The following is a 230,686-nucleotide window of genomic DNA, read 5'->3' on the forward strand; positions in this document are numbered from 1 at the left end:
TCTACGGCATCATCCAGAGGCGAAATAGCATCATCAACCAAAGCGCAGTGTCCACTTGACACTTAGAAGGGCGTCCAGGGGTGGCATTATCAGCAGACCCAATATCGCGCCACACTCAAGCAGCGCGGGGTCAAACAGAGCATGTCGCGCAAAGGCAATTGCCTGGACAATGCGGCGATGGAGAGCTTTTTCGGCACGCTCAAGTCCGAGTTTTTCTACCTGAGGCGATTTGAGAGCGTTGACGAATTGAAGGCGGGTCTGGATGAATACATCCACTACTACAATCATGAGCGAATCAAGCTAAGGCTCAATGGCCTGAGCCCTGTCGACTACAGGGCTCAGGCTGCTGGCTAAAATCGTCCAACTTTTGGGGGGCAGTTCAAACTTGTGGGAGGCAGCTTGCTGGCGACATCTACAGACAAGCCGATAAGAATGCCTTGATTTCATGGCCCCGTCGCCGGCAAGCCGCCTCCCGCAGTAGTGTCTGCCTTCTTCCCGGATGAATCCGGCATGGACCTGCTTTTGCATGGAGTCCCCCGACTCCAACCGTGAAGCTATTCCATGACTGATAAAAACATGCCCGCAGCATTGCGTTTCATGTTGGCTGCGCGCCGCAGCGAACTGGAAGGCCTGGAAGGATTGGCCTCCACTTGCCAGATGGTGACGCAGGTCGGCCAACTGGTGCATGCCCTGCAACGTGAGCGTGGTTATTCCAATATGTATCTGGGCAGCGGCAAGGCCCATCACCTGACTCAGCTCGATGTGCTGACCGCCGAAGCCAAGGCCATCGAAGCCCGTGTACTGGACTGTTTCGAGCGTATCGATCTGGACGCAGCCAGCGCCTCCGACCGCGCCCGGCTGTTCAACCGTATTGCCTATGTCATGCATGGCCTGGATGAGTTGCCCGGCTTGCGACGGCGTATTCGCGAGCAGCGGCTGACCCCTCAGGACGCCACCATGGTGTTGAGCCGTCTGATCGGTGGCTTGCTGGCGGTGGTGTTCGAGGCTGCCGACACGGCTATCGATCCGGTGGTCACCCGTGTGCTGGTGGCAATGTTCAATTTCATGCAGGGCAAGGAGCTGGCCGGACAAGAGCGCGCCTGTGGTGTGGGAGGGTTTCTGGCGGGCTATTTCGATGCGTCAGCCCATGACCGGCTGGAGCATCTGGTGCAGAGCCAGGAGCGTTGCTTCCAGACCTTCATCCAGTTTGCCGACGACGATGCACGACGCCTGTGGCGCAATCAGGAAAGCAGCGATTGCGTGGCGCAACTGGGGCGTTTGCGAGGCGTTGCGTTGAAAACCTCGGAAGACGAGAAAGTCGATTCGATGCTTTCCGAGGTCTGGTTCGACCTCAACACTCTGCGCATCGATGCCATGCGCGATATCGAGATCTATCTGGCCGACGGGCTGCTGGTCAAGTGTCAGGAGAGCATCAAGCAGGCCCGTGCCGATCTGGACAACCATCGACAATTGCTTACCCGTCTGGTGAGCCTGGAAGCCGAAGGCAGTGTCGATCAGGCGCGTCTGTTCAGTGTTCAGGCCATCGATCTGGACAGCCCGCCAGCCGATGGCCTGGGGCCGCATCTGGGGCGTTCGGTTCTGGATCTGTTGCAGTCCCAGACCCAGCGCCTGCTGAGCGCCAACGATGAACTCGAAGAAGCACGCCAGGCCCTCAACGAACGCAAGCTGATCGAGCGGGCCAAGCGTCTGTTGATGGATGAACATCAGTTGAGCGAAGGCCAGGCCTATGAGCGTCTGCGCCAGTCGGCGATGGAGCGCGGCCAGCGTATGGTCGACGTCTCCCAGACTCTGCTGGCCTTCGCCGCAGCGCGTCCTGCGCCACGCAAACGCCACTGACCCTTGTGCACTTGCGCCGGGCAAGCGGCGCAGGTCGCGCCCCAGTAATGTGCGAAACGATTCCGGGACCTGCAGCGTTCCAGGCCCATCATCCTGGCTGCAACCCACGCGATCCGCGGTCGCTGCAAAGCTGGCATGCAAACTGCTTTGCAGGTTGTGCAGGCCGGGTGCTTCAAGACGAAGGCCGCGGCACATAAGCGAATTCCGGACAACGGCGTCCACACGTTCATCGGCAAAGGCCTGGAGCGTGTGTACGCCGTTTTTTTATGCGTGTTTTTGGGGGAATGATATGGACGAGAAGCCAGATAGCCACGAGCAAGACAGCCCGGAAAATGCGCCTCGGCGGTCTTTCCTCAAACAGTCGCTGGGCTTGCTGGGCGGTGGTGCGGCATTGAGCATTCTGCCGCCGGGCTTGCAGTCCGTGGTCTGGGCTGCCGGCACCGATGGCCTGGAAACCACCAGTGCCAAGCTGGGGTTCATCGCCCTGACCGACGCCGCGCCGCTGTTCGTGGCCGACGAGAAAGGTCTGTTCGCCAAGTACGGCATGACCGGTGTCGAAGTGCTGAAACAGTCGTCCTGGGGCACCACCCGCGACAACCTGGTACTGGGCTCGGCCAGCAATGGCATCGATGGTGCGCACATCCTGACGCCCATGCCTTACCTGATCGCCGCAGGCAAGATCACGCCCAATAACCGGCCTGTCCCGATGTACATCCTGGCGCGTCTGAACGTGGGTGGTCAGTGCATTTCCGTGGGCAAGGAATACGCCGACCTGAAGCTGGGCCTCGACTCGGCACCTTTCAAGGCTGCACTGGATGCCAAGAAAGCAGCAGGCAAGAGCATCAATGCCGCGATGACTTTCCCCGGCGGCACCCATGACCTGTGGATGCGCTACTGGCTGGCAGCGGGTGGCATCGACCCGAACAAGGACCTGTCGACGATCGTCGTGCCGCCTCCACAAATGGTGGCCAACATGAAGGTCGGCAGCATGGACAGCTTCTGTGTGGGCGAGCCGTGGAACGGGCAACTGGTCAATCAGAAGATCGGCTACACCGCCAACACCACCAGCGAAATCTGGAATAACCATCCGGAAAAAGCCCTGGCGTTGCGTGCCGACTATGTAGACGCCAACCCCAATTCGGCCAAGGCCTTGCTCAAGGCGGTGATGGAAGCGCAGATGTTCTGCGACCAGCCGGAAAACAAGGAAGAGGTTGCGCAGATCTGCGCCAAGCGCCGCTGGATCAACGCTCCTTATGACGACATCGTGCAGCGCATGAAAGGCAACTTCGACTACGGCACCGGCAAGGTCGTGGAAAACAGTCAGTTCATGATGCGCTACTGGAACGAGTTCGCATCTTACCCGTTCAAGAGCCATGACCTGTGGTTCCTCACCGAAAACAAACGCTGGGGCTACCTGCCGCAGGGCTTCGACAGCCAGGCGCTGGTGGACAAGGTCAACCGCGAAGACATCTGGCGCAAGGCAGCGGCCGAACTGAACGTACCGGCGGCACAGATTCCGGCCTCCACCTCGCGTGGCATCGAGAAGTTCTTCGATGGCAAGACCTTTGATCCACAAAACCCGCAGGCCTACCTGGACAGCCAGACCATCAAGGCTCTGTCCTGATAGTGGCCACTCGCTTGGGAGAAATCGATGAACGCTGAAAGTAAAAGCTTCAAGGCCGCGGGGGAGCCCGTGACCGTCACCGGCAAGCCCGCCAGCCGCTGGCCTGCCAGAATCAAGAACCTGCGTCAGTTCATGGTGCAGGGTGTATTGCCACCGCTGGTGGTGGGCGCTCTGTTTCTATTGCTGTGGCAAATGCTCTGCAGCGGCAAGGGCGCGGCCTTGCCTCCGCCGACTCAAGTCATCCATGAAACCTGGGAACTGATCATCCATCCGTTCTATGACAACGGCGGCAATGACAAGGGCATGGCCTGGCAACTGCTCGCCAGCCTGCAACGTGTCGCTTACGGCTACACACTGGCAGTGGTCGCCGGGATCAGCCTTGGTGTCCTGATCGGTCAGTCGGCCTGGGCCATGCGGGCACTGGACCCGCTGTTCCAGATCCTGCGCACCGTGCCGCCACTGGCCTGGCTGCCGCTGTCGCTGGCCGGCTTCAAGGACAGCCATCCATCGGCGATTTTCGTGATTTTCATCACTGCAATCTGGCCGATCATCATCAATACCTCGGTGGGTGTACGCAACATTCCCGATGATTACCGCAACGTGGCCAAGGTCCTGCGTCTCAATGGCGTGGAGTACTTCTGCAAGATCATGCTGCCTGCCGCTGCGCCGTACATCTTCTCCGGGCTGCGTATCGGCGTCGGTCTTTCCTGGCTGGCGATCATTGCCGCCGAGATGCTGATCGGCGGCGTAGGTATCGGCTTCTTTATCTGGGATGCGTGGAACGCCTCGCGCATCAGCGACATCATCCTGGCGCTGATCTATGTCGGTGTCGTCGGGTTTCTACTCGACCGGTTGGTGGCCCTGATCGGTCATCTGGTCACTCGCGGCACATCGGCCGGTTAAGGAGCAAGCACATGAATGCGCAAGACAAGTACCTGAGCATCGAAAAAGTCAGCAAGACCTTCGAGCGTGACGGCGTTTCCAGCCAGGTTCTGACTGGCGTCAACCTGGAAGTGGCGCGTGGCGAGTACATCTCGATCATTGGTCACTCGGGCTGCGGCAAATCGACGGTCTTGAATATTGTGGCCGGGCTGACCGAGTCCACCAGCGGTGCGGTGATCCTCGATGGCAAGGAGGTTCGCGCACCGGGCCCTGATCGCAGTCTGGTGTTCCAGAACCATTCACTGTTGCCCTGGCTGACGGTCTACGAGAACGTGGCGCTGGCGGTCGACAAGGTGTTCAAGCACAGCAAGAGCAAGGCCGAGCGCCATGAGTGGGTGTTGTACAACCTGGATATGGTCAGCATGAGCCATGCCCTGCACAAGCGCCCGAGTGAAGTGTCCGGCGGCATGAAACAGCGTGTCGGCATCGCCCGTGCGCTGGCCATGCAGCCCAAGGTCCTGCTGCTGGACGAACCCTTTGGCGCACTGGATGCCCTGACCCGTGCGCACTTGCAGGACGAGGTGATGCGTATCCAGAGCGAGTTGCAGAACACAGTGCTGATGATCACCCATGATGTTGACGAAGCGGTGCTGCTTTCCGACCGTATCGTGATGATGACCAACGGCCCGTCGGCGACCATCGGCGAAATCCTCAAGATCGAACTGCCGCGTCCACGCAACCGCATTGCCATGGCCGATGATCCGCTGTACAACCAGTATCGCCATGCGGTGCTGAGCTTCCTGTACGAGAAGCATCGCAAGGTAGAAGCAGTGGCTGTCTGAGCTCTGCCTTTTTAGGGGCGAATTCATTCGCGAATGAATTCGCTCCTATAACCGCGTCCCGATCCACATCCACAGCGGCAATGTCCCCGCCGACAGAATGGTGGTCATGCAGATCGCCGAACTGGTTTTCTGCACATCCGGCAGGCTCCGCGCAAAGCCCAGCACATTGACCCCCGACGGTCCGGCCGCCATCAGCACCAGCACGGCTCGCGGCAGGCCTTCGATACCCAGAACGATACAGGCCAGCAACACCAGCAGCGGCATCAGCGCCAGTTTGGCGAAGGTGATGCCCATTGCTTCGGCGCTGGGAGTCAGTCGGTAGCTGGAAAGATTGGCACCCAGGACGATCAGGGCGCAGGGCAGGGCAGCCTGGGCCAGCCAGGTGGTGAGGTGATCGGCCCAGTCCGGTAATGCCAGGCCGGACAGGTTCAGCGCCACGCCCAGCAACAGACCGATGATCATCGGGTTGGCCAGGCTTGCAATCAAGGAGCGTGAATTGAACGGCTCGTTGCCCGCAAAGCTGTCGTACAGACTCTGGAAGCTGAACAGCAACAGGCTGTGAACGGCAATCACGGTAAACAGCAGAACCAGCCCGGGATTGCCGAACAGACTGGCAATCATCGGAATGCCGATCAATACGTTATTGGAAAAACTCGCCGTCAGGCCAAAGGGCGTCGGCTTGCCGGCAAAACGGTGATTCACCAGATTGACCACTGCAAAGACCATCAGCGCAGGCACGAAGTAGGCCGCCAGTATCCGGATATCCAGGCCATCGTGCAGTGGCGCCTTGGCCATGCCGGTAAACAGCACCATGGGCATGAACAGCTTGAAGGCCAGATTGCTCAGGGCCTTGGTACTGTCGGGAGTGAGCGCCTTGCGGCGTCCCAGCACATACCCCAGGACGATCAGCAGAAATATCGGCAGGATGGCTTGGGAAACGGCCACAGGGTGAGGCTCCTTGAGATAAATGGCCGGGCATTATGGCGCTGTTCGCCCGGCCATGCATTTCACATCGCCCCGATATCCGGCTTGCGAGTGCTCGATCCGCCATAAATCGGTGGGTGGGTGACGATATGTGTCAGGTTCACTGCCGAGTCCATCAGCTTTTGCAGGTCCGGTCTTGGGCGGGCAAGGCGTGGGTCGCCGGTGCTGGCCTCTTCAAGTGCCTGGGCGCAGGCCATCAGGGTTGCATCGCCCCGGAAGCCGCCGATCACTTGCAGGCCGAAGGGCATGCCCTTGTGATCGAGGCCGCAAGGAATCGAAACCGCCGGGTTGGTGGTCAGGGTGATGGTGTAGCACAGCGCCAGCCAGCGATAGTAATTGTCCAGTGGTACGCCATTCACTTCACGCAGGTACAGCTCGGTCCACGGGAAAGGCGAAACCGGCGTGGTGGGGGCGAGGATCAGATCGTAGCGTTCGAACTGTTGCTGAAAGCTGCGGAAGATACGGCTTTGTTCGCCATGGGCCTTGACGCAATCCTGCAACGACATGGCCGCGCCCATTTCATAGTTGGCGCGGGTATTGGGGCCGAGTGCGTCCGGATCGCGTTCATGGGCATCCTGAAGACCGGCGACGAAAGCTTCGGCTCGCAAGACGTCGAACGTGCGATGGGCGCTTTCCAGATTGAGGTCGATGGCCTCGCAGGACTTGAACAGAGGCTTGAGAGCATCGATTTTTGCCCGGAATACGGCACGTATCTCGTTATCCACGGCGCAACTGCCGAAGTCTTCGCTGTAGCCGACGCGCAGTTGACTCAGGTCGATGGGGCGGGGCGCGAACTCGTCGCTGTCGACGGCATAGCTCAGCGGGTCGGACTGGCCCAGGCCAGCAGAGGCGCGCAATTGCAGCAGCGTGTCGGCCACGGTTCGCCCCATGGGGCCGACCACGGAAATAGGTGTCCAGCCCAGTTTCTTGCGCTCGCTGGGCACCAGCCCCGGCGAAGGCCGCAGACCGACAATGCCACACAAGGCGGCGGGAATACGCAACGAGCCGCCGGTATCGGAGCCGCTGCACAGCGGCACCATGTCCACTGCCAGTGCAGCAGCCGAACCGCCCGACGAGCCGCCGGCATTCAGGTTCGGATCGAAGGGATTGCCGGTGGCACCCCAGACCACATTGCGGGTGTTGGCCCCTGCGCCCATCTCCGGGACGTTGGTCTTGCCGACCATGATCGCCCCGGCACCGCGCAGGCGAGCCACGAACAGGTTGTCATGGCTGGGCACGTTGTCGCGAAACAGCTGTGAGCCGTAAGTGGTCAGGACGTCGGCGGTTTCTTCCAGATCCTTGATGCCGATGGGCAGACCATGCAGCAACCCCAACGGTTTGCCTTGCATCACCGCCTGCTCAGCCTCTTTTGCCTCCTGATGAGCCCGCTCGAAACAGGTGGCGGAAAAGGCGTTGATCTTCGGGTTGAGGTTTTCGATGCGCTGGATACAGGCGTCCAGCAACTCGACAGGAGAAAGCTGTTTATTGCCGATCAGGGCACGCAGTTCGGTGGCGGATTTGCTGAGGAGGTTGGAGTCAGGCATGGGGGCAGTCCTTGGAATATAAAACGCAAAATCTACGATTGCTGACGCAGCCGGTTGTCGGAGTGCCGCCCAGGGCAAGCGCACTCCTGGTGGGGGGTGAGAGCGGGTGACTCATTCAGCGCCAGAATGGTTGCGACCAGTGCCTGGCCTCTTGGAACCAGCGTAGCCAGTTCCAGGTATTCGCGATCGGTATGCACCTTGCCGCCCACCGGGCCCAGGCCGCACAGGGTCGGTATGCCCAGGCTGGCGGTGAAACCGGAGTCGGCGCAGCCGCCGGTGAATTCGCCTTCCACACTGAAACCCAGCTCGGTCGCCTGCTGCTGATAGAGACGCAGCAGCTCGGTACTGTGCCGGGCTTCCATGGGTAGGAAGGTGGTGGCCTCCAGCAGACGCGCCGATGTGCCGGGCAGTTCCTCTTCGGCGACGATGTCTTGAATGGCCGCGAGAATTTCATCCCATTGCCTGAGTTCCACAAAGCGCACATCGAGCTTTGCCGTGGCACTAGGGGCGACGGTATTGCTGGAAGTGCCGCCAGACATCAAGCCCACATTGGTGGTGATGCCTGCCGCATAGTCGGTCAGGGCATGCAGTTTGATGATCTTGTGCGCCAGTGCCTGGATGGCACTGGCACCGTCGGCATGATTGACGCCCGAATGAGCGGCGCGCCCGCTGACTTCGATGATCAGCGTGGCGCCACCCTTGCGTGCGCTGACCACATTGCCGCTGGCGCGCCCTGGCTCGGGATTGAGCACGGCCTGTGCGGCACGGGCATGACGTTCGATATGGGCACGGGCGCTGCCCGAGCCGATCTCTTCATCGCCGGTATAGAGAATCTGTACCGGAAAAGGCAGGGGCGGCAGGCGTTTCAGGGCCTTGAGGGCGAAGCAGTTCAGCACCAGCCCGCCTTTCATGTCTGCCACGCCCGGGCCGTAGGCCAGTCTGTCATCGCGGGAGTAGCCGCGAGTGGCGGTGGTACCCTTGGGGAAAACCGTATCGCGATGCCCCAGCAGCAGGACCGGCTTGCCCGGACCGCCGGGCAGTTCGGCCAGCAGTACATCGCCGAAGTCTGCGATGGCGATACGTTCGACGTTTATACCGTCGGCCTGCAGTTCGGCGGCGAGCAATTCACCCACCGCGTCGACGCCTGCCTTGTCGTAGCTGTTGGAGTCGGTATCGACCAACCGTTGCAGCAGCGACTCCATGGCTTCGTATTGCCCGGCCAGCCATTGGCTGGTCTGCTTTTGCAGTTCATTCACTGAGCGTTCTCCATTGCCTTGTGTTCCCGGGCCAGGCGTGCAGCATCATTGCCCAGGTCCCAGAACAGACCGGTCATGATTTGCAGGCTTTCCTTGACCACCGGTGCCAGCAGGTGTTCGTTGGGAGCATGCTGCGAACACGCCGGGTACGAATGTGGCACCCAGACCGTGGGCAGGCCAAGCACTTCTGCAAAAACATCATTGGGCAGCGAGCCGCCGAGGTTGGGCAGCAGTGCGGGTTTCTTGCCCGTGGTGGTGGTCAGCGAAGCGAGCGCCCATTCCACCCAGGGGCTGTCAGGCGACAGGCGCGTGGCGTTCATGACGTCGATCCGGCCTTGTTTCACCTCGACATTGCTGAAGCCATGGGCATCCAGATGAGCACGTACGGCCGGTATGAATGTGTTGTAGTCGCTGTCCACCACAAAGCGCATATGACAATGGGCAAAGGCCTTGCCGGGGATGGCGTGGACCGGGGCGTCCGGGTTGCCGGTCTTGAACGCCAGGACGTCCAGGGTATTCCAGCCGAACACCTTTTCGCTCAGGCTCAGACCGGGTTCGCCCCAGTGTGGGTCGATATCCGGGTCGCCAGGGCCGCCGCCGACTTCGATATCGCTCAGTGCTTCGCGTACTTTTTCAGGAATGGCCCCGGGCATGAGACCGGCGACTTTCACACGACCTTTTTCATCCACCATGCTGGCGATGGCATTGGCCAGGATGATGCCAGGGTTGGCCAGCAGTCCGCCCCAGTTGCCGGAGTGATGCGCGCCTTCGCGCAGGTCCACATTCAGCTCGAAATTGAAGACGCCCCGTGAGCCGAGAAACAGCGTCGGGCGTGATGCCGCCAGACGAGGGCCGTCGGAAGCAATGAAGATATCGGCCGCCAGCGCTTCGCTGTGCTCTTCGCAAAAGGCACGCAGGCCGGGGGAGCCGTCTTCTTCGCCCATTTCCAGCAACAGTTTCACGTTGAAACCCAGCTTGCCGTCGCGGGCCTTTAGGGTCTGCTCCAGTGCCGTCAGGTTGATCAGGTGCTGACCCTTGTTGTCCGCCGTGCCGCGACCGTACCAGCGTTCGCCCCGTTCGACGACATTCCAGGGCGACAGGCCTTCGTACCATTGAGCGTCGTAGCCGCGCACCACATCGCCGTGGCCATAGCTGAGCAGGGTTGGCAGTTGCGGATCTTCGATACGGGTGGCAATCATCAGCGGGCCGCGTCCGGCCACCGGGTTTTCATGGATCTGCACGCTGAAACCCAGGCGCTCCACATGCGGAGTGATGAACTCTTTGAGGTAGCGATAAAGCTCCGGCAGGCTGGCGGCTTCCTGGCTTTGCGTCGGGTAGGCGACGCTGCTTTGCAGCAGGGCGAAGAAAGCGCCGTTGTCGAATTGTTCGCAGACATTTTCGATAGCATTCGAGCGACTACTCATGAGGCAACGAGCTCCAGTTTTTGAGGGGTGTCGCGAAGATGGCAGCGCACGGTTCCGCCCTTGACGGAAGCATTGGCCGGGTAGTGTTGCTTGCAGGTGTCGCCACAGCTGGGGCAGCGCGGGTGAAATGCGCAGCCGGTCGGGGGCGACATCGGATTGGGAAAGTTGCCGTGCAGGCCCAGATCGGGAATGCCCAGATGCGGGTCAGGTGTCAGCACCGAGTCCAGCAGTGCCTGGGTATAAGGGTGGCCCGGCTCGGAAAACAGCGATTCACGGCTGCGTTCTTCGACGATACGGCCCAGATACATCACCGCAACCCGGTCGGCCAGATGTTCGATCACTGCCAGGTTGTGGCTGATCAGCAGATAAGTGAGGCCGAACTCGTGCTTGAGGTCCTGCAGCAGATTGAGAATCTGCGCCTGCACCGAAACGTCCAGCGCGGAAGTGGGCTCGTCACAGATCAACACATCCGGGCGCATGATCAGCGCCCGGGCGATGGCGACCCGCTGCCGCTGGCCCCCGGAAAGCTGGCTGGGGTAGCTGTCGATCACGCGTTTTGGCAGGCCGACCACATCCAGCATGTCTTCGGTACGCTTGCGGCGTTCGGCGGTGGTGCCGATGTCGTGCACGATCATCGGCAGGGTGACGATTTCGCGCAGGGTCTTGCGCGGGTTCAGCGAAGAGTAGGGATCCTGGAAGATCGGCTGGATGCGTCGCGCCATTTCCTTGCGGTCGGTGGCGGCCAGGTGTTTACCGTTGACCAGCACATCACCGCTGCTGGGCGGCAGCAGGCCCAGCAGCATCTTTGCCAGGGTGCTCTTGCCACAGCCGGATTCACCCACCAGCCCCAGGGTTTCGCCGCGCATCAGGCGCAGGGATACGCCATCCACGGCTTTCAGGGTGGCGGTCGGTTTGAAGAAGCCCCGATTGATCTTGAACTCGCGACGGATATCACAGAGTTCCAGAGCGATATCTTTTTTCATGACAGTGCTCCTTCCCGGTGGAAGACGGCTGTAGTTCCGGGCGTGGCAAACAGGCAACGGGCCATGTGCTCGTCGCTTTCCACTGCCGGTACATGGCTGGCGCAGGCTGCAACCGCCTGCGAACAGCGGTTGCGGAATGCGCAGCCCTGCTGTTCGCCCACCAGGCTCGGCACCAGACCGGGAATCGACCCCAGCGGCTGACCCGGTTGGGTGTGCCCCGGAATCGGAATACTGGCCAGCAGGCCGCGTGTGTAAGGGTGCTGCGGGTTCTCGAACAACTGCACGGCGGGGGCTGTTTCGACGATTTGCCCGGCGTACATCACCGCCACCCGGTCTGCGATGCGTGCGACCAGTCCCAGGTCATGAGTGATGAAGATCACGGCCATGCCGAACTCCTTCTGGATGTCGCGAATCAGCCGCAGGATCTGCGCCTGAATGGTCACGTCCAGCGCCGTGGTCGGCTCGTCGGCGATAATCACATCGGGTTCGCACATCAAGGCCATGGCGATGATGACCCGCTGGCGCAGGCCGCCCGACAATTGATGCGGGTATTGGCGCAGGCGTTCGCCCGCATTGCTGATGCCGACCTTTTCCAGCATCTGGCCCGCACGCAGCATGGCGTCCTTGCGCGATACCTTGCGGTGGCGCAGCAGCACTTCGCACAACTGATCGCCAATGCTGTAGGCCGGGTTCAGCGAGGTCATGGGTTCCTGAAAGATCATGGCCAGACGGTTGCCGCGCAGGTCGCACATCTGGCGTTCGCTCTGGGTCAGCATATCGATGCCGTCCAGGCTGAGCTGCGTTGCCGTGCGTTTTGCCTTGCGTGGCAGCAGGTCCATGAGAGCCAGGGAAGTGAGGGACTTGCCGCATCCCGACTCGCCGACGATGCACAGCATTTCGCCGCGTTCGACATGGAAATCCAGGCCGCGAACGGCATGCAGGGTTTCCTGACCCAAAGGGATATCGACGCGCAGGTTTTCAACATGCAAGAGAGCCATGTCCGGATATCCTCTGTCAGTTGCGCCCATCGGGCAGGATCAGGTCACGCAGGCCGTCACCGACCAGATTGATACCCAGCACCAGCACCATCAGTGCGACGCCAGGGATGGCAATGACCCAGGGGGAAAAGAACATGTAGGGTTTGCCCTCGGCGATCATCAGGCCCCAGGACGGAATCGGCGGTTGCACGCCCACGCCCAGGAACGACAGCGCAGACTCCAGGAGGATGGCGTGGGCCATCTCCAGGGTGGCGACCACGATCAGCGCGCCCACCAGATTGGGCAGGATTTCACTGGCCAGAATGCGCAAGGTCGAGCAGCCCAGCGCCTGGGCAGAGGCGACATATTCGGCGTCGCGAATCTGTTGCACGGCGGCACGTACCACCACGGCAAAGCGGTCCCAGAGCAGGCAGCCGAGCAGAATGATCACCACTTTCAGCGAGCCGCCCATCAAGGAGGCCGAGGCCAGGGCGACCATCACCACGGGCATGGCCAGTCGCGTGGTGATCAGGTAGCTGATCACGGCGTCGACCTTGCCGCCGAAGTAACCTGCCAGCAGGCCCATGACGGTGCCGATCAGGCCGGAAATCAGCGCTGCCGAGAAGCCGATAAACAGTGAGATCCGCGCCCCGTATAGCAGACGGGAGAGGTAATCGCGCCCCAGCTTGTCGGTGCCCAGAATGTAGTCCCATGAACCGTTGGCCATCCATACCGGAGGCTTCATGCGCAGCATGACGTCCTGGGCGTAAGGGTCGTAAGGCGCAAGCCAGGGCGCGAACAGCGCACCGAACAGAATGACAGCCAGCAGCAACATGCCAATCGCAAAGCCGCGGTGACGCAGGCTGTTGCGCAGGCTGCGCAGCATGCTTTTGGCCGGTGGCTGGTAATCGTTGATGGCCAGAGCGGGTGAGGTTGTGGTGCTCATGGGGCCTCCTATTTAACGCGAATGCGTGGGTCGAGCAGTGCGTTGAGCACGTCGGCCAGCAGAGTGAGGACGATGTAGATCACGGCAATCAGCAGCACCACGGCCTGCACTACCGGAAAGTCGTCACGGGCGATGGCATCCCAGGCCAGTTGACCGATGCCTTGCAGGGAGAACACGGTTTCGATGACCACCGAGCCGCCGAGCATGAAGCCGAATTCCACGGCAGCCAGCGCCACCACCGGGATCAGGGCATTGCGCAGCGCATGCTTGAACAGCACGGTCGAAGGGCGCAGGCCCTTGGCGCGAGCTGTGCGGATGTAATCGGAATTGAGCACATCCAGCATCCCGGCGCGGGTCAGGCGCATGATGGCCGGGGTGGCGTAATAGCCCAGGGCAATCGCCGGCATGACGAAGTGCGCCCAGGTGGCATTGCCGGAAACCGGCAGCCATTTCAGCGTGACCGAGAACACCACGATCAGCATCAGGGCAAACCAGAAGCTGGGCATCGCCTGACCGAGAACAGCGATGCTCAGGGCCAGACGATCGATCCAGGTGTCGCGCTTGACGGCGGCCAGCACGCCCAGCGGAATGGCGATCAACAGGGCGATGCCCAACGCCATGGCACCCAGGCCCAAGGTGATGGACAGGCGCGAGGCAATCAGGTTGTAGACCGACTCCTGAAAGAAGAACGAATCACCCAGGTCCAGGCGCAGCAGGTCGCTCAGCCAGTTGAAATATTGCGTCACCAACGGCTTGTCGAGGCCGTACTGCACGCGGATCTGCTCGATCTGTTCGCTGGTGGCTTCCGGTCCGCCAATGGCGGTGGCCAGGTCACCGGAAAGGTGCAAGAGAGAGAAGCTGATGATCGACACGGTAATCGCTACACACAGGGCGATACCAAGACGACGCAAAAGGAATCCGGACATGGCAAGTGACCCTGTATCCATGGGAGGAACATGAGTGCGCAGTCGTGCCGCACTCACCGGTTGATTTCAGGGGGCGCTTACTTCCAGCTCGACAGGACGAAGCGGGGCAGCTCGTCCGGGTACGGCTTGAAGTTCAGGTCCGAGACGTACGCATAGTTCATCGAGTAGTTGAACAGCGGTGCCCAGTAGGCCTGTTCGCTGATGCGCTGCAAGGCCAGGCGGTAGTTATCCTTGCGCACCTGAGGGTCCAGCGCGTTGTCTGCGGTTTGCAGCCAGCCCTGGACTTGCGGGTCCTTGATGTTGTCGTCCGGGTTGCCCTTGAACCAGGTGCCCGCCGAAGCCGAGGTGTCGAGGATCGAGAACGAGCCCCAGGCCTGGAACGACATCGGCACCTTACCGCCGCGCTGCTGGTCACGCAGTGCCGCGTATTTCAGGTAGCGAAGCTTGGCGTTGATCCCTACGGCGCGCAGGTTGCCGATAATGGCTTCTACATAGTCGCGGTCGCGGTAGGCGAAGATTTCCGTCTCGAAACCATTGGGATAGCCCGCCTCGGCAAGCAGTGCCCTGGCCTTGGCCGGGTCATAGTTGTAGACAGTCGCAGCCGTGGTGTCGCAACCGAACTGGCCGGGGTAGCAGGCCACCTGCAGCGGTTTGCTTTCGCCACCGACCAGTTGTGAAGCCAGACCCTCACGGTTGATCGCGTGGTTGATGGCCTGACGCACCTTAAGGTGCTTCATGGGCGAGTCGGCGCTGGAGGTGCCACGGGCATCGAGGATCAGAAAGCCGATCCGCATGGTCCCGCCGCTGGTGACCACCAGACTCTGCATGCCCTTGAGGCTTTGCGCCTGATCGGGTGCCACACGCCAGACCCAGTCAACGCCACCGGTCATCAGCTCGGCAAGGCGTGTTTCAGAGTCGGCAATCACCTTGAACTGGATATGACCGATCTTCGGCTGGCCTTGTGGGCTGCCCTGGAAGTAGTCCGGGTTCTTGTCCATGTTCACGCCGACGCCGCTCGTGATGGACGCCACCTTGTAGGGACCGGTGCCCACCGGTTTGCGGCTGAACTCAGCCAGGCCGACTTTCTCGAAATAGTTTTTCGGGAACATCGGTACAGCGTTGGACAGATATTCGAGGGCGGCCGGGAAGGGCTTTTTCAGGTGCAGGCGGACGCTGTAATCCCCCAGCTTTTCTGCGCTCTTGATCCAGTCGACGTTCTGTACGGTGACAACCTTGGCGTCTGGCGACACCACGTAGTTGAGGGTGAACACCACATCGTCTGCCGTGAAGGCATCGCCGTTGTGGAATTTCACGCCCTGGCGCAATTCGAAATCGATGGTGCTGTCGTCGACCTGTTTCCAGCTGGTGGCCAGCATGGGTTCAAGCTGGCCGTTGTCAGGATTGCGATAGACGAGGTTGTCCCAGATCAGGCGACCGAGGATGACGCCTTCGCGCAAGTCGTTGTGATAAGGGCTGATGTTTTCAGGTTCACTGTCGGATGCGTAAACCAGGGTGTCGTCGGATTTGCCTGCGAAGGCGGTAAAGCTGCTGAACAGGCCCAGCAGCGCAATGCTGCGAGCGAAACCTTTGATGCCCATGCCGTCGTCTCCCTAAGGCGAAGTGGTTTTATCAAAGGGCAGTGAATCGCAAATGCGAAAGGAGAAAGGGGTACAAGCAGGCAATGGTTTTATTAGGCCTCGACATGACTCTAGGCAAAGCGTATCAATGCCACAAGCACAATCTTTCGATACTTGCTTTGCCGAAAAGGCAACGCTGGAGGTATTCATGCAGCTCTACGGTGTGCAGTCCACGGCTTTGCGCTACTTTCTGGAAGTGGCACGCTGCGGGTCGATCAGTGAGGCATCATTGCGACTGAATGTCGCGGCATCGGCGGTCAGTCGCCAGATTGCCAAGCTGGAGCGGGATCTGGACGCGGTGCTGTTCGAGCGGCGTGCCCGAGGCATGGTGTTGAGCGAGGCGGGTATACGTCTGGCTGCCTATGCGCGCAAATCCCAGCTCGAAGCCGAGCAGGTCGTACTGGAAATCACCGAGTTGCACAGTTTGCAACGCGGGCATGTCCGCATCGCCTGTTCCGAAGGTTTCGCGCTGGAGTTTCTGCCCAAGGCTATCGCGCTGTTTCGGCGGATCTATCAGGGCATTCACTTTTCTCTGGAAGTCTGCGCACCGGCTCAGGCAACGGAAAAGGTCCGCTCCGGCGATGCCGACCTTGGCCTGACGTTCAGCCTGACCCCGCAAAAGGAAATCAAGGTCGAGTACATCCACACCGGTGCCATCTGCGCGGTGGTGAGCAATACCCATCCTCTGGCTGAACGTCCCGAAGTCTCGCTGGCAGAGCTTCAACCCTATGCCATCGCCCTGACCAATACCGATACGACACTTCGCCAGTTGTTCGATATCTGCTGCGGCGTGCAGGGTCTGCTGTTCGATCCGGTGCTGACCAGCAATTACATCGGCGCGCTGTTGCGCTTTGTCAGGGAGGAGGGCGGCATCAGCCTGTCCAGTGAAATGACGCTGGACAGACGTCTGCTGGGCAAGGAACTCCGCTCCCTGCCGATCAGCGACGAAGGGATGAAAGCCCGACGCATCGAGTTGCAGAGCATGGCCGGGCGCAACCTGCCTGCTGCGGTCAGTGCGTTTCGGGATTTCCTGATCGAGGAGTTGGCGAAAACCTGAGTGGTAATACCTGAGCAGGCATGTCTGGTTCTCTGGTTGTTAATGTTATAGTGTATCAATATTGGCTGGCGTAGAACGTTGCCCATATCGCTTACATCATGCTTCGCCCGTGGTGGCGAAGCAGGCCAACGAGATGAACTACAGAAATGAAGAACCCCCTCCCTGACGTTGCCCTGACGGAAGTTTCCAAAGTCCTGATCCCCCTTGACTGGGTAGGCATGCAAGGTGTCGAAGTCCCGATTCTGCTGAGTGAACCCGGTGTGACGCATCCGATACATGCCTATGTGGATCTGCAGGTCGATCTGGCCGACCCTGGCGTCAAGGGCATTCATATGTCGCGCCTCTATACCTTGCTCGACAGCTTTGCCGAACATCAGCCATTCACTCCCGGCACCCTGTCGGTGCTGCTTGAAGCCATGGTGACCAGCCATGCCGACTGCCATTCCAGCCGCGCCCGGCTCAAGATGAATTTCAATCTGTTGTGCCGTCGACCGGCATTGAAGACCCAAGGCCTGAGTGGCTGGAAATCCTACCCGGTGACCTTGTGTGCGCTCTGGGCGGGAGGCCGGTTGTCCCTTGATGTCTCGGTGGATGTCACTTATTCCTCGACTTGCCCGTGTTCGGCGGCTCTGTCGCGTCAGCTTGTGGAAGAGGCGTTCCTCAAGCGCTTTGCCGGGCAGGAAACGCTGACGCCCGATCAGGCGGCGGTCTGGCTGCGTGACAATGCGTCCTTCGCGACACCCCATAGCCAGCGCAGCGTGGCAACGGTTCAGGTACGCATCTCGGAACAGGCCACCGCTCTTGGTCTGATGGCATTGATCGATGCCACCGAAAGCGCCCTGGGCACTCCGGTGCAGACCGCCGTCAAGCGCGCCGACGAGCAGGCCTTTGCCCGTCTCAATGGCCAGAACCTGATGTACGTCGAAGACGCTGCCCGCAAGATCCAGCAGGCACTGGAAGGACTGTTCGCTGCATCCAGTGTCGGTGTACGTCACCTGGAAAGCCTGCACCCCCACGATGCCGTGGCCTATACCTCCAACTACATGTCCTGAGGACTACCACCGTGATCCGCAAGAATCCTTCCGGCCATCTGCCGGTCATTGCCGAGTCGGCCTACATCGATAAAACCGCGATTATCTGCGGCAAGGTCATCATCAAGGACAACGTCTTTGTCGGTCCCTATGCCGTGATCCGCGCCGACGAGGTCAACGCCAATGGCGATATGGACCCGATCATCATCGGTGCCAATTCCAACATCCAGGATGGCGTGGTCATTCACTCCAAGTCCGGTGCGGCGGTGACCATCGGCGAATACACCTCCATTGCCCATCGTTCCATCGTGCACGGCCCCTGCACGGTGGGCGACCGGGTTTTCGTCGGTTTCAACAGCGTGCTGTTCAACTGCCAGGTGGGGAATGGCAGCGTCGTGCGCCATAACTCGGTGGTTGACGGGCGTGATCTGCCGGACAGTTTCTACGTGCCGTCCACCACCCGTATCGGCCCGAACACCGATCTCTCGCAGTTCCCGCCGGTGAGTATCTCGGCATCGGAGTTCTCGGAGGATGTGGCGCACACCAATATTGATCTGGTTCGCGGTTATAAAGCCCTGCAGAACGAGTTCTGAGCACATCGCACTGTCACGGGCAAGCCTGACTGCGGCACAATGCGCGCGGCGTTTTGTGTGAGCGAGCTTGCCCGCTGAAGCCTCATGCATTCGTTACAGCCCTCAACGGACAAGAACTTCCCATGACAACAGCTGTTCCCTTGACCCCCGCGCCGTCTTCACGGCTGCGCTCGATCGATGCCCTGCGCGGGCTGATCATTCTGTTCATGTTGCTGGATCACGTGCGGGAAACCTTCTTCCTGCATCGTCAGGTCAGCGACCCCATGGATGTGGCCACCACTGCTCCGGAACTCTTCTTCAGCCGCCTGCTGGCCCACGTGTGTGCGCCGCTGTTCGTGTTGCTGACCGGGCTTTCGGCTTATCTATACGGTGAAAAGTACAGCGGCAGGTCTGATGTTTCGGCCTTTCTGCTCAAGCGTGGTCTGTTCCTGATTGCTCTGGAGTTCACCCTGGTGAGCTTCGCCTGGACCTTCAAATTCCCGCCAACCATCATTTACCTGCAGGTCATCTGGGCCATCGGCCTGAGCATGGTGGCCTTGTCGGCAATGGTGTTCCTGCCGCGCTGGGCGCTGGTGGTGATCGGGCTGGTGATCGTTGCCGGGCATAACCTGCTGGACTCGCTGCATTTCGGCGTCGAGTCGGCCATGCACATTCCATGGGCGATTCTGCATGATCGCGGCTGGATTGAAGTCAGCGATACCTTGCGTCTGCGCACCTCCTATCCGTTGCTGCCCTGGATCGGTGTCATTGCTCTGGGCTATGCCGCCGGCCCCTGGTTTTCCTCGGCTATGGATGCTGTTGCGCGTCGCAGTCGTTTGCTGATCTGGGGCCTGGGTGCGCTGATCGGTTTCATGGTCTTGCGCCTGATCAACGGCTATGGCGAAAAGCCCTGGAGTGTTGGCGAAACCGGCGTGCAGACGCTGATGAGCTTTTTCAATATCACCAAATATCCGCCGTCATTGCTGTTCCTCAGCCTGACGCTGGGCATCGGTCTGCTGGTGCTGATCTGGTTCGAGCGGATTCAGGAGAGGGGCTGGCTGAAACCGCTGGTGATCCTGGGCTCGGCACCGATGTTCTTCTACTTGCTGCATCTGTATGTGCTGAAGTTCCTGTACCTGATTGCCGTAGCGATCTGGGGCAGGAATCAGGGCGATTACTTCGGCTTCGATGCGATGTGGGGCGTATGGCTGAGTTCGGTGTTGCTGGCGGTGGTGCTGTTCCCGGCAGTACGCTGGTTTTCCGGGCTCAAGGCGCGGCGGCGTGATATTACCTGGTTGAAATACCTGTAACGCCGACCTGCAGGAGCGGACTTGTCCGCTCCTGCAGATTTTGTTGCATCAATCGTGATGCGCTTCCCCCACGAAGGTCAGCGAGGTAAACAGGCCTCGCGCTTCGATATCGGCATCGTTGCTGACCGGCAGCGTGACTTCTGCGGCAATCACATTCAATCCCTCGTTGCGCACCACCACACTGGCGCGACCTTCGGCGTCGGTTTCGGCACTCACCACGTCCGGAGCGCTGCGATAATCCCCGACCAGTTTGATACCCGCCGCAGGCTTGCCATCCACCAGCACGCGAACCGGCAACGGTTTGCCCGGCCCGACCTTCAGCGGATCGACCTGAGGCACGATCACGAACTTCAGTTTGTCGAATGACGGCAGGCGAGCGCCTTCCTCATAAATCGCCAGACTGTATTTGAAGGTATGGATCGAGTCGGTGCCGCCCGGTACTTTGCTGCGGCCTTCGTTGATCCACTTCTTGTCCCTGTTTTTCGTCCACATGCCGTTGTCCAGCGCGACAGACATAACGGCCACAGGCTTCAGGGGTTGCAGGCGTGCATGGTCGTCCAGGCGCTGCACGGTGACCGGAACCATCCGGCCAGCAAGATCATAAGCCCAGGCTCCGCTGACCTTTTGCGCCTTGAAGGCGTTGTCTTCCGCGCCATGGCCGTAAATCACTTCAATGTTGCCGCGACGTTGTTCGGTCCACAGGCCATGGGCGCTGGCCTGACCCACAAACAGCGTACCCAGCAGGCTCAAGGCCAGAACAGATGATTTGCAAAGCATGATGCATCCTTGTTGTTATCGATCAGAGATTGAGGGTCAGGCTGACAGTGAAGTTACGTGGCTCGCCCGGTGCAACCCAGTAGTTGCTGTAGGAGCGCTCGAAATATTTCTCGTCGAACAGGTTGTTGAGGTTCAAGCCAACGGTCACGTTCTCGGTGGCCTTGTAGTGAGCCAGCAGGTCCACGGTATGGTAAGCCGGCAGCTCGAAACTGGTTCCTGCTTCACCGGAGCGATCCCCGACATACGTGAACGCGGCACCCACATCGGAGCCTCGCAGCGCGCCTTCCTGGAACTCATAGACGCCCAGCAGGCTGCCGCTGCGCTTGGCGACGCCGAGGATCCGGCTGCCGGTCGGAATGGTCTGGTCGCCCTTGGTCACTTCGGCATCGATATAGGCAAAGGCGCCGATCACCCGGATGGCATCGGTCACCTGGCCGGTCAGTTGCAGATCCAGGCCCTGGCTGCGGGCCTCACCGATGGCGCGGTTGACGTTGGTGGACGGATCGAGGGTCAGGACGTTTTCTTTCTCGATATGGAAGGCGGCGAGGGTGGTACTCAAGCGGTCGTCGAACAGCTCGCTCTTGATCCCGATCTCATAACCGATACCTTCTTCCGGATCGAAGCTCTTGCCTGAGGCATCCAGTCCGTTATTGGGTTTGAACGAGGTCGAAGCGTTGGCGAACAGCCCAACCTGCGGCGTCAGCTGATACAGCAGGCCGGCACGCTGGGTAAAGGCATCGTGAGCCTGTGTGGATCTGGCGTTGGTGGTGTAGTCATCGATCTGCTGATCGAAATGCTCGTAGCGGGCACCGATCATGCCGCGCAACTTGTCGGTGAAGACGATCTGATCCTGCAGGTTCAGGGCGCGGCTTTCGACGTGCTCGAAGAAGTCCGTACCGGTGCGGGCACCATTGGGTTTGGCCTGGCCGTAGACCGGGTTGTAGATATCGATGGCATAGGTGCTGCCACCAATATTGGTGACTCGCTCGTTCTTGCGGTAGTTCTCGTATTCGGTGCCGATCAGCACCTCATGCTCCAGGCCGACGGCGTCAAAGCGGCCACGCAATTCCAGTTGGGTGATGCTGTCATGCCAGTTCATGTCGCGTTCGCGATAACGGCGATTGACCGTGCGACCATCGGCGTTCAGCGGGCGAGCCTCGCTGGCATAACCCGACAACTCACCTTCCTTGTAATGGCTGGCCAGACGCAGCGACCAGACATCATTGAGATGATGATCCAGCGCAACCTGAATCATGTTGTTGTCGTTATCGATATCGCCGTCGTTCGGTTCGCCCAGGAAGGTCGAACGGGACATGCCGCTCCATTTGTTGTTCGGCGCAACGATGCCGCGGTCGAAAGTGGACTTGTGGCGCACGAACTCGGTTTCCACCAGCAGGCTGGTGTCGGGGTTCAACTGCCAACTGAAAGAGGGTGCCACAAAGACACGGCTGCTCTCGACATAATCGCGGAAGCTGTTGTTGTCCTCGACCGCCAGATTGACCCGCGACAGGATATTGCCTTCTTCATCCAGGGGCGTGTTGACGTCCAGCGCCGTGCGATAACGGTCCCAACTGCCGGCACTGGCCTGTAGCGTGGTGAATGCCTCGCGTTGTGGCTTCTTGGTCACGATATTGACCGTACCGCCCGGATCGCCACGGCCATACAGGCTGGCCGCCGGGCCTTTCAAGACTTCGATACGTTCGATATTGGCAGTGTCCGGCGTCGCCGGGTAGCCACGGTTGGCGCTGAAGCCATCCTTGTAGAACTCGGAAGTGGTGAAGCCGCGAATGCTGTACTCGTAAAGCGTCAGGCCGCCGAAGTTATTCTGCTTCGACACACCACCGGCATAGTCCAGGGCGCGTTCGACATTATTGCTGCCCAGGTCCTTGAGCACTGAGGCTGGAACCACACTGATCGATTGTGGAATGTCCTTGATGGCCGTATCGGTCTTGGTTGCTGTTGCCGAGCGAGTGGCCCGATAACCCTGGACCGGGCTGGTGGCCGTCTCATAGTGGTAATCGGAGGAAATGTTGACGCTGTCCAGTTCGAGGGTTTGCGGTGGTTCTTCTGCGAAGCTGACATTGCCCAGCACCCCGATTGCCAGGCTGGTCAGGGACGCGATTTTACGAGACGACATGGAGGACTTCCTGATAGTTATAGATACAATATAACATCTCCGTTGAGAATTATTACTGAATGTGGATGTAACTGAATGTAAAAACTGGTTCGATGGCGTGTAGAGAAAGTGGGGCATGCAGAAGGGAGATCCTGATCGGCGTTGCAGATCAGGATTCATCGTTCATTCAAGCTGCATCGATCCTTGTCCCGACCGACTTTCCCCCCGCCAGCTCTATGCATTTCAGCGCCAGAATGGTGGTCGGATCGACCAGCGCGACACTGTGCTCACTTATCTGAAATGCTTCGCTGTGGGCGAGCACCAATGGCAATTCCGTGCAGCCGAGAATCAGCACGCCAGCACCCAGTTCGCACAGGTGTTCCGCTGCCAGCAGCAGTTGCTCCTTGCAGAGCCCTTCGGTGAACCCGGCCTTGATGCCGCGCTCGCCGTAGATGGAATCCATGACCATATGCTGGTAATCGATTCCTGGCGTGATGATCTGCAGCCCGGCGCGTCTGGCCGCTTCGTGGTAGACCTGGCTCTGCAGCGTTCCCGATGTCGCCAGAAGGCCGATAGTCTTGCCCGAGCCATATTTCTGCACGATCCACTCCACTGTCTCGGTCAGCATGTTGACGATGGGCACCTGCAAATGGGGCTGGATGCGTTCGACAAATGCGTGGGCAGTGTTGCAGGGAATCGCGATTGCCTTTGCACCTGCGTTTTCCAGGCGTTTGCAGGTCGCGTACATCGCCATGGTCGGATCGGTTTCGTGGTGCAGCAGACTGGCAGTGCGATCAGGAATCTGTGGATTCTGCTCGACCACCATCTTGATGTGTTCCTGATCCTTTCCCGCGGCTGTGTTGGCAACCACTTTGCTCATGAAGTCCACGGTGGCGGCAGGTCCTACACCACCCACAATGCCAAGCTTGAAAGCCGGGTGTGCAGGCTGAGTTTTCTCCTGAGTCGCAAAGCTTGCGTAGATTTCATTGATATCCAGAACCGGCATCCCGCGCTCTTCAAGACCGGGGCAGACCAGCGATAGCTCCGTCATACCGGGAACCAACACCGAAGCTCCTTGTGCCTGCAAGGAAAGACATGCCTGATAAACCGTATCCAGAGGGGCACCTTCAAGGTAACCGTCCTTGATGCCGTTGACGCCATACATCGCTTCCATCAGTGCGGACTGTGCATCGGGGGCGGGATAGACGATGCCGAAATCCTTGCCCAGATAGCGCTCGAACAGTCCCGAATGGACGACAAAGTCCGAAGCGATCACCCCCAGAGTCGTCCCGGGGCGGGTCGTGAGGCGGATATGCCGGGCCAGCGCCTGCATCATGTCCAGCACCGCAATGCCCAGTTCTTCCTGGATTTCGGCGCGAAACGTATGGCTGGCGAAGCAGGGGAGCATTACTGCATCGACACCGCTTTCCTCGAACGACTTGCACACCTGGAACACATAGAACTTGCGTGATGTCATGCTGGCTTCCTTGTCCAGAGGCAGCAGCACATCCTTGAACGGGTGCTGCTCCAGCAGGAAATGGTAGTGACCCTGATCCTCAAGTACCGCCCTGGATTTCACCAGTTTGTAGAAGAGATCGCCCCCGGCCAACGAGCCCAGCCCTGCGACAATACCCAGCTTGCGGACAAGGGCACCCTTGCCGGCCGATTTCGATTTTCTCTTCATGATCTGCTCCTCAGGCAACCGGGACCGGCTGTCCGGGTCGGGTACTCGCTTCTGTGTTGTCCGGCTCTTCGTGGGGTTCGGATTTTGCAACCACGGCAGTGGCGATGCTGTTGCCCACGACGTTGGTGGCAGTGCGCGCCATGTCCAGGAACTGATCGATACCGATGATCAGCAGCAGCCCGGCTTCCGGAAGGTTGAACATCGGCAGGGTTGCGGCGACCACGACCACCGAGGCACGTGCCACGCCTGCCATGCCTTTGCTGGTGATCATCAGCGTCAGCAGAATCAACAGTTGCTGGGTGAAGCTCAGGTCGATGTTGTAAGCCTGGGCGATGAACATGATGGCGAAGGCCTGATACATCATCGAACCGTCGAGGTTGAACGAATAACCCAGTGGCAGTACGAAGCTGGAAACCCGTTTGGGCGCTCCGAACTTCTCCAGGGCTTCCATGGTTTTCGGATAGGCGGATTCGCTGCTGGCTGTCGAAAATGCCAGCAGGACGGGTTCGCGAATCAGCTTGCCCAGCGTGAAAACGGAACGCCCGAGAAACAGGTAGCCGGCACCGAAGAGTACGGTCCAGAGGATGGCAATTCCCAGATAGAACTCGGCGATCAGCTTGCCGTAATCGATCAGCAGACCAAGCCCCTGAGTGGTGATCGCCGAGGCGATGGCGGCAAACACGCCAATCGGTGCCAGGGCCATGACGTAATCGGTGATTTTGAACATCACTTTGGCCAGTTCATCGATGGTGTCGGTGATTCGCGTGTAACCGGCACGCTTGACGCCAGCCAGCGCAAAACCGAAGAACAGCGAGAACACCACGATCTGCAGGATTTCGTTATTGGCCATGGCTTCGGCAATGCTGCGCGGGAATACATGGCTGATGAACACCTTGAGGCTGAAGTCGCCGGTATTGACCGGTACGGTGGCCGTTGTGTGCTGGACAACTTCCATATTGAGCCCGGCCCCCGGCTGGAACAGGTTGACCAGTCCCATGCCGATGGTCAGTGAAATCACCGAGGCGCTCAGGAACCAGATCATGGCTCGCATGCCGATTCGCCCGACTGACTTTGAATTCCCCATGCTGGCAATGCCGCCGACCAGCGTCGCAAAAACCAGTGGAGCGATGATCATCTTGATCATGCGCAGGAAGATATCGGTAACCATCGAGAAGTACGAAGCGATCTGCCTGGCATTTTGCTCGTTTCCAGCGAAATGGTGACACGCCCAACCCACCAGCACGCCCAGTGCAATGCCCATCGCGATTTGTCGTGGAAGTCTGTTTTTCTTCACGAAGCTGTCCTCAGTGTTTTTGGCTTTGTTATCTGGCAGGAGACAAGTCAGATTCGCCCAATGGTTCTCTTGGCCCTGGTGCGAGGACGATTCTAGGCAAGCGCCCGGCGGCGATGATGAGTAATCACGCTAACCTCATGCGCTTTTGGAATAGTTGTCGAAATGGCTGCGATAGGGCGATGAAGACGACGTAAAATGCGTCCCTCATCGCAGGAGCGGTTTTATGCAAATCAAATGGCTGGACGATCTTCTGGCGATTGCCGAGTGGAAGAACTTCTCCCGGGCGGCGGAAGTTCGCTGCGTGACCCAGTCGGCCCTGTCGCGACGCATTCGGTCACTGGAGGAGTGGGTGGGCGTGGAACTGGTCGATCGCGGCACTTACCCCGTGCGGCTGACGGCTGCCGGAAGCACGTTCTGTGAAGAGGGCCGTGAAGTGCTGGCAGGCTTGCTGAGACTGCGCTCAACCTTGCGTGAAGTCGAACGCATGCCCGGGCGCTCCATTCAGGTGACCGCCGGGCACAGTCTGTCGATGACGTTTCTGCCCAAATGGCTCTCGCAGTTTCAGCAACACAACGAGCAATTCAATGCACGGGTCGTTGCTGCCAACATCCATGACGCCGTGATTGCCCTGGAGGAGGGCAGTTGCGACCTGATGATCGTCTATCACCATCCTCTTGCGCCGATCCTGCTGAACGCCGAACGTTTCGGCAGCCTGGCGCTGGGGCATGACGCTTTCATCCCCTTGTGTGCCCCGGACAAGAAAGGCCAGCCGCTATACCGCCTGCCGGGCAGCACTGCACGACCCGTCCCGCATCTTGCCTATACCGCGACCACTTTCCTTGGGCGCGTCGCCGATATTGTCATCAAGAATGGCCCGACGCCCGTCAGGCTCGAGCGCTGCTACGAAGCGGACATGGCCATGCTCCTGATGCGCATGGCCATCGAGGGCTACGGCGTAGCCTGGTTGCCGCAAAGCGCGGTCGTCGACGAGCTTGAACGAGGATCACTGGTAAGAGCCGGTGGCGAAGAGTGGAGCACACGCCTGGAAATCCGCTCTTACTGCGCGATAGCCAATCAGAATCCGACCATGCGCAGTCTCTGGAAAACGCTGGAAGGGGCTTCGCGGCATGTGCTGGAGTCTGTGCCTTGACTCCAGTGTTTCACACGATACTGAGCCCGCGAGGCCTTGCGTCTTCAACATTCAGACAGAACAACCGGCCCTGGGCATCGAAGGCTGTCCACTGCCCGGCGATGCAATTCACTCTGATATGTTCGCGTCCGGGCCAGTCGATGCACGCGTAGGTGCAGTCGTCGGTGCGTCTGAAAAAACGCAGTTGCTGATTGCCATTGCTGGTCGCGTAAGCCACCACCATCCATTCGCTACCCAGGTAGATACAGGGGCAGTCGATGGCGTTGCGGTCCAGCCCCGGCAAGCTGTATCCCGCGCACCGGCCGCTGTGTTCGATCATGATGACCGGCTCGGGGGCTTCATGACCGTTGAGCCAGTATTCTATAGGTTCGCCAGCCAGCCCGAAGGTAAGTGCCGAATCTTCACGCAGGTTCAGAGGCAATTCGTCACGCGCTTGCAAGCGGCGACCCGGAAGCTGATAGCGCCAGCATTGCAGATTGCCGCCTGGGTCGCTCAGCAATAGATGTTCGCTACTGGCATTGGCATAGACCCCGACCACCGTTCCCGGCAGATTGTCTATGTGCCAGAGGGTGCCAAAGCCAGGAGAGGTATCGACCACGCGCACATGATTGCCTTTGCCGATGGTCCAGCCGATCCCGTCGAACTGCCGGGCAAAGTCATCCATTGCCAGCATTCCCAGGTCTTGTACCGTTCTGTTCACAAGGTCCAGTTTGCTGACGCGCCACAGTTCACCTCGACGAATCACGGCCAAAGCCACTTGTCTGCTCTCGGCCAGGACCAGGCGCTGGGTGGGGACCGCGAAATGGCACAGAGTGCGTCCCTGTGCATCGAGTATCAGGACGCCACTTTCGCCCAATGCAATCAGGCTGCGCAGATCGTCCAGAGGCACAGCATCAACGATGTCTCTGACACCCGGTGCAGGCGCTTGCCAGTGGTAAATGTCCGGCGCTTCCCGCAAAGGCAAGCAAGGCAAGGGTTTAAAGCCCAGTTTGGGCATGTCGGCTTGCAGCAAAGGATCATTGCTCAGTTTTGCCAACTGTTGCAGGCCGGCAGCGTCCAGTTGCTGATCGGCTGCGATTGCACTTGTGAAGATGGCTGCGAGCCAGGCGCAGGTTTTTGTGTGCTTGCGGTTGGCGATGAGGGCCCGGGCGATGGCCAGGCGCTCGGGCTTGCGGACCGGGTCATTGCGTAATTCTGTCAGGTAGGGCTCATAAGCCTGCAGGGTATCGGGCAGAAGCATGGCCCTTTTTACCAGTGCTTCGGCTGCCAGTTTTTCTCCGCCAGCCTCGGCATTCAAAAGCCATTGAGCGGCTCGTGGGCGCTCATGAGTCAGGCTCCAGATCACATCTACCGCTTTTATCCATTCACCCTTGTCTGCCAGCGTATCTGCCCACTCCAGACGCAAGCGTTGTGCATGTTCCGGCCATTTGCTTTCCATGGATGTCACAGCCGCTTCGAATGCATTGTCGCGCCGGGCTACCTGAATTGCCCGTTGCCAGTCATCAGCCAGACAGAGTTGGCGCACTATGGTTGCCGCGGGCATGTCCCATGCCAGTGCCAGCTCGGCGCTTTGTCTGTGGCGCTTGTGACGTTCCAGGTAGTCGAGGGCTTCCTCATATGCCTTGAGCAGTTCGGCCAGGACAAACACCGCTTCGTCGATGCGGCCTTCTCGGTCCAGTTTCTCGAAGCTGGCGCGGTAGGTCTTGCGCAGCAGGTCTTGAAAGTCTGTTGGAGACTCGATGGATACTCCTGTTTCCTGCTGTTGCCCAAGCTTCAGATCGGCACGAGGTTTGGGTGTGGCAAAGGACTGTTTACCCTCGCCTGCATCGCTGTTCAGAGGGATTGCATGGCGCAGTGCTTCATTCAGGTTGCCTTCTTCAAACATGTCGAGCATGCGCTGCAGATAATCGGCCTGGCGTTTGCCAAACAACAGATTGAGACGCGATGCGTTAGTCAGGCGTGTCAGCCATTTATCGACAAAACTGGGCATAAAGCGGCGTTTCTTGCGTCGTGCCGGGATATCCGAAGAAGCATGCCTTGCAACTGTCGAAGGTGTCGCCGATGCCCGGCTGGAGGTCGTCTGGCCAGGACGCTGCAATAAACCGGATTGCATCAGCCAGCGCCCCATGAAGAACCCCGACACCACCAGGGCAATCAGCATCATGTAGTTGCTTGCTGTCGAGTGATCGGTTGAGGCCGCCGGAGCGAGGTCCCGGATCTTTGCAGTGCTGTCTGCGGCATCCGGCAGCAGGTTGAACAAGGCCACAGCCACGGTCAGCCCCAGGACTGTTTTCAATGCGGTGCCGACGATTGGCCCGTAAGTCCTGGCATGGCCGCCGCCGGTTCGCATAGCCTCCATGATTTCGTCTCGCTCACCCGGTGGCGCGCCGACGGTATTGCCCAGAAGCTCCCGAATATCAGGGGACGCATTCAGCGATGGCATTACGGGGGCGGGCAAGACAGCACTGCAATCGTAAGTGTCGAGCAGGGTGTAGGCGTTGATATCCAGCCACTGGCCGGGCTGGATTGCCGTCGCATCTTTAAAGTCCAGGGCTTCGACTTGCGAGTTGCGCACCAGCCAAAGATCGGCCATCGGCAGGTGTGTGTATTCAGGCTTCTGTAAAGGTGCCGAGCACAGGGTCCGGTTTATCAGCACCAGAGGCCAGCCCAGCAACTGTTCGCATTGCAAGCGTTGTGGCTCGCTCCAGCGGAGCAGGTCGCCTTGCTCGAAACGCCAGGCACTGGCCCCTGGCAGCCAATAGGTCAGCAGCAGTTGTCTTCGTTCTGCTTCGTCAAAACGTTCTGCCGGAAACCACAGCCCTGCGACCGCCTGCTGTCCCCGTAATACCGGTTGGTGTATCCCGCTGGCAATGTCGCTCATGAGGCCGTTTCCTGGCTGCTGACACCGTTGCATATGACCTGTAGCCGCATCGCGTTCTCTCGTACGGAAAACACCAGCAGCTCGCGGGTTTCGGTCAGTACCGCAAGCAGGCCGCTGACCGGGCAAAAGGTCTGGCGCACGATTGGGGTCGAGGTCGTGAACAGCGCCTGGATCTGATGTTCCCGGTAAAGGCTGACGGTCGTTTTCCCTGCGCTTATCAAGACCAGGCTCCAGTGATCGTTGGCTGTGTCATGTAGCAGACCGACAGGCTGGTGGCCTGAGTTCAGGCTGACGATTTCCGTATGCAGCGGATCTGCCGCGCAACTGTGAACATGCCAGGCACCGTCGGTGGTGTGATAAACCGCGCAGGGTACAAAAGATCTGCGTCGTTTTGGCGAGCCTGCGAACAGAACCTGAGTCGCATCGGCTGCCGGACCTGGTACCAGTCGACTGTTGTCGATACCCCGACTGTTTCGGGTCTTGAGGAATAACCGTCCGCACTCGTTTTTCAGATAGGCAAGTGCTTCCTGTCCAACACGGGCCAGACCAATGACCTTTTGCTCCACAGGTTTCAGCCTGCTTTCCCCTGTCTGGTCGCGCTCCCAGTAAATCAGTTTGCCCTGCTTGTCGAGGCAATAGAGTTGCCCCGGCGTCCTTTGCAGCCAGACACAGGGCTGCAACGTCGCTGTGCCCGTGGGAATCAGAAAGGTTTCACGCAATGGCTGCTTCATGCTCTGAAAGGACGCCATTTTCCAGAAGTGCAGGTTTGCAGCATTTGAAAGGACCGTCGCAAGCTGGTTGCCGACAAAGCAGGCGGCTACAGGTTTGAGTCCTGCAGGCCATAACTGCCGATGGCCTGACTGCGCTTTCTTCTGATTCATTTGCGGTACGTGAAACACCAGGGAGCCTGGCTCGTCCAGCAACATCAACGCCACATGGCTGCCTGAGGGTGAAATGACGGGAGGGCAGGTCAGTGCCACGCGCGCGCCTTTGTCCGGAGCGCGTGCAGTGGAGGACCGTGTTTCAAACTGCCCTTTGAGTAATTTCTGCCCGGCAGTCTGGTTGGGCATTGGAAGGATTACACGCCGGTGGTTCCGGCTGTAGAGATCGAACTGTATTCCCGTGCCATCCAGTGTTCGCTGCAGGTGTACTCGATGGGTAAATGCGGGAAGTACGGCTTGCCGGTCATGCCATAAGCCAACGGCCCAGCATTCCCCAGGTGTCTGAGGCTGCTCACCCAGCCAGTCTCTCCATTGTTCCCACTGCTGTGCAGTTGCGGGCGAGTTGGTGCGGGCCTGGAGCATGTTCTGCAGTGAACTGGCCGCTGTCAGGCTGGCCAGTTTTCCGGGTTTTTGCACGATTCCCCATTTCAGTTCTCCTCCGGCAGCCTGAGCCCTGCGCGCCAGAAGAATCATCAGGGCCAGGTGTACCAGACGTGGAGCGCCCCATTGCAGCGGGCCTGCATCGAACAGCACCACCACTTGCCGATTGGCTTTGCGGGCTCGTTGCTCCGGTGCCAGAAACAGATGCTCTCCGGTAGAGGCACGGCGCAGAAACTCCTCGGGAAGCTCATCTGCCAATAGCCATTCGCTGGTCAGCAGTCGCTCATAGGGGCCGCGTCGTTGCAGATCAGCCAGACCTTCGAGATCTGGCGTGCCGCCTGCCTGTACCCCACGCAAAGGACCCAGTAGCGGGTTTACGCGCCCCAGAATGTCACTGAAACCGGGCCACAGATCCGGCGAAAACCACTCCAGCCACTCACGCCAGGGTTGTAGTGCGTCAGGTATCTGCATGGTTTCCCCACAGGCTCTGGATTCGCGGCAGATGGTGTTCCAGGTCAAGGGGCAGTTGCCGGTCCAGCGCAATGACCAGCGTCGGCTCATGCCACAGCAGCAAGGGCTGACGGTCATAGCGCGCAGCAAGGGCCTGCAACAGCAATTCGGCGCTGACATCCGGCTGCCAGCGGGTCGGTAGCCACAGACCCGAAGCCTGAGCATCGGGAGCTGCGTACTCGATGCCTTCAACCCAAGGCAGATCGGAGGTTTCTCCGGTCACGATCAGCAAATCATGACTGGCTGTGGCATGCAGCCGATTGCGCTGCCCGGTATGCAATTGTTCAAGGCGCTTGTGTAAACGTCTGGCGACCTCTCCCCATGCAACCGCTGCACGAGGCTCCACAGTCGCAACCCGAGGTTTCCATGCCCATGGTTGCAGAGGCATGTTGCTCACGGTGCGAAAGACGTATGGCCAGCCAGACGGCTGCGCAAGGTCTGAAGTTCTTCGGGCAAGTTGTCGCCAGTAAAGTTGGCATCGATTTCACGCAGCAGGCTTTCACGCTCGGCGGCTACTGCAGAGGCTTCTTTGCTCAGGCAGTCGGTCGCGGCTTCGATGAGACGGCTCAAGCGTGACAGTGGCTGCAAGGTTGCTTCTTCCACGGCGCTGAACAAGTGACTGCTGGCCGATATCGCAAACAGTGCACGCAGAACCTCACGGCCATGTTGCTGCGCCTCCCGGGTAGGCAGCACATACAGCAAGGGCCACAGATCGGCTTCACTGGCCTGGCTTCTGCCGTTCAATGCCGCGGCGGCCGCGATCAGTCGCTGCGATTTGACGATTCGGCGGTCCGATAGCTGCAGACCCGCTTCGCGCAGGCTGCGAATGGCGCTGGCGAGGGCAGGGCGTACCTCGTTCAAATCAACGTCACAAGCCGCCTGCGCGAGTACATCGAGCTGGCTCAGATTCAGAAGTTGTTCGATCGGCCGTCGCTCGGATTGCCAGCCACCGGCAAGCATTGCTTCAAGCTGATGATCCGGGACCGAATCGACAAACAGATGCAGCAGGAATCGATCCCCGAATGCGGCAAGACCTTCATCGTCCGGCAGCCCGTTGGCAGCCCCGACGCATACCCGCAAGGGGCAATCGATGCGGGTATGGCCCCGTCGAAAGCGTCGTTCGTTGAGGACGCCCAGCAAGGTGTTGAGAATGGCGGTGGAGCCGAGGAAAACTTCATCGAGAAAGACGATATCGGCCTCGGGCAACATCCCGGTGGTATCGGTTTCGACACGACCTTCGCGCAGCTTCTGCAAATCTACCGAGCCGAACAGTTCGGAAGGCTCCGTGAAGCGCCCCAGCAGGTATTCGAAATAGCGACCGCCCATGGCTTGTGCGACTCGACGCACCACCGCGCTTTTGGCTGTACCCGGTGGCCCGACAATCAGGATGTGCTCCTGAGCGACCGCTGCCAGTACGATCAGCTCTGCCAACTGCTCACGACCGACCAGCCCCTCAGTAGCCACTTTCACTGCCGCACGCACCTGAAGGATCGCTTCCTGCAACAAGACGCTCATGGAAAAATGTTTCCTGATTATTCAAGCGGGCAAGCCTGCCCGAAAAGAAAGCCATGGGCAAATATCTGTTCAGGGCTTTTTCGCGGATAAGTCCGCTCCTTGGCCTCAGGAGCGGATTTATCCGCGAGGGCGTTTTTCAAACTGCCGAGCCATACACTCGATGCAGTTGAGCACGATAGAAATCGAACGCCGCCCGTGCTCCGGCAATCACTTCCTTGTCCTGTTCTTCGCTCAGCTCCAGTGCATCGAGTTGCTGGACGAAGGCGCGCCAGTGCAGGGCGCGACCGTCTTCGTGGGCGGCCAGGTGGCGGGCGCCGTGGGTTTCGTTGAGGTCGAGCTGGCGGGTGTGTTTGAACAGGATCGCTGCGCCCAGGTTGGAGCCTTCGCTGCAATACAGCCAGCCCAGCGCCTGGTAGGCCGAGCCGATGGAGGCGGGTGTCGGGGTTTGTGGCGCAGGGATTTTCAGGTCGTTCAGATCGGCTTCGACGGCGGGAAAGCGGTCGAGCTGGCTCAGGCCCGGGAGCAGTTCGTTCAGGCTTTCATTGAGATAGACCGGTTGCAGCGCACCATGAAAGCCATGTTGCAGACGCAGAAAGTTGCCGTAGCTTTCAATGCTCTGGAACGGCTCGTTGCGCATCACCAGATCGTTGATGTTGTCGTGTTCGGTGTGAGTACCGGCTTTCAATCGTTTGGCGCGTGATAGCGGTTCTGCAAGGGGGGCGGTGGACATGGCGGACTCCAGCGGGAAAGTAGAGCAGCACGATAAAGTCCGCTTCAGGTGCCAACAATCGCGGGTCCATTAAGAGTTGTTAAGGTCAGAATGCCGCTTCGCGAATCAGCACGGCGACCACCTTCTGCCACGCGTAAAGCAGCAGACTGCGTGTCTCTGCATCAATGCTGACACTGCCTCTGAGGGCCTGTTCGATGTTCTGCGACGCTCCGCCCGGCTGCAGCAGAACCCGGTACACCGCCTGTTCGGGGACGGGCTCATGTTCCTTGTTCAGCCGGGTTGCGATGCCGCCCTGATAGTCCGATGCCAGTTCGGGGGCCGAGGCCAGTTTGCGGACGGCGGTCTGCTCGACGCGGGTCACGTGCAGTTCCAGGCGAGGTCGTGACAGGTCCTCAGGGTAGAACCAGGCGCGATTGTCGGCCGCGATGCGATGCATGTCCTGTTCACTGACAAAGGCTTCGATCTGCGCGTTGCCCGGCGCGACGAGGGTTGCCAGCCATTCGCCGGAGGGCAGCCATTGACCGGTGGCCAGAGGCTCGGCGATATCGACGAGTTTTCCGTCGAAGGGTGCCCGAATCTGCAATTGGTCGATCTGGCTGCGCAAGGCGGTGTAGCGTTCCCGGGCCGTGTCGAGTTCGCGTTGCACCACCGGCAGGCGGGCAGCGGTGTCCTTGTCCATGCGCTGGAAGCTCAGTTGCCAGCTCAGGGTCTTGATCTGCAGTTCAAGATTGTTCAGCTCATGGGTCAGGGCAGGTGCTTCAAGGCGAAACATCGGTTGATCACGCTCCACGAACTGGCCGGGTTGCACATCGATGCTTTGCAACCGTGCCCCATTGGGCACCAGCAAGGTTGCCTGCTGGCTGGCGCGCAATAACGCCGGAGCCTGGACACTGCTGCGCCATGGCAGGCAGAGGCCAATCAGCAGAGCGGCGAGTAGAGCGGTGGTGATCAGGGTATTGCGGTTCATGCGGTAGTCCTTGCGGCGTCCGGCCCAGTGTTGCAACTCGCGAAAAATCGGCATCAGGATGAAAACGCCGATCTCGACGGCGAACAGCAGCAGCCCCAGCAATTTGAACGCGAAGTGATAGACCAGCAGGGCAATGCCCAGAAACAGGAAAAAGCGGTAAATCCAGGTGCCAAAGGCGTAAACCAGCAGGCTGCGCTCCAGCCAGGGCTCGAACACTTCCGGGCGCGGGTCGCCCAGACCGAACAGCCATTCGCGCAGACGCCAGCGGGCCAGGGCAAACCCCCGGGCTTGCAGGTTGGGCACGTCCAGCGCGTCGGACAGCAGAAAGTAGCCATCGAAGCGCATCAAGGGACTGAGGTTGATCGCCAGGGTCAGAATCCAGGTGGTGGTCGCAAGCATGAAGGCTGCGCTGCGCAGTGGACCATCGGGCAGGAAGCTCCAGAGCAGGGTCGCCCATGCCGCCAGTGACAGCTCCACCAGCATGCCCGCCGCGCCAATCGCCAGGCGTTGTCGTCGAGCGGTCAGGCGCCAGGCTCCGGTCGTGTCGGTGTACAGCACCGGCCACATCACCAGCAAGGCCACGCCCATACTGGCCACCCGGCAACCGAAACGCTTGCAGGTATAGGCGTGGCCCAGTTCGTGAAGCACCTTGGTGCAGCCCAGTGTCATGGCCGCCAGCAATGCGCCTTCAAGGCTGAAGAAGTGCAGGAAGGTATGCACGAAAACGTCCCACTGACGGGCCGCCAGTATCAGTCCGGTCAAGGCCGCGATCAGGGTCAGCAGGGCAAAGCCTCGGTTCATCAGCGGCCGCACCCAAGGCAATGTGCGCTCCAGAAAGGCATCGGGATTGACCAGCGGGATACGCACGAACAGGTAGTTGTGCATCAGCCAGCCGGCCCAGCCATGGCGGTTCTGCTGGCTGATCCCGAGCAGCCTGTCGTTGTCCTCCGGCCCTTGGGTCTGGACCAGTTGCAGGTTGCCGAGAAACGCCGCGAAACCTTTGACGTCCTGGATATCCAGCGTCAGGGCGGTCTGGGTGTTGACGGCTTCGAGCACCTTTTGCGTGTTGCCGCTTTCCCAGCGGGCCAGCATTTCCATTTCGGCCCAGCCAAGGCGGAAGAACTGCCCGCGAGCCGGATCTTCAAGGGTCCAGCTGGGCGAGCCGTCGCGCAACCTGGGGCCGCGATGCAGTTTCAGCTCCTGACGCAGGCGTGGCAGGTCCGGGCTTGCAAGATCGGGTATCACTTACAGCCCCACATGAATACGCAGTGCCGCCAGAGGTCGACGCAGCAGGTAATAGAACAGCACCGTGGGTTCGGCATACAGCTTGGCACTGCCCTTGAGGCCGATGCGGATGCGTGGGTCCTGGTTGTCGAAGGTGCTTTTCAGCCGATAGGCCATGACGCCATCGGGATTGACGCTGGCGCGATAGCCGATGCGTTGCAGGGTGGCCTGCAGCGGGGACGTGGGGTCGGTATTGAGGAACAGCTTCACGGGCGTGTCGGGTTGCAGGGCGATGGCGTCAGCGACGGGTAACTGGATTTCCAGATCGGCATCCTGGGGTTCGGCGATCAGCATGATGCGCTCGCCCAGTGTCACGGGCCGGCCTATCCAGTCGCTGGGGTCATCGAAAATCGCGATGCCGTCACGGGGGGCTTCAATACTCAGGCGCTTGAGGTTGGCGGTATAGAACTCCACATCGTTTCTGGCCTGTTCGCGCCGTCCTTGCAAAGTGGCCAGCGTGGTCTTGCTGCGTTCGTCGAACAGCGCCTGTTGCTGGGCCTGGCGCAATTCGGCATCGGCCACGGCGTAAGCCTGACGAGCCGTTTCCAGATGGTTGGTCTGCTCGCGGGTATCGAGTTGCACCAGCGGCTGGCCAGCAGTGACTCGCTGGTTGGGCTGGACCAGAATGCGATCCACCACGGCAGCCAGTGGCGCACGCAGCACGGCCGGGTCCCGTGCGACGATTTCCGCAGGTGCCAGGACCGACTGGCGCACCGGCAGCATCAGCAATGCCATGGCAGCCAGCCCGGCCATCCACCACAGGCGCTTGCGTCGGCGCAATGGCTGGCGTTGCGGGCGATGCCCCAACAGGCTGCTCCAGGCATGGCCGTAGCAATCCAGCAGCAAGGGTGCCAATAGTCGCTCGGTATCGCGCAGCGGGGTATCGCGACTCAAGAGCAGCGCCCCAAGCAGTGGGCCACCCGCTTTTTGCAACGGCAGCCAGATCAGACGCTGTTCGCAATACTCGCGCCATTGCGGCTGATCTTCGGTTGGCACGGACGAAACGGTCAGCTCATGGATATGCCGGGCATTGTCGGTCTGCTGCCAGCGACGGCACTGGCGGTTCAGCCAGGTGACCATGGGTGCCTGCTGTTCCACTACGGCCAGTCCCGAAAAGCCATGCAGGCTTTGAGTGTCGCAGCGCCAGAGGATCGCTTGCCGGTATTCCAGCAGCGAACGGCTGTCGTTGAGCAGGATAAAACCCAGTGCTTGCAGACTGTCGGCGGCGCGCACTTGCTGCTCCAGCTGGACCAGCAAGGTCAGGTGTTCCATGGAGCGGCTCTGCGCCTGACTCATGACTCACCCGGTGCGCTGAGTTTCGCCACGCCGCTCATGCCGGGCAGCAGACTTTCATCGCTCTGGGTGATGCGCCCGAATACCTTCACCGACTGGCTGACCGGATCGATGATCGCGCCGATCCGGCTGATCTGCGCCGGGTAGTCCTTGCCGCTTTCGTCCAGATGCACGCTGAAGTCCTGGCCCGGTTTGAGCCAGCGCAACCAGTTGGACGGTACGATCAGCTCCAGCTCGTAGGCGCTGTCATCGTAGATGCTCAGCAGCTCCTTGCCTTCGGCCACGTATTCCCAGCGTTGCGCCTTGCGGGTTGCCACACGCCCGGAGAATGGCGCAGTGATGGCGCAGCGGCTGAGAATTGCCTGATTGATCCCGCTTTCGGCCCTGGCCACCGCCATGGCAGATTGCGCCTGGGTGACGTCGGCGACACTGATGGAGTTGAGCTTGTCGAGGCGGTTGGCGACTTCAAGCTTCTTGCGCGCACCTTCCTGCACAGCGGCGGTACGGTTCAACTGCGCCTGATAGACGCTGCAATCGAAGGCCACCAGCCGGTCGCCCTTCTTGAAGCGTTCACCTTCCTTGATGGACAGCTCGGTGATCTTCCCGGCCACCTCGCTGGACAGGGTGGTCTGGGCAATGGCGCTCAGTTGCACGCGCAATACCGGCTGGGTATCGGCAGCATGGGCCATATTGGCGGCAACGCTGATCAGAATCGCCAACCAGACGCGCGAATGCTGTCGGATAGAGGAAGGTTCAGCGTGCATTTGCCGTGCTTCCTTGCTCTTTGAGCTCAACGCCTTGCAGCGAGCCCAGGCTGTCGAACATATCGACCCTGGCAATTGGAGCGATGGCGACGGGACTGGCAGGTGCCGGACGGTTTTGAGCAACGCTATTCAGAGGTGTCTCAAAGCGTGGAATCTGCACCTGACCTCGGGCCAGGTCCACGGCATTGCGGGCGATGGCCTGCGTCAGTTCGGCAATGCTTTCACCTGCCAGACGCTGGGGCAGGGGATCGAGCCCGGCGGCCTGCTGGATGGCACCGTAAGTGGCCTGCAACTCTGCGAAGCTGCGATCGCGGGTGCGTTTGGCCAGTACGGTTTCGGTTTCGATCCGCACCTTTTCCAGCAGGCTCTGGGCCTGACTGCTATAGGCGCTTTCACTTTGCGCAAGAATGCCATCCTGCAAGCGTTGCAGCTCATTGGAGCGCTCGAACAAGCGGTTGGCGCGCTGGTATTGCTGCCAGGCCACGTTGACCTGAGTCAGCACTGCCATGCGCACCGCCTGACGACGCAGCTCAGCCACGGCTTCGCGGGTTTCTCCGGTCTTCTTGATGGAGGAATAGGACAGCACGCTCATCAGGTTCCAGCTGATCTGCATGCCGGCGTCGGCCCACTGCTCATTGACCAGATAGCTGTTGCTGTCACGGTTCAGGCCTGCGAACAGATTGACGCCGGGCAACAGTTTGAGCATCGCCATGCGGGTTTCCAGTACCGCATTGCGGGCCTGATAGGTTTCCTCGCGGATTTCCGGGCGCTGGGTCATGGCCAGGGTTTCCAGGTCATCCAGGCTATAGGCCACGCTGGGTGGCGTCATGCTGGCATCATCCGGCACCGCCAGGCTGTACTGGCTGGCGGGCGGAATGTTCATCAGGCCGGCAAGCCGCGCCTTGGACAATGCCAGCTCACCGTCCAGTACTTCCAGTTGGCGAATCATTTCCACCAGACTCTTCTGATAGCGCAATGAATCGATGGGCGTCAGCAAGCGCTCGCGCTCGGTAACACGGGCCTGATCCAGAGCGGCGCGGGCCTGCACCAGTGTCGATTGAACCTGCGGCTTGAGGCGCTGCGCCGTGGCGGCATCCCAATAAGCGGTGCGTACTTGCTGGATGATGTCGGCAATCACCCGGCGACGACGTTCTTCGGCCGCCAGACTCTTGTTGGCCTGGACCTTGGCCCCGAAGTAGCTGATACCGAAGTCCAGGACGTTCCAGGACAACTGCAGATCTGCCGTATGGCCGGAACGGTCGGAGCTGGTGGACGGCTCCAGGGACTGGGTGCGGGTGCGTACCGATTCGCTGGATGAGCCCGCGACATTATCCCGGCCACGCCAGCCTGCACGGGCAGCCAGTTGCGGTAGCATCGACAGGTTCTGGGTTTCGAGCAAGCCTTCCTCCATGGCCTGCTCCATCAGCCCGACGCGTTGCTGCAGGTTGTATTTCACCGCGCGTGCCATGGCTTCGTTGAGGCTGACGGGACGGTTCAGGGGCTCCTGCTGATCGAACATCTTGCTGCGGTCGGCACTGGCCTGGGCCAGTTGCTGATCGAGGCTGACCGGCTCGGGCTTGACCGCACAGGCGCTCAGGCCGGCCACGATGAAACCGATGGTCAGGCACAGCGAGGTCTTGCGCAGCGCAAAACCGGACAGGCGCTGTTCTTGGGTGATTCTGGACATTGTTGCGTTTCCCCTGAAAAAGATCATGCGACGCGCTGGTCGTCTTTGGTCGCTGCGTTGGCGACTGTTTCTGTATCGCGTGTTGGAGCCGAGTCGTTGCCCATCAAAGAGAGCAGGCTTTCAAGCAGGCTCTGGGCCTGACGTGTCAGGTTCAGGCTCGGTGCGCTGTCTTGCAGTTGGGCGCGCAAGGCCTGTTCCGGTACGGAGGTGTTGGCAGGTGTCGGTCGGGCGGCGGCGTCCTGTGTTCGTTCCGCGCTCTCGATCTGCACCGGTGTGCGCTGTTCCTGGCCGGAGCGATCGCGGGTGATCAGCACCAGATTCAGGCGTTGAGCAGCAGCCAGTTGGCGGTTATCGACAACCAGCTTGCCGCTGCGGGGATCGAAGCGGACCCAGACTGGCAACGGCAGGCCATTGTCCATGCGCAGTTGCGGGCTGATCCGGGTGCTGGCGAGCAGCGAGGCTGGCAATTGCACTTCGCTGTTCGGGCTACCGTTGGCGACGACCTGCATCTGCCAGGTTTCGCCCGGACGAGCCGACTCGCTGGCGGCCAGGGTGTCGCTGAGGATGCTGCTACTGCCGAGCAGTTGCTCGCTGACGCTGCGCTGACTCGATTCCAGGCCTGTGGCGTCGGGCAGGATGTCGTTCAGCGCACTGTTCATTGCTGTCGGCATGCCGATCTGGCGGGTATCCACCGGCAATGAGGTATTGCTCTGGCGCACGTCATTGAAGCCGTTCGGACGCAGGCCCATCAGCGGTGCGGATTGCGCTACAGTGATAACCGGCTCGGTCACATTGGTTGCCGGTACGCTGTTGCCGGTATCGATGTCTGTTGACGGTGGTGTAATCACGACTCCGCCACTGCCGGTATCCGGGGGGATAATCACCGGAGGCGTCACCACCGGAGGTGTCACGACCGTTCCGTCACCACCCGTTACTGGCGGGATAACGGGAAGGCTGGTCGCCGTGATCGACACACTGAAATTCGTGCTGCCCGACTCCAGCAATCCGTCACTGATACGGGCTGCCAGTTGCACCTGTGCAGGCGGTGTAGCAGCGTTGTTGAGGTAGGTCAGGTGTTGCAGCACCGATTGAGCCTGTGCCTGGCTGATATCACCGGTAAAGGTGATGGTCAGGCGACCACCGCTCTGGCTGAACGTGGCAACGGCGGTATCGTTGAGCAGAATCTGGCTGCCATCGCTGGACAGTGTGAGAGTGGCGGACGGTTGCAGGCCGAAGCGGTCGTCAGTGCTGGCACCTGACGCACGCTCCAGTGTCAGGGTGGCACCTTTGTAATTGCCTGCGCCGTCGTTCAGTACATCCAGTTCGGCGTCGCTGAGAAGACCGTGAGGCGCAAGCAGCACCGCATCGCTGCCCTGGGTGAAATGCGGAGTGCCGGTCGGGCTGCTCAGTATCACCACATCCTCAGCGGCCCAGGTACTGCTCAGGGCGTACAGGCTGCCGTCCGTGGCGCTGACAAGGCGTTCGAAACCTGTCGAAGACGAATAGGCACGGACAAAGGTCAGGGCACCGCTCGTGGCATTTCTGCTGTACACCAGCAGGCTCGGATCGCTGCCGTTGTGAGCCAGGTAAAGAGCACTGCCATCGGCGCTGAGGGTGATGTCGGCCAGCGAGTAGACGTTTCTCAGCCCATCCCGGAGGGTGTCGGTCAGCGTCAGGCTGCCATCGGCGGCGCGGCTCAGAATCCTGATCGAGTTGTTGCTTCTGTCCGATACGTAAAGGAAGTTGCCATCGTCGGACAGGCCAAGTCCTCCGGTTGACGTGAGTCTCTGGCCATTGCCCAGCGCTATGAAAGAGCTTGCATAGGTCAGCGCACCGGTCGTTGTGTCGCGGTTGAAGATCGCGATGCCATTGTCCCAGCTGGCACTGACATAGACCGAGCGGCCATCGCCGGAAATCACTACGTCCGTCCCCCGACCGATACCTTGCGCCGAGTGTCCCAGCAGGGTCAGGTTACCCTGGTCATCGATCGTGAAGGTGGTGATGCCCGGCGTTGAAGTATTGGCGCTGACGGTATAAAGGGACTTTCCATCTGCGGACATCACCATTTGCCCGAAGTAGGTCGTGTTCCTGTCGTTGCTGGCGACAACCCCGACGTAATCGAGCGCTCCGGTGGTTATGTCGCGTCGGTACAGAGTAATGGTCGAGATGGCACCGGAAGCGTTCTCGGGAGTGGCTTCGGAGCCGGCCACGTAAAGAAACCTGCCATCCGCCGACAGTGTGATCGAGGACACCTGGTCCATGCCTTCCAGAAAGGCGTCCCGTTCACTGAAATACTGGCCGTCGCTGAAGCTGCCTTGTGCGACCAGCCCGTCTGCCGTGCGGGTATGGATCGTCAAGGTATTGCCAGCCACGATATAGACGAATCTGCCATCGCTGGAGGTGGCCATGGCCGAGGGGGCAGAGTCCACGCTGTTCGGCGTCAGTTGTGTAGGTTGAGTCGGATCGGTGATGGCGGGAGAGGTCAGGACCGTGCCCAGGTTCGGATTGTTGATGCCGGGTGCGGTATTGGCGGTGACTTCCACTGCGGACGAAATGTTCAGGTTGCTGACGTCGGTTCCGCCATCCAGTGTGCCACCACTGTCCTGAATACGGGTCAGGGTCACGGTGCGACTGCCCAGCGTGGGTGCCGTGCTGGCATTGCTGTAGCGAATCCCGTCAATCAGGGTCTGTGCCGCTTCGGTACTGATGCCGTTGAATGGCGTGATAATCAGCGTGGCAGTGCCTGCCGACAGGCTGACGGTGTAGCTGTAGTCGCCGACAGTCCGGGTGCCGTCCACCAGCTCGACGAATGTGCCGTTGATGTTCAGGCGTTCCTGACTGCCATCGCTCAGGCCGCTGATTTCCAGACGCAACTCGATGATCGACTGTCCCTGTTCCACCGTCGAAATCTGCGTGTCGCTGAACAGTGTGGTGCTGTTGCCAAAGCTCAGAACCGGATCCAGCGGGTTGGCTGACAGCTCTGGTGCATCATTGATTTCGGTCACGGCGATGGAGATGTCATGCACCGTCGAAGTCAGGCCGTCGCCGTCGTTGATCGACAGGCTCAGGTTGATCTGGCTGCCCGGATCGCTGTTTTCGTTGGCGTAGGTAATCTGCTTGAGCACCTGATTCGCATCGGTTGCGCTGACGGGCTGGGTGGACGTGAAGGTCAAGACCAGTGCGCCGTCCACCAGATCGAAGCTGGCAATGACGTCGCCATCCTTGAGCACCTGTTTGCCATCGGCGGAAAGCGTGAAGCCGTTGCCTTCCAGCAGGCCGAAGATATCGGCCGGGTTGGCGCCTTCGCTGCGTGCGATGCGAATACTGGCGTCGCGATAGTCGCCATCGCTGTCCAGCTGGATGTCGCTGAAACCGGTGCCTGTGAGCAATGCCAGCGCAGCGGCTTTCTCGGTATAGGCCAGGTTGGTCGGCACATCCGTGAGTAGCGGCGCATTGTTGTCGCGGAAGGTTACTGTCGAGGCCAGGTTCAGCACTGTGCTGTCGACACCGCCATTTGCTATCGTGCCGTTGTCGCGAATCAGCGTCAGGCTGACAACGCGGTCAGTACCGCTGAGGGTGCTGCTGCCGTTGTAATACCCGATGCCGTCTACCAGCCTCTGGGCGTTGGGCACGCTGAGGTTGCCGCCGCTCAGACTGACACTGGCGGTGGTGCCGCTGATGCTGACCACATAATTCAGGCCGTTGCCGGTCGTGCCGTTATTGCCCTGGGTCAGCACAATGCGTGTGCCACTGACGACCAGCGCTTCGCTTGCACCATCCTGGATGCCGGCAATAGTGAGTTCGAGTCCGCTCACCGACTGGGCTCTTTCGCCGGTGTCGATCACGGTGTCCCGGAATACGCTGACCGGATTGCCCTGGGCCGAGTATCTGGGGTCGCTGGCGGTGGTGGTGAGTGTCGGGGCGTTGTTGATGTCCAGCAGGCGCACTTCCACATTCAGCGAGGTGCTTGCACCCTGGCCGTTGTCGAAGGTCAGTACCATGACCGCCAGGCTTCCGGCGTCCGAACTGGTATTGCTGTAGCCGATCTGCTGCAGAACCTGATTGGCCAGCGCGGTGCTGACCTGACCGGTAAAGGTGATGTTCAGGCTGGAGCCATTGACGGTCAGGTTGGCGATGGCCGTGCCGCCGTTCAGGATTTGCGAACCATCGCTGCTCAGGGTAAGGCTGCCGGCAGGCATGAAGCTCAAGGTGTCTTCGGTGTTGTCACCGCGCTGCGGCGTGACGCTGAAGCTGGCGCCGTTGTAGTCGCCATTGCCATTGTCGAGTGCGTCCAGGGTCGAGTCGCTGACCACTGCATCGCTCAGCCTTTGCGCTGTACTGCCTTCCAGATAGCGGGTGCTGGCTTCCTGCAGAACTCCAATGCCGGCGCCGGTGACAATGACGCCGCCATCGGCGCTGACCTGGATCTCGCTGGCGTTGCTCTGGCTGCCTGCGGTGCTACTGAGCAGTACCAGACCTGAGTTGGTGACGCTGTAGCGATTGATGGTGCCGTCGCTGAGGGTGGTATAGAGCGTACTGCCGTTGCTGCTCAATACGGTCGAGGTGATATTGACCTGGCTTGTTGTGCTCTGCACGACAAAGGAGCGGTCTTCGACCCTGAACGTCACGATGCCTTCGGAAGTGGTGACATAAAGCGTCAGGCCATCGGGCGAGGCATTGATCCGGCTGGGAGACTTGAGCGAAACCGTATTGCCAGCGCTATCCTGCTGGCCATCGCGAATATAGAACGGCGAACCCAGATTGCCATCGGCATCGCGTTGATAGGCGATCAGAGTATGGGGAGAGGAGAAGGTCTGGGTTGTGACGAATACGTATTCTCCCCGGTTATCCATGGCCGATATGTTGAACATGTAAGGTTCGACCCAGGACGTGGTCTCAACCAGGTTCAAGGACGTCAGCCTGCCGCTGGCGCTATCTCGACTGAAGACATAGATTCCCTGATTACCGCTGTCGACGGCATATACCGACTTGCCGTCGTCCGATATTTCCAGTGTTTCTACCGTGAGGATGTAATGGCTTTCAAGGTAGACAATGCTGCCTGTGGCCGGATCTCGGTTGAACACGGCAAGCGTGTCCGAGTAGGTCTTGCCGTTTGCGCCACTCATGATGAGCGTCTGGCCATCCTGACTGACCTTCATATCAATGACTAAAGTCAGTTGAGTGTCGCTGGCCGTCATGGTGCTGCCTAACGTCAGCGCGCCAGTTTCGGTGTCACGTGTGAAGATGGCCAGCTCACCTGTGCTGCTGGCTGCATAGAGGGTTTTGCCATCACTGGACAGTTCGGTCCGGGTAATGTTGCTCAGGCCACTGATGGTGGTCATGGTTTCGAGACTTGTCAGAGCATCCAGGCTCAGATGGCTGCCGTTTTCCGCTGTCAGCGCAGCGGTACGCAGGCTTGTGGCGGCGCTTGCCTGATCGTTGCCCGAACGGGTGCTGTCCTCATGGGAAACAGCGGTGGTCTGGTCCACAGCCGCTGTCGGGCCAGTGTCCTTTGCCTGACTGGCGCTCTGCGCTTCGCTGGCGGTGGCGACATCCGCCGCAGTGGCAACCGCCGCTGCATCGAACATCATCCGTGGCTCAAGCGCCAGATACAGTCGTTGAAGACGGGGACGGGCAGGGGAGCGCTCAGTCATGGGGGCAGTCCTTGGAGGCATAAGCGGAAATGGGGAGGCGCATCATTCAATCAGCAGCACGCGATTGGCCTGGCTCTTGAGTTCGTTGGCAATGCTGTCGAAAGCGGCCTTCAGATCACCGGGGGTGTCCGATGAGTTGCCTGCGATGACATGCAGGCGTTGGCCGCCGCCGGTGCAGGGGGTCAGCCAGTCGGCAGGTGTCACGTAGTGGCCGCCGGGGCTGTTGATGTCTGTGGTGTTGCGAACCACGGCGTAGAAAACGATTCCGTTGTCGCTGAAGGATTGGCAGGTGTCGAGGTAGTTGCGCAGGGTTTCCTTTTCCGAACGCCACGCAGAACCTGCATTCCAGTTCATCAACAAGACAATGGCCTTGCGATTGGGACCGCTGCCATCGGCGTTGAAGTCCAGCGGGTATGTGCTGTCGCCCCAGCCGTTGCCGCCACGCCAGTTGGGTGACAGGGTGCTGCCTGCCCATACCAGCCCGGGCAGGGGATGGATCTGCCAGTCCCCTCTGATCTCGCGCACCCGCGTTTCGATCTTGCTTCTGCTGGCTTCCAGAGGCAGCAAGGGAGCATTGGGGATGGTGTGGTCGGTCATGATCGTCTGATCGGCACCGTCTGCATCCACTGTGCTGAGTGAGAACATGCGGCGCTCGGAAACGACGGGACGATTGTCTTCCGGGTTCAGGTACATCATGTTCGCGTTCAGACGCATCCTTGACTCGGCAGGCGAGGCAATCCAGTCATAGGTCTTGTCCCGGTAGTTGTCTCCCCTGTAGAAACTCTGGCGCCTGGCTCTGCGGTCCGGAAACATGATATTGCTCAAGTCGCCGTATTGCCGGTAGAAGCCCCGGGTGCGCAGGCTCGGGATCGGATCTTCAGTGGTCAGTGCATCCGGAGTCGTCCACTCCTTGAGCCGTGGCTGACTGTTGCGGCTGTGATCGGGGTCGTACAGATTGACATCGTTGCTGAAGGGAATAATGGCTACCCGCAGGTTCTCTTTCTCCTCGCGGGTATTGCCATTGCTGTCCTGGCCGAACAGTTCGCCCAGAAAGTGCTCCGTTGCGTCCATGTGCAACTGTGCGTCCGGGCTGATACCGGAGAATATCGAGGCAAAGTTGACCGACGAATCAATCGCCATCGCCACTTCCAGCGGCTTGCTGATCAACTCCGCCGTGGAATGCACCGTCAGTTCCTGACTGGCATTGCCGCTCACCTGTGGATCGTGGCGGGACGTGGCAGTGACCCGGTAGGTGGGGTTGCTGTCGACGCTGCGGCCTTCTTCGAGGGTGACTTCGCCCAGGTTTTCCAGCAGTTGCGCATCCATGCCCAGGTTCTGGCGCACATAAGCGGTGGCAAAGCCGACGGGGTCCCTGGCGACGTTTTCATCGCCGTCGGCATAGGCCCGGCCGACGGCCAGGGCTGCTGCGTCGGTGGCACGCTTGAGTTGCGAGGCATTGCTGGTCATGCGCGTCAGATCTATCGCATAGGCACTGGCCAGTAGCAGGCCGCCAGTGGCAAGGATCATGAAAGGCGCGACGTTACCGCGCTGAAGCCTGCGATTGAGCATGAAGCGGTCATTCCTGAAGGGGATCAGCAGGCCACCATGACGGCAGCCTCGAGGGTTACATAAGAATAAGAATCCTTCCCAATTGGCGGCAAGGCCGGCTCCATTAAGAAGCCTTAATCAAGTCTTTTCCCTGTCCAGACCGGCTTCCTGAGCCAGGTCTTCAGCCAGTTGCAGGTCGCTGTTCTGCATGCGATCGAGCGCGATGCTCTGCAGGATTCTGCCGCCGAACAGATCACTGCTCAGGGCCAGTTCGGTACTGGCCTGGCAGGTCTGCACGATCAGCATCGAGACCTTGTCTTCCTGCGGCTCTTCGGAGGAGGACTGCTCAGGGCTGTTTTCGGGCAATTCGCCGCTGTACTGATTGCCGGCGAAAGGGTCGTCGCACAACCCTGTGGCATTGCCCCGCTGCAGATGCCAGACCACTTCACCGCTGCGTCGTACCTGAGCGATGAATATCTGATAGTTATCCTTGCGCGGACCGCGGATATTCTCGATCAATTGCTCCAGGCCGCCGCTGGTCAGTCGTTCCTGAATCGACAGGATCGAGGAAAGCGTCGAGGTGCTGCGCTCCATATCGGCCTTGGCACGGCTGAGGTTGTAGAGATCGGCGCAGATAAAACCTGTCCCCAGGATGATCGGCAGGGCCAGTGCGGTTTCCAGCAGGGCGCTGCCGCGTTGCTGCGTACGCTTGATCATTGCTCGTTACCAATCAGGGCAGTGTTGTAGAGGTTGCCCAGCACCTGGCGATACTCATAGGTAAAGCGATCGGGCAGGGCCAGCAGTTTGGGCAGGGCGGTGATGTAGGTCTGTTGCAGGGCCACTTTGACGACAATCACCGGCTGACTGCCATCGGGCAACTCGGTGGCCGACTCGTCGGAGTTGGTTTCGTCGCCACCCATGACTTGCAGGGCGCTGTAGGACGTTGCATCGACCTGGATTTCGTTGGCCTTGAGATAGCCGTAGGACGCCAGGAGAATCCGGTCGGTGATCAGGGTCTGCATCTGCTCGGTGGCCATCAGGTCGACTTTCTCCCGGCGCAGACCGCCCAGTGCCGAGTCCAGCGCCAGATTGCCGATAATCACCACCAGCGCGATACGTGCCAGCTCGAAGAACATCATCAGGCCGATCAGGATCACCGGCATGATCAGCGCGGTTTCCACCGCCGTCACGCCGCGTTGTCTGTGGCGACTGATCCGCTTCACTGTGGTGTGCCCAGTGCCAGCGGACGCTGACTGGCGGCAAGCAGTTCGGTCGCGGCAGGCGAGCCGGCGTGAATGCGGGCGACGCTGGTCTGCAAGGCTTGCAACAGGTCTTCGGTATTGGCATCGGGCAGGTTGCGGCTCAGGGTCTGGCGCGCCTGATCGCTGTCGCCCTTGAGCAGATGAGCCAGTGCCAGATTCAGTACCAGGCTGGGCGTGGCATTGAGGCTGGCACCCTGCAGAAGGGTAATGGCCTGCTGCGGTTGCTGGGTGCTCAGATAGGTCATGGCCAGGTTGTTCAGGGCCGGCTGGTTGGACGGATCGATCTCCAGCACTTGCTGAAACAGCTTCTGCGCTTGCTCGGTCTGACCAAGACTGTTGTTGACCACTCCCAGGCCATTGAGCCCTTCGGTGCTGTCCGGCTGGGCCTTGAGCGCACAATTGAAATCCTTGGCCGCCGCCTGAAGCTGATTCAGCGCCAGGCGGGCGCGACCCATGCCCAGACAGGTAATCAGGCTTTCTGGCGAACTGAGATTATCGGCACCCCCGAGGGCGTGTCGGGCACGACCGTAGAGCTCCAGAGATTGCTGCGGCTTGCGCACCAGTGCCGCAACGCTGGCGTATTCCAGCAGTTCACGGGGATTGAGCTGCTGGCGCTGGTCCATTCTGGCGTAGACCTCGGTGGCTGCTTCGATGCGACCGTTATCGCGCAGTACCCGAGCCAGCCTCAAGGCCTCGGCGCTTTCCTTTTTGCTCAGGGGGGCATTGGTCTGTGGCTGGGCATTGGCATGGTCGAGGCCGGGCAGGCTGGAGCAGCCATTGAGCCCGACGATCAGCAGCGACAGCAGTGCAAGGCGCGAAAGGGACAGAGGTGAGGACACGATATTCTCCAGAGACAAGGCAGGCATCAGTTTTGCGCCAGGGCGCGGACCAGGCGGATCATCGCCGGAGCGCCCATGACCGCGATGATCGGCGGCAGGATCAGGACCATCAGCGGCACACTCATTTGCGCGGGCAGCTTTCCGGCTTTTTCTTCAAGGCCCAGTACCAGGGTCTTGCGACTTTCATCGGCAATGGTGCGTAGTGCCTGGGACAGGGGAGTGCCGTAGCGCTCGGCCTGGATCAGGGTGCCGACCATGCTTTCGATTTCCCGAACGCCGGTGCGCTCGGCAAGATTGAGCAATGCCCGCGAGCGGTCACTGACGATTTGCAGCTCGGCGAAGGTGTAGCGCAATTCATCCGCCAGTTCGGGAGCCGAGAGTGCCAGCTCTCTGGCCACCACTTGCATGATGCGGCCCAGCGGCAGGCCGGCTTCGGCACAGATCACCATCAGATCCAGGCCATCGGGGACCGAGCGGGCCATGCGTCCACCGCGGCGCGCCGCCCGCCATTTCAACCAGGCTTCGGGCAGGGTGGTGCCGACGAACAAAGCGATCAGGCCCATGGCCAGACCCTTGAGGCCGAAACGGCTTTGGGCATCCAGAACACCGAACAGGACGATGCCCAGAAACAGCAGGCCATTGGCATATTTGGCAGCCATCAGCAGACCCAGACTGGCCTGTGCGCGGAAGCCCGCCATGCTCAGCAGGCGGTTGAGATGCTGGCGATCCTGTGCCGTGCCGGCCAGATGTTCGCCAACCGAAGCCACTGGCAGCAGCAGGCGTCTGGCATTGGCAGACAGCGTCAGTTGATCGGTACGCAGGATATTGGCCTGGGCCTGCTGCTGGCGGTTGTCTTCGCCACGCCCCAGGCGTAGATCCAGGCTTTTGTCCGACAGGCCGAGGTACCAGCCAAGCAGACCCAGGCCGGTTCCGGTCAGCATCACGCCCAGGGCGAGCAGAGCGAGGGTTTCGTTGGTCATGGCTGTTGTTCTCCGCAAAGACGAGGGCTCATCCGACTCGGCTCACCATCAAGTGGTTGATGATCAGCCCCAGGGTGACGCTGGCCAGTGCGTAGAACAGCACCATATTGCCGGTGGGGTCGTTGAGCAGAAAGCGGAAGTCCTGGGGGGCATTGATGTACATGTAGCCCAGCATGGCGGGCACCAGCGATGACACGATCTTGGAAGAGGCACGCGCCTCGGAGGTCTTGGACAGAATCTTGAGTTGCAACTCGTGACGGTCGCGCAGGGTGGTCGAGAGCCGGTCCAGGGTTTCGCCCAGGCGGCCACCGGCTTCCTGATTGATGATCAGGATCACCGCGAAGAACCGGTATTCGGCCAGTGGCACCCGCAGGGTGGAATCCTGCATGACCCGCCGTAGCGGCACGCCCAGGCGCAGCCAGTGATCGATGATCGCGAACTCCACGCTCAACGGCCCGCTCAGATGATCGGCGACCAGCGCGAAGGCATTGCTGATCGGTACGCCTGCACGGCAGGTGCGGGTGATGGAATCGATGGCTTCGGGCAGGGACTGACGCAATTGTTTGTAGTATTTGGACAGCGCCTGACGATAGAACAGCGTAAACAGGGCAATGGCGGCGAATACTGCTATCAGGCTGCCGAACAGCAGCGGCATGGGCGTGTCGCGACCGATCAGTACACCGGCGAAGAAGCCTCCCATGGCGAATGCAATGACCCGTGTCCTGAGGGTCTTGCGCCAGCCCAGCAGGTTCAGGTTGATCCACAGATGGGTGATGTGAGTGCCAAGCAAGGGAATATGGCCCAGTGGCGCACTCTGCATCTCGCGCATGATGCTCTCGACCTCGGTATTCGGCGCATTCACCGTTACCTTGTCGCGCAGCAGTTGCTCCAGGCGGGCGGCACTTTCGGCGGCACGCTGGCGGCGCTTGCTCAGGCTCAACAGCCCATAGAAGGCGAACATGACGCAGGCGAAAACCAGCAGGGTGAGCAAATCGAGGACAGCTTGCATGAGGTGTCCTCTCAGAGATCGCCAAACAGATGGGAATGCTGGTTATAGAATTCGGGTCGCTGACCGCTGCCCACGTAATCGCCCAGGATCTTGCCCTGGCTGTCGGTGGAGCGGACCTTGAATCCGAACAGTTCCTGGGTCTGGATCACGTCGTTTTCCATGCCGCAGACTTCGGTGATGGAGACGACGCGCCGCCCGCCGTCACGCTGGCGTTCGACCTGAACCACCAGGTTCACGGCACTGGCTATCTGACGCCGGATGGCTTCCATGGGCAGTTGCATACTGGCCATCATCACCATGTTTTCCAGACGCATGATGGCGTCGCGGGGGGTATTGGCGTGTACCGTACAGAGTGAGCCGTCATGGCCGGTGTTCATGGCCTGCAACATGTCGAAGGCTTCACCGCCCCGCACCTCGCCGAGGATGATCCGGTCTGGCCGCATCCGCAGGGCGTTACGCACCAGGTCGCGCTGATCGACCTTGCCGGTGCCTTCGGCACTGACCGGACGGGTTTCAAGGCGCACCACATGGATCTGTTGCAGTTGCAGTTCGGCGGCGTCCTCGATGGTCAGGATGCGGTCGTCTTCGCTGATCTTCTGCGACAGTGCATTGAGCAGCGTGGTCTTGCCCGCGCCCGTACCGCCCGATACCACGATATTGAGCTTGGCAATCATGGCGCGATTGAGCACCTGGACCATTTCCATCGACATGGCGTTGCGTGCGGCCAGGGATTCGAGGGTCAGGTTGCGGCGCATGAATTTACGGATGGAAATGGTGGTGCCGTCGATGGCCAGCGGGTAGGTAATGACGTTGACCCGGCTGCCGTCGGCCAGTCGTGCATCGACCATGGGATTGGCTTCGTCGATACGCCGCCCGACACCGGCCGCGATACGCTGGGCGGTGTTGAATACATGCTCTTCATCCAGAAAGGTGATATTCGACAGCTCCAGCTTGCCAAAGCGTTCGACGAACACCTGTCCCGCGCCATTGACCAGAATGTCGTTGACCGTGTCATCGGCCAGTAGCGGCTGGATCGGCCCGATGCCCAGCATTTCGTCGAGCATTTCACTGGCAATCTGCTCTTCTTCGGGGCGTGACAGTTGCAGGCGGTTCTCATCGCAGATGCGCCGTATCTGGCTTTCGATCTGCTGGCGCAGCTTGTCGCGCCCCATAGCCGCGGCCTTGAGCGGATCGATCTGGTCATAGAGAAAGCCGCGTATCAGGCGCCGGTTCAGATTGGCACCGCTGTCGACGTTCTTGAGTGTGGGGCTGGCCTTGGTGGCGCTGACCTTCTGCATTTCGATGGCCGGCTCGACGCCTTCCGGCACGGGCGATGGCGTTGCAGCGGGTACAAGCGTTCTGGGTTTGCGTATCAGCATGATCCGGTTCCTTTGTTTCAGGCTGCGTTGCGGCGGGTCAGGGCGCCTTTGAGGCGGGCCAGCACCGATGTTGCCGCGAGGGCGTTACCCGGTTTTCGGCCACAGGCCAGGTCCGCCAGATTCAGCAGGGCCTGACGAAAGGCCGGCGCAGCTTCCAGGCGCAGCGGGCCGCCCAACAGGCTGTCGCTCAGTGCATGTCCGGCGTAAGGCAGGACCAGATCCACGCGTCTGCCGACAAAGGCCTCGAACTGTTCGCGGGCGACTGTCTGGTGAGTGCCGTGGTTCTGGTTGACGACCAGCAGCAGTTGCTGGCCTTCGCTTTCGTCACCGATTTCCTCAAGCAGGCGCTGGGTATTGCGGGCACCCTGAATGGTGAACTCGCTGAGCAGAATGCGGGTTTCGACGTGGCGCAGGACTTCCAGCGCACCCTGAGGGTGGCCGGATGGCAAGTCCCATACCACCTGATTGAACAGGCGGCACAGGTTGGCACCCAGTTCCAGCAGGTGGTCGGTGTCGATGGGGGCGAAATGATCGGCCGAAGGTTCCTGGGCCAACAGATGCAGGCGGTCATCCAGGCGTGTCATGGCCCGTTGCAGGAAGCGTGCGTCGATCTCGCTGCTGCTCAAGGCCGCGGCCAGTCCGCAGTCGCCCTGGGCTCCCAGCAGCAGAGAAAGGTCGGCGTTGTGACGGTCGTAATCCACCGCGGCCACTGGCATATGCCGTTCCCGTGACAGCAACAGGCTCAAGCCGGCGCTCACCGTGCTGGTGCCCAGCCCGCCGGAGCAGGCCGTCACAGCAATGCTGCGGCCGGTACGCACCTGGCTGGCCTGGGGTTGCCGATGGAGATTTCGCGCACGTTCCAGACTGCTGGCCAGCAAATCCAGTGGCACGGGTTTGCACAGGTAATCCACCACGCCGCTGTGGATCAGGGCACGGTACAGGTCCACATTCTGCTGGCTGCCGATGGCCAGAATCGCACAACCCGGATCGCACAGGCTCGACAGCTCCGAGATGGCCTGAAGGGGGAACTGCTCGCCATCCAGATCCACCAGCAGCAGGCTGGCCCGCTGCTCGGCACACCAGGCCTTGGCCGCTTCGATGCCGCCACTGAGCACCAGCGCTTCGGGCTGCCCCAGGCGCTGCAACTGTTCGGCGAAGCTGCGCTGGTCAGCCGTGCCTGCGGCGAACAGGACCGGAGCCAGGAAGGTTTTGTCGCCGCTGGGCAATACAGTATGGGTCTTGTCGTTCATGGCGGCGTCCTCAGTCATCCTGGGAGAAGTCGATGTTCATCAGTTCGGTGGTATTGCTTTCCTGATAACGCTGCACGGCATTGTTGGCCTGGTTGCCATCGGCGCTGTCCAGGGTGCGTGGGCGGACCATGTCGCGAGGGTCGCTGACCATCCGCGCAATGTTGGCCCGGTTGGCGCAGCCCAGGGTGCCGACCGCCTGATAGGGGGTCATGGTCCAGGCATCGGGATTGGCGATCCGGCAATCGGGGATCTGCGCGACCATGGCCTCGGAAATGATCTGCAGGTCCCAGCCGCCGGACTGCTCGGCAGCCTTGAGCTGGACCGGGGCCAGAATGATGCGGTCGGCATCCGCGCCGCGCTCGCTCAGGACCCGCGCCAGACGTCTGGCCATCTGTTCACCGGCCGGTGTGAAGGGTTGCAGGGTCAGGCTCTGGTTTTTCAGACGGCCCTGATTGCTCAGCATCGTGTTGAGGTTTTCCAGGGACTCGGCGGTCAGCCCCTTGCCCTGATTGACGGTATTCAGGGAAACGCTCAGGGCGCTGGGATTCACCTGCGTAACCGGCATCGGCGTATTGGCAAAGCGCTTGGCGCGCATTTCGTTGTACTGCGCGGTGCAGCCGGCCATAAGCAAGGGCAGGCAGGCCAGCAGCGCGAGGCGGAAAGTGGCAGGCTTCATTTTCAAGGTCTCCATCAGTACAAGTACCCTGCGCTGGCCTGACGCGGCATTTGCGCATCCATGGCTGGCAGGCCGCGGCCCGGGGTTTGCAATTCACCTTCGGTCACCGGATCGACTACATAAGCGGTCGCCAGAATCACCAGTTCGGTGTCCTCCTGTGTGCTGGTTTCACCCTCGAACAGGCGACCGAGCAACGGCACACCCTTGAGGCCCGGCAGGCCGCTGACTTGCTGGGCAACGTTGCTGCGCAGCATGCCCGCCAGGGCGAAGCTCTGGCCGCTGGCCAGTTCCACCGTGGTGTCGGCGCGACGAACCTTGAAGGCCGGGATGGTCGAGCCGCCATCGGGCAGGGTCACGGCACCGTCATCGGACAGGTCGCTGACTTCCGGCGCGATATGCAGGCTGATGCGGTTGGGCGAGAGCAGGGTGGGCGTCATGCGCAGGATCACGCCGTAGGATTTGTAGGTGATGCTGACGTTGTTGTTGGTGATGACCACGATGGGCACTTCACCCCCGGCGGCGAAGCCTGCGGTTTCGCCGGACATGGCCGTCAGGTTGGGTTCGGCCAGGACCGAAGCCATGCCTTCCACCGACAGGGCGTTGATCAGCCCGGTCAGGTTGCCGTCGGTGAAGCCGATGGTGTTGGCCGTGCGGATCAACTGACCGGCCTGGGTCGCGCCCGCAATGGTGCCAGCCGATGAGGCCGCGTTGGCGGCGTTGAACAGGCTGGTCGATGAGCCGGTCGCCAGACGGAACTTGCCGCTGTTCATGACCGAGTCCCAGTTCAGGCCCAGGGTGTGGCTGAGACTGCGGGACACTTCGACGACCCGGACCCGGATATTGACCTGGGCCGACAGCTCGACCTTGAGTTGATTGATCACGCGGGGGGCAGCCGGGCCGCCGCCTCCCGGCGCACCCGCTGGAGCGCCGCCACCGCCACCCGGTCCACCGGCTGCGCTGTCACTGGCACCGACGGCCGCCTTGACGCTGGCCATGACCTGGCGGGCTTCGAGAGGTGTGCGGACATGTCCGCGAACGATCAGGCCGTCGCCTGCCGCCGGAACGAAGCTGACCTGGGAGCCCACGACTTCGTTTTCGATCTGCTGGCGCAGGCCTTCCAGATCGAAGCCTGCGACCAGGCGCATGGCTGCAATCACATTATCGTTGGCATCCAGCGCATACAGAGTCGTGGCTCCCGAACGCTGGGCGAAGACGAAGACGCTGCTCGGGGACGGCATCTGGAAACTGGCCACTTCCGGATCGGCCAGCAGCACTTTTGCCGCGGCGCGCGGCAGTTGCAGCAGGCGTCCCTGGCGTACGGTCAGATTGACCGTCTGGGTTTCACTGATCTGTTGCAACTGGGCGCGTTGCTGGGCCGTTATGACTGGCGTGACCGGGGTTTTTGCCGGCATGTCGTAGTGGTCTGCGGTCGCCTGTTCGGCCATGACAACCGAGGGGCCGACCAGTGTGGCGCTCAAGCCGAGCCCGGCGAGCAGCAAGGAGAGTCCGTTCCGGCCCGAAGCCAGAGGTTGCGCTGTGCGTTTCATGCTGTTTTTTCCGTAAAGGCGTCTGCCGGCGCTAGCAGGCCGGGAGTCGCAACTGATCAGTGTTTCGCCAGATCCAGAACTTCGGTGGCCTTGCCTCTGAAGACCTGCACAGTGGCGGATGGCCCGGATCTGCTCGCGCTCTTCTGCGCGGGATAAATGCTGGTGGTCTTGTTCAGGGTGGTGACCTCACCGCTGGTCAGCAGCTCGTCTTCGGTCTGCTCGACCGATGAGCGGATGGCCAGTTGCAGGTTGCCGATTTCCTTGGCGACCGCCAGTTGTTCGGCTGCCGACGGCGCGACTTCCAGCGTCACGGTTTCAAAGCTCTGGCGAGTGCCGGTGCTCTTGGCGTTGGGCGTGGTTTCCAGATCCCGGCGCACGTTCAGGTCGCTGCGGGTACTGTTATTCATCGCCAGTACCCGGACATCGTGAAGGATGGTCTGGGCTGCCAGAAACGGTGCGGAGTTGGCGGTGGCGTCCGGTGCCTGGGTTTCCTGCTCGCGTTTGAGGCTCAGGATCACATCCACCCGGTCACCGGCGGCCACCAGGCCGAAGTTGCTTTCCACTGCGCTGGTCGGCACCGACACGGCGCGCATGCCGGGCTTGATGACCGAGGCCAGGAACCCGGGCTCACCGGGACGTACGACCACGCTGCTGGTCAATGGCTGACCGGCCTCGACCGGCTGACGCACAGTGGCTCCCAGCAGGGAGTCCTGTTTGTCCTGACCCTCGATGAAATACAGCGAACGCGTCATTTGTGCGGTTGCCGGTTGCCAGTCCAGACTGCCTGCATCGATGAAATCGCCCGGTTGCAGATTGCGCGAAGCGACCAGTACCTGGCGAGTGGCTTCCTTGGGGGCGGCAGGCTGAACCTGCGCCTTGACTTCAGGCGGCTTGGGCGGTGCCAGCAACGCCCGGGCGAGCAGAGCGGAGCCACTGGCAAGGACAATGGCCCCAGTCAGCAGAATGAGCGAATTCTTTTTCATCGAGTACGGCTACTGTGGGTTCAGGTATGGATGGGAAACAGCAAGGTGAACAGCGCACCTGCTGCGATGGCCAGGCCGTAGGGAATACCTGCGGGGCGCTGGGCGTCATAGATGATCGGTACTGCGATGGCGTCCTGCGGCATACGCCGGATCAGCCACATCACGCCCCTTGCAAGAGCGGCTTCGAGCATTTCCAGCGTGGGTAGCACCAGTGCCAGAATGCCGCCGGCCAGCGAGGTGATGATCAGAAAGGTGATCAGGTCTTCGCTGCCGATCCACAGGCTCAGCACGGTCATCAGCTTGACGTCGCCGCCGCCGACCCGCTCGATCATGTAGAGGCCATAACCGACCAGAAAAACCAGCGCTGCGCCTGCCGTGGACCAGCCCATGGCGGAGAGGGTCTGCCAGACCCCGAAGCTCGCAAAAGGGCCGATATTCAGAGGTGCCAGCAGGGGCATTACCAGCCATCCCGCCAGCAGGGCCAGCACCAGTCGGTTATGAATCTTGCGATACAGCAGGTCCGTGACCACGACCCAGCACAAGGCGGGAAACAGCAGAACGACGACAAGGCTGGTCATGGACGCAAATCCTGCGGGGAAATATCAGTTGCTGCCGGTGCTGTTGTTGGTGGCCTTGATCTGGTCGGCAATACCGCCGAAACGCTCCTTGAGCGCGCCGATGAACTGGCCGTCGGAACCGAAGATGTAGCCGATGGCCGCGGCCATGGAAGCCGCCAGGATGCCGTATTCGATGGCGGTCACGCCGCTTTCGTCGTTAAGGAATTTCTTGAAGGAATTGAGCATGACGCAGGCCTGTGTGAGACGTCGCAAAGGGAGTCCCGAGCGCAATCAACGGCGATCAGGGACGGTTCGATAAGGTGAAACGATACTAAGATTTATTCTCATTAAGCGGCAAGGCGGGGATCATTAAGAAGCGTTAAGGAATCGCCCGGCTCAACTGCAGTTCGACACGCAGGCCGGGCTGGTTGTCGCTCAGTTGCAGGGAGCCGCCGTGCAGTTCGCTGATGGCCTTGACGAGCGTCAGGCCGAGTCCGTTGCCGGGAATGTCGCCGGAGGTGTGCAGGCGATGGAAGCGTTCCACCACCTGTTTGGTGGCCGACGCCGGAATGCCCTCGCCGTGATCGGCCACGCCCAGAGTGGTGAAGAGCGGGCGATATCGGGCAAACAGGGTGATCGTGGAGTTGCGAGGGGCATATTTCAGCGCGTTGTCCACCAGATTGGCCATGGCCTGGAACAGCAGGGCACGGTCGCCCCAGATCCGGCAGCCGGGGTCTATGTCCAGTACCAGTGGCGAGTTGCGTTCATCGGCCAGGGGCAGGTAATACTCGCGCAGGTCGTTGAGCAGATCCTGGGCCGGAAACTCCTCGAAAAGATGGGCGCAACGCCCGGTTTCCACTTCTCCGACCCGCATCACTGCCCGGAACAGGCTCTGGATGCGTTCGCTTTCATCGGCAGCCAGCCACAGGGCGTCACGCACATCGCCCGTGGCGATTTCCGCCGCGCTGACCAGACGATTCTGCAGGCGTGTCAGCGGCGTTCGCAGTTCGTGGGCGATGTGGCTGGTCACGCCCTTGACCTCGGCCATCAGTTTGTTGATCCGCTCCAGGTTGCGATAGATATCGGTGGCCAGCCTGTCCAGTTCGTCGCCGCTGCGGTCATGGGGAGGAAAGGCCTGATGATCGCCGCTGGCAAAGCGCTTCAGGGCGTCATGAATCAGTTCTATACGGTAAAGCTTGCGCAGGCTGTAGCGCAGGCTGAGGATCAGGCTGCCCAGCAACACCAGAAACAGCCCCGCGCCGGCCATCAGTGGAATGATCTGGGTGCGTTCCAGCATCGGTTGCAGGTCGTAGGCACTGAAGTAGCGACCGCCGTCGCGCAACTGGATCACCAGCCCCATGATCTGCAGCTTTTCGTTGCGGATATTTCGCCAGTTGTCCGGGCAGTTGGAGGCAATGCAATCCATGACTTCATGCATCGTCGCGTCGCCGGTCAATACCTTGCCCTGCGGGTCAAGCAGCAGGGAATGGCGCTCGCTGCGACGATCATAGAGGTCGCGCTGCCTGAGCAGTTCTGCAACCTGATGGCTGCTGCGGCTCTGGGTCAGTTCATGCATGGTGCGCACGTCGGCGAGAATCATTTCCCGTACATGGCTGCGCATGACGTTTTCAAGTACACAGCCGCTGCCGATGACCGATAGCAGTGCTACCAGCAGACAGGCGAACGCCATGGTGGCGGCTTGTTGGAAGTTGCTGGTTTCAAGGATATGGCGCAGCTGGAAACGACTAGCCGAGTTCATAGCCGATAGCACGAATGGTCCTCAGCAGGCTGCGCTCAAACCCCTTGTCGATCTTGGTCCGCAGCTTGGAGATATGGACGTCGATCAGATTGGTCTGCGGGTCGAAGTGATAGCCCCAGACCTTTTCCAGCAGCATGGTTCGAGTGACCGTCTGCCCCGGATGCTCGGCCAGCACTTGCAGCAGACGAAATTCCTTGTCCGTCAGATCGATATTGCGCCCGGCCCGACATGCACTGCGCTGGCCCAGGTCGATACGCAAGTCTTCGATGTAAATCACTTCATCCATGGAGGTCTGATTGTGTCGACGGGCCAGTACCTCCAGGCGTAACAGCAGTTCGGTGAAGTCGAAAGGCTTGCCAAGGTAATCGTCTGCACCGGCACGCAAACCTTCGACACGGTCGCTGGTCTGGTCGTTTGCCGACAGGATCAGCACGGGAGGGCGGGAGCGGCCATTGAGCCGGTTGAGCAGTTCGATGCCATCCATCCTGGGCAGCATGCGATCCAGCACCACGACGTCGAAGGCTTCCTGGGTAAGAATCTCCAGCGCGCCTTCACCATCATGAGTCAACTTGCAGTTATGGCCGAACGCATGGAGTTTGCTGCCAAGCCAATGGCTGACGGATATGTCGTCTTCTACCACTAATACACGCATGCTGGTGCCGCTCCCTTTTTCCAGTGGCAGTCATCTTCAAACGGAAAGCCAGAATGTAACAATTAAGATTCATTAATGTTAGTAAATGCTAATCATTATCATTATTGTGCTATCAAAACGGCATGGATGTATAGGGGGGAAGTGAAAGGCAGGGGATTCAAGCGGCAAGCAACAAGTGTAAGGGATGGGATACAAATGGGGATCAGGCTTTTTTCGTTGCTCTTGTGGGACGTTTGGCCTTCGTTGTTGCACCGGCAGCCTTGCGTGTACCGGTCTTGCGTTTTTTCTTCCAGGGCGCTGCGCCACCGACCGGGCTGGCGGGGCCGCTGATGGTCATGCGCAGGCCGACGCAACGGCTGACCTGCTTGCTCATCCAGGCAGCCTGTTTGGCGACGAATTCTTCCAGGCTCATTTCACCGCTTTGCACCATATCCAGCGCCTGTTCCCAGATGGCGGTGGTACCGGGGTCGGCGATGGCGCGCGGTACTGCATCGATCAGGCTGAATGCTGCGGCAGTGGCGCACAATGCCTTGCCCTGTTTTGTCAGGTAACCCCGATCGAGCAGGCCCTGAATGATACCGGCGCGGGTAGCTTCGGTGCCGATACCGGTGGTGTCCTTGAGTTTCTGCTTGAGCAGCGGGTCTTCCACCAGTCTGGCGACATTCTTCATGGCCTTGATCAGGTCGCCTTCGGTAAAAGGTTTGGGCGGCTGGGTCCAGAGGTCCTTGAGGATGACATCGCTCACCGCACAATCGCAGCCCTGAAACAGTGCCGGCAGGTTTTGCGGGGTCGGGGCTTCGCGACCTTTGGTCGGAGCCAGGGCCTCGGGCATGGCGCGTTTCCAGCCCGGCTCGATGACCTGTTTGCCGATGGTCCGCAAGGCATGCCCGGCGCAGTCGAAGTCGGCCTGGGTCCGGTCGAATTCGTGATTGGGCAGGAATTGCGCCAGATAGCGTGCCCGGATCAGGGTGTAGACCGCTCGCGGCTTGCCGCTCAGGCGCTCGATGCCGCGGGCGGCAGCGGTGGGGATGATGCCGTGGTGAGCGCTGACCTTTGCGTCGTTCCAGGCCCTTGAGCGGCGTTGCGGGTCCAGATGCCTGAGCAGTTCGCTCAGCGCAGGATCCGATTTGCCCAGTGCGGCGATGATGGCCGCCGCTTCGCCATGCTGGCTCATGGGCAGGTAACCGCAATCGCTGCGCGGGTAGGTGATGACCTTGTGGGTTTCATACAGTGCCTGGGCGATATCCAGGGTTTCCTGAGCGCCAAGGCCGAGCTTTTTCGAGCAGATTTCCTGCAGGGTGCCCAGGTCGAAGGGCAGGGGTGCAGCCTCGCGAATCCGTTCGGTGCGAAGTTTGATGACCCTGGCGCTGGCGGCGTTGCGAATCTCCTGCGCGGCCTGCTGCGCCAGCGGCTGGTTCAGGCAGCGGTCTTGATCGTCACAGACATCCGAAGGCGCTCGCCACTGGGCAATGAAGGCCTGATCGTCATGCAGCAGTTTTACGTCGATGGCCCAATAGGGCACCGGTACGAAGTCGGCGATGCTGCGGTCGCGATCCACCACCAGTCGCAGGGTCGGTGTCTGCACACGACCCACCGGCAGCACGCCCTGATAACCGGACTGGCGACCGAGCAGAGTGAACAGACGGCTCATGTTCATGCCGATCAGCCAGTCGGCGCGGGAGCGACCCAGTGCCGAATGATAGAGGCTGAAGGTATCGGCACCGGGCTTGAGGGAAGCCAGGGCCTTGCGGATCGAGGCGTCGTCCAGTGCCGACAGCCACAAGCGCTGGATCGGCCCACGATAGCGGCAATGTTCTACCAGTTCGCGGGCAATCATCTCGCCTTCGCGGTCGGCGTCGGTGGCGATGATCAGTTCGCGGGCTTCGCCCAGCAGGCGTTTCACGGCCTTGAACTGGCTGGCGGTGCGGGGTTTGACCAGCATTTTCCATTGCTGGGGAACAATCGGCAGGTCTTCCAGCACCCAGCGTTTGTAGCGGGCGTCGTAGGCATCCGGTGGCGCGGTTTCCAGCAGGTGGCCGATGCACCAGGTTACGGTGGCATTGGGGCCTGTCCAGCAGCCATCCCCACGCCGGGTCGCGCCGAGGACGGCGGCGATATCTTTGGCCTGTGAGGGTTTTTCGCAGAGAAACAGCCGCATAACCACCGCTTGCATTGACGGGTCTTGAAGGCTGTAAGGATGAACACTGAACGCGTCGGGGGCAAGGTTTATCTGTATGGATATACAGATAAACCCTGTAGGATTTGCCCAAAGGCAGTTTAAACCGCGATTTCCACCTGCTCGCCGTTCAGGCGCACCGGCCAGACTTCGAGCTGTTGTTCCGGGTATTCCACGCAGGTGCCGTCGTGCAGACGGAAGTGCTGTTTGTACAACGGAGAGGCAATGACCAGTTCTCCGCCAATCTGCCCTATGAGGCCGCGCCCGATGACATTGGCGCCGGATTTGGGGTCGCGGTTCTCGATGGCATAGAGCTTTTCGCCCTCGGCGGTTTCAGGCAGATAGAACAGCGCGACCTGTGCGCCGTCGAGCCAGGCCACTACGCCCGAGTTGGCTACCAGATCCCGGCGCGAGCACAGGGGCTGCCACTGGATGTGTGGAATTGGTGCGGATATCTTCTCGGCATAGGCCGCGTTGGACTGGCTCATCAGACCACCTCCTTGAAAGGAATAAGGGCGATTTCTTCAGGTTTTGCCGGGCGGCGTTGCTCGCGTTCCTTGACGAAATGGACGTCCGGATCGCTGCGCTTGTCGTTGACGAAGGTGCGGAAACGCTTGAGTTTTTCCGGGTCCTTGAGGGCATTGGCCCATTCGCATTCATAGCGGTCGACCACCAGTTGCATCTGGGCTTCCAGCTCATCGGCCAGTCCCAGGCTGTCATCGATGATCACGGCCTTGAGGTAGTCCAGGCCGCCTTCCAGTGACTCGCGCCAGACCGAGGTGCGCTGCAGCTTGTCGGCGGTACGGATGTACAGCATCAGGAAGCGGTCGATGTAACGGATCAGGGTTTCGTCATCCAGATCGGTGGCGAACAGTTCCGCATGGCGCGGGCGCATGCCGCCGTTGCCGCTGACATAGAGGTTCCAGCCGTTTTCGGTGGCGATGACCCCAACGTCCTTGCTTTGTGCTTCCGCGCATTCACGGGTGCAGCCGGAAACGGCGAACTTGAGTTTGTGCGGCGAGCGCAGGCCCTTGTAGCGGTCTTCGATGCGCAAGGCCATGGCTACGCTGTCCTGCACGCCATAACGACACCAGGTACTGCCCACGCAGGATTTCACGGTGCGGGTCGATTTGCCGTAGGCATGACCGGTTTCGAAGCCGGCGTCGATCAGTTCGCTCCAGATATCCGGCAGTTCGTGCAATTGTGCGCCGAACAGGTCGATACGCTGGCCGCCGGTGATCTTGGTGTACAGGTCGTATTTCTTGGCCACGGCACCGATGGCAATCAGGCCATCCGGTGTGATTTCTCCACCGGGAATGCGCGGGACCACCGAGTAGGTGCCGTTTTTCTGCATGTTGGCCATGAAGGTGTCGTTGGTGTCCTGCAGCGGCACCAGCGAAGGTTCGGTGATCTGCCGGTTCCAGCAGGACGCGAGGATCGAGCCTACAGCCGGTTTGCAGATATCGCAGCCATGGGCACCCTTGCCGTGGCGGCTCAGCAGTTCTTCGAAGGTTTCGATGCCTTCAACGCGAACCATCGAATACAGCTCCTGACGGGTGTAGGCAAAGTGTTCGCACAGACTCTTGTCGACGCTGACGCCGCGAGCGATCAGTTCATGTTCGAACACTTGCTTGAGCAGGGCCGCGCAGCCGCCACAGCCCGTGCAGGCCTTGGTCTGGGTCTTGATACCGGCAAGATCGGTGCATCCTGCATCGATGGCCGAGCAGATCGAGCCCTTGCTGACGTTGTGGCAGGAGCAGATGGTCGCCGTGGCGGGCAGGGCATCGGCACCTAAAGTCGGTGCGCCTTCGCCACGAGGCAGAATCAGGCTCGATGGGTCGGCGGGCAGGGGAATGCCGTTCTGGGCATATTGCAGCAGGGTGTCGTAATAGCTGTTGTCGCCCACCAGCACCGCGCCCAGCACTTGCTTGCCGTCGGCCGAGACCACCAGACGGCGATAGCTGGAAGTGGCTTCATCGATAAAACGGTAGCTGACCGCACCGGCCAGTGCGCCATGGGCATCGCCGATGGAACCTACATCCACACCCAGCAGTTTGAGCTTGGTGGACATGTCGGCACCGAAGAAAGCGTCGGCGTCCTGATCGCAGAGCTGGGCCGCCACGTTGCGGGCCATTTGATAGCCCGGCGCAACCAGACCGAAGACGCTGCCGTTCCAGGCCGCGCATTCACCAATCGCGTAGATATCCGCATCGCTGGTGCGGCAGTGTTCATCGATGGCGATACCGCCACGTGGGCCGAGTTCCAGACCGCACTGGCGAGCCAGGGCGTCTTGCGGGCGAATGCCGGCAGAGAACACGATCAGGTCGGTTTCCAGGAACTCGTCGTTGGCAAAGTTCATGCGATAGCGGTACTGCTTGCCGTCGCTGATCGATTGCGTGGCGCGTGACAGATGCACACCGACGCCCAGAGCTTCGATCCGCGCCTTGAGGGCGGCGCCGCCATGGTCGTCCAGTTGCACCGGCATCAGGCGTGGGGCGAACTCCACCACATGCGCTTCGAGCCCGAGGGATTTCAGGGCGTTGGCCGCTTCCAGTCCCAGCAGACCGCCACCGACCACTACACCGCGCCTGGCTTTGGCGGCGGCATAGCGAATGGTGTCCAGGTCTTCGAGAGTGCGGTAGACCAGGCGCGAATTGCCTTGCGCACCTTCGATCGGCGGCACGAACGGGAACGAGCCCGTGGCCATGATCAGCTTGTCATAGGTGAAGCAGCCTTCAGCGGTAATGATCTCGCTGCGCTCACGATCGATCTCCAGTACCGGAACGCCCAGGTGCAGGGTCAGCCCGGCCTGTTCATAAAGAGCGGCATCGCTCATGGCCAGGGATTCGGCATCGCGACCGGTGAAGTACTCGGAAAGATGCACGCGGTCATAGGCACGCTGGCGTTCTTCGCCGAAGACATGAATGCGATAGCGATCAAGGGCGCCGCCTGCGATCAACTGCTCGACGCAATGATGACCGACCATGCCATTGCCGACGACGATAAGGGTCTGTACATCGTTGAAGGGTAAGACTGTGGTGTTCATAGCAAGTCCCGGCCTAGGCCAATCAGGTTTTTCAAAGCCAAAAAAAAAGACGCCCGGAACCTTTCGGTTCCAGGCGCCTTTGCCTGTCATTCATCGTATGTTTTGGGGTGTCATCGAGCCACGCTGCCGGATGCACTGCCCGACCACATTCATGGTGGGGTTATGGGGAGCTATGCAGAGGGTGTGCCAGTTTGCCGGAAGGCCTGTTTTCAAGGGGATATGGCGGGAGAGAGCGGTTCAGGCCCGCTTTGCATTGGTGCGTCATGGGGCACGATGCTGTAAATCTGTGCATGAACACCGCGCAGGCGCGAATTCATTCGCGAATGAATTCGCTCCTACGCGGTTTTGTGTCGTTGTATTAATCTGCCTTACCCCAGCCAGATCCGTCGCCATGAACATCACCATCACTGAAGTCCAGCCTGCCGACATTCCGCGTACCATCGATTTTGTCATGCGATCGCGCGCCGGAATATTCCCCATGCTCGATGCCAGCATCGTTCCGGCCGATCTTGCAGACTTCGAACGGGTGTATCTGAATGCGCAGGACGGCAGGTTTCTGATTGCCCTCTGCGAAGGCGAAATCATAGCGGCCATCGGTTATCTGCCTTACGACCATCGCTTTGCCCAACTGGATTACACAGGGCGCAGGGCCGTGGAGATCGTGCGCCTGTTCGTCAGTCATGAATTCAGAGGGGCCGGGCTGGCAGGGCGGTTGTACGGAGCGCTCAAGGCACATGCCGATGCCAGTGGCGTGGAGGTGTTGTATCTGCACACCCATCCGTTTCTGCCGGGTGCGATCCGCTTCTGGGAAAAGCAGGGTTTTGTAACGGTCGATGTAGAGGACGATCCGGTCTGGCAGACAACGCATATGCATTGTCTGCCTTGAGAGGTGCCCGATTCGTTCAGGTCTTACCAGAGTGCAATTTCATAGGTGAGATAGATCCGGTTACTGTCACGGCCCCGTGCGTAATCCGAACGATAGACATAGTTGCGCAGTTTCATGCCCAGACCTTTGAAGGTTCCGCTCTGCAGTACATAGGCCAGCTCGGCATCGCGCTCCCATTCGTGCAACCTCGCCGAGCCGGACTTGCCATTGTCGCCACTCAGGTACTTGGTCGAGAACGTCAGGCCCGGTATGCCGACACGTGAGAAGTCGTAGCCGTAACCGAGCATCCAGGTCTTTTCGTCCTCTTCGATGAATTTGCCGATCCCGACGTTGGTGAAGGAGTACACGGTTGCGCCGCTTATATAAGGCAGGCCCGCATCGCCGCTCAGGGTCTGGTAACCGCCACTGAAACTGTGTCCGGCCAGGGCATAGGTCAACTGGCCGCTGAGCATGTCGTTATCGATCTTGCCATCTCGCGCCGCGCCGGCATCCACACTGTGGAAATAGCGCAGATCGCTGGTCAGTACGCCTTTGCCAATCGGCAGGTCGTGCTGGATCGAAGCGAAGTTCTGGCGGTAGAAATCCTCAAGCTCGCCATAGAAGTAGCTGAGACGAATGTTCTTGCCGAGCTTGTAGTCTCCGCCGATATAAGAGAAGTCCGAGCCCTTGCCGGTAAAGCCGTCGGGAATGATCGAGCGGCTGTCCGAGGAGTCGCGCAGCTTGAATTGATCCAGATGCCCGCCGGTGAGGGTCAGGTTATCGATGTCGTTGCTGGTGAACTGGGTGCCCTGATAGGTCTGTGGCAACAGGCGCGCGTCGTTGTAAATCAGTACCGGAGTCCTGGGCAGTAAAGAGCCGTATTTGACCGTGGTCTTGGCCAGGCGCACTTTTGCGGCGGCACCCAGGCTGGAAAACTCATCCGCAGCACGGCCATCGCCGTGTACCGGCAGTAATCCTGTACCGCTGCGGCCCTTGCCAGAGTCGAGCTTGACGCCCAGCAGCCCGAGGGCATCGAGGCCAAAGCCCAGGGTTCCCTGGGTAAAACCGGATTGGTAGTCGAGCAGGAAACCTTGTGCCCATTCGGTGCGCTCGCTTTTGGCAGTAAGCGCGGCACGGGCGCTCAGACCATTCTCATCCCGGAAGTTTTCATTGAAATAGACATTGCGCAGTTGCAGCTTCAACTTGCTGTCTTCAATGAAGTCCGCTGCGCCGACACTGGCGCAGGGCAGGGCACCCAGTACGGAAAAAAGGGCTCCACGTTTAAACATACTCATGCTCGATACTCATTGTTGTTATTGAGAGTGCATTGATCTGCGGGTCCCTTTCAGGACCCGTGAGCAGTTGTGATTCAGGGCAGGGTTCAGACGAACAGCGTCAAGGCTCCGGTCAGCAAGGCCAGGGCGGTGATCACAAGGGAGGTCAGCACCGCCCATTTCAGGGTGGCCTTCTGGAATTCACCGATGTCTTTGTCGATCATGCCGACCAGCAAGAGGGTCGAGGCCACCAGCGGGCTCATCAGATGAACCGGCTGGCCCAGAATCGAAGCCCTGGCAATTTCCAGCGGGCTGATGCCATAGGCGGCTGCGGCATTGGCCAGGATGGGGACCACGCCGAAGTAATAAGCGTCGTTGGACAGTACGAAGGTCAACGGCATGCTGGTGATGGCGACCACCAGCGGGAACAGATGCCCCCATTGCGGTGGAATCCAGTTCACCAGGGTCTGTGCCAGGGCGTCGACCATCTTGGTGCCGGAAAATATTCCGGCGAACACCCCGGCGGCGAAAACCAGCAGAACTACGGTCATGGCATTGCCGGAGTGGGCCAGAATGCGCTCTTTCTGCACGTCCAGTTGCGGATAGTTGATCATCAGTGCGACGACGAAGCCGATCAGAAACAGCACGGCCGAATGCATCAGGCCTGTTACCAGCGCAATCATCACGGCGATGACCAGCGCCAGGTTGACGTAGGCCAGTCTGGGGCGCTTGTGCGGAGTATTGCCGAGGATTTCGTCGATGTAGCAGTGACCGCCGCCGCTTTGCAACTGAACGTTGCCAATGCGCTTGCGTTCGGCACGGCCCAGCAGAAACGCAGTGAATACCACCCAGGCAGCACCGCCGATCATGGTCGGCAGCAAGGGAATGAAGTACTCGCTGGCATCCAGGCCCAACGCTGCGATAGCACGGGTTGCAGGCCCGCCCCAAGGCGTCATGCCGCTCATGATGCTCAATGAAAGCATCGCGATGATGCCGAGGATCATCGGGTTCATGCCGATGCGTTTGTACAGAGGCAGCATGGCCGCGCAGGTAATCATGTAAGTGGTCGTGCCGTCGCCGTCGAGAGCGACCGTCAGCGACAAAAGCGAGGTGCCCACCGCGATCTTCATCGGATCGCCATTGACCCGTTTGAGGATCTTGCGGATCAGCGGATCGAACAGGCCCGCATCGATCATCAGGCCAAAGAACAGGATGGCGAACAGCAGCAGTGCTGCGGAGGGGGCGACCATTTTCAGGCCGTCGAGCATCATCTTGCCGGTGGTACCGCCAAAGCCGCCAATGATTGCGAAAACGATAGGAACGAGGGTCAGTGCGACAATCGGGGACAAGCGTTTGGACATGATCAGGTAGGTGAACACCACGACCATGGCCAGACCAAGGAAGGCAAGCATATGGATATTCTCTTGTTGTTATTTATGGGCAAGCGAAGGCAGCCGGGCTGGTCGGGCATCGCATGAACGATGCCTGACCTGCTCGAGTGAGTATCGGTTGGGGTATGTGTGTGTCAGATGCGCTCGGCAGCCTGCGGTGTGCTGTCCCATTGCGGGGCTTCAGGTGCAGCCGCTAGCGCTTTTCCGTCAAGCCGTTGCATGAGTACCTCGCGGTCGCATGCCTTTTCCGACAGGGAGATCACCACGGTCGCGACAGCGTTGCTGGCCAGGCTGGTCAATGCCCGGGCTTCGGACATGAAGCGATCGATACCGATCAGCAGTGCCAGGCCCGCCAGGGGAATGTCGTGGATGACCGTCAGGGTCGAGGCCAGGGCGACAAAGCCGCTGCCGGTCACGCCAGCTGCGCCCTTGGAGGACAGCAGCATGATTGCCAGCATGGTCAGAGTCTGCGTCATGCTCAGTTCGATGTTGCAGGCCTGGGCAATGAAGATGGCCGCCAGCGACAGGTAGATCGCCGTGCCGTCCAGGTTGAACGAGTACCCTGTTGGCAGGACCAGACCGACGACGCCTTTCTTGCAGCCCAGCGCCTGAAGCTTCTCCAGCATGCGCGGCATTACAGGTTCGGTCGAGGAGGTGCCGAGCACCACCAGGAACTCTTCGCGGAAGTAACGCAACAGTTTCCAGAGGCTGAAACCGTGGGCGCGGCAGATCCCGCCCAGCACCACGAATACGAAGAAGCCGCATGCGATGTACAGGGTCATGATGAGCTTGGCCAGCGAGCCCAGGGAGGTAATGCCGTACTGACCTACGGTAAAGGCCAGGGCACCAAAGGCACCGACCGGAGCGAAGCGCATCAGGTAGGAGAAGATCTTGAAGACCATGTGCGATGCCGATTCCAGCACATTGAGCACTGGCTTGCCGCGCTCGCCCAGGGACGACAGGGCGAACCCGGACAATACGGCGATGAACAGCACCGGCAAGACTTCACCCTTGTTGAACGCACCGATGAAAGTGTCCGGGATGATGTGCATGAAAAAGTCCACGACACCCAGTTTCGCGGCGGAGTCGGTGTACTGACTCAAGCCGGCAGTGCTCAGTTTCGCCGGGTCGATGTTCATGCCCACGCCTGGCTTGATCACATAGACCGCGATCAGGCCGATGAGCAGGCTGACCACCGTCAGGACGAGGAACAGCAGCATGGTCTTGCTCATCAGGCGCCCGAGAGAGCGCTTGTCGCTCATGCCGGCAATGCCGGTGACGATGGTGCAGAACACCACCGGAGCGATCATCATTTTGATCAGCTTGATGAAAGCATCGCCCAGCGGTTTGAGAGCGATGGCTTGTTGAGCCCAGAAATGACCGACCAGAACCCCAAGGATTACGGCGCAGATAATCTGAAAGTAGAGCGATTTAGCGATTTTCATGTTGCATCACCCATTATTGGAGTTGTTCTGATGCGGTACTCAGTGTCAGGCAGAGCAGTGTGCAGCGATAAAAAATGTCAGCCTGCCAGCCGTTGCGCGACAGGGGCGTAAACCTCACCCGAGAAAAGGCGACGTGCCGTTCTCACCACCGAAGCCCGGATGGTCTGTCCGTTTTCCCCGACGTAGGCCAGGGCGACCTGGATCGAACCGCTCGGATGCTCGATCCGGACCTCTTGCAGGCGCGGAGTCTGGGCGTTGCCCAGCAGTCGGGCAACCACGGTGTCTTCACTGACGCAGGCTGTAGCCAGGCCGATGGAGCCTGTAATCGCCAGGGCCTTATGACAGTTATGCGGCATGAAATAGCGAACCTTGAGGGTTCCGCCGGAATCGGGCCGCGAAACCAGTACGGGTTTGGGGATCACTTTTTCGCTGACATCGCCCAGGCCCATGGCCATTCCTGCCTGCAGGCGCAAGGCTTCGAGTTTGCGCAGAAAATCCTTGTCGGCATCGAGTTCGGCTGGTGTCTCATCGCCACGCTTGCCCAGCAGAGATGCTTCGACGATGGCCATGGGCATGGCCATGTCGATGCAGGTTACAGGCACGCCGTCGAAGACGTCGGTCTGTTTGCCGGTAGGGAACAGTTTGCCGGTCTTGCTACCGGCTGCGTCCAGGAAAGTCAGTTGCACAGGGGCTGCCGTACCCGGTACACCGTCAATGCTGGTCTGGCCTTCGTAGCTGACCTGGCCGCCTGGGGTACGGACATCGGCACAGACGAAAGTACCGGTGTTGAGGTTGCGGATCCGTACTTGCGTGACGTCGCCAGTCGCGTTGACCAGACCCTGTTCCACCGCGAACGGTCCGACGGCGCAGAGCATGTTGCCGCAGTTGGGAGCGGTATCGACACGGCGCTGGGAAACCATGACCTGCACGAACAGGTAATCCACATCGGCATCTTCATGGGGCGACGGGCTGACGATTGCCACTTTGCTGGTCTGCGGGCTGCCACCACCGATTCCGTCGATTTCCAGCTCATGGCCGGAGCCCATCAGGGCCAGAAGAAGTTCGTCGCGCTCAGCGGTAGAAGAGGGTAAGTCACTGGCGAGAAAAACCGGCCCTTTGGAAGTGCCGCCGCGCATCAGGACGCAGGGAATCGGGTGCATAATGTGTTGAACTCTTATTTTGATCAATTGAGATAATTGATGTCTTGGAAGCAAGAGTCCCATGTATTTTTAAGCGTATCCAATGCAAAGATCGTAGCTATTATTCCGATTCAAGCAATAATAATCCGCTGGTATTGAAAGCCCATCACAATCCACCAAAAGGAAAATAATGTGGAATATGAGCTGCAAGATATTCGATCGTTCGTGAAAATCGCTGAACTTGGCAGCTTTCATGAGGCAGCCGAAGTGCTGCATATTTCCCAGCCGGCACTCACCCGGCGAATCAAGAAGCTTGAGCAGGGTCTGGGCACATCATTGCTGGATCGCACCACTCGCCGCGTCAGCCTGACCAGTGTCGGCCGCGACTTCTTTCCCAAGGCACGACGACTCCTGGACGACTTCGAGGACTCGATTCTCAATATCCGGGAGTTGGCAGAGCGCCAGATCGGCCAGGTGACCCTTGCCTGTATTCCTACGGCGGCCTTCTACTTTCTGCCTTCGGTTATCCGCCTCTACAACGAACGCTATCCCAAGATCCGCATCCGCCTGCTGGACCTCAGTGCCAATGAAGGTCTGGAAGCGGTTTTGCGAGGCGAGGCGGATTTCGGTATCAACATGATGAGCGGGCAGCATCCTGACATCGAGTTTGTGCCTCTTGTCAAAGAGCCCTTTGTGCTCGCCTGTCGACGCGACCATGAGCTGGCAAAGCGTGAGTCGGTTGCCTGGATCGAACTCAGTGAATATCGCCTGATCGGTGTCGGTCGCCTGAGCGGCAACCGGATGATTCTCGACCATGCACTGGCCGGGCTGAGCTGGCGGCCAAAGTGGTTCTATGAAGTGCAGCACTTGTCGACGTCGCTGGGGATGGTCGAGGCCGGGCTTGGAATCTCTGCGATGCCCAGCCTGGCCATGCCAGCCGAAGGGCACCCCACGCTGGTCAGCGTGCCATTGGTGGACCCGGTGGTTGATCGGACCCTGGGGCTGGTTTCCCGACGTGGCGCTTCGCTTTCGCCGGCTGCCGAAAAGTTTGTGGCGATGCTGCTGGAGCAATGGCCTCAGTAGAGGGGCGCTCAGTCAAGTCATAAATCATTTTGTGGGAGGCAGCTTGCTGGCGACTTCACTTACAGACGCAGAATATCTATCGGCTTTGGGGTCTTTTCGCCAGCAAGCTGCCTCCCACAAGTTTGTCGTGCGTTAACGATCGGCATTACTCAGCAAGGCCGCAGACGCAGTATCCGTGCGCCATCGAACGGATCGGTCAGCCAGTGGGCCCTTACGCCGAAAGTGGCTTGCAAGCGTTCGGGCGTCAGTACGTCCACAGGCTTGCCCAGCGCAACCATGCTGCCGTTTTCCATCACTGCCACGCGATCACAGTCCAGTGCCTGATTGAGGTCGTGCAGGGCGATAACGGTGGTGACCGGCAGGGACTTGATCAGCCGCGGGATCGACAACTGATGCTGGATATCCAGGTGGTTGGTCGGCTCGTCCAGCAAAAGGATCTGCGGGCGTTGTGCCAGCGCCCGGGCGATATGGGTGCACTGGCGTTCGCCACCGGACAGGGTATGCCAGGCGCGCTTGATCAGATGCAGCATTCCGACATCCTGCAAGGCCTGACGGACGATGGTGTCATCGGCATCGCTCCAGGGTTCCAGAGCCGACAGCCAGGGCGTGCGACCCAGTTCGACAGCGTCCAGCACGGTAATGGCGTCGCTGGTTTCGGCCTGTTGCTCGACCACCGCCAGCAGTCGAGCGATATCCCGGCGCTTCATGCTGGCGAGTGCCTGCCCATTGAGCCTTACCTCACCGCTGGAGGGTGTCTGAATGCCTGACAGCAGCTTGAGCAGTGTGGATTTTCCCGAGCCGTTGGGGCCGACAATACCCAGGGTTTCTCCGGGCGCAATGCTCAGGTTCACATCCTTGAGCAGGACCTTGTCCTTGAGCGAATAGCCAAGGCCCGAACAAGCGAGTGCCGGTGCGTCGACGATGGGCGAAAAGGCGTTCATCGTGTGGTTTTTCCCCGGATAAGGATCAGCGCGAAGACAGGCGCGCCGATCAGCGCGGTAATGACACCGATCGGCAAGACCTGGCCCTTGATCAGGGTGCGGGACAGGATATCGGCGGCAATCAGGAACAGCGCGCCGCACAGGGCGCTGAGCGGGACCAGCCGGGCATGGCGTACCCCGGCGACCATGCGCACGGCATGGGGGATCACCAGACCGACAAAACCGATGGAGCCGACGATGGACACCATCACCGCCGTGACCAGCGCCGCCGATGCGATCAACACGATTTGCACGCGCCGCACCGGGATGCCGAGAGATGCTGCCGAATCGCTGCCGAAGGTAAAGGCATCCAGTGCCCGGCGATGCCACAGGCAGACCAGCAAGCCAACCAGCACCACCGGCACCGCCAGCCATACCGAATGCCAGCGCACGCCGCTGAGGTTGCCCAGCAGCCAGAACATGATGCCCCGTGCCTGTTCGGCGCTGGCGGATTTGGTGATGAGAAACGACGTCAGGGCATTGAAAAGCTGCGAGCCGGCGATTCCGGCCAGAATGATATGCGCGGCTGCGGTCGGGCCGTGAGAGGAGCGGGCGAGCAGGGCAACCATCGAAAAGGCCGCCACGGCGCCCACGAAAGCACCCGCCGACATGGAAATGGCTCCGGCGCCCAGGCCCAGAATGGCCACCAGCACCGCGCCCGTCGAAGCGCCGGCCGAGATGCCCAGCAGGTAGGGATCGGCCAGCGGGTTGCGTAGCAGCGACTGCAGCACGACCCCGGAAATCGCCAGCCCCGCGCCACAGGCCGCGGCTACGATGGCGCGCGTCAGTCGATAGTTCCAGACGATGCCTTCATCGATGGGGTCGAGCACATACCCGGCTGCCCACAGTTTGTTCGCCAGCACCTGGAAGACCACTGGCAGGCTGATGCTGGTTTCGCCGATGGCCGCGCCTGCCACAATGGCCAGCAGCAAGACTGCTGTAACCCAGAGCATGTGGCCGAGTGCAGTGGTCAGTTTCATTGGGCGGCGTTGTAGCGATTGGCGGCTTCGGCCAGTTCTTCGATGCCGGTAAACAACCGGATGCTGGCCTGCATGGCATCGGCATCGATGATCACGATTCGGTCATGCTTGACCGCGTCCATGTTGCGGGTCACCGGGTCGGACTTGAGGAATTCGAGTTTCCTGCGGTAGTCGTCGGCCGGAAAGCGGCGGCGATCCATGCGTGCAATCACCAGAATGTCCGGATTGGCCTTGGCGATGGTTTCCCAGCCCACGGTCGGCCATTCTTCATCGGATTCGACGATATTGCGCATGCCCAGGTTATTGAGCATGAAGTCCGGGATGCCCTTGCGGCCTGCAACGTAAGGGTCGATATCGATATCTGCACTGGAGAACCAGAACACCGCGGAGACATCCCGTTCCTTGTTCTGCTTGACGTTCTCGACCGCATGGGCCAGGCGATTGCGCAATTCTGCAACCAGTTGCTGGCCGCGATCCTGCACGTCGAATATCTGGGCGAGCTGTTCGATGCTTTTGTAGATGGTGTCGATGCGGAAGGGCTCCAGACGTGTTCCGTCTGCTCCTACCAGATTGTCCTTGCCTTCGCAGTCGGACGGCATGATGTAGGTCGGAATCTTCAGGTCATGAAACTGCTGGCGGGTGCCGACCACGCCCTGGGCACCCACCATCCATTCAAGCTGAACGGCCACCAGTTCCGGACGCTTGCCGATGACCGCCTCGAAGCTCGGATCGTTGTCCGCCAGACGCTCGACCTTGTCGTTCTGCGCCTTGAAACGTGGCAGCACATCGTTGAACCACAGCGAAGTGCCTGCCAGTCTGTCGCCCAGGCCCAGTTCATAAAGCATTTCGGTGCCTGACTGACCGATTGTCACAGCCCTGGCAGGCGCATGCTCGAAAGTCAGTTTCAGACCGCAGTTTTCGAGGGTGAGCGGGTACTGCGTGGGAGCGGCGAAGGCCGGGACGGACAGGCTCAATACGGCGATGAGTGCGCCAAGGCGAGGCAGTGACATGTAATGCGATCTCCGTTTCGTACGTGCAAGGCGCAATGTACAGACAGGAAACACATCCTCTGGCACTGCTCTGAAGGCAGGGCAAGGCAGCCCTGAACCGGCGCGCGGATGTCCTTCCCGGACACCCCGCCGGTCAGTTAACGTGCAGGTCGGCAGGTCTCCTGACTGGCATGTCATGGCCTTGACTCCCGCCTTCCCGGAAAAATGACCAGTGGCTGTGATGGAGCCGGCTCGATGCCTACAGTTGCGGGGGCAGTTTCGTTTGAGTCGCGCAGTGCGAGGCTCTCGAATTCCCTGTTAGTTCCTCTCGGAAACCGACGGGGCGCGATGGTAAACGATAAGCCTTCTTAGTGGCTAATCCTTTGCGCGAAAGCGCTGCAGGCAGTTGATCAGGTGCAGGCGCATTGCCGCCCTGGCCGCGTCGCGATCCTGATGGGCAATGGCCGAATAGATCTGTTCCTGTTCGCGCTGCTGGATCTGCGGGTCATCCATGAGCTGAAGCGACGATACATTGCCGAAGCCGACCCGTGCGCGAGGCAGAATGCTGTTGCCCAGCTGGGTCATGACATCGGTAAAGAAACTGTTGGCGGTGCATTGCACGATGCAGCGATGAAACTCGAAGTCGGCCTGGGTCGTATCGGTTTCGTTCTGGTCGCAGCGATGCAGCTCGTCCAGCGCCTTGCGGATGGCTTCCAGTTGCTCCGGTGTACGCCGTTGTGCAGCGAGGGCGGCGGATTCCGGTTCCAGGCTCAGGCGCAGTTCGATGATTGCCGCCGCATCGGGAGGACTGCCGGATATGGCTTCCGGGACCTGGAAGTCCCGCGGGCGCGAAGCATCGACCACGAAGGTGCCGATGCCATGGCGGGTTTCCACCAGCCCCTCGGCCTGCAGACGCGACATCGCTTCGCGAACCACGGTGCGGCTGACACCGGTTTCCCGGATGATGACCTGTTCGGTGGGCAGCTTTTCACCGCTCTTGATCTCGCCTTCGCGGATCTTGCGCGAGAACTCGGCGACCAGTTGCTGGGTCAGGCTGGAGCGGCGGCCTGTAGGGGGGGAAGGGTGTTCCATGGGCGGGCTGATCGGGTCCGTGTCGGGTTGCTGAGTATAACCGTAGTCATGGTGTGTTTTGTGTCGTGATCGCAGCCTATACTGCGGCATTCGATCGAATTGAGGCTGCAATGTCGGACAACGTCGTTTCCTCGCAGAAAAACCATCGCCGCCTGGCTGAAACCCTGGTTGACCGCTTCGCCCAGCGCATGCGCGATGGTCTGCTGCAGCGTGGCGAGAAGCTGCCTTCGGAGATCCATATCATGGAAGCCGAAGGGGTAAGCCGAACGGTGGTGCGCGATGCGCTGTCGCGTCTGCAGGCTGCAGGGCTGGTGGAGACGCGCCATGGGGTAGGAACCTTTGTGCTGGACATGCCGCCGCCTGAAGGTTTTTCGGTCGGGCCGGCGACCATCGCGACCCTGTCCGACGTGCTCAATCTGCTGGAGTTTCGCATCAGCCTTGAAGTCGAAGCGGCCGGGCTGGCTGCGCAGCGGCGCAGTCCCGAAGCCTTGCTGGAACTCAAGCGGGCCTTCGATGCGCTGCTCGAAGGGCCGGAAAAGTCTGGAACCACCATCAATGCCGATTTCCAGTTCCACCTCAAGATCGCCAAGGCTTCGGGCAATGCCTATCTGATCGACATCATGAAACACCTGGGTACCAAGCTGATCCCGCGTACCCGAATGAATTCCGCCTACACCGGACAAAGCGACCGCAGCGCCTACCTGGCCGGGATCAATGCCGAGCACCGCCAGATCTACAACGCGATAGCCGAAGGCAATGTGGACGCAGCCCGTTCGGCCATGTACCTGCACCTCAACGGCAGCCGCATCCGGTTGCGGCGTACTCATAGCGAGTAGTCGGGTTCACAAACCGTAGGAGGGGCCTTGGCCGCGACGACATGCTTGCAGGCAACATATTTCATTGCCTGCAAACAAGCTGTCGCGGCCAAGGCCTTTCCCACAGAAAGCTTCCTGCATCAATGAATTACTGGAAGTTGTACTGAATCCCCACCCGCAATCTCAACTGACGCTTGTCATCCTCGGAGTCGACCTTGATATCGCCGATCTCGAAGAACGGCACCCATTGCTTGCTCCAGCGATACTTGAAGGCCGCATTCTGTTCGTAATCGCTGGTGCCGTTGTCGTAGCGGATATAGTCGGCATCGAAATAGGTGAGCTGGTACTCGTAGGTCCATGGCCCTTTGGTCGAGTAGTTGACCCAGATGTCATAGCGATTGATCGACTGGTTATCCATCGCGTTGTCAGGCATGGATTCGTTGATCTTGTCCCGGTCCAGCTTGATCGAGTCATAGCGATAGCGACCGGAAATGCTCAGCGCATCGGTGACTTTGTAACCCACCTTGATCCCGGTCTTGTACGACGTGGACTTCTCGATGCTTTCCAGGGCCAGGGAAGGCGTCACGGTCCAGCGATCATTGAGCTTGTGCTGATAGCTGATCGTCAGCTCATGGCCGTTGCCGACAGTATTGTCGAAGGCCACATCCTGACGGTCGCCTGCGGTCTTGTACTTCAGCTCGCCTTCAAAACCCCAGCCGCTGTCCAGGCGTGTGCCGAACTTGACCCGGTCGGAGTGCATGCGGGTGCTTTCCGCGTATTGATGTCGATAGTTGATATAGCCGCTGTCGGCATAGCTCCAGGCAGATGGCAACAGGGCGGACAGGGAGAGCAGAGCGATTGATTTTTTCATTTTTTTATTCTTGTTTGATTGAAGTTCTGGGTGTGTTGGAGCAAATCGCGGGCAGCCGAATCCCGTAGCCGTAATGGCCTGGGGTCACGCTGTCAGCGGGGTTCGGTTTTTCAGGTCGTCAGGCGACGACCGCTCAGCCGGTGAGGCGCACGTCCATGTCGCGGCTGGCCTGGATCAATAATCGGGAGTACTCGTGCTGTGCCTGGTTGTGGACCAGTTGGCTGCTGTCGAGGGTTTCCAGAATCTGCCCCTGCTGCATGACCGCCACCCGGTCGCACAGGTGCGCGACCACTCCCAGGTCGTGGGTCACCATCAGGTAGGTGAGTCCTTGTTGTCGGCGCAGGTCGGCCAGTAGATTGAGGATCTCGGCCTGTACCGAAACATCCAGGGCCGAGGTGGGCTCATCCAGCAGCAGGACGCGGGGTTCAAGGATCAATGCCCGGGCGATGGCGACACGCTGGCGCTGGCCGCCCGACAATTGATGCGGATACCGAAAGCGGAAGCTTTCATTGAGGCCCACCCGTGACAGCACTTCGCAGACGCGCCGGTCGCGCTCGCCGATGCGATGGATGCTCAACGGCTCCTTGAGCGCTGCATCGATGGTGTGACGCGGATGCAGCGAGGCATAGGGGTCCTGAAAGACCATTTGCACGGTGCGGTAATGGCGGGCATCCAGATGCCGGCCAACTATTTGCCCGGCCACGCTCAGCCTGCCGTTCCAGTGTTGATACTGTCCGGCCAGGCAGCGCAGTACCGTGGTCTTGCCCGAGCCGGACTCGCCCACCAGTCCGAACGACTGGCCTTCGGTGACTTGCAGGTTCACGTCGCGCAGAACCTGATTCAACCCCGGGCCGGTACCAAAGCTCAGGTTCAGTGAATCGACTTCGATCATTGCCATGGGAACATTCTCAGTGAGTGAGCCAAAGGGGATCGCGTTGCAGGACCGGCAGGCTGGCGCGTGGTCGATCCAGACTGGGCAGGGCGGCGAGCAGGCCCTGGGTGTACGGATGCCGGGCCTGGTCCAGCTCGCTGGCATTCAGTGATTCCACAACCCGTCCGGCGTACATCACCAGCACCCGGTCACAGAAGTGCCGCACCAGATTCAGGTCGTGGCTGATGAAGATCAGCCCCAGGTCGCGCTCGCTGACCAGTTCTTCCAGTACGTTGAGCACCTGACGACGCACCGAGACATCCAGTGCCGAAGTGGGTTCGTCGGCGATGATCACTTGCGGATCGGTAATCACCATCATGGCAATCATGATCCGCTGGCCCATGCCGCCGGAAACCTCGTGGGGGTAGAGATCGTAGACCCGTGCCGGGTCGCGGATATGTACCTTGGCCAGCATGTCCAGGGTGCGTTCACGGGCTTCGCGTGACGACACCTTGTGATGGGCCAGATAGGCTTCGGCAATCTGCTCGCCGACCTTGATCACCGGGTTCAGCGAGTATTTGGGGTCCTGCATGATCATCGACATGCGCCGACCGCGAATGCCCTGGATCTGTTTCTCGCTGCAACCGAGCAGGTCGATATCGCCAAAGCGCAGGGTTTTGGCGGTGATGCGGGCGCTCGACGGGTGCAGGCGCAACAGGCTGCGACCGACCGTGGATTTGCCCGAACCGGACTCTCCCACGATGGCCAGTTTTTCCCGGCCCAGATTGAACGAAACATCGCGTACCGCCGCCGTTGTCTTGCCAGCATTGGTGAATTCGACGCGCAAGTCTTCTACCGCAAGCTTTATCTGAGACATGGCTTTTACCTTGTTTTTGTTATTTGCTGCGTGGGTCCAGAACATCGCGCAGGCCATCGCCGAGCAGGTTGAACGCGAGGCTGACCAGCATGATCGTCGCGCCGGGTGCTGCTACCAGCCACCAGCTTTCCAGCATGTAGCGTCGACCACTGGAAATCATCGCGCCCCATTCCGGCAGTGGTGCCTGAGCGCCCAGTCCGAGGAAGCCCAGTGCGGCTGCGGTGAGGATGATGCTGGCCATGTTCATGGTCAGGCGGATGATCACCGAGGACAGGCACATTGGAATGATGTGGCGACCGATGATGCGCACTGCCGAAGCACCTTGTAGCTTGACCGCCACCACGAAGTCGGCGTTGCGCAGCGACAGGGTTTCAGCCCGCGCCAGCCGTGCAATGGGCGGCCATGCGGTCAGGGCGATGGCAATCACCGCATGTTCCAGGCCCGGGCCGAGGGCGGCGATGAACGCCAGTGCCAGAACCAGGCTGGGGAAGGAAATGAAGATGTCGGTGATGCGCATGAACAGGCTGTCGACCCAGCCACCGAAATACCCGGACACCGTGCCGATCAGCAGGCCGATCGGGCCGACGATCACGGTCACCAGCATCACGATGTACAGGGTGATGCGCGAGCCGTAGACCAGACGGCTGAAGACGTCCCGGCCATATTCGTCGGTGCCGAACCAGTTCTCCGCACCCGGCGTGCGCAGGGCAGCCGACAGGTTCTGGGTGAGTGGATCGTGAGTGGCGATCCATGGTGCGAGAAGGGCTACCACCATCAGGGTGCCGATCACGATCAGGCCGGCCAGGGTCATCGGGTTGCGCAACAGGAAGCGCAACAGGCGTGAGCAGCTGGCAGTAAAGGCCGCGAAGCTTGAAGCCGGTACCTGGGTCATGGGCTTGATGCCGCTTGCAATGGACGTATTCATCAGCGGGTTCTCGGATCGAAGACTTTATAGAGGGCATCGCTGATCTGGTTCAGAACCACGAAGATCAGGCCGATCAGCAGCACGCAGGCCATTACGGCATTCATGTCGCCCAGCAACAGGCTGCTGGTCAGATACTGGCCGAAGCCCGGCCAGGCAAAGACCGTCTCGATCAGTACCGCGCCTTCAAGCAGGCCGCCGTAGGCCAGGGCGACGATGGTCAGCAACTGCACGCGGATATTGCGGAAGGCATGGCCCCAGACAATGCGTCGCTGCGACAGGCCCTTGACCCGTGCGGTGATGATGTATTCCTGCGACAACTGCTCAAGCATGAAGCTGCGGGTCATGCGGCTGATATAGGCCACCGAGTTGAAACTCAGGATCACAGCCGGCAGCAGGATATGACGCAGCGCGCTGCGAAAGGCCTCCCAGTCGCCGGACAGGGCCGTATCGATCAGCAGCAGCCCGGAGCGGGTTTCGATCAGGCCGTCATAGGCCAGGCCGATACGACCGACGCCGCCGGCCCAGCCCAGCCAGGCGTAGAACACCAGGAAAGCCATCATGCCCAGCCAGAAGATCGGCGTGGAGTAACCGAACAGGGTGATGACGCGGGCAATATGGTCGCCGGTGCGACCCTGGTGGGTCGCGGCATACACGCCCAGGGGCAGGCCGATCAGCACGCCGAACAGGATCGCCAGGGTCGCCAGTTCCAGAGTGGCCGGGAACACCCGGGCAATGTCTTCGATGACCGGATGGCCAGTGAGCAAGGCCTTGCCCAGATCGCCGTGCAGCAGGTCTTTGAGGTACAGGCCGAACTGGGTCCAGAGCGGCTTGTCCAGGCCCAGTTCCTGATAGGCCTGGGCGTAGGCGGCCGCATCGGCGTCGGGGCCGACGATGGCCAGTACCGGGTCAAGGGGCATGACCCGACCGATGAAGAAAGTGAGCAACAGCAGTCCGAACAGGGTCGCCGCCACTGATCCGCTGCGCCGGGTGCCGTTGGCGACCCGACTGCTCAAAAGTGAAAATGATGCACTCGACATAATGATTCCTGCCTTCGTTGAACCCATGAGGTCAGCGTTGCTTGTAGACATCCCGCAGGCGCGTGGTGGCTGCGCTGTGGCCCAGGTATTGGCGGACATCGGCGTGGATCACCACTTCGTCGGTCATTTGCGAGACCGGCATGATGGGCCCTGCCTTCTGGTCGTAGAGCGTCTGGATGCGCTGGTAGAGGCTCAGTTGTCTGGCGGCGTCGCGCTCCTGCTCGGCCTGCTCGATCATCTGGTTGATCTCGGCGTTGTAGAACGAGGTGCGCCAGCCCTGAAAGTTGCTCAGCTTGGCCTGCTCGCGGTTGTCCGGGTTGTAGACCAGAGCCCGCAGGCTGGAGTGAGGATGGCGTTCGGCGCCACCGCCCCCGCGACCGACCAGAATGTCGAAGCGACGGTCACGCATGGCACCGTAGATCTGGTTGCCGGTGCCGGTAATGATCGTGGCCTGGATGCCGGCCTGGGCCAGTGTGGATTGCAGGCTGGTGGAGATATTGATGAACGGCGAGTCGGTCAGCGAGCGAATGCTGATCTTGAAGCCGTCGGGATACCCGGCCTCGGCCAGCAGGCGTTTGGCCTGAGCGACGTTGAGCGTGTAGCCCGGATCGTCCAGTCGTGCCGCCAGACCCAGTTGCAGCGGGCGCTGATTGATCAGGCCGTAGTGGGGCATCACCACATTATTGATGCCTTGATAATCGATCAGCGAACGAATGGCCTGACGTACCCGGATATCCTGAAACAGTGGCTGCTCCATGCTCAGGGCCACGTAATACAGCGTGCCCCGGGGGATGGTCTGTACGCTGACTTCTTCGGAACGGGTCAGGGCCTTGATATCGGTGGCAGCCATGCCGCGTGCCACATCCAGATCGCCGCGCTCGACCATCAGGCGCAAGGCCTGTGACTCGGTCATGTTGCGCATGATCACCCGACGCATCTTGGCCGGCCCGCGCCAGTATTGATCGAAACGGGTCATGAGAATGACGTCGTTGGCTCGCCAGATATCCAGCTTGAAAGCCCCGGAACCGGCCGTGTGCGTGGTGAGCCAGGCCGCGCCCTGATCGTCGCCCTGAGCATGCTGCATGGCTGTGACGCGGTCGATGACAAAGGCGCTTGGCGAAGTCGCCAGAGTGTTGAGCACCAGCAGCGGGTCGGTGGCCTTGGGCAGATCGAGAACGAAGGTCGACGGCCCTTCGGCGCGCATCAACTGGCTGACGTTCTGCGCCGTATAACCGTAGGCTTTCCAGGTCGAGGCGAGGGCTCTATTGAGGGTGACCACGCGCTGCAGGGACCAGGCGACATCCTGTGCGGTGAGCGGGTTGCCGGAGTGAAAGGTCACGCCGGAACGCAGGTGAAAGGTAATGCGCATGCGGTCCGGGCTGATTTCCCAGCGCTCGGCCAGTGCCGGGATCAACTGGTCCGGGCGTGCGGCGTCCTGTTCCAGCAGCATGTCGTAGACATTGGAGTTGACCTCCGATACCTCAAGACCGGTTGCGCCAGCGGGGTCCAGTGACAGGAGATTGATCATGCTCATGCCGATCACCAGTTGATCGACAGGTGTTTCGCCCCGTGCGGTGGCAGGCGGGGTGTGCAGAAATGTCGCCGTCAGGGCGAGGCATAGCAGCCAGGGCAGGCGCTTGGGCCAGAGTTTCATGGGGGCGGTCCTTTTTTATATTTATAAAGACACTTTGACGAGGGGCGCTCTGATCGCCCCGCGTGGTACAGCCGATCAGTAGCGTTCTAGAGTATGCGTCTCGATATAGCTGAAGTTGATGTCTTCGCCCAGTCCCGGCTTCTGGGAAAGGTGCACGAAACCGTCGCTGTCCATCGGGTCGACCAGGGTATTGAGGTAGGCCGGCACATCGTCGTATTCAAGGAACGGATGCAGCAGGCCGCGCTCGTACCAGCGGCAGTTGCTGATAGCGCCGACCACGCTCAGGTTGGCTGCGCCGTTGCCGTGGACTTCGCAGTCCATGCCGAATGACTCGGCCAGGTGTGCGACTTTCATGCATGGGCCGATCCCGCCGACGCCCGCCACACCGGCGCGCAGGATATCGCAGGCCTTGCTGCTGACCCAGCTGGCACGGCTGTGGTATTTGCCGGCAATGCTTTCCGGGCCGAGTACCGGAATGTCCAGATTTGCGGCCAGCCAGGCATAGGATTCGCTGGAGTCTTCCATCATTGGCTCTTCGAACCAGGCGAAGTCGAGCTTCTGCAGTTCGCGGCCTATGTAGAGGGCGTCGGTGCGGCTGTACCAGTGGTAGCCGTCGAGCATCAGGGCGATGTCCGGCCCTACGGCTTCGCGCACGGCAGCGCAGGCCTGGACGTCCATCTGTGGGTTGGGAGCGAACGAGATCGGCGGCATCCAGGTGTGCAGCTTGATGCCCTTGTAGCCGCGCTGGACCAGCTTTTCGGCGAACTGGCCGTATTCATCCGGTGTGGACAGACCGCCCGGCATATCATCGCCGCACATGGTCGAGCCGTAGGCCAGCACCTTGTCGCGATAACCACCCAGCAACTTGTAGACGGGCAGTTTCAGGGCGCGCCCGGCCAGATCCCACAACGCTTGTTCAACCAGCGCCAGAGCGCGATCGGTGAACTGGCTGGCGCTGCCGCGTTGCCAGTGGGCCAGTTCCTGCCAGATCTTTTCCCGGTTCATGGGGTTCTGGCCGATCAGCACCTTCTTCACGAATGACTCGATGATGTGCGGACGAATCAGCTCGGGTGCACCAAAGGAAAAGCCTTCGCTGCCATCGTCGCAGGCGATGCGCAGCATGCCCATTTTGACCGGTTTTTCTTCGCCTGGGTGGGCGTGCCCGGCGCTGTCCACGGCGCGACGCGAGGGGTAGGAAAAGACATCGACACTGACAGAGATGATTTTCATGAGGGCCTTCATTGGTCTTGTATTTATAAGGAGGTTATTCGTATGTCGTCATACAACATTGGGGCGATTATTTACAGATGTTGAAGGCTTGGTCAATAGTGGTGTGACGACTATTTGGATTATTTGCGGTTTTTATAGGGGGTTATGGGAGTCATCATACAGATTTTGAGATGACGTCTTTCTTGTCATCATACTTCTATGGACGAACAGGAGCGGGTTCATCCGCGAGACGTCATTGAGGGCGACACATGTTCACCGGATGTACACGCCTCTTCGCGAATGAATTCGTTCCTGCAAAATGGCAGCAGACGCCGGGAGCTGAGGCTCCCGGCTTTTTGAGGCGGGGGTCAGGCGAGGGAGGGGCTGGCGTGCAGCGGACTGCCAGCCTGCAGATTCAAGGTGCGCTGGAAGAGGTTTGCAACGCTGGGTTGATGGCTGATGCCGATCACCAGCGTGTCGGGCAGTTCCTGTCTCAGGAAATTGAGCAGATGGCAGGCGCTCTGATCGTCCAGTTGATTGGTTGCTTCATCCAGATACAGCGTCTGCGGCGCATTCAGCAAGGCGCGAGCCAGGCCCAGGCGTTGCTGTTCGCCACCGGACAGTTCGCGTGTCCACTCGGTCTGCTGGTCCAGGCGATGCTCCAGTTTCGACAGGCCGACCTGATGCAGAACCTGCACAAGGCGCTCATCGGAAGGGCATTCGGTGGCCGGATAGGTCAGTAACTGGCGCAACGGCATTTCCGGCAGATAAGGCTGTTGCGGAATGAGCAGGCTTGATCCGCCCGGCAATTCCCAGTTTCCCCGGTAGTAGGGCCACAAGCCTTGCAGGGTGCGCAGCAGCGTGGATTTGCCCAGACCGCTGCGGCCTTCGATGCGCAGCCATTCGCCTGCCCTGGCGCTGGCATTGATGTTGTCCAGCAGGATGCTGCCATCGGGGCGGTGGATTTGCAGTTCGTCGATCCGCAAGGCTACGGTGCGTTCGATGTCGCGAACCTGGCCACGGGTGGCCTCGATGGCCTGATGAAACTGGCCAAGCCGTTCCACCGTGGCGCTCCACGCCGCGAGCCGTGGATAGACGTCGATAAACCAGCTGAGCGAGCCTTGCACTGCCGTGAAGGCGCTGCGGATCTGCATCAGGCCACCGAGGGTGATGGTCTTGGCCAGGAAGGCGGGCAGGGCGGCGAAGACCGGGATGATGCGGCTGACCCGGTCATAACTCACGGTGAAGAACTGCAGCTTGCGCATCCGCTCCATGAGCTGCCACCAGTTGCCGGCGATATGCTCGAAACGTTCGCCCAGTTGGCGTTTCTCGACCGCTTCGCCGCCATACAGCGCGATCTGCTCGGCATGGTCGCGCTTGCGCAGCAGGCTGGCGCGAAAGTCCGCTTCATAACGCTGCTGCTGAAAGTTGAGCGGCTGCAGGGGGCTTCCGAGAAAGTGAGTGAATGCCGTGCCGAGCACGGTATAGAGCACGGCCGCCCACAACAGATAGCCATGGATGGTGATGTCATGGCCCAGCACCTGGAAGTTCAGGACCCCCGAGAGGTTCCACAGCACCCCGGCAAAAGCCAGCACCTGGGCCATGTTGATGATGAACGATGCCAGTAGCTCGACGCTGCGATCCACCAGCAGGTCCACATCCTCGGCAATCCGCTGGTCCGGGTTGTCCGGTTCGCCGGTCAGCCCCAGACGGTAATAGGCCTGGCCCTGCATCCAGGCATCTATGGTGGTTTTCGTCATCGCCCGACGCCAGCGCAGCACCAGCGCCTTGCGCAGCCATTCCAGATAGACAACGATCACCACGTAGCCGGCGATGTACAGGCAATACTGGCCCATCAGCGAGTACAGCGCTTCGGTCTTGAACTCGCCCAGGGTGTCGTAGAACGTCTTGCTCCAGGCGTTGATCCAGACGTTGATCTGCACCACCAGCAAACCCATGCCGATCACGCTGAGCAGCAACATCCAGGACAGCCATTGCCTGCGGTCCAGCCAATAAGGGCTGGCCAGTGCGTAGAAGGTTTTCAGGGTTTTCATTGACCGGCTACCGCCTCTTTCGGCGCAGGCAGCAGGCGGAACTGCACCAGGTTCTGCCGATCGAACAGCTCACCGGCCAGACGCTTGAGCGCCGGAACCGTCAGGGCGTCGAGCAATTGTTGTTGCTGGCTCAGGTAGCGCGGATCGCCCCAGTAACGATCACTGAGAATCAGGCGGCGCATCTGGGTCTGTGGATCGTCGCGGCGCAGTTTTTCCTGACGTATCAGGTTTTTGCGGGCGGCGACGATGTCTTTTTCGCTGATGGTCTTCGACAGTCCGGCAAGAGTGGTCCGTGCCAGTTGCCAGAGCTCTTCGACACGCGCCGGATCGCTGCTGAAGTTCAGGCTGCTTTCGATGCGTTGGGTCTGTTGATTGAGCGTGCTGTCAAAGTTCAGCCGATAGACTCCAGAGGCTTCGCCCCGAAGCTGCTGCTTGAGAGCGGCCAGGGCAATGTCCCGCAAGGTGGCGATGCGCGCGGCATCCACCGGTGTCCAGGCGCGAGGGTGGTAGCTGAAGGCATACAGCATGGCACGGGGCTCGATGCCGATGGCCAGTTCCTGAGCGCGGTAGCCACTGAGTTGCTGTTGCTGGCTGGTCTTGAGAGGCTTGCCACGCGGGATGCCGGCCAGTTCCTGTTCAACCAGAGGCTGCAGAGCGCTGGCGTCGATATCAGCCATCAGGTAATAGGTCACCGGTGCCTGGCTCAAGCGTTTCCAGTCATTGTCCAGATCGCGGGTCTGTACGTGTTGAAGATCGACAATGGTTGGCGTCTGCCAGTTGTCCTGGCCGTATTGCAGCTTGCGCAGGGTTTTGTCCTGTAGCTCGCGAATATTGTCTGTGTTGCGTGACTGACGCTCGATCAACTCGTCCCGTGCCTGCTCGAAGGCCTCGCTGTCGATGCCTGCGGATGACTGACTCAGGCGATAGGCTTGCAGCATCGATTGCAGGCGCTGTTGCACAGGCAGGTCTTTTTTCACATCGTTCGTCGACAGGTTCAGTTGCAGGCGAGCGGCTTCCTGATCGAGTGAAAGGCTCACGCCTTGCTCTTTGCGCCAGCGATTGATCTGCTCCTGATTCCAGCCTTGCGGGGCGCTCTGTTCGGTCAGTTGCGTCGCCATCTGGCTGCGCCAGGCCGGAATCTCGGCGGTCATGAAACCGGCGCTGGAATCTGCCTTCATCTCCAGTCGACCGTTATCGCCATTGCGCTTGAGCCAGACCAGGCGGTCGCCGTTGCTCAACTGCCAGTATTCGACGTTCTGTTCGGCGAATGCCTTGCGTTTCAATACCTGTCCCTTGGCCGGAGCCGCAGGCAAGGCGGGCAGGGCATCGGGGGTTGCCGCAGCCGCGGCGGTTTCGGTTTGCGGCGCGTCCAGCGGGCTGCTCTGGATGTGCGCCAGCAGGCTGTTTACGGCTTCGACCGTGGGCAAGATCAGCGGGCGCAGGCCCGGAGCCGAGAGTTGCAGAACCCGGTCCTGGCTGTCGGTCCAGCTTTTCAGGCGTTGATTCAGGTCCTTGAGGTCAATGCTGTCCAGTGCCTCGAGATACTGCGTGGCGATGTCGTGTCGGGTGAGCACGACGCGATTCTGATTCGCGGCATCATTGAGATCGGTCACCCATTTCTCGAAACTGCGTGGCTCGTCGTTTGCCAGCATCTTTTTCGCGATGGCCCGGAGTTCCTCTCTTTCCCGGTTCATGTCGCTATCGCGCAGGCCAAAGCGCCGGACACGCTCGATTTCCGTCAGCAGTTGTTTCAACGCCACTTGATGTTCGTCACCTTCTACACCGGCAGCAATGCCCAGTACGCTGGAGTAGTCGCCGATCAGGCTTTTCTGTACGGTCAGGCTGCGCACGCCGGCTTCCCGTGGCTGGAGACGCAGCTGTTCAAGCAGGGCTGACAGGGTGATGCGATCGATCAGGCGTTCACGCAGGCCGTCCTGGGTCGGAGCGCGACTGGCAGGTTCATGCAGGCGGAACAGCAGGGCCACTTGATTGGTGCCGCTCTGGCTGTCCTGCAGACGGACGATTTTCAACTGGTTGTCGAGGGGCAATTCCCGATAGCTTTTCTCGGGCAGTTTCCCCGGTCTGGCCTTGCCGAACCAGTGCTCGATACGCGTGGGCAGGGTCGTGGGATCAATGTCGCCGACAATGGTCAGCACCATATTGTTGGGCACGTACCAGCGTTGTCCGAAGCTCTGAAGCTCAGCCAGTGTGGCCGAGCGGATCGCGGCTTCGTTGCCGATGGTGCGATGCTCCGGGTAGCGAGAGCCGATGCGCTGTGAGGCGGTGCGCTGGTCGTTCATGCGTTGGGCGACACCCAGGCCGCCACGCCATTCTTCAATGACGACCGGGCGTTCCTGTTCCAGATTGTCCGCGGTGTAGTCATGGGCCAGTGTCAGGGTCGCAAGCGCCTGCAAGGCCTGTTCGGTCTGGGCCGCGCCACCGGTCGGGCTGAGCATGTACAGCGTGCGGTCGTAGTTGGTCATGGCGTTGTAGTTACGCCCCTGAGCCCAGCCCCACTGATTCATGAGCATGCGGATATTCGCGTCCTGACCGGCACGGTTGTAGAAGTTCAGGTGCTCGACCATATGGGCGACACCCACCTGATCGTCTTCTTCGTCCACCGAGCCAGCCTTGACCGTCAGGCGCGCATCGATGCGGCCGCGTTGGCTGGCTTCACGGACCAGGCGGTATTCCAGGCCATTGCTCAGAGAGCCGCGTATGACCTGTGGGTCCCAGGTCTGGGGTTGCGGGCTGCCGGAAAACTGCGCGCAGGCGCTTAGCATCAGGCCCGACAGGCTCATGATTATTTTTTTCATCAGGAATCTCGGTTAAAGCATCTGGACTTATTGGTTATTGCAGGCTTAGAAGCGGTAGCCGACTTCCAGCCAGTACTGGCGACCCACTTCATAAGTGCTGCGCGCACTGTTGCTGATAATCGGGTTGATCTTGTCGGCAACGTTGGTCACGTCCACGGCAACGAAGGCGGCCTGATCCTTGCCGGTGGGCAGTTCCCAATCCAGGCGCATGTCCCAGGTCGGTGCGCCCTTGACTCTTGCCGTTTCGTACACGGCCACATCGTCGCCATCTATGACGACGTCATCGCCGGTATTGATGATCTGGTCGTAACCTCCGCGATAACGGAAGAAGTTGCTCCAGGTCAGATTCAACTGCGGGATCTCGGTGATGGTGGTCATGCGAGCGGTCCAGGGACGGTTGAAGTCACTGGCAGGAAGGTCTGTGTATTTCATCCGTTTGCCGTCATAGAGCACGTCCTGATTGGTATACATCTCCGAGTTGATCGCATCGTCGTAGTTGCCATAGGCATCGCGAGTGCGGGACCAGTCGAAGGCCATCTGCACGCTGGTCCGGGTGCCCTGGAACTTGAGCTCATGCACGGGGGTGATGCTCAGTGTGATGTTGTCGCTCTCACTCTTTCCTTCGTTGGTATAGGTGTAGTACTCGGTTGCATAGCCAGTCTCGGCCGATAATCCCTGAACGCGGGCCAGGGAGCGGTTGATCTTGTCTTTGCCCTTGCGGTTGACATATTTCAGGCGAAAGTCGGTATCCAGCCAGCGCTGGTCGATGCCCAGAGTCAGTTCGTCGTCATAGGGGATATCGAGAGTGGTGAACTTGTTGGTACTGGCCTGACGGGTACCCACCCAGGCTCCGGTCTGGGTCTCGCGGGCGTAACTGGTATTGAGTGCCCCACGTCCGTCGGCCAGACGGTATTTGTAGAGGTTGCGACCGTAATAGCGGTTGGCACCAAAGATCAGGACGGTACTGCGGTCGCCGAACAGGTCATAGTCACCGGAGAAGCGCGGAGCGATGTTTTTCTGCTCCATATAATCGTCGCCCTCGAAACGCAGGCCCGGGCGCAGGGTCAGCTTGCCGACTTCGATCTTGTCCTGAGCGAAGAAGGCGTATTTGTTTTCCGTCAGTTCAATCTTGCCGGCTTCATAAGTGGTCATCCGGGTCGCGTATTGGCGGATGTTGCCGTTGAGCTGTCGGCCTATCGAGCAAAGCGAGTCGTTACCGGCGCAGGTGGCGACATTGTCCCTGCGGAAGGTGGTTGCGGAGATCACGTCGTCGAGGCGTTCCCAGGTGGCGACCTGATGCGACAGTTCCATGCCCGTCGTGAAACTGTGGGTGGTACCTGCAATCTGGATCGGGAACCAGTCGGCCTTGGTGTTATAAGTCATGCCGCGTTGAGTCTGTTCGAGCGATCCTGACGAACCCTCGGCGCTACGGGCTGTGTTGCTGTTGGGATTGCCCCAGTTCTTGACCGTCGAGTAGTACCAGTTGATGTATTCGTCCGACTCCGCATCCCGTGAACTGGTCAGGTTGGTAAGCGCCAGCTTGTTGGTCCAGACGGCATTGTCGCCTTGCCATTTGGTCGTGATCGCACCCTGGAAACCACCGCCTTCGGTGGTGAAACCGGAGTTGATGCGGTTGGCCCGGAAGTAATAGTTTTCCTGTGGCGCATAGGTCAGGGAGGTATCGACGGTCAGTCGCTCACTGGCGTTCCAGTAGGTCTTGAGCAGGTAGTTGTCGATTCGCCGGGTCTGGTCCTTGCTGTTGGGCTGAGTGGGGCTGTTGTAGCCGTTGTCATAGGCATTGAGCGGAATGGTGGCGCGCTTCTGGGAGAAATTGAGGATGGCTCCGAAGTTCTCGGTCAAATGGCCTTCGAGTGTTCCACGCACCGTGGTTTTCTCGAACTCGGGCTGGTACTGCTCATCCGTGGATGTTTCGAAGCCTTCCTGGTCATTCTTGCTGATGTGGTATTTGGTCCACTCCGAGCGAGTCATCGTGGCCGAAATCTTGCCGTGCATTTCCTGAGTCGGTTTGCGGGTAATGGCGTCTACCACACCGCCATTGAAACCACCGTATTCGGCAGGCACGTTGCTGTCGAAGACCCTGACTTCTTCAAGCAGGTCCGCATCCAGCGCAATGCCGTGAGAGCGGCTGGGGGCCGAGTCGAACTGACGAATCGAGTTGTAATCGTGCTCGCCCGGATCCAGGTCGTTATTGATCGAGATGCCATCGATCATGAAGTTGTTCTGGTAGAACTTGGCACCGTTGATGCTGACATCCGCCGGGTCGATTTCACCGGGGGCGTTGGAGCTTTGCTGGGCATTGTTGAACTGCACGTTGGGGTGCATGCGCAGCAGGGTCGTGATGTCGCCATTGGCACCGGGGAACGCTTCGATGGCCTTGCGGCCAATCACGGTCTGACCCTGGAAGCTGTTCTCTTCCGGTTCGCCCAACACTACCGTGCTCTGCAACTCCATCGCCGCATCGAAACCAGCGGTCCGGGTCTGATGGAACACCAGACTGCCTTGTTCATAGCCCCAGCCAATGCCGGTGCCATGCAGCAGTTTCGCCAGAGCCTGTTCGCTGCTCATCTGGCCCTGGACGGCTTGTGAGTAAAGACCGCCCAGCAAGGCCGGGTCGACGCTCACCTGCAGGCCGCTCTGCTGGCCGAAGCTGATCAGTGCGGCCGAGAGTTCTTGTACCGAGATATCGAAACTGTGACGGGTTTGCAGGATCTGTTCACGCTCGCTCAGCGGTTCGCTGGCCATGACGGTCTGGCTGCTGATCATCCAGCACAGGCTCAAGGCGCTGAGCTGTGTGGCGTGATTCAGGTGTTTGCGAATCGCTGCGCCCAGGCTTCGCGATGGCTGAGTGTTCGGTGTCATCCCACGTCCCCGTACGGGTTAAAACCCGCATTTTTGAATGAGAATTGATCTCAATGTTATGTGCGAGTCAAAGGACGGGGCAGCGTGGAAAATTTTCAGAAAATAATTGAAAAAACTTCATGAAGGGCGGGTGTGGACCATTTTCAGGTCGTTTTCAGTCGAAGTTGAACAGGCGCTGGATCAGCTTCGGCGTGCTGCCGGTCCAGCGTTTGAAGGAACGACGGAAGTTGGCGGGATCGTTGAAATTCAGGTATTCGGCGACAGCCTCATTGCTCAGGCCCTTGATCTGATACAGATGCAGAGCCACATGCTTGCGGGCCAGATCGTGCCGGGCCTGGAAGCTGGTGCCGTGTTTCTGCAGCTTGCGCTTGAGGGTTGCCGGGCTCATGGCAAAGGCCTGGGCAGCCTGATCCAGGCTGGGGGCTTCGCGCACGTTATCGCGCAGATAACAGTAAATCCGGTCCGGCAGGCTGGCGTACATGCCCAGTGCTTCCAGTTGTGCGCCGGCTTCCTGCTGGGCGACCTGCCCGGCAATCGGCGACGCGCCCGGCCATGGGCGGGTCAGGCATTCCCTGGGAAGCCGCATCATGTCCAGCGGTCTGCCGAACGCAGTGTTTTCCCCCAGATGCACCCAGTACTGTTCGATGTAGCGTGGCTCGTCATGACAGAAACTGCATTCCCAGGGCAAACGCTCACTGCCCAAGGCATGGCTCATCGCAATCAGCGCGGTCATGCCGGCTTCCAGCACAAACTGCTGTTGTTCGCCTGCGCCGCAACTGTCCAGCCAGTAGAGATAGGCATAGTGCTCGTCCAGTTCCAGTCGCGGGGTCAGCAGCGGGCTGAGCAATGCCTGCTGCCGGATCAGTATCTCCAGGGCCTGATGCAGATTGCGGGCATGGCGCAAGGCATGGCTGGCAGCGCCGTAATGTCCGGGAAACAGGCGCTGGCCAAACAGGAAACTGGTGTCGTCGGCATCCATCTGCCGCCGGACATTGGCGATCAGGACAAAGAATTGCTGCGGGCTCAGGCGCGTCTTGCCCGCGATGATGTCCTCGTAGAACAGGCCGGTGCCCTTGAGCAGGCGATGACTGTCGATGCCCCGCGACAGCGCCAGATCGATCAGGGTCGCCGGCTGGTAGTGGCCGGGAATGAATCGGCTGTCGATTTCGTACCAGTCGCATTTGATGGTCATGGCAGACCTCAGGCTATTCGCGGCAGAGGCTGACGGACGCGGGCCAGCGAAAGATTGAGGCGCTTGAGCAGATTCTCGGGCGTCTCGTCCATGGCCATGACTGCAGCGGTGCTGGCCGAGAGGTGAAGCCGTTCGCCCTGTTGCCGGGTTTTGTGGGCCAGTCCGGCAACGGCTTGCTGCAATTCCTGGGCAAACAGTTTTGCCTGGCTTTCGCCGGTATTGGGCAATAGCACGACAAACCGGTCGCCCGCCAGGCGACAGAGCAGATCCTGACGCCTCAGGTTCAGTACCAGCAGGTGGCTCAGAGCCGACAGGACTTCATCGCCTTCGGCATGGCCGAACGCCTGATTGATGGCGCTGAAATTATCGACATCTACCACTACCAGCGACAGCGGTTGCTGATTGCGCTGGCTCTGTTCCAGGCTGATGGCCAACTGGCGCTTGAGATAATCGGCGCTTCCCAGCGGGGTGAGTTTGTCGAACAGCCGATGCTCGCGAAAGCCGCGTTCACGTTTTTCCATCTGGGCGCTGATTGCCAACTGTTCCCGGTGCCAGTGGTAGATGCCGATGGTCAACAGAATCAGGCCCACCGGCATCGGGCCGGACTCCAGCCAGTGATCCCAGCCGATGTCCTTGGGCAGGCGGATGAATTCGTCCAGCGCATCGATCCACCAGGAAAAGAACACGCAGCTCAGGCCCACCGACAGGTAATTGGTCACACGGCCGGCCGGGCGGCTCTTGAACACCAGAAACAGCCAGATCAGCGCCAGGACTGCAGAGCCGCCTTCGCCGATGATATCCAGCCATTTCCATTCGCTGACGTACTTGATATCGCCAAAAGCCATAAAGGCGAGCAGCCCCATATTGGCCGCGACCATCAGCAGGGCGAGTTTTCCGCGGTGGGGTTTGAGGATACTGAACATGGCCTGACGGGCTCCCGGAGCGCTTGATGCCGGCCAGCACAACAGATGACTGTGACACTTGAGTGACGGGGAAAAGGGTCGAATCGGCTCATGGGACATGCAGGCAGCCAATAGTGTTTCGTGGGAGGCAGCTTGCTGGTGACAGGGCTGAAGTCGCCAGCAAGCTGCCTCCCATAGTATTACCGGCGCTGTGACTTCCAGAAAACTGCACAATCGAGGGTCAAATCAGCTCATTTCCTCTCCAATACCCTCGATTTCAAGGCTTTTCGGAGTTTCCTGTCACGGAACCGTCACGCCTCGACTCTAGCTTGCGCCTCCAGTTGCCGGGTCATTTGCCTGGCCCATCGTGAAGCCTGGAGAGGACAGACATGTACAAGCGCCGCAGCAGGGCACAACTGGTCGGCTACACACTCAGCGCACTGGCTCTGGCGATTGCCAACGAGCGGCTGCAGGCTGCCGAGGTCAATGCCACCGAGCATGTCGAGGTCGTGGGGCAGGCGGCAAGTATCGATCAGGCGCTCAAGGAGCAGCGTTCTTCGGACAGCATCAAGAGTGTGGTGCATGCCGATGGCGTGGCTCAGTTACCGGACCAGAACGTCGCCGAAGCGGTGCAGCGCCTGCCGGGTATCAGTGTTGAGCGCGATCAGGGCGAAGGCCGTTTTGTTACCGTGCGTGGTCTGGCTCCCGACCTGAACAGCGTCACCATCAACGGTACGCTGGTGCCTGCGCCGGAAAGCGGTCGTCGTGCTGTGGCACTGGATGTGCTGCCTTCGGAGCTGGTGCAGTCGTTGTCGGTGATCAAGACCCTGACGCCGGACATGGATGCCAATTCCCTGGGCGGTACGGTGGATGTCGAGAGCCTCTCGGCTTTCGATCATAAAGGCCTGTTCTACACCGGCAGCAGCGAAGCCAGTTATGACAAGAACAGCGGCCAGACCAGCCCGAAGTTTTCCGGTGCAGCCAGTAATCGCTTCAGCCTCGGCGATGGCATCGACAACTTCGGTGTTGCGGCAGCCCTCAGTTGGCAGAAGCGCGATTTCGGCTCCGACAATGTCGAGACGGGCGGTGCCTGGGATGGCCAGAGCCTGCAGAAATTCGAGCAGCGCAACTACGACATCAGCCGTGAGCGAGCTGGCGGCGGTCTGAACTTCGATTACAAGCCGGACGATGTCAGCAGCTTTTACCTGCGGACGCTGTACAGCCGCTTCAAGGACGATGAAGTCCGTACCACCAATGGCTTCGAATTCGACAATGCGCAGGCCGCCGGTGTGCTGGGCGATGCCGAGGGAACCCGCAAACTCAAGGCCCGTACCGAAACCCAGGAGATCAAATCCTTGGTGTTCGGCGGTGAACGCATGTACGACCTGTGGACGGTCAGTGGTCAGGTCGGCTACAGCGAGTCCAGCGAAGACAGCCCGGGGCATATCGCAGGTGCCACTTTCGTGGGCAACAATGACTTCGCCAATACCGGTTTCTACGACAGTGAAAAGCCGCGCCCGATTGTCGGCTCCGGGTTTTACGACGCTTCGAACTTCACCCTCGACAAAGTCGACTGGGAAAAGCAGAACACCCGAGACAAGGAAAAGAATCTGCGTCTGGATCTGGCCCGCGATTACGATTTCAAAGGCTATGCCTCGCAGTTCAAGTTCGGTGGCAAGGTCAGTCGACGTGACAAGACCAATGATCTGGAAGTCTGGAAATACGAGGATTTCGATACGCTGGGGCTGACTTCCAGTGATCTGAATCTGACGCAATTCCAGAAGGGCACCATCGATTACCGGCTGGGCAATTTCGGCAATGGCATCAGCCCTGGCGCCATCAAAGGATTGCTGGGTGGGCTGAATGCTGCGGATTTCTACGATGAGTCGGAGTCGCGGGCCAACGACTTCACCATCCGTGAAGACATCAATGCCGGCTATTTCATGAACACTCTGGATATCGATAAGTGGCGCTTCATTGCCGGCCTTCGCTACGAAGGCACCGAGATGGACGCCAAGGGCACTGGCGTGCGCGACGGCGCGTTCGAATCGACCCGGACCCGCCGCGATTACCACCACTGGCTACCGGGCCTGCATGCCCGCTATCAGATCGACAAGAGCACACAGGTGCGTGCGGCCTGGACCAAAAGCGTGGTGCGTCCGACCTTCGGGCAACTGGCTCCGGGTTTTGTGATCGACGATGACGAAGCCAGCTTTGGCAATCCGGATCTGAAACCGCTGGAGTCCAGTAACCTGGATCTGGGCATCGAGCACTTCATGGGGCGCGCCGGTACGGTTTCGGCCTTTGTGTTCTACAAGGATATCCAGAACTTCGTCTACAACACCGATCTGGCGGGGACGGGGCAGTGGGCGAATTTTTCCGAGGCCAATACCTACGCCAACGGCGACAAGGCCAAGCTGTACGGCCTTGAGCTGGCTTACTCGCAGAAATTCGACTGGCTGCCTGCACCCTGGAATGGCTTGCTGCTGGGTGCCAACGCCACGTTCAGCCGCTCGGATGCCAGCATCAAAGGCTTCGATCAGAGCACGGGCACCAATCGCAAGCGTGATATCGATCTGCCGAGTCAGTCCGATACGGTGGGCAACCTGATGCTGGGCTGGGAAAACGACAAGCTCAGCCTGCGGCTGTCGGCCAACTACAAGTCGGCCTATCTCTATGAGCTCGCGTCCATCGGCGACAAGGATCATGACCTGTATGTCGATGGCCAGACCTTCATCGATTTCAGCGCTCGTTACTCCCTGAGCAAAAACCTGAAAGTCAGCTTCGAAGCGCAGAACCTCACCGATCAGCCGTACTTCGTCTACACCGGGCATCGATCCCTCAACAGCCAGTACGAAGAGTACGGCCCGACCTACAAGATCGGCCTGACCTTCACTCATTTCTGATCCGTGCCGGCGGCCTTGCTGCCGGATAACCCTGCTCAAGGATTCAAGTGTTCATGAAGATTTCGTTGCCACGCAAGACGGGTTGCCTGTCGCTGTTGATCGGCCTGATAACCGGTGCCGCGCAGGCTGCACCCACCCCCGAGATGAATATTGTGCGCTGGGCTGAAAGTGAACCGTTCAAGGCGCAGTCCGTGGAGTTTCTGCCCGGCAGTGATGGGACGAAGCGCCTGGCGGCCAGTGTCAGGAGCGGCCTGTTGCTGCTTGATGAAAAGGGCCGCCAACTGGCCCGGATGCCGGGCTCTTATCAGGCGCTGGACAGTCGTCAGGCGGGAGAGACGACATGGGTTGCGACACTGGACAATCTGCGCCAGCAACCGATGCTGAGCCGCATCGATCCTGCAAGGAATCAGTGGTCAAAACCGGTCTACCTGCCGGCACGGGATTACTCGGTCACAGGCTTGTGCCTGTATCGCGATGACGCCAGCAATGTGTTTCTGTTTCTGGTCGGTGACGAGGGCAAGGGTGAGCAATGGCTGGTAGGCAGCGGCGATAACCTCGATGAAAAACCGCGTCTGGTACGCAATTTGCCGCTGCCGCCTAATGCGGAGTTCTGCCAGGTTGACGATGGGGCTCATCGCTTGTTCGTCAATGAACAGAACATTGGCTGGTGGGCCTACCCGGCGCATCCCGAAGCCGATGTGGCTCGCATTCCAGTCGCCTTGCGTGAGCCCTTTGGCTCTGTCAGACAGGCTGCGGGTGCCATGGCGGTGGTTCCCGGCGGCTTGCTGGCGCTCGATCCCAAGGGTAAGGCCTTGCACCTCTATCAGCAGCAGGGGGATGGCGAGAGCTGGTCATCGGTGGCCGAGCTGTCGCTGATGAACCTGAAAAAGCCTGAGGGGCTGTCGGTGCACGAAAGCCAGAACGGCTTGCAACTGCTGCTCAACGACAACGATGGCGACCGCCTGTTTGAAGGCGAACTCGGCTGGAAGCCGAAACCGGTCGCTCTGGCTGCGCCGTTGCCCAGCGTGACGGCTGTCGCTCAGAGCGAGCCCGTGGCGCGTCAGGGCGATGCGGCTGACGATCCCGCGATCTGGATTCATCCGAAAAATCCGGCGCAAAGTCGCGTATTGGGCACCAACAAGAAGCAGGGGCTGCTGGTTTATGACCTCAAGGGCAAGCAGCTTCAGGAACTGGCCGTCGGGCGTCTGAACAACGTCGATGTACGCCCTGGTTTCATGCTGGGCAAGCAGAAGGTCGATCTGGCGGTGGCCAGCAATCGTGATCGCAATAGCCTGAGTCTGTTCAGCATTGATCGCAATAGCGGAGTGCTTCGCGAGGCGGGCGAAATTCCCACGCCGCTGGCGCAGATCTACGGCATCTGTCTGTTCCAGCCGGTCAGTGGCGAGATCTATGCCTTTGCCAATGACAAGGATGGCAGCTTCCTGCAGTACCGGATCAGCGCGCCTGACGGTAAGGCCAGGGGTGAGCTGGTGCGCAGCTTCAAGGTGGACAGCCAGCCGGAAGGTTGCGTGGCCGACGATCAGCGTCAGCGACTGTTTCTCGGCGAGGAAGACGTAGGTGTCTGGGCGGTGGATGCCCGGGCGGATCAACCGGCAACCCTTTCCAGTGTGATCAAGGTCGGCGATGTGGTGCATGCCGATGTCGAGGGGCTGGCGCTGTATCAGAGCGAACAGCATGACTATCTGGTGATCTCCAGCCAAGGCAATGACAGCTATGTGGTGGTCGATGCCGAAGCGCCTTATGCGCTGCGCGGTACATTTCGTGTGGGCCTCAATGCCCGGCTCGGCATCGACGGGACTTCCGAAACGGACGGCCTGGAAGTGACCTCGGCCAACCTTGGCGGGCCATGGAGCAAAGGCATGCTGGTCGTACAGGACGGCCGAAAGCGTATGCCCGAGCAGGCACAGAACTTCAAGTTCGTGCCTTGGGCCGATGTGGTGAAGACCCTCGCTCTGCCGTAAGTCGTTTGTCATCAAGCGGTGATAAATAATCGATTCATACCGGCACCCGCCTTGAGCGCCAAGTGCCGCCTATCTGGGAACTTCAAGATGCACGCCACGCTGGAACACATGACGATCTGGGGCCTTATCAGCAACGCCAGCCTACTGGTCAAGGCTGTGATGCTGACCTTGCTGATGGCTTCGCTGACCAGTTGGTATCTGATCATTCAACGCAGCCTCGCATTGCGCCATGACGCACATTCTCTGGATGCCTTTGAGCAGCGTTTTCGTCGCGAACCTGAACTGACGCCGCTGTACAACGAGGCCTTTGAGGCGGGTGAGCAGGCCAACGGCATTCAGCGGGTCTTTCAGGCGGGTTATGCCGAGTATCAACAGCTCAGGCATCGCCCGGGCATCGAGCCCGATGTCGTATTGTCCGGCGTCGAGCGTTCGCTTCAGGTGGCGATCAGCGAGCAGGAACTGCAACTGGAAAAGGGTCTGCAGTTTCTTGCCACGGTGGGCTCGGTCAGCCCGTATATCGGTTTGTTCGGGACGGTCTGGGGCATCATGAATGCTTTCATCGGCCTGTCTCAGGTGCAGCAGGCCACGTTGTCCACGGTCGCTCCCGGCATTGCCGAAGCCTTGATTGCAACCGCCATCGGTCTGTTCGCAGCTATCCCGGCTGTCATTGCCTACAACCGCTTTGCTGCACATGGCCAGACGCTCGCATCCCGTTACTACAGCTTCGGCAACGAATTGCAGGTACGCCTGAACCGGACTCTGCAAGGCCTGACTCGCAACATGGCCACTGCGGCCTGAGGGACTTTCCATGCTGGTCAAACCCCAACGCAAACATGGTCCGAAGGCCGAGATGAATGTCGTGCCCTACATCGACGTCATGCTGGTGCTGCTGGTGATTTTCATGGTGACTGCGCCGATGCTGACCCAGGGCGTGAAGATCGAACTACCGAAAGTCGCCAGTGAAGCGCTGCCCACCGATACCAAGCAACGCATCGTGACTCTGTCGGTCAAGGCTGAGGGTGGTTATTACTGGAACCTCGGGGAAAACGTCGACACCCATGCGCAGACCGATACCGCGGCCAGTCTGGAAGACATGCAAGAGCGTATCGCCAGACTGGTGGCCGAACGCGCAGACACCCAGGTGTTCATTCGCGCTGACGACAAGGCCGATTACGGACGAGTGGTCGCTGCCATGGCTGCCTTGCAGCGCAGCGGCGTGAGCCATCTGGGACTGGTGACCGAGGCCCCGCAATGAACACCATGACACTGGAACTCGAGTCTCGCGGCCCCAGTACCCTGGACTGGAGCACGCTGCGCAAGAACGGATTGGCGGCTGCCATCGCTTTCGGACTGCATGTCGCGGTGCTGGGGGCATTACTGTTCGGCTGGAGCCTTCAGGAAAAACCATCCGAACCCGTCAGAACGATGACCACTCAACTGTTCATCCTGCCGCCCGAACCTGCACCTACCCCTATTGCTCCTGCGTCTGTCGTTGAGCCTGTAGTCGAGCCAGCACCCGTCGTCTCCAGACCCATCGAGCCGCCCCGGCCACAGGTCGATACACAACGCCAGGCCCGTCAACTCGAACAGGCCGCACTGGCGCGCAAGCGTGTCGAAGAGCAAAAGCGCGAGCAGCGCCAGCGCGCCCGGGAGGTCGAGCAGCAACGTGTGGCGCAGCAGCAACAGGCCGAGCAACAACGTCAGGCCGAGCAGGTCAGACAAACCGCCGAACGTGCTCGCCAGGCCCAACAACAAACGGCGGCCGCCGACAGCAGCCAATATCAACCTGTCAGCAAGGAAGCCCCCGACTATCCCCAACGCGCACTGGACAAAGGTATCGAAGGCGACTGCACCGTCATCTACGACGTTTCACCTCAAGGTCGCGTGGTCAATCCACAGGTTCAGGGCACCTGTCATCCACTGTTTATCAGGCCATCGATGACTGCGGCTGAGACCTTCCGGTATCAGCCGCGGATTGTGGAGGGGAGGGCGGTGACGGTTTCGGGAGTGAAAAATACGTTTCATTACCGGATCAAGCAGTAAAGCAGTGTTGCGTGCAGGTCAGCGCGAAATCACCAGTACCCACGGCCCCCAACCCTCAACCTTCGCCCCATGGGGCTGCGCCATTGCGCGCAATGCGGCTTCAGGATTGCTGGTGTCATAGACGCCGGTGATGCGTTTTTCGGCCAGTTGCGAGTCTTTCAGCCAGAGGGTGCCGGGCAGGTAGCGGCGCAGTTCGTCCACCACATCGGCCATGCGGGCGTTGTCTGCAATGAGCTGGCCATTGCGCCAGGTGGCGATGCGATTGGCAGGCAAGGTCTGCAGCTCTGTCTGGCCGTTGCTGCGGTTGAAGTCCAGTTGCTGGCCTGCGGTCAGGCCGGAACTCAGGAGCCGGTTCGATTCGCGTTCGGTAACTTTGACCGATCCGTGTTGAACCCCTACCTCGATGTTGTTCTTTTCCAGATCGACATTGAAGGCTGTACCGGTGACGGTCACATCAAGGTCTTGCGCCTGCACATTGAAAGGCTTGCTGCGATCGGGTTTGACTTCGAAGAAGACCTGCCCGCAGAGCAGGCGAATATCGCGGCGAGTGGCCGTGAACTCAAAGGCAATGGCGCTGTTGCTGTCGAGCACGGCACGACTGCCGTCCGGCAACTGGATTTCACGTCGTTCGTTGGCAGTCTGGAAGTCTGCCTGCAAGGCGGTGTTCAGGCTGGGAGCCACTGCCGCGACGAGACAGGCGGCCAAGGCTCCGCCAACGGCCCAGCTCAAGGTGCGTCGGCGTCTTGGGCGGGCGGCGGGAGGAGGTGGTGGTGCCGGAGCTGCTACAGGTGGAATCGGCGGCCATTTATGGGCTGTGGCCGGAGCAAGCTGGCCGGTCAGGCTCCAGACACGTTCAGCCTTGAGCAAGGCTTCGGCATTTTCCGGTGCTGCCTGCAGCCATTCCTGAAGTTCGGCCTGCAAGCGAGCATCATCGGAGTCCTGCCGGACACGCATCAACCAATCCAGGGCAATATCCAGACGAGCTTGGCGAGGTTCGGCTTGCGGCATGTCCGGCAAGGCTCCAGCGGTAGAAAAGGCGTGGGAGGGTCGCACACTATCGCGCCCTTCTGCAAAGGACGTTTGGCCCGCGTTTTTTTTCAGATTTTCCTGAAAACTTTTTGAAGGGGGCTCAGCCATTGCCTCGCTCCAGCCAGGCTGCGCAATGACTCAAGGCATCATGTACCAACTGGTGGGTCAGCCCGACCGAGATGCCAAGGGCTGCTGCGATCTGTTGCAAGGTGTAGCCACCGAGACGATGCATCTCGAAAGCCATGCGGGTTCGTTCCGGCAATTGCGCCAGTGCATCGGAAACCTGTTGCAGTTGGTCATGGCTGACCGCTTCCTGCTCGGGCGAGGCGGTAGTGGCCGGCAGTTCCGCCAGCAGGGTATCGCCGTCGGGCTGGCGCTTTTCGGTGGCGATGCTGCGTGTCAGATCCAGCGCCAGATTGCGTACGATGCGATACAGATAGCCGACCGGGTGGTCGATGGCAGTGTCCTGGTTCTGTCTGCTGTTGAAACGTAGCCAGGCCTCCTGGACGACATCTTCGGCCCGTGCACGGCAGCCTACGATCGGCGCGGCGTAATCCACCAGGGCCGAACGATGCGTCAGATAGAGGTCAAGTTTGCTGGCGGACGAATCCACTGGGGTTAATGCTCGTATCGCGTGGGAAGGTGCGACATGTCCTGCCCGAAAACCAGCATGCTACCTGTTTTCGATAATCATTATCAAATGCGATTTATGGCTTTCAGCCACTTGTTGTCAGGAGCGCAGCGTTGCTGCTGCGCTCCTGATTCCGGCACTTATCAGAAGATGTAATCGGTGGTCAGGAAGCTGGATTCCCGATTGCGGATGATGTCGCTGATGAGCGTCTTGTTGCTGTCCTGGAATTTGGTCGCCACCAGTGTACGAATCGAGAACACTCGCAAGGCATCGTGAACCGACAGAGTACCCTCCGCGGAGTTCTTGCGACCATTGAACGGGTACTGGTCCGGACCACGCTGACACTGGGCGTTGATATTGATCCGGCCGACCTGGTTGGCGAAGGCATCCACCAATTTTCCGACCTGGGTCGAGTCATTGCCGAAGATACTCAACTGCTGGCCGAAATCGGAGTCCAGCACGTAGTCGATCACGGTTTGCAGGTCGCGATAGACGACCACCGGCACGACCGGCCCGAACTGTTCTTCGTGGTAGACGCGCATGTCCGGTGTCACGGGATACAGCAGGGCAGGGTAGAAGAAGCTTTCGCTGACTTCTGCGCCGCCTTCATTGATCACCCGAGCGCCCTTGCCGGTGGCATCGTCGACAAGACCTTGCAGGTAATCGGTCTTGCCCGGCTCCGGCAGTGGCGTAAGGGAAACGCCCGGCTCCCAGGGCATGCCGGGCTTCAACTGCGCCAGTTTCTGCTGGAACTTCTCCAGAAAGCCTTCCACGACATCTTCATGCACGAAAAGAATCTTCAAGGCAGTACAGCGTTGGCCGTTGAACGACAGCGATCCGGTTACCGACTCGTTGACGGCATTATCCAGATCCACGTCGGGCAGCACGATGCCGGGGTTTTTCGCATCCAGCCCCAGCGCGGCGCGAAGGCGGTGAGGGCGCGGATGCAGCTTTTTCAGGTCGCTGGCGGCCTTGTTGGTGCCGATAAAGGCAAACACATCGATCTTGCCGGTCGCCATCAAGGCACTCACCGTTTCCCGGCCACGTCCATAGATCACGTTGATGACGCCGGCCGGGAAGCTGTCGCGGAAGGCTTCGAGCAGCGGGCGAATCAGCAGCACACCAAACTTGGCAGGCTTTAAGACCACGGTATTGCCCATGATCAGCGCCGGAATCAGGGTGGTGAAGGTTTCGTTCAGCGGATAATTGTAAGGCCCCATGCACAGCGTCACGCCAAAGGGCACGCGGCGGATCTGACCAAGGGTATCCTGCTCCAGCTCGAAACGGCTGGAGCGACGGTCCAGTTCTTTCAGCGCATTGATGGTATCGACGATGTAATCGCAGGTCCGGTCGAATTCCTTCTCCGAGTCCTTGAGATTCTTGCCGATTTCCCACATCAGCAGATTGACCACCGCCCGACGCTGTTCGCGCATGCGCTTGAGGAACGACTCGACATGCTGAATGCGCTCGACCACACGCATTGTTGGCCAGCGACCCTGGCCACGGTCATAGGCCTGGACAGCAGCATCGAGTGCCGTCATGGCTGTTTCTGCATCCAGCAACGGCGTACTGCCCAGAATTACCGGCTCAAGCCCTGTTTCGGTTCTAAGACAAACCGGGCTGCGCACCGGAGCCAGCGGCCCTGGCCATGATTGCAGTACACCATTGACCAGATATTCCCGCTGCTCGATGGCCGGGCCTGTGCGGTACTGCTCGGGAATGTCCTCAGCGGCAGGGAACAGCGTTTCAAGACGGTTAGCCTGGGTCATCTCGTTCTCCTTTCAGTGATCAGCGTTGCAGGGGCAAGCGAACACACTACGCCACAGCAAACCCACGACGAAACCCTCAGCCTGCAACTGCCTGTTTATCATCAATATTTTTTCAAGGTGATGCTTGACTTGCCTGTTTTAATCGGTAAGATAGCGCTCATTCCGCGATAGCTCAGTTGGTAGAGCAAGTGACTGTTAATCACTGGGTCCCTGGTTCGAGTCCAGGTCGTGGAGCCAGAATTTCATGATGTAAATCAAGGTCTTGCGTAGTTTCTGCTGAAAGCGCGACAAATGACAATGAATAGGTCATTTGGCTTTCAGAAGTGAAATCGTGCAAGACCTTGTTTTTTTGCAGCTGAAAAAAGTTGCGCTCCCCGTTTTGACGATCCTGTGCCGTCTCTTGATCAATCGATTTGGAGGCGTGCGTCATGAAAATCGTATCCATAAGGTGCCAAGCCGACTGGTCATACTTCAGCAGTGGCTTGGCCGACAGGCATGGGTGAGCAAGCCATCAAGCGAATCCGAACTCATGTAGTACTAGTACTAATACAACTGTATTTAAAAACATAGTACCGCGCGCAAGCGAATCGCCTGGCGACCAGTCAGTGGTATATCCCGCCGCATTTCAGGCCTTGGCATACGACCAGCGACAGAAAGTCCAGGTAGCCCTGAACCTGATTTCCCCGCAACTGCAAAGCCAAGTGCTTGAGCAATGGGCGCAGCGCTGTGACAGGCAAGTGATGCATAACCCGGCGGGCTACCTGTTCGGCATGATCGACAGGGCGCGGAATGGGGAATTCAACCAGTTTGGGCAGACTGGCGTGGGCCGCGCTGATGGACGGGAAGCCGGGCTGTGTTTCGACAGCCAGATAGATTTTGCAATCAGTGGCTCCGCCTAATGCGCACTGGTAAATAGCCACCGACCGCGCTTCATCTTCAGATAATTTATTGGCGGCAGTTCCCACTTCTCCAGTCGCCTCCGAGCGCGCAATCACCCCCCAGGTTTTAGCCATTCACCGGTTGAGCGGGAAGGGGGCGCGCCTCTCAGAGGCTCATCGGGCAAGCATTGCATACTCCCCGCTTGAGCCCCTACCGGGCAGCGCTTCTGTGCTTCTATCGGTACTGCGCATAAAAGGAGCAGGGCGCATGCGGCATAACTTAGAGGCTTTATCTGTTGGCTCGCCGAGTCGATTTCGAACGGGTGTTCCATCCACCGGCCAACTGGAAGTTAGCGAAGTTTCAGTCCTTGCTCATACCGTGACAGAAAGCCTGAAGAAAGCCTCAATGTGATTCAACCACTGCTGCTACGCGATCAAAGTTCCGGACCGCCAGGTCTTCCCTGGAGATCCAGAAAGTCGCTTGGCCGCAATCCCCGAAATTGAGGTTGATGGCCGGGTCCCAGGCGAGCTGAAGCAGGCATACTGGCTCCCCCTCGATATCAGGCATTGTGCCCTGTAACAGCGGAACATGTCCCAGCAACTGATGAACCCTGGCCCTGGCACAGTGCTTGCGCCCATCGGGATGCTGGCGCAGGCTTTCCTCATAGGGCAAGTGCTCGCCTTCCAGGTCGCGGTATAGCCTCAGTGGGATCAACCCGGCGGTCTCAGGTGAGCCAGCGGCGTACGCGACAGTCGCCAGCAGCCCTTTGCGTAAGACACGGCCCATTATTCGCTCGTGCAACGTGGTGCCTTCATCGCCGATCTGTTCAATGAGCCAGTTTCTGAATGCCTCCCTCGTGGCTTCATCGGGAACATTATCCCAGCCGAGCAGCGCAGCGTGATCCACCCAACGCAACACATCCTCGTCAGCTACAAACTGCCGTGTTTGCTTGCTTCGCTCATTGCCTACAAGGCGCGCCAGGCGATCTATCATGATGCCGACCTGTGGGAAATCCAGTTGATAGCGCAGCGATGCGGACAGCGGCGGCTTCCATTGGAAACCAGCGTCGGCGTCAGGCATTAGGCCTGTCGCAGCCACTGCGGCTCCCAGACTCAGCTCGGACCAGCGCTGCAGGTAGGCGGTGAAGTCTGGCATCGAGCCGTTCTGCGGCGTCGGCAAACTGTCGATGTCTGGCCAGGTTTCCATCCGCCGCGCAACCAGTGGCCATTGAACGTGCAGGCATGGACCACTTTCACCGGGTAGCAGCCAGCCCGGTCCCGTAAAGGGGCTGTGCGTTGCGAACACGCCTAGAATCGGGCGCAGCTGTTCCGGTGCCTGGCGCTCGGGCTGGTCCTCTGGCACATGTGGCGCATACAGCACCCGGACACGTTCCTGCGGGGCGTCGGTATCCCAGATCTGTTCTTCTTCGTTTACAGCAAAGAAGAACAACATCCCCTGTGTTGGCATAGACGATTCGATAATGGGCAATTCTGCGCAGTCGATCTGAGCAAGAAAATGCATAGGCGTGGACTCGCCGTAACTGACACCCAGTGGCCATTCAAAAGCCTGTGGCAATTGCGGCAGGCCGCCGAGCCGACTGCGCACGCGGGGAAACGCGGTGGGTGGATAAATCCGTTGCAGCACGATGCCCGTTTTGCGGTGCTTGTGGAAGTAAGCCTCAAGCTCGGCTTCCGCCTGGTGATCGCGCAGACTGGCGTCGTAAGAGGATTGCGTTTGAATGTCCATTGCCTGAAATCTCTAGGTTGCAAAGTTGCAAAGCGTCAGAACACCGCTGTGGCTAGTCAGTACGCACTTTGAGGTGTACCGAAAGGAAAACAGTAATCGAGCGGCTGATGCTTTTCGATAGCACAGGTGTGCTATCGAATTAATGGCGCTTCGAACACGGCCTCGTCGTGGCCTATGCATTTTTTGATAACGAAGCTGTGCTCGACAACAGTCAGGCCTGCATTGCCGCGTTGCAGATCCTGGCTGATACATGAGGAGAAGGATAAGTGCCAAGCGATCCATGCCATGGACTGTCGAAACCCTGCCCAAGGACGATGCAGCCCTGTTTTGCGCCGCAAGCGCAAGACGAGGGCTGGATGCTATGTCTGTTCTGGGGGGCTGCTATCCAGTCACAATGCTGAACGGGCATTGAGTACGTTCTGCATCGCAGAGGGGTGGTAGTCCGTAGTTTTGGCCGGAAGTCACCGGAGTCTGTACATTTATTTGGAATACCAACTGGAATACCGCGAGAAGTTGGATTGAGCAATATGCTTGTATCCATATCTTGCAGGGGACGGTCAAAAGGAGCTGCTGTTTACTCCAAACCGGGCAAGCTGAGCAGGCCGCTTGTGGTGCGTTTGCTAACGCCGCTGGGCATGAGGATTTTGTGCTTCTTCATCTCTGCGAGTACCGTCAACCATTCTGTTTTGCCAAAGCGCAGCTTGGTGTCATTCCGGCTATGCGTAACTTCGTTGTCGATGGCTTCATCGGAAAGCGAGCGGCCTTCGAGAATAACCCCATATGTCTTCATCTCAACGTCAGATCTGCTACCGTTTTGCGAGTTAGAAGCTTGAGTCAGTGAAATTTCGGCAGTTGGGCAATTCTGCATCAGCGGCAACAGCCTGAGTGCCAAAGGGATCAGGTAAGTTTACGTCGCGTGCTGTCTCTGATCACGAGATTGGTTGAGAAGATGACAGGGGGCAACTCATCGAGCGCTGACCCTTCAAGCTTTTTAAGTAGAAGATGTATGGCGGTTGTCGCCATATTAAATAGCGGGGAGTCAACACTGGTCAAGGTAGGAATGCTGAATTCATCATATTGCATGTTGTCGAAGCCAACGACACAGACATCGTCGGGAACTTTCAGTCCAGCATCGTACAAACCCTTCAGGGCGCCTAGCGCCATTCGATCGCTGGCAAAAATCATTGCATCGGGGCGTCGATCAAGTGCACAGAGGTACTGGGCCACTTGCATTCCACTGGCCATTGACCAGTCACCCGCAATCTTCCAGCCATTGTCCAACGATAAATTGTACTTTTTTAACCCTTCGAGATAACCAAGGTAGCGCTCTTCGATATCCTGATTGGTGTGCCCATTTCGTTCCCCGGCGATAAATGCGATATGACGACAACCACCGCTGTAAAGATGATCAACTATCTGTGCTGTAGCGATTCGGTTGGCTTGAGCAACATAAGTAAAGTCTGGATCCATCGTCCCGAACAGAATGATGGGGACATCATGTTTTCTGAGTGCTGACAATACGGGGTTATCAGGCTGTTCGGTGACTGCAATGACACCGACGATACTCCCGGAACGGTAGAGCCCCAGTATTTCTTCGAGGGCCGGTGCCTGGAGGGCTGAGGGCTTGCGTTGCAGGAGTGAATAACCCACCTGATCTGCAGCTAATCCCAAAGACTGTACAACGTTGCTCCAGTAGGTGTCTTGATTCTGTCCGGAGCGATTGTCATAGGGACTGCGCTCGCCGAAAAAGATACAGGCCACCGTTTTTGTCGGAATGTTGCGCAGCGAGCGCGCCGCCACACTGGGTACGAAGTTCAGTTCACGAATCACCTCCTGGACCCTGGCGAGGGTCTTCTTTGCAACTTTTTCAGGGTGGTTGATGACCAGGGAAACTGTCTGAAAACTAACCCCGGCGGCATCGGCGACATCCCGAATGGTGATTCTTTTTACTTCACTTCGCATAACTCTCCGTACACACTTCATGCCGCGAGTGTGAGTTCAACAGCCCAGCCAGTAGAGGCCTTGGCGGCGATTCTGGCTGGAACCTGTTTTCTGTGCAATAAGCGCCTGCACGCAGATTACCTCATAGGCGTGTACTCAATGTGACGAAGGCGCTACGCGGCGAGCCGACCTTTAAAATTTGCAGGTTACCTGACGGGTCACTTGCTGCACTGGAGTCGGTGTTGATGGTCGAGATGTAACGACGGTCAAACAGATTGACGAGATTGAGCGACAGTGTTGTCTCCTTCAAATCCCCCAACTTGCCGAAGTCGTAGCCCATGCTGGCGTTGGTTACCCAGTATGCATCGACGCTGGAGTCGTTCGTGTAGGTGTAATAGCGCTTGTCCATGTAGTTGGTTTGCACCCCGGCGTTCCAGCGATCCCATTGCCAATCAAGGCTGCTGGAAAGCATCCAGCGGGGTGCGTCGATGACATCTTTGCCCTTGACCGCAACCTGAGCGCCGTTACTGTTGTAATTGTCTTCATAAACACTGCGGTTATAGGTCATGGTGTTAGACCAGCGCCAATGGGGATCTGGAGTCAGCGTCAGTGCCAATTCTAGGCCACGGCTGCTGACCGATCCCACGTTGGCCACGCCGTTCTGGCAAATCACAATCCCGGTACAGTTAGCGATTGCCAGCAAACGGTTATCGAAGCGTGTTCCGTAAAGCGCTGCCGAAGCTGCATAAAGCGGTGTGCTGTGGCGCATACCCAACTCAACGGTTTTTGAAGTTTCCGGTTTCAGGTCCTTGAAGCCGTTTAGTGCATCCAGTGTGGCCTGACTGGTGAACAGCGGACTGGAGGTGCCACTGGGAAACGCCGCCATATTTTCTGCGTAGGAGGCGAAAACTTCGCTTTGCTCGTCAATTTTGTAAGTGGCGCCGATCTGCGGAAGAAAGTTGTTACGGGCTTCGAGTGAACCGCTGGCTGAGGTGCCCGAGCCTTTGGCTGTTGAGGTGGTAACGACGTGTTTGGCACCGTATTCAAGCTTGAGGCGGTTATCCAGCAGCGTCCAGGTGTCACGAATATAGAACTGGCGAGTGAGGTCGTTGTAATCCTGGGCCTGGATCGTTGCCGCCCGGGGCAAACCGCTGACCTCGACAATGCCGCTTTGTGGCGCTGTTCCGGTGGTGTCGAACAGGTAACGATTTGCAGAGTTTTTATTGGACTGCACCCACATGCCAGCCTGGAACACGTGGTCTGCGACGTAGTAGGACAATGAGCTTTGAAAACCTGTTCGGTCAATGCCATAGAATGTGCTGCGAATCGAGTTGCTTGGGACTGTAGTCGACCCGTTGTTGAAGACGAATGGATAATAGGAGTTGCCAGCCCCCGAGTTGTGATGATGATAAACGGTGGTATCAAGTACCAGAGCATCACTCAAGGCGAACGTGCCACTGAGAATGTCGAGTTCGTCGTTACGGATGTTGCTTGAGTTATATACAGCATCGCTGACGCTGTTTACGCCGCCGCTGAATCTTCCATTGGCAGCGTTCACTGCGCGTTGCCAGTCGGGTGAATAGTTGGTCCAGTTGTATCCGAGCCGATCGATCTGGCTTCGTGAAAGCGATGGAATTGTCGATTCTTTGTATTCCGATTGGCTGTGAAAGAAGCTTAAGTGGTTATCGTCAAAATCATAAGTGACTTTGGCGTTCAAGGCGTGCGAGCGTTGTGGGCTGTCGCCTTTCCAGGTCTGGGCATCGTAGTTCTCGGCTGCAACGTAGGCAGCGAGCCCTTGGTACTGACCTGTATCGGCTCGCAAAAAGGTACGGGTGGTGTCGTAACTGCCAAAGGTTTGCGACAGACGGAGGCCTGGGGTCTGATCCGGATTGGCGCTTTTGAACTGCAGAGTTCCGCCCAGATCGCTGGTCGAAGAGGTACCTAACGCTCCTGTACCTTCGGCCACTTCAGTACTGACGATGTTTTCCGGAATGATTGCGCGGTTAATCGTCAGGCCATTGAAGTTACCGAAACTCATGTCCCCCAGCGTCACACCATCCAGCGTGTAGCCAAGATGATGCATGTCGAAGCCACGCAGGCTGATACGCTGGCTGCCCAACTCCCGGCCCAGCGGGTCGCTCGACTGGAAGTTGACACCTGGCAGACGCTGCAGGACTTTCATGGGGTTGCTCCCAGGCGCATAGGCCTTGGTGTCCTGCTCTGTAACCCGTTGAACCTGTCGCGTTTCTCCTTGGCCCATGACCGAGACCGTCCCCAGCGTTATTGATGTCGCACCAGTGTCCTGCGGCACATCGGCCTCTTCGGCTTTTGCCTGGCCAAGGGGAAGCAGTGGCAGGGTCAGGGCGATTTTCAGGCAAGCGGCGGTTAGCCGTTGCCCATTGAGCATCGGTTTGAAGTTCATGTAACTCATGTCCTTTCAGGCAGCAGGGCGCGATGAAATGCAGGCGTGGATGTTGGAGTTAGGGTGTTTCTGTAATCACGGATAACTGAGTGATACCCGCATTGCGAACTTCAGCAAGAACTTGCGCAACTTTTCCATATTCAGCGCTGCGGTCCGCTCGTAATGTAATTGCCGTATCAGGTTCCTGTTGATGCAGGGTTTGTAATGCGGCAGGTAGTTGGTCTATCGACAGGGCATTGGTGTCCAGAAACACTTGACCCTTCGCGTCCACACTGACGGCAACTGAGTGTTGTTGTGTTGCCTCCCCGGTGGCTGCAGTTTCAGGCAGGTTCAAGGCGATGGCATTGGTCAGCAAAGGGGCGGTTACTATAAATGTCACTAGCAAGACGAGCATGACGTCCACTAGCGGCGTGATGTTGATGTCACTGATGACATCGTCAGTTTGATTGCTTGAAAATGCCATTTCACATGACCCCGCTCAATACGCTGTTTTCTTTGCTGCGCGGTACGGCGGTCGGACGTTGCACTTGAAATGCATGGACCTGGGACAGGTTGAGGAACTCGACCGCAAACTTATCCAGATCGGCAACCAGCAGTTTCACCCGGCGCATGAAGAAGTTGTAAGCAAGTACGGCGGGAACCGCGACGGCGATACCCACCCCAGTGGCAATCAGTGCTTCACCGATAGGGCCGGCGACGACCGCGATACTCGCGGACTTGGCCGTGCTGATTGCGCTCAGCGCATGGATGATGCCAAACACAGTGCCGAACAGGCCGATAAAAGGTGCGGTGCTGCCAATGCTAGCCAACCAGCCCAGGCCACTTTCCATTGCTCGCCGTTCATCGACGATCAGCTGATGCAGATTACGCTCCAGCAAGTCTTGGCGATTCCAGGGGTGGCCCAGTTCCGTAATGCCTTGTCGGGTGGTCAGCACTTGCGCGCCAGTTGCCCCCAGTCGCGCTGCGGCACTTCCATTCTGCGCCACGTCTAGAGCCGCTTCAAGGCTTTCTGCGGTTTTGAAAGCATTTATGTATTCTCGACTCTTGCGACTTTGTCGCCACTGGTTCAGGCCTTTGAGCAGGAGCAGTGCCCACGTGACGACAGAAAAAAATAACAGGATTCCCAAAGATATCTGAGTGATGAGCGTTGCGTAGGCGTTATTCATAAGTAACCTCAGTTTGCGAGTTTGAAGGAGAGAGGGACGTTGACCCAGCCATCCGTGGCGACTTCTCCACGCTTGGCGGGCATAAATGTCCACTGATTGACGGCTTTGATAGCGGCCTGGTCCAGGCTGTCGAATCCGCTTGAAGTTAATATCTGAACCTGCTCCGGGCGACCGTCCGCCCGGACGTGCACCTTCAGCACCACCACACCTTGCTGGCGCAAGCGGGCAGCAACGGGCGGATAAGTCGGTGCCGGGTTGTTCAGGTACCCTGCGCGTCCGTAGGGGCCTACCAGCGCCGGTTCAGTGGCGGAGGAGGGAGGCTTGCCCGGGACCGTCTGTGGTGGTTGCGCCGACTCTTTAACGGGTTGCTCGGTCGGTTGTGCGGGGGACGGCGTCTTGTTCGCTATCGCGATTTTTTTCGGTGCCTGCGTGGGTGCTGGTTTAGGTTTTGGTTTTTGAGGTGCAGGTGTTTCAACGGGCTTTGGACTCTGGGGGGCAGGGGTAGCCGCCGCAGGTTCTGTTGGCGCGGATGAGCTCATCGGGGGCGCGACGGGAGGTGCCACCAATTGCATTACTACTGGCGCTGGTGGTGGGGTGGTTGCAATGTCGGCGGGGCTTTGTATCAGGAGCCAAGCCACCAAGCCGTGGACACCGATCGTCAGAAACAGACACAACAGAGTGTCCCTGCCCAAGTGTCCAGGCATGGAAATCGCGGGCAGTTTGATTGAACAGCCTGTGGCCCGAACGGCAATCGCGTCAGGCATCAGAGGCTCTAGATAATAATCCGGGCTTGGGCGCCGACGTACGCTAAACGATGACATGGACAGGCTCGCTGTAAAGGCTTGGGTAGACGCTGTTAAAGCGTTGCAGGACGCTGGCCTATGGCGAACTTGTCGTCAAAAGCCAACATATCGTTAAAGGTACAAAAGCGAGGGCTTTCCAACGTCAGAACACTTAATGTTTTCTTCAGATAAGCTCTGCAACTTTGTTGAACGAGCTCGTAGTCTTGGATTTGTTGAGCGTTCATCCACTTCACGAGATAGCCCAGCGTGATGTGAAATCCATAATCATCATGATGGGGTGAGCGAATCCCCAGGCAGTTGGCTAACCGATCTCGCACATCATTAAGTTTTTGAGTCTCGTGACTATTGGCAGGGACCAACCGCACTGTTGCACCGCTGTCCTTGTAAACATTGAAGTCATCGATGTGCATCTGTATCTGGAAATTCTCTTCAATAAAGAAATTCTTCAACCGCGCAGTGAAATATTGTGTGCAGGCTTGGATGGGCGCATTGCTGGGGACTTCACTTGGCCAGAACGGTGCCTTGCGTTTTTCGTCAATAACACCTTCAAAGACGGTCATGTGATAGCTGGAAGGCGGCAGCAGGCTCAAGCATTGACTGAACTCGTAATTGGCCAAGGTATTCCTGACGACGGTGAGCGCCTCGTTCAGAGGTGTGCGCAACGGTATCTGACTGATAATGGTGTTGCCGGCGAACGGTCGTGCTGTACCGTCTTCATAGAATTTACGGTTAACGTCGTAAGGTTTTTCGCTGTCGCCCTCGGTGGGGAGGGGAAGGGTAGACGCCGGCGAAGAGGCAAACGCGACGCTGGCTGTCATGACGCATGATTGCAGCAAGAAGGCGCGGCGCGTGTTGACGTTCATCATGAGATTAATTCCATTCATGCTGGGTTGCCAGAGCTTGAAAATCAGTAACCGGAAAAATTAGAACGTTCTAATTTTCAGCTAACCTAGCGCGTTTTTATGACGAAGAAATGACATTCATGACGATTTGAGCGTGGCTTTTGAACCTTCGCGGACTGAGTCCTGGTTCTGGCAGGTCCAAGCGGCAATCCGGTATCAGTTCAATGCAGGCGTCCCATACTCGACGTCTTGCATCTGATTCATTTTGAAACTCAGCAGTAATGAGCGAAGTTCTGCAGGGCGCTCGAGCTTGGGCAGAATCGGGATATCCGGATCGTTGAGTGATTGTTGTACGTATTGCAACTCATGGCCGGTAATCACAATGGCGGGTATCCGACGGCCTTGCAGTTCGCGCAGATAGCAATACTGTCGGCGCCGGTCGCGGCGCGATCAAGATCAAAGTCGGTGACGACAAGGTCGTAATCAACCCGAGTCTTGGGAATTGCTGAAGCTGTTTGCACATCGCAGCCCGATTTTCGCAGCAGCACTCACGCCGATCCTTGTATAGAACCGCACGATGGTTGCTCCACGTTCAGCGGCCGGTCCATTGGTGCTCGGACAATGCTCGTGAACTTTGAAAAAATCATGGTTCCCGGCGTATCGCCAAGGCATGTGCATCCAACGAGACAAAACAGGATCAGTAAAATATAGTCATAATTAATACACCTATCGTGTATTAGTATTCTCACCATTTGAAACGAACCCGCGTGGCTACTCTAGGTTCGTACTCTTTCGATGGTGAGCTGATTCCATGTCAACCATGATATTGCCCCGCCGCCTACCGCCGCATGAGCGCTGCCCTTGGCCTGAGCCGCATGCTGCCATGCTTCTTGCCAAGCCATCGTCGCTGTTTGTAACGCACCACAGCGGTGTCATTCCGGAAGTATGGTCTGCCACTGTGCCAGACCCCAAGGTGCAGACAAAGAAAAGCTCCTTGAGCGGCACTAGTGTGGCACCGTTGGTTTCACTGAGCAGCAATAGGGGGCGCGGTAGCGATGTGCCCCCCAGAAAGTCGTCGCTGCGATCAATCAGCGTCCCAATTCAGGTGGCAATTGCCCACCAAACACCAGAGCCTGGGGGTCGAACAGACCTGCCAAGTCATTGACCAGGCTCTCATGCCTTTCATCCATAAAATATTATCCATGCTGGCGCTGCTGTCACTCGCCACTCATACCCTGGCTGCATCAGCAGAGTTCTGGTATAGCCACGGCGGCGCGCCGGGTAGCGCCATCGTCGACCTGTGCAAAAGCTTCAATGCCAAACGTGATGAAGGTGATCGCCTGCACTGCATCCGTCAAGGAACCTACGAGCAGACCCTGCAGAAAACCGTGGCGGCTTATCGGGCCGGCTTAGGCCCCACGCTGGTGGAGATTTACGACGTTGCCACACCCGACATGTTGCTTGGTGGCGCCACCAAGGCTGTCGAGACCGTCATGGCCGATCACCAGAGGGCCTATTCCAGCGACACTTTCCTGCCCGTATTGCGACGCTATTACGCGGACAGTCACGGCCTTCTGGCGGCCCAGCCGTTCGCCGTCTCGACTGCCGTCCTTTACACCCATCGAAACGCTTTGGCCGCCGCAGGTATCAACGAGCCGCCCGCCACCTGGGAGGCGTTTGAGACTGCATTGCGTGGGTTGAAGAAAAGCGGTCATGCCTGCCCCCTCGCTACTGATTTTGCACCCTGGATCTGGCTGGAACAGACCAGTGCGGCACAAGGCACGGATGTTGCCCGGCGTATTGACGGGGCTGATCGTTACCAGTTCGACAAAGGCACGCACTTGCGCCTAATGAATGAACTTGCGCAATGGACCACTAAAGGACTGGTTCGATACGAGGATTCGACCCGCAGCGGTCAGCAGACGCTGGCATTCGCCAGCGATGAGTGCGCGATGCTGCTGGACTCGACCGGGGCATGGAATGTCATGCACGGTTCGCTCGAATCCGACATCGACGTCACACCGCTGCCGATCTACGCTAACTCCATTCGCAAGGCCAATGTCCCCGGTGGCTCTTCGCTGTGGGTGATGCGTGGGCATTCAGAGCAAGAGTATCGGTTAATTTCCGAATTCCTGACGTTCTTGCTGCTACCGGAAAACCAACGGGTGTTTAGCGCAAGGACCGGCTACCTGCCGGTCACTCAGGCAACAGCTGCGACATTACTATCCAGTGAACAGAAGCCGTCAGCGGTGAAGGCAGGTTTGACTGCGCTCAATGATGCAGAAAAGCCACCTTCCACGCCCTTGCGGTCTGGCTTCATCACACAGATGCGCCTGATCTGGTCGCAAGAGATGGAAAACGCACTGGCAGGCCGACAAAGCGTTGATAGCGCGCTGCGCCAGTCAACAATGCGCGCCAACGAACTGCTGAGCGTGTTTCAACAAATGCACCAGGCTCAGGCCAACGACCCGACTCACGAGGCTACGCCATGAAATCCGGCGCGCATTTTCCACAACCGCGTCTGGCGCTGCTGTTCGCCCTGCCACAACTGCTGGCGCTCGGGCTGTTTTTTTATTGGCCTGCAGTCAAGGCACTCTGGTGGTCGTTTCATCTGGTACCGCCCTTCGGAGGTGAGAATATTTTTGTCGGCTTGAGCAATTACTGGCGCGTTTTGAAAGACCCCGGCGTCCTTGCATCGCTGGGCTCGACGTTGGTCTTCAGTCTCTCGAGCGTGGTGCTTTCGATTCTCATTGCGCTTGTGTTGGCCTTATGCCTGGAGCTGAAATTGCGCGGCACCGCTATTTTTCGCAATCTACTGATCTGGCCATACGCGGTATCGGGCGCCACCATTGGTATCGTCTTTCATGTGTTGGCCAATCCGGTGATGGGTATTTTTGCTTGGCTCAACGCCATTGCACCGGATACCTGGGAACCCTATGCCAACCCGGTGCAGAGCATGCTGTTGTTGATCATGGCCTATGCATGGTGCCTGGTGCCGTTCAATTTTGTGATGCTGGTCGCGAGCCTGAAATCGGTGCCGGACGATTACCTCGCCGCCGCAGCGCTGGACGGTGCCAGCCCATTGCGGCGCATGCTCGATATACAGTTGCCCCTGATTGCGCCGTATCTATTGTTCGTGTTCGTCATCGACCTGCTGGAAAGCCTGTCCAACAGTTTCGCACTGGTGCACACCCTGACCCAGGGTGGGCCGGGCGATACCACCAACGTGCTGGCCTACAAAATTTATACCGACGGTTTCATGGGGCTGGACCTGGCAGGCTCATCCACACTTTCGGTCCTCATGCTGCTGGCGGTCGTAGTATTGAGTGTTGCCCAGTTCAAGCTCATGTCTCATCTGAAGCGCCGCGGGGTCAAAGCATGATCGAGCACAACCGACTGCTCAACGCAGGCGCCTACCTGTTACTGACTCTGGGCCTGGTGTTTGCATTGGGGCCTTTGTATATGGCCGTTTGCTCAGCAACGGTCAGCAATTCGCAACTGTTCACTCAAGGTCTGGCAGTGGTCCCCGGGGACCAACTGCTGGTGAATCTGCAGCAAGTGACAGCGCGCATGGACTTGCTGCGTTTGCTGGGCAACAGCCTGCTGGTCGCGACATTGGTGGTCATCGGCAAGCTGACGCTGTCGGCGTTGACCGCTTTTGCGGTCGTGTACTTTCGCAGCCGTTATACCTCGGTGATTTTCTTCGCTGTTTTAGGTGCGTTATTGCTGCCGCTGGAAGTACGCATCATCCCTACCTACGCCGTGGCCAGCGATCTTCTCGGTCCTTTTCGCAGCGTATTGCAATGGTTGGGAATCCAGTGTTTGCCGATACCGACGATCAACTTGCTGGACAGCTACCCCGGCCTTGCCCTGCCACTTATTGCCTCGGCTACCGGTACGTTTCTGTTCCGACAGTTTTACCAGACACTGCCTGCCGAACTGGCCGAAGCCGCACGAATGGATGGTGCCGGGCCGTGGCGATTCTTTATGGATATTTTGTTGCCTCTGTCGAAGACCAACTTCGCGGCGCTCGGCACTCTGGTGTTCATCGGGGCCTGGAAAGACTATCTGTGGCCATTGGTTGCGACCAATCGTGAGGATATGCGCACGCTGGTGCTGGGCGTCGCCAGCTTCCTGTCGACTGATGCCACTCAAATCCCCGAATGGAACCTGCTGATGGCCGCCGCCGTAGTCAGCATGCTGCCCCCCATTCTCGTCATTGCTTTCATGCAGCGATGGTTCGTCAAAGGTCTGATTGGAGTCGGTAAATGAGCGCGCTCACCCCTATTGCATGCGCTCCGGATATCGCCCTCAAAGGTCTGCACAAAGCCTATGGTGCCGAGCCTGTTTTTCAAGGGCTCAACCTGTCCTTCAAGGCAGGCGAATTGAGCGTCATTCTCGGCCCGTCCGGCTGCGGCAAGTCCACCTTGCTGCGTCTGGTTGCGGGCCTGGAAAGTGTCAGCCAGGGCCAAGTTGTTATGGGAGGCCTTGACGTTACCCGGCTGCCGCCCAGGGAGCGCCGCTGCGCCATGGTGTTCCAGAATTACGCGCTCTATCCACACATGAGCGTCTCCGAAAACATAGGTTATGCGCTCAAGCTGGGAGGCGTTTCACGCAAGGACCGACAACTGCGCATTCAAGCCTGTGCCATCTCGCTGGGGCTGGAGGGCCTGCTACAACGCAAGCCCGCCGAACTCTCGGGGGGCCAGCGCCAGCGAGTGGCGATCGGACGTGCGCTGATTCGCAAGCCGCCAGTGCTGCTGTTCGATGAGCCTCTGTGCAATCTGGACAGCGCATTGCGTCATGAGATGCGTCTGTTAATCCGGCATCTGCATCAGCAGACCGGTGCCACGATCCTGTACGTCACCCACGATCAGACCGAAGCCATGACGCTCGCTGACCAAGTGATGATTCTCAACAAAGGCAGCGTCGAACAGGTGGGTACGCCTGCCGAGATCTACGATCAACCGTCCAGCACATTTGTCGCCGGTTTCATCGGTAGCCCTCCCATGAATCTGCTGCCCGTGCACTGCCTGGAGGACAACTCCCTGATACTCGCGGACGGTCAACGCCTGCCTGTCAAGCTCGGCGTTGCCACTAGTCATGTGGGCAAATGGTTGCTAGGGCTGCGGCCTGAAGCCTTCACTCTTGATCAGCAAGGTGTCACGGCAACAGTGGAGTCCTCGGAAAGTCCGGGCAGCCATAGCCTGCTGTATTGCCAACTCGCAGGAACCCGCTGCGTTGTAAGTCTAGCCGGACGCCAGCACCTGATACCTGGCACCCAGATTAAACTGGCAATCAACGCCACCCCGGTGTTGTTCGATATCCAGAGTGGTCAACGCCAGTTCGTCTCTTTTTCTCAACCCGCCAAGTAACCGTCTATGCCCATAAAGCCTCGCTTCGTCCGCTCGCCGCTGATCGTTCACCACGGCGCCAAGGCCTACGTGCAGGAAAGCACTCTTTTAACCCTCGAAACAGCTGCTGAATGCGGCGTCCAGTAGGTTAAATAGATGTGAAAACTGACTCGCGACGCGCAGCCCATTGTCATTTATGACGACCTGCTGGACCAAACTAGCAACGGAAGCGCTGCTGTGGTCCTGCATGATCTGGATGTCATTCGCACACTCGACGCGGGCAGTTGGTTCGCACCCGAATTCGCAGTTCTGCAGATCCCGACTTTCGAGGAGATCGTGGCCTGCGTCTTGCGCCTTAACCTAGGGCTACAGGTCGAACTCAAGCCCACCATTGGCGACGACATCGAGACAGCGGAAGTCGTCATGCCAGTCCTCAAGCGACTATGGCCAGCCGATAACCACAAGCTGTTTGTATCCAGCTTTTCAGTGGGTTCACTCACCGCCGCACGCCGGTTACGGACCGACGTACCATTGGTCATTGCCTCAGTAGTCGCACCTGTGTTAGCAGGTGCTGTTGGTAGCAGCAATACTCTGAAGAAGACATGAAGTTTAAAAATGGTCGTTCTTGGCTCATGTTCAATCTAAAAATCTAAATAGAAAATGAAGCAAAAAACTAAGCTTGAAAAGTCGATGTCAGCTAAAGCATAGTTTGTCGGCTGTTGTGCCAATATAGATAGGCGAGCCCCACTGGAGCGATGAAGATTGCGAAGGACCAGCACATCGACATCGTTATCACTTTTGCTGCCAGCATAAATGCCGCATTTACAAAAAATATATTCCCGCCCATTATAAATCCAACCACGCGTTCGTAGAGAAAGCGCGAATAGGGGTAAAGCAACGTATTAAAAAAAAGCAAGGCAATCATACCAGGATTGGCTGACATTCCTTTAGTTGAGCTTGACAGTACCCAAAGGATTCCCGCGGTAATCAGCGCCCCAAATATGAGCTGCCGAGTATAGTAACTAGGGGGAAGGCCACCAAATGTTTTAAAGAAGAAAGATTGCATATAATCCTCTGGGTATGGGTGAGCAGCGAGGGACACCGGGCTTTGCAGCATCGCGGTGGAAATAATCGAAACTGCCAGCAGGGCGTTTGCGCGGGTTCGCCAGTGAGCAAGTGTATTCATCACAGCGCCTCCGACCATTCTTTGTGGATTGCTGCGATGCGTGCTGCGTAAGCCACAGAGAGGCAGACGGCATCCTTGCACGTGCGGACCAAGGCATCACGCCACTTTTTCTGCTGTGCGCCCATGGGGTCCAGCGCCTTGCCGGTCTCAACATCGACCCCCTTGGTTTCTGCCCTCACGTCGTCGACCAGATTCAACATTTTGGTTTCCTGAGCTCGCAGGCTGGTACTGGAACAGGCGATATCTTCGAGCGTGGTCAACTTTGCACTTTCATCGTCGCAGCGCTCAGCAAACCCAAAATCGGAATAGCCGGGCGGAATATCGTCGGCTCCAGCATTCGCGTGCAGGGTAAAGGCAAGGAGAAGGGCGCTTGTAACGCACAGACCAATCCTTTTTTTCATCTGTCTGCCTATTTCTATATTGATCGACACAATAGAGTGCCTTTCGACGAATTAGAAATACTACACCTGTACTATTGGAAAACCTTTGGCTTTGGGAAATGAAGTCGGTGGAAGCCTGTTCATTGTTGCTCCGGCAACGACTGCCTTCACCGTCGATCAGAGTCGAGCTGGTAACCTTCGCCTGTTCGCACTTGATTCCCAGGCTTGTCAGCAATGGATCAAGGCTCTGGATTTTTTGCTCTCGGAAGCATCCGATTCTACAGCGTCTGGCGCGGGCTGAAGGCGATAGTGGGCAAACGGTACCTCAACATAACCTTCCGGGATATCATCTTTGCTCAGCGGAACAGGTGTCAGCGGCAGCTTGCCGAAGTCTGCCAGTAACAGGCGCAAGTTGGCGGTGCTGTCATTGTTGGGGCTAAGAAAAGGAAAGTTGCTGCAAACGCTGAATTGATTAGTGTTGACCGGCTAGGTCGTTGGGCAGGAGTAATCATCACTTGCCTGAGCCCGGAAAACAGTGGTCGCACTTACAGCAAGAGCCAGAGTAGTCAGCAAGCGTTTGTGCATAAAAAATTCTTAACGCGATGCGCATGATGAGCATTGATAAAATTCTATACCCAGGGCGTATACGAACAAATAGCACATATGTGCTATTGAAAACGGTCCGGCATGAATGAATTAATTGCTGTCGTTGGTTACACATTTTCGAAGTCGACCACTAAACGCGACTTGTGACAGGCGAGCACGATCCCATGAAGGGGCTGTCCATGGAGTTGCCACTTGCGCTGTGGTTCGAGAGTGTCGGTTATTACGGTGCTGTGCGACTTGAGGGATGGATACCGTGCAGAGTGACTGCCCGTGTCCGTTGGCAGTCCGGACCCGGTGACACGCTGGCTTACATTGACGGCAACTATCGGGAAGAGGGCTGTCTGTAAAAACGATCAACAGTGTCTCGGGAAGCATCAGGTCAAGAATTACCAAGGATCCCCTTAATGAAGTACCCCGCTGTTGCAGTTATTTTGCTGGCTTTCACCTCTCAGCACGCTCTGGCGCGATCCATGGATTGTGTCAAGACATCAGCCGAAATTGAATATTTGATATGTGCCGATTCCCGTCTGCTCACTGCTGACTCCGTGACAGTATTGATGCACGAACAGGTGAGCCATACATACGGCAGGCGCAGAGCAATATTGTGCTGAAAGCTATCCAGGATCGTACCCGGCAATTGGGTCGGATTTCAGATCAGGCATCGCCGAAACCTGAGCTGGTTAAGCGAGCTATTGATCAAAGTACGTTTGATGCAGGATTTACAGGTGGGCGTTGCGCGGGAAGTAACGTCTCCTGCGAGTTTTTGCCGCAAGCGGATGCCTATGCTTACGGGTGTTTCGGGACTCGTTTTCATCAGAATAAGAACCGCGTCTGCAGTCTTTCTCAGGGCTGGGCTAGCGGGGACCTGTATCAGACCCTTGCTGTGGCAGATATTGTTGACCGGAAGCCGAAGCTGATTTCGACGTGCAAGCCCGGTATCAAGGATTGCGCTGAAGGCAGTTCTGGCTGGAATGCCAGGTCCGATGTTCCGGATGCAGACACGCAACTTATTTTTGAGCAAACCGATATCGGCGAGGTGGTCATCCGATATTTTCCGCTGATAAATGCCGTTTGTATAAAAAGCCAGTAGAGAAGCTGGTCTGGATAACATCGCTACCTGGGGCAACATTGAATGCTTTTCCGCGAGCGAACAGGACACTTCGGTTCGCCCGCCCATTCCAACTTCCAATACGTGATGGAGTTATAAATGTCCAAGCTTGCAGAGTTTCGTTTGCTGGAAAGAAAATTGGCCGAGCAGCTCAAAGAGCTGGAAGCGCTGAAAAGCGATGAGGGGCTGAAGAAAGAGATCGAATTCGAAACCAGATTGCGCAACCTGTTGGCCGATTACGGTTTCAGCCTGAAAAATGTGGTGGCGGTGCTCGATCCCCACGCTGCCGCTCCCCTATTGACGAATGACAAGCCCGTCACTGCGCGTAAAACCCGTAAAGCTCGAGTGATCAAGGTATTCAAGAATCCTGAAACCGGGGAGGTTGTTGAAACGAAAGGGGGCAATCATCGCACCCTTAAAGAGTGGAAAGCCAAATATGGTGCAGACGTTGTGGACTCCTGGCTCGTCCATTGAGTTGAATAAGTAAGCACCCGATAGCTCGCCGGGAGGTGACCGTCTAGGTTTTTATACATACCTCCCGGCTTTTTTCTTCGACGCGTTTTAATTTTTTATCTCTTGGGATAGCACATGTGTACTATTTTTTAACGTACTGGCAGCGGGTATCGTTTGGTCTTTATTGCAATCGATCATGACCAACCCGCCTTCATGCTCGAAAAAGGGTGAGCCCACTAAGCAAACGACTTACTAATTTCAAAAGCCGCCTCGTCAAAGCGACTTTTCAGAGAAAATCGGTAACAGAACTTCAATTTATTCTTAAAAAACAGTGCATTACGTCCACTCGTGTTTGTTCACTCTTTTTCTCACCGCAAGCCCACCAGAAGCACAGGTACATCAATAAAGTTTGCCCCCGTCCAGTCGATAATACTGATAGAGAGGTTCCTAGTGCTCGAAACCCTCGACACCAACAACGACGAGCCTGAGTATTCCACATGTCCCTGTTCATCAATCTGAAGCTCAAATCCAAGCTGCTGTTTGCTTTTGGTCTATGTGCGGTCATCACTGTCGGTGTTGCGGCGCTGGGGTACAGCGGGATCTCAACCATCTACAGCCTTTTGCAGAGCACAGTCAGCAACAACCTGGTCTCGATTCAGAAGACCGACTCGGTTAAAGCCAACGTGATTGCCACTCACCGGGACATGTTCAGAGCCATCAACCTGGCTTTGCGCAAAGCAGCCCCGGAAGACATTAACGCGGTCGTTTTGTCTTTCAAGGATAACCAAGCAGAGGCTGAGCAACAATTCAAAATCTATCGCGCCACTCCTCTGGAAGCTGACGAGCGCGCGGCAGGTAATGACTTCGAGCGGGACTGGCCCGCGTACGTCGCAGCTGCAGAAAACATATTTTCTCTATTGAAAAGTGGCGACGTCGACCAGGCCGTCAGGCTTGCTGATTCAAGCGCAACCCCGGCATATCGCAAGACCATTGGTGAAGTGAATATCATGATCGAGTCCAATGCCCGGCAAGCGCTTGACGTTGCCAAAGCAGGAAACGATACCAACCATGAAGTCACCTGGGCTCTGATTATCGGTGGACTTGTGGCAGCCGCTGCCGCCATCACTCTGGGACTGGTGGTCACGCGCATGATTACCCGACCGCTCTATCAGTCCGTGAACAGTGCCACTCGGATCGCTCAGGGCGACCTTACTCAAGAGATCACCTCGAACAGCGAGGATGAAACCGGACAACTGCTCAAAGCGCTGTCCAGCATGCAAAAAGACCTCAAAGGCACCGTGCAGCAGATCGCGGACGCATCCGATCAGTTGGCCTCAGCTGCTGAAGAGTTGACCGCAGTGACCGAAGACAGCACACGCGGGCTGGTTCGTCAGAATGATGAGATCCAGCAAGCCGCGACCGCGGTAAACGAGATGACTGCCGCAGTGGAAGAGGTTGCGCGTAATGCCGTCAGTACTTCCCAAGTGTCGAGTCAGACTGCAGAAGATGCGACCAAAGGCCAGTATCAAGTGCAGCAGACGGTAATGGCGATGAACACCATGGCTGGGGACATCAATGATTCCACGCAGCGTGTCGAAACCCTGGCCGGTCAGATTCGTGACATCACCAAGGTGTTGGACGTGATCCGTGGTATCGCTGAGCAGACCAATCTATTGGCGCTCAATGCCGCAATCGAGGCCGCTCGTGCCGGTGAACAGGGGCGAGGCTTTGCGGTCGTTGCCGACGAAGTCCGGGCTTTGGCCCACCGCACCCAAGCCTCCACGGGTGAAATCGAAGCGATGATCAAGGTAGTGCGCGCAGGCGCTGACGAGGCTGTGCAATCGATGGGCAAAAGCCAGTCGATGGCTCAAAGTACACAGTCGCTGGCAGCCGAGGCGGGCCTGGCATTGGAGCGAATCAGCGCCGGGGTCAGCGAAATCAACGAGCGCAACCTGGTGATTGCCAGCGCAGCCGAAGAACAGGCTCAGGTAGCACGTGAAGTCGACCGCAACCTGGTTAATATCCAGGACCTGTCTACCCAAACGTCCGCCGGCGCTAACCAAACCAACGCTTCGAGTCAGGAGCTATCCCGACTGGCCATTTCTTTCAATACACTTGTGGGTAAATTCAAGCTTTGATGGACTGCGACTTCCGAGCCAACCGGCACGCCCGTCGTCAAACATGTTCGACGCTGGCCGTTGCTGTTGGGCGGGCCGTGTGTGGTCGCCGGTGTTGCCGGTGCAATGTGCTGGTTCATGCACAAACCCAAGGCGCCAATGGCCGAAATTGCCAGTGACAAACTGCACTTGGGCCGCCCGGATGGTTTGCTGGAAGAGGCGCTGATTGGTAAGTACCGCGCCACGATCATGGTGTTCGTCTCCAATACCGTTGCGGTGAGCAAGGTTGCCGGTGATGAGCTTCTGGTGTGGGCTGCCCGCAAAAATGAAGGCAGTCCAGCCGAGAAGGTCAACGTACTCTGGACCAACGGCCTGGGCGTCATGACATGAGCAGTGGCGCGACTGATGCGCAGTGTTTACTCAGGCTCAAACACGTCAGCCCCGAACGCTCATTCTTGATCGGTGAAGATCAAGAGGGCGGTGTTTTCGCTGCGGAGAATTTCTATTACGACAGCGAGATCTACGACACCAAACTCTTCGCTTTCACTGACCGGCCGTTATACCGCCCCGGAGACTGGGTCTCGTAGAAGATCGTCGGGCGGGAGTTCAAGAATGCACGAGACTCAGTGGCGCCAGTCGCTGCCGATGTTGACGTGACCATCCTCGATGCCACCGGTACTGCGCTGCAGTCGCTGGCCCTGAAGCTTGATTCGAAGGCGGGCGCTCAAGGCCGCTTTCAGCTTCTGGACAATGCCGTTTCCGGTGGTTACGAAGTGCGTTTCAGGTACAAGGATCAGGCCTGCAGCAGCGCGTTTCGCGTAGCGGAGTACATCAAGCCGCACTTTGAGATATCCCTTAACCTTGCCAAACAGGGCTACAGCAGCAACCGACAGCGCGTCGCGTCGCGCCCGGCGAGTGCCGAGGCACGGCGTATAGCCGCGTGGACCAGCGACCTGATCCTCGTGGGCACGAATGTGACCTATCACTTGACGCAACCGGATGCCGACAAATTGCCCTGGGAGCAAGCGGTAGAACAAGCCAACGCGGGTCAGCGTTACGACGCCATCCTGTCCCACGCCTATCCACGCGCAAGCCTCAGTCGCTGGGACAATCCGGTCGCGTCCTGCACAGCATTGCCCGACGCTCAGGAGTGGCTGCAATAACAGCGCCGGGTCTGGCGTCAACGGCTCGAAGGGGAGGTAGGTTACAACGAAGTCAGTACCTTTGCCGTATGTGTTGTGGCTTTCGGTAATCCCCATTTCGACCGCGAACGCAACCGGATCTACGTACGCGGCCTGCTGTCGCTTCAAGACCGTCTCGACCTGACGCACGAGTACCTGCACCTGGCGTTCGAGGCACATCCAAATGGTCAGGATGAAGCGTATATCGAAGGCCTCGTCCGGCGTCTTTTGCTGGAATAGCGCTTGTGAACTTAACGATGAAGAGCACATCCCGAAGGACCCCCAGAATGTTACGTCTCCCGTTACTTATAGTTGGCCTGCTGCTGATCGCGCAGTCTTCATTTGCTCAAACGGCATGCCCAAGCGGTGTGGCGCCAGGCAGCCCCCAGTGCGGGGCTGACGCTGGTACATCAAGAGAAGAGGCGCCGCCAAGGCCAACAGGGGAGTGGATCAAGACATGGGGAGCAATTGCGGGTTATGCCCAGCGGGATGAAGTCTGGAGCACCACCGGTAAATTCAGTGAAGAAGACGCCTGGCAGGAAGTGCTGGGCAAATGCAATGCGTCGGGCGCTACGGACTGTAAGGTTGATATGACGTATTTCAATCCGTGCGTGGCAATGGCTCTACCATCAGCAGGTGTCGGCAATAGCAGTATCTACACGGGCAAAGATGAGAAAACCGCAGGCGCTCGCGCCATGGAAAGTTGTGAGCGCCGTCAGGGCGCAGTCTGCAAGGTAACATTTACTGAATGCACTGAGCCGTTCTTCAACAGGTTTTGATCTAAACGGACGCTCATCCTTTGGTGATTGTCATAGGGCTTATAGGCACTCATTACACACTGAGGATCGTGGCATCGGGAGGCCGATAGTACACCTGCACTATCGAAAAACTTCGAAGCGTCGAATATGCTTTTTTTCACGATTCGACCCATTTCAGTAATTTTGAACGAGACAGTGTATGACAAGCATGATGAATGAAAGGTCTGAGCCGACGGTAGAGCTTTCCGCCCAACCAGCCGCTGTCAGAGTTTTAAGGAACGCAGCCACAAAACATGCGCTTGTCGCCGTTCTGCTGTCTTTTTTGGTGGGTTGTACTTCGATTCCGAGTCAGGAACTTAGTAGTGTAAAAGATGCCCGGGGGAAAGATGTCAATGAGGCCATCGCAAAACTTGCGCCCCTGATGGGCGGCCCGCCGGATTGGGTAGAGCCTGATAGTAAAAATCCGGCGTACACCATCTATGGATGGACCCGATATAAGGGTACGTTTTCGGAGAATAAATACATGGGCGCCACTCATGACCGGAGCGCCGGGTATCTACAAATTACCGATCATTACCAACAACAAACGTGGAGAGAGTATTGCTCCGTCAATGTCACCGCTGACCCTCAAGACATCGTAGTGGATTACGAGGTGGAGAACTGTGGTTTTATGGACGCTTTTTTTGGAAGTGGTGAACTTAAGAAAAATTGTGTTCTGTGTAAGCTGGCTGAGTAATATTTAGTTCAGGGTTGTGGTCTTGGGTTTGCGACTGCGTTGTAAATAGTTCCATGTGTCGTAGAGCTTTTCACTATTTCATTTTATTCGACATGCTGTTCAATTGCTTTCAACTCGCTTGCCACCTCTGTAAGGAGACTGAATGTCTGATATCGACATTTTTGGCAGCCGTTATGGCGCGCACACCCTTAGTTTTAAAGTAGGCTCGGGCCTCAAGCTTGGGGGCGTAGCCAATTACCTGTTGGCAGCCTCCTTGCGCGCAGGGCTGGCATGGGATGTGCCGCACGACTGCATCGCTGGGGAGCGCTGTTCGAGCGCTTCGGTGACGGTCTCAGTGCGATGTGCATTGATGTGAAGGGTGTCGGCGTGGACGGTAAAGCCCTGACTATGAATGCGTAGCTAACGGCGCACAACGACAAAGGTCCGGAAATACCCAGTTGCGCTGCGGTTGCGCTGATGGCGAAAGTCACTCAGCAGTATCGTCCGCAGCCAGGCGCTCGACCCTGTGTGGGGGGAGGTCAGCGTTGAAGAGTATCTGGCAGCTATGAACGATCCGCAGAATATACAACTGGCCGTACGCTTCTCGGATGAGCAGGGTTGATCGAGGCTTTATCTGATCGCTGCCAGTCGCACTCGCAACCCGCAAGTCACCGCTCATGTCTGTGCGATGGTGGTGCGTTTCGATATCTGGATTAACGCCCACGGCTACCTGCTGGTGACGCTTGCGGGGCTGTACCCTGGTTGATGACTTCGGTGGCGATCTTCATTGGCGTCGGTGCCCTCTGGCTGCCGGTCCTTGTCCTGCAAAAGCGGATGCATGGGCTGGCATTGAGCGCGGTTGAACAGGGCCTGTTACTGGATGATCGATACCACACCCTATATCAGAAATGGTTCTGGATGGGCGTTTGCGGTTGTTTCGGCGTGTTCAGCGTGGTGTTGATGATGGTGACGAAGCTGACCCCGTGGCAGTGGTTTGAAGTGCTGGTGGCCTGATCATTTACGGTCGTTCGCTGAGCTGTTCGGCCGTCGGGAACCCGTCGACCCGGTACCTGACCGGGTAGAGCGCCACGGGCTTCATCAACTTGCCGAACCAGCGTTCAAGTTCGTCCCATTCCACAATGCGCGTATGGGTTGTTCCATCCTGCAGAGGTTGAACAAGCGAAATCCGGTCTGTTTTGGGAAGCAGCGTGATGACGTTTTCTGCCCAGCTACAGATGGAAAAAGTGCTTTCGCTGGACTCGTCCAATTTGTAGAGCAAGTAAGACGCAACGAACACATCCTCCTGTTGTTCCTCATGGAGCGCATCAAGAAGCGTCTTTTGTGAATCGTATTCACCCTGAAGGAGCATGCGTTCCAGTGTGGCGAGACGGGCCTGGCTGTCCTGATCCTGAGGCAAGAACGTGACGACCTTTTCGTCCTGATACGTATACAGCTGGCTGGAAACGGCGCATCCGGTTTCGATCACCTGGAAGCAGACCTCGATCATGTGGCGAATTCCGTGCTCATCCTTGGCGCCGGCCACCATCAAAACATCGCGGGTTGGCATCATGAAAACGGGCTGTCCCTGCAAGGGGATTCGCTGCAACACGTCAGGCAGCAGTACCCGACTGATGTCATAACCGTCATTCCAGCGACCGACATGAAGTCCCGGCGCAACCTCTTCGAAGCAGTCTTCGGTGTCCTCACGCAGGTTTCGAATTGCAATCGATAATGCTTCGTCCAGCGTGATACCCCATTCATCAGGTATACCGTTGAACAAGGTTGATAGCGAATCGGGGTAATCGACGGCGAGCAGTACAGCGCAATCTTTGCCAAAGGCCCGCTGGGCTATTTCGAACGGGGCTTCCCAGCCTTTAGTGCGGACCTGATTCAGGCGAATTTCCTCATACGTCGCCAGGCTACGAATAACCGGCCGCAACAGGGCTCTGGTGTCTTCGAAAGTCCGGGACGATGCTGAGGGGGCGGAGCTGGCATGGATAAACACCGTCACATACCTGGCCACTATTTGAGGCTTTTCGGTTTTATCAGCGTTCTGATACTCGTCAAACGCATTGTGAAGATTCAGGTAGCTGTTATCGCCATGCTCGATTCTGAATTCTTCCGGGCGGTATTCAATAGGGCCGGTAAAGCCTTGTTCGCGGGCGGCGGCGATGAGGTATTCAGCGAACTGCTCTTTTGTCAGCGGGCGATTGAAAAGGCTGTTGAATAGGTTTTTGAGCATACTTTTCAATTCCCGTAGTGAAATTTCCAGACCCCACCTAGGTTCCGGACTTGTCGTGTTGAATAGTACAGGTGTGCTATTGAACGCTAAAGAGGGTGTGCGATCATTAACGTCAGTTCAGTTCTTATTGTCAGCAACTCCGGGAGTAAACGCTGGTGCATAGATTTGCTTTGGTGCTCGCCGTACTGTCCCCACTCGTCATCGCCCCAAGTATGGCTTTTGCCGCACAGCCTGACTGGTGGTTAATCTTTGGAAGTGGGGATAAGCCGAAACGGCAAGTCATTTATGCCGATGCTCTTTCCGTCGCGGATACTCCTTCGAAATCAGGTGCTGAACCCACTCGCTCAGTGGTTGTTGTTTATGTTTTCGAAGACAAGGACAAGCCTCTTTACGCCATGTACACGATTTCCTTTCAGTGTAAGGCTGGCCGGTACCGTGTAGAGGCAGCGAATGCTCAAATGCCTTCGGGTGAGATCACCCAAGAACCAACGAGCAGTCAGTGGGCGCCGGTTGCCCGCAGCGTGATGGAGCGGCCCTATGATTTCGTATGTAACGCGAGCTCTCGGCGAACTAACGGCATGATCAAAATAGGTCGACCGGAGCTCGCGAATACGTTGCCGGAGTTCACCTATAGAGCGTTTTGGGGGCCTGAGACTAACGCTCCACGTCAGTGAATAGATAACGTCAGGTCAGCGCTACCACTGCCTTGACGAGTCTGGCGTACGCTGACCGGCAATCTGGTTCGTTACGCGGGTACCCCCTCAGAAAACAACTTTCGGCGTACATGCCAGCGCGCAGACAAGGTGCCCAATGGCGCGCAGGCGGGCAGCGCTCAGTGCATGCCCCATTAACCGCAATCCAGCAGAGAGCGACCTCCTCGCCCAACCGGCGAATGGATCAAAACCTGGGGAGGGGCGATTGTCAACTCAAAAAAACTCCCCAGGCATGTGCTGCGGTGGCTCAAGTGTCAAAGAGCGACGCGGAAAAGGATGCCATCGATCAGTGCCAGTCTGCGGGGTTTCAAGAGTGCTATGTCACCTTTACCTACATGAACCAATGTGTTGCGATGGCAACTCCAGTGTCGGGCGCCGCAGAGAGTCACATCTCATCGGTGGCAGATATTCCACTTGCTTCGCGTAACGACATAAAGAGATGTCGTGAAAATGCTGGCGTTGAGTGTTCGGTCATTTACAGCGACTGCACGGAACCAGTGTTTAGAAAATATTGATGAGTCTGCAATAAGCTGTTGCCCAGACGTCAATGGGTGGGCTTCATCTAAACAGTTAGGGGAAATACATGCCACTCAAGATGTTCAGTTGCGCAACGCTCGCACTTGCTTTGATCGGTGGATGTGATCAGCGCTGATCATTAGCAATACCCCCGGTCGTTGAGCTTCGGTCTTTAAGAAGGCGGTCACCCGGAAGCTGACAACGTTAATACTTTTGAAATAAGGTTCTGTACTCTGAATACAAAGTCTTACATCTGCGATCAACTGTAAGTTACGGGTGCAGGGCATTTTTCCAATAGCACACCCGTACTATAGGTCCGTCTTTAACGGGTATGTTATTAAGACATTCAGACTGGACATACCTTTCACATATCGGCAGCGTCGCGCCATAAAAGACCACCAGAAACTGGCTTGACGCCAATACCGGCTTTTCTAATCGCGGTGTACATCATGCGATCACAAATGACTGACGACTTCTTCTCAGCCATGCGGAAAACATGGGCAGAACCCACAAGATCCTTTTTGAAGGCGAGATGTGCGCCACCTGCAAAGGTCATTATCCTGAACGGTTTGCCAGTCTCGAATTCATGACCTGTGCGAACCTGATAAGTAGATTTTTCTTCATCTAATGCCGCCATCATGCGTACCACGTCACAGAGGTAATGCGGCGGACCATTTGAACCATCCGGCAGCGTGTAGTTGCACGCAAGGAAATTGAATCCATCTGGATCTATTGATTCGAAGACTTGCTTGAGACGCTGGGAGACCAGCCAGTACCCGCTGAATCGACCCTCAAGATCAGGGGGGGGGGCATTCGCTTTGACTTTTTGGCATGCACCAAATGCGGCACCTCCGGCAGGGACGGAAATCCACCGTTTTCAGGCCTGAGAATTCGGCTTGGAGGCGCTAAAAGGGCATCCAGGTTTTCGATCTCAACGTCCATCTCGGACCCACTGCCGAACTGTTCTTTTTCCGGTAATTGCCTAGTAGTCATTTAAGCTTCTCTTGCTGGAGTCTGCCGAGTCTTCGGTCAGAGAAACTGCGGATAGCCACTCTTTATGCGTTTCAGAACAGCCGCGATGAGAGAGTGAGGCTCAGCGCAAGGCAGATCTTTTAGCACCGACCACGGCCCATCAATCAGCACGTGCCCCGTTGGAAAGTCTGCAAGGTTGCCCCGACGTCGTAGCGCAAGGACTGCCAGTAACTCGATCGGGAAGACGCGATCAAAGTCATAGTCGAATTCGTAAGATTTCGAACCCCTGCTGTATTTACTCCGACTGATATGGAATTCAGCGGCCTGCCTCATGTGGTGCGCAAAAGTGTTCTGGTCCTGGGTCTTCCAGTTATCCAGAAGCCCCTGATAGGCGGCAATCAAGGGCTTGCGTGGCTCAAACAGAGTCGACAGTGCATAGGCGTCGCAGAGCAGGAACGTTAAAAACACATCGTGGGTGTTGTGGGCGATTCGACGTGACTGAGGGAACAGATTGAGCCGCGCATCTTTCTCCGCCATTTCCAGATAGCGCTGCGCGCTCATCTTGCCTATATCCCAGTGAGACAGCACTGTGGGGCCTGCAGCACGCAGGCTATCTGAGTACTCCTGGGGCCATTTGCCAAGCTGTGGACGCAACTGACTGTGTACCGCATCCCAGCGCAGCAACAGCGCACGGCTTTCAATCGTCCACCTGAAAAAACAAGCAAGCTCATTCAGATCCGCACGAAAGTAGGCGTCGCAGGCGGCGACGCTCCAAAAGTGGCTGATTCGTCCAAGCTGTATTCCGACCTTGGGGCTAAGGCGGCCGGCAACTGCGAGATGATCTTCCATGGCGCTTGTATAGCGGTCGACATCGCCCGAGGTCCGGGCCCGATCAAGCCATTGCATGCATTCCGGAATCAAGGACTTTAGTGACAGGTGCAACTGCATGTCTGATTCCTCAGCGTGAATTAATCATGGTGCGTATCTCAGTGCGGACTCATCCGGGAAGTCGGCAGTCCTGACGATAAGGATGCTGTGAGTGCACAGCTTGTTTGCGAGGGAATTCGCCCTCATCAAACAATGCAAACTACTGGATAGGAATGCATTTTCTGTAGGAGCTGCCGAAGGCAGCGAAGCATGCTGTGCAGAGACTGGAGTGAGACAGCGAGTGTCAGCATTGAAGATAACGTGGCACGAAGCATATTGATTACTCGACCTGAATGAACCTTTAAATATCTCTCTAGCGGGAAACAGTAATTGACCCGATGATGATTTGCGATAGCACAGGTATGCTATTGAATTGCTGGAATCAAGATTCACCTGTTGACGAGCAACATTTTAATAATGCGGGGTGGTGCTTTGGGATACGCTGCTCGCAGAGAAAACGGCTAGCGCCGTGCAATGCCGTTGCGTTGCGACGAGAATATGGGTCATGTCTATTTTGTAGTGGGCAACCAGAAGCTCAGCCTTAATATGAGAGATCTTCAGGTTGTTTGGAAGGTTCGTCACCTTCAATTGTTAAAACCAGATCAGCCGTCTAAACAGCCAAGCAATCCTGCTCATCAATTTGCTATGTGATTCCACTGGAATCAGCTCGTTCTGTCGCCGGGGTGATTCCAGTGGAATCGCTTCACGTGTTCAGAAAAACCTTGATGCCACGACGATCACTTCCAGATGAGCACACTCCTCAAGCGTTCTGCGCCTTGCTTGCTCAAAGCCGCTGTTAACGATGGTTATGGTTATGATTATGGGCTCTCGCTCACGTACCTGGAGGGTGGCAACAAGGTCTTGCTGGCCAGGCAGGGCTTTTCATTCGTCGCGGCGAGCACCCGCTGTATCGAGCTTGGCGAATACCCAAGCAGCAGATTCACAATGATCCGGAAGGACTGTTTGCGGACCTGAAAGCCCTGGCTGCGGCCGAACTGCGTGAAACTTCTGCAAGCTTTGTCGCCAAGCTCAACGAGGCCCGTTCGCCCTGTGAACGCCGCGTATTTATCTGGGGGATGCAGCTTCGTCTAGCTTCCCTGAAGGACGGTGGCATTTTGGCCAGTGGTGACTATCACCCAGGCGTTGTGGCCGTTTACAAGCGCATGGGGGCGTATACCTGTCACAGAGGCGCGCCTGGAAACTCGCTAGCACCGCCGAGATCATCAAGCTTAACCTTATCGATGAGCTGGGCTTTGCGGATTGAGCAGATCGACGTGCTCAACACATTGCAGGAGTTGCACAGCGACGGTTCGATCACCTCTGTCAGGATCAGCGATGGCATTCGCATCGGCGGGGAGTTTCCGGAGCAGGATGGCACGCAAGAAGAAGGTGAGGGCACCAAGGATATCTTCCTTGCCAGCGTGTCGGGCATCGAACGCACTGAATGGACCGAAGCTGCCGTCACCGAAGCACTGCAACCTTACTCGTTGTATGACCCGCAAAGTTTCGCACTCTCACAGTGCCATAAGCACTGAGAAACCTTCATCAACTCAGACTGACCCCCTGAAGCCGAAACATCTAAAAACACATTTTCTCCAGAATTGTTGTACGACGTCTAATGAGCTGTGTTCGACTGCTGTGGATCTAACAAAAACAATAATGGAGACATCCTCTATGGCAAGCATTCCTTCCGTCGAAGGTCAGGCATCCGGGCGCGCGCAAAATCGGTTTACACGAATGCTGAAACTACTGGGCCCCGGCATCATTGCCGTACTGTCCTGGCTAGGTGCAGGTGATCTGATCACGTCGTCTGTCGCAGGAGCTAATTACGGTTACGCGATGATGTGGGTGCTGGCGGTTTCTCTGCTGCTCAGATATCTGATCGTAAACATCATTGCTCGCTTCCAGTTGTGCAACAACCAAGGCATGACAATCCTTCAGGGCTATGCGCAACTGAATCCCTTTTTTGCCTGGTTCATGCTTGTTTATGCCTTGCTGATGGGGCATTTGATGAATGCCTACATGATCAAGGGGGCAGGTGAGTCGCTGGCGATGCTGTTCAAGATCGACCACCCATTGCTCTGTTCGGTAGCGGTGGTGCTGGCTGTCTGGATGCTGGTCGGTCGCAACATCTATTCAATGATCGAAGGTGTGATGAAGTTGCTGTTGGCTGTCATGACTCTGGCCTTTATCGCCCTGGCTGTCATGTCCGGCCCGGATGTTGTGGGTATCGTCAAAGGCACCATCGGTTTCAGTATTCCGCCGGATGAAGGTGTGCATGGTGCGCTGCTGGTTGCGGTATCGGTGATCGGCGCGGTTGCAGGTTCCATTGCAAACTTCGTGCATCCATATGTCATGCGCCAGAAGGGCTGGGTAGGGCCGCAGCACAAGCGTATTCAGCGTAACGATTTATTGTTTGCCGTGTGCGTCGGGATCGTCATTAACCTGGCCATCTGGATTGTCGGAGCGGAAATTCTGCGACCTAACGGTATCGAGGTGAAGACCCTGGGTGACTTGGGCAAGGCGCTGGAAATGTTCTTTGGCCCCGCTGGTTGGTATGTGTTCTTTATCGGTGTATTCGCGACTCTGTTCGCCAGTATTTCAGGAAAAACCACGGCATTCCCGATGCTGATTACCGATGCGCTCCAGCATGTCAGTCCTGCTCGTCGCGAGAAGTACGGTAAAGAGTTTCACCATGACCCCATGCACAAGTGGTTCATGCTGTTCATTCTGGTGACGCCATTGATCTGGTCGCTGCCTGGCATGCCGGACTTCGTGACCTTGACCATCGGGGTCAGTGCGCTGAACATCATTGGTTTGCCGGTCATTTCGCTGGGCCTGTTGATCATGTCCAACCAGAAGTCGCTGCTGGACAAGAAATATCGCAATAACCTGTTTGAAAATATCGCATTGTTCTTCGCAACATGCCTGGCGCTCTGGGTCGCTTTCCAGCTGGGTGTCGATCTGTTTGCCTGATACCGAGTTGCCGAGGAGGCTGATTGTCTCTTCGGCTCTCGGAGTTTCGTCAGGGGCTGAGCTTGCAATGTGCGGACGCAGACCCGGGCTTCTGGCTGGTGCAGAAGCCTGGGTCTTCAGGGCTCAGACCTGAAACTTGGCCACTTCCCGCTGCAGGCCCGCCGCAAGGTTGTCCAGGCTGCTGCTGGTCTTGAGCAGTTCCTGAATCGATTGGTTGTTCTGTTCGGCCATTTGCGCCGAGCGTTCTACGCTTCGGGCTACGTCCTGGCTGGCGGCAGTCTGTTCGCGAAGGGCGAAGGAAATCTGATCGACTACATGCAGCACTTTGCTGGAGCTGTCGCGGATTTCGATGATGGCCTGGCCGGCAGTTCCGGCCATGGTCACGCCCTGGTTCACTTCCTCTACGCCATTGCGCATGGTTTCTACCGTTTCGCGAACTCCGGCCTGAATCTTCTCGATCATGCCTGCGATTTCCTTGGTCGACTTGCCGGTGTTCTGTGCCAGCAGGCGCACTTCATCGGCAACCACTGCGAAACCGCGACCTTGTTCTCCGGCACGGGCTGCTTCGATGGCGGCATTGAGTGCCAGGAGGTTGGTCTGGTCTGCGATGCCTTGAATCACGCCGATGATCGACGAAATGTGTTCCGAATGCTGACCAAGATCGGCGACCTGGGCAGATGAATGCTGCACCGTCTTGGCTATGCCGCTCATGCTGGAAAGCGTATTTTCGATGACGTGTGCACCTTCCCTGGATTGCTGTCCCGAATGGCTGGCGATCTGGTGGGCTTCATCGGCGTTTTCGGAAACATGATGGATGCTTACGGTCAGCTCTTCGATGGTGGCGGCCATCATCGAGGCCGATGTCGATTGTTCCTGAATGGCACCGGACAATTGTGTGGAAGCGCCTGAAATCTGTTGCACGGCAACTACCAGTTGATTCGCCGCCTGGTTTATCTGCTGGATGGTTTCGCGCAAGCGATTCTGCATGCGATCGAAGGCTTTCGGCAGTTGGTCATGACTGCTGGTGTCGATGGCTGTATCCAGCTTGCCATTGGCAATTGCGGTGGCAGCATCGATGGCCATTTGCAGGCGCGCCGTGGTACTGCGTCCCAGGGTGGCAGCCAGAAAAAGAGAGAGTGCGACGGCGGCAAGGCCTCCCCAGATCAGGATCATGAGGGCAAGCTCCTTCGAGCTCTTCATGTGCTGGCTTCTTTTTTCCAGCAGCTGGTTCTCTGCTCCTTTGATCTCGGCCAGGGTGGCGCGCATGCTGTCCATCTTGGCTTTGTCGGCACCTGACGTAATGCGCTTGTCCAGTTCATCGTCGGGCATGTCGCGTGCTGTCAGGTCCTTGCGCAGTGCAATGATTGGATCGATATCTTCATTGATCCAGCGTTTTTGGGTTTCCTCCAGCAGGGCGAGGCGCCGTTGCTGATCCGGATTGTCAGCTGTCAGCTTTTTGAGTGACTGAAGCTTTTCAGAGAAGCTTTTTTCTCCCGCAATCAACGGTTCCAGAAACAAATCCTTTGAAGAGATGACGAAACCTCGCATGCCGGTTTCGATGTTGACCAGTTGTTCAAGGGCCAGTTGCGTATCGCCGAGGACCTGATAGGTGTGAATATTGCTGTTCGTGGCATCCTGGACTTGCTCAAAACCCCGATAGGCACCCGCTACCAATATGGCAATAATGACGCTGACTGTAGCGAAACTTAAGTAAAGTTTCTGAGAAATGCTAAGTTTTTTAAATATGGACTACTCCTGACTTAGCCATTTTTGGTGGGGTGGCTTGGTTTGTTCATTGATTTGATGGTGGGGTGGGGCGGGCAGGGACTTATTATCGTCTGTCTGGCTGTTAACTTTAGAGCGGGAATGGAAGGATTTCTTATTGTCCCCGGAGTTGGGGGCATAAGGCTTAAAACAAGGATTTTAGTTGTTTTGCTCAATAAGTCATTGATTTATGGTGGTTGTGGAGTGGGTGTTGCTTGGTGAAGAGAGGTTTGCGGCATTCATTTGGCTTGATATCAGAGATATGGTCTTTTTAATTTTTCTTCAGTTAGATCGGTCGGTTATCTCGCCGACTTGCTCCTACTTTCCTTGTCTCGTGCACTAACTTTTTTCTCTATAAGTTATATATGCCCGGTTATGGTGCGCCAACTTGGTTGTCAGTTATCGGCTGTCTGTGGTGCTGAAGATATGTTGGTTTGAGTGGTAGCCGATTCGATGATTGCTTCCGATCAGGCTTTTTGAGATGTGTTTTATTATTTTTTATTTTGTCAAGTAAAATATTATTCATGTATCGCTGTATATAAATGTTCATGATTCAGAGGATACATTCTCCCACGGCAGCCAGCTCTGCCGGCAAGAAAACAAAAAGCCTTACTCGCATCAACTCAATATCAAGCTATCGAGAGGAAGTATCATGAATCGAGTAACAGGTAAGTCCGTATTGAAAAAGCTTATGGTCACCACCGCAGCCGTGATCGGTCTGCAAGGAATGGCGTTTGCTGCTGTCAGTCAGCAACCTGTTTCTGTCCAGGAAGGTAAATATGCCCAGGTCCAGGCTCAGGATGCGGCCAAGGCCGGCGCCAAGAGCTCCACGGCGATGCCGCTGCAGGTCGCCAGTCGCCTGAGCAGTGGTTTGCGCATCAACACGGCTTGCGATGATACCGGGCTGCCTTGCCCTCGTCCTCACCGCTAAAACGTTGTAGTGGAAACTGCAGTCGCGCGCTGAATGTGTGCGGCTGCAGCAAGATCTGTCATTTGCGTGATGGTTTGCGTCACGTGCCTTGCACCAGTCCCTCCACCAATTCGATCAGCAGCCTCACCGGCTCGCTCAGATTCTCCTTTGCCCGATGCACCAGTCCCACATCCCGATGGAATGTATGTGAGCCCAGTTCCAGTGCTCGCACTTCGGCTGGCCATTGTCTGTGGTCGGCTGTCTGCGGAACCAGGGCCACCCCGACACCGTTGGCGACCAGTTTGATGATGGCTTCCAGCTCGTCCAGTTCGCAGGTTTCGCGCAGGGTGAAGTGCATCTGGCGCAGGAAGCGGTCGACCTGTCGTCCGCCGAACGAGGTGCGGTCGTAGCGGATCAGGGGTTGGGTGCAGAGCAGTTCGGTCCAGTCGTCGCCGGGTAGATGGTTCGGGACGATCAGGCGATAGGGTTCGCTGGCCAGGGCGGTCCAGCGCAGGTCGCTTTGCAGGGCGAATGGAGGGCGGATGATGGCGGCCATGTCGATCTCTCCGGCATCCACCAGATTGAGCAGTTGCATGGATACGCCCGGTATGACGCGGGTTCGGCACTGTGGCCATTGGCTGTGAAAGGTGGCCAGGGCATCGGGTAGCAATGAGCGCTGTACCGAAGCAATCGCGCCGATGTTGAGCAGTATGCTCTCGGGCTGGCCGGAAGCTGTCGAGCCAAGGTTGTTATACAGGCGGAGCAACTCCTGGGCTTGCAGGAGGGTTTGATGTCCCATCCGGTTCAGATGTGCGGTGCGCCCCTTGCGGTTGAATAGTGAATAGCCCAGTTCGGTTTCCAGGCGTTGCATTTGTGCGCTGACGGCAGCCTGGGTCAGGCCGATCCGGTTCCCGGCGGCAGCGAAAGTGCCTTCCTGTGCGACCGCGACAAGGGTCTTCAGCTCGCGAATCATTGATAAATCTCTTTTGTTAATCTGAGAAATATATATTGATTTTATTGGTGAGTCGCTGCTTCTATGATTTCTCCAGTACTTGAGCGATCGCGAGCAAGACCTTGCGGTTGATAAAACCAAAAAGCCTGGAGTTCCTGATGAACCTTTCTCCCTTTCACCTTGCGATCCCGGTCTACGACCTTGCGGCTGCGCGCTCTTTCTATGGCCAGGTGTTTGGCCTGGAAGAAGGGCGCTCCAGCGATCATTGGGTCGATTTCAACTTTTATGGTCATCAGCTTGTGATTCATGAAGCCCCCAAGAATGCGGTGCAGGAAAGTGCTCACAGCAATCCGGTGGACGGCCATGACGTGCCGGTTCCGCACTTTGGCATTGTGTTGCAGTGGGAGCAGTGGGAGGCGCTTGCCGAGCGTTTGAGGTCGTTCGAGACCCGCTTCGTGATCGAGCCTTACATTCGGTTCAAGGGGCAGGTGGGTGAGCAGGCGACCATGTTTCTGCTGGATCCTTGCGGCAATGCGCTTGAGTTCAAGGCATTCAAGGACATGAGTCAGTTGTTCGCGAAGTAGGCGTCAGGAGCTAGAGAGCTTACAAGGGGAGTGTGGTAAGGCGGTATTTCCCGCTTGTAGAAAAAAGCCCCATCAAACCAGGTTTGATGGGGCTTTGGCATTACAGCGCCATATCAGTCGCTGCGTTGCTTTCGCGTGGCTTGGCAGGTGTGGCTGCCGGAGCTGCTGCGGGTGCTGCAGCGCCAACGGCTGGAGGCGCTGGCAGTTGCAGGATTTCGCTGGTGTAAGCCCATTCCTTGGCAACCTGATCAGGATGATCGTTCAGCTTGGTGCCGTAGCTCGGGATGATCTGGTGCAGCTTTTCCTGCCAGGCAGGAGTTGCAACCTTGTCCTTGAAGACTTTCTCGAGAACGCCCAGCATGATCGGAGCTGCGGTCGATGCACCTGGCGATGCACCCAGCAGGCCGGCAATGCTGTTGTCCTTGGAGCTGACAATCTCGGTACCCAGTTTCAGGACGCCGCCTTTCTCTTCATCGCGCTTGATGATCTGAACGCGTTGACCTGCCTGCCACAGACGCCAGTCTTCTTTCTTGGCGTTCGGGAAGTATTCTTTCAGGGCTGCGAAGCGATCGTCATCGGACTGCATCAGCTGGCCGGCAAGGTACTCAACCAGCGGGTATTCCTTGATGCCGACCCGGGTCATTGGCCAGACGTTGTGCAGGGTGGTGCTGGTCAGCAGGTCCAGGTAAGAGCCTTCTTTCAGGAACTTCGTGGAGAAGGTCGCGAATGGGCCAAACAGGATAACGCGCTTGCCATCCAGTACGCGGGTGTCCAGGTGAGGAACCGACATCGGAGGTGCGCCAACCGAAGCCTGGCCATAGGCTTTGGCCATGTGCATATCGGCAATCGTCGGGTTTTCGGTCACGAGGAACGAGCCACCAACAGGGAAGGCACCGTATTCCTTGGCTTCAGGAATGCCGGACTTCTGCAGCAGGTGCAGTGCACCACCGCCCGCGCCGATGAAGACGAACTTGGCGTCGGTTTCGGTTTCTTTACCGTCTTTCAGGTTCTTGTAGGACACGCGCCACGAACCATCGGCATTACGCTTGATGTCTTCGACTTCGCTCGACAGTTGCAGATTGAAGTTAGGCTGGTTCTTCAGGTGGCCCACGAACTGGCGAGTGATTTCGCCGAAGTTCACGTCGGTGCCGATCGGAGTCCAGGTGGCCGCGATTTTCTGGTTCGGGTCACGCCCTTCCATCATCAGCGGAACCCACTTCTTGATCTGCTCCTGATCTTCGGAGTACTGCATGGCGCTGAAGAGAGGGTTGACCTTCAGGGCTTCATAGCGTCTTTTCAGGAACGAGATGTTCTTGTCGCCCCACAGGAAGCTCATGTGCGGGGTGTAGTTGATGAACGAACGCGGGTTTTTCAACACACCGTTCTTGACCTGCCACGCCCAGAACTGGCGGGAGATCTGGAAGGATTCGTTGATTTCGATGGCCTTGGAGACGTCGATCTTGCCGTCTTTTTCTGGCGTGTAGTTCAGCTCGGCCAGGGCAGAGTGACCCGTACCGGCGTTGTTCCAGCCGTTCGAGCTTTCCTGGGCGACACCATCAAGACGCTCAACCATTTCGATCGACCAGCCTGGCTCCAGCTCATTGAGCCAGATACCCAGGGTCGAACTCATGATTCCTCCCCCGATGAGCAAAACGTCTACTTTTTTTGCTTCGGCCGCATGCACGGGCATGAAGCCCATCGACATGGCCAGGCCCAGCAGAGCCGTGTTCATTTTCTTCAACATACTGTGATCCATATGATAAACGCCATCCGCCCTCCGGCTCTGTCTGTGGGAGCTGTGGCGTGTCGCATGCTATGCCGCATGCGACAAACTCTCGCACCTACAAGGACTAGAGGTGGACATACAAGGCCAATACAATAACGCTTTAGACCTCACTTTCTATGTCCTCCTGCGCTGACTTCTTATCATCATTGGCTTCAGCGGCTTGAGTGACACATAGTTCTGTTGGTACGGCTTCCTGCGCAGCAAAGACATTCCCCTGCAAGCGCAAGCCATCCCCATCAGCTTCCTCACGGAATTTCGCCTCAGGCTCGGTATTCACAGACACATCTGTGGTGTCTTGTCCCTCATCAAGGCTGCCGTGACATGCCAGAGTGACCTGCGTGTCATAAGCTCATCATCGACAGACCGGGCGAGGGCGCGCATGCTGCCATGTTCTGGCGGGCGCTCCAAGTCGGCGATGACGCGACATTTTCGCATAATGTGAACCTCCGGTGCGAGGTGCCATCACGTCCCAGAGCCTTATCCTGCCTACGTTGCCGTGCCTGATGTCATCCAGAAACTGCTTTTTGTGCGCCGTTCACGCAAAGATCAGCGCGTTTTCCTGCAATCGATAGCACGCTAAATATTACTGAATGTATCCAGTATTGTTGCCTGATCGGCGATTAATCGGTCACAGAAGGGTGTTTTTCTGCCCCTTGTAGGCGTTTGAAAACCCCCGTCCTTCCTGTTTTCGGCCTGTCTGGCCCGAAGTTTAGGGCTGTGTCCTTTTCTATGGGTTTGTGATTGATGAGATCGGCTCATGAGTACATTCAGTCAGCCCTTATAGTCATCAGGTCGCCAGATCGTTAAGTTCGCTTGCGCACAGATGGTGTGAGTTCTGGTCGGAATTTCGTGGGAGAGGGCTGTAATGCATATCAATGCGATGAATGCATTGGAAATTCGTTTTATCGAAGACACGGACCCGCTTTTCGAAAGTCGCTTGAAGCTGCATATTGATCCGCTTCAGGACGCCTCGGGATGTCTTGGGTATACGTGCAGCCGTAGCCCCCATGAGCCTTGTCTCTGGCTTCTGAGCGGGCATTGGGCAAGTGCTTCTGAAATGACGGAGCATTTCGCCGGTCCGGCCATGTCGGCGTTGATCAATTTCCTGATCGAGTCAGGCGCACACCTGACTTTTGCCAGTTTCACCACTCCTCAGGCTGAGCATTGAGAGCGATTATCTGGGGTTGGCCAGGGTCAGCCCGTTGGGTGGCAGCGGCAGGGCGGTCTTGTAAAGCACCTGCTTGAGAGCAAAGCTGGAGCGGATATTCGCGACCCCTGGAATCTTCGACAGATGATCCAGAATGAAGCGTTCCAGGTCCTGAATGTTGGCCACCAGAATCCGCAGCAGATAATCGGCATCTCCGGTCATCAGGTAGCACTCCATCACCTCCGGGCGGTCGGCCACAGCCTGCTCGAACAGCTGCAAGGCTCCTTCTACCTGCTTTTCCAGACTGACATGGATAAAGACATTGAGATGCAGACCCAGCACCTGCGGGTCCAGCAGCGTCACCTGGCCTTTGATCAGGCCTGCTTCTTCCATGGCCTTGACCCGATTGAAGCAGGGCGTGGGTGACAGGTTTACCGAGCGCCCCAGGTCCGCATTGGTGATCCCGGCATCCTGCTGCAGGCTGTTCAGAATGCTGATATCGGTTCGATCCAGTTTTTTCAAAAGAATAAACCTCTGCCAAATCGTGATTTTGCAGAGATTACATCTTTGATCCGATGGATTGATAGCCAAGAAGGGAGAAACTTTCTCCCGATACGCCAGTTAAAATTTTTCCCTCGAAGCGCTCGTTCAGAAGAGGGAAAACATGTCAGACGCAAGCAAGCACAGCGCCATGGTGACCGACTCGGCTCATTCGCAGAGTCTGGTGTCTTCGCCCAAGGCCAAGGGTGTGCTTCTCTTGATCATGGCCATCCTGATCTGGGGCGCTAACTGGCCGGTCATGAAGGCTGGTCTTGAGCACATTACGCCTGTCTGGTTTTCAACCCTGCGCTTTGCGACCGGTGCGGCCTGTCTGCTGGCATTGCAACTGGTGACCGGCAAGCTGCGGCTGCCCACTCGCCAGGATCTGCCACTGATCCTGAGTGTCGGTCTGCTGCAGATGCTGACCTTTACCGTGCTGGGTGCAATTGCCATGACTCAGGTGCCAGCCGGCCGTTCTGCCGTTCTGGCCTACACCACGCCGCTCTGGGTCACGCCGATTGCTGTCATGTTCCTGCGTGAAAAGCTGTCCACGCGGCAACTGATCGGCACACTGCTGGGGGGCGTCGGTGTCTGTGTGCTGTTCAATCCTCTGACGCTGGACTGGGGCAACGGCGCATTGGTGAAAGCCAACCTGATGCTGCTGGCGGCCTCATTCTGCTGGGCCATGTGCATCCTGCATCTGCGTTACTCAAAGAACACCGCCAGCGCCTATCAACTGGCACCCTGGCAGATGCTGGTTGCCACTATTCCCCTGATCGCACTGGCTTACTTCACGGAAGGGCCTTTCACCGGCGATGGCTCGAGAACCTTGTGGGAGATCCTGATTTTCATGGGGCCTCTGGCTACAGCGTTCTGTTTTTGCGCGGTCAATGCCGCCAGCATGTGGCTTTCCAGTACCAGCATGTCGACAGCGATGCTCGGTGTACCGGTCGTTGGGTTGTTGATGTCGGTGATCTTTATGGGGGAGCAACTGACGATGACGTTGATTGTCGGGATCATGGCGATCATCGGTGGCATTCTGATCGTGACGGTCAAGCGTTCCAGCGCAGCCTGATTGCCGCTATTGATCAAGCTGGCTCATGGCGGTTAGCGGATTAAGCCGGTTAATCACTGGCTCTTCTGGCTGATAGATTGGGCATGTCGTGTCGCCACAAAGGGATTCGGCAAACTCGACGCAGCCGCTTACAGAGTGGGTATGAGCCAGGCAGCTCCCTGTTTGACGTCCTTCATGCCCTCGCGGAGCGCTCATCCATATAGATGGAGGACTGTCCATGAAGACGCTCGCAGCAACAGCACTTTCCCTTTCTCTTCTGGCAGCCGAGGCTCATAGCGAGACGAGCCCGGTTGTGACTGTCACTCAAAACGGCTCACAGCCTTCGGCCAAGGGGCCTGCGGATTATTTCACTGGCCAGGTGCGCGTGGATGCGCCTTTCAAGGGCACCGGCGATGCACGCGTCAGTGGCGCAACGGTCACCTTCGAACCGGGCGCTCGCACCGCCTGGCATACCCACCCTTTGGGGCAGACCCTGATCGTCACTGCAGGTACGGGCCTGGTTCAGCAGCAAGGGCAACCGATCAAAACTATCCGGCCCGGCGATACGGTATGGATTCCACCTCATACCAGGCACTGGCATGGCGCGACGGCGCAAACCGGCATGACCCACATTGCGATTGCCGAGGTTCTGGATGGCAAGGTCGTGGACTGGATGCAACAGGTCAGTGATCAGGAATACGCTCAGGCGGCTGCTCTGGATAAGTGACTACCGGGGGCCTGAAAGTCCCTGCAGAATCTGTTCTGGCGTATCGACGTCGCGCACGGTGCCGGGATCATCGGTTGCCATGAGGTCGCAAACCGACGCATTGGCTGCCAGCAGTGTTCTGGCACCCTGATCGCCTTCGAGCAGCAGCAACTCGGGCCAGAACCGGCGGCCTATGATCACTGGATGGCCGCGCTGGCCTTCATATACCGGCTGTGCGATACGCTGCGGGTCGGCCAGTTGCACAAGGCTGTGCAGCGTCGCGGCTTGCAGCCAGGGCATGTCGGCAAGCAGGACGGCGACTGCAATGGCGGGCGAGGGCATCAGTGCTTCGATACCGCTGGCCAGGCTGTGTCCCATGCCAAGCTCGGCCTGTTCGCTGCGCACGATGCAGACATCGGGCACAATCCCCAGCGCTTGTGCATCGTCATCGCTGCGCAGCACCACCCAGAGCTCATTGAAGGACTGTCTGGCAGTGTCGATACTGGCTTGCAGCATGCTGCGCCCGTCGGGCAGAAGCGCCCGGCGTTTGTCGTCGGCAAAGCGTCTGCTGCGTCCGGCAGCCAATATGAGGCCGATTACCTGTGGCGCAGACTCATTCATCCGGAATCCTTGAGAGCAGGAGCAGAGTTGAACAGGCATCATAGAAGACGCACAAGGATTGATTAAGACCGCGAGCGGGATGCCGTCATGAGCTGTTTTCATGAATAAGCGGGGGCATTTCAGGGCTGATGCCGATCAGGAGACTCTGTTTAAAAGATGGAAATTCATGACCAAATCACAATATAGTCACTATTTATCAATCAGGGTCACGCAAGCCAGGCTGGAAAAATGACTGAAAAGCAGAATGTATCCCCTTCGCGTGGTCCTTTGGATCATAACGTTCGTGACCAGATCGTCGAAGCTGCCACCCAGCACTTCGGCCATTATGGGTACGAGAAGACCACGGTGTCCGATCTGGCCCGCGCCATCGGCTTTTCCAAGGCCTATATCTACAAATTCTTCGACTCCAAGCAGGCGATTGGTGAAGTGATTTGCAGCAACCGACTGGCTGCCATCATGGAAATCGTCGATGCCGCCGTTGTGGATGCGCCGACTGCTTCCGAAAAGCTGCGGCGAATGCTCAAGGCCTTGGTGGAGGCGGGCAGCAGCCTGTTTTTCCTGGATCGCAAGCTCTATGACATTGCCGCTGTCTCGGCCAGGGATCAGTGGCCTTCGGCCCGGGGTCATGAAACGCGGCTTCGGCAGTTGATCGAGCAGATTGTCCGGGAAGGCCGGGAGGCTGGCGAGTTCGAGCGCAAGACGCCGCTGGATGAAGTGGCCAATGCCATTTACCTGGTGATGTGGCCCTACATCAACCCCGTATTGTTGCAGTACAGCCTTGATCGGGCCGAAGAAACCACTGTCCATCTCTCGGCATTGATATTGCGCAGCATGGCACCTTAGTCTGAGTTTGTGACTATTGACTTAATTGGTCACTAGAATGAGAATCTGGCTCTAGATATCCATCCGAGCCAGTGATCCCATGTCCCGTCGCCTGCCTGTCGTTATCGCTCTCTGTTTATCTCCACTCGTCCTTACGGCGTGTGGCGATGCATCAATCGCTCATGATCCACGTACTCAGGCGCCTGTGGTAAGGGTCGCCAGCGTGCAGGATTCAACGGATATTTCACGTTCCTTTACCGGTGTGGTCGCTGCGCGGGTTCAGAGCGATCTGGGTTTTCGCGTGTCGGGCAAGGTGCTTGAGCGTCTGGTCGACACCGGCCAGAGCGTCAGGAAAGGTCAGCCATTGATGCGCATCGATCCGGTGGATCTCGGTCTGCAGGCGCAAGCGCAGCAAGAGGCGGTAACCGCTGCACGTGCACGGGCCAGACAGGCCATCGACGACGAGGCGCGCTACCGCAATCTGGTGGCCAGCGGTGCCGTTTCGGCTTCCACCTATGATCAGTTCAAGGCCGCGGCAGACTCCGCCAAGGCACAATTGAGCGCCGCGCAAGCCCAGGCCAATGTGGCGCAGAACGCCACAGGTTATGCCGTATTACTGGCGGATGCCGATGGTGTTGTGGTGGAAACCCTGGCCGAGCCGGGTCAGGTGGTCAGTGCCGGGCAAGCGGTGGTCAGGCTGGCGCGTGCCGGGTTGCGCGAAGCCATCGTGCATCTGCCCGAGACACTGCGTCCGGCTGTTGGCTCTGTGGCTCAGGCCAGACTGTATGGCAATGGCCGCGGCAGCGTGCCAGCCAGGTTGCGCCTGCTTTCCGATGCGGCCGATCCGGTAACTCGTACCTTCGAGGCCCGTTATGTGCTTGAGGGTGAGATGGCCAGCGCGCCATTAGGCGCTACAGTCAGCCTGCAGATTGCCAATGGCGGAGCGCAGATCCAGGCGCTGCAGGTGCCCATCGGGGCGCTTTATGACCCGGGCAGTGGTCCGGGCGTATGGATTGTTTCCGGTCAGCCCGCGAAGGTGGGCTGGCGGCCGGTTCAGGTGCTGGCCCTGCAGGACGATGTGGTGCGGGTAAGCGGTGATCTCAGGGTTGGCGAACAAGTGGTGGCATTGGGAGCCCATCTGCTGCATGACGGTGATCGGGTCTTGCCGGGCGCTGCGCTTGAACCCCGGGTTGCCGGGAGCCAGCCATGAGCGAAGGGCGTTTCAATCTGTCGGCGCTGGCCGTTCGCGAGCGATCCATCACGCTGTTCCTGATCTTTCTGATATCCGCTGCCGGGATACTGGCGTTCTTCGGGCTTGGACGGGCAGAGGACCCGCCTTTCACGGTCAAGCAGATGACGATCATCACCGCCTGGCCGGGCGCTACTGCACAGGAAATGCAGGATCAGGTCGCCGAGCCTCTGGAAAAGCGCATGCAGGAACTGCGCTGGTATGACCGTACTGAAACCTACACCCGTCCGGGCATGGCTTTCACCATGGTCTCGCTGCTCGACAGCACGCCGCCGTCGCAAGTGCAGGAAGAGTTCTATCAGGCGCGCAAGAAACTCGATGACGAAGCCAAGCTCCTGCCTGCGGGTGTCGTCGGCCCGCTGGTCAACGACGAGTTTTCGGATGTGACCTTCGCCTTGTTCGCCCTGAAAGCCAAGGGCGAGCCGCAACGCCTGCTGGTCCGCGATGCCGAATCCTTGCGTCAGCGCTTGCTGCATGTGCCGGGAGTGAAGAAGGTCAACATCATTGGCGAACAGGCTGAGCGCATCTATGTGTCGTTCTCCCATGATCGCCTCGCGACGCTGGGGGTTTCTCCTCAGGAAATCTTTGCCGCGCTGAACAGCCAGAACGTGCTGACGCCTGCCGGTTCGATCGAAACCCTGGGGCCACAGGTTTTTCTGCGTCTGGACGGTGCTTTCGACCAGTTGAAAAAGATCCGTGACACACCGGTTTCGGTACAGGGCCGCACGCTGAAGCTCTCGGACGTGGCAACGGTCGAGCGTGGTTACGAGGACCCGGCGACCTTCATGGTGCGCAACAATGGCGAGCCGGCCTTGCTGTTGGGCGTCGTGATGCGCGAAGGCTGGAACGGCCTGGACCTGGGCAAGGCCCTCGATGTCGAGACGAACAAAATCAATCAGAGCATGCCGCTGGGTATGACCCTGAGCAAAGTCTCCGACCAGTCGGTGAATATCAACTCGTCGGTCGGCGAGTTCATGGTCAAGTTTTTCATCGCATTGCTGGTGGTCATGCTGGTCTGCTTCTTCAGCATGGGCTGGCGCGTGGGTGTCGTGGTGGCAGCAGCCGTGCCCTTGACGCTGGCGGTGGTGTTCGTGGTGATGGCAGCCACCGGCAAGAGTTTCGACCGTATCACCCTGGGCTCGCTGATCCTGGCACTGGGGTTGCTGGTTGACGATGCGATCATCGCCATCGAAATGATGGTGGTGAAAATGGAGGAGGGCTACAGCCGCATCAAGGCCTCGGCCTATGCCTGGAGCCATACCGCCGCGCCCATGCTTTCCGGCACCCTGGTCACCGCCATCGGCTTCATGCCCAACGGTTTTGCGCAATCGACAGCGGGCGAATACACCAGCAACATGTTCTGGATTGTCGGCATTGCCCTGATTGCTTCCTGGGTGGTCGCCGTGGCGTTCACGCCTTATCTGGGCGTGAAGTTGCTGCCGGAGCTCAAGCAGGTCGAGGGCGGTCATGAAGCCATCTACAACACCAGGAACTACAACCGTTTCCGCAGGGTTCTGACCCGGGTCATCGCCCGCAAGTGGCTGGTCGCCGGAACCGTGATCGGTACCTTCGTGGTTGCCGTGCTTGGCATGGGGCTGGTCAAGAAACAGTTCTTCCCGACCTCCGATCGTCCCGAGGTGCTGGTCGAAGTACAGATGCCTTACGGAACCTCCATCGAGCAGACCAGTGCGGCCACGAGCAAGGTTGAGGCCTGGCTGAAAAAGCAGGAAGAGGCCCGGGTCGTCACGGCTTACATTGGTCAGGGCGCTCCACGTTTCTTCCTGGCGATGGCACCGGAACTGCCCGATCCATCGTTCGCCAAGGTGGTGGTGCTGACCGCCAGTCAGGAAGAGCGTGAAGCGCTGAAGTTGCGTCTGCGCCAGGCGGTGGCCGAAGGGCTGGCTCCCGAAGCGCAGGTGCGGGTTACGCAACTGGTGTTTGGTCCTTATTCGCCGTTCCCCGTCGCTTACCGCGTAAGCGGGCCCGATCCGGCGAAGTTGCGCGAAATCGCCGCACAGATGCAGAAAGTGCTGCAGGCCAGCCCGTTGATGAGGACCGTCAACAGCGACTGGGGCCCGCTGGTGCCGACCCTGCATTTCTCTCTGGATCAGGACCGTTTGCAGGCGGTAGGCCTGACCTCCAGTGCCGTCGCGCAACAATTGCAGTTCTTGCTCACCGGTACGCCCATTACTGCGGTGCGCGAGGATATCCGCTCGGTGCAGGTGGTCGGTCGTGCTGCTGGCGATATCCGTCTGGATCCCGCGAAGATTGCCGGTTTCACCCTGGTGGGCTCTGCCGGGCAGCGGATTCCGCTCTCTCAGGTCGGTGAAGTCGATGTACGCATGGAAGATCCCGTCCTGCGCCGTCGTGACCGTACCCCGACCATCACGGTGCGTGGCGACACCGCCGAAGGTCTGCAGCCGCCGGATGTTTCCAGCGTGGTCCTGAAACAGCTGCAACCGGTGATCGACACGCTTCCCGATGGTTACCGGATTGTGGAAGCCGGTTCGAGCGAAGAGTCGGGCAAGGCCAGCAAGGCAATGTTGCCACTGTTCCCCATCATGATCGCCATGACGCTGCTGATCATCATCCTGCAGGTGCGCTCGATGTCGGCGATGGTGATGGTGTTCATGACTGCGCCTCTGGGATTGATCGGCGTGGTGCCGACCTTGTTGCTGTTCCAGCAGCCATTCGGCATCAATGCTCTGGTCGGGCTGATTGCGCTATCGGGCATCCTGATGCGCAACACCCTGATCCTCATAGGTCAGATCCAGGACAACAAGGCTCAAGGTCTGGAGCCGTTCCGGGCCGTGGTCGAAGCCACCGTGCAGCGTGCCCGGCCGGTGCTGCTGACCGCACTGGCGGCCATTCTGGCCTTTATCCCGCTGACCCATTCGGTGTTCTGGGGAACGCTCGCCTACACCCTGATCGGCGGCACCCTGGGTGGCACCGTCATGACGCTGGTGTTCCTGCCGGCCATGTATGCCATCTGGTACCGGATCCGGCCCGATGACGAGTCGGCCGCAAAGGTGCAGCAGGCCTGATAGACCATAGGGCACCACGTCCCGGGTCGTGGTGCCGATAGTGTAATGAAGAGGTTTTGAATGACAGATTTCACGGCTCAAAAACGAATCGTAGTAACCGGCGTAGGCCTGGTCGGGCCGCTGGGGTGTGGCGTTGAGCATGTCTGGCCGCGCTTGCTGGCCGGACAGTCCGGTATCCGCCAACTCCCGGAACCGATCACTGACGGCACGGGCGTTGCCGTAGGCGGCCAGGTGCCGTCGCTGGAAGAGGATGCCATCGCGGGTTACGACCCGGAGCGCCTGATCCCGGCCAAGGATCGCAAGAAGATGGATCGCTTCATCGAGTTTGCGCTGGTGGCCGCCCATGAGGCTCTGGAACAGGCAGGCTGGCAGCCCGCTGATGAAGCGGAACAGCAGCGGACGGCGACCATCATTGCATCGGGCGTGGGTGGTTTCGGTGCCATCGCCGAAGCCGTACGGACTACCGATGCCCGTGGCCCGCGCAGACTGTCGCCATTCACCGCGCCGTCCTTCCTGGCCAACATGGCGGCCGGACATGTTTCCATCAAGTACGGTTTCAAAGGCCCGCTCGGTGCGCCGGTGACTGCTTGCGCAGCCGGTGTGCAAGCCATTGGCGACGCGGCAAGGCTCATCAGAAGCGGCGAGGCCGATATCGCGGTGTGCGGCGGCACGGAGGCGGCCATCGATCGGGTGACCCTGGGTTGCTTTGCGGCAGCCCGTGCCTTGTCCACCGGTTTTGCCGAGCGGCCAGAGGAAGCCTCGCGTCCCTTTGATCGTGACCGCGACGGCTTTGTCATGTCCGAAGGTGCCGGGTTACTGGTCATCGAATCGCTTGAACACGCTCTGGCCCGTGGCGCCACGCCCTTGGCGGAACTGGTGGGCTACGGCACCAGCGCCGATGCCTATCACCTGACCGCAGGGCCCGAAGATGGCGGAGGAGCCCGGCGCGCCATGCAGCAGGCCTTGCGACAGGCCGGTCTGAGCCCGGACGAAATCCAGCACATCAATGCCCACGCCACGTCGACTCAAGTGGGCGACAAGGGCGAGCTGGCCGCCATCCGCTCGGTGTTTGGTGCAGGTTCTGGCGTGGCGATTACCTCGACCAAATCCGCTACCGGACATCTGCTGGGAGCGGCGGGGGGCATTGAAGCCATCTTTACGGTACTGGCGCTGCGCGATCAGATCGTGCCGCCCACACTGAACCTCAATCAACCGGACGAAGCGGCAGAAGGGCTTGACCTTGTCGGCCCGACCGCCCGCAAACTGCCGCTGACGCATGCGCTGTCCAACGGCTTCGGTTTTGGTGGTGTGAATGCCAGTGTCGTTTTCCGTCGTTGGGAGCCTGCAGCTTGAGTGTAAGCAGGGTTATCGATTGGTCCTTCAGAAATGCTTCTTAATCAGTAGAATGCGCCTTTACGCTTGCCTGTTCTGAAGGAGTTTTCGTGGATAACCGTATTCGCCCAGTCGAGCTGGAAAAGGCCTACAGACTGATCAATCACGGTCCTGCCGTGCTGGTTTCCTCCAGCCATGGCGGGACCCATAACGTCATGTCGGCTTCGTGGGCCTGTGCTCTGGACTTTTCTCCGCCCAAGGTCACGGTGGTCATCGACAAGATGACCAAAACCCGTGGGCTTGTCGAAAAGAGTGGTTACTTCGCTTTGCAAGTACCGACCGTGGAGCAGGTGCAACAGGTCTATGACGTGGGTACGCAAAGTCTGACCTTTATGCCGGACAAGCTGGAAAAGTCAGGCGTCGAGCTGTTTCGTATCGAAGGACACGAGACTCCGCTGGTGGCGGGTTGTTCGGCCTGGCTGATCTGCAAGCTTGTACCTGAGCCCCATAACCAGCAGACCTACGATTTGTTCATCGGTGAGGTTGTAGGGGCCTGGGCCGATGAGCGAGCCTTCAAGGATGGCCATTGGGCATTCGAGACCGCCGATCCCCGCTGGCGCAGCCTGCACTACATCGCCGGCGGGACTTTTTACGCCATCGGCGATCTGGTCCGGGTTGCAAGTGAAGAGGAATAACCTGCTGTAAAGAATTCGGGGAGCGCAAGGCTCCCCTGAATCCATCAGCGGCGATCCAGCCAGACGGTTTTCGCATTGCAGAACTCGCGCACGCCGAAGTGTGAAAGCTCACGGCCAAAGCCGCTTTTCTTCACCCCGCCGAAGGCCACGCGCGGGTCTGAGGCGCAATAACCATTGATGAATACGCCGCCTGTTTCCAGCTCGTCAGCCAGTTGCTCGGCAAGTTCGACGTTGCGGGTGTAAATGGTCGAGGTCAGGCCGAACTCGCTGTCATTGGCCAGCTCCAGTGCATGCCTGGCATCGCGGGCGGTAATGATCGACGCCACCGGGCCGAACAACTCCTCCCTGAAAGACGTCATCCGGTCGGTGACATCGCTCAGCACCGTGGGCTCATAGAAGTTGCCAGCGCCTTCGGCTTTTTTTCCGCCCAGCAGCAGGGTCGCACCTTCGGCGAGAGTTGCTTGCACCTGCTGGTCCAGTTCGTCACGCAGATCGAAACGGGCCATGGGACCGATATAAGTCTCCGGGCTCGACGGATCGCCCATCGCCAGCAGACGAGTGGCTTCGACGAACTTGCGGGTGAAGGCTTCGACAACGCCCTGTTCGACGATCAGACGTTTGGCGGCAGCGCAGACCTGACCGGTGTTCTGATAGCGACCGATCACGGCGGCTTTCACCGCTTCATCCAGATCGGCATCGTTGAGCACGATAAAGGGATCGGAGCCGCCCAGTTCCAGTACGCATTTCTTCAAGGCGGCACCAGCCTGTGCGCCAATCGCAGTCCCGGCCCGCACGCTGCCGGTCAGGGTCACAGCGGCAATGCGCGGATCGGCAATGGCGCGTGATACGCCTTCCTGAGCCACGTTGATCACTTCAAACACACCTTGCGGGAAGCCGGCCTGTTGCAGCGCATCGCGTATCAGATAGGCACAGCCCATCACGTTGGGCGCATGTTTGAGCACATAAGTGTTGCCGGCAAGCAGGACCGGAACGGCACCGCGCAGTACTTGCCAGACCGGGAAGTTCCAAGGCATGACCGCCAGGATAGGGCCAAGCGGGCGGTATTCGATACGCGCCTTGTTGTTTTCGACCAGTGTCGGCTCCGGTGCAAGCATGGCCGGGCCATGGCTGGCGTACCATTCGCAGAGTTGCGCACATTTCTCGATTTCGCCACGGGCCTGGGCGATGGGCTTACCCATTTCCCGGGTGATCATCTGCGCCATGGACGTTGCGTTGTCACGTAATGCCTTGCCCAGGGCAATCAGCCGTTGAGCGCGCTCATCGACCGTCTTGCGTCGCCATGATGCATAACCCTCAGTCGCACGGGAAAGCGCGGCATCCAGTGCCGAGTCAGACTCGAACGCATAATGGCCGACCTGTTCACCATTGGCCGGGTTGATCGAGATTGCATGGGTGTGGCTGGAAATCTGTGTCATGACACCATCCTCTTGTGGGTGGGAATGGGGCCAGAGTATCGTCGTGCTATTTTTCGCGAAACTGAATAATAATGATCGTATCGTTCACGTTTGGAGAATGAATTGGATCTTGTCCAGCTTGAAATCTTCAAGGCCGTTGCCGAGCAAGGCAGCATCAGCGCCGCGGCGCAGCATATCCATCGTGTACCCTCGAATCTGACCACGCGCATCAAGCAACTGGAAAGCGATCTGGGCGTCGAGCTGTTCATACGTGAAAAGCATCGCTTGCGCCTGTCACCGGCTGGCTGGAATTTCCTGGACTACGCCCGGCGTATTCTGGCGCTGGTGGAAGAGGCCCGCATGGCCATTTCCGGCGAAGAACCCCAAGGGCCGTTTTCCCTGGGCTCGCTGGAGAGCACGGCGGCGGTGCGTATTCCTGCGCTGCTGGCGGCCTATAACCAGCAATACGCCAAGGTCGAACTGGACCTGTCCACGGGACCTTCCGGCACCATGATCGATGGCGTGCTGTCCGGGCGTCTGGTGGCAGCGTTCGTGGATGGGCCGGTGCTGCATCCGGCGCTGGAAGGCGTTCCTGTCTTCGAGGAGGAGATGGTGATCATTGCGCCGCTCAACCATGCTCCCGTTACCCGAGGGCTGGATGTGAGCGGTGAAAGTATCTATGCCTTTCGCGCCAACTGTTCGTATCGCCATCACTTCGAGAGCTGGTTCACCGACGATGCATCCGTGCCGGGCAAGATCTACGAAATGGAGTCCTACCACGGCATGCTGGCCTGTGTGAGTGCGGGAGCGGGGCTGGCGCTGATGCCACGCAGCATGCTCGAAAGCATGCCGGGGTGTAGCACCGTAAGCATCTGGCCGCTGTCCGAGAAGTTCCGCTTTCTGCAGACCTGGCTGGTGTGGCGCAGGGGGACGGTTTCCCAGAGTCTTACGCGGTTTGTGGAGTTGCTGGAGGCGCGGGAACCGCTTCAATGATGTGCCGAACAGGGTTCGGAAGGTGTCATGTATGAGTATTTTTCCTTTGCCCCAGGAGCGCCACGTTGTCTTGCAATAACCTTCCCCTCGTTCTGTTGCCCGGTTTGCTGAACGATGAGCGGCTTTGGGCTCATCAAGTGGCGGCTTTCGAGCCTTCACGCAGCGTTTCTGTTGCAGATCTTTCCCAGGACGACAGCATCGAGAAAATGGCTCGACGCACGCTGGAGCAGGCTCCACCGTTCTTTGCCCTGGCGGCTTTGTCGATGGGCGGATACGTGGCCATGGAAATCATGCGTCAGGCTCCCGAACGGGTGGTGGCGCTGGCGCTGTTCGACACCATGGTCCGACCGGACAGCGAGGATCGGGCCAGAGTCAGGCGTGGCCTGCTGGAACTGGCGAAGCTGGGCAAGTTCATGGGCGTGACGCCTCACTTGCTGCCCCGGATCATTCATGCTCGTTGTCTGGGGACTGTCGCCGCGCAACAGGTAATGGATATGGCCCAGACCATTGGCAGGGAAGGGTTCATTCGCCAGCAGCAAGCGATTATCGAGCGCGAGGATTACCGGTCACTGCTGGAGACGATCAGTGTGCAGACCTTGATCGTCGTCGGTGAAAACGATGAAATCACGCCGGTAGAAGAGTCTGTATTCACTCAGCAAGGCATTGCCGGTTCGCGCCTGGTGGTTCTGCCCGAATGCGGCCATCTGCCGCCTCTGGAGTACCCTGAACGCACCACCGAACTGTTGCAGGAATGGCTGAACGCGGTGTAACCGTATGAACTTACTGTTTGAGAACAATGCACTGTGGGAGAGGGGCTGCCCGCGATGAGGCAAGTTATCTACATCCCAGACCTATTCAGGGAGAAACCATGCTTATCGATCATCTGGACCATCTGGTCCTCACTACCTGCGACGCAGCTGCCTGTGAGGATTTCTATACCCGCATCATGGGCATGAGCCTGGAAACCTTCGGTAATGGCCGTACTGCCTTCCGCTTCGGCCAGCAAAAGATCAACCTGCATGTGCGCGGTCACGAATTCGAGCCCAAGGCGCATCTGCCCGTGCCCGGTGCGCTGGATCTCTGCTTTATCGCCGCCGGGCCTCTGGATGAAGTGATCGCCCATCTTCGGCAGCAGGACTGGCCGATAATTGAGGGGCCTGTGCAGCGAACCGGTGCCACGGGGCCGATCCGCTCGGTGTATGTTCGCGATCCTGACTTGAATTTGATCGAGATCTCCGAGTATTTGTGATTGGCAGGGCTAATAGCCTTGGGCTATTTTGTCAGCCGAACTTCACCCAGGGTGCCTGCCGATGTCATGTCCGCAAGTCTGTGCCGGAGCCACGTTGCAATGCAGCTTCGGCGCTGCGCCTACGGTTCTGAACGTGCTGCCGACCAATCGCGTGCTGACCAGCAGCATGCCGGCGGCGACCATCATGGATCACATTCCGTTAGTCAATATTCCCACCTTCGGAATGTGCATGAGCACCGCCAACCCGATGGTGATTGCCGCTACGGCAGCGGCATTGGGTGTGCTGACCCCCATGCCGTGCATTCCCGCGACGGCCTCGCCCTGGATTCCGGGAGGCGCACCCACGGTGCTGTTGGGCGGAATGCCAGCCATTGATTCCAACAGCATGCTGATGTGCAACTGGGCCGGGGTGATCAAGATCGTGATGCCAGGGCAGATGCAGATGTTGATTCCCTGACCTGTGCAGGCTGATTGTTTTCAAGGATGAGTAGATGAGTGCGTTGCTTTCCATCGTGGTCAGTGCCGTAGCACTGGCACTGGCTTCCCGACTGATGAATGTGGCGCTGGGTATTGTGCCAGCCGTACTGGTCGCTGCGTTTTCCTACGGTATGAGCCTGATGCTCGAGGGCAGCACGCAAGCGGTGCGCATCACCGTGGTGATGGTCGGGCTGCTGATCTACGTCGCGGGGCTGAAGCGCTTCACTGGCGAAAGCACCTGGACAGTCATCAAACTGATGATGGTGTGGATCATCGTATCGGTGCTGGTGGTTCAGGCCGCCATTCAGATCCTCTAAGGACGGGACGCACGAGCTGTGTGCAGCTTTGTGCGCCTGGCTGATAGGTAAGCTCGTTGCCGGACTAGCCTTTGATCTTTTCAAATTTTACAAGCTGTGCCTTCAGGTAATTGAGCTGTTGGCTGGTAAAACCCAGGTTGTGGTCCAGGTTGCGATTTTTTATTTCGGTGACTTGAGCGTTGGTCGTGATGTTGCCGATCTGCGCGAAGCCTTCGCGATGCAAGGCGACGACCAGTCGGTTGCCCTGCACACCTGCCTCCTGGTGGGGCTTTAGCATGGCTCCAAGATCGGAAGCCAGCCCGGTTGAGAAGGTCAGCTTGATGATGATTGCGCTGTCGTCGGTGGCATTCTCATTGCCGAATGCCATGACTTTGAGCAACGAGGAAGACATCCAGTAGCGATAGAGGTCGGTGTTGAGGTAGTCGAAGACCGGCTTGAAGGGGTCGGGCTTCCCGTTGATTGCCGTCCATTCGCTTGCCGATATCTTGCGGTAGTAAACAGTGGGCACGCAGGTACCGGATACTTTGAGCATCTTGTCGAAACTGTTGGCGTCGAACGCCATGGTGCCGTGCCACAGATCTGCGAGATCGTCCCGGGTCTTGGCCAGCATGCGCCGCTGACTGTCCGTATTGCGCCACTGGATATACAGGTTTTTGGGGATATAGGGGTTATGGGGGAGATGGCCCTGGTTATGTACCTCGGTCATCGACGGATTCCACTTGTTTGTCTTGTTGCTTGTGCGCATTGGATGCTTCCTTGAATACGTGCGAGGTGGTACCGGTCAAGATTACGTAGCCGATACGTTATTCATCCACCACCAGCGCAGCCGTGAAACCGGTTTGCCCTTGTCGTCCAGCGGTCGGCCGTCATCGGCGAATTGTTGTTCCTGGTCCAGCAACTGGCCGTTCAGGTAGCGCGCCTTGAAGGACGCCTGGCCGTTGGTATGGAAACGCTGATAAAGCCCGTCGCGCACGCCGTCCTTGTACTGCTCCAGCTCTGCCAGTTGCCCGTCTGGGTAATGGATGCTGGCTTCGCCGTGCAGCAGGCCCATTCGGTAGGTGGCCCGGCGCTGCAACAGGCCTTCGGGTGAATAGAAATTCGCGACGCCATGCAGTTTGTCGTTCACGTAAGGCAACTGTGCGGAAACCCGGCCATTGGGATGGTAGGTGAGGCTCATGCCTTGCAACTCGCCCTGGCTGTAATTCAGGTTGGCCAGCGGGCGGTCGTTTTCTTCGATCCGCAAAGGCCCGTCCAGTTGGCCGTGATTCAGGCGTCCGGTCAGTTGTGCGTCGCCGCTTTGTACATCCACAGTTTCTGTCTTGGCCATGCTCAGAATCTCAATTGACTTGCACCAGACCGCCCTTGATGGTCAGCATGCCGCCGCCATCCACGGTCTGTGATGCGGCGGCCTTGTTGGTCAGGCTGATACCCGCGTCGTTGGTCAGGGTCGTGCCGGCCTTGTTTTCCAGCGATGTCCCCGCCTGATTGGTCAGTGCCGTTCCGGCCTTCTGGGTGATCGAGGTACTGGCTTGCACCGCCAGATCCGCACCGCTCTTGATCGTGAAACTGCCGCCGCTTTCCAGGGTGATGGTGCCGCTGACCTTGAGGGTCAGGTTGCCGTCCACGGTCAGGCTGTAATTGCCGGTGACCTTGTCGGTGTAGTTGCCGCCTGTGCTGTGGGTCTGGTCGCCGCCGACCTTGACGGTGCGGGTGTCCTTCACGTCCAGCGTGTCGCTGCCGGTCTGGATGGTGACGCTGCGCTTGCCCTTTTCCAGGGTGACGGTTTCGTCGCCTTCCTTGACGGTGCGGGTACGGGCGTTCTGTACGGTCAGGGTTTCATCGTGGCCGACGGTGACCGTGGTGTCGTTGAGCACATTGGTCTTGAAGTCTTTCTGGGCTTGCAGGAAGACTTCCTCGGCGTCCTTCTTGTCCTCGAAACGCAGCTCGTTGAAACCGCCGCCGCCCTTGGATGAGTTGGTCTTGATCCCCGATTGTGTCTGGTTGGCGGGCAGGGCATAGGGCAGGGCGTTGTCGCCGTTATACACGCAACCGCTGACCAATGGCCGGTCCGGGTCGCCGTCGATAAAGGTGACGATCACCTCCTGGCCGATACGCGGCACGAACTGCATGCCGAATCCCTTGCCGGTCCAGGGCAGCACCACACGCACCCAGCAGGAGCTGGTTTCATCGTTCTTGCCGTCGCGGTCCCACGGAAACTGGATCTTGATCCGGCCATATTCGTCGGTCCAGATTTCTTCACCGGACTTGCCGACCACGGTCGCCGTCTGGGTGTGCATGCGCGGTTTGGGTGTCAGCCGTGCCGGGCGAAAGGTCGTGGCTTTGGGGATGGCCTCGAAACGGTTGCGATAGCCTTCATGACTGGCTTCGTGGGTAACCGCCGTTACTACCCAGTCGATATTCAGCGTCGCATCGTCATGGCCGCTCAGGGTGAAATAGTGCCCCGGCACCAGCCAGCGGCAGTCGCTTTCACCGATAAAGCGTTTTTCCTGACTGCGCAGGCCATCGACCCGTTGCTTGGTCAAGGCATCGCCCCGCGCCTTGGCGATATAACCGCCCGGATGCTCATACATCGACAACGGCCCGGCCTTGGCTTCGGCCTTGCTGTACAGCGAAGTGGTGGGCGTGGTGAACTCGTAATCCGACGCCGAATACACCCCGGAAACCGCCTGCAACACCAGTTGCCCGGAACGAATCCCGTGCAGCTCCCGATTGCCCATGCCCTGACCCAGATACTTCACCGCCGGCCCGTTGGGAATCGCCGGAAACGCATCGTTGTTGTCCGCCAGCACCAGCGTGTGCTTGCCTTCCTCATGGGTGAAAAACCAGAAAATCCCTTCCTCTTCCAGCAGGCGCGACACAAACGCAAAATCGGTTTCACCGTACTGCACGCAATACTCGCGGGGCGTGTAACTGCCGGTCAGCGACAGCTTGTGATCGCTGAAACCGTGGTCAGTGAAGATCGACGTCACGATGTCCGACGTGGAGAGGTTCTGAAATACCCGGTTATTGCTCGCCAGCGTCAACCACCACAACCATGGCCGCAGCAACACCTGATACCGATCCGCCGTGGCGTCGGCTGGAAGCTGACGGATTTCCGCAACCAACGCATCCATCGGCCGCAGCATCGCATCGTTATGCAGCGTGGTGGTGACGTGAGTGGCGATGGCGGAAGTCAGCGTCAACGCGGTATCCGCCTGACCATGCAGGAAATACTGCCCCAGAGTATTGAGGGATTCCTCGCCGCTGATGGAGTCAGGGTACAGCTCGGTGAGGGCTGAGCCGGTCAGGGAGAGGCTGGTTGTGGTGTCGGTGGAGCGGGGCATCAAGAGTCTCGTTGAAATAAATGAAGTTTATTTTGATAACGTTGTTTTCAGAAGCGCTTTTGTCAAAGTGGTATTCTTACTTTTAAGTTGGTTCTTTTGAGGTGCATTGAGTCTGCACCAGCAGGAACTATAGAGGTAATCGAATTTGTATTTGGATCGGCTGTTATATATTCGGGGAGATGTATTTTCCAGGTGAAATATGGCTTCTCTCTTATCCAATGCTCTGGGTAACTGACACTAGAGGCTGTGTCAGCTTTCCAGTAGTTTTTACTCCCTTGTTTTGTTCTTACCCCTGATGGGGTCAAAAAGCGAGTTCTTGTGGTTATATATGACTTTCCTGATTCGATGATAACTTGATGTGACTTGGGAAAGGTTATTCTTTGAGCGGTGACTGTGTTTTGTATAGTCGGCATTTGAGTCGACATTGTAATTTCAGCATCACTAGTAGAAAAAAGATTGTATTCAGGTGATGCTGTTAGCGTTATTCCTGAACCCGTCCAGCCCTTGGCGCGTAAAGTATTCGCGGTGATATCTGCCGCAGAGCCAATCGCAGCATGGTAGGTGTTGTTTGTGGCGTCTTTTCTGACATAAGAATTGCTGGTTCGTGCGGCGTAACATTGTTTTAGCGCTATAGTTTTCAGCCCTTCGATGCCCGGGGCAAATATAGGGTCAGTGATTATTGCTGGACGAGGCGGTGGCCAGTCCGGGAAAACGGTTTCAATAAAATCTTTCTGAGGTACTCCTAGATAGGTTTTGTTTTCCTTATCAGCGTGTGCACCGATTTCTGCTGTTAGGGAGCCATGTCCAAGTATCACAATTTTTCCCGGGTTTCCGCAGTTGTGTAAGCACCAGATGTAGTCGGAAATATAGTTGAATTCATGTCCTGCAATTACATCGTTAATGTCAACTTTTATTATGGTTGCCACTTTTTCGTTAGCAGGGTCTGCAAAGAATGTCATCCAGCTCAACGTAGTGGCATGCATGGCTCGGTCCATTAATCGTATCCTTGTACCTCCTTTCACGAGTTTCATGTAAATGCCCGTGGAGAACTCCTCCCACTCATGATGAGCTGTTGTCCCTACGAGTATGTACAGTATTCTGTTGTATCTACTCATTGAAACTCTCCGTTAGTATACTCTTTCGATCAATGCCCACATTTTCTATAATGTGCTGGGTTGCTACTCCAACACCCACTCCGCCAACTTCCCCGTCACCTGCTTCATCAACACATTCTCAATATCCCTCGCCCCGGCCCCGCTGCATTTCGCGAGTACGGCCTTGACAATCCCGTTATCAAAATCAAACTGCTTCCCCGTAGCCGCCTTGTACCGGCCACGCAATTTCTCCAGTTTGGCCAGCACGATTCCTTCCAGTGTCGCTTCATCCAGCGGGCGATAAGGCACCACGGTCATGCGGGCGAGGAAGGCGGGGCGGAAGGCTTGTAGCAGGACTTTGTGCAGGCGTTCGTTGAACGGGTCTGTGTCGAGTTCGGCGGTTGGGGTGTCGAGGATCAGTTCGGCACCGACGTTGCTGGTGGCGAGCATGACGGTGTTCTTGAAGTCCACCACCAGGCCGGTGCCGTCTTCCATCACGCCTTTGTCGAACACGTTGTAGAACGCTTCCAGTACGTCCGGGTGGGCTTTTTCGATTTCGTCCAGCAGCACCACGGAATAGGGTTTGCGGCGTACCGCTTCGGTGAGTACGCCGCCGGTGCCGTAACCGACGTAGCCGGGTGGCGCGCCTTTGAGTTGGCTGACAGTGTGGGCTTCCTGGTATTCGGAAAGGTTGATGCTGATCAGGTTGCGCTCACCTCCGTACAAGGCGTCGGCCAGGGCGTAGGCGGTTTCGGTCTTGCCGACGCCGGTAGGGCCGGGGAGCAGGAACACGCCCACCGGTTTCTGCGGGTCGGTCAGGCCGGCGCGGTAGGCTTGCAGACGTTGGGCGATGGTGTCGAGAGCGGCTTTCTGGCCCATGACCCGCTGGCCCATGCGCTGCCCCAGGGTCCGTACGGCATGGGCCTCGTCGGCGAGCATCTTGCCGACCGGGATGCCGGTCCATCCTGCGATCACGGCAGCGACGGTCTTGGAGTCGACCTGTTCCGGCACCAGCGGATCGTCCTGGCGAATGGCGTCCAGACCGGCTTCCAGGCGCACCAGTTCCGAGGCCAGGTAGTCGATGCGGCTGTCGGTGTCCGGGTCGCGTTTGGCGAGGTCAGTATTGGCGTCCACGCGCTCGCTCAGAGCCAGCAGCTCGCGACGGGTTTCCAGCAGCTCGCGCACGGCTTCACGCTCTTCGCCCCAACGTACTTCCAGTTCACGAATGGCTTGCAGGTTACTGGTGGATTCGCTTTCCAGCGTGGTAATGCGTTCCCGGTGATCGAGGCCAGTGGCCTGTTCGCGGCGCAGGCGTTCGAGTTCTTCTTTCAGGCTTTGCTGGCGATGGCGCAGGCTTTCCAGCGGCGGTGGAACGTCGTGTTGGCCGAGGGCGACACGGGCGCAGGCGGTGTCGAGAATGCTGATGGCCTTGTCCGGCAGTTGCCGCCCGGAGATATAGCGGTGGGAGAGTTTCACCGCATCGTGAATGGCCGCATCCAGTACTTGCACCCTGTGGTGCTGTTCCAGTTTGCTGGCCACGCCACGCAGCATTTCCACGGCTGTGGATTCGTCCGGTTCTTCCACCTGCACCAACTGAAAGCGTCGGGCCAGTGCCGGGTCTTTCTCGAAATACTTCTTGTATTCCATCCAGGTGGTGGCGGCCAGGGTGCGCAGTTCGCCGCGTGCCAGTGCGGGCTTGAGCAGGTTGGCGGCGTCGCTGCCACCTTCCGCGCCACCGGCACCGATCAGGGTGTGGGCTTCGTCGATAAACAGAACGATCGGCTTTTCGGCGCTGCGCACCGCGTCGATCACGCCTTTGAGGCGCTGCTCGAACTCGCCTTTTACACCAGCACCGGCTTGCAGCAGGCCAAGGTCGAGGACCCGCAGGCTGACATCCTGCAAGGAGGGCGGCACATCACCCGCGGCAATACGCAAGGCCAGGCCTTCGACCACGGCGGTTTTACCCACGCCCGGTGCGCCCACCAGAATCGGATTGTTCTGGCGACGGCGCAGCAGGATGTCGATGCACTGACGGATTTCCCCGTCGCGCCCGACAATCGGGTCGATGCGTCCGGCATGGGCATCGGCGGTCAGGTCCTGGGTGTACTGATCGAGGGTCGAACTTTCAACCGCTCGTTCTGGAGCTTTACCGGGCTGGTTCTGTGCTGCACTGGCAATGTGTTCACGAGACGCCTGTGCCCACTCCTGCAAGTTGTTACGCAGGACATCCTTGGGAATGCGCAGCAACGAAGATGCGCTGTTGAGCAACAGACTGCGACGTTCATCGCGGTCCAGCAGGGCCAGCAACAACAGTCCCGAACGAATGCTTTGCTGACCCATGACACTGGCCTGCACTACGGTGTCTTCCAGCAGACCGATGGTCTGGGCGGACAGTGCCGGTGTGCGGGTACTGCCGGATTTGAACAGTTCCAGCGCCTTGTTGATCTCGGCGGTCAGCGCATCGCGTTCCAGACCGAAACGCGGCAGCAGGCAGGCCAGGTCACCGCCTTCGATATCCAGCAGTTCCAGCAGCAGGTGTTCGATTTCAACGTAGTGATGGCCGCGTTGCAGGCAGCGCTGCGCGGCGCGTTCCAAGGCGCGGCGGCTGTCGGCGTTGAGGCGTGCTATCAGGCTGCCAAGTTCCATATTCAGGCCATCTCCGCTTGGCGCAGCCGGGTGTCGATGCGCTGCACATCTTGATTGGGTTTTCTACGCAAGCCACCGTTCCAGTTCAGGGTTGGTGGGTTCTCGCGATTCATGACCATTGGCTCTGCACCTGACACCAGCAGGGTCAGTGAGCAGTCCAGGTCGGGGCCGAAATACAGGGCGGCCATGCTTGCCAGTTGCTGATGGGCTTCGCCGTCAGGCAGCAGGCGTCTGGCTTGATCGTTCTGCAACGGGCCGATGGTCAGACGAATACCGGCATGTTCATCCCAGACGCGAGTCCCGGCGATGGCGGTACTGCCCAGTTTCAGGTTGCGGCCACCGGGTTTCAGCAGGCTGCGGCTGGCTGGCGGAATGCTGCGCCATGCGCCTTCATAGGCGCTGATCTGTACCGGCAGGCCGAAATGCTGACGCACGATGGCAGCGAAGCCGGCCAGTGAGCGACGACCGCCCGAATACAAGGCACTGCGCGCCATGATCGCGGCATCGGGCAGTGCCTGGCGTTCCTGCAGGGATTTGGGTAGCAGACCGGTCAGTGCGCGCAGCTGCGCCTGCACCGGGCTGGCAGAGGGCACCGAAAAGCCCAGCGCCACCCGATGCTTGCGCAGCACCCGGTAAAGCAGACTGAGCAGGCGATGCTGGAACAGGTCGAGAAACTCGGCAGGCGCATGATCCTTGGCGCGGGCGCGTTGTTGCAGCCATTCCTGAAAGGCGTAGGGCAAAGGGCCGTCGGGGCCGCCCAGACCGAAGACCGGTGTGGTCAGCACCGGTTGCTGGCCGGGCTCCTGAGTCAGGTTTTCGACTTCACTGGAGGCGAACAAGGGTGTCAACGGGCCGCGCAGGCGGATGGCTTCGGCCTGGGGCGAGGTGCCGGTGCCCAATGGCGAAGCCTGGGGTTGTTCGCGCTCCAGAATCAGCAAGGCCTGCAACAGCTCGAAAGCCTGTGGCTCCTTGCGCAAGACCTCACTCAGAGGGACAGGGGCATGCCGGCCTGGGGTTGCCATGTCTTGACCTCCTTGTCCGAGTTGACCAGTACCGTGCGCACGAAGCGGTTGGCCGTGGCGTAGAGCGAGAAGAATTGCGCCAGCACTGCGGAAAACAGCACTGCGCTATTGCCGACAAAGTGTTCCGGGTCCAGTTGCAGGCTGACTTCCAGCCCGTTGCGCCAGCCGCGCCAGGCATCTTCACCGACCTGGGCGATGACCCGCTCACAGGTCATTTTTTGCAGGCCTTCGATCTGCCGACGGGCACTGGCCTCGTCGCGCAGGTTATGCAGGCTGAGGATTTCCTTGAGGGCTTCCAGCGCCTTGGGACCTTCCACCAGCGACAGGTGGTTGAGGTTCAGTTGCGAAATCAGCCGCCAGCGCGACTCGCCACTCAGTTGCGGAATGCTTTGCGAGCTGGGCGGGTTGATCAGGCTGGCTCTGGCCACCGGGCCGGGCCGCTCGAAACTCAGCGGGGTTCCGGCATTCAGGCTCTGGGCCAGATGGCGATTGGTGCAGAGCAGTTCGGCTGTCAGGCTGTAATTGGGCGCATCGAGCAGCGGGTCGAAGCGGGTGTCGACCAGGCTCAGCATCAGATCGCTGCCCAACCGGTTGGGCGTCAGTCCGCTGATGCGTCGGGCATGCCAGTAGAGGCTGCTGTCGCCCAGGCTGTGCTGGCTGCCGTAATAGGCAGGCACCGGGCGCGCACCTTGGGGCGAAGCGGCACGCATGCCACGGATGCTGTGGATCTCGACGCTGTTCTCGCGATGGCTGTCGGCAATCAGCCGGTATTCGCTTTGCGTGCCGTCCGGACGCAGCGGTTCGGAGGTGCGTGGGAACAGGTTGATTGCCGGGGTGCAGCCCAGGGCGATATCGCTGGCTTGCAGGTGCAGGCGAGCCTGGGGTGCGCGATCGAAGACGATATACAGATAGAGCGTGCGTCCTTCAACATGGGCCGTGTTCAGCGGGATATCGAAGAAGTGGAATTTTTCCGGGAAGGCGAAATACTCGGCGAGCAGCCGCATGCCCGGATGTACGCCGTCTTCTTCCGGCAGCAGGGCTTCGTCGTTGGCGAAACCGGCAATTGCCGGCAGGTCGCCATGGGCAACCGGCTGGCTGCCCGGTGCGCCGCTCAAGACCTTGACGGCATGGGCGCCCAGCAAGTCGTAAAGTGCCGCGTTCACCACCGGCGAAGCGTCCAGATGCAGGCGCAGATGTTCAATGCTCAGTTGTGCCCAGTCCGTTGTTTCCCCCTGGCACTCCAGCGTCAGGCGCAGGGCCGATCGGGCCTGGATGACACCGGTCAGGGCCTGGGTTTCTTCCGCATTGAGCAGCACCGCTTCGCTGATCTGAATGGGCCACAAGGTGACTTCGGCACTGGTGCGAAAGTGGATGCTTTCACCTTTGGTCGTGGTGACAAACAGCGGTGTGTCCCGGGGCAATGCATAGCCCGCGGTCAGATTGCCTTTGCTCGGGTCCGGCTCGAAGCGAACGATGCTGCACGAGGGCAGGGGCCTGATGGCCAGCGGGTAAAGCTGTTCGAGCAAGGCGTTGCTGAACTCGTCGTAATCGTCATCGAGACGTCTTTGCAGGCGCGCGGCAAGCAGGGCGAAACCTTCGAGCAGGCGCTCGACATGCGGGTCCTGGCTTTCGCCGGGCGACAGCTCCAGGCGTTTTGCAACCTTGGGGTAGCGGTTGGCGAATACACTGCCGGCATGTCTGAGCCAGGTCAGTTCGCGCTGGTAATAATCGAGCAGTTGCGGGTCAATCGAATCGCTCATGGCTGACCTCCAGCCCGGCTTCCGAGGTCTGCACCACAAATGCCACGGGCCATTCCTGACGGTCATGGCGCAGGGTGCCGCTCAGGCGAATATCCAGTTGCCGAGGACGTCCGGGCATGGCTTGTACATCCACGCCGCTGAGGTGCAGTCGTGGTTCGAAATGAGTGATTGCAGCGCGGATTTCCCGCGTGATGCGGCGTCGGTCATCGCTGTTGCTGGCTTGCAGGGCACTCCAGTCGGCGATGCCGTAGTCGAGCAGGGTGGGGGGCGTGGTCATGTTCCCTGAAGCGCGGCGGGTATTGAGCAGGCGCAACAGTTCGGTCCGTACCGAGTCGGCCAGAGCCTGGCGGTCGAAGAACCTCGTGTGCTGCGTCTGCTCCTCGCTGAAAGCCAGGCGCTCGAATAACGGCGGACGAATGCCTGTGCCTGGCATGGCGAGTTACCTTTATCAGCTGGCTTTCTTGTTGGCGGCCAGGTCCCAGCTGGTGCCGGCCACGCCTTCCTTGGTGCCATCGTCTTTCTGGGCAGTCAGTTCCCATTTGATCTTGGTGAAGTTCAGCGAGATGGTTTCCACCGGCTTGCCGCCCGCACCACCGCTGACGCTGACGTTGGACAGCACCACGTTGTCCAGGGTGTAGACAATGAACGGCATGATCTGACCGCTGCCTTCGGAGGCGTTGCGGCCAATGGTGATCTTGGCGGTGGCGATCGGCTTGCCCGCGCAGCAGTAGCTGTTGAGGTTGGGGGTGGAGCTGTCGACGAACTTGGTCAGGGTGAACTCACCGACGTGAGGTTTACCCGAGGTACGTTCCGAGTTGCTGACGTCGTTTGTCACTTGCATGGCAACGTTATGGCTGTAGGACATGATTTCGATCTTGTCCGTGAAGCCTTCGAGCATGCTGTCGCCTTTAATATCGTCACCCAGATCCAGAATGATCGCATCCATCGGGTGTAACTCCTGCAAATTGGCAAAAAGAAAGTGGGGGAGAAGTCCTGCGAGCCAGGCCCGCAGGACTCAGGGTCAGGCTGCTACCGGCGGTGGCAGGCTGGCGACCAGACGGATCGACGCGGTCAGTTCTTCCAGCTGGAAGTGCGGACGCAGGAACACCGTGGCCCGGTAGGCACCCGGCTTGCCGGGAACCTCGGTGATGTCCACGCGAGCTTCACGCAGCGGGTACTGGGCCTTGATTTCCTGGGGGGCGTTGTCGTTGATCAGGACGTAATCCGCGATCCAGTTATTGAGGTAAGTCTGGACGTTGTCGCGGGTCATGAAGCTGCCGACCTTGTCGCGCATGATCACTTTCAGATAGTGAGCGAAACGCGAGGCAGCGAGCACGTACGGCAACATGGCGGAAATCCGGGCGTTGGCGTTGGCTTCGTTGGTGTTGTAGAGCTTGGGCTTGTTGGTGGTCTGCCCGCCGAAGAATACAGCGACGTCGCTGTTTTTCTTGTGGCAGAGCGAGATGAAGCCCAGGTCGTTGAGTTCTTTCTCGCGACGGTCGGTGATCGCCACTTCGGTCGGGCACTTGAGCGAGAGATCGCCCGAGGACGTGCGGAAGGTATGCGCTGGCAAACCTTCGACCGCACCACCGCCTTCAGCACCGCGAATCGCCGCGCACCAGCCGTATTTGGCGTAGGCTTCGGTGATGCGCTGGGACAGCGCCCAGGCGGCATTGCCCCACAGGTATTTGCTGTGGTCGGTGCCGGTGACATCTTCCACGAAGTTCATGCCTTCCACCGGGCAGGTGTCCGGGCCGTAAGGCAGACGCAGCAGGAAGTTCGGCAGTACCAGGGAGACATAGCGCGAATCTTCGCTTTCGCGGAAAGAACGCCACTTGATCAGTTCCTGGCTTTCGAACACTTTGGCCAGGTCACGAGGCACGGCCAGTTCGGTAAAGCTGCTCATGTCGAACAGGCGCGGGCTGGCGGCGGCGATGAATGGCGCATGGGCGGCGGCTGCAACGTTGGACAGCTTCTCCAGCAGGCCGATGTCCTGCGGATGACGGCCAAAGGTGTAGTCGCCTACCAGCACGCTGAACGGGTGGCCGCCGAAGGTGCCGTATTCTTCTTCGTAGATCTTCTTGAACAGCGCGCTCTGGTCGAACTCGACAGCCTTCTCCAGATCCGTCTGCAGTTCTTTCTGCGAAACGTTGAGCAGGCGCAGTTTCAGGCGGGTGCTGGTTTCGGTGTTCTGCACCAGCGAATGCAGGCCGCGCCATGAGGCTTCGAGCTTCTGCAGGTCCTCGTGGTGGAGGATCTCGTTGAGCTGATCGCTGATCAGCGAGTCGATCTGGCTGATGCGGTCGTTGATCATGGCGACGGTGTCTTTGTCGATCGCCATGCCTTCATCGAGGACCTGGGTGGCGAACTCGGCAAGCATGTCGCGAGCGTAGCCTTGCTGGCTGTCGTCATGGGCCATGCGGCCTTCGGCGATGATCTTGTCCAGCAGGGACAATGTCTGGGTTGAGCCTTCGCTGCCTTGATTCTCAGCGCTGTTTGATGTGGCCATGGTTAATCCTCAGCGAATGGGTGGGCGATGACAATCAGGCTTGCGGCTCGGCAGGCGACTCTTCGGCTGTGTCGGCACCTGCTTGTGGCGCTCCCGTTTCGCTTTCAGGACGGGCCGATTTGATCTGTTGCAGACCTTCGGTGTTGGCGACGACTTCCTGAAGCAGCTTGTCCAGATCGTCATTGCCATCGAGCTTGGTCAGCAGGTCACGAAGACGCTGGCGGGCTTCGAGCAGGCGACGCAGAGGCGTGACTTGCTTGACCAGATTGATCGGATCGAAATCGTCGATGTGGCTGAAGCGCAGCTCGACGTTGAGCTTGCTGTCATCACCGCTGAGGGTGTTGTCGACCTGGATGGCCGTGCGTGGAGCGATGGAGGCGAGCACTTCATTGAAGTTGTCGCGATCGATTTCGACGAAACGTCGATCAATGAGTTTTGCAGGGGGAGCATCAGGTTTGCCCGACAGGTCGGCCAGGATGCCGACTACAAGAGGCAGTTCCTTTTTTTCAATGGCATTGCCGATTTCTACGTCGTAGGTGATCTGAACGCGAGGAGGGCGGACCCTGTCTAGCTTGTGCTGAGTACTCTCGGCCATGGTGGCTGAACTCCGATGCATAAGGCGGGCGCAATGCAACGGTTTCCCAATGCTCGCATTCCCTTGCTTGACCGCAGAACAGATCCGCACAGGTCTATTTCTGCAATCGTCTAAATTCGTCGTGGTGGCGAATTGGCCTTGATGCTATAACAGGAACGCCCAAAAGCAATACAAAATTTTTCTTGGACAATCATGATCGCAAAACAGTTCAAATACCGACAATGGATTGCCGTATTGCTGGCTGTTTTCACGCTGACGGGTTGTTCTTTTCTGGATCCAAAAATAAGTATCGATTCGCTGATTCTGGACGTGGCATTGCGAGCCAACGATGACTCGCCTGTCGCTGTCGATTTCATTTCCGTCAACGACCCTGACTTGCTCAATAAACTGTCCGGCCTGACTGCCAGCCAGTGGTTCAGCGAGCGTGAGCAATACCGCCGCGACTACCGCCAGCTCATGGCTATCTGGGGCATGGAGCTGGTGCCGGGACAACTGATCGAATCGGGCACTTTTCCGCTGGACGGCAAGCCCTCCATGGGGCTGCTGGTTTTTGCCAATTACAATACCCCCGGCGCGCACCGCCTGCGGCTCGATGGTCAGCGCAGGATATGGCTGAAATTCGATAGCCGGGAAATGACGCTGTTCGACGAAAATGCCCATTGATCTCGCGTCGCACTGACCATGCGCCATACACAGGATGCCAAGGAAACCTTATGAGCGTGCTACCTGATGCAGTCTGCTGGCACGAAGGCATGCAATTGCTGCCCCAGCATTTTCAGTTGCAAGGCTTGCGGGCCGAAGTGCTGGCCGCCCATCTGGCCCAGGCATCGAACCCCTGGTACTGGGGTGTTTCGAACCTTGATCTGGACCCTTCGGCTCTGTTTGCCGGGCAGGTTCGTATTCTGGCGCTGGACGCCACCCTGCCCGATGGCATGCCCCTGAGCATTCGTGCCGGATCGGGGCCGATGGTGGAGCTGGATATCAACGAGGCCGCTGCGGCCTCCGCGACCTCCACGGTGATGGTCTATCTGGCGATCAGCCCCCTGTGGCGCGCCGGTCAGTTGCTGCCGCTCAAGGGGCGTCTGCAATCGGTGCTCGGCGACTCGCTGCCGGATCTGGCCAGTGGCGAAAACCCGGAAACCATTACCGTCTGGCGACCCAACCCCCGGTTGGTCACCGAGGCCAACAAGGCCGACTCCATTTGCTTGCCTCTGCTGCATTTGCGGAAAGAGGGCGGTGGTTTCGTGCAATTGCCCTATGTTGCTCCGACACCGTTGATCCTGCCGGAATCCTTGCTGGGTCGACGCATTGCCGAGCTGTGCGCCCGTACCCGGGAGAAATGCATGTTTCTCGCCGGACGCTTGCGTCAGGCCCAGCAGGCAGGTAACCAGGACGATGCCGAGGAAATCCGTCTGCAGTCCGCTGCGCTCTGGGCCAGATTGCCCGAGGTGGAAGGTGCCCTGAGCAGCCGGGTCGCCACGGCCCAGGGCCTGCATGGGTTGTTGCTCGGAATGACCGGTAGCTGGTCGGTACTGGACCCGGTTTCGGGCGTACCTGCTTATGCGCCGCTGGATTTTCTCGATCTGTATCGCGGCTACGATCAGGTGCTGACCTGGCTGGAACGCACCCTTGAACAGGTGCGGGTGGGCTTTCGCAGCCTGCCGTTCGAGCAGGCCGAACATGTCTTCTCCATTACGCTGCCCGAACAGAAATCCCGTCAGCGACTGGTGGTCGGCTTGCGCATGCCGGCCGGAGCTTCCGAACAGGCAGCCATCGAATGGCTGGGCAGGGCGATCATCGCTTCCGGTCCGCACATACCCGTGCTGGCCCGCCAGCGCATGAGCGGTTTGCCTCATCAGGTGATGAGCCGTCAGGAACAGGTGGCCTACAGTACGGGCGACGATACGCGGCTGTTTGTCATTCAGGCCGCTGGCGAGTGGTTCGATCCGACCCAGCCTTTGCACATCGTTTCATCTGTTTCGGGAGGCGCTGTCAGCCCCTGGCAAGTCGTGTTGTTCATCGACAAAACCACCCACGAATCCGCCTGAGTACGGTAGGGAAGTTGTATGGCTGAAGGGAATGCCGTTTCGCGGGGGCGTGTCATGCAGGATGCACCTCTGAGTAGCGCTTTTCGTGAGGCGTGGCAGCAATGGCTGACCGCCTGGAACGAACTGGACAAGAGTGGCGAAGACACCTCGAAACTGGTCGAGGCGGTGGCCGAACTGTCGACGCGAATCACCCGCAGGCTCTGGCGCAATGCATTTTCCAATGTAGGGGATTCTGCGACCCAGCAAATGAAAGCCATGGTCTATGCCTTTGTCGCGCTGGTGGACGAAACCCTGCTGTTCGCCGACTGGTCGGGACAGAGTGCCTGGCAGGAAAAACCTCTTGAGTCACGTCTGTATTCAAGTCGTCAGGCCGGACAACGCCTGCCGCTGGAAATCAAGCGCTTGCTCGATGAGCAGGTTTCCACCAATCGCGATTTGGGCAATGTTTACCTGCTGTGCCTGATCCTCGGCTTTCACGGTCATCTGCGTGGCGAGCGCGGTCAGGCCCTGCACGAAAAATGGCGTCATGCTCTGTTTACCTTCACCCGTCAGCGCGAACCTGACTATGCCAACGTCAGCCAGTTGCTGGCTGAACCGTCCAATGTGGCACCTCGTCAGTTGCCGTTGCGCAGGTCCCTGCCTGACGGCCTGCGTCTGGGGCTGGTGATTCTGGCGTTCACGCTGTTGTTTATCGGTATCGGGCAATTGTTCTGGCATGACATCGGCCAGCGCCTGGAACCGGTCCTGCATCTGGCGACACCCTTTGTCGTTGTGGAGGGCCTGTCATGACGCTGACAATGCTGGGTTGGGTCATCGGCATTGTTGTCATTCTGCTGATTCTGCTGCTGTGTATCTGGTGGTTGCGTACTCGTGGCGGGGCAGCGATACGCAGTTTCCATTTTGCCGTGCGCCAGATGGAGAAGGATCAGGGCGTACGCGATCACTATCAGACTTCCTGGCTGTTGATGGTGGGCGATGAGGCTCAGGGCTCTCAGCTGTGCTCGGCCTGGAATCTTTCGCCAACGGACAAGCCCGCATGGTTCGGTCGTTGGTGGTCCGATCCCGAAGGCGCGGTTCTGGTGGTGCCGCAGTCGCTGTTCATGCCTGAAGAAGGCATGAAGCTTCAGGGCAACGGTTGGGCCAGTTTGCTGAGTCTGTTGTTGCGTATCCGTGGCCAGCGCCCGCTGGACGGGGTGGTGTGGAACATCTCGGCGGCCGATCTTCTGGATGGCGAGCGTGCGGCTTCCCTGGGGCTGGCGGCGCGTCGGCGCTTTATCGAGCTGCTGCAACGTCTGGGGCTCAGTGTGCCGGTGTATGTCGTGATCAACGGCATGGACGAGATTCCCGGCTTTCAGGATCTGGTCACGGCTTTGCCCCAGGACACTCGCCAGCAGATTCTGGGCTGGAGTTCGCCTTATGACCCGGAAATGGTCTGGCAATCCCAGTGGAGCGATACCGCCCTCGATTCCGTGGTTCAGGCACTCTCGGAAGCCATTGTTCAGGTCGGTGCGTTATCGGGCAGCCTGAGTGGCGAGCTGAGTTTCCTGCCCGAGCGCCTGAAGGATCTGCGCCGCTCTCTGCAAATGCTGCTGGAGCCGGTCTTTCAGGGCAATGCCCAGGGCGAGGCGGTGCGTTTTCGGGGGCTGTATTTCACCGCCGATCAGGCATCGGCTCCGGGCCATGAAACCCTGTCGGCAAGCGATGCGCCGCTCATGCAGAGCGTCTTCGCTTCGGCTCTCTGGCAACATCGCATCAATGCCGAACGCGGGCTGGCGCAACCTGTGCCACGCCTGTTGCATCTGCGTCGACGCTGGCAGCGGGTTACGGCTATTGGTGCCCTGGTCTTTGGCGTGGTCTGGGGCATTTCCATGCTCTGGGTCTGGCGCTATTCGATCGATGAAGCCGATGAGCTGTCGCGGTTGTTGCAGGAGGCTCAGCGCAATTACGTGCAGGTCAACGATGACTCGCACCGGCAGGAACTGACCCGAAGCAATGTGCAGGCGTTCTGGAATGTGTTGCAGAATGCACCGCGCTGGCATTTCGCTTCTCCGGTTTATCCCAGCTCCTGGTTCTCTTCGCTGGATACCCGCCTGGATGGCGTGCTGCGGCATATGTCCATGAGCCATATGCGTCAGCCCTTGCATGACTTGCTGCTGGCCCAGACCAACGAGTTGCTGGCAATCACCGATAGCGACCGGCGCTCCGTTCAGGAGGGCGATGACCCTGCGCTATGGCCAAGTTACGTCAAGGCCAGGGATCTGGTGGAGCGGGCAACCCGCCTGGAACAGATGAACAATCTCTACAGCCTGTCCCTGAGCAACCAGAAAACCCCGCTGGAAGATCTGGTGCCCCTGAGCAATAACGCCCTGGGCCTGAACCTCAATGCGGGCACCTTGCATCGCGAGTCCTTCTACAACCGGTTGCTGGCGGAAAAGAGCAGTGCATCTCTCCAGCCTCTGGATCTGCTGGCCCATCGCAAAGAGGTGACTGCCAACTTCACCAAACTCATGGAGAAGTGGCTGGTTCAATACTATCGGGCAGACAACTTCATCACCGCCGCCGGTTATCTCAAGCTGCATCTGGAGCGTCTGGAGTCGAGCACCGAGAACGACCTCGAAGAACTGGAGCGTATCAAGGACCTGATTGACGACTTGCAGGCGGTCATCGACCTGACCAACGCGACCTGGAGCCGTGGCAAAGGCCAGGAACTGGTGCCTGGTTATCTGGCGATGATGGAAAGTGTCAGGCAGAGCAAGCTGCTGGGGCCGCAGGTTGCTCAGGAGCTTGAAAGCCAGGCGGCCCAGTTGCAGCACAGCTTCAAGGGGCAATGGATCGCCCAGGGGGCCGCGAGCAATAGTCTGCTGACCCAGAGTGGCAGCGGGCAACTGTCCTTGCAGGAGCGGGTTTCGCAATTGCACGCAGCCATCAACTCGTTGTTGCGCCGCGACTTCGTGGCCAGTGCCTTGCGTCAGGATGGCCGTGGCGAAAACGGGCCGGCGCAGCATGTCGATAACGACGGCCTGAGCATCGCCCTGAACCACTACAACAGCTACAAGCTGTATGCCCGTGAAGAGCTGCCGAATATTCCGGCCATGTACCGTCCGGCCATGTTGAGCACCGCCGAGGAGGCCGCCGCCGATTCCATGTGGTCGAGTCTGAGCACCCATGCGTCTTCGTCAGCGTCCCAGGAAGAGCTCCGGCTTTTCGATATCCGCACCGATCAGGCACTGGAGTTGCACAAGGCCTTTATCGAACTCAAGCATCCCCAGCTCGCCATCAGCCTGCAGAACTACCTGAACCGGGTGGCACTGGCAGATATTGCAGTAGCCTCCAGCATGGTGCTCGAACAACCGTTGTTTCGGGATCGCGCCGATATCAGTGAATGGGATGGCGGAAAAAACTTCGGGCTGCAATTGTTGAGAGCCACGGATGCCCAGGACCTCAAGCGCGGTCTGGACCAGCAGTTCCTGGTGATTTCCAAGATCACCGAGCAACATGCTCCGGCCGTGGAGTGGCTGAAGACGCAGTTGCAGAACCTGCCTCTGGTGAGTGTCGAGGAGGTGACCCGGTTTGCCTCCCTGAGTGAGGAAATGAACAAGTACAAGGCGCAGAACCCGTCCAGTTCTCCGGCCCTGATCACTCAATTGCTCAGTCGCGACTTCAATGAGATGGACGAGAACACCTGCCTGACCATTCTGCAGTCGGCCAATGTGCCGGTCAGCACCGGGCAGTTGACCCAGCGCTGGCTGAATCTGCAACAGGCGGCTCTGCGCCGTTGCCAGTTGCTGCAACAGCAGCAGGGCACCGCAGCCTGGAACGCGCTGGCCAGTTACTTCAATCAGTATCTGTCGGGGCGTTTCCCCTTTGCCCATGACTTGAGCGCGGCGGATGCCGACCCGGCAAGGGTCCAGCATTTCCTGACTCTGATCGACGAACGTTTGCCACAGGCTCAGGACGGACTGAGGAATGCTCCCTCCCGCGATCGTGCTGCGGCTGTCGAGTTTCTTGAGCGCCTGAAGCTGGCCCGACCCTGGCTGGGTGCGCTGCTGATGCGTGACAAGGCGGGGCTGGTGGGAGCCGACATGGAAATCCAGTGGCGCACCGATCGGGACAGTGAGCGCGGTGCCGATCAGGTCATCAGCTGGAAGCTGGTTTCGGGCAATCGCGAAATCAGCTATCCGGGCCAGGCGCAGCAGGTCCTGCACTGGAATGTCGGTCAGCCGCTCAGCCTGATTCTGCGTTGGGCTCGGGATGGTACTCAGCGCCCGGTCAACGATCCGTTGCAGTCCGACCTGCGTGTCAACGGACTGGAAGCCGAATGGCAATACCTTGGGCCGTGGTCATTGCTGCGCCTGATGAGTGCCCATGTATCGGTGCAGCGGCAACCCAATGTCGATTACACGGAATTCCCGCTGTCGCTTGAGGTGCCTGTCCATGCGCCTGCCAATGAGGAAAACCAGGCCCTGATGTTCGTGCGTCTTTCGTTGATGAGTCAGGGCGGCAAAGCCCCGTTGTCCATTCAACCCTTGCCGGTGCAGGCCCCGCGCTCGCCGTTCGGTTCTGCCCCTCGTTCAGTAGTTGATGCTGGAGTGTATCGATGAGTCAGCTTTCGTCACGGGTCAGCGAACTGCTGGAACCCTTGTCTGGAGAGTCACCCTGTGGCGTGAACCTTCGTCACGAACCCATCTATGACCGCCTGCGCCAATTGCGCCGCGAAGATGACACCAGCTTGCCGATGGGTGTCTGGCAGGCCGATATCAAGCGGGCAGACTGGGGGCAGGTGGAAGCGATTGCGACCTCTGTACTGCTCAGGGAAAGCAAGGATCTGATGATCGCCGGCTGGCTGGGCGAGGCCTGGCTGCACAAGGATGCCCGCTCTGGCATCGTCGATGCGTTGAGTCTGTTGATCGGCCTGTGCGAACGCTACCCGGAAGATCTGCATCCACAACCGGCCGATGGTGACCTGTCATGGCGGGCCACTCCGCTTGAATGGATTGTGCGTCGCTATCTGGAGCTGTTGCGCATTCAGTTTCAGTTTTTCGAGGGCAAAGAAGGCGAGTTCGCCGGTTTTGCCCTGGGCGACTGGCAGAAATTGCAGCGCAATCGAGTGCAGGTCAACGACAGCAAGGCTTCCAAGGTGGCCGCCGAAGCGGCTGCTGGCGATCAGACACGACTCAATGAACGGGTGCGCAGCACGCCGGTTTCCTGGTGGTTGAGCAGTTTTGATGTCACTCAGGTCGCGCTTCGCCAACTGGAGGCGCTGGACAACTGGAGTTCCGGGTATTTTGCCGAGGATGGCCCGTCGTATGCTCCCTTGAAACAGACGCTCGAATCACTGGCGGCCGTGTTCAAGGAGTTCATTGCCATGCACCCGGCACAACCTTTGCCACCCGAAACCGAAGAGGTCACTGCCGACATGACGATTGACACCCCGCTCGAACCGAACGCCGAACCTGCCCCGGCACGGGCCTTGGGTGAGCCCCGCAATCGTGAAGAAGCTTATCGGCAACTGTTGCTGATAGCCGACTACCTGGCCCGCAACGAGCCTCACAGCCCAGTGCCTTACCTGATCCGCAAAGGCGTGGAGTGGGGCAACAAACCCCTCAAGGAACTGCTTTCGGAGCTGATTACCTCCGATGCCGAGGCAAGAAGGGTCTGGGCGTTGTTGGGGGTGCTTTAGAGTACTTTGAAGCCGCCATGGAGCAATATCATGGCGCAAAAGGTTAGATATAAGCTGCCAAAGGATATCTCTCTCGGCCTGGGAATATAGCGTCAAAATCACGGTTCCCTTTCCGAGAGTTACAAGGGCCACATAAGAATTGTAGATTTTCCAAATCGTTACACCACAATGTAGCAGTTTCAACAACATTAAGAGGTATGAGGTTTTGGCGAGCCGATAATCTCAATGATGTGCTTTGTGTCCCTATTTTGAATATATTCGCTATTCCTCCGTTCATCGCACCCGTGTAATTTGTGGATATACCATGAGGATGAATGAATGAGCGGAGCTCCAGCTCTTCACCCATCGCTACAATTCCCTGCGTGTATCTCGATTGAGAAAGTATATGGTCCAGATGTAGGCAAAATGTCGGGAGACGTCGGCCACAGCCTGGACAAGTTGCATTACATTCGTCGCCTGCACCAAAATTTTTTGCAGCCAAAGAAAAGGCAGCACTTGTCGTCACCACGCTTCGCGTATTTTCCCATGTTACATTGCCACCTGCGTTGACAAGTACTTTCATTTTATGGCCTTCCTTGATGTTGAAGTGCAACGGTTTTTTTTGTTTATGAATAAAAGTTTAAATATTGCATATATTGATATTAGGGCATTGTTCATAGGTGCCTGAGTACTGTCATTTCTTTCCCCTCAATACGAAAAATCCCGCCCCAACTCACCCTGCATCCATTCCAGAAAACGTTTCACCCTGGGAAAACCGGCATGCGCCTTGGGGAATACCAGATGGTGGGCGGTGATGGGCGCGCTCAGTTCTTCGGGCGATACGGTCACCAGATCGCCTCTGGCCAGATATGTCTGAGCCAGCAGGGTGCTTTCCAGGGCAAAGCCAAGACCCTGACTGGCGGCTTCGAGGGCCATGTAAGAGCGGTCGAAACTCAGCGGGTAGGGTTTTTCCGGGCGGGAAAGGCCGTGCCGGGCAAACCATTGTGGCCACTTGATAAGGGTTGCTTCGGACAGGATCAGCGGGCTGCCGAGCAGGTCTGCCGCGCCATGGACGGGACTTCTCTGCAGCAGGGCCGGTGAGGCCATGACCGCGATCTGTTCGTTGCGCACGGTGCGCACTTCCAGCGTTGGCCAGTCGGGCAGGCCATGGCGAATGTCCACATCGATCTTGTCGCGGCTGAAGTGCAGGGATTCGTAGGAGCACGACAGATTCAACTGGATATCGGGGTGGCTCTGGCGAAACTTTTCAAGGCGTGGCATCAGCCACAGGAAGCCGAAACTGGGTGCGGAATGCAGCCGCAGGCAGTCCAGGCTGACATCGCTGGAAGCCCGCTCGGTGGCCACGGCGAAGCTGTGCAGTATCCCTGAAATTTCCGACAGGTATTGTTCGCCCACAGGAGTCAGGGTCACGCCCCGTGCGGTCCTGAGAAACAACTGGCGACCGATCATCGCTTCCAGCTTGGCCAGTTGATGGCTGACGGCCGAGGGCGTCAGGTTGAGCTGTTCGGCGGCGCGCGCCACATTACCGAAGCGGGCGGTCTGTTCGAAGGCTTGAATGGCCTTCAGTGGTGGCAGATTGAGCGAAGGGTCGCCTGGGGTATGCATGCGGGTTTCCGGTCTGGTCAGCTTTTCTTTGCGTCCAAATATCACTCATTCACTTTTCGAGTGCTGATTTTTTTTCAGCACTTGCTGAAAGTCGCGTTATTGCTCAGGTCCGGGGCGGGGCACAAGCTGAGTCATCGATTCGACCTGGGTCGATCCAATAAAAACAATTCATGAGAACCCTGCCCATGATTCTTAAAGACAAGATCGCAATCATCACCGGCGCTGCCTCTGCACGAGGTATCGGCCGAGCCACTGCCGTCACTTTTGCCCAGCAGGGCGCTCGCGTGGTCATTCTGGACCTGGACGAGTCAGCCGCCCGTGACGCCGCCGCTTCGCTGGGCGAAGGTCATCTGGGACTCGCCGCCAACGTGGCCAACGAAGAGCATGTCAGCCAGGCTGTCACCCGTGTGCTGGAGCACTTTGGCCGCATCGACGTGCTGGTCAACAACGCAGGTATCACGCAGCCACTCAAGACTCTGGATATCGGTCGCAGCGATTACGACAAGGTACTGGACGTCAGCCTGCGCGGCACCTTGCTCATGTCGCAGGCGGTGATCCCGGCCATGCGCAAGCAGACAAGCGGCAGCATCGTATGCATGTCTTCGGTTTCCGCCCAGCGCGGTGGTGGCATCTTCGGTGGTCCTCACTACAGCGCGGCCAAGGCCGGTGTACTGGGCCTGGCCAAGGCCATGGCGCGCGAACTGGGGCCGGACAATGTGCGCGTCAACTCCATTGCGCCGGGCCTGATCCACACGGACATCACCGGTGGCCTGATGCAGGATGAGCGTCGTCACGCGATTATCGAAGGCATTCCCCTCGGACGTCTGGGCGTGGCTCAGGACGTGGCCAATGCCGCACTGTTCCTGGCCAGCGATCTGTCTTCGTACCTGACCGGCATTACTCTGGATGTGAATGGCGGCATGCTGATTCACTAAACGGGCGGGCCAATCCTGCCCGCACTGTTCTGTATCGATGATACCGCCGGGTCACGAGCCTGGCGGTCAATAAAAACAAGAGATCAGACCATCATGATAACGACCACCCTGTCTGCGGACGCGGCAACCACCGTGCGCTCCAACGCCTATCGCAAGACCGCCTGGCGGCTGATGCCATTCCTGATGCTGTGCTACCTGTGTGCCTATCTGGACCGGGTCAATGTCGGTTTTGCCAAATTGCAGATGATGAACGACCTGGCCCTGAGTGAAGCGGTCTACGGCCTGGGTGCCGGCATGTTTTTCATTGGCTATTTCCTTTGTGAGGTGCCCAGCAACATCATCCTGCACCGTGTCGGCGCAAGGGTGTGGATCGCCCGCATCATGATCACCTGGGGCATCATTTCCGGCATGTTCGCCTTCGTGGAAACCGCCTGGCAATTCTACGTGCTGCGTTTTCTGCTGGGTGTAGCCGAAGCCGGCCTGGCTCCCGGTCTTCTGCTGTACCTGACCTACTGGTTCCCTTCCTATCGCCGTGCGCGCATGACCGTGCTGTGGTTTGTCGCCATTCCTCTTTCGGGAATGATCGGCGGGCCGCTGTCCGGCTGGATCATGAACAGCTTTGCCGGTTACCACGGCTGGGCGGGCTGGCAATGGATGTTCGTCATCGAGGCCATTCCCACCGTTGTGGTCGGCTTGATGGTACTGGGCTATCTCAAGGATGGCGTGCATCAGGCCACCTGGCTCAATGACGATGAGAAAGCGCTGGTCCTGCGTGAGCTCGAAGAAGACAACAGCCAGAAAGTCGTCCATGAATCCACGGGTGCCTTTATTCGCGACCGGCGTCTGTGGTTGCTGGCGGGCATCTACTTCTGCGTGGTCATGGGCCAGTACGCGATCACCTTCTGGTTGCCGACACTGGTGCGCAATGCCGGGGTATCCGATCCGTTGCACATCGGCCTGCTGAGCAGCGTGCCTTATATCTGCGCCATCGTCGCGATGCTGTTGATGGGGCGCAGCGGTGACAAGCATCGCGAGCGGCGCTGGCATCTGGTGATCCCGATGATCGCCGGGGCGGCCGGCTTGAGTCTGGCAGCCGTGATGGGTGGCAATCTGCTGCTGTCGATCATGAGCCTGTGCCTGGCTGCGGCCGGAATCCTGTCCGCGTCATCGCTGTTCTGGATGCTGCCTACCACCTTGCTGGGTGGCGTATCGGCAGCGGCAGGCATCGCGGCGGTCAACAGCTTCGCCAACCTTGCCGGCTTCTGTTCCCCCTATCTGATCGGCTGGATCACGAGTACGACAGGCTCCAGTGCCATTGGCATGTACCTGATTACCTGCGTGCTGATCTTTGGTGCCTTTCTGGTGCTGCGTGTCCCGGCTGCCCTGGTCAACCGCTAAGTTGAGGAGTTTCCCGAATGACTGCTACTGATACATCGACCGGTGCCCTGACACTGGCGCAACGTGCTCACAATATTCGCCGCAATGCTTTGCTCATGGGCCAGGTTCAAGGCCAGGGCTATGTCGGTCAGGCGCTGGGTGCTGCCGACCTGCTGGCCGTGTCCTACTTCCACGCCATTAAGCTGCGGCCCGAAGACCCGGAGTGGGAGGGCAGGGACCGGTTCTACCTGTCCATCGGCCACTACGCGATTGCCTTGTATGCCGCATTGATCGAGGCCGGAGTCATTCCTGCCGATGAGCTGGAAACCTATGGCTCCGATGACAGCCGTCTGCCGATGTCGGGTATGGCCGCTTACACGCCAGGCATGGAAATCACCGGTGGCTCACTGGGTCACGGGCTGGGTATCGCGGTGGGAGCCTGCCTGGGCCTCAAGCGCAAGCAATCGTCTTCCTTCGTCTACAACCTGCTGTCCGACGGCGAGTTGAACGAAGGTTCGACCTGGGAAGCGGTCATGTCCGCTTCCCACTGGAAGCTCGATAACCTGATCGCGATTGTCGATGTGAACAACCAGCAGGCCGATGGCCATTCCAGCGAAGTTCTGGCCTTCGAGCCCATCGTCGACCGCTGGCAGGCCTTTGGCTGGTTTACCCAGCGGGTGGATGGCAACGATCTGGGTGCGCTGGTCAAGGCCTTCGATGCTGCGCGCAACCACAGCGGGACACAGCCGCGGGTCATCATTTGCGATACCCGCATGGGCAAGGGGGTTCCCTTCCTGGAAACCCGCGAAAAGACCCACTTCATTCGTGTGGATGAACATGAATGGGATATCGCACTGGACAATCTGGAAGCCGGGAGAACCGTATGAGTACCTTGAAAAACACTACGCCTGGCAGCGAAGCGCCGAAGAAACGCCTCACCACCTCGGCCATGATTGCCTCCATTGCGGGCGAAGGCCAGGCAACCCGTCCGGCGCCCTTTGGCCATGCCCTGGCGGCACTGGTCGATCAGCGTCAGGACATCGTCGGGCTGTCTGCCGACCTGTCGAAATACACCGATCTGCATATCTTCGCCAAGGCGCATCCCGAGCGTTTCTACCAGATGGGCATGGCCGAGCAATTGCTGATGAGCGCCGCAGCGGGCATGGCCCGGGAAGGCTTCGTACCGTTCGCGACCACCTATGCGGTGTTCGCCTCGCGTCGTGCCTATGACTTCATCTGCATGGCGATTGCCGAAGAGAACCTGAACGTCAAGATCGTCTGCGGCTTGCCGGGCCTGACCACCGGTTACGGTCCAAGCCACCAGGCCACTGACGATCTGGCGATCTTCCGGGCCATGCCGAACCTGATGATCGTCGATCCTTGCGATGCCCTGGAAATCGAGCAGGCAGTGCCCGCCATCGCCGCGCACCAGGGGCCGGTCTATATGCGTCTGCTGCGGGGCAACGTGCCTCTGGTGCTGGACGAATACGGTTACACCTTCGAGTTGGGTAAGGCGAAAACCCTCAGGACCGGCAATGATGTGTTGATCATCTCCACCGGCCTCATGACCATGCGCGCCCTTGAAGCGGCCAAGAAGCTTCAGGCCGATGGTGTGGACGTGGCGGTATTGCATGTTCCGACCATCAAGCCGCTGGACGAGCAGACCATCCTGGCCGAAGCCCGTAAACCGGGCCGACTGGTAGTGACGGCTGAAAACCACTCGATCATCGGTGGTCTGGGCGAGGCGGTGGCAGGTGTACTGCTGCGCAACGGTGTAACCCCGACCTTCCGGCAGATTGCCTTGCCGGATGCCTTCCTGGATGCCGGAGCACTGCCGACCCTTCATGATCGTTACGGGATTTCAACCGACGCGGTCAGCCAGCAGATAAAAGCCTGGCTCTGAGTGCAAAAAGAAAGGGGCGCCTGTTGAAGGCGCCCCTTTTGGTTTTCGGCTTTTTATCAACTGCAGGCTTCTGCATGAATATCCTCGGCCGTGGAGTCACGAATGATCGGACCCATGCTGCTGACCGGGTGCGACTGTTCCATGATCTCCAGCGTTGCTCCGGTACCGACCAGATTCACCGTGCGGTTCTGGCAGTCATAGACACGCTTCGAATACATCACGCCCAGAAAGCCTTCACGTTTGGTAACGACGATGCGTTTACCGGCGTTTCCGCTTTTTTCCACCAGAGCGTAATTTCCGGTTGGGTCGCTGGGAACAACGATGGCCTTCTCGATGGCATGGGCCGAACATACAGGGATCAATAACCCCAACAAACAAGCCTGAATTTTCATCGGTGCTCCTGCGGATGAACTGTGCTGTCTTGGATCCAAAAGTACTCCTGTGATGGCATTTTGGATAGCGGTTGACTGTGCCTTCTGTCGGGTTGAAGGGGGAGAGCGGCTGCCGTTCGTCGTTTAGGGATGCTCCGATTAGCTCGCCTATCCCCATCAGTGGTTTGCGAGCCATGGTTTTTACTTCATGACAGCCTTCTTGATTCTGTTGCGGCCTTGAAAATGCATCGTCGTTGATCCCCCTTTTACCCCGCCTGACATTCCTGCCAGATCTCACTCATCAACTGCTTGAGCCGCAGCGCCTCGCCCCAGCGATCGGTGATATCCCGTCCATCCGCGCCGGTGATGGCGTAGGGCGGCGGCCCCAGTTCACAAGTGAAGGACAGACTGCCGGTCTCGTTGACCGGGCGGCTCAGCCAGTCCTCGATGCCGTAGCGCCAGAGCTTGAGGAAGTAGTCCAGCCAGGGCTGATGCTGGGCGAAGGTGATGGGAATCTGCACCTGCTCGCTGCTGGCGACCCGGCCATGAAAACCCCAGCTGTGACGCAGGATGGTCTGCAAGTATTCTTCGTCTTGCGAGATCGCAGGCACGGGCAGTTCCCGGCCCACGACGTAATGGGACAGGTCGGCCAGAAGTTTGAGATCCGGCATCTCGGCGAGGATATCCAGCGTGAACAGCAGATCGCTGGTGATGCGATAGCGATGGGTTTCCACCAGGATCGGGAAGTCTGCCTGCTCCGCCAGCCGCTGCCAGCCTTCGAGCAGGTCGATGGCCTGGCGCAATGTGCGTGGCTGCACATCCGCTTGCAAGGTGAGGTGGTGGCAACCATGGGGTGAAATCACATCGATTGCCCTGGCCAGATCGTCCACGCTTCGGGGGAACAGTTGGCCTTCGATCTGCAGGCCATTAGCCCTGGCTGTCGAGGACAGGCGCTGGACATGATCGTTTACCCAGAAGTGATCGGTAATGCCGTCGAATCCTGCTGCCGCTATTTTCTCCAGCTGCGCCTCAAGAGAGAGCTCGCACCGGCCTCGGTGATCGAGCATGGCCCAGAGTGACTGAAAGATCAGGAATTCAGGCATGTCAGTTCCTCAGCAGTTGCTTGAGCGGGGTTTCGGGATTGGCCAGTTGTCCGGCATCCAGACGAATCCGGCTGCCGATCAGTCGCTCGCAGAGCTTGATGTCCTTGGCCACGCTATTGCCCGGTCCCCAGCCGCAGGCTCCTGTCAGGCATTGCTGTTGATCGAGATAGAACAGCACGAAGCCACCTGTCGAAATCAGGCGCGTGGCATCGGGGCGGGCATTTGAAACCTGGCCGATGGTCTGCAGCCCCCAGTCGTACTGATCGGACCAGAAGGCGGGAGTGTCCTTGAATGGCAATTCGCGGCCCAGCAGATTCAAGGCCGCATTCCGCCCCTGGGCTTCGGCATTGCGCCAGGTTTCCTGACGCTGGAAGTCGCCATCGGGCTGTAACCGGAACTCGCAGACATCCCCGGCGGCATAGATATCCGGGGCGCTGGTGCGCAGCCTGTCATCGACACGAATTCCCTGGCCGACTTCAAGACCGGCAGATCTGGCCAGCTCGATATTGGGTTGCATGCCGATGCCGACAACCAGCAGATCGCAGGCAAGCTGTTCGCCGCTGACCAATTGCACGGCTTCGACAAGGGGCTCGCCTTGCAGGGCTTCAATGCTGACGTTCAGCCGTACGTCTACGCCGTTGCGCATATGCAGTTCCAGCAGAGCAGCGGACAGGCGTTCCGGCAGTACACGACCCGCCAGACGCGGGCCGGCTTCCAGCAAGGTCACTTGGCAGCCCAGTGCGCGTGCAGTGGCCGCGACCTCCAGCCCAATGAATCCGCCGCCGATGATGACCAGACGAGTTCCGGGTTTGAGCGCTGCACGCAAGGCAATGGCTTCGTCATGGGTGCGAAGGTAAAGCACATTGGCCAGCCGGGCCGGCACGTTGGGCAGCAGCCGCGCCCGGCCACCGGTGGCGATCAGCAAGCGGGCATACTCCAGCCATTGTCCGTCGGCCAGTTGCAGACGGTGCCGGGTCGGGTCCAGTGCCGTTACCGGATTGCCCGCCAGATGCTCGATATCCAGCTCGGCCAGCCGGAGCGGATCACAGAGGCTGCAAGCCGCAAGATCCATACTGCCCTTGAGCAATTCCTTGGACAGCGGCGGGCGTTCGTAAGGCAGGTGGCGCTCATCGCCGATCAGCACCAGCCGCCCGTTGTATCCCTCGTCCCGCAGGGTAAGGGCCGCACGGCCACCGGCATGACCGGCACCTATTATCACCAGTGGAGCAGGCATGACGGGCGCTCCTTCACTGGCCGAGGCCGAGCAGGACACGTCCCGCCTCGACCCTGACCCGATAGGTCTTGAGGTTGATGCAGACCGGAGCCCCGAGTGCCTTGCCGGAGCGGTAGTCGAAGCGTCCGTTGTGTTTGGGGCATTCGATCACATGATCCATCACCAGCCCGTCGGCCAGATGAATGGCTTCATGGGAACACAGCCCGTCGGTGGCAAAGAACTCACTGTCGGCAGAGCGGTAAACGGCATAGGTGTGCTGGGCATGGTCGAAGCGAATCACATCCTCTTCATCTATGTCGTCCACGGCGCATACATCGATCCATTGTTCGGTCATGGCAATCTCTCTTGTCATTCTTGAAAGGCAGGAACCACTCAGGACTCGGCAAGCACCTGTTCGGTAGCTGAGGGTTGTGGTCGCAAGGGGCGACGAACGAAGTAGGTCGGGTCCTTGCGCTGCTTCAGGACCGTGGGAACGATCTCTTTGAAGGCCTCGAACAGGGAGCGATAGGGCGGCGGGCAGTCGTCGGCTATTTCGGCATGAAGTTGGGCAAGAGCGTGATAAGGCACCATGGGAAACATATGGTGTTCCAGGTGGTAGTTCATCTCCATATACAAGAAGCGAAGAACCGGATTCATATAAATGGTTCGGCAGTTAGTTCGATGATCCAATGTGTCTTCAGCCAGCCCTACATGTTGGGTGATACCAAAAAGATAGGAAAGCCAGCCGCCATAAATGGACGGGAAACCGATAAACATCAAGGGCAGCCAACTGTGCAGGTAGAGCGCGGTCATGATGATCAGCGCATAGATCACCAGCCAGATGCGGGCAGTCCGAAAGACCTTGGGCAGTTCGGATTCGGGGATGAAATCCCGTTCCTCGTCACTCGCCCGGCCCTGAGCGTGACGCATGACGGCACGCAGGGTATCCAGCGCACGGGGCAGGCTGCACAGGTTCAGAAACATCTTCAACAGACTGGGTGGACGCGGTTCGACGATCTCCGGGTCCCGACCGACAATGATGGTGTCGGTGTGGTGTCTGGCATGACTCCAGCGCCAGACATGGGGTTCGAACAGGCACATGAAGCTGGCGACATGATAAACGGCATCGTTCATCCAGCGGGTCTTGAAGGCCGTGCCATGCCCGGTTTCATGCCAGCGGGCATTGGAGGCGCTGCCATAGAGCACGCCATAGATAATGAAGAACGGCACGCAGGCCCAGCTTCCCCAGAACCAGTAACCGCCCAGGCCGGACAACCCCAGTGTCAGGAACCACAGCGCGGTATCGCGCAAGGCAGGGCCATCGCTGCGCTGCATCAACTCTTTCATGCGCTTGCGAGAAACAGGGCATTGATACCAGGTTGCCGATACCAGGCCCTTTTCTGCAGCAAGCGCTGCTTCGGGGCCGGTCAATCGATAATCCCGACGCCGATAGTGCAAGTCCTGTTCATGGGCTGAATCGTGTTCAGACATTTTATTATTCTCCGCAAGCATGTTTGTTGTTGAAACTTGCCGCGATGTTTGCTGGATAGCATCGCTGGAGAAAAGAGTAGGCAGTTGCAATAAGTCGCTCAATCCCTTGAATACATTCTCTATCAAGCTATCATCCAGAATCGGAATGGCATGATAGTTTTCTATCAAGGGATCAACTATGAATAACAAGAAACGTCCTACGATTGCCACGGTGGCCGAACGCGCCGGCTTGAGTGTGGCCACCGTTGACCGGGTACTCAACGACAGGGCTCCGGTCAGCCCGCAAACCGCCGAACAGGTGTTGCAGGCCGCCGAAGCGGTCGGTTATTTCGCCGCCCGGCTGATCGGCCAGCGACTGCGCGAGCGTCGCCCTCACTATCGTTTCGGCATTCTGCTGCTGGGCACTGCGCAGGAGTTCTACGCCAACCTTGCCGCGGCCATCAACGAAGCCGCCCGGGCCTGGACCGATGCCAATCTCAGCTGCCACTTCGAGTACATCACTGACCGTACCCCGGCCGTGATTGCCGGACAGATCGAACAACTGGCGGTGAAATACGACGGACTGGGTGTCGTCAGTTTCGCTCATCCGCTGATCAACCAGACCATCCTGCAGATACGCGCCGCCGGGGTGCCGATAGTGGCCTTGCTGTCGGACTTCCACGAGACCCCGCAAGGGCCTTATGTCGGTCAGGACAATCATGCAGTCGGACGCACCATGGGCTGGCTGGTCGCCCATATCGCAGGCACACGCCAAGGATGCGTCGGGGTGCTGATGGGCGGCCATCGCTTTCTCGGGCATCAGGCCCGGGTCGACGGCCTGCACAGCTACCTCACGCAACACGCACCGCACCTGCGCCTGCTGGAGCCGCTGGTGAACATGGACAACGACGACATCACCGAAGAAGCCACCCTCGACCTGCTGGCCCGCCACGACGACCTGCGCGGACTGTGCGTAGTGGGCGGGGGCGGCGACGGAATCATCAAGGCACTGGCCCAACTGCCCGAACGACCTTCGATCTGCAGCATCCTGCTGGAATCGACATCCAGCTCGCACCAGGCGCTCGAGCAGGGCGTAGTCAGCCTGGTAATCGATTCGCAGCCACTGCTAATCGGCACTTCCCTGATCCGGCTGCTGGTCGAGTTGCAGGCAGCGCCAGTCTTTGATCCAAAGCGGCATTGTGTTCATGTGCCTTTGCAGATAGTGACGAGTGAGAATAGTGGGGCTTTGGGATATTGAGGTATGGCCGATGCTTTTGGCTTTTGGCTTTTGGAATGGTATCGGCGTTTTTGGGACATACCAACCAGACTGATGAGGTACTTGCTGAAGGCGTGGATATGGCTCGCGCTCGGGTTTGAGATACTTGCTTTGTACCGCTGCTGACAATGCCCGCAAGCTGTCTGCCATAAGTGCTTCGCTGTGGCGTGTCGTAGGTAATATGTGTTGTCTGCAGTTGTCAGCGCCTGCTGTAAATAGCGTTCAGCAGGCTATTGAGGGCAATCTGCGTCTTGCTGAGTTTCATTACAACTTCCCTGTGTTTGTAGCCGGTGCAATAGCTCTGAATTTTTCAGATGCTTAGGGTAGGCAGTTTTAGGGGGCGTGGATTTTTTGGGGGGGGCAATTTTTGCTGAGTATTGTTGTTGGCCAAGGGAGGCTTTGGGGCAGTGAGTTGTGATTGGCAGAAGTTGGCCAGAACCGGTCTCCACAGGCTATAGACATATTGCCAACTACTTCGTAACCTCCAGTCTACTGTTGTCGCTTTTTCCCTCAGCCTCTGTCGCCTTGGAATCCTCGGCTAAATCAGGTCTTGAGTTACAGGTGAATCACGGATGATATGCGACACATATGGTGTAAAATATTATCTCACATGAATTGCCTAATTTTACTTGTGTTTTTGAAGTGTTAGGAGGGGGCGCCATTGAAGCAGCTCTTTAAGTATATGAGCGAACCTCGGGACTTTTTCGAGAAGGGATTTGTTCGTCTTTCGCAACCAAGCGTATTAAATGATCCATTTGAGGCGGCGTTCTGCCGTAAAAGTTTAGATGAGCTGGCCAGTTACTTTGATGAACCGACTTCCTGGGATGCAGAATTTGGAGAATTGAAATTTTCGCAGTATGTTGATAAAAGGATGCATCACATAGGCGTGATCAGTTTCACTGAAAGTAAAGAGAATTTACTAATGTGGGCACATTATGCCAATGAACACAAAGGGATTGTGGCTGGTGTAGCATACTGCCCTCAAATGGGGTCAATTTTTGAACGCCTATTTAGGGCGGACGCCTTGATAAATTCTGCCTGGGGCGAGGAATGGTCTAAATTCGATGGAACTCCTACGCCTGTTTTTTATAGAAAAGGCTTGAGATACCGAAACGATAAGTTTGATTATGACTATTCAAATATCTCAGCAGAGGGTGCCGACAGGGTCCTATATGAGGTTTTTTTACAAAAGAGTGATGAGTGGATTTATGAACAAGAGCACCGCGTGATTCTTAGGCTGGAGCAAGCTGATCGAGTGATAGTTCCAGACATAAGCTCTATTGGCAATCTGCACATACAGAATAGAATAAAGAGCTCTAGCTATTCAACTTTTAACGCCGATTCACGTTCATGCGCGGTTAATCTATTTGACGTTGCAGACGACGCAGAGCGAATGGCTGTGGCAGTGGAGTTGGCCAAGCTAAGCAAAAATCCCAAGACTATATATCTGATGAAATTATCATCTGGCTCAATAAATAACTGCTTGATCGGCTTGAATTCGAACTTCACCAAAGCTGACATTCAAGGGGCGCACGCCAGCTCCATCGGATATTTGAATATCTGGAAAGCCACGAGAAATATGGAGTATTACAGCTTAGAGTTTGAGGAAATATAAGAAGCTAATTACTCACAGGCACTCGGTGCTGGATACTGAATGAGCGTCCCTAAAAGACGATGTGTTGATCCACCGGTTGAATCCACAGCCGAACCTTGGCATTCGCCGATGGCACCTTTGGATCGAAAGACGACCTCCCTGCACATTGGTGCTCACCGGTATCGTCGTCCGGGGAGGGCGGTATCCATTGGAATAGTTCAACCAACTCCCAGCGGATACCTTGCGGTGTTTCTATTTAACGAATTTCAGACAGGCGAACCCGGTCTTGATTTGCAGTTGTTGAATGGGCTCGATGTTTTCCTGGTCGCCGACTTTCTTGATGACGCCTATGCCGCAGAAATGTTGCTCGCGGTTGAAGATCGGAAGAATGCCTGCCTGGGGCTTGTTCCAGAAACCTTGGGTCAAGGTATAGGTGGCGCCGTCCTCGGGCGTAAAGGAGAACGGTATCTTGCAAGCACTGCCTCCTACGGTCTGCCAATAGGTCAGGATAAGTTCCTTGTTCACGGCGACCCGAGACTCGATGTAGTCGCCGTTAGAGGGTAGGGTGGTGTAACCCGCATAGCATCCATTGTCGCTGAATGTCATGGCATCCAGTCTGGCGCCATTTCCAGCCTTGAGGCGAATCGTTGCAGAGGGTTCATCGGGGCCGGGAACGGCATACTGCTTGCCCTGCAAAAACGAAGTGCAACCGCTGATTACCAACACCCCGGCCAGCAAGATGCAGCGTTTTGACGTTTGATTGAGGTACATCCATTTCTCCCGGATTCCGTTGAGTGTCCTGACCATTGCGGGGTATGGAACCGCCGAATAGCGGGCCCCGATGATAATGGATGCGGCGATGTATCAACCAGTATTCAGGGCATGGGGCTGGACAAGGATGTTTTTCGTTCCCGATCACATTTCCAGTCTTTGCTCTCTTGTCCAAGCCTTGCCAGGTATTGTTTCGGTGTCTTCAAGCTTTGCTGTACTGACCGGATAGGACTGGATAAGCAAAGCACCACCCGATCCGGTCCCACAGTCACTACAGCTTTAACGCAGCTCCACCCGCTCCAACGATCGATCCAGTTCAGTCCTGGCCATACCGATCAGATGCACAACTGAAAAAGCCAGATCACGTTTGGGACCGTTGAGGCTGTCGCCGGATTCGTAGGCGGTGGCGGCTGCGCAGCGCAGCAGTTCGGAGATATGCAGCAGGGATTCTTCGAGCGATGGGGCAGGTGGGTCGGGTGTTAACTTTTTCATGGTAAGTATTCCTTATGGGGCCACCGTTCACTCGCTGCTAAACGAATGATGGTGGCGGCTTTGTCGCGGGTTAGCAGACCGGGAATACTCACCAAAAACCGGCGCACCCGAAGGTGCCCCACGCAAAGCCGCCATAAGCAATACCTTGCATGGTGAGTAATTAACACAGGCTGCTAAACCCGGTCACTGATGAGCAGTGACCGGCACAGCCTAGAGAGCCAAAAACACCCACGCAAGGGGATGGGATTTTCTAGGAAACTTCGTGCGGATGATAGGGATGCATCCGTAAGAAATACCTTTCAAGCAAGGCATTTTCGTTAGCATAAGTAACACCGAGGCCCGTCTTGAATGCCTACCGTGCGATGTTGTCGATTCGACCGCTAGTGGCCACTAGTCAGAGTTGGCACTTGGTCGCAGACCCAAGCATGACTGCTTCAAGGTAACCGGTCGGCGAACTCACCTTCTTGAGTCATCAACAGGTCTGACCAGTTTTTGGTAAGCTCCGACTTTCAACAGCCTACAAGGGATAGTAATGGCTTTTGTTATCAGGGAAGGAGATCCCACGACCACTGGAGGTAACGTGGTCAAAGGGTCCACAAGTACAACCATCGAGTTCAAAAAGGCAGCGCGCATCAGTGATCCGGTGTGGTGTCCAAAATGCAGTTCGATGGGATTTATCGCTGAAGGTAACCCCACTTTCATTGATGAGTCCGTCGCTATTGCTACCCATGGTCATGCCGTCCAGTGTGGCTGCCCTTTCGGTAGCAATCGGCTTATTTCCACTCAAACCAGCGCCATGGCTGCCGAAGATGCAAGCGTTGCCATTGCTCCTGAATTTGCCGCTCAAGCTCAGGCTGCGACTCACCTCTGGGCTAAAGCTATCAGTGATGGATCGTATAAAAGTGAATTCACGACTGGCATCCCAACCAACAATCTAAGTGGCTACAAGCCGCCAAAACTCTGTGTCTTTGCCAAGACCTGTACCGTGCCTCCCGAGTCAACTGAGGCGGGCACGGTGATCGAGCCAGTGGCCAACTTTGGTCAGACCGTAGTGATGGGGTCGACAGGCATCGCAAGTACGGAAGGCGGGGTGGCCCTTGGCAGGGTAGCTGGGCAGGCGTTGATTGAAACACTCGGCACCTGGAGTCTACGTGGTGCTGCCGTTGTGGCAGGTACAGCGGCCAGCACTCTGTTGTTAGCGCTTTTGCCTACCAGCATGGGCGATTCAACTCTGACCGAGAAGCAACTGCGCGGGATGACGCTGGCCCCGACCCGAGTACGCTTTCAGTTCAGACGTGATGCCGAAGGCGTCATGCGGGTCTATGGCATCCACACCAGCGCGACCTCGGGTATGGAGAGCGTGCCGGTGGTCGATGTTAGCTGGAACAAAGACCGAAGCGCCATGGAGGCCAGGCTCAACGGCATCACCGTTATCTGGACACCCAATAACGGCACTGTGGTGCAGGCTCCAACGACTTATCCGGGCGTTACCAACGCGCTGGAGAGCATTCTGGTTCACCCGGTCGCTGAGAACACTGACAGCCAGATTGAGGTCTATCCCGGCTCGGATGATTTGACCTGGCAGGATTGCATACTCGTTTTCCCCATTGATTCTGGTGTACCGCCGCTGTACTTGGTCTTCGCCAAACCAATGGTTAATCCGCTGGAGGTAGGCATTTACAGCGACCTGAGTTCGCGCAGTCGACGAGACGGGTTGGATATTGACCATATTCCAGCTCAAGCTGCCCTTAAAAAATACATATTGGCAAACTATCCAGAACTTCCACCGGAAATAATTGCCGACTACTTGCGCAAAGCTCCAAGTATCGCGATACCTACTCGCGTTCACCAGAAATACAGTGAGACCTACGGTGGCCGCAATATTAAGGAGAAGCAGGCAAGGGATGCCGAAAATCTGAGGGCTGCGGTGGACAGCAACTTCGATGCAATCAAGCCGGGACTGCTGGAAGAGGGATTGCCCGAAACAGAAATCGAGGCGTCACGAGCTGAGCTGCACAAATTACATGAAGAACAGGGGTGGTACTGATGGGCACGACAACCATTGAGGGCTACATCAAGGCTCTTGGCGAAACCTATGAGTCATTGCTTGGCCAGGGATTCTTTCCATCGACAAAACCCTGGAAGATATTCGATGACGATGATCAATTCAGTCTCAATATTGAAAACGGTTTAAGTCTCACGTTTCATGAGGGGACTCGGAAGCTTGAAAGCATATTCATCACTCTGATCAAAACGACACCGTCAACTGCTGAGTACAAGGGGCTGCTACCCAGGCCTTTCGTTTCGGAGATGAATCAGTCCGAGGTACACGCTAGCTTTGGTGAACCGATGGCCTCAAAAGGTCAGGTGAAGATGCCAAAGCCTATGGGTATGACGGGCGGCTGGGATGCCTATCGGCTTTATCCTGCCATTCACCCCAATGCCAAAGTTGTCTTTCAATACACGGCAGCGCTGCTAGTTAACACGTTAGTCTTTTCCTTGATTGACAAAGGTCACGACTGACCCGCACTCAGCCAGGGCACTTCCTTGAAGCAGCCTGGCTGGGGCTTGGCGTTTTTTACGAGTATTTGTAGCAGTACTTCAACGCGGCTCCACTCGCTCCAACGATCGATCCAGTTCAGTCCTGGCCATGCCGATCAGATGCACGACTGAAAAAGCCAGATCACGTTTGGGACCGTTGAGGCTGTCGCCGGATTCGTAGGCGGTGGCGGCTGCGCAGCGCAGCAGTTCGGAGATATGCAGCAGGGATTCTTCGAGGGAAGGAACAGGTGGGTCGGGGGTTACTTTTTTCACGGTCGAGTTACCTATATCGGGCCACCTTTCACTCACTGCTAAATGACAGAGGGTGGCGACTTTGACGCGGGTTAGCAGACCGGTAACTCAACCAAAACCGGCGCACCCGAAGGTGCCCCACGCAAAGCCGCCATATAGGCGTGACTCTTGTGTGGTTGAGCTATGCAGGCTGCTAAACCCGATCACTGATGAGCAGTGACCGGCACAGCCTAGAGAGCCAAAAACACCCACGCAAGGGGCTGGGATTTTCTAGGAAACTTCGTGCGGATGATAGGGATGCATCCGTAAGAAATGCCCTGCAAGCAGGACATTTTCGTTAGCTCAAGTAACACTGATCACCCACAAAGCCGCCTTCAAACCATCACGGAATCTTGAACCGCGCACTGACCTTGGTCTTGCCATCCGCCAGGGTCAGCAGGGCGCTTACCCGTGAGCCCGGCTGGTAACTCACGCCCTTGCTTTGCAGTTGATTGCCGCTGAGCGCGACGATGTCGGTTTTTACCCGTTTATGGCGGGTGGTGATGGTCAGCACGCCGGTGACGTTGTCGGTACTGACCGGTTGATCGTGATCGGTCAGGTACAGGTCCACGGTATCGCCGTTGGCGACCATTTCGATGGCAACCAGCCCGGCATCTTCGATCAGACCACCGTGCTGCGGCTGAGGAACGCCATGGGCACTGGCCTGGCTCATGAACAGGGCACAGGCAACCAGCAGGGAATTGAAAACAGCTTTCATTGACAGGTTCCCTCTATCACTTCTTGTTCAGACGAGCGATTTCCGACGCTGGCAGGGTTGATTCTGCGCGGGGCAGAGGTGCCAGACCGGTCGCCTTGTGGAACGAGAGCGACGAGCTGTAGGCCAGGATGTCGTATTTTTCCTTGTTGCCATCGATCCCGACACGCTCACCGCCCTCCGAGCGGTCGCGGTATTCGATACCCAGCACATAGGTGCCTTTCCAGGGCAGTGTGAAACGGACCTTGCCTTCGCCATCGGTGGTGGCCAGAAGCACCCAGCCGGACCCCGAAGACAGCTTCACCGGGACATTGCCCAGCGGGTCGTGCAGGTGAAAGACCTGGAACTCCACTTCATCGCCCTTTACAACGCCGGTCGGCACGATATCCAGATCCAGTTCGGGCTCGCGGGCACGGAAGTCGCTGACCCAGCGGGTGGCCGGGGTCCAGTAGGCGCTGACGGTCTTGCCTTCGTCCTTGACCTGAAAGATCGGGTACTGCTTGTCGAAGGCCAGCCATGAATCATTCTTGCCGGGCTTCTGAGCGACCGTGAAATGGTCGCGTTCGAGTTTCATCTTCAATGGGACCGTACCTGAAGCGCTTGTCCACTGAGCTTCCAGGGCCTTGAAACGATCCATGCCGCCGGGGGTGACTTCCAGCATGTTGCTGTCATATTCGCCGTAGTAGAAAGTCATGCTGCGGTCCGGGGCTTGCTCGAACCAGATCTGGTGGGCCTGTACAGCGGGGGCGGCAAGCAGGAGTGCCGAAGCGGCAAGCAAGGTGCTCAGGGTTTTCTTCATGACGATTCATATCCATTGGGCCAAGCCGACCACAATACCCAGCCAAAGCTTCTGTGTCAGGCTTGCGTGAGCTTTTTCACAGATAAGGTCATGATCTGGCCGCCAATTTTTTTCGTATGAGGCCCAAAGCTTTTTCCGTTCAGGGCCGGAACACGTCTACTGTTTCAACAAGGAATATGGACAAGGGAAGCGAGCAAATCTTGGAAATGATGGCAAAAGAATGGTACAGGGTTGATGCAGATCATGAATGCACAGGTTCAATGGTGAATCCGTGTATGTCGAAGATGTTTTCAACCTGTCTGGAGGCTGCCTTTGAAGAGTGATCTTCGTCTTGCCTCATTGCTGATTTTTGTTGTGTGCCTGTGCGTCGTGTTACTGACGGCATGGCAGATAGTGACGGTGCGCCAGAATACGCTGGTGAGTATCGAAACCAACACCGTCAACCTTACCAGCGCTCTGAGCAACTACACCGAGGGGATGTTCAGGCAGAGCGAGTTGATGCTGGTCGGCCTTATCGAAAGGGTCGAGAAGGAGGGCGTCGGCGAAAAGCAGATCGAACGCCTGAGATCGGTGGTCGCTCAGGAAATGGCCACCCTGAAACCCTTGAACAGCGTGGTGCTGTATGACGCGCAAGGCAATGGCATTTTCCTGAGTAACCGGCATATTCCGAGAATGGGAGGTGAGGACCGCGAGTTCTTCATGTACCACAAGGAAAACCGCGACCGTGGAGTGTTTATCGGGCCTGCCTTTCGCAGCCGGGTCACCAATGCCTGGCTGGTTTCGATCAGTCGGCGGATCGATAATCCTGACTCGAGTTTTGCCGGCGTCATGCTGATCACCATCAGCATCGATCATTTGCTCAAGTTCTATTCCAATATCGATGTCGGCCATACAGGGGTCATCAGCCTGAGTTCGTCCCAGGGGCGGCTGCTGGTCAGATATCCCTTCCACGAGACGGATATCAACCGTGACCTGTCCTCGGCACCGATCTTTGCCAAGACCCGCAAGGAACTGTCGGGTACGGCCGAGTTCATTTCCAATGTGGACGGCGTCGATCGTCTCTACGCATTCAAGAAGAGCGAGCATTACCCGCTGGTGACCACGGTTGCCGTGGGGCGAGAGGAGGCCATGCAAATCTGGTGGAGCCAGGCCCGCCAGTCGATAGTGGTGGTGCTGGTGCTATTGGGATTGCTGGTTACGCTGGGTGTTCGCCTGATCAGTCATCTTCATCGGCGCATACGGGCCGAAAACGAACTGCTGGTTTCCCAGGCAGCGCTGATCGAGCTGAACCAGAGCCTGGAGCTTCTGGCTTCTCAGGACAAACTGACGGGGCTGGCCAACCGCAGGCGTTTCGATCAGTTTCTGGATATCGAATTCAAACGGGCCAGGCGCGAGCGGCGCGCCTTGTCGCTGATCCTTATCGATGTGGATTACTTCAAACTCTACAACGATCATTACGGCCATCTGGCCGGTGACGAGTGCCTCAAAGCCATCAGCCGGATCATCGAGCAATGCATAAGACGCCCGGGCGACATGGCGGCCCGTTATGGCGGGGAGGAGTTTGCGGTGGTGATTCCGGATACTGACGAGGCGGGGGCCTGCGCAGTGGCCGAGGCCATTCTGGATAAGATTCGCAGCCAGTGCATCGAGCATATTTCCAGCCCGTTCAACATCGTGACCATCAGCCTGGGTGTGGCAACCCTCGGCCATCGCAGCGAGCCTGTGGACCAGAAAGGTCTGATCGAACTGGCCGACCGGGCGCTCTATTCGGCCAAGTCCCAGGGCAAGAATCAGGTGAGCAGGGCGTCGAAGTTCCTTCTCGACGCCAGCCCGGCCTGGTCACAGATCACGAGCCATAAGTAGATTCAATCCGTGGGAGGGGCCTTGGCCGCGACAGCCTGTTGAAGTGCGCTGAAAATGTGCTGCCTTCAAGCGCAGGCAGGTCGTCGCGGCCAAGGCCTCTCCCACAAGTGGCGATTGATCGGCATTACTCCTGTTCGATTGCCTTGGGTTTGCGGCGCAGTACCGACAGCACCCAGACGAAGAAGATCGGCACCAGAATCACCCCCAGCAGTGTTGCGCTGAGCATGCCGCCGATCACGCCGGTGCCGATGGCGCGCTGGCTGGCTGCGCCGGCACCGGTGGCGATGGTCAGCGGGACGACGCCCAGGATAAAGGCCAGTGAGGTCATCACGATCGGGCGGAAGCGCAGGCGTGCCGCCTGAAGAGCCGACTCGCGCAGGGAATGACCTTGCTCCCACAGTTCCTTGGCGAATTCGACGATCAGAATCGCGTTCTTCGCCGCCAGACCGATGATGGTGATCAGGCCGACCTTGAAGTACACATCGTTGGGCATGTCGACCGCGGTTACCGCCAGCACGGCTCCCAAGGCTCCGACCGGTACGATCAGCATGACCACCAGTGGAATCGCCCAGCTTTCATAAAGCGCAACCAGCAGCAGGAACACCACTACCAGCGCCAGAGCGAACAACACGGTTGCCTGACCGCTGGCAACTTTCTCCTGGTAGGAAAGGCCGGTCCACTCATAGTCAATGCCCGCTGGCAGTTCGGAAACAATCCGTTCGATCTCGGCCATCGCCTCGCCGGTGCTGATCCCGGGTGCTGCGTCACCCGAAATCTTGAACGCCGGGTAGCCGTTGTAGCGGGCGATCTGCACCGGGCCTTCTTCCCATTGGGTGGTGACGAAGGCGCCCAGCGGAACCAGTGTGCCGCTGCTGTTGGGGACATGCAGTTTCAGGACGCTTTCCGGCGTCATGCGCGATTCCTGATCGGCCTGCACCACGACGCGTTGCTGACGGCCGGCGTTGGCGAAGTCACTGATGACCGATGAGCCGAACGCCGTGGACAGAGCATTGTTGATCGACTCGAAACTCACACCCAAGGCGCGGGCCTTTTCCCGGTCGATGTTCAGACGCAACTGTGGCGCTTCCGCCAGACCTTCCATCATCGCGTAGAGAATCTTCGGATTGCCGTTGGCCTTGCCCAGCAATTCGTTGCGTGCGGCCAGCAAGGCTTCGCGGCCCAGACCGGCGCGGTCCTGCAGGCGCAATGCAAAGCCACCCGAAGTGCCGAGGCCTTCGATCGGCGGTGGCGTGACGGCCATTACCGTACCGTCGCTCAGGCCTGCGAAATGCTGGTTGAACGCAGCCGCTTCATCGGCGGCCGACTGTCCCTTGCCGCGCTCGGACCAGTCCTTCAGGGTCGGGAAAGCCAGACCGGCGTTTTCACCCATGCCGGAGAAACTGAAACCCAGCAGCATCGTCACCGAGTCGGTGCTCTCGCGGGACATCAGGTACTTTTCCAGCAATTGTGCAGTCTCGTCGGTCCGCGCGCGGGTGGCACCGGGTGGCAGTTGCACGTCGACGATCAGATAGCCCTGGTCTTCAACCGGCACGAAGGATTCCGGCAGGCGCAGATAGAAGAAGCCCAGCAGACCCACGATGCCGACATACACCAGCATGTAACGGCCCGCACGCTTGAGCATGCTTGAGCTCAGACGCTCGTAGCGGTGGGTCAGCTTTTCGAACAGATGGTTGAAGCCACCGAAGAAACCGCGTTTTTCGTGATGCCCGGCCGGAATCGGCTTGAGCAGGGTGGCGCACAGCGCAGGGGTGAAGGTCAGGGCCAGGAAGCCCGAGAACAGGATCGACACCGCCAGTGACAACGAGAACTGCTGGTAGATCACTCCGACCGAGCCGCCCATGAAGGCCAGCGGCAGGAACACGGCAGCCAGCACCAGAGTGATGCCCAGAATCGCCCCCGACACCTGGCCCATCGCCTTGACCGTAGCAGCCGCCGGGGACAGGCCTTCTTCGGCCATGATCCGTTCGACGTTTTCCACCACCACAATGGCGTCGTCTACCAGAATACCGATGGCCAGTACCATGCCGAACATGGTCATCATGTTCACCGAGAAGCCGAGCAGGTACATGATCGCCAGCGTACCGGCCAGACAGACCGGCACCACGATGGTCGGAATCAGGGTGTAGCGGATGTTCTGCAGGAACAGGAACATCACCAGGAACACCAGCACCATGGCTTCGATCAGGGTGTAGATCACCTTGTCGATGGCCACATCCACAAAGCGCGAAGTGTCATAGGGTACGGAAAACTCGACATCGTCCGGGAAGTTGACCGACAGCTCGGTCAGGCGCTGTTTGACGGCCTTTACCGTCTCGATGGCGTTGGCCCCCGGCGAGAGCTGGATGGCCGCAGCCACGGCACGCTTGCCGTTGAGGCGCGACTCGAAGTTGTAGTCCTGGCTGCCCACGGCAAGGCGTGCGACATCGGACAGATGCACGGTCGAACCATCCTGATTGGCGCGCAGCACGATGCGCCCGAACTCTTCGGGGTTATCCAGCGTGCCCTTGACCGCCAGGGTTGCGGTCAGCTCTTGCAGCGACGAGCCGGGCGTACTGCCGAAGCTGCCGGCAGGCACCTGGACGTTCTGGCCCTGAATCGCCGTATTCACGTCATCGATGGACAGACCGAAACCCACCAGCTTCTGTGGGTCGATCCACACGCGCATGGCCGCTTCTGCAGCAAAGAACTGAAGCTTGCCGACGCCGGTCACGCGGCTGATTTCATTGTTGACGTTACGCGCCGCATAGTCGGCCAGGGCAACGGTGTCCTTGTTGGTCGAATCGCCCTTGTAACTCAGGGCGAAAATCATCAGGAATCCGGAACTGGCCTGTTCCACCTGCAACCCCTGGTTCAGCACCGGTTGCGGCAGGCGTGCTTCGGCTTTCTTGATGCGGTTCTGCACCTCGACCTGAGCCATGTCCGGGTTGGTCCCCGGATTGAAGGTCACGTTGATCTCGGCAGAACCGGTGGAGTTGCTGGTCGACTCGTAATACAGCATCCCCTTGGCGCCGTTGAGTTCGTCCTCGATGACGCTGGTGACCGAGTCCACCAGCACCTTGGCGGAGGCGCCGGGGTAGGTAGCGGTGACGGTGATCTGCGGCGGCGCCACGACCGGGTATTGCGCCACCGGCAGCGACGGCAAAGCCATCAGGCCCGCTAGCAGGATGAACAAGGCAACGACCCAGGCGAAGTTGGGGCGCTTGATAAAGAACAGTGACATAGAAAGTTATCCTTGATCGCGCTGAGGTCGGCCTTACTGGGCCTTGGCCTGCTGCTGAGCGGGTTGCGATTTGGGGACTACCTTGTCACCAGGGTTGAGACCGGTCATGTTGCCGACAATGATCTGCTCGCCGGTATTCAGGCCTTCGGTGATCTGCCAGCGCGAGCCCTGCATCGCACCGGTTTTCACCGGTCTGGCTTCCACTGTTCCATCCTTGCCGATGACCAGCACCTGGGCCGCGCCGTCGCTGGAGCGCTTGATAGCACGCTGAGGAATCAGGATGGCGTTATCGCTGGTGCTCTGTGGGGTATGAACCCGCACATACATGCCGGGCAGCAGGATGCCGTCCGGGTTGGGGAAACGGGCGCGCAGGGAAACCTGGCCGGTGGTGGGGTCTACGGCGATATCGGTGAACAGCAGGGTGCCGCGGCTCTGGTAGTCGGTGCCTTCGACACTCAGGGTCAAGGCGTCTTCACCGCCCTTGGGCAGACTGCCGTTCTGGATGGCGCTACGCATGCGCAGAGCGTCGGCCACCGGCTGGGTGAAGTCGGCATACACCGGGTCCAGTTGCTGGATGGTCGCCATCAATGTGGTTTCACCCTGACCGACCAGCGCACCTTCGGTAACGGTGGCGCGACCGATACGACCGGAGATGGGTGCCCTGACGGTGGCATACCCCAGATCCAGCCGTGCCGTCTCGACGTCGGCCTGGGCCGAGCGCCTGGCGGCGTTGGCGTTCTGCAGTGCGGCTTTGGCGGTGTCGTAATCCTGCTGGCTGACCGCTTCGATTTTCACCAGCGGTTCATAGCGTTTGACGGTGGCCTGGGTCTCGTAAAGCGTGGCTTCGGTACGCGCCAGTTCACCCTGGGCCTTGGAAAGTGCGGCCTTGAATGGGGCAGGGTCGATCTGGAACAGAACATCGCCAGCCTTTACATCGGCACCTTCGACAAAGTTGCGACTGAGCACGATGCCCGCGACCCGGGCTCGTACCTGAGCAACACGGACCGGCTCGATGCGGCCTGGCAGTTCGTTGACCAGCGTGAAAGATTCGGCCTTGACGGCCACGGACTCCACTTCCCGTGGCGCGCCTGACGCTCCCCAGCCCTGTTGGGCCTTTTGATCGCAACCTGCCAGACCCAAGGCGGCCAGCAGCGTGACAACCGGAATAACACGCCATTCGCGCAACGTACTCATGCTTTCACCCGGGCAACGCCCATTAGTCGCTAAAGTTGCGAATGATCTGTTTTGTACTAAAGTGAGTCAATATTGGCTCATGTGAATCTTTTGTGAGCAATTGTTAATGTTCTTTGAGGAAACGGGCTTTTTCTGCACAATGCCCGCCACGCCATTTCGACGAGTGAAAAGCTATCCAATGGATTTACCCGCTGCTGATGAAAAACTCCTGAAAGCCCTGGCTGTCGCGCTTGTCGAACACCCGGCAGGTACGGTCAAGGACATCGCCCAGGCTGCCGGTGTGAGCAAGGCGACCCTCAATCGCTTCTGCGGGACACGCAACAACCTCATCGAAATGTTGCTCAACCATGGCTCGCACCTGATGAATCAGGTCATCGAAGCGTCGGATCTGGAGCATGCTCCACCGCTGGATGCATTGAGTCGTCTGATCGAAGGGCACCTTACCCATCGTGAAGTACTGGTGTTCCTGTGTTTCCAGTGGCGTCCGGATTCCATGGACGAGCGCTGTGGTGGCACCCGCTGGATGCCGTACTCGGGAGCGCTGGACGCTTTCTTTCTGCGCGGCCAGCGAGAAGGTGTTTTCCGGATCGATATCGGCGCGCCGGTGCTGACAGAAATCTTCGCGTCGCAGCTGTTCGGACTGGTGGATGCAGAGCGCCGCGGCCGGGTAGCGCGTTCGGGTATGGCAGCTTTGTTGCAGCAGTTCTTCCTGCAAGGGGCAGGTGTGAAGTAAGCGTTCACACCCCCGCCAACTGGCTGGATATCAATCCGTGGGAGGGGCCTTGGCCGCGACGACCTGCTTACAGGCAACACATTTTCAGCACCTTCAAGCCGGCTGTCGCGGCCAAGGCCCCTCCCACAAGTGACAGTTATGCCTTACTTAACTGATCGGTCGGCTGGCCTATCCTTGTAACGCCTCGCGCATGGTCTGCATTTTCAGATCGCTCTCCCGATACTCGCTCTCCGGCTCCGATTCACTGACCAGTCCACACCCGGCAAACAGGGTCGCTCGCTGACCATCCAGCAGTGCAGAGCGCAGGGCGACGGCAAATTCGCAGCTGCCGCGATCATCCAGCCAGCCCACCGGCCCGGCGTACCAGCCACGGTCCAGATGCTCATGATTGCGGATGTAATCCAGGGCTTTGCTTCGCGGCAGTCCACCCACCGCCGGGGTAGGATGCAGGCTTTCGGCGATGCCCAGCAGGCTGGTGGAGGGTGCAAGCGTGCCCTGGACCGGCGTCAGCAGATGCTGGATATGCGGCAGTTTGTGCAGACGCGGCTGTCGGGCGATATCCAGTTCCAGACAGTGCTGACTCAGGCATTCCTTCAGGCTGGCGACCACCATCGCATGCTCGGCATTGTCCTTCTGACTGGCCAGCAATTGCTCGCCCAGCCTTGTATCGTCAACCGTGTTGCGACCGCGAGGTGCGCTGCCGGCCAGAGCCATGGTCTGCAACTTGTTGCCCTGCACGGTCAGCAGGCATTCGGGCGAGGCCCCCATGAAACAACTGTTCTGCCGGGCGAAGGCAAACAGATAGGCATTGGGCTGTTTGTGCAACAGACGCTGCATGACCTGATGCAAGGGCTGCGCTATCGGTATGTTCTGCGAGCGGGCCAGCACGACCTTTTTCAGATCGCTGCGCTGGATCTGGCTGACCGCATTGCTCACATCCTGTTTCCAGAGATGCGCCATGGACAGACGCACATAGTTATCGGCCGGCACAAGAGTACCGGGCACGGGACGCTCGAGAACTGCAGCCCATTGCTCTACCAGCCTTTCAGCCAGTTGCTCACAGGCGGTGTCTTGTTCCACTAGCGCATTGACGATCAGGCGTGTGCGGCCTTCGTTTTCGTGCAACTCGAAGCGCGGCAAGGTCATGGCGGCATCGGGGAAATCTCGCCACAAGCGGGTCCGGTGATGCTGTCTGTCAAAGGCAAAGCCACCGAACAGCGCCGGCCGGTGGGGGCCATGCACAACGGCGTCTGCCGCCAGACTCTGCCAGCGTGTTTCGAGCGTCTGCCAGCTCTCGGTGCTATCGGTATTGAACTCGTGGACAAGCCCCAGCCCAAGACGATATTGCGCCTGAGCCTTGACGTGCCACAGGCTGGCCGGTTGCAGGTGCTGGCGGTTGGCGCTGAACAAGGTCAGCGGTTCGACTTCCGGTGAAGGCGTGGAGAACGACGCCAGCACCCGAGGTCGCTGCGCACTGACCCGCTGCCGGGCCTGTTTCAGGCATTCCAGAAGCCCGTCGAACGAGGGAAGTGGGTTCATTGTTCACGAGCCTCCGGATGCAGGGTGCGCCAGTGCGTGATCTGCTGATTGATGAACCAGTGGATCAGGTCCTTGAAGAAGTCTTCGGTCTGATCCACCGGCAGGCCCGCTTCGGCAGCCCATTGCCGCCGCTCCTCAAGCATGGCCGCGACCCGCTCCGGGGCCGGAATGCTCTGTTCGTCGGCCTTGAAGCGGGTCGCGGCCTTTACATAGGTCAAGCGTCGGGCAAGCAGGTCGACGATCTGCTGGTCAATGCTGTCGATGCCCAGGCGTATGTCGCCCAGGTTCTGGCAGTCGGGCGCGGACTTGATGGCACTCATGGAGAACTCCGGATTCACTGAGCCATGACGGCGAGTTGGCGTTTGTCGATCTTGCCCACGGCGGTCAGCGGCCAGGCACCGACCCACTCGAACTGATCGGGCAACTTGTCTTCGCCCAGCCCGCACTGGCGCAACTGGTCGCGTACCTGCTGAGCGGCGCCCGGAGGTTGTTCGCCGAGAATGAAGGCGCAGATGCGCTCGCCCAGCAGGTTGTCGGGTACGGCAACCACAACCGCGGCTTCGACTTCAGGCAAGGCATTGAGGTGGGATTCGATCAGTGCGGCGGAGATCTTTTCCCCGCTGCGCTGGATCTGCTCCTTGATCCGGCCTTCGACGATGATGTTGCCTTCCGGGGTCCAGCGCGCTAGGTCACCGCTGCGGTAAAAGCCATCCCGGGTAAAGCTGACGGCGTTATGGGCGTCGGCCCGGTAGTAACCGGAGATGGTGTAAGGGCCGCGGGTCAGTAACTCACCGGTCTGGCCCGGTGCGACGTCCTGCAGATCGGCGTCCACCAGCCGTACTTCATCGAATGGCGACAGCGGGCGACCCTGAGTGTTGATCACCACATAGAGAGAGTCCGAGGGGCGGGTGTAGCACAGCAGGCCTTCGGCCATGCCGAATACCTGTTGCAGCCGACAGCCGAGGGTGTCCAGCAACTGCTGCGCCAGAACCGGATCGAGTCGCGAACCGCCGACCTGCAGCAGCTTCAGGCTCGACAGATCGCTGTCCTCCCATTCCCGGCCCTGAGCCCAGAGTTGGGCCAGTGGCGGCACCAGCGCCACATGGGTGACCCGTTCGCGTTCGATCAGCGGCATCGCCTGATCGCAACTGGCGCTTTCTCCCAGAATGACTGTCGCGCCTGCCGCCAGACTGCCCAGGATACCCGGGCAGGCCAGGGTGAAGTTATGGGCGGTCGGCAGGACTGCGAGGTACACGCTGTTGCTGTCGATTTCGCACAGTTCTGCCGAAAGGGAAAAGTTGTAGGCGTAGGCCGCATGGCTGCGGGGAATAAGCTTGGGGGTTCCGGTGGTGCCGCCGGAAAGCAGCAACAGCGCGGTGTCGCGCGGATCGATGATCGGCCATGGCGGGCAGGGCGCATCCAGGGAAGACAAGGCAGTAAAAGCTCCCGGTTCGCCATCGACAATCACATGGCGCAACGAGGGCTGGCGCTCGATGATGCCCACGGCCATTTCCCGGTAATCGAAGTCACGGATGCGCTCGGGGATCAGATAGGCCACCGGCTCGGCCAGTTGGCACAGCGCTTCGATGTCCTGGGCGCGTTGGGTGGGCATGGTCAGGATCGGCAGTGCGCCGATGCGCATCACGGCGAAAAAAGCGCTGACAAAAGCCATGCCGTTTGGCAGTTGCAGCATGACCCGGTCACCGGCCACGATGCCCAGTGCCGCCAGCCCGCCTGCCAGACGTTCGACCCGTTGCTGGAGTTGTGTGTAACTCACGCGCAGCTCGCCTGCGACCAGAGCGGTAGACGAGCCCTTGGCCTGCGCCCAGTGTTGCAGGCGCTGGGGAAGTGTCAGGTCGAGATAGGGTTGCAGCGGGTCATTTGCCAGTCTGTGTTCTGTGTTCATGTCAGGCTCCCGTTAATGATGGAAAGGGCTGATGCTGTTCTCGATAAAGTCGAGAACCCGGGCCGCAAAGGCCCTGGGACGCTGAGTCAGATAAAAGTGATCGCCTGCCATGGCATGTTGCTGATGATCGCCACACAGCCATTGGCTCCAGGCAGCGACTTCCTCGGCATCGGCCTCAGGGTCATGGCTGCCGTGCAGCAGTAAGGTCGGGGTGCGCAGCCGCTGGCGCTGTGGATCAAGCAGGCGGTGATAGCTCTCGGTGGCCTGGAAGTCGGCGCGCAGCAACGGCATGAACAGCATCAGCAGGTCGCGGTCGGCCAGCAGTTCTTCGCTGCAGCCACCAATGGCGACCAGTTGCTCGATAAAGCGCTGGTCATCCAGGTGGCTGAGCAGACGCCTGCCACTCAGATGCGGTGCATGGCAGGCAGACAGCACCAGCCCGGCGGGCGGTGTACCGGCTTTTTCCAGCAGCAGGCAGGTTTCGAAAGCCACCTGAGCGCCCATGCTGTGCCCGGCCAGAATCAGCTTCTGGCGCTGCGGGTTGCTCAGTGCCCGGATTTCGGCGGCAAGGCTTTCGGCCAGTGGCTGGACCTGACGCACACAAGGTTCATGCATGCGCTGGTCGCGTCCCGGATAGACCGCCAGCGACAGATCCAGGCCCGGTTCGTCCAGGCCGCGCCAACTGTGAAACGCACCACTGCTGGCTCCGGCGAAGGGGCAGAGCAGCATGTGGGTGTCGCAGTGGTCGGCCTGAAGATAAGGTCGCAACATCCCCATGACCTCAAGCCTCCGCCCGCAGTTGTGCGGCATCGATGATGCGCGGCGGCGCGACCGAACGCTGCTCGGCAGGCCCGGCGCAGCGCAGGGTTTCCTGCCAGAGCCTGGCCAGTGCCAGTTGGTAGTCGCCGCTCAGGCCGGTTGTGACAGGCTCGCCCTGAATACAGGCCTTCAGGCGCTGCAACAGCCAGGCGACCCCTGCCGGTCCTTCGATTTCATGGGCACTGCGCCAGTGGCTGGCCGCCGGATGCAGCGGCAGCGCAGTGGCCCGTTCCAGGTAATGGGCGGTACTGGTGTAGAGCGTCTGTCGATCATCGTCATGGCTGTCGGCATGCAGCGCGGGCGTCCAGTTGACCGGGCCATAGCTGGCATCCAGCGACAGATAACCGCTGCTCCAGGCCAGGTTCAACTGATGCATGACCAGGCTGTGCAGATCCGGGTCGTCGGGGTCCATCCAGCTTTGCAGGCGCAACAGCACGCGGCTGCCGGGCAGATTGAGCGACAGGGTGTGGAAGTCCGGATCGCGATCCACCAGGTTGACGCTGGCCTGGGCTGCCAGCTCGCAGCCCAGGGCTTGCAGCAGCAGGTCCAGGCTCGAATAGAGCAACTGGCGACTGGTGGTCAGTTGCGCCAGTTGCGGTTTCTGGCCGTCGAGCAACTGGCTGACACGTTGCGCCGCTCCGGTCCAGCAACGTCCGGCTTCAGTGTGCGGGTAGAAACTGTTGACGATGTAATGCAGCCCCGACTGCGCGGCCAGTTGCTGATGACGGGCGATTTCATCCGGGTGAACCGGATGCTCCTGAATGACATGCAGACCGCGGCGCAACAGCTTTTCCGTGAGCTGCCCGCCGACACCGCCAACGATGGCCGAGCGCACCACGACACAGGCAATGTCCAGGTCGCCGGGCAGTTGCTCGATGTCGGTGTACAGCGGGATGCCGAAGGCATTGGCCAGCGACCGTGAGCGCGGGCTGCCATTGGCCAGCAAGCCAGCCAGTTGCAGGCCCGGTTGTTCGTCCAGAAAACTGTTGAGGTACAGCTCGCCGAATTTGGCCCCGACTATCAGGACCTTCAAGGGTGTACTCATTGCCGATGCTCCTTATGGGTAGCTGCCAGCCAGTTGTTGATGGCGGCGGCGGTGCGCTCGACCTGTTGCGGTTCGAGCAGCAGTTGCCAGTGATCGCAGTTCATGGTCTGGCGACTGGCTTGTGCAGCCCAGTCCTGCCAGTCCCGCTCGGCGGGTTGCCAGTGCTGTGGACGCCCTTCGGCAGTCAGCCACAGGCAAGGCAGGTTCAGGTGCTGCGGACGCGAATGGCGGGTCAGCAACTTCATCAGATGTTCGATGCGTTGCAGCCACTGTCGAGCCTGTTCCGGTTCCGGCTGGTTCTTCAGGACTCCGGCCCGTGTGGCATTGCCCATGAACACTTCCAGTTGCCTGGACGGGGAGAGCTGTTCCAGATCGTCCGGCAGTTCGACGGTCTTCGCACCCTGGGCCATCAGGCGCAGAAGGCCCGAGCGGTTTTCGAAGTGGAAGTCCTCACGACAGACCGGGTCCAGCAGGATCAGGCGCACCTGCTGGCCCTCACGCTGCAACAGATGAGCCGCGGCCTCGGCCACGAATGATCCGTAGGACCAGCCCAGCAGCACATATGGCCCGTTGGCCTGTTGACGGCGAATGGCGCATACGTAATTGGCTGCCAGATCCTGCAGGGACCGAGCGTTCAGTGCCTCGGCGGCCTGCAGGCCGAAGACCTGCAGATCCAGTGCCCGAGCCAGCGGCAGGTAAGCGCCTGTCTCGCCATCGGATGCATGGAACACAAACATCGGCAGCTTGTTGCGCCCACGGGCCAGAGCCAGCGGATTGTCGTCGGAGCGGGTTTCAGTGGTCTGCAGGGTGGCGCAGAAGTCGCCCATACGCGGGTTGTCGAACAGATTGCGCAAGCTGCTGCCCGGATACCCCATGCGGTTGAGGCGCGCGATCATGCGAGTCGCGATCAGGCTGTCGCCGCCACTCTGGAAGAAGTCGCTTTCGGCATCCAGGCTTTGCCCGAGCAGTTCCTGCCACAGGCCTGACACGGCGCTGAGGATGGCCGGGTCGACGACGGCAGTCGGTCTGGCTTCTGCCGCAATGTCTTCGGTCTGCGCTGCATTGGATTCACTGCCAAAGTGTTCGACCTGACGCAGCGTCAGTGGCCAGTCAGTCGGCTGTGCGATACCGGCCTGCAAGGCAGGCAGATCCAGATGGCTAGTGCCTTCGGCCCTGGCCAGCATGAAATGCTGACGCATGCTGTCCCTGGCCTGCTCTGGCCAGTTCATCACCCAACTGAAGCCTGAGGCCTGTACGGTCTGACGCCAGCGCGGCAGGTCGAGCATGGCTTTGTCGTCCTCGCTGCGCTCGTCTTCAAAGTTGCTCAGCCCCTCGATGAAACCGATGCTCGCCAGTTGCAGCGCACTGTCGCGTTCGGTTGCCTCCAGCAACAGCAAGTGGCCGCCGCTGCGCAGCAGGCGATGCAGACGCTTGAGCGAACGGCTCACGTGGGACGCATCGTGCATCACGTTGACCGCTACTATCAGGTCATAACCCTGTTCGGGGTGCTGGGTGAAATCCACGGGCCGATTCAGGTCCAGAATCGAACTGGTCAGTTGCGGCCAGTCGGCAAAGCGCTCCTGCGCCTGCTTGAGGAACAGCGTGGACAGGTCGGTGAAGCGGTATTCGCTCAGGTGGCTTTCCAGCATCGGCAACAGGTGATTGGTCGTGGCACCGGTCCCGGCACCGACTTCCAGCACCCGCAGATCACGCCGCTTGCCGGCCAGCGCCTTGGCAGTCAGCGCCAGCGCACTGTTCAGGCAATGCAGGACCGGGTTGTTGCTGTAGAGGGCCTTGACCACCGCGTCGCTGTTGCCGAACAACAGACTCAGCGGCGAACGATCTCCGCGCAGCAATTCCCCGTGCAACTCGATGCAGGCATCCAGGTAGGTCGAAAGCGTCTGGCTCCATTCGGCAGCGGGCAGGCTGTCGAGGGTGGCCGGGGCGCCCTGTGGCAACAGGGTCAGGTAGCTTTGACCTTGTTGTTCCACCCAGCCCTGCTGGCAGAGCATGCCCAGCCACTGGCGCAGCAGCCCGCGGAATTGCGGCAAGGCTCCCAGGCGGGTCATCACCTGTGGCAGGTCATGGCTCTGACCGGCCTGGGTGAACAGCCCATGCTGTTGCAGGGTCGCCAGAATGCCCTGGCGGGCACGGCTTTCCAGCGCCTGCCAAGTCAGATCCACTTCCTGGCGCTGTGCGTCGTTCAGGTCCGGCAGTTCGCTCAGCGGCAATGGCAGCGGGGCGAGAATGCGGTCATCCAGAGCCGCCGGCGGCGTGGCAATCAGTTCGCCGAGCAAGGTGCGGCTATCGCTGTCGACACTGATCCGCGCGGCATGCACGCCGCTGGCAGCGCGCAACTGCGTTTCGAGCGCTTGCGGATCGAAGCGCTCACCCTCCAGGTTCAGGGACCAGTCGTGGCGCGGCAGGGCGGGTAGCTCATCGAAGCCTTGCGGCTGGCTGGCCAGCTTGTGCAACAGTTCGCCGTAGGCCTGGAACAGGTTGTCGATCAGGCCATCGGCCAGCACGTCTTCCATGCAGTACCAACTGAACACCAGTTCACCGTCTATCTCCATGACCTGATGGTCGAGCCAGACCTGCGGGGTCTGGGTGAAGACATGCACCGGGTCGCCCAGGGTCGAGGTCATGGCCTGATCGATGGCCTTACCATCCAGAGACATGCCGAGCATGCTGGTGAACACCACCGGCATGGCCGGTTGACGGCTCTGGCCCTGACGGCGTCCGAGTTCGCGCATCAGTTCCACGCCGTTGACTTGGGTGTGAGCCAGACGCTGCCAGAGGCGTGCCTGGGTACTTTCCATGACCTGACGCAGGCTGTCGCCGCGTCCCAGCTGGAAGTCGATCAACAACACCGAAGTGAAATCGCCGATCAGTTGCTGAACCTGCGGATGCAGCGGACGGCGGTTGAAGTAGGTCAGGTTGAGTGTGAAATCCGGCGTGCGGCTGACGCTTTCCAGGGTCTGGGCAAACAGCGCCAGCAAGGCGGCCGAGGCGGTGACGCCCGACTGCTGGCATTGCGCTTTGAAGCGGCTCCAGTGCCCGGCACCCAGAGTGGCCTGCAGCGTTCGGAAACGTGGCTGACCCTGTTGCGGCACGTCGGCCATGGGCAACTGCGGTGCAGGCGGAAGCTGCTCCAGAGTGTCCTGCCAGTAGCGCCAGGACTGCCGCCATTGCAGGCTGTCGCGCTGGGCCAGATCGGTCAGTACATAATCGCGGAAGGTCAATTGCAGAGGTGCGAGGTCCTGACCGGCATAGGCGGTGGCCAGATCATCCATCATCACCTTGAAACTCTGCACATCGAACAGCAGCAGATCAAGGTTCATGTGCAGACGGCAGTTGCCGGCATCCAGTTCGCTGACCGCGACCTCGAACAGCGGCCAGCGGTCGGCGGGCAGGACCCGATACGACATCTCTTCGCGAATGCCCAGCAAGCGTTGCTGCTGTTGCTCCCCTGGCAGGTCGCGCAGGTCATTGCGTGGCAGTTTGTACCAGGGCGTCTGCTCCAGAATGCGTTGCCGACCGTCGCTGTCCACCACCATGCGCAGCATGTCGTGGCGGGCGATCAGCGCATTCCAGGCCCGCTCGAAACGGTCCAGGTCGAAGTCGGCATAGGCCTTGTCCCATTCGAACAGCACATGGCAGGCCACACCGCCGTATTCGATCAGATCGGTACGACCGAGCCAGTAGGCGTGCTGAATCGGCGTCAGCGGGAATGGCTCGAAGCGGGCCTGCGGATCCGGCACGATCTGCAGATCGTTGGAGGCCACTGGTGCTTTCCCGGCATTGGCCAGCAACAGGGCGCTCAGACCGCGGATGCTGAGGTCGCGATAGGCCTGTTCGGCGTCCAGACGAATGCCCAACTGGCGCTGGATATCGCTGCTCAGTTCCAGAAACAGCAGGGAATCCAGGCCCAGTTGCATCAGGTCCTGGTTTTCCGATGGGGCGGAGTCGGAGGCCAGTCGCAATTGTCGACAGATCGATGCGCTCAGCCACTGATTCAGTGCCTGACGATCGGCCTGCGCATCGCCGGTCAGGATCGGTGCTGCAATGGCCTCGGTCTGCCGGTTTTTTCTGGCGGGTGGCTGGGTCGCAGCTTGCTTGTGCCGCTGCGTGAACAGTTTGCGACGGGGATCGATGCGTTCCTCATCCACACGCATTGCCAGATGCCATGGCGCACCGCGCATGATCGCCTGTTCCAGATGCCAGAGTCCTTCGCCGGTTTCCAGCGTGCCCATACCGCCTTCGGCCAGTCTGGCATGCAGGTTGTCTTTGGCGGCACGACCGATTTCACCCCAGGCGCCCCAGGCAATGCTGATGGTGCGCAGGCTGGCATCGGGGCTGGACTCGGCCAGACCGTCCAGATAGGCACTGGCCAGTGCATGGGCACCCTGGCCCGGCGCGCCGAGACTGGCGGCGGCCGAAGAGTAGAGCAGCAGATAGCGGCCCTGATCGGCCAGTGCGGTCTGGAGCTGGAGGGCAGCCGAGCATTTGACCTGCAACAGCGGTTGCATGCGGCTGTTGTCGAGGTTGGCCAGCGGCGTATCGTCCAGCAGTCCGGCGCTATGAATGGCACCGCTCAGGCCGCCGTCCAGTTGCAGGTCTTCCAGACACATGCCCAGTGCGGCCGGGTCGCTGACATCGCAGTCGAGCCAGCGCAGTTCGCAGCCGTGCTGCTGTTGCAGGCGGGCGAACCATTGCCCGGCATCTTCAGGGCAGCGAGGGGCGAGCAGGGCAATGCGTCGGGCACCTTGACAAGCCAGCCACTCGACGCTCAAGCGACCCAGGCCGCCAAAGGCACCGGTCACCACATGCCAGCCATTGCCGGTGAAACTTTGCGCCGGGAGATGTGTGGTGCCGTGGGTTTGTACGGCCAGTGTCTGGGCCTGTACCAGACCCTTGCGTATGGCGATCCAGCGTTCGCCGCTCTGTGCGGCACTCAGCCCCGGCAAGAGCTGTTGCCATTCATCACTGCCATCCAGATCGATAGCCGCCAGTGCCCGCTCCGGTTGCTCGGCACTGGCAACCTTGAGCAGTCCCCAGATCGCACGCTGCTCGGGATTCACGGTGGTCGTTGACCAGGCATTGCGGGTGACCACCAGCAAGGGTTGGTCCGTATTGCGGGTCAGGGCGTCGAGCACGTCGGCGGTGATGGCTTGCAATGCGCCGTTTTCCACGATCAGCAGGCAGGCCTTTGCCTCAGGGGCGTGAGCGATGCCCACAGCGGCCAGTAACGGTCGTGCGCTGGCCGGTTCAATGCGCAGCGCCGGTACAGGTGAGTCCTGCACTTCCAGGGTTTGCCACTGCCAGGCGTAATGAGTACCGGGCGCTGCCTTCAACGCAGGCAGAGCAACGCTGGCGGCTGGCTGGTTATCGGCACTGGCCAGCAAGAGCCATTGCCCCTGGGCGTCACGCTGCTTGAGCGTTACACGGGCGACCCCGAACGGGCTGGCGCACCATTCCAGCGACAGATCGTCCAGCCGCTCCGGCAAGGCGACAGGCTGAGCGAATACCGGTACCTGGCGCGTCTCTCCATGCCGAGCGGCCAATTCGTTGCACGCCTGTTGAAGGCGCTCCTGCCAGCGCTGGGCTTGCCCGACGCAGTCTCTCCAGTCGGGCTGATAGAGGCTTTCACCCAGTTGCCGACCCAGAACGGGGCTGCCACTGTCGTGTCCGGCACTGACCGGGCTGGCGGTGATGCTGGAGGCCTGGGTACGGGCCAGCAGAATATGTTCGCTGATATTGGCGGTGGCGCTGCCATCGTCCGGCAGCCAGTCCAGGCGCTCGAAACCGCTTTCCCGACATTGCTGCTGCCAGTGTCCGGTGGACAGAAACAGCTCGCCGCCACGCGCCTGTTCGTCGTGCAGCGGCAGTACCAGCGGGCCGAACACGAAATCGAAAAGCCGCATCGGACGGGTGATTTCACGCATCAACAGACCACCACCGGGTTTGAGCAACGGGCGCAGGTTCTGCAGCGTCTGCCCCACATGCTGGGTGGCATGGATCACGTTCGCGGCGACGATCAGGTCATAGTGACCGGCCTGGAAACCTTGCTCGCCGGCGGGTTTCTGCAGGTCGAACTGGGCGTAATCGACAAAGTTGTACTCGCTGAACTTTTCTTCGGCACGGCGGCTGAACAGCGCGGAAATATCGGTAAAGCAATACCGCACATCCGCCACGTCCTTGAGTTCGGGCAGTAGCCAGGCGGTGGTGCCGCCCGTACCGCCACCGACTTCCAGAATGCGCAGCGGACCGCCACCGTTCTGCCGGTTCTGGTCGATCAGCCCGGTTATCACGCCTGCAGCGATCTGGTTGAAATAGCGACCGAAGCTGAATTGCTGATACAGCACTTCAACGCCGCTCGAAGCGCTTTCCGGGAAGATCACTGCCACGGGCTCGACCGAGCCGTTCATCATGGCGAAAAGCTGCTCGCCGGCACGTTCGACGGTTTCTGCGATCACGTCCAGACCTTCGCAGCAGTCGCGCAATTCCTTGAGCAAGGTTGCCCGTTGCTCGTAAGGCACGGGAATGGCCGTGCGGTAGCGGCCTTGTTCCTGCGTGTAGTAACCGTCTTCCACACAGGCATTGAGCAGGCGTACCAGCAGTTGCCGGTGACGCGGCAGCAGACGCCCGCCACGCAGGATATCCAGCGCGGGAGCGCCAGCATCGATGCGTTCGCCCACGCACTGACGAACCATCTGATCGACATAGATCGCGTGCAGCTTGGTCACGCACACATAGAGACGTTCCAGACGCGGCAGGTCCAGGCTTGCGCCTTCCTCCACGACGACCTTGCGACCGGCTTCCAGCAGCGGGTCTTGTTGCACCGTCGCCAGTGTCCGGGTCGGGGTGTCGCACCAGTAGCGTTGTTCATCGAAGGCATAAAGCGGTGCCTGGATGCGTTGCCCGCTGCCTGGCAGCAACTCGCGCCATGGCAGGTTGGCTCCGGCGGCAAACAGGCGCAGCAGGCTGTCCTGCAACACCGTCTGTGCGGGCTTGTGGCGTCGGGCGCTGGCGATCCAGGACACCCCCGGTTGTTGCAGGCGAGTGCCGATGCCGGTCAGCGGCGCATCGGGGCCAAGTTCGAGGCTGATGCCGACACCGGTTTGCAGTGCCTGCTGCAATGCCTGATGGAAGCGCACCGGTTCACGCATGTGTCGACGCCAGTAATCGCCGCTTTCCAGCTCGGCCTGGGTCAGCGGCTGGCCGGTCAGGGTCGAGATCAGCGGGATTTTTGCAGGGGTGGGATGCAGGCGGGCGCAGGCTTGCTGGAACTCTTCGAGGATCGGGTCGAGCAGACGAGAGTGCGCTGCACCGGCCACGCTCAGGCGGTTATGGCGAATCTGCAGGTTTTGCAGCGTCTGCGTCAGGGCCTCGATGCCGTCGCGATTGCCCGAGGCCACCAGATGCTGTTCGGCATTGTGGACGGCAATTTCGACGCCATGCTGGTGAGCCAGAGGTTCCAGGGTCGTGGCGTCGCAGAACACGGCGAGCATCGCACCGTCGGCGGCGCTCTGGTTCATCAGGCGGCCACGGGTAATGACCAGTGGCAGCACGTCTTCCAGACGGTAGATGCCGGCGATGACCACGGCCGCGAACTCACCCACCGAATGGCCGATCAGCAGGTCCGGCGTCAGGCCTTGTTCCCGCCAATGGGCAGCCATGGCCACGGCAAAGGCGACGATGGCCGGTTGCGCGTAATCCATGCGATCGATCAGTGCCTCATGTTCGCCGAACATCACTGATTGCAGCGAAGGCTGAAGGTGCGCGGCGCAGGCGGCAAAGCTGCGGTCAAGACTTTCGGTAAAAGCCTTGGACCGGCCATAAAGATTTTTGCCCATGCCTGCCCATTGACTGCCCTGACCGCTGCACAGCCAGAGCTGTGCGGCCTGTTGTGCATGGCCTTCATGCAACAAGGCATCGCTGTTGCCCTGGGCAAAGGCCTCGAGTGCCGGTGCCGTTTCATCGTGCAGCGGCACGGCAAGGCGGTAGGGCAAGTCCAACTGACGACCATGCAGCGCGGTATGGGCCAGATTGGCCGCAGCATCGCTGTGTTTGAGCTGCTGGGCATAGCGACCGGCCAGTTGCCGCAGCGATGTCTGGCTGGCAGCACTGAGCAGCAGGGCGCTGGCTTCTGGTTTCGGGCTGGTGTTACGCAAATGGTCGGGCATGGCTTCGACGACCACATGGCAGTTGGTACCACCTATCCCGAATGAGGAAACACCGGCACGGCGTGGTCCGGCTGGCCAGTCACGTGGCCGGGTCGGGACATGGAAAGGACTGTTTTCCAGTTGCAGTGCCGGGTTGGCCCGCTCGAAGTTGATGCTGGGTGGAATGCGTCCGTGGCTGACGGCAAGTACGGTCTTGATCAGGCTGGCGATACCGGCTGCCGTGTCCAGGTGGCCGAGGTTGCCCTTGACCGAACCCAGCGCACAGCCACCGATATCGCTGCGCTGGGCGAATACGTCGCGCAGCGCCTGCACTTCGATGGGGTCGCCCAGTGGCGTGCCGGTGCCGTGGGCCTCGATCATGCCGATGCTGGAGCATTCGATATCGGCCAGCAGCAGCGCATCGCTGATGACTTCACGCTGACCGACCACCGATGGCGCGGTGTAGCCGACCTTGTGATGGCCGTCGTTGTTGATCGCACTGCCGCGCAGTACGGCAAGAATCGGATCGTCGTCGCGCAGGGCATCTTCCAGGCGGCGCAGGGTCACTGCACCGACGCCGTTGCCGGCAAAGGTGCCCTGGGCACCGGCATCGAAAGGACGGCAGCGACCATCCGGCGAGAAAATCATGCCTGGCTGATAGAGGTAGCCAGCCTGTTGCGGAAACGACACCGCAACCCCACCGGCAACGGCCATGGAGCACTCGCCGCTGCGCAGGCTTTCACACGCCATGTGCACGGCGACCAGCGAGCTGGAGCAGGCTGTCTGCACTGTCATGGCCGGACCGCGCAGGTTGAGCTTGTAGGCGGCGCGGCTGGCCAGATAATCCTTGTCGTTGCCCATCAGCGCTTGCAGGCCCTTGACCTGCGCCACTTCGGTCACGCGGATATTGTCGCGGCCCGGATAGGTGCTCATGCGCCCGGAAGCGAAAACCCCGGTTTTATGGGGCACGTCGCGGGGCGCAAAACCGGCATGTTCCAGAGCGTGCCAGACGGTCTGCAGAAACAGCCGTTGCTGAGGATCGATGGATTCGGCTTCCTGACGCGAATAGCCGAACAGCGCTGCATCGAACCGGTCCGGGTTATCGATGGTGGAGGCCACATTGACGAAGTCGGGGTTGTCGATCAGTGCCGGATCCAGGCCGACGGCCAGCAGCTCTTCGCGGCTGAAACGGCGGCTGCATTCGCGGCCGTCCAGCAGGTTTTGCCAGTACTCGGTACTGTCACTGGCTCCAGGGAAACGGCAAGCCAGACCAATGACTGCGATGGGTTCACTGGTGCCGTAGAACTCTTCAAAGGTGTGCATGAATGACCTCTTGGGCAGAAGTAGAAGAAGTGGATGAAGTGCGTTCAAGGCGGCGACGCAGTCGCAGCGCGGGCCACAGACAGATGCAGGCAATCGCCGAGAGAATCGCCAGCAAGGCTGGATAGCCCAGATAGTGGGCGACCTGCAGAGCGGCCATTGAGCCCAGCATGGCGATGGCCGCATCTACCGATTGCAGCAGGGCATAGTCCGAGGCCGGCTGGTGGGGCCGCACGACGCCCATCAGCAGGTTGTAGAGCGTGACGAAGCTGATGGCCGCCGCGACATTGACCAGCGCGAACAGCGCCAGCCAGGCTGTGAGGTTGTAGAGCGTGGCACCCAGAGCTGCTGCAACGGCAATCGCGGCGTGGATGCCCATGGCGGGCAGCAGGCAGTGCCAGGCACCGAAGCGTCTGGCCATCCAGCCTCCGAGGAATACGCCAATCGCGCTGGCGACGGTGCCGTACAGTGCCGTTACAAAGCCCAGATCCCCGAGACTCAGTCCCCGATCCAGCAGCAGAACGGTTTGCACGGCCATCAGTCCGCGCATTGCCAGGTAGTAGATGGCGGTCAGGCACAGGGCAGGCCACAGGGCGGTGAAGCTGCTGAGGTCCAGTCGCGGGTGCTGTGCCGGTTCGGTCCCGGCCTTGCTGGCAGGCAACAAGCCCACTGGCAGCAACAACAGCAATGACACCGCTGCCATCCCGATGAAACCCGCACGCCAGCCCCAGCCCTCGGCCAGGTACAGGAACACGAACGAGCCGAACACCACGCCCAGATAACTGCCGCCCACTTGCGCGGTATTGGCGAACGGACGGCTGGCAGCATCACAGGTGGTAATGGTGATGCCGTCGGCATAGATGTCGTGACTGGCCGACAGCAACGCCAACAGCATCAGGCCTGCCATGATCGGGTAGATCGAGTGTTCCGGTGCCAGAAAACCGAGCACCAGCAGAGTCACCGCCATGCACAGTTGCAGGATCACCAGACTGCCCAGATAGCGGTTGCCGCGCAACGCAATGCTGTGGCGTTCACACCAGGGTGCCCAGAGAAACTTGCCGACCCAGGGCAGGAACGTCAGCGACAACAGGCTGAGGCTGGCAAGGTCCAGCCCCTGATGACGGAAGTAGCCGACTACCCCTTGCAGCATCAAGGCAGTGAGCATGCCTTGATGCAGGTAGTAGCACCAATAAGGAAGGTAGCGGGTCATGAAACACTTCCGATGCGACGCAGCCGCCTGGCGTTGCGCTGGGTCAGTTGCGAGCGACGGGCCTGTTCCAGATCCTCGATGACCGGTGCGCTCTGGCTCAGGTGCAGGGCCAGCGCATGGGCATTGGGGTAGCCGAACAGGTCCGTGACCTGCAAGTGCGGATAACCCTTGCGGCTCAGGTGGACATGCAGTTGCACCAGCTTCAGAGAGCTTGCGCCGGCATCGAAGAAGTTCTGCCGGGCGTCGTGCAGTTTCAATCCGGTGACTTCCCTGAAGCCCTGGCGGATCTGCTCGACGATCTGTTCATCCACCTGGCCGCCGGTTTCCACAGGTTGCAGCACAGGCAGTGCCCGGGGCAGGGCGCTTACCGAATCGCTTGCCTGTTGGCGTATGACCAGTTGCTCCAGAGGCAGGGCCCAGGCCTGTGGCTGTTCGGCCAGTTGCCGCAACAGGGCGATGTATTGCGCGAACATGGCGTTGAGCATGGCGGGCTCGAACAGCGCCTCGACTGCATCCCAGTTCAGGCACAGATCGCCTTCCGACTCGTAGACCTGGTGGTCCAGCCAGATCTGCGGCGTCTGGGAAATACCCCAGACCGGCTTGAGCCAGGACGATTCGGCCATGAAGCGGCCTTTGTCGAAGCCCAGCGCACTGGTGAAGACCACCGGCATCTGTGCGGCAGCCATGCCATTGCGTCTGGCCAGTTCTCGCATCACCCGGATCGCCGAATGATCGCGCTGGGCCAGGTCGCGCCAGAGTCGCTGTTGCAGGCGCTGGGCGCTGCCGAGCCATTGGCCGGTGGGTTGCCAGGCCAGTAGCAGCAAGGAAGTGAAGTCGCCCAAGACCCGGTCGATGTGCGGGTGTAATGGCTGACGATCGAACAGTGTGAGGTTCAGGGTCAGTTCGCGTTCGCTGCTCCAGGCCGACAGTACGGCGGCAAAGGCACTGAGCAGCAGGCCCGAAGGGGTCAGTTGATGCTGGTGCGCCCGGGTTTTCAGGCATTCCCAGGTGGCTGCCGGAATCCGTTCGGCCAGACGCACGAAGCGCGGCGTACCGACTTCGCCCGGATCGCGGCGCAACGGCAGACGTGGCGCAGGCGGCAGGCTGTCCAGTCGACGCTGCCAGTAAGCCTGGGCAGTGACGGCCTCGGGCTGTGTGGCACGCAGACACTGGTAATCCCGGAACCCGATCTCGATGGGCTCCAGTTCGCGATCAGGCTGCTGATACAGCACTTCCAGCTCGGCCAGCAGAATCTGCATGCTCATGCCGTCCAGCAACAGGTTGTCCAGACTGATGAAAATGCTGCTGTGGGTGCCGCCATCTTCGGCAATCTGTACATCGAACAGTGGCCACTGTTCCGGGTCGAGGACCTGATGGGAGAGACGATCGCGCAGTGCCCGGGTTTCCGGAGCCTGCAATGCGCTGACGCGATGGCGTTGCGGCACAAAGGCCGGAACCTGCTCCAGCACTTGCATACGGCCATCGCGCACCACTGCGCGCAGGGTGTCGTGGCGGGTAATCAATTGTTGCCAGACGGCTTCGAAGCGCGGGATATCCAGATGTTCGACGCAGAACTCCACAAAGAAATGTGCGCCTACGCCACCCAGTGCGAAGCCGCGCTGGCGACCTACCAGATAGGCTTCCTGCACATCGCTCAGTGCGAAAGGCTCATAGCGGCCTGCGGGATCATGCTGTAGCTGTGTCGCGGGGGGGCTCTGGTCAGCGACCAGTGTCGCGGCGAAGGCTTGCAGGTTCGGAAAGTTGAACAGGTCATCGAGTCGGGCGCGATAGCCATGCTTGCCCAGTTCGCCGATCAGTCGAGTGGCCAGCAGTGAGTCGCCGCCAAGCTGGAAGAACTGGCTCTGGCAATGCACCGGGCCGGTCTGCAGCAGCTCTTCCCAGAGACGCGCCAGCAGTCGCTCGCTGTCGGTGCCCGGAGCCTGAGTGTCATCAAGGGTTTCGACCACTGGCTTGCACAGTTGGGCCAGCGCCTTGTGGTCGATCTTGCCATTGGCCGTCAGGGGCAGGGCGTCGAGAAAGTACAGGCGCTGCGGGACCATATAGCCGGGCAGTTCGCTGGCCAGGGCTTTGGCCAGTCGTGCGGCGTCGGGCTTGTGCAGGGTGTCGCTGGCACGCAGCACCAACCGTTGCATATCGCCCAGACGATCGGCATGACCGCTGCTCAATCCGGCCTGAGCCAGCAGGTTTTGCCAGTAGGCCGTATCGCGCAGTTGTTGCGCTGCACTCTGACCCTCGCCGAGCAGATCGGCACTGACCAGCGCCAGTGGGGACGCCTGAGCCAGTTCCAGCACACAGACCGCGGCCCCCGGTGCGCAGAGTTTCAGCCAGTACCGGAGCGTCGACTCCGGCTGATCGAGGCGATGCAACTGGTTGTTGATCAACAACACATCGGCGCTGTAATGCAGGGCCTGGCGTTCGGCATCGGTGTCGCGACAGACCTTGCCATGGGCAAAACGGGCCAGACGTTCCCGGGCTTTGAGGACCAGCGCCTGTGACGCTTCGACAGCCGTGTAATGTACCTGGGCCGCGCTCAGTCGCTCCAGCAGATGAACCGCGCCCACCGCGCTGCGGGCACCGGCTTCGATCAGCCTTACCGGGCGTTGCAGGCTCTGGCTGAGGCTGGCAATGGAAGTTGTCAGTTGCTCGAGGGCTGCATGGCTGCCAGCGCTTTGCATCAGCAGATGTTCGGGTGACCAGTACGGATGATCGAGCAGGGTCCGGGCATTGCGCTGACCGCGCAGAATATCGCTGAGCGCGTCGTGATGAGCGTTCAGGGCTTCCTTGAGGGCGTAAGTCGAATCGTTGTCGGCACAGCCGAGCGATCCGGCAACCTGTACGCGCTGCCATAGCCCGTCGGCGTTGCAGCTCAGGCGGCCCTGGGCACTCAGCCAGTCCAGCCAGCGCCCCATCAGCCCGCGCCACTGTTCCTGGGCACCATAGGCTTGCAGCGCAGCGTCAAGGCTGAGCGGTGTGCTGAAATCCAGACCGTTGAGAGCCAGATGCTGAATCAGGAAGTCAGCCAGCAGAGCATCTGGCGAGGCCGACATGTCGGTGATGGAGGAAGACGCCAGCCAGTGCGCATAATCGGTCGGTGTACGCGGATCGGCTTCCACCGGGCTGCACAGACTTGTGCCCTGAGGCACGACAAAGGCCACCAGGCTTTTTTCCCGTTCGCCCAGAGCCATGCTGATGGCACTCTTGACGCCATCCAGACGATTGAAGGCGGCGTCGATCTCGCCCAGCTCGATGCGATAGCCGCCGACCTTGACCTGCTTGTCGCGACGGCCAAGAAACTCCAGAGTGCCATCGGGCCAGTAGCAGCCCATGTCGCCGGTGCGATACCAGCGCTCGCCGTCCACTTCGACAAACTGCCGGGCGCTGCGCTCGATATCGTTGAAGTAACCCTGGGCGACGCCGATACCGCCAATCCACAGCTCGCCTGCAACCCAGTCCGGGCAGTCGCGGCCCAGTTCATCCACCACGCGGTAGCTCTGGTTGGCCAGCGGCGTGCCGTAGGGAATCGAACGCCAGTGGGGTTCGACACGCGCCACGGTGCAGGTGTTGGACCAGATTGCCGCTTCCGTGGCACCGCCCATGGCCACGAACTGACCATCGGTACGGTACTGGTGATAACGCTCCGGCAGATCCAGGCCGATCCAGTCGCCGGACAGCATGACCACTCGCAGGTGCGCCGGACTGTCCAGCTCGAAACCTTCGCTGTAGGTCAGCAGCATGTCGAACAGTGCGGGCACGCTGTTCCAGAGCGTGATGCCATGCTTCACGATCAGCTCGCACCACAGCGCCGGGTCGCGGCGTTGCTGCTCGTTGACCAGCACAATGGATGCACCTGACCCGAGTACACCGAAGATGTCGTAGACCGACAGGTCGAAATGCAGCGCCGAGAGGGCCAGTACCCGGTCGTCTGTGCCGACTTCATGACGCTGGCTGATATCCACGCAGGTGTTCAAGGCACTTCGATGGCTGATGACCACGCCTTTGGGTTCACCAGTGGAGCCCGAGGTGTAGATGATATAGGCCGGTTGTTGCTCATCGACCGGCACTTGCTCCAGCAGCGGCTCGCCGAGGATTGCCTGCTGCCAGTCGAGACGATTGTCGATTTCGCTTTCGCGAGGTTCGTCGGTGCTGGTCAGCACGCATTTGACCCCGGCACCTTTATAGATTCCCAGACGTCGTGCCAGCGGTTGATCGGGCGGTACGGGCACGTAAATGGCGCCTGCCTTGAGGATGCCCAGCACGGCGATGATCTGGCCGATGTCCTTGAACATGCTGACCGCAACCGTATCGCCTGCGCCTACGCCTCGGGCTTGCAGACTGCCTGCCAGGCGGCTGGCCTGGTCGATCATCTGCGCGAAGCTCAATTGGCGTTCGCCCTGAATCAGGGCGATGGCGTCAGGCGTCTCTTCAGCCTGAGCGAATACCGCCTCGTGCAGCAGGCCTGCGGGTACGGGTTGCGCCGTGGCGTTCACCTGCGCGCGAACCTCCCGCTGGATGGCAGGCATCAGCTCCGGCAGCGGGCGTGACCAGCCGGTCGGGTCTGCAATCAGGGCCAGGACCTGTTCGAAATAGACCTCGAACAGCGTGTCGGTCAGTCCTTTTGGGAACAGGTCGTTGTTGCTGTCCCATTGCAGCATGATCTGGCCACGGTGCTCGAACGCCAGATGGTCGATCCACACTTGCGGGGTCTGGGAAATGCCCCAGCCCAATTCGCCGATCGAGGTTTCTTCGGCTTCGCCATACAGCGGGCGTCCCAGGTTGCTGGTAAATACCAGAGGCGCGCCGTGGGGATGGCGCTGGTGCTTCTTGAGTTCACGCAGCACCTCGACGCCGGACCATGCGCTGTGCTCATGGACTTCGGCAAAGGTCCGCTGGTTGGCCAGTGCCAGTTCGGCAAAAGTCTGGCCGTGACATTCCACAGGCAGCGGCAGGATATTGGTGAAGTCGGCAATCATGTCCGATACCGCCGGATGCAGCGGCTGACGGTCGAACAGGGTCAGGTTCAGCAGCAGTTTGCGTTGGCCGCTCCAGCGACCCAATACCGCGCTGAACAGCGTGGCCAGTGCCATGGTCGGGGTCACGCCGTGGTGGCCGGCGTGCTCTTTGAATATCTGCCATTGCCCGGCGTCCAGTTGTCCGCGACGACGACTGATGCGGACCTGCTCGATGCGTTCGGGCTCCTGGGCCAATGGCAGGATCGGTGCCAGCGGCAAGTCGTCCAGACGCGCCATCCACCAGGCCTTGGCCTGTTCGATGCGGGCCTGATCGTTGCGTTCGACCTGAGCCAGATAACTGCAGAAATCGTAGTCGCTGGAAGAGGGCGGCAGCGGTTGCTCCCCGATCAGGGCAATCAGCTCTTCGAACAACTGGTTGAAACTGGCGGCATCGCAGACCAGCAGATCGATGTTGACCTGCAGCCGGTGCTTGCCTTCGGGCAGCAGGCACAGCTGAAAGTCGAAGGTCTCGCCAGTCTCGACCTGCAGACGGCGATGGCTCAGTTGCTCACGCAGTTGCAGCAGGCTCTGCTGGCGCGAATCTTCGTCGTGCCGACGCAGGTCATGAACCTTCAGCCCCGGCCACGATGAGTGCGGCTGCCACTGCTGAAGACCGTTGGGCAGAAAGCGAGTCTTGAGCATCGGGTGGCGTTCGATCAGTTGATAGATCGCAGGCTCCAGCACCTGTGGCGTCAGGCCCTGGCCGTCGAACTCCTGATACAGATGGCAACCCACGCCGCCCAGTGGCTGCTCGCTGGAGCGCCCCACCAGATAGGCATGCTGCACGGCGGTCAGCGGGAATGGCTGGCCATCGCTCATGCGCGGCAGCGGCTGGCTGGCGACGCTCTGGGTGTTGTCATTGACAGCGGCTGTGCCCAGCAGCGCTTGCCAGCCGTCCAGCGTCGGGTGTTCGTAAAGATCGCTCAAGGTCACCTTGAAGCCCTGGCGCCGAAAGCGATTGAGCCAGGCCATCAAGTGCATTGAATCGAGGCCCAGGCGCAGAAGATTTGCATCGCCTGGTAGCTGATCGACGGGCAGGCGGAGTTGCTTGGCGAGTTCATCAACCAATGTCGCGGGGTTGAAGGCTGCAAGCGCTGTGGCGTGCTTGGTCGAGGCTTTTCTGGTCGATGTGTACATGGTAAGACTCCATCCAGACAAGTACTCATGCCGCGCGGCCAGTGGTGCGTTGCTGCGCGGCGTTCAGGGTTCAGGTGTTCAGGTTCCAGTGGCGTGCCTGGCTCTGCTGCCGCCACAGGCGGGCGTACAGGCCATCTCGTGCCAGCAGCTCGTCGTGGCAGCCGCGTTCGACGATGCGCCCGCGATCCATGACCAGAATCTGGTCGGCATGCTGGATGTTGTGCAGGCGGTGAGCGATGACCAGCACCGTGCGGTCACGCACCAGCGCATCGAGCCCCTGCTGGATAGCGGCTTCCGAGGACGGATCGACGCTGGAAGTGGCTTCGTCCAGAAGCAGGATCGGGCTGTTCTTGAGCAGGGCGCGGGCAATCGACAGGCGTTGCCGTTCGCCGCCCGACAGCCAGCCGCCCCCTTCGCCGATGCGCGTGGCATAGCCTTCGGGCAAGGCTTCGATGAAGTCGTGGGCACGTGCCAGACGCGCGGCGTGGACGACCTCCTGTTCGCTGGCACCAGGCTTGCCGACCAGCAGGTTGTCGAGCACCGTGCCGGAGAACAGCGTCACGTCCTGGAAGACCATCGAGATGTGTTCCTGCAGGTAATCGCTGCCAATCTCGCGGGCTTCGATACCGCCGATCAGCAGTTTGCCGCTGTCGATGTCCCAGAGCCGTGCCACCAGATGCGCCAGGGTGCTTTTGCCAGCGCCGCTGGGGCCGACCAGAGCGGTCAGCGTGCCAGCCGGCAGGTGACAGGACAGGCCGTCGATCACCGTTGCGTCGCGCTCGGCATAGCGGAAGCGGACATCCTTGAGTTCGATGTCGAAATGTTGGGGTTTGCGGGGCTGAGCGGGTTCCGGCATCGGTTGCTGTTCCAGCAACTGCTCGGTGCGCGACAGCGCCAGGTGGCCGAAACGCAGCAGCAGGGTGGAGAAGCCCAGGTCGATGGCCTGGCGATACAGCGGCAGCGACAGAACGCTGAACAGCAGCAGGTTTTCGATACTCAACTGTCCGGCAAGCAGCAGCTTGCAGCCGAGCAATACCATCAGGATAAAACCGCCTTCGATCACCAGCCCGAACAGACCCACCCAGGGTGCCGGTTTGAGCTCGATGCTGACCATGGCCCGGTGCTGCGCATCCATCACCCTGTTCAGACGTTGCAGGGCGCTGCCGAAACGGCCGAAGCTGCGGATCACGGCAATGCCCTGAAGGTATTCCTGCAACGCGGCCTGAGTCCGGTTGTTGCTGGCCAGCATGCGCTCGGCCTGGACCAGGGTCTTGCGGATGGCCCCGTAGATGGCCAGGCAGGCCAGCGGCAGCATCGCCAGCACGGCCCAAGCCAGCACCGGTTGCAGCCAGAACAGGAAGATCAGCATGAAGCCCAGTTGCGCCAGTGAGAGGGCGAACACGCCGAGAAAGTGCGACCAGAGATGCTCCACCAGCGCCAGGTCACCGGTGACCCGGGCGCTGATTTCGCCGCTGTTGTTCTGGCCGAACCAGCCCAGGGGCAGCTTTTGCAGATGGTCGACCAGCCGCAGGCGGGCGCTGGCCATCATGGCGTAGGCTCCGGTGAAGATCAGCGGCGTACCCATGGCTCCGACCACGATGCGCAACACCAGGCAGGCCAGCATGGCCAGCGCCAGGCCGATCACGCTCAGGGTGCTGGCGCTGCCGTTGAGCAGGCTGTCGAGCAGCCAGTACAACAAGGGATAGGGCGCTGCGCTCAACAGACCTTCGAGCACCGCGAGGCGCAGCCCCTGATTCAGATGAACGTCACGCTGGCCTGCCAGGCGTTCGCCGGCACGCATCAGTTGGGAAATCATGCCGGTACTCCTGCGCTGCTCAGTTGCCATTGGCGAATACGGGTGTGGTCCTGCCAGAGCTGTCGATACAGTTCGCAGCTTTCCAGTAACTGTTCATGGCGCCCGGCACCGCGTACCTGGCCCCGGTCCAGCACCACGATGCACTGCGCAGCGGTGACGGTATGCAGGCGGTGAGCGATCATCAGCACGGTCCGGCCGCGGCACAGATTGGCTAGCGCCTGCTGGATCAGCGCTTCGTTTTCGCTGTCGGCATACGCGGTGGCTTCGTCAAGAATCAGCACCGGTGCGTTCTTCAGCAGTGCACGGGCAATCGACAGGCGCTGGCGTTCGCCACCGGACAGTTGCGCGCCGCCTTCGCCGACAGGGGTCTGGTAACCCTGCGGCAGACGCATGATGAATTCGTGGGCACAGGCGGCGCGGGCGGCGGCTTCGACGCTGACCTGATCGGCATCGGGGCGCGCCAGCAGCAGGTTGTCGAGCACACTGCCGTCGAACAGATGAACATGCTGGAACACCGCGGCGACCCGTTCGAGCAAGGCATCCAGCGGCCAGTCGCGCAGTTCCACGCCGCCCAGGGTGATGTGGCCGCTGTCGGCATCGAACAGGCGGCAGACCAGTTGCGCCACGGTGCTCTTGCCCGAGCCGCTGGGGCCGACCAACGCCGTCAACTGGCCGGCCTGAGCGCTGAAGCTGACTTGATCCAGCGCCTTGCGCTCGCCATAGGCGTGGCAGACCTTGTCCAGTTGCAGATCCAGCGGCGCATCGGGGATGCGCGCGTCGGGGTTGGCACTCAACCGCGGGCTGAGCAGCACATTATTGATGCGCGCCAGTGCTGCGTTGCGCTGGACCTGATCGCCGAGCATGTAGGTCAGGCGCAACAGTGGCATCAGCACGGCGGGGGCCAGCAGCAGAAACAGCAACAGGGTTTCCAGGTTGAGGCTGCCTTGCAGCAGCAGCCAGGCGCCCAGCGGTGCGACGATGATCAGGTTGGCGCTGAGCAGGCCCGAGAAAACTACCCAGAACAGCGAGCTGCGGCGGGCAAAACCGGCGACCCAGGCGGCGGCACCGCGAATGTCATGGCTCAGGGTGCCGAAGCGCAGGCTGGTCAGGCCGAAGCTTTTGACCACCTGAATGCCTTGCAGGTATTCGCTGAAACTCTGGGAAATCCGTTGCTGCAGGCTTTGCCATTGGGCCATGCGTTCGGCGGAGCCCTTGACCATCAGCATCTGCGCGACAAAGGCCAGCGGCAGCGGAGCCATGCAGGCCAGCGCCAGACGCCAGTCGACGATGAACAGCAGGATCAGGGTCAGCGGCGGCATCACGGCGGCGGCTATCGAGTCGGGCAGCGAGTGGGCGAAGAAGCCTTCCAGCGAGCCGACATCGTCGTTGAGGGTACGGCGCAGGTCGCTGCTGCTGTTTCGACTGAAAAAGCTCAGTGGCACTTCGCCCAGGTGCCGGGCAATCCGGCTGCGCAACTGGCGCAGCAGCTCGAAGGCCGCCAGATGCGCCGTGACGTGGCTGATGGTCATGACCAGCCAGCGCAGAGCGACAGCCGCCAGCGCACCGAGCCCCCAGTTCAGGGCGACGTCGGCGTCAGGCGTGGCGCTGAGCAGGGTCTGGGCAATCTTGTAGATGCACCACAGTGGCACCAGGCTGAGCAGGGTTGAAACCACGGCACAGCTGATCGCGATGGCAAACATTCCGGGCGCCAGTTTCAACAGCCCGGTGTGGCTCAAGGGTTCGATTGCGCTCGCATTGTGTTGTGGGTTCATTCGCAACTCCTCTGTTTTGCGTGTCTTTCAGCAGGCAGCACGATGCCGTGCCGACGGCTCGAAGGCCGTGGCAGGGAGGTGATGTCCCGTCGAGAGAGCGAAGCGCCTGGCTTCGCTCGTTACACCTTGGGTGTCAGAACGTGATTCTGGTGCTCAGCCCCAATTCACGGCCCTGGCCGGGCTGGCTGAACTGCGCGCCAGAGGTGATGTAGGAGTAGGTCCGGTAATCCTTGTCGCC

Annotated in this window: 181 protein-coding genes, 1 tRNA gene, 10 pseudogenes and 1 riboswitch (1 of these 193 cut by a window edge); of the genes and pseudogenes, 68 read left to right on the forward strand and 124 right to left on the reverse strand. The window is 59.0% G+C overall.

Going from position 1 to position 230,686, the window contains the following annotated elements:
- Positions 1-75: 75 nt before the first annotated feature.
- The 5 genes and pseudogenes from JSY17_RS00005 to JSY17_RS00025 form a co-directional block, all read left to right on the forward strand.
- Positions 76-354 (forward strand): annotated as a pseudogene (locus tag JSY17_RS00005) (IS3 family transposase); the annotation flags it as partial.
- Between the two features lie 207 nt (positions 355-561).
- Positions 562-1,857: a nitrate regulatory protein gene (locus JSY17_RS00010; protein ID WP_122370888.1), complete on the forward strand. Its 1,296-nt coding sequence runs from the start codon at positions 562-564 to the stop codon at positions 1,855-1,857.
- A 289-nt stretch (positions 1,858-2,146) separates the two neighbouring features.
- Positions 2,147-3,481: a CmpA/NrtA family ABC transporter substrate-binding protein gene (locus tag JSY17_RS00015; RefSeq protein ID WP_117164987.1), complete on the forward strand. Its 1,335-nt coding sequence runs from the start codon at positions 2,147-2,149 to the stop codon at positions 3,479-3,481.
- Positions 3,482-3,508: 27 nt separating this feature from the next.
- Positions 3,509-4,384: a nitrate ABC transporter permease gene (gene ntrB / locus JSY17_RS00020; RefSeq protein ID WP_117164986.1), complete on the forward strand. Its 876-nt coding sequence runs from the start codon at positions 3,509-3,511 to the stop codon at positions 4,382-4,384.
- 11 nt (positions 4,385-4,395) lie between these two features.
- Positions 4,396-5,205 carry an ABC transporter ATP-binding protein gene (locus JSY17_RS00025; RefSeq protein WP_117164985.1) on the forward strand — a complete coding sequence of 270 codons (810 nt, stop codon included), beginning with the start codon at positions 4,396-4,398 and terminating at the stop codon, positions 5,203-5,205.
- Between the two features lie 45 nt (positions 5,206-5,250).
- On the opposite strand, the gene JSY17_RS00030 is transcribed toward JSY17_RS00025, so the two are convergent.
- The 9 genes from JSY17_RS00030 to JSY17_RS00070 all read right to left on the reverse strand — a co-directional run bounded on the left by JSY17_RS00030 (position 5,251) and on the right by JSY17_RS00070 (position 15,843).
- Positions 5,251-6,150 (reverse strand): AEC family transporter, encoded by a 900-nt coding sequence (locus JSY17_RS00030; protein ID WP_200998116.1) that lies wholly within the window; start codon positions 6,148-6,150, stop codon positions 5,251-5,253.
- Positions 6,151-6,212: 62 nt separating this feature from the next.
- Positions 6,213-7,733, reverse strand: coding sequence for an amidase (locus JSY17_RS00035; RefSeq protein ID WP_206400956.1), 1,521 nt, complete (start codon positions 7,731-7,733; stop codon positions 6,213-6,215).
- A 32-nt stretch (positions 7,734-7,765) separates the two neighbouring features.
- Complete coding sequence (locus JSY17_RS00040) at positions 7,766-8,935, reverse strand: M20 family metallopeptidase (RefSeq protein ID WP_232849230.1); 1,170 nt, start codon at positions 8,933-8,935, stop codon at positions 7,766-7,768.
- A gap of 50 nt (positions 8,936-8,985) precedes the next feature.
- Complete coding sequence (locus JSY17_RS00045; protein ID WP_206400959.1) at positions 8,986-10,413, reverse strand: M20 family metallopeptidase; 1,428 nt, start codon at positions 10,411-10,413, stop codon at positions 8,986-8,988.
- Positions 10,410-11,396 (reverse strand): ABC transporter ATP-binding protein, encoded by a 987-nt coding sequence (locus JSY17_RS00050; RefSeq protein ID WP_117183464.1) that lies wholly within the window; start codon positions 11,394-11,396, stop codon positions 10,410-10,412. The genes JSY17_RS00045 and JSY17_RS00050 overlap by 4 nt, the downstream gene beginning before the upstream one ends.
- Positions 11,393-12,394 carry an ABC transporter ATP-binding protein gene (locus JSY17_RS00055; RefSeq protein ID WP_206400960.1) on the reverse strand — a complete coding sequence of 334 codons (1,002 nt, stop codon included), beginning with the start codon at positions 12,392-12,394 and terminating at the stop codon, positions 11,393-11,395. The genes JSY17_RS00050 and JSY17_RS00055 overlap by 4 nt, the downstream gene beginning before the upstream one ends.
- A gap of 16 nt (positions 12,395-12,410) precedes the next feature.
- Positions 12,411-13,319 carry an ABC transporter permease gene (locus tag JSY17_RS00060; RefSeq protein ID WP_117164978.1) on the reverse strand — a complete coding sequence of 303 codons (909 nt, stop codon included), beginning with the start codon at positions 13,317-13,319 and terminating at the stop codon, positions 12,411-12,413.
- Positions 13,320-13,327: 8 nt separating this feature from the next.
- Positions 13,328-14,245, reverse strand: a complete 918-nt coding sequence (locus tag JSY17_RS00065; protein WP_117183462.1) for an ABC transporter permease — start codon at positions 14,243-14,245, stop codon at positions 13,328-13,330.
- A gap of 77 nt (positions 14,246-14,322) precedes the next feature.
- Positions 14,323-15,843, reverse strand: coding sequence for an ABC transporter substrate-binding protein (locus JSY17_RS00070; protein WP_206400961.1), 1,521 nt, complete (start codon positions 15,841-15,843; stop codon positions 14,323-14,325).
- Between the two features lie 187 nt (positions 15,844-16,030).
- Here JSY17_RS00070 and JSY17_RS00075 point away from each other — a divergent pair, with 187 nt between their 5' ends.
- The 4 genes from JSY17_RS00075 to JSY17_RS00090 all read left to right on the forward strand — a co-directional run bounded on the left by JSY17_RS00075 (position 16,031) and on the right by JSY17_RS00090 (position 19,852).
- The gene (locus JSY17_RS00075) at positions 16,031-16,939 is read left to right on the forward strand and encodes a LysR substrate-binding domain-containing protein (protein ID WP_206400962.1); all 909 of its coding nucleotides are present in this window, start codon (positions 16,031-16,033) and stop codon (positions 16,937-16,939) included.
- Between the two features lie 146 nt (positions 16,940-17,085).
- Entirely contained in the window at positions 17,086-17,991 is a 906-nt protein-coding gene (gene folE2 / locus JSY17_RS00080) for a GTP cyclohydrolase FolE2 (protein WP_200998122.1), read from the forward strand.
- Positions 17,992-18,002: 11 nt separating this feature from the next.
- Entirely contained in the window at positions 18,003-18,563 is a 561-nt protein-coding gene (locus JSY17_RS00085; RefSeq protein WP_117183459.1) for a gamma carbonic anhydrase family protein, read from the forward strand.
- 122 nt (positions 18,564-18,685) lie between these two features.
- Complete coding sequence (locus JSY17_RS00090; protein ID WP_206400963.1) at positions 18,686-19,852, forward strand: DUF1624 domain-containing protein; 1,167 nt, start codon at positions 18,686-18,688, stop codon at positions 19,850-19,852.
- 48 nt (positions 19,853-19,900) lie between these two features.
- Here the strand turns inward: JSY17_RS00090 and JSY17_RS00095 are convergent, their stop codons facing one another.
- The 4 genes from JSY17_RS00095 to JSY17_RS00110 all read right to left on the reverse strand — a co-directional run bounded on the left by JSY17_RS00095 (position 19,901) and on the right by JSY17_RS00110 (position 25,723).
- Positions 19,901-20,629 carry a DUF4198 domain-containing protein gene (locus JSY17_RS00095; protein WP_117183457.1) on the reverse strand — a complete coding sequence of 243 codons (729 nt, stop codon included), beginning with the start codon at positions 20,627-20,629 and terminating at the stop codon, positions 19,901-19,903.
- Positions 20,630-20,651: 22 nt separating this feature from the next.
- Positions 20,652-22,766 (reverse strand): TonB-dependent siderophore receptor, encoded by a 2,115-nt coding sequence (locus JSY17_RS00100; RefSeq protein WP_122370900.1) that lies wholly within the window; start codon positions 22,764-22,766, stop codon positions 20,652-20,654.
- A gap of 166 nt (positions 22,767-22,932) precedes the next feature.
- Positions 22,933-24,429 carry a cysteate racemase gene (gene cuyB, locus JSY17_RS00105; protein ID WP_206400964.1) on the reverse strand — a complete coding sequence of 499 codons (1,497 nt, stop codon included), beginning with the start codon at positions 24,427-24,429 and terminating at the stop codon, positions 22,933-22,935.
- Between the two features lie 10 nt (positions 24,430-24,439).
- A complete protein-coding gene (locus tag JSY17_RS00110) occupies positions 24,440-25,723 on the reverse strand; it encodes a dicarboxylate/amino acid:cation symporter (protein WP_206400965.1) in 1,284 nt (427 codons plus the stop codon).
- Positions 25,724-25,946: 223 nt separating this feature from the next.
- Here JSY17_RS00110 and JSY17_RS00115 point away from each other — a divergent pair, with 223 nt between their 5' ends.
- Complete coding sequence (locus JSY17_RS00115; RefSeq protein WP_200977748.1) at positions 25,947-26,873, forward strand: LysR substrate-binding domain-containing protein; 927 nt, start codon at positions 25,947-25,949, stop codon at positions 26,871-26,873.
- A 10-nt stretch (positions 26,874-26,883) separates the two neighbouring features.
- Here JSY17_RS00115 and JSY17_RS00120 read toward each other — a convergent pair whose 3' ends face one another.
- From JSY17_RS00120 to nirB, 28 genes are all read right to left on the reverse strand, one after another.
- Entirely contained in the window at positions 26,884-29,754 is a 2,871-nt protein-coding gene (locus JSY17_RS00120) for a bpX6 domain-containing protein (RefSeq protein ID WP_206400966.1), read from the reverse strand.
- On the reverse strand, positions 29,751-31,547 hold the full coding sequence (locus JSY17_RS00125; protein WP_206400967.1) for a hypothetical protein: 1,797 nt from the start codon (positions 31,545-31,547) through the stop codon (positions 29,751-29,753). The genes JSY17_RS00120 and JSY17_RS00125 overlap by 4 nt, the downstream gene beginning before the upstream one ends.
- Entirely contained in the window at positions 31,534-31,974 is a 441-nt protein-coding gene (locus JSY17_RS00130) for a bpX5 domain-containing protein (RefSeq protein ID WP_200998130.1), read from the reverse strand. The genes JSY17_RS00125 and JSY17_RS00130 overlap by 14 nt, the downstream gene beginning before the upstream one ends.
- 5 nt (positions 31,975-31,979) lie before the next feature.
- Positions 31,980-33,101 (reverse strand): AAA family ATPase, encoded by a 1,122-nt coding sequence (locus JSY17_RS00135; protein WP_200998131.1) that lies wholly within the window; start codon positions 33,099-33,101, stop codon positions 31,980-31,982.
- 136 nt (positions 33,102-33,237) lie between these two features.
- Positions 33,238-33,831 carry a biliverdin-producing heme oxygenase gene (locus JSY17_RS00140; RefSeq protein WP_206400968.1) on the reverse strand — a complete coding sequence of 198 codons (594 nt, stop codon included), beginning with the start codon at positions 33,829-33,831 and terminating at the stop codon, positions 33,238-33,240.
- A gap of 85 nt (positions 33,832-33,916) precedes the next feature.
- Positions 33,917-36,043, reverse strand: coding sequence for an HlyD family efflux transporter periplasmic adaptor subunit (locus JSY17_RS25885; protein ID WP_206400970.1), 2,127 nt, complete (start codon positions 36,041-36,043; stop codon positions 33,917-33,919).
- Complete coding sequence (locus tag JSY17_RS00150) at positions 36,044-37,378, reverse strand: efflux RND transporter periplasmic adaptor subunit (RefSeq protein WP_201012956.1); 1,335 nt, start codon at positions 37,376-37,378, stop codon at positions 36,044-36,046.
- Positions 37,375-38,139 (reverse strand): efflux RND transporter periplasmic adaptor subunit, encoded by a 765-nt coding sequence (locus JSY17_RS00155; protein ID WP_206400972.1) that lies wholly within the window; start codon positions 38,137-38,139, stop codon positions 37,375-37,377. The genes JSY17_RS00150 and JSY17_RS00155 overlap by 4 nt, the downstream gene beginning before the upstream one ends.
- The gene (locus tag JSY17_RS00160; RefSeq protein ID WP_205417633.1) at positions 38,129-39,826 is read right to left on the reverse strand and encodes a TolC family protein; all 1,698 of its coding nucleotides are present in this window, start codon (positions 39,824-39,826) and stop codon (positions 38,129-38,131) included. The genes JSY17_RS00155 and JSY17_RS00160 overlap by 11 nt, the downstream gene beginning before the upstream one ends.
- 23 nt (positions 39,827-39,849) lie before the next feature.
- Complete coding sequence (locus JSY17_RS00165; protein ID WP_206400974.1) at positions 39,850-45,480, reverse strand: beta-propeller fold lactonase family protein; 5,631 nt, start codon at positions 45,478-45,480, stop codon at positions 39,850-39,852.
- Positions 45,481-45,522: 42 nt separating this feature from the next.
- A complete protein-coding gene (locus tag JSY17_RS00170) occupies positions 45,523-47,049 on the reverse strand; it encodes a TadE/TadG family type IV pilus assembly protein (RefSeq protein WP_206400975.1) in 1,527 nt (508 codons plus the stop codon).
- Between the two features lie 117 nt (positions 47,050-47,166).
- Positions 47,167-47,745 (reverse strand): TadE/TadG family type IV pilus assembly protein, encoded by a 579-nt coding sequence (locus JSY17_RS00175; protein ID WP_200998136.1) that lies wholly within the window; start codon positions 47,743-47,745, stop codon positions 47,167-47,169.
- Positions 47,742-48,251 carry a TadE/TadG family type IV pilus assembly protein gene (locus tag JSY17_RS00180; protein ID WP_122370823.1) on the reverse strand — a complete coding sequence of 170 codons (510 nt, stop codon included), beginning with the start codon at positions 48,249-48,251 and terminating at the stop codon, positions 47,742-47,744. The genes JSY17_RS00175 and JSY17_RS00180 overlap by 4 nt, the downstream gene beginning before the upstream one ends.
- On the reverse strand, positions 48,248-49,129 hold the full coding sequence (locus JSY17_RS25890) for a tetratricopeptide repeat protein (RefSeq protein ID WP_162880464.1): 882 nt from the start codon (positions 49,127-49,129) through the stop codon (positions 48,248-48,250). The genes JSY17_RS00180 and JSY17_RS25890 overlap by 4 nt, the downstream gene beginning before the upstream one ends.
- A gap of 26 nt (positions 49,130-49,155) precedes the next feature.
- Positions 49,156-50,109 (reverse strand): type II secretion system F family protein, encoded by a 954-nt coding sequence (locus JSY17_RS00190; RefSeq protein WP_122370824.1) that lies wholly within the window; start codon positions 50,107-50,109, stop codon positions 49,156-49,158.
- A 28-nt stretch (positions 50,110-50,137) separates the two neighbouring features.
- Positions 50,138-51,118, reverse strand: a complete 981-nt coding sequence (locus JSY17_RS00195) for a type II secretion system F family protein (RefSeq protein ID WP_117183443.1) — start codon at positions 51,116-51,118, stop codon at positions 50,138-50,140.
- A gap of 11 nt (positions 51,119-51,129) precedes the next feature.
- Complete coding sequence (locus JSY17_RS00200) at positions 51,130-52,497, reverse strand: CpaF family protein (RefSeq protein WP_201012961.1); 1,368 nt, start codon at positions 52,495-52,497, stop codon at positions 51,130-51,132.
- 17 nt (positions 52,498-52,514) lie between these two features.
- Positions 52,515-53,747 (reverse strand): hypothetical protein, encoded by a 1,233-nt coding sequence (locus JSY17_RS00205; protein WP_206400977.1) that lies wholly within the window; start codon positions 53,745-53,747, stop codon positions 52,515-52,517.
- 10 nt (positions 53,748-53,757) lie between these two features.
- Positions 53,758-54,423 carry a CpaD family pilus assembly lipoprotein gene (locus JSY17_RS00210; RefSeq protein ID WP_162880463.1) on the reverse strand — a complete coding sequence of 222 codons (666 nt, stop codon included), beginning with the start codon at positions 54,421-54,423 and terminating at the stop codon, positions 53,758-53,760.
- Positions 54,424-54,437: 14 nt separating this feature from the next.
- On the reverse strand, positions 54,438-55,970 hold the full coding sequence (locus tag JSY17_RS00215) for a type II and III secretion system protein family protein (RefSeq protein WP_200998138.1): 1,533 nt from the start codon (positions 55,968-55,970) through the stop codon (positions 54,438-54,440).
- 56 nt (positions 55,971-56,026) lie between these two features.
- Positions 56,027-56,953 carry a Flp pilus assembly protein CpaB gene (cpaB, locus tag JSY17_RS00220; RefSeq protein ID WP_117183440.1) on the reverse strand — a complete coding sequence of 309 codons (927 nt, stop codon included), beginning with the start codon at positions 56,951-56,953 and terminating at the stop codon, positions 56,027-56,029.
- Between the two features lie 20 nt (positions 56,954-56,973).
- Positions 56,974-57,531: an A24 family peptidase gene (locus tag JSY17_RS00225; RefSeq protein ID WP_117183439.1), complete on the reverse strand. Its 558-nt coding sequence runs from the start codon at positions 57,529-57,531 to the stop codon at positions 56,974-56,976.
- Between the two features lie 24 nt (positions 57,532-57,555).
- The gene (locus tag JSY17_RS00230; protein ID WP_117164946.1) at positions 57,556-57,756 is read right to left on the reverse strand and encodes a Flp family type IVb pilin; all 201 of its coding nucleotides are present in this window, start codon (positions 57,754-57,756) and stop codon (positions 57,556-57,558) included.
- A gap of 133 nt (positions 57,757-57,889) precedes the next feature.
- On the reverse strand, positions 57,890-59,269 hold the full coding sequence (locus JSY17_RS00235) for a sensor histidine kinase (RefSeq protein ID WP_117164945.1): 1,380 nt from the start codon (positions 59,267-59,269) through the stop codon (positions 57,890-57,892).
- A complete protein-coding gene (locus tag JSY17_RS00240; protein WP_117183437.1) occupies positions 59,256-59,921 on the reverse strand; it encodes a response regulator transcription factor in 666 nt (221 codons plus the stop codon). Before JSY17_RS00240 ends, JSY17_RS00235 begins: the two co-directional genes overlap by 14 nt.
- A gap of 202 nt (positions 59,922-60,123) precedes the next feature.
- Positions 60,124-62,079, reverse strand: coding sequence for a DNA topoisomerase III (locus tag JSY17_RS00245; RefSeq protein ID WP_206401397.1), 1,956 nt, complete (start codon positions 62,077-62,079; stop codon positions 60,124-60,126).
- A gap of 119 nt (positions 62,080-62,198) precedes the next feature.
- On the reverse strand, positions 62,199-62,585 hold the full coding sequence (nirD, locus tag JSY17_RS00250; RefSeq protein ID WP_117164943.1) for a nitrite reductase small subunit NirD: 387 nt from the start codon (positions 62,583-62,585) through the stop codon (positions 62,199-62,201).
- A complete protein-coding gene (gene nirB, locus JSY17_RS00255) occupies positions 62,585-65,143 on the reverse strand; it encodes a nitrite reductase large subunit NirB (protein ID WP_206400978.1) in 2,559 nt (852 codons plus the stop codon). The genes nirD and nirB overlap by 1 nt, the downstream gene beginning before the upstream one ends.
- A 391-nt stretch (positions 65,144-65,534) precedes the next feature.
- Between nirB and JSY17_RS00260 the strand changes: the two genes are divergently transcribed.
- The gene (locus JSY17_RS00260) at positions 65,535-66,029 is read left to right on the forward strand and encodes a GNAT family N-acetyltransferase (protein ID WP_206400981.1); all 495 of its coding nucleotides are present in this window, start codon (positions 65,535-65,537) and stop codon (positions 66,027-66,029) included.
- Positions 66,030-66,052: 23 nt separating this feature from the next.
- On the opposite strand, the gene JSY17_RS00265 is transcribed toward JSY17_RS00260, so the two are convergent.
- The 4 genes from JSY17_RS00265 to JSY17_RS00280 all read right to left on the reverse strand — a co-directional run bounded on the left by JSY17_RS00265 (position 66,053) and on the right by JSY17_RS00280 (position 71,278).
- A complete protein-coding gene (locus tag JSY17_RS00265; RefSeq protein ID WP_117185810.1) occupies positions 66,053-67,297 on the reverse strand; it encodes an OprD family porin in 1,245 nt (414 codons plus the stop codon).
- 92 nt (positions 67,298-67,389) lie between these two features.
- Entirely contained in the window at positions 67,390-68,694 is a 1,305-nt protein-coding gene (locus tag JSY17_RS00270; RefSeq protein ID WP_117164940.1) for a CitMHS family transporter, read from the reverse strand.
- A gap of 113 nt (positions 68,695-68,807) precedes the next feature.
- Positions 68,808-70,118, reverse strand: coding sequence for a dicarboxylate/amino acid:cation symporter (locus JSY17_RS00275; protein ID WP_117183433.1), 1,311 nt, complete (start codon positions 70,116-70,118; stop codon positions 68,808-68,810).
- A 77-nt stretch (positions 70,119-70,195) separates the two neighbouring features.
- Positions 70,196-71,278 (reverse strand): 4-oxalomesaconate tautomerase, encoded by a 1,083-nt coding sequence (locus JSY17_RS00280; protein ID WP_206400982.1) that lies wholly within the window; start codon positions 71,276-71,278, stop codon positions 70,196-70,198.
- A gap of 171 nt (positions 71,279-71,449) precedes the next feature.
- Here JSY17_RS00280 and JSY17_RS00285 point away from each other — a divergent pair, with 171 nt between their 5' ends.
- Positions 71,450-72,340 (forward strand): LysR family transcriptional regulator, encoded by an 891-nt coding sequence (locus JSY17_RS00285; protein WP_025259696.1) that lies wholly within the window; start codon positions 71,450-71,452, stop codon positions 72,338-72,340.
- Between the two features lie 149 nt (positions 72,341-72,489).
- On the opposite strand, the gene JSY17_RS00290 is transcribed toward JSY17_RS00285, so the two are convergent.
- From JSY17_RS00290 to JSY17_RS00305, 4 genes are all read right to left on the reverse strand, one after another.
- Entirely contained in the window at positions 72,490-73,281 is a 792-nt protein-coding gene (locus tag JSY17_RS00290; protein WP_117183431.1) for an ABC transporter ATP-binding protein, read from the reverse strand.
- Positions 73,278-74,300, reverse strand: coding sequence for a FecCD family ABC transporter permease (locus tag JSY17_RS00295; RefSeq protein WP_117183430.1), 1,023 nt, complete (start codon positions 74,298-74,300; stop codon positions 73,278-73,280). Before JSY17_RS00295 ends, JSY17_RS00290 begins: the two co-directional genes overlap by 4 nt.
- On the reverse strand, positions 74,297-75,310 hold the full coding sequence (locus JSY17_RS00300; RefSeq protein ID WP_122370787.1) for an ABC transporter substrate-binding protein: 1,014 nt from the start codon (positions 75,308-75,310) through the stop codon (positions 74,297-74,299). Before JSY17_RS00300 ends, JSY17_RS00295 begins: the two co-directional genes overlap by 4 nt.
- Before the next feature lie 133 nt (positions 75,311-75,443).
- Positions 75,444-75,644: riboswitch (cobalamin riboswitch) on the reverse strand.
- Positions 75,645-75,664: 20 nt separating this feature from the next.
- Positions 75,665-76,381 (reverse strand): FadR/GntR family transcriptional regulator, encoded by a 717-nt coding sequence (locus JSY17_RS00305; RefSeq protein WP_117183428.1) that lies wholly within the window; start codon positions 76,379-76,381, stop codon positions 75,665-75,667.
- 110 nt (positions 76,382-76,491) lie between these two features.
- Here JSY17_RS00305 and JSY17_RS00310 point away from each other — a divergent pair, with 110 nt between their 5' ends.
- Positions 76,492-77,217: a FadR/GntR family transcriptional regulator gene (locus tag JSY17_RS00310; protein ID WP_117164933.1), complete on the forward strand. Its 726-nt coding sequence runs from the start codon at positions 76,492-76,494 to the stop codon at positions 77,215-77,217.
- A gap of 127 nt (positions 77,218-77,344) precedes the next feature.
- Here JSY17_RS00310 and JSY17_RS00315 read toward each other — a convergent pair whose 3' ends face one another.
- The 12 genes from JSY17_RS00315 to JSY17_RS00370 all read right to left on the reverse strand — a co-directional run bounded on the left by JSY17_RS00315 (position 77,345) and on the right by JSY17_RS00370 (position 94,505).
- Positions 77,345-78,067, reverse strand: coding sequence for an oligogalacturonate-specific porin KdgM family protein (locus JSY17_RS00315; RefSeq protein WP_200998144.1), 723 nt, complete (start codon positions 78,065-78,067; stop codon positions 77,345-77,347).
- 133 nt (positions 78,068-78,200) lie between these two features.
- Entirely contained in the window at positions 78,201-78,965 is a 765-nt protein-coding gene (locus JSY17_RS00320) for an ABC transporter ATP-binding protein (RefSeq protein WP_117185691.1), read from the reverse strand.
- 10 nt (positions 78,966-78,975) lie between these two features.
- Entirely contained in the window at positions 78,976-79,815 is an 840-nt protein-coding gene (locus tag JSY17_RS00325; protein ID WP_117164930.1) for an ABC transporter ATP-binding protein, read from the reverse strand.
- Between the two features lie 19 nt (positions 79,816-79,834).
- Positions 79,835-80,740 carry an ABC transporter permease gene (locus JSY17_RS00330; protein ID WP_206400984.1) on the reverse strand — a complete coding sequence of 302 codons (906 nt, stop codon included), beginning with the start codon at positions 80,738-80,740 and terminating at the stop codon, positions 79,835-79,837.
- A complete protein-coding gene (locus JSY17_RS00335) occupies positions 80,740-81,777 on the reverse strand; it encodes an ABC transporter permease (protein ID WP_117164928.1) in 1,038 nt (345 codons plus the stop codon). Before JSY17_RS00335 ends, JSY17_RS00330 begins: the two co-directional genes overlap by 1 nt.
- Before the next feature lie 31 nt (positions 81,778-81,808).
- On the reverse strand, positions 81,809-83,431 hold the full coding sequence (locus JSY17_RS00340; protein ID WP_117184275.1) for an ABC transporter substrate-binding protein: 1,623 nt from the start codon (positions 83,429-83,431) through the stop codon (positions 81,809-81,811).
- A gap of 75 nt (positions 83,432-83,506) precedes the next feature.
- On the reverse strand, positions 83,507-84,661 hold the full coding sequence (locus tag JSY17_RS00345; RefSeq protein WP_162880462.1) for a mandelate racemase family protein: 1,155 nt from the start codon (positions 84,659-84,661) through the stop codon (positions 83,507-83,509).
- A gap of 347 nt (positions 84,662-85,008) precedes the next feature.
- On the reverse strand, positions 85,009-86,694 hold the full coding sequence (locus JSY17_RS00350) for an ABC transporter ATP-binding protein/permease (RefSeq protein ID WP_206400985.1): 1,686 nt from the start codon (positions 86,692-86,694) through the stop codon (positions 85,009-85,011).
- Positions 86,691-89,510 carry a M16 family metallopeptidase gene (locus JSY17_RS00355; RefSeq protein ID WP_206400986.1) on the reverse strand — a complete coding sequence of 940 codons (2,820 nt, stop codon included), beginning with the start codon at positions 89,508-89,510 and terminating at the stop codon, positions 86,691-86,693. The genes JSY17_RS00350 and JSY17_RS00355 overlap by 4 nt, the downstream gene beginning before the upstream one ends.
- 45 nt (positions 89,511-89,555) lie before the next feature.
- Positions 89,556-92,390 carry a TonB-dependent receptor gene (locus tag JSY17_RS00360; protein WP_200977785.1) on the reverse strand — a complete coding sequence of 945 codons (2,835 nt, stop codon included), beginning with the start codon at positions 92,388-92,390 and terminating at the stop codon, positions 89,556-89,558.
- Positions 92,391-92,544: 154 nt separating this feature from the next.
- Positions 92,545-93,582 carry an AraC family transcriptional regulator gene (locus tag JSY17_RS00365; protein ID WP_117185685.1) on the reverse strand — a complete coding sequence of 346 codons (1,038 nt, stop codon included), beginning with the start codon at positions 93,580-93,582 and terminating at the stop codon, positions 92,545-92,547.
- 8 nt (positions 93,583-93,590) lie between these two features.
- Entirely contained in the window at positions 93,591-94,505 is a 915-nt protein-coding gene (locus JSY17_RS00370; RefSeq protein WP_206400987.1) for a GGDEF domain-containing protein, read from the reverse strand.
- A 368-nt stretch (positions 94,506-94,873) separates the two neighbouring features.
- Here JSY17_RS00370 and JSY17_RS00375 point away from each other — a divergent pair, with 368 nt between their 5' ends.
- The 5 genes from JSY17_RS00375 to JSY17_RS00395 all read left to right on the forward strand — a co-directional run bounded on the left by JSY17_RS00375 (position 94,874) and on the right by JSY17_RS00395 (position 101,415).
- Positions 94,874-97,390, forward strand: a complete 2,517-nt coding sequence (locus JSY17_RS00375) for a TonB-dependent receptor (protein WP_206400988.1) — start codon at positions 94,874-94,876, stop codon at positions 97,388-97,390.
- Positions 97,391-97,443: 53 nt separating this feature from the next.
- Positions 97,444-99,372, forward strand: a complete 1,929-nt coding sequence (locus tag JSY17_RS00380; RefSeq protein ID WP_206400992.1) for a phytase — start codon at positions 97,444-97,446, stop codon at positions 99,370-99,372.
- Positions 99,373-99,459: 87 nt separating this feature from the next.
- On the forward strand, positions 99,460-100,170 hold the full coding sequence (tolQ, locus tag JSY17_RS00385; protein WP_117185677.1) for a protein TolQ: 711 nt from the start codon (positions 99,460-99,462) through the stop codon (positions 100,168-100,170).
- Positions 100,171-100,180: 10 nt separating this feature from the next.
- Complete coding sequence (gene tolR, locus JSY17_RS00390; RefSeq protein WP_117184265.1) at positions 100,181-100,627, forward strand: protein TolR; 447 nt, start codon at positions 100,181-100,183, stop codon at positions 100,625-100,627.
- The gene (locus JSY17_RS00395; protein WP_162880461.1) at positions 100,624-101,415 is read left to right on the forward strand and encodes an energy transducer TonB; all 792 of its coding nucleotides are present in this window, start codon (positions 100,624-100,626) and stop codon (positions 101,413-101,415) included. Before tolR ends, JSY17_RS00395 begins: the two co-directional genes overlap by 4 nt.
- Before the next feature lie 18 nt (positions 101,416-101,433).
- On the opposite strand, the gene JSY17_RS00400 is transcribed toward JSY17_RS00395, so the two are convergent.
- The 3 genes from JSY17_RS00400 to JSY17_RS00410 all read right to left on the reverse strand — a co-directional run bounded on the left by JSY17_RS00400 (position 101,434) and on the right by JSY17_RS00410 (position 104,844).
- Positions 101,434-102,423 (reverse strand): FecR family protein, encoded by a 990-nt coding sequence (locus JSY17_RS00400; protein ID WP_122370799.1) that lies wholly within the window; start codon positions 102,421-102,423, stop codon positions 101,434-101,436.
- A 121-nt stretch (positions 102,424-102,544) separates the two neighbouring features.
- Positions 102,545-103,057 (reverse strand): sigma-70 family RNA polymerase sigma factor, encoded by a 513-nt coding sequence (locus JSY17_RS00405; protein WP_117164914.1) that lies wholly within the window; start codon positions 103,055-103,057, stop codon positions 102,545-102,547.
- Positions 103,058-103,218: 161 nt separating this feature from the next.
- Positions 103,219-104,844 (reverse strand): NADP-dependent glyceraldehyde-3-phosphate dehydrogenase, encoded by a 1,626-nt coding sequence (locus JSY17_RS00410; RefSeq protein WP_206400995.1) that lies wholly within the window; start codon positions 104,842-104,844, stop codon positions 103,219-103,221.
- Between the two features lie 161 nt (positions 104,845-105,005).
- On the opposite strand from JSY17_RS00410, the gene JSY17_RS00415 reads away from it, so the two are divergent.
- A tRNA-Asn gene (locus JSY17_RS00415) sits at positions 105,006-105,081 on the forward strand.
- Positions 105,082-105,446: 365 nt separating this feature from the next.
- Here JSY17_RS00415 and JSY17_RS00420 read toward each other — a convergent pair.
- The 11 genes and pseudogenes from JSY17_RS00420 to JSY17_RS00470 form a co-directional block, all read right to left on the reverse strand.
- The gene (locus JSY17_RS00420) at positions 105,447-105,857 is read right to left on the reverse strand and encodes a DUF4189 domain-containing protein (protein WP_206400996.1); all 411 of its coding nucleotides are present in this window, start codon (positions 105,855-105,857) and stop codon (positions 105,447-105,449) included.
- A gap of 268 nt (positions 105,858-106,125) precedes the next feature.
- Positions 106,126-107,469, reverse strand: coding sequence for a DUF1963 domain-containing protein (locus JSY17_RS00425; RefSeq protein WP_206400998.1), 1,344 nt, complete (start codon positions 107,467-107,469; stop codon positions 106,126-106,128).
- Between the two features lie 574 nt (positions 107,470-108,043).
- Positions 108,044-108,346, reverse strand: a complete 303-nt coding sequence (locus JSY17_RS00430; RefSeq protein WP_232849221.1) for a hypothetical protein — start codon at positions 108,344-108,346, stop codon at positions 108,044-108,046.
- 20 nt (positions 108,347-108,366) lie between these two features.
- Positions 108,367-109,431: a LacI family DNA-binding transcriptional regulator gene (locus tag JSY17_RS00435; protein ID WP_206400999.1), complete on the reverse strand. Its 1,065-nt coding sequence runs from the start codon at positions 109,429-109,431 to the stop codon at positions 108,367-108,369.
- Positions 109,432-109,552: 121 nt separating this feature from the next.
- On the reverse strand, positions 109,553-111,832 hold the full coding sequence (locus JSY17_RS00440) for a TonB-dependent receptor family protein (RefSeq protein WP_206401001.1): 2,280 nt from the start codon (positions 111,830-111,832) through the stop codon (positions 109,553-109,555).
- 58 nt (positions 111,833-111,890) lie between these two features.
- Positions 111,891-112,295, reverse strand: coding sequence for an ExbD/TolR family protein (locus tag JSY17_RS00445; protein WP_206401003.1), 405 nt, complete (start codon positions 112,293-112,295; stop codon positions 111,891-111,893).
- 1 nt (position 112,296) lies between these two features.
- Positions 112,297-112,998: a MotA/TolQ/ExbB proton channel family protein gene (locus JSY17_RS00450; protein WP_117184190.1), complete on the reverse strand. Its 702-nt coding sequence runs from the start codon at positions 112,996-112,998 to the stop codon at positions 112,297-112,299.
- An 8-nt stretch (positions 112,999-113,006) separates the two neighbouring features.
- Entirely contained in the window at positions 113,007-113,819 is an 813-nt protein-coding gene (locus JSY17_RS25815; protein ID WP_332875261.1) for an energy transducer TonB, read from the reverse strand.
- 35 nt (positions 113,820-113,854) lie between these two features.
- On the reverse strand, positions 113,855-114,667 hold the full coding sequence (locus JSY17_RS00460) for a DUF1868 domain-containing protein (protein WP_117184188.1): 813 nt from the start codon (positions 114,665-114,667) through the stop codon (positions 113,855-113,857).
- Positions 114,668-114,859: 192 nt separating this feature from the next.
- A pseudogene (locus JSY17_RS00465) lies at positions 114,860-115,191 on the reverse strand (hybrid sensor histidine kinase/response regulator); the annotation flags it as partial.
- A gap of 430 nt (positions 115,192-115,621) precedes the next feature.
- Positions 115,622-115,818 (reverse strand): annotated as a pseudogene (locus JSY17_RS00470) (NagC family transcriptional regulator); the annotation flags it as partial.
- Here JSY17_RS00470 and JSY17_RS00475 point away from each other — a divergent pair.
- The 5 genes and pseudogenes from JSY17_RS00475 to JSY17_RS00495 all read left to right on the forward strand — a co-directional run.
- Entirely contained in the window at positions 115,819-117,135 is a 1,317-nt protein-coding gene (locus JSY17_RS00475; protein ID WP_206401007.1) for an extracellular solute-binding protein, read from the forward strand.
- Positions 117,132-118,025 (forward strand): carbohydrate ABC transporter permease, encoded by an 894-nt coding sequence (locus JSY17_RS00480; protein WP_206401008.1) that lies wholly within the window; start codon positions 117,132-117,134, stop codon positions 118,023-118,025. The genes JSY17_RS00475 and JSY17_RS00480 overlap by 4 nt, the downstream gene beginning before the upstream one ends.
- On the forward strand, positions 118,022-118,915 hold the full coding sequence (locus tag JSY17_RS00485; RefSeq protein WP_117184185.1) for an ABC transporter permease subunit: 894 nt from the start codon (positions 118,022-118,024) through the stop codon (positions 118,913-118,915). The genes JSY17_RS00480 and JSY17_RS00485 overlap by 4 nt, the downstream gene beginning before the upstream one ends.
- Entirely contained in the window at positions 118,912-120,018 is a 1,107-nt protein-coding gene (locus JSY17_RS00490) for an ABC transporter ATP-binding protein (RefSeq protein ID WP_206401010.1), read from the forward strand. Before JSY17_RS00485 ends, JSY17_RS00490 begins: the two co-directional genes overlap by 4 nt.
- 6 nt (positions 120,019-120,024) lie before the next feature.
- Positions 120,025-120,555: pseudogene (locus JSY17_RS00495) on the forward strand (glycerophosphodiester phosphodiesterase family protein); the annotation flags it as partial.
- A gap of 139 nt (positions 120,556-120,694) precedes the next feature.
- On the opposite strand, the gene JSY17_RS00500 reads toward JSY17_RS00495, so the two are convergent.
- From JSY17_RS00500 to JSY17_RS00510, 3 genes are all read right to left on the reverse strand, one after another.
- The gene (locus tag JSY17_RS00500) at positions 120,695-121,183 is read right to left on the reverse strand and encodes a hypothetical protein (protein WP_318656821.1); all 489 of its coding nucleotides are present in this window, start codon (positions 121,181-121,183) and stop codon (positions 120,695-120,697) included.
- Positions 121,183-121,614: a hypothetical protein gene (locus tag JSY17_RS00505; protein WP_117185661.1), complete on the reverse strand. Its 432-nt coding sequence runs from the start codon at positions 121,612-121,614 to the stop codon at positions 121,183-121,185. Before JSY17_RS00505 ends, JSY17_RS00500 begins: the two co-directional genes overlap by 1 nt.
- A 177-nt stretch (positions 121,615-121,791) precedes the next feature.
- Positions 121,792-121,974, reverse strand: coding sequence for a hypothetical protein (locus tag JSY17_RS00510; protein ID WP_200993013.1), 183 nt, complete (start codon positions 121,972-121,974; stop codon positions 121,792-121,794).
- 374 nt (positions 121,975-122,348) lie between these two features.
- On the opposite strand from JSY17_RS00510, the gene JSY17_RS00515 reads away from it, so the two are divergent.
- The 11 genes and pseudogenes from JSY17_RS00515 to JSY17_RS25550 all read left to right on the forward strand — a co-directional run.
- Positions 122,349-122,516 (forward strand): hypothetical protein, encoded by a 168-nt coding sequence (locus tag JSY17_RS00515; RefSeq protein ID WP_162881706.1) that lies wholly within the window; start codon positions 122,349-122,351, stop codon positions 122,514-122,516.
- Between the two features lie 257 nt (positions 122,517-122,773).
- Positions 122,774-123,259, forward strand: coding sequence for a hypothetical protein (locus JSY17_RS00520; protein WP_117164900.1), 486 nt, complete (start codon positions 122,774-122,776; stop codon positions 123,257-123,259).
- Between the two features lie 117 nt (positions 123,260-123,376).
- Positions 123,377-123,751: a histone-like nucleoid-structuring protein, MvaT/MvaU family gene (locus JSY17_RS00525; protein WP_117164899.1), complete on the forward strand. Its 375-nt coding sequence runs from the start codon at positions 123,377-123,379 to the stop codon at positions 123,749-123,751.
- Between the two features lie 476 nt (positions 123,752-124,227).
- Positions 124,228-124,776, forward strand: a pseudogene (locus tag JSY17_RS25920) (MCP four helix bundle domain-containing protein); the annotation flags it as partial.
- A 39-nt stretch (positions 124,777-124,815) separates the two neighbouring features.
- Complete coding sequence (locus JSY17_RS25925) at positions 124,816-125,868, forward strand: methyl-accepting chemotaxis protein (RefSeq protein ID WP_408636078.1); 1,053 nt, start codon at positions 124,816-124,818, stop codon at positions 125,866-125,868.
- Between the two features lie 186 nt (positions 125,869-126,054).
- Positions 126,055-126,725, forward strand: a pseudogene (locus JSY17_RS25895) (MG2 domain-containing protein); the annotation flags it as partial.
- A pseudogene (locus tag JSY17_RS25900) lies at positions 126,726-127,268 on the forward strand (DUF2300 domain-containing protein); the annotation flags it as partial. It lies immediately after the preceding pseudogene.
- 47 nt (positions 127,269-127,315) lie between these two features.
- Positions 127,316-127,807, forward strand: coding sequence for a DUF4189 domain-containing protein (locus tag JSY17_RS00545; protein WP_206401011.1), 492 nt, complete (start codon positions 127,316-127,318; stop codon positions 127,805-127,807).
- Between the two features lie 178 nt (positions 127,808-127,985).
- On the forward strand, positions 127,986-128,522 hold the full coding sequence (locus JSY17_RS00550) for a hypothetical protein (protein WP_117164896.1): 537 nt from the start codon (positions 127,986-127,988) through the stop codon (positions 128,520-128,522).
- A 148-nt stretch (positions 128,523-128,670) separates the two neighbouring features.
- Positions 128,671-129,123 (forward strand): annotated as a pseudogene (locus tag JSY17_RS00555) (saccharopine dehydrogenase); the annotation flags it as partial.
- Positions 129,124-129,515: pseudogene (locus JSY17_RS25550) on the forward strand (DUF2269 family protein); the annotation flags it as partial.
- A 4-nt stretch (positions 129,516-129,519) separates the two neighbouring features.
- Here the strand turns inward: JSY17_RS25550 and JSY17_RS00565 are convergent.
- On the reverse strand, positions 129,520-130,743 hold the full coding sequence (locus JSY17_RS00565) for a DUF1444 family protein (protein WP_206401013.1): 1,224 nt from the start codon (positions 130,741-130,743) through the stop codon (positions 129,520-129,522).
- 892 nt (positions 130,744-131,635) lie between these two features.
- Between JSY17_RS00565 and JSY17_RS25930 the strand changes: the two genes are divergently transcribed.
- On the forward strand, positions 131,636-131,971 hold the full coding sequence (locus JSY17_RS25930) for a DUF4189 domain-containing protein (protein ID WP_404823402.1): 336 nt from the start codon (positions 131,636-131,638) through the stop codon (positions 131,969-131,971).
- Between the two features lie 365 nt (positions 131,972-132,336).
- On the opposite strand, the gene JSY17_RS25820 is transcribed toward JSY17_RS25930, so the two are convergent.
- The 3 genes and pseudogenes from JSY17_RS25820 to JSY17_RS00585 all read right to left on the reverse strand — a co-directional run bounded on the left by JSY17_RS25820 (position 132,337) and on the right by JSY17_RS00585 (position 133,892).
- Entirely contained in the window at positions 132,337-132,840 is a 504-nt protein-coding gene (locus JSY17_RS25820; protein WP_332875268.1) for an imm11 family protein, read from the reverse strand.
- Positions 132,783-132,965: pseudogene (locus JSY17_RS25935) on the reverse strand (imm11 family protein); the annotation flags it as partial. The pseudogene JSY17_RS25935 and the gene JSY17_RS25820, both read right to left, overlap by 58 nt.
- Before the next feature lie 36 nt (positions 132,966-133,001).
- The gene (locus JSY17_RS00585) at positions 133,002-133,892 is read right to left on the reverse strand and encodes a hypothetical protein (RefSeq protein ID WP_206401021.1); all 891 of its coding nucleotides are present in this window, start codon (positions 133,890-133,892) and stop codon (positions 133,002-133,004) included.
- Positions 133,893-135,112: 1,220 nt separating this feature from the next.
- Between JSY17_RS00585 and JSY17_RS00590 the strand changes: the two genes are divergently transcribed.
- Positions 135,113-135,406 carry a hypothetical protein gene (locus tag JSY17_RS00590; protein WP_117164887.1) on the forward strand — a complete coding sequence of 98 codons (294 nt, stop codon included), beginning with the start codon at positions 135,113-135,115 and terminating at the stop codon, positions 135,404-135,406.
- Between the two features lie 139 nt (positions 135,407-135,545).
- Positions 135,546-136,847 (forward strand): Nramp family divalent metal transporter, encoded by a 1,302-nt coding sequence (locus tag JSY17_RS00595; RefSeq protein WP_206401023.1) that lies wholly within the window; start codon positions 135,546-135,548, stop codon positions 136,845-136,847.
- Positions 136,848-136,970: 123 nt separating this feature from the next.
- On the opposite strand, the gene JSY17_RS00600 is transcribed toward JSY17_RS00595, so the two are convergent.
- A complete protein-coding gene (locus JSY17_RS00600) occupies positions 136,971-138,593 on the reverse strand; it encodes a methyl-accepting chemotaxis protein (RefSeq protein WP_206401398.1) in 1,623 nt (540 codons plus the stop codon).
- A 697-nt stretch (positions 138,594-139,290) separates the two neighbouring features.
- On the opposite strand from JSY17_RS00600, the gene JSY17_RS00605 reads away from it, so the two are divergent.
- Positions 139,291-139,542: a hypothetical protein gene (locus tag JSY17_RS00605; RefSeq protein ID WP_117181006.1), complete on the forward strand. Its 252-nt coding sequence runs from the start codon at positions 139,291-139,293 to the stop codon at positions 139,540-139,542.
- Between the two features lie 79 nt (positions 139,543-139,621).
- Here JSY17_RS00605 and JSY17_RS00610 read toward each other — a convergent pair whose 3' ends face one another.
- Positions 139,622-140,494 (reverse strand): LysR substrate-binding domain-containing protein, encoded by an 873-nt coding sequence (locus tag JSY17_RS00610; protein ID WP_206401026.1) that lies wholly within the window; start codon positions 140,492-140,494, stop codon positions 139,622-139,624.
- 137 nt (positions 140,495-140,631) lie between these two features.
- Here JSY17_RS00610 and JSY17_RS00615 point away from each other — a divergent pair, with 137 nt between their 5' ends.
- Complete coding sequence (locus JSY17_RS00615; RefSeq protein WP_117181004.1) at positions 140,632-141,057, forward strand: VOC family protein; 426 nt, start codon at positions 140,632-140,634, stop codon at positions 141,055-141,057.
- A 100-nt stretch (positions 141,058-141,157) separates the two neighbouring features.
- Here the strand turns inward: JSY17_RS00615 and mqo are convergent, their stop codons facing one another.
- On the reverse strand, positions 141,158-142,801 hold the full coding sequence (gene mqo / locus JSY17_RS00620) for a malate dehydrogenase (quinone) (RefSeq protein ID WP_122372708.1): 1,644 nt from the start codon (positions 142,799-142,801) through the stop codon (positions 141,158-141,160).
- Positions 142,802-142,943: 142 nt separating this feature from the next.
- Positions 142,944-143,120, reverse strand: coding sequence for a hypothetical protein (locus JSY17_RS00625; protein WP_162883147.1), 177 nt, complete (start codon positions 143,118-143,120; stop codon positions 142,944-142,946).
- A gap of 588 nt (positions 143,121-143,708) precedes the next feature.
- On the opposite strand from JSY17_RS00625, the gene JSY17_RS00630 reads away from it, so the two are divergent.
- On the forward strand, positions 143,709-144,011 hold the full coding sequence (locus JSY17_RS00630) for a putative quinol monooxygenase (RefSeq protein ID WP_200977816.1): 303 nt from the start codon (positions 143,709-143,711) through the stop codon (positions 144,009-144,011).
- 6 nt (positions 144,012-144,017) lie between these two features.
- On the opposite strand, the gene JSY17_RS00635 is transcribed toward JSY17_RS00630, so the two are convergent.
- Positions 144,018-144,512, reverse strand: coding sequence for an Lrp/AsnC family transcriptional regulator (locus JSY17_RS00635; RefSeq protein WP_117181001.1), 495 nt, complete (start codon positions 144,510-144,512; stop codon positions 144,018-144,020).
- Positions 144,513-144,654: 142 nt separating this feature from the next.
- Here JSY17_RS00635 and JSY17_RS00640 point away from each other — a divergent pair, with 142 nt between their 5' ends.
- Positions 144,655-145,605, forward strand: coding sequence for a DMT family transporter (locus JSY17_RS00640; protein ID WP_205417629.1), 951 nt, complete (start codon positions 144,655-144,657; stop codon positions 145,603-145,605).
- 217 nt (positions 145,606-145,822) lie between these two features.
- Positions 145,823-146,311, forward strand: coding sequence for a (R)-mandelonitrile lyase (locus JSY17_RS00645; protein WP_200998159.1), 489 nt, complete (start codon positions 145,823-145,825; stop codon positions 146,309-146,311).
- On the opposite strand, the gene JSY17_RS00650 is transcribed toward JSY17_RS00645, so the two are convergent.
- On the reverse strand, positions 146,312-146,911 hold the full coding sequence (locus JSY17_RS00650) for a nucleotidyltransferase family protein (RefSeq protein ID WP_206401027.1): 600 nt from the start codon (positions 146,909-146,911) through the stop codon (positions 146,312-146,314).
- A 228-nt stretch (positions 146,912-147,139) separates the two neighbouring features.
- Between JSY17_RS00650 and JSY17_RS00655 the strand changes: the two genes are divergently transcribed.
- The 5 genes from JSY17_RS00655 to JSY17_RS00675 all read left to right on the forward strand — a co-directional run bounded on the left by JSY17_RS00655 (position 147,140) and on the right by JSY17_RS00675 (position 154,053).
- Entirely contained in the window at positions 147,140-147,754 is a 615-nt protein-coding gene (locus JSY17_RS00655) for a TetR/AcrR family transcriptional regulator (protein ID WP_117164877.1), read from the forward strand.
- Between the two features lie 79 nt (positions 147,755-147,833).
- Positions 147,834-148,943: an efflux RND transporter periplasmic adaptor subunit gene (locus JSY17_RS00660; protein WP_206401028.1), complete on the forward strand. Its 1,110-nt coding sequence runs from the start codon at positions 147,834-147,836 to the stop codon at positions 148,941-148,943.
- Positions 148,940-152,026, forward strand: coding sequence for an efflux RND transporter permease subunit (locus JSY17_RS00665; protein WP_206401029.1), 3,087 nt, complete (start codon positions 148,940-148,942; stop codon positions 152,024-152,026). The genes JSY17_RS00660 and JSY17_RS00665 overlap by 4 nt, the downstream gene beginning before the upstream one ends.
- A gap of 60 nt (positions 152,027-152,086) precedes the next feature.
- Entirely contained in the window at positions 152,087-153,379 is a 1,293-nt protein-coding gene (gene fabF / locus JSY17_RS00670) for a beta-ketoacyl-ACP synthase II (protein ID WP_206401032.1), read from the forward strand.
- Between the two features lie 89 nt (positions 153,380-153,468).
- Entirely contained in the window at positions 153,469-154,053 is a 585-nt protein-coding gene (locus JSY17_RS00675) for a flavin reductase family protein (protein ID WP_200998163.1), read from the forward strand.
- Positions 154,054-154,097: 44 nt separating this feature from the next.
- Here JSY17_RS00675 and JSY17_RS00680 read toward each other — a convergent pair whose 3' ends face one another.
- Positions 154,098-155,489 (reverse strand): aldehyde dehydrogenase family protein, encoded by a 1,392-nt coding sequence (locus tag JSY17_RS00680; RefSeq protein ID WP_122372716.1) that lies wholly within the window; start codon positions 155,487-155,489, stop codon positions 154,098-154,100.
- 102 nt (positions 155,490-155,591) lie between these two features.
- On the opposite strand from JSY17_RS00680, the gene ptrR reads away from it, so the two are divergent.
- The 5 genes from ptrR to JSY17_RS00705 all read left to right on the forward strand — a co-directional run bounded on the left by ptrR (position 155,592) and on the right by JSY17_RS00705 (position 158,504).
- The gene (gene ptrR, locus JSY17_RS00685; protein WP_117185808.1) at positions 155,592-156,461 is read left to right on the forward strand and encodes a putrescine utilization regulator PtrR; all 870 of its coding nucleotides are present in this window, start codon (positions 155,592-155,594) and stop codon (positions 156,459-156,461) included.
- Between the two features lie 65 nt (positions 156,462-156,526).
- The gene (locus JSY17_RS00690; RefSeq protein WP_206401034.1) at positions 156,527-157,231 is read left to right on the forward strand and encodes an alpha/beta fold hydrolase; all 705 of its coding nucleotides are present in this window, start codon (positions 156,527-156,529) and stop codon (positions 157,229-157,231) included.
- Between the two features lie 98 nt (positions 157,232-157,329).
- The gene (locus JSY17_RS00695; protein ID WP_206401036.1) at positions 157,330-157,710 is read left to right on the forward strand and encodes a VOC family protein; all 381 of its coding nucleotides are present in this window, start codon (positions 157,330-157,332) and stop codon (positions 157,708-157,710) included.
- Between the two features lie 61 nt (positions 157,711-157,771).
- On the forward strand, positions 157,772-158,167 hold the full coding sequence (locus tag JSY17_RS00700) for a DUF4280 domain-containing protein (protein ID WP_117164867.1): 396 nt from the start codon (positions 157,772-157,774) through the stop codon (positions 158,165-158,167).
- 34 nt (positions 158,168-158,201) lie between these two features.
- Positions 158,202-158,504 (forward strand): hypothetical protein, encoded by a 303-nt coding sequence (locus JSY17_RS00705; RefSeq protein WP_206401038.1) that lies wholly within the window; start codon positions 158,202-158,204, stop codon positions 158,502-158,504.
- A gap of 64 nt (positions 158,505-158,568) precedes the next feature.
- On the opposite strand, the gene JSY17_RS00710 is transcribed toward JSY17_RS00705, so the two are convergent.
- The 11 genes from JSY17_RS00710 to tssB form a co-directional block, all read right to left on the reverse strand.
- The gene (locus JSY17_RS00710; protein WP_206401039.1) at positions 158,569-159,210 is read right to left on the reverse strand and encodes a hypothetical protein; all 642 of its coding nucleotides are present in this window, start codon (positions 159,208-159,210) and stop codon (positions 158,569-158,571) included.
- 81 nt (positions 159,211-159,291) lie between these two features.
- Positions 159,292-159,831 carry a toxin-antitoxin system YwqK family antitoxin gene (locus JSY17_RS00715; RefSeq protein WP_206401040.1) on the reverse strand — a complete coding sequence of 180 codons (540 nt, stop codon included), beginning with the start codon at positions 159,829-159,831 and terminating at the stop codon, positions 159,292-159,294.
- A gap of 10 nt (positions 159,832-159,841) precedes the next feature.
- Positions 159,842-161,848, reverse strand: a complete 2,007-nt coding sequence (gene tssI, locus JSY17_RS00720) for a type VI secretion system Vgr family protein (protein ID WP_206401042.1) — start codon at positions 161,846-161,848, stop codon at positions 159,842-159,844.
- Positions 161,849-161,910: 62 nt separating this feature from the next.
- Complete coding sequence (locus JSY17_RS00725) at positions 161,911-162,963, reverse strand: hypothetical protein (protein WP_206401044.1); 1,053 nt, start codon at positions 162,961-162,963, stop codon at positions 161,911-161,913.
- Positions 162,964-163,026: 63 nt separating this feature from the next.
- A complete protein-coding gene (gene tssH, locus JSY17_RS00730; RefSeq protein WP_206401045.1) occupies positions 163,027-165,588 on the reverse strand; it encodes a type VI secretion system ATPase TssH in 2,562 nt (853 codons plus the stop codon).
- 2 nt (positions 165,589-165,590) lie between these two features.
- Positions 165,591-166,610 carry a type VI secretion system baseplate subunit TssG gene (tssG, locus tag JSY17_RS00735; RefSeq protein ID WP_206401047.1) on the reverse strand — a complete coding sequence of 340 codons (1,020 nt, stop codon included), beginning with the start codon at positions 166,608-166,610 and terminating at the stop codon, positions 165,591-165,593.
- On the reverse strand, positions 166,574-168,370 hold the full coding sequence (gene tssF, locus JSY17_RS00740) for a type VI secretion system baseplate subunit TssF (protein ID WP_206401048.1): 1,797 nt from the start codon (positions 168,368-168,370) through the stop codon (positions 166,574-166,576). The genes tssG and tssF overlap by 37 nt, the downstream gene beginning before the upstream one ends.
- A complete protein-coding gene (gene tssE, locus JSY17_RS00745; protein WP_117164858.1) occupies positions 168,354-168,803 on the reverse strand; it encodes a type VI secretion system baseplate subunit TssE in 450 nt (149 codons plus the stop codon). The genes tssF and tssE overlap by 17 nt, the downstream gene beginning before the upstream one ends.
- A gap of 15 nt (positions 168,804-168,818) precedes the next feature.
- The gene (locus JSY17_RS00750; protein ID WP_117164857.1) at positions 168,819-169,316 is read right to left on the reverse strand and encodes an Hcp family type VI secretion system effector; all 498 of its coding nucleotides are present in this window, start codon (positions 169,314-169,316) and stop codon (positions 168,819-168,821) included.
- 75 nt (positions 169,317-169,391) lie between these two features.
- Complete coding sequence (gene tssC, locus JSY17_RS00755) at positions 169,392-170,879, reverse strand: type VI secretion system contractile sheath large subunit (RefSeq protein WP_117164856.1); 1,488 nt, start codon at positions 170,877-170,879, stop codon at positions 169,392-169,394.
- A 34-nt stretch (positions 170,880-170,913) separates the two neighbouring features.
- Positions 170,914-171,474 (reverse strand): type VI secretion system contractile sheath small subunit, encoded by a 561-nt coding sequence (gene tssB, locus JSY17_RS00760; protein ID WP_117164855.1) that lies wholly within the window; start codon positions 171,472-171,474, stop codon positions 170,914-170,916.
- A gap of 192 nt (positions 171,475-171,666) precedes the next feature.
- Between tssB and JSY17_RS00765 the strand changes: the two genes are divergently transcribed.
- The 5 genes from JSY17_RS00765 to tssA are packed head-to-tail and all read left to right on the forward strand — an operon-like array spanning position 171,667 to position 179,202.
- Positions 171,667-172,137: a YajG family lipoprotein gene (locus JSY17_RS00765; RefSeq protein WP_117180983.1), complete on the forward strand. Its 471-nt coding sequence runs from the start codon at positions 171,667-171,669 to the stop codon at positions 172,135-172,137.
- Positions 172,138-172,187: 50 nt separating this feature from the next.
- Positions 172,188-173,522, forward strand: coding sequence for a type VI secretion system baseplate subunit TssK (gene tssK / locus JSY17_RS00770; RefSeq protein ID WP_206401050.1), 1,335 nt, complete (start codon positions 172,188-172,190; stop codon positions 173,520-173,522).
- A gap of 18 nt (positions 173,523-173,540) precedes the next feature.
- Entirely contained in the window at positions 173,541-174,311 is a 771-nt protein-coding gene (locus tag JSY17_RS00775) for a DotU family type IV/VI secretion system protein (RefSeq protein WP_117164852.1), read from the forward strand.
- On the forward strand, positions 174,308-178,123 hold the full coding sequence (locus JSY17_RS00780; protein ID WP_206401051.1) for a type VI secretion system protein: 3,816 nt from the start codon (positions 174,308-174,310) through the stop codon (positions 178,121-178,123). The genes JSY17_RS00775 and JSY17_RS00780 overlap by 4 nt, the downstream gene beginning before the upstream one ends.
- Complete coding sequence (gene tssA, locus JSY17_RS00785; protein WP_206401053.1) at positions 178,120-179,202, forward strand: type VI secretion system protein TssA; 1,083 nt, start codon at positions 178,120-178,122, stop codon at positions 179,200-179,202. Before JSY17_RS00780 ends, tssA begins: the two co-directional genes overlap by 4 nt.
- 687 nt (positions 179,203-179,889) lie before the next feature.
- Here tssA and JSY17_RS00790 read toward each other — a convergent pair.
- A complete protein-coding gene (locus JSY17_RS00790) occupies positions 179,890-180,807 on the reverse strand; it encodes a LysR substrate-binding domain-containing protein (protein ID WP_200998177.1) in 918 nt (305 codons plus the stop codon).
- 185 nt (positions 180,808-180,992) lie between these two features.
- On the opposite strand from JSY17_RS00790, the gene JSY17_RS00795 reads away from it, so the two are divergent.
- The 4 genes from JSY17_RS00795 to JSY17_RS00810 all read left to right on the forward strand — a co-directional run bounded on the left by JSY17_RS00795 (position 180,993) and on the right by JSY17_RS00810 (position 185,022).
- Positions 180,993-181,742, forward strand: a complete 750-nt coding sequence (locus JSY17_RS00795; RefSeq protein ID WP_206401054.1) for an SDR family NAD(P)-dependent oxidoreductase — start codon at positions 180,993-180,995, stop codon at positions 181,740-181,742.
- Positions 181,743-181,835: 93 nt separating this feature from the next.
- Positions 181,836-183,140, forward strand: coding sequence for an MFS transporter (locus JSY17_RS00800; RefSeq protein WP_117164846.1), 1,305 nt, complete (start codon positions 181,836-181,838; stop codon positions 183,138-183,140).
- Positions 183,141-183,157: 17 nt separating this feature from the next.
- On the forward strand, positions 183,158-184,006 hold the full coding sequence (locus JSY17_RS00805; RefSeq protein WP_200977858.1) for a transketolase: 849 nt from the start codon (positions 183,158-183,160) through the stop codon (positions 184,004-184,006).
- Positions 184,003-185,022, forward strand: a complete 1,020-nt coding sequence (locus JSY17_RS00810; RefSeq protein WP_206401055.1) for a transketolase family protein — start codon at positions 184,003-184,005, stop codon at positions 185,020-185,022. Before JSY17_RS00805 ends, JSY17_RS00810 begins: the two co-directional genes overlap by 4 nt.
- Positions 185,023-185,078: 56 nt before the next feature.
- Here the strand turns inward: JSY17_RS00810 and JSY17_RS00815 are convergent, their stop codons facing one another.
- The 5 genes from JSY17_RS00815 to JSY17_RS00835 all read right to left on the reverse strand — a co-directional run bounded on the left by JSY17_RS00815 (position 185,079) and on the right by JSY17_RS00835 (position 189,200).
- The gene (locus JSY17_RS00815; protein WP_200977859.1) at positions 185,079-185,414 is read right to left on the reverse strand and encodes a hypothetical protein; all 336 of its coding nucleotides are present in this window, start codon (positions 185,412-185,414) and stop codon (positions 185,079-185,081) included.
- Between the two features lie 245 nt (positions 185,415-185,659).
- Complete coding sequence (locus JSY17_RS00820) at positions 185,660-186,496, reverse strand: sugar phosphate isomerase/epimerase family protein (protein ID WP_206401058.1); 837 nt, start codon at positions 186,494-186,496, stop codon at positions 185,660-185,662.
- 1 nt (position 186,497) lies between these two features.
- The gene (locus tag JSY17_RS00825) at positions 186,498-187,730 is read right to left on the reverse strand and encodes an NAD(P)/FAD-dependent oxidoreductase (RefSeq protein WP_206401060.1); all 1,233 of its coding nucleotides are present in this window, start codon (positions 187,728-187,730) and stop codon (positions 186,498-186,500) included.
- Positions 187,731-187,743: 13 nt separating this feature from the next.
- Entirely contained in the window at positions 187,744-188,064 is a 321-nt protein-coding gene (locus JSY17_RS00830; RefSeq protein WP_117164840.1) for a MocE family 2Fe-2S type ferredoxin, read from the reverse strand.
- Between the two features lie 38 nt (positions 188,065-188,102).
- A complete protein-coding gene (locus JSY17_RS00835) occupies positions 188,103-189,200 on the reverse strand; it encodes a fatty acid desaturase family protein (RefSeq protein ID WP_206401061.1) in 1,098 nt (365 codons plus the stop codon).
- Positions 189,201-189,378: 178 nt separating this feature from the next.
- Here JSY17_RS00835 and JSY17_RS00840 point away from each other — a divergent pair, with 178 nt between their 5' ends.
- Together JSY17_RS00840 and JSY17_RS00845 are read left to right on the forward strand one after the other, a co-directional pair.
- A complete protein-coding gene (locus JSY17_RS00840) occupies positions 189,379-190,437 on the forward strand; it encodes a LacI family DNA-binding transcriptional regulator (RefSeq protein WP_206401062.1) in 1,059 nt (352 codons plus the stop codon).
- A gap of 679 nt (positions 190,438-191,116) precedes the next feature.
- The gene (locus JSY17_RS00845; protein WP_206401063.1) at positions 191,117-192,070 is read left to right on the forward strand and encodes a DUF2971 domain-containing protein; all 954 of its coding nucleotides are present in this window, start codon (positions 191,117-191,119) and stop codon (positions 192,068-192,070) included.
- Positions 192,071-192,301: 231 nt separating this feature from the next.
- On the opposite strand, the gene JSY17_RS00850 is transcribed toward JSY17_RS00845, so the two are convergent.
- The gene (locus tag JSY17_RS00850; RefSeq protein WP_206401069.1) at positions 192,302-192,820 is read right to left on the reverse strand and encodes a hypothetical protein; all 519 of its coding nucleotides are present in this window, start codon (positions 192,818-192,820) and stop codon (positions 192,302-192,304) included.
- A 279-nt stretch (positions 192,821-193,099) separates the two neighbouring features.
- Positions 193,100-193,312, reverse strand: a complete 213-nt coding sequence (locus JSY17_RS00855) for a DUF6124 family protein (protein WP_206401071.1) — start codon at positions 193,310-193,312, stop codon at positions 193,100-193,102.
- Positions 193,313-193,844: 532 nt separating this feature from the next.
- Between JSY17_RS00855 and JSY17_RS00860 the strand changes: the two genes are divergently transcribed.
- Both JSY17_RS00860 and JSY17_RS00865 read left to right on the forward strand, forming a co-directional pair.
- Positions 193,845-195,359, forward strand: a complete 1,515-nt coding sequence (locus tag JSY17_RS00860) for an S-type pyocin domain-containing protein (RefSeq protein ID WP_206401075.1) — start codon at positions 193,845-193,847, stop codon at positions 195,357-195,359.
- Positions 195,359-195,835 carry a DUF6392 family protein gene (locus JSY17_RS00865; RefSeq protein ID WP_206401076.1) on the forward strand — a complete coding sequence of 159 codons (477 nt, stop codon included), beginning with the start codon at positions 195,359-195,361 and terminating at the stop codon, positions 195,833-195,835. Before JSY17_RS00860 ends, JSY17_RS00865 begins: the two co-directional genes overlap by 1 nt.
- Before the next feature lie 78 nt (positions 195,836-195,913).
- Here the strand turns inward: JSY17_RS00865 and JSY17_RS00870 are convergent, their stop codons facing one another.
- The 3 genes from JSY17_RS00870 to JSY17_RS00880 form a co-directional block, all read right to left on the reverse strand.
- Positions 195,914-196,126: a DUF6124 family protein gene (locus tag JSY17_RS00870; RefSeq protein ID WP_117180964.1), complete on the reverse strand. Its 213-nt coding sequence runs from the start codon at positions 196,124-196,126 to the stop codon at positions 195,914-195,916.
- 361 nt (positions 196,127-196,487) lie between these two features.
- Positions 196,488-196,862, reverse strand: a complete 375-nt coding sequence (locus JSY17_RS00875; protein ID WP_206401077.1) for a hypothetical protein — start codon at positions 196,860-196,862, stop codon at positions 196,488-196,490.
- Positions 196,863-196,878: 16 nt separating this feature from the next.
- Complete coding sequence (locus JSY17_RS00880) at positions 196,879-197,658, reverse strand: DUF4198 domain-containing protein (protein WP_117180962.1); 780 nt, start codon at positions 197,656-197,658, stop codon at positions 196,879-196,881.
- Between the two features lie 312 nt (positions 197,659-197,970).
- On the opposite strand from JSY17_RS00880, the gene JSY17_RS00885 reads away from it, so the two are divergent.
- Positions 197,971-199,521: a sensor domain-containing diguanylate cyclase gene (locus JSY17_RS00885; RefSeq protein WP_200977868.1), complete on the forward strand. Its 1,551-nt coding sequence runs from the start codon at positions 197,971-197,973 to the stop codon at positions 199,519-199,521.
- Positions 199,522-199,645: 124 nt separating this feature from the next.
- On the opposite strand, the gene JSY17_RS00890 is transcribed toward JSY17_RS00885, so the two are convergent.
- Together JSY17_RS00890 and JSY17_RS00895 are read right to left on the reverse strand one after the other, a co-directional pair.
- On the reverse strand, positions 199,646-202,762 hold the full coding sequence (locus tag JSY17_RS00890) for an efflux RND transporter permease subunit (protein ID WP_206401080.1): 3,117 nt from the start codon (positions 202,760-202,762) through the stop codon (positions 199,646-199,648).
- A gap of 33 nt (positions 202,763-202,795) precedes the next feature.
- Entirely contained in the window at positions 202,796-203,956 is a 1,161-nt protein-coding gene (locus JSY17_RS00895; RefSeq protein WP_117164830.1) for an efflux RND transporter periplasmic adaptor subunit, read from the reverse strand.
- A gap of 178 nt (positions 203,957-204,134) precedes the next feature.
- Here JSY17_RS00895 and JSY17_RS00900 point away from each other — a divergent pair, with 178 nt between their 5' ends.
- Positions 204,135-204,689, forward strand: a complete 555-nt coding sequence (locus tag JSY17_RS00900; RefSeq protein WP_117164829.1) for a TetR/AcrR family transcriptional regulator — start codon at positions 204,135-204,137, stop codon at positions 204,687-204,689.
- A 168-nt stretch (positions 204,690-204,857) separates the two neighbouring features.
- On the opposite strand, the gene JSY17_RS00905 is transcribed toward JSY17_RS00900, so the two are convergent.
- The 11 genes from JSY17_RS00905 to JSY17_RS00955 form a co-directional block, all read right to left on the reverse strand.
- Positions 204,858-206,228, reverse strand: a complete 1,371-nt coding sequence (locus JSY17_RS00905; RefSeq protein ID WP_206401086.1) for an isochorismate synthase — start codon at positions 206,226-206,228, stop codon at positions 204,858-204,860.
- The gene (locus JSY17_RS00910; protein ID WP_117180958.1) at positions 206,225-206,548 is read right to left on the reverse strand and encodes an isochorismate lyase; all 324 of its coding nucleotides are present in this window, start codon (positions 206,546-206,548) and stop codon (positions 206,225-206,227) included. Before JSY17_RS00910 ends, JSY17_RS00905 begins: the two co-directional genes overlap by 4 nt.
- A 14-nt stretch (positions 206,549-206,562) precedes the next feature.
- A complete protein-coding gene (locus JSY17_RS00915; RefSeq protein WP_206401094.1) occupies positions 206,563-208,134 on the reverse strand; it encodes a (2,3-dihydroxybenzoyl)adenylate synthase in 1,572 nt (523 codons plus the stop codon).
- Positions 208,135-208,146: 12 nt separating this feature from the next.
- Entirely contained in the window at positions 208,147-208,911 is a 765-nt protein-coding gene (locus tag JSY17_RS00920) for a thioesterase II family protein (RefSeq protein WP_206401095.1), read from the reverse strand.
- Between the two features lie 4 nt (positions 208,912-208,915).
- Positions 208,916-209,998, reverse strand: coding sequence for a Gfo/Idh/MocA family oxidoreductase (locus JSY17_RS00925; protein ID WP_206401099.1), 1,083 nt, complete (start codon positions 209,996-209,998; stop codon positions 208,916-208,918).
- Positions 209,995-219,486 carry a type I polyketide synthase gene (locus tag JSY17_RS00930; RefSeq protein ID WP_206401101.1) on the reverse strand — a complete coding sequence of 3,164 codons (9,492 nt, stop codon included), beginning with the start codon at positions 219,484-219,486 and terminating at the stop codon, positions 209,995-209,997. Before JSY17_RS00930 ends, JSY17_RS00925 begins: the two co-directional genes overlap by 4 nt.
- Positions 219,473-220,693, reverse strand: a complete 1,221-nt coding sequence (locus JSY17_RS00935; RefSeq protein WP_206401102.1) for an MFS transporter — start codon at positions 220,691-220,693, stop codon at positions 219,473-219,475. Before JSY17_RS00935 ends, JSY17_RS00930 begins: the two co-directional genes overlap by 14 nt.
- Positions 220,690-226,860, reverse strand: a complete 6,171-nt coding sequence (locus JSY17_RS00940; RefSeq protein WP_206401104.1) for a non-ribosomal peptide synthetase — start codon at positions 226,858-226,860, stop codon at positions 220,690-220,692. The genes JSY17_RS00935 and JSY17_RS00940 overlap by 4 nt, the downstream gene beginning before the upstream one ends.
- 70 nt (positions 226,861-226,930) lie before the next feature.
- Complete coding sequence (locus tag JSY17_RS00945) at positions 226,931-228,676, reverse strand: ABC transporter ATP-binding protein (protein ID WP_206401105.1); 1,746 nt, start codon at positions 228,674-228,676, stop codon at positions 226,931-226,933.
- Positions 228,673-230,448: an ABC transporter ATP-binding protein gene (locus JSY17_RS00950; RefSeq protein ID WP_206401106.1), complete on the reverse strand. Its 1,776-nt coding sequence runs from the start codon at positions 230,446-230,448 to the stop codon at positions 228,673-228,675. The genes JSY17_RS00945 and JSY17_RS00950 overlap by 4 nt, the downstream gene beginning before the upstream one ends.
- Positions 230,449-230,581: 133 nt before the next feature.
- Positions 230,582-230,686: the 3' end of a TonB-dependent receptor gene (locus JSY17_RS00955; protein ID WP_206401108.1), read on the reverse strand. 1,899 nt of this gene lie beyond the right edge of the window; the window shows 105 of its 2,004 coding nt (coding positions 1,900-2,004); its start codon lies off the right edge, out of view; the stop codon is at positions 230,582-230,584.

Source organism: Pseudomonas capsici (genome assembly GCF_017165765.1).
GTDB lineage: Bacteria > Pseudomonadota > Gammaproteobacteria > Pseudomonadales > Pseudomonadaceae > Aquipseudomonas > Aquipseudomonas capsici.

What these genes read in the sequence shown, in the direction of transcription:
- JSY17_RS00360 (WP_200977785.1), bottom strand. Translation starts at nt 92,390, where the DNA reads ATGACACCGAACACTCAGCCATCGCGAAGCCTGGGCGCAGCGATTCGC.
- JSY17_RS00930 (WP_206401101.1), bottom strand. Translation starts at nt 219,486, where the DNA reads ATGCACACCTTTGAAGAGTTCTACGGCACCAGTGAACCCATCGCAGTC.
- JSY17_RS00750 (WP_117164857.1), bottom strand. Translation starts at nt 169,316, where the DNA reads ATGGATGCGATCATTCTGGATCTGGGTGACGATATTAAAGGCGACAGC.
- JSY17_RS00830 (WP_117164840.1), bottom strand. Translation starts at nt 188,064, where the DNA reads ATGACCGAACAATGGATCGATGTATGCGCCGTGGACGACATAGATGAA.
- JSY17_RS00480 (WP_206401008.1), top strand. Translation starts at nt 117,132, where the DNA reads ATGAAATCCGGCGCGCATTTTCCACAACCGCGTCTGGCGCTGCTGTTC.
- JSY17_RS00795 (WP_206401054.1), top strand. Translation starts at nt 180,993, where the DNA reads ATGATTCTTAAAGACAAGATCGCAATCATCACCGGCGCTGCCTCTGCA.
- JSY17_RS00380 (WP_206400992.1), top strand. Translation starts at nt 97,444, where the DNA reads ATGAAGATTTCGTTGCCACGCAAGACGGGTTGCCTGTCGCTGTTGATC.
- JSY17_RS00925 (WP_206401099.1), bottom strand. Translation starts at nt 209,998, where the DNA reads ATGAGTACACCCTTGAAGGTCCTGATAGTCGGGGCCAAATTCGGCGAG.
- JSY17_RS00235 (WP_117164945.1), bottom strand. Translation starts at nt 59,269, where the DNA reads ATGAACTCGGCTAGTCGTTTCCAGCTGCGCCATATCCTTGAAACCAGC.
- JSY17_RS00500 (WP_318656821.1), bottom strand. Translation starts at nt 121,183, where the DNA reads ATGAATACACTTGCTCACTGGCGAACCCGCGCAAACGCCCTGCTGGCA.
- JSY17_RS00680 (WP_122372716.1), bottom strand. Translation starts at nt 155,489, where the DNA reads ATGACACAGATTTCCAGCCACACCCATGCAATCTCGATCAACCCGGCC.
- tssE (WP_117164858.1), bottom strand. Translation starts at nt 168,803, where the DNA reads ATGCCAGGCACAGGCATTCGTCCGCCGTTATTCGAGCGCCTGGCTTTC.
- JSY17_RS00135 (WP_200998131.1), bottom strand. Translation starts at nt 33,101, where the DNA reads ATGAGCGTCTTGTTGCAGGAAGCGATCCTTCAGGTGCGTGCGGCAGTG.
- JSY17_RS00595 (WP_206401023.1), top strand. Translation starts at nt 135,546, where the DNA reads ATGGCAAGCATTCCTTCCGTCGAAGGTCAGGCATCCGGGCGCGCGCAA.
- JSY17_RS00015 (WP_117164987.1), top strand. Translation starts at nt 2,147, where the DNA reads ATGGACGAGAAGCCAGATAGCCACGAGCAAGACAGCCCGGAAAATGCG.
- JSY17_RS00660 (WP_206401028.1), top strand. Translation starts at nt 147,834, where the DNA reads ATGTCCCGTCGCCTGCCTGTCGTTATCGCTCTCTGTTTATCTCCACTC.
- JSY17_RS00780 (WP_206401051.1), top strand. Translation starts at nt 174,308, where the DNA reads ATGACGCTGACAATGCTGGGTTGGGTCATCGGCATTGTTGTCATTCTG.
- JSY17_RS00100 (WP_122370900.1), bottom strand. Translation starts at nt 22,766, where the DNA reads ATGTCGTCTCGTAAAATCGCGTCCCTGACCAGCCTGGCAATCGGGGTG.
- JSY17_RS00140 (WP_206400968.1), bottom strand. Translation starts at nt 33,831, where the DNA reads ATGTCCACCGCCCCCCTTGCAGAACCGCTATCACGCGCCAAACGATTG.
- JSY17_RS00440 (WP_206401001.1), bottom strand. Translation starts at nt 111,832, where the DNA reads ATGAACTTCAAACCGATGCTCAATGGGCAACGGCTAACCGCCGCTTGC.
- JSY17_RS00585 (WP_206401021.1), bottom strand. Translation starts at nt 133,892, where the DNA reads ATGCAGTTGCACCTGTCACTAAAGTCCTTGATTCCGGAATGCATGCAA.
- JSY17_RS00485 (WP_117184185.1), top strand. Translation starts at nt 118,022, where the DNA reads ATGATCGAGCACAACCGACTGCTCAACGCAGGCGCCTACCTGTTACTG.
- JSY17_RS00150 (WP_201012956.1), bottom strand. Translation starts at nt 37,378, where the DNA reads ATGAGTCAGGCGCAGAGCCGCTCCATGGAACACCTGACCTTGCTGGTC.
- JSY17_RS00400 (WP_122370799.1), bottom strand. Translation starts at nt 102,423, where the DNA reads ATGCCGCAAGCCGAACCTCGCCAAGCTCGTCTGGATATTGCCCTGGAT.
- JSY17_RS00765 (WP_117180983.1), top strand. Translation starts at nt 171,667, where the DNA reads ATGATCGCAAAACAGTTCAAATACCGACAATGGATTGCCGTATTGCTG.
- nirD (WP_117164943.1), bottom strand. Translation starts at nt 62,585, where the DNA reads ATGAGCCAGTCCAACGCGGCCTATGCCGAGAAGATATCCGCACCAATT.
- JSY17_RS00710 (WP_206401039.1), bottom strand. Translation starts at nt 159,210, where the DNA reads ATGACCGAGGTACATAACCAGGGCCATCTCCCCCATAACCCCTATATC.
- JSY17_RS00810 (WP_206401055.1), top strand. Translation starts at nt 184,003, where the DNA reads ATGAGTACCTTGAAAAACACTACGCCTGGCAGCGAAGCGCCGAAGAAA.
- JSY17_RS00245 (WP_206401397.1), bottom strand. Translation starts at nt 62,079, where the DNA reads ATGCGGCTGTTTCTCTGCGAAAAACCCTCACAGGCCAAAGATATCGCC.
- JSY17_RS00825 (WP_206401060.1), bottom strand. Translation starts at nt 187,730, where the DNA reads ATGCCTGCTCCACTGGTGATAATAGGTGCCGGTCATGCCGGTGGCCGT.
- JSY17_RS00010 (WP_122370888.1), top strand. Translation starts at nt 562, where the DNA reads ATGACTGATAAAAACATGCCCGCAGCATTGCGTTTCATGTTGGCTGCG.
- tssK (WP_206401050.1), top strand. Translation starts at nt 172,188, where the DNA reads ATGAGCGTGCTACCTGATGCAGTCTGCTGGCACGAAGGCATGCAATTG.
- JSY17_RS00550 (WP_117164896.1), top strand. Translation starts at nt 127,986, where the DNA reads ATGACAAGCATGATGAATGAAAGGTCTGAGCCGACGGTAGAGCTTTCC.
- JSY17_RS00895 (WP_117164830.1), bottom strand. Translation starts at nt 203,956, where the DNA reads ATGAGTACGTTGCGCGAATGGCGTGTTATTCCGGTTGTCACGCTGCTG.
- JSY17_RS00195 (WP_117183443.1), bottom strand. Translation starts at nt 51,118, where the DNA reads ATGCAAGCTGTCCTCGATTTGCTCACCCTGCTGGTTTTCGCCTGCGTC.
- JSY17_RS00935 (WP_206401102.1), bottom strand. Translation starts at nt 220,693, where the DNA reads ATGACCCGCTACCTTCCTTATTGGTGCTACTACCTGCATCAAGGCATG.
- JSY17_RS00355 (WP_206400986.1), bottom strand. Translation starts at nt 89,510, where the DNA reads ATGAAAAAAATAATCATGAGCCTGTCGGGCCTGATGCTAAGCGCCTGC.
- tolQ (WP_117185677.1), top strand. Translation starts at nt 99,460, where the DNA reads ATGCACGCCACGCTGGAACACATGACGATCTGGGGCCTTATCAGCAAC.
- JSY17_RS00205 (WP_206400977.1), bottom strand. Translation starts at nt 53,747, where the DNA reads ATGAACGACAAGACCCATACTGTATTGCCCAGCGGCGACAAAACCTTC.
- JSY17_RS00565 (WP_206401013.1), bottom strand. Translation starts at nt 130,743, where the DNA reads ATGCTCAAAAACCTATTCAACAGCCTTTTCAATCGCCCGCTGACAAAA.
- JSY17_RS00860 (WP_206401075.1), top strand. Translation starts at nt 193,845, where the DNA reads ATGGCTTTTGTTATCAGGGAAGGAGATCCCACGACCACTGGAGGTAAC.
- JSY17_RS25815 (WP_332875261.1), bottom strand. Translation starts at nt 113,819, where the DNA reads ATGTCATCGTTTAGCGTACGTCGGCGCCCAAGCCCGGATTATTATCTA.
- tssI (WP_206401042.1), bottom strand. Translation starts at nt 161,848, where the DNA reads ATGCCCCGCTCCACCGACACCACAACCAGCCTCTCCCTGACCGGCTCA.
- JSY17_RS25930 (WP_404823402.1), top strand. Translation starts at nt 131,636, where the DNA reads ATGGATCAAAACCTGGGGAGGGGCGATTGTCAACTCAAAAAAACTCCC.
- JSY17_RS00590 (WP_117164887.1), top strand. Translation starts at nt 135,113, where the DNA reads ATGAGCTGGGCTTTGCGGATTGAGCAGATCGACGTGCTCAACACATTG.
- folE2 (WP_200998122.1), top strand. Translation starts at nt 17,086, where the DNA reads ATGAAGAACCCCCTCCCTGACGTTGCCCTGACGGAAGTTTCCAAAGTC.
- JSY17_RS00040 (WP_232849230.1), bottom strand. Translation starts at nt 8,935, where the DNA reads ATGGAGTCGCTGCTGCAACGGTTGGTCGATACCGACTCCAACAGCTAC.
- JSY17_RS00175 (WP_200998136.1), bottom strand. Translation starts at nt 47,745, where the DNA reads ATGATCAAGCGTACGCAGCAACGCGGCAGCGCCCTGCTGGAAACCGCA.
- JSY17_RS00865 (WP_206401076.1), top strand. Translation starts at nt 195,359, where the DNA reads ATGGGCACGACAACCATTGAGGGCTACATCAAGGCTCTTGGCGAAACC.
- JSY17_RS00700 (WP_117164867.1), top strand. Translation starts at nt 157,772, where the DNA reads ATGTCATGTCCGCAAGTCTGTGCCGGAGCCACGTTGCAATGCAGCTTC.
- JSY17_RS00450 (WP_117184190.1), bottom strand. Translation starts at nt 112,998, where the DNA reads ATGAATAACGCCTACGCAACGCTCATCACTCAGATATCTTTGGGAATC.
- JSY17_RS00200 (WP_201012961.1), bottom strand. Translation starts at nt 52,497, where the DNA reads ATGCTGATACGCAAACCCAGAACGCTTGTACCCGCTGCAACGCCATCG.
- mqo (WP_122372708.1), bottom strand. Translation starts at nt 142,801, where the DNA reads ATGTTGAAGAAAATGAACACGGCTCTGCTGGGCCTGGCCATGTCGATG.
- JSY17_RS00490 (WP_206401010.1), top strand. Translation starts at nt 118,912, where the DNA reads ATGAGCGCGCTCACCCCTATTGCATGCGCTCCGGATATCGCCCTCAAA.
- JSY17_RS00350 (WP_206400985.1), bottom strand. Translation starts at nt 86,694, where the DNA reads ATGAAAACCCTGAAAACCTTCTACGCACTGGCCAGCCCTTATTGGCTG.
- JSY17_RS00410 (WP_206400995.1), bottom strand. Translation starts at nt 104,844, where the DNA reads ATGACCCAGGCTAACCGTCTTGAAACGCTGTTCCCTGCCGCTGAGGAC.
- JSY17_RS00280 (WP_206400982.1), bottom strand. Translation starts at nt 71,278, where the DNA reads ATGCACCCGATTCCCTGCGTCCTGATGCGCGGCGGCACTTCCAAAGGG.
- JSY17_RS00910 (WP_117180958.1), bottom strand. Translation starts at nt 206,548, where the DNA reads ATGAGTGCCATCAAGTCCGCGCCCGACTGCCAGAACCTGGGCGACATA.
- JSY17_RS00545 (WP_206401011.1), top strand. Translation starts at nt 127,316, where the DNA reads ATGTTACGTCTCCCGTTACTTATAGTTGGCCTGCTGCTGATCGCGCAG.
- JSY17_RS00875 (WP_206401077.1), bottom strand. Translation starts at nt 196,862, where the DNA reads ATGAAAGCTGTTTTCAATTCCCTGCTGGTTGCCTGTGCCCTGTTCATG.
- JSY17_RS00715 (WP_206401040.1), bottom strand. Translation starts at nt 159,831, where the DNA reads ATGGCCAAGACAGAAACTGTGGATGTACAAAGCGGCGACGCACAACTG.
- JSY17_RS00915 (WP_206401094.1), bottom strand. Translation starts at nt 208,134, where the DNA reads ATGAACACAGAACACAGACTGGCAAATGACCCGCTGCAACCCTATCTC.
- tssG (WP_206401047.1), bottom strand. Translation starts at nt 166,610, where the DNA reads ATGGCAACCCCAGGCCGGCATGCCCCTGTCCCTCTGAGTGAGGTCTTG.
- JSY17_RS00460 (WP_117184188.1), bottom strand. Translation starts at nt 114,667, where the DNA reads ATGATGAACGTCAACACGCGCCGCGCCTTCTTGCTGCAATCATGCGTC.
- JSY17_RS00320 (WP_117185691.1), bottom strand. Translation starts at nt 78,965, where the DNA reads ATGGCAATGATCGAAGTCGATTCACTGAACCTGAGCTTTGGTACCGGC.
- JSY17_RS00375 (WP_206400988.1), top strand. Translation starts at nt 94,874, where the DNA reads ATGTACAAGCGCCGCAGCAGGGCACAACTGGTCGGCTACACACTCAGC.
- JSY17_RS00130 (WP_200998130.1), bottom strand. Translation starts at nt 31,974, where the DNA reads ATGCCTCTGCAACCATGGGCATGGAAACCTCGGGTTGCGACTGTGGAG.
- JSY17_RS00705 (WP_206401038.1), top strand. Translation starts at nt 158,202, where the DNA reads ATGAGTGCGTTGCTTTCCATCGTGGTCAGTGCCGTAGCACTGGCACTG.
- JSY17_RS00055 (WP_206400960.1), bottom strand. Translation starts at nt 12,394, where the DNA reads ATGGCTCTCTTGCATGTTGAAAACCTGCGCGTCGATATCCCTTTGGGT.
- JSY17_RS00850 (WP_206401069.1), bottom strand. Translation starts at nt 192,820, where the DNA reads ATGTACCTCAATCAAACGTCAAAACGCTGCATCTTGCTGGCCGGGGTG.
- JSY17_RS00525 (WP_117164899.1), top strand. Translation starts at nt 123,377, where the DNA reads ATGTCCAAGCTTGCAGAGTTTCGTTTGCTGGAAAGAAAATTGGCCGAG.
- JSY17_RS00295 (WP_117183430.1), bottom strand. Translation starts at nt 74,300, where the DNA reads ATGAAACTGACCACTGCACTCGGCCACATGCTCTGGGTTACAGCAGTC.
- JSY17_RS00650 (WP_206401027.1), bottom strand. Translation starts at nt 146,911, where the DNA reads ATGAATGAGTCTGCGCCACAGGTAATCGGCCTCATATTGGCTGCCGGA.
- JSY17_RS00655 (WP_117164877.1), top strand. Translation starts at nt 147,140, where the DNA reads ATGACTGAAAAGCAGAATGTATCCCCTTCGCGTGGTCCTTTGGATCAT.
- JSY17_RS00695 (WP_206401036.1), top strand. Translation starts at nt 157,330, where the DNA reads ATGCTTATCGATCATCTGGACCATCTGGTCCTCACTACCTGCGACGCA.
- JSY17_RS00900 (WP_117164829.1), top strand. Translation starts at nt 204,135, where the DNA reads ATGGATTTACCCGCTGCTGATGAAAAACTCCTGAAAGCCCTGGCTGTC.
- JSY17_RS00210 (WP_162880463.1), bottom strand. Translation starts at nt 54,423, where the DNA reads ATGAAGCCTGCCACTTTCCGCCTCGCGCTGCTGGCCTGCCTGCCCTTG.
- JSY17_RS00335 (WP_117164928.1), bottom strand. Translation starts at nt 81,777, where the DNA reads ATGTCGAGTGCATCATTTTCACTTTTGAGCAGTCGGGTCGCCAACGGC.
- JSY17_RS00340 (WP_117184275.1), bottom strand. Translation starts at nt 83,431, where the DNA reads ATGAAACTCTGGCCCAAGCGCCTGCCCTGGCTGCTATGCCTCGCCCTG.
- JSY17_RS00890 (WP_206401080.1), bottom strand. Translation starts at nt 202,762, where the DNA reads ATGTCACTGTTCTTTATCAAGCGCCCCAACTTCGCCTGGGTCGTTGCC.
- JSY17_RS00190 (WP_122370824.1), bottom strand. Translation starts at nt 50,109, where the DNA reads ATGACCAACGAAACCCTCGCTCTGCTCGCCCTGGGCGTGATGCTGACC.
- JSY17_RS00050 (WP_117183464.1), bottom strand. Translation starts at nt 11,396, where the DNA reads ATGAAAAAAGATATCGCTCTGGAACTCTGTGATATCCGTCGCGAGTTC.
- JSY17_RS00090 (WP_206400963.1), top strand. Translation starts at nt 18,686, where the DNA reads ATGACAACAGCTGTTCCCTTGACCCCCGCGCCGTCTTCACGGCTGCGC.
- JSY17_RS00065 (WP_117183462.1), bottom strand. Translation starts at nt 14,245, where the DNA reads ATGTCCGGATTCCTTTTGCGTCGTCTTGGTATCGCCCTGTGTGTAGCG.
- JSY17_RS00805 (WP_200977858.1), top strand. Translation starts at nt 183,158, where the DNA reads ATGACTGCTACTGATACATCGACCGGTGCCCTGACACTGGCGCAACGT.
- JSY17_RS00630 (WP_200977816.1), top strand. Translation starts at nt 143,709, where the DNA reads ATGCATATCAATGCGATGAATGCATTGGAAATTCGTTTTATCGAAGAC.
- JSY17_RS00240 (WP_117183437.1), bottom strand. Translation starts at nt 59,921, where the DNA reads ATGCGTGTATTAGTGGTAGAAGACGACATATCCGTCAGCCATTGGCTT.
- JSY17_RS00435 (WP_206400999.1), bottom strand. Translation starts at nt 109,431, where the DNA reads ATGCGAAGTGAAGTAAAAAGAATCACCATTCGGGATGTCGCCGATGCC.
- JSY17_RS00325 (WP_117164930.1), bottom strand. Translation starts at nt 79,815, where the DNA reads ATGTCTCAGATAAAGCTTGCGGTAGAAGACTTGCGCGTCGAATTCACC.
- JSY17_RS00310 (WP_117164933.1), top strand. Translation starts at nt 76,492, where the DNA reads ATGTCGGACAACGTCGTTTCCTCGCAGAAAAACCATCGCCGCCTGGCT.
- JSY17_RS00070 (WP_206400961.1), bottom strand. Translation starts at nt 15,843, where the DNA reads ATGGGCATCAAAGGTTTCGCTCGCAGCATTGCGCTGCTGGGCCTGTTC.
- JSY17_RS00275 (WP_117183433.1), bottom strand. Translation starts at nt 70,118, where the DNA reads ATGAAAATCGCTAAATCGCTCTACTTTCAGATTATCTGCGCCGTAATC.
- JSY17_RS00445 (WP_206401003.1), bottom strand. Translation starts at nt 112,295, where the DNA reads ATGGCATTTTCAAGCAATCAAACTGACGATGTCATCAGTGACATCAAC.
- JSY17_RS00115 (WP_200977748.1), top strand. Translation starts at nt 25,947, where the DNA reads ATGCAAATCAAATGGCTGGACGATCTTCTGGCGATTGCCGAGTGGAAG.
- JSY17_RS00120 (WP_206400966.1), bottom strand. Translation starts at nt 29,754, where the DNA reads ATGAGCGACATTGCCAGCGGGATACACCAACCGGTATTACGGGGACAG.
- JSY17_RS00315 (WP_200998144.1), bottom strand. Translation starts at nt 78,067, where the DNA reads ATGAAAAAATCAATCGCTCTGCTCTCCCTGTCCGCCCTGTTGCCATCT.
- JSY17_RS00665 (WP_206401029.1), top strand. Translation starts at nt 148,940, where the DNA reads ATGAGCGAAGGGCGTTTCAATCTGTCGGCGCTGGCCGTTCGCGAGCGA.
- fabF (WP_206401032.1), top strand. Translation starts at nt 152,087, where the DNA reads ATGACAGATTTCACGGCTCAAAAACGAATCGTAGTAACCGGCGTAGGC.
- JSY17_RS00260 (WP_206400981.1), top strand. Translation starts at nt 65,535, where the DNA reads ATGAACATCACCATCACTGAAGTCCAGCCTGCCGACATTCCGCGTACC.
- JSY17_RS00330 (WP_206400984.1), bottom strand. Translation starts at nt 80,740, where the DNA reads ATGAATACGTCCATTGCAAGCGGCATCAAGCCCATGACCCAGGTACCG.
- JSY17_RS00880 (WP_117180962.1), bottom strand. Translation starts at nt 197,658, where the DNA reads ATGAAGAAAACCCTGAGCACCTTGCTTGCCGCTTCGGCACTCCTGCTT.
- tssB (WP_117164855.1), bottom strand. Translation starts at nt 171,474, where the DNA reads ATGGCCGAGAGTACTCAGCACAAGCTAGACAGGGTCCGCCCTCCTCGC.
- JSY17_RS00640 (WP_205417629.1), top strand. Translation starts at nt 144,655, where the DNA reads ATGTCAGACGCAAGCAAGCACAGCGCCATGGTGACCGACTCGGCTCAT.
- JSY17_RS00075 (WP_206400962.1), top strand. Translation starts at nt 16,031, where the DNA reads ATGCAGCTCTACGGTGTGCAGTCCACGGCTTTGCGCTACTTTCTGGAA.
- JSY17_RS00790 (WP_200998177.1), bottom strand. Translation starts at nt 180,807, where the DNA reads ATGCATACCCCAGGCGACCCTTCGCTCAATCTGCCACCACTGAAGGCC.
- JSY17_RS00300 (WP_122370787.1), bottom strand. Translation starts at nt 75,310, where the DNA reads ATGTCACTGCCTCGCCTTGGCGCACTCATCGCCGTATTGAGCCTGTCC.
- JSY17_RS00035 (WP_206400956.1), bottom strand. Translation starts at nt 7,733, where the DNA reads ATGCCTGACTCCAACCTCCTCAGCAAATCCGCCACCGAACTGCGTGCC.
- JSY17_RS00945 (WP_206401105.1), bottom strand. Translation starts at nt 228,676, where the DNA reads ATGATTTCCCAACTGATGCGTGCCGGCGAACGCCTGGCAGGCCAGCGT.
- tssA (WP_206401053.1), top strand. Translation starts at nt 178,120, where the DNA reads ATGAGTCAGCTTTCGTCACGGGTCAGCGAACTGCTGGAACCCTTGTCT.
- JSY17_RS00155 (WP_206400972.1), bottom strand. Translation starts at nt 38,139, where the DNA reads ATGCACGCTGAACCTTCCTCTATCCGACAGCATTCGCGCGTCTGGTTG.
- JSY17_RS00840 (WP_206401062.1), top strand. Translation starts at nt 189,379, where the DNA reads ATGAATAACAAGAAACGTCCTACGATTGCCACGGTGGCCGAACGCGCC.
- JSY17_RS00920 (WP_206401095.1), bottom strand. Translation starts at nt 208,911, where the DNA reads ATGGGGATGTTGCGACCTTATCTTCAGGCCGACCACTGCGACACCCAC.
- JSY17_RS00045 (WP_206400959.1), bottom strand. Translation starts at nt 10,413, where the DNA reads ATGAGTAGTCGCTCGAATGCTATCGAAAATGTCTGCGAACAATTCGAC.
- JSY17_RS00265 (WP_117185810.1), bottom strand. Translation starts at nt 67,297, where the DNA reads ATGTTTAAACGTGGAGCCCTTTTTTCCGTACTGGGTGCCCTGCCCTGC.
- JSY17_RS00270 (WP_117164940.1), bottom strand. Translation starts at nt 68,694, where the DNA reads ATGCTTGCCTTCCTTGGTCTGGCCATGGTCGTGGTGTTCACCTACCTG.
- tolR (WP_117184265.1), top strand. Translation starts at nt 100,181, where the DNA reads ATGCTGGTCAAACCCCAACGCAAACATGGTCCGAAGGCCGAGATGAAT.
- cpaB (WP_117183440.1), bottom strand. Translation starts at nt 56,953, where the DNA reads ATGAAAAAGAATTCGCTCATTCTGCTGACTGGGGCCATTGTCCTTGCC.
- ntrB (WP_117164986.1), top strand. Translation starts at nt 3,509, where the DNA reads ATGAACGCTGAAAGTAAAAGCTTCAAGGCCGCGGGGGAGCCCGTGACC.
- JSY17_RS00615 (WP_117181004.1), top strand. Translation starts at nt 140,632, where the DNA reads ATGAACCTTTCTCCCTTTCACCTTGCGATCCCGGTCTACGACCTTGCG.
- JSY17_RS00475 (WP_206401007.1), top strand. Translation starts at nt 115,819, where the DNA reads ATGCCTTTCATCCATAAAATATTATCCATGCTGGCGCTGCTGTCACTC.
- JSY17_RS00855 (WP_206401071.1), bottom strand. Translation starts at nt 193,312, where the DNA reads ATGAAAAAGTTAACACCCGACCCACCTGCCCCATCGCTCGAAGAATCC.
- JSY17_RS00060 (WP_117164978.1), bottom strand. Translation starts at nt 13,319, where the DNA reads ATGAGCACCACAACCTCACCCGCTCTGGCCATCAACGATTACCAGCCA.
- JSY17_RS00215 (WP_200998138.1), bottom strand. Translation starts at nt 55,970, where the DNA reads ATGAAACGCACAGCGCAACCTCTGGCTTCGGGCCGGAACGGACTCTCC.
- JSY17_RS00815 (WP_200977859.1), bottom strand. Translation starts at nt 185,414, where the DNA reads ATGAAAATTCAGGCTTGTTTGTTGGGGTTATTGATCCCTGTATGTTCG.
- JSY17_RS00395 (WP_162880461.1), top strand. Translation starts at nt 100,624, where the DNA reads ATGAACACCATGACACTGGAACTCGAGTCTCGCGGCCCCAGTACCCTG.
- JSY17_RS00225 (WP_117183439.1), bottom strand. Translation starts at nt 57,531, where the DNA reads ATGACCAGCCTTGTCGTCGTTCTGCTGTTTCCCGCCTTGTGCTGGGTC.
- nirB (WP_206400978.1), bottom strand. Translation starts at nt 65,143, where the DNA reads ATGAACACCACAGTCTTACCCTTCAACGATGTACAGACCCTTATCGTC.
- JSY17_RS00160 (WP_205417633.1), bottom strand. Translation starts at nt 39,826, where the DNA reads ATGTCCAGAATCACCCAAGAACAGCGCCTGTCCGGTTTTGCGCTGCGC.
- JSY17_RS00425 (WP_206400998.1), bottom strand. Translation starts at nt 107,469, where the DNA reads ATGGACATTCAAACGCAATCCTCTTACGACGCCAGTCTGCGCGATCAC.
- JSY17_RS00345 (WP_162880462.1), bottom strand. Translation starts at nt 84,661, where the DNA reads ATGAAAATCATCTCTGTCAGTGTCGATGTCTTTTCCTACCCCTCGCGT.
- JSY17_RS00610 (WP_206401026.1), bottom strand. Translation starts at nt 140,494, where the DNA reads ATGATTCGCGAGCTGAAGACCCTTGTCGCGGTCGCACAGGAAGGCACT.
- JSY17_RS00420 (WP_206400996.1), bottom strand. Translation starts at nt 105,857, where the DNA reads ATGGCTAAAACCTGGGGGGTGATTGCGCGCTCGGAGGCGACTGGAGAA.
- JSY17_RS00095 (WP_117183457.1), bottom strand. Translation starts at nt 20,629, where the DNA reads ATGCTTTGCAAATCATCTGTTCTGGCCTTGAGCCTGCTGGGTACGCTG.
- JSY17_RS00940 (WP_206401104.1), bottom strand. Translation starts at nt 226,860, where the DNA reads ATGTACACATCGACCAGAAAAGCCTCGACCAAGCACGCCACAGCGCTT.
- JSY17_RS00775 (WP_117164852.1), top strand. Translation starts at nt 173,541, where the DNA reads ATGGCTGAAGGGAATGCCGTTTCGCGGGGGCGTGTCATGCAGGATGCA.
- JSY17_RS00725 (WP_206401044.1), bottom strand. Translation starts at nt 162,963, where the DNA reads ATGAGTAGATACAACAGAATACTGTACATACTCGTAGGGACAACAGCT.
- JSY17_RS00365 (WP_117185685.1), bottom strand. Translation starts at nt 93,582, where the DNA reads ATGACCATCAAATGCGACTGGTACGAAATCGACAGCCGATTCATTCCC.
- JSY17_RS00165 (WP_206400974.1), bottom strand. Translation starts at nt 45,480, where the DNA reads ATGACTGAGCGCTCCCCTGCCCGTCCCCGTCTTCAACGACTGTATCTG.
- JSY17_RS00170 (WP_206400975.1), bottom strand. Translation starts at nt 47,049, where the DNA reads ATGCTCAATCGCAGGCTTCAGCGCGGTAACGTCGCGCCTTTCATGATC.
- JSY17_RS00645 (WP_200998159.1), top strand. Translation starts at nt 145,823, where the DNA reads ATGAAGACGCTCGCAGCAACAGCACTTTCCCTTTCTCTTCTGGCAGCC.
- JSY17_RS00835 (WP_206401061.1), bottom strand. Translation starts at nt 189,200, where the DNA reads ATGTCTGAACACGATTCAGCCCATGAACAGGACTTGCACTATCGGCGT.
- JSY17_RS00230 (WP_117164946.1), bottom strand. Translation starts at nt 57,756, where the DNA reads ATGCTCAATTCCTTCAAGAAATTCCTTAACGACGAAAGCGGCGTGACC.
- tssH (WP_206401045.1), bottom strand. Translation starts at nt 165,588, where the DNA reads ATGGAACTTGGCAGCCTGATAGCACGCCTCAACGCCGACAGCCGCCGC.
- cuyB (WP_206400964.1), bottom strand. Translation starts at nt 24,429, where the DNA reads ATGAAGAGAAAATCGAAATCGGCCGGCAAGGGTGCCCTTGTCCGCAAG.
- JSY17_RS00370 (WP_206400987.1), bottom strand. Translation starts at nt 94,505, where the DNA reads ATGTTCAGTATCCTCAAACCCCACCGCGGAAAACTCGCCCTGCTGATG.
- JSY17_RS00515 (WP_162881706.1), top strand. Translation starts at nt 122,349, where the DNA reads ATGGAGTTGCCACTTGCGCTGTGGTTCGAGAGTGTCGGTTATTACGGT.
- tssF (WP_206401048.1), bottom strand. Translation starts at nt 168,370, where the DNA reads ATGAGCGATTCGATTGACCCGCAACTGCTCGATTATTACCAGCGCGAA.
- JSY17_RS00950 (WP_206401106.1), bottom strand. Translation starts at nt 230,448, where the DNA reads ATGAACCCACAACACAATGCGAGCGCAATCGAACCCTTGAGCCACACC.
- JSY17_RS00290 (WP_117183431.1), bottom strand. Translation starts at nt 73,281, where the DNA reads ATGAACGCCTTTTCGCCCATCGTCGACGCACCGGCACTCGCTTGTTCG.
- JSY17_RS00820 (WP_206401058.1), bottom strand. Translation starts at nt 186,496, where the DNA reads ATGCCTGAATTCCTGATCTTTCAGTCACTCTGGGCCATGCTCGATCAC.
- JSY17_RS00125 (WP_206400967.1), bottom strand. Translation starts at nt 31,547, where the DNA reads ATGCAGATACCTGACGCACTACAACCCTGGCGTGAGTGGCTGGAGTGG.
- JSY17_RS00025 (WP_117164985.1), top strand. Translation starts at nt 4,396, where the DNA reads ATGAATGCGCAAGACAAGTACCTGAGCATCGAAAAAGTCAGCAAGACC.
- JSY17_RS00305 (WP_117183428.1), bottom strand. Translation starts at nt 76,381, where the DNA reads ATGGAACACCCTTCCCCCCCTACAGGCCGCCGCTCCAGCCTGACCCAG.
- tssC (WP_117164856.1), bottom strand. Translation starts at nt 170,879, where the DNA reads ATGGCCACATCAAACAGCGCTGAGAATCAAGGCAGCGAAGGCTCAACC.
- JSY17_RS00905 (WP_206401086.1), bottom strand. Translation starts at nt 206,228, where the DNA reads ATGAACCCACTTCCCTCGTTCGACGGGCTTCTGGAATGCCTGAAACAG.
- JSY17_RS00800 (WP_117164846.1), top strand. Translation starts at nt 181,836, where the DNA reads ATGATAACGACCACCCTGTCTGCGGACGCGGCAACCACCGTGCGCTCC.